Source organism: Gordonia aquimaris (assembly GCF_026262595.1).
Lineage (GTDB): Bacteria > Actinomycetota > Actinomycetes > Mycobacteriales > Mycobacteriaceae > Gordonia > Gordonia tangerina.
The window spans coordinates 1-230,686 of record NZ_JAPKFM010000002.1 but is presented as its reverse complement, the minus strand read 5'-3'; the positions used below and the strand labels follow the sequence as shown (position 1 = coordinate 230,686).

Below are 230,686 nucleotides of genomic sequence, written 5' to 3'. Positions count from 1 at the left end.
GGTGGCGCCGGTCCAGTGGCCGGAGGCCAAGAATTCGTCGAGGACGGCCGTCGGCTCGGTCAGGTCGAATCCCTGCCGGCTCAGCCAGTCGTCGTCGAAGTAGGTGTTGGCGTACCGATCGCCCGAATCACACAGCAGGGTGACCACGCTGCCCGGCTGACGCTGCGCGGCCATCTCGGCGACGATCTGCAGCGCACCCCACAGGTTGGTGCCGGTGGAGCCGCCTACGCGACGGCCGAGTCGGTCGCTGAACAGTCGGGCGGTGGCGATGGACGCGTTGTCGGGAACGCCGATCATCCGGTCGATCACCTGGGAGACGAACGACGGCTCCACCCGCGGCCGCCCGATCCCCTCGATCCGGGAGCCGAGCTCCGAGCGCAGGGCACCGTCGCCGGTGTCGTAGGCCGGTAGGAACACCGAGTTCTGTGGGTCCACCACCGCAAGCCAGGTGGGGTGGCGCCGATACCGTACGTAGCGGCCCAGCGTCGCCGACGTCCCGCCGGTCCCTGCACCAACCACGATCCAGGTCGGGATCGGATGATCCTCTTCGGCCATCTGGGCGAAGATCGACTCGGCGATGTTGTTGTTGCCGCGCCAGTCGGTGGCGCGCTCGGCCATCGTGAACTGGTCGATGAAGTGACCGCCGAGTTCCGCCTCGAGCCGCAACGCCTCGGCGTAGACGTCGCCGGGCCGGTCGACGAAGTGGCAACGTCCGCCTTCCCGCTCGATCAGCGCGGTCTTGGCCGGCGAGGTACTCGAGGCCATCACCGCGATGAACGGAACCCCGATCAGCTTGGCGAAGTAGGCCTCACTGACCGCCGTCGAACCCGACGACGCCTCGATCACCGTGGTGCCCTCGGTGACCCACCCGTTGCAGATCGCATAGAGAAACAACGATCGCGCCAGCCGGTGCTTGAGCGAACCGGTGGGATGGGTGCTCTCGTCCTTCAAGTAGAGCTCGATGCCGGTGTCACGGCCGGCGTCGTCGGTCCATCGTGACCAGTCGGGTAGCGCGAGCCGGTGCAGATGGGTGTCGGCACTGCGACGGCCGTCGGCCTCGATCAGGCGAACCGCGTTCTCCGACCATGTCCGGTCGCGACGGTGGTCGACGATCCTGGTCGGCTGCACAGGGTCAGTCCGACGTGCCGCGCAGCCGCGACTGCAGGTCGTCGTGCCGGGCTCGGCGCGCATTGTCGACGGCGGCGATCTGACTGTTGACCCGCAACCGCAGCTTCTTGAACAGGACCAGCCCCAACGGCAGCGCGATGAGCACGCCGAACACGGCAGCCACCAGCAGCGGCACCTCGACCCCGACGAGGGCACCGATCCCGAGGATGAGCGCCGCAACCACGACGACCAGCGCCAGGCGGGCCACGGTGTACATCGCCACCGCCAGCGCGACACTGCCGGCCGATGCGTGGGTGTCAGCCCCCTGGGTGTCGGTTGCCGGGGTGTTGGGTGCCGGGGTGTTGGGTGCCGGGGCGGACCCGGATGCGTTCTGATCTGTCACGAATACGCCTTCTTTCCGATCTCTGCACACCAGGGTACTGGGGTTATCCGGCCATCCGGGCGCCCCCTCGGACGACAGATGCGGCCGGGAATGCCGGTTTTGCACTCTCTTTACCGTTTCCTGACTGTTCGAACACCCGGCACTCCGGCGTGTATCCATGAGGTGATCCCAGATCGCCATCGTTGCAGGCGGAGAGAGGAACATCGTGACGATCACCGACGCAGCCGGAGTCCCCGGCCTCATCACCCCCGGCCTCGCGAGTCAGCACACCCTGACGCCCGGTCAGGTGGCAGCCATGTTCAACGTGAACCCGAAGACCGTCGCCCGCTGGGCCAGTTCCGGTCTGCTCGGGTCCATCCGCACGCCCGGCGGACACCGTCGGTTCCGTGAGTCCGACGTCGTCGAACTGCTGAACCGCCGCACCCACTGAGCAGGCTCTGCCCCGCTCCGTCGCAACCTCACGTACGCTGGTTTACGGGAGGTTGCCATGACGTTTCTGTTTGCCTTGATCGGCATTGCAGCTATTGCTTTCCTGTTGTGGCGTGCCTTCGGCCCCCAACTCGGAGAGTCGGACGAGCGCGACGAACACGCACCTCGTCGATCGGCCAAACCGTCGGGTCCCGTCGGCCCCGACGACGACCCTGATTTCCTTCGTGACCTCGATCGTCGGACCCGTGGCACCAACGGGTCCGACGGCGACGACGCCTGACCAGGCGCCGAAGTTACGGCCACGTACCCTACCCCGAGGTAGGGTAATCTCGTTTCACGACGTAGTTCGGACGACAGCGGGAGCGGTCGACCGCACCGGTGGTGAAGGCACAACGATCGACGTTGACGCGGGGGATACACGAGGGTGACTGCCGGTGATGCGCGCCGAACGCCGGCGCATGAGGACGATGCCAGTTTCGCCGAGAAACTGGGCTATCTGTTCGAGCATTCGCGCGACGAGAACGGCGCGCCCTACACCGGGAAGAAGATCGCCGAGCGCGCCAATGAGCTCGGCTACTCGCTCTCGGACGCCTACATCTCGCAGTTGCGGACCGGTAAGGCGCGCACGCCGTCGTTCCGGACGGTGGAGGCCATCGCCCGTGCGTTCGAGGTCAGCGTCACCTATTTCCTGGCCAATCCCGACGAAGACCTCGAGCGGGTGCGGCAGCAACGCGACTATGTCGAGATGCTGGCGACCACCGGCACTCATCTGTCGGGTATCGATGTGGGGCGGATCTGCCCCGACACCATCGACGTGCTGATCGATCTGCTCAAGGTGGTCAAGGCCCAGGCGCAGGCGCAGGGCGACACCTTGCCGCCGCCCGGAGAAGCGCCGAACCCGACCGGACAGAATCCACAGTGATCAGAGTCCGCCGCGGTTTGAGTCCGGCGTGATCAGAGTCCGGCATACGAGTGCAGCCCGGACACCACCAGATTGATGATGAACAGGTTGAAAAGCAGCGCGACGAAACCGGCGATGTTGATCCAGGCCGCCGCGTTGTTGCGCCACCCGGCCGTGGCCCGGGCGTGCAGGTAGGCCGCGTAGATCACCCATGCGATGAACGACACCGTCTCCTTGGGGTCCCAGCCCCAGAACCGGCCCCAGGCCGCCTCGGCCCAGATGGCGCCGCAGATCACGCCGAGCCCGAACAGCGGGAACCCGAAGACGACGCACTTGTAGGCCAGCCGGTCGAGCGCATCGGCGTTGGGGATGTGCGCCACGATGCGGCGCATGCCGGCCACGAATCCCTTGCCGGTCAGCGGATCCGCGGAGTCGTCGGCGTCGGACGCGTTGGCCCCCCAGCGCATCTTGACCAGGTAGAGGATGCTCGCGACGCCCGACACCAACAGCACACCCGACGAGATCGAGATGATCGAGACGTGCACGGCCAGCCAGTACGACTTGAGTGCCGGCACCACCGGCGCAGCCTGCGTGTAGAGCCAACGTCCGCCGATGAACATCAGCAACGACACCGGCAGCAGCACGAACGACAGCAATGGACGATGCTCCGGCTTGCGCAGCACCACCAGCCCGGCGACCACGCACGCGGCACACGTCAGCGAGATGAACTCGTACATGTTGCCCCACGGCGCCCGGTCGGTGGCGACACCGCGCAGCACGATCGAGGCGATGTGCGCGATCAGCCCGACGAAGACGACCGGGTAGGCCATCGCCGCCAGCCGCGAGCCCTTGCTGCGACGCGGCGCGGGACCGTCGATGCGGCCGGGGGCGCGGTCGTCGACCGCGACTGTCGCGCCGCCGGCGGTCACCATTTCGGCGGCCGGGGCGAGTTTGCGTGCCCGCGCCCCGGCGAGCGCGGCCAGAAACAGGAACATGGCCAGCACGTACACCGTGATGGCGGTGCCGAACAGAAGGTCGGAGTAACGCGCGAGCGTCTCGTCGACCTGAATGGAGCCCGTGTTCATGGCACCGTCCTCTCGTTGCTGACTGCGCTGGTGGCCGACCGCTACAAACGCCGTGCGGCGCGTGCGGCTCCCGGGTCGTCGGGGTCGATCACCAGGCGGCGCGCCTGCTCATCGAATCCCTCGCCCCAGCCCGCCTGATCGGTGCGTGCCAGGCCGGCGATCTCTACTACCGTACGTCGTTTGGTCTCCTCGCCGGAATCCGACGTGGTCACCGGCACCAGACGCACCCAGATGCGGCGCCGCCGGATGAGCAACGACACCAGCAGTCCGCCGAGCATCACGATCGACGACGCCAGCACCCAGATCTGGGCCGGGTCGTGCGACACCTGCATCGACACCCATCGTTGATAGCCGTCGAAGCGCACCACGGTGCCGTCGGCCAGCGTGTGCGAATCGCCCTGACCGAGGTTGACCTGGGCGCGCTGCTGCAGGCGTCCCTGATCGATGAGCGACTGGTCCAGGGAGTACGCGTTCTGCGGCAGGCCGGTGTCCAGGCCGGTGTCACCCTCGTAGATGCGGATGGCCACGTACGGGTCGTTCGGCTCCGGCGATGCCGAGGTCAGTAGGGTGCCGTGGAAGTTGGCGGTCGGCGCGAACAGACCCTCGACCGCGATCTGATGGTTGCGTCGTTCGTCGGGGTTCGGGTACAGCCCGGCCGGGGTGTCGAAGCGGATGGCTCCCGACGACATCATCGTCTGAAGTTCGTCGGGAACGAACGGCACCGTCTGGGTGCGCTGTTCGCCGTTCGGGAAGGTGACGGTGAACGTCGGGGCGAAGCCGTTGCCGAGTACGTACACACGGTCACCGGCGACACGCAGCGGCTCGTTGACTCGGATGCGGGCGGTCGGCCAGGTCGAGGCGTCGGTGCTGGGTGTCCCCTCGGTGTAGCGGACCTCGGAGCTGTACATGTCGGGTTGACCGTTCGGCAGGAACGTCGCATCGAAGCTGTCGACGCGGATACAGAACGGCTGCAGGTCGGTGCCGTCGACCAGGTTGCCGGCCCGGAACGAGTCGTACACGGCGGTCGACGTGTTGCACAGGCCCTGCTCACCGTCGGCGACCAGGCTGCGGGTGCCCTCGTAGCCGTACAGTTTGCCCAGCGCGATGGACACCAGCAGCGCGAGCAGCGCGAAATGGAACACCAGGTTGCCGAACTCGCGCAGATAGCCCTTCTCGGCGGAGACCTCGACGACGGATTGTCCCGCGGCCCCGCCCCCCGTATCCCCCGCTGATCGAGTGACCCCGGAACCTGCCGACGAGCGCTCCCCCGCTGATCGAGTGACCCCGGAACCTGCCGACGAGCGCTCCCCCGCTGATCGAGTGACCCCGGAACCTGCCGACGAGCGCTCCCCCGCTGATCGAGTAGCCCCGGAGCTTGCGGAGGGGCGTATCGAGATCACCCGTCGCCACCCGCGCAGATTCCGCGACACCCGCTCGGCGATTTCCTCGGGTTCCCCGTCGACCTCGATCGTGACGTGCCGCGGCAGTCGCTTGAGGTTGCGTGGCGCGGCCACCGGCTTGGCCCGCAGATTGTGGAAGTGTTCGATCATCCGCGGCGTCAGGCAGCCCACCAGGGACACGAACAGCAGTACATAGATCGCGGTGAACCAAGCGCTGGAGAAGACGTCGAACAGCTGCAGCCGGTCCATCGTCTCGCCGACCCACCCGTGGTCGGCGATGTAGGTGAGCGTCTTCTGTTCGTTGAGCGACCGTTGCGGCAGCAACGCACCGGGGATGGCCGCCAAGGCCAGGAGGAACAGCAGGATCAGCGCAGTGCGCATCGAGGTCAGCGAGCGCCACATGTTGCGTGCCGGCCACAACACACGGCGGCGGAACCAGTGCGGACGGCGCGGCGGCGGGACGTCGGCGGTGTCGCGGCGGTCGGTGGTCACCTCGGTCATACGGGCAGCTCCGTGTCGGTGATGAAGGCATCGCGCACCCAAACGATGAACTGGTCCCACGCGCCGGTCACCAGGGCGATGCCGACGGCGATCAGCATGATGCCGCCGAAGACCTGGATGGCGCGGGCGTGGTTGCGCAGCCAGCCGAGGCTGCGCAGCGCCCACGCCGACGAGAACGCGAGGATGACGAACGGGATGCCGAGTCCGGCGCAGTAGGCGACGATCAGCGCCACACCTTTGGCGGCGGTGGCCCCTTCGGTGCCGCTGGCGGTGGCGATGACCGCGGCCAGCGTCGGACCCAGGCACGGGGTCCAGCCGAGCGCGAAGACGGCGCCGAGCAGTGGGGCGCCGACGATGTTGGACATCCGTCGCGGCGCGAATCGGAACTCGTGTTGCATCGCGGGCACCAGGCCGATGAACACCAGGCCCATCAGAATGGTGATCACGCCGCCGATACGCTGCAGCAGTTCACGATTCACCACGAAAGTACTGGTGATGCCGAGCACGGTGGCGGTGGCGGCAACGAAGATGACGGTGAAGCCGAGGACGAACAACGCAGCGGCGAGTGCCACCCGCGACCGGCCGCTTTTGGCGGATTCGCCGACGGTCACCGCGGGCGCCTCGGCGCCGACGAGCCCGGCCAGATACGACAGGTAGCCGGGCACCAGCGGCACCACACATGGGGAGGCAAAGGAGACCAGCCCGGCGACGACGCAGGCGGCCAGGGCCAGCAGCAGCGGGCCCGACGAGACGGTGGTGGCGAAGGTCTCGCCGATGGCGGCCTGCGGGGCGAGCGCGATCATGGCGCGCCCGGTGCCGACGACGCGGGCGTGTCGGCCGGTGGGGTCGCTGCGGGGGCTTCGGCGGCGACCCGGCGCACAGTCGCCTCGAGTTCTTCGGCGGTGATGGCCTTGAGGAACACCGCGGCCGGCCGGTGCTCCCGGTCGAGTACGACGGTGGTGGGGACCACCGAGGTCGGGGTGGTCAGCGCGGCCAGGGTGATGCCGTCGAAGTCGTAGATGGACGGGAAGCCGACGTTGCGGTCGGCGACGAAATCCTTGGCATTCTGCCGGTCGTCACGCAGGTCGATGCCGAGGAATTCGACACCGAGGTCTTTGGTGTTCTCGTAGACGGTCTCGAGGTCGTCGGCCTCGCCGCGACACGGCCCGCACCACGAGCCCCACACGTTGATGACGACGACCTTGTCGGCGAAGCGCTCGTCCCCGAGCGCGAGCGGTTCATCGGTGATCAGGTCAGGTCCTGATACCTCCGCGACCGGTTTGCGCTGCTCCGGCGGGTAGGTGATGACCACCTGGCCGCCGGGCGAGATGAACTCGAAGGTGTCTCCCTGCGCGACCGCATCGTCGCCGGTACCGCAGCCGCTGACCACACCGATCACGACTGCCAGCACCGCCAGCAGCAGGGAAAACTTTCGCACGTTCGTCCTATCGCACCGGGCCGGTCACGCCCCGGTGGCCAACGGGTCCGAGGCCCCCACGGGCTCGGAGTAGATGATGTCGACGAGCGCATCGCCCTCGTAGATCAGGCTGGTCAGGGACGCCAGCGAACACTGCCGCCGGCGAGGGTCGTGCCACAGCCGCTGCCCTTCCAGGAAGCGGCGCAGTGTGTAGACGGGCAGTTGGTGGCTGACGCAGACGGCTTCGTGGCCACGAGCGGCGTCGCGGGCCTTGTTGGCTGCGGCCAGCATGCGATGGGCCAGTTGGATGTAGGGCTCGCCCCACGACGGGGTGAACGGATCACGCATCTTGGGCCAGTGCCGCGGTTTGCTCAGCGCGCCGTCGCCGACGGACACCTTCAGTCCTTCGAAGACGTTGTCGGCCTCGATCAGTTCGTCGTTGGTGATGATCTCGAGTCCGTGCGCGCCGGCGATCGGGGTGGCCGTCTCCTGCGCCCGCTGCAACGGCGAGGCGAAGACGGCAGTCACGTCGTGGTCGGCGAGAGCGCCGGCCACCTTGTTGGCCTGGGCGCGTCCGGTGTCGGACAGTCGGAAGCCGGGCAGCCGGCCGTAGAGAATGCCTTCGGGGTTGTGCACTTCCCCATGGCGCATCATGTGGACGATCGTGTTGGTCATCGTGTCTCCCCCGGGTCAGCTCTGGACCGCTGCGGCAGCGGCCTGCGCGGCTGCCGGCAGTGCATCGGCGATACGTGAGAAAGCATCGTCGTCCAACGCCGCGGACACAAACCAGGCCTCGAACGCACTCGGCGGCGGGTAGACACCACGTTCGAGCAGTGCATGGAAGAACGGAGCAAAACGCCAGGTCTCAGTGGCCTTGACGCCCGGGTAGTCGACGATCGGGTCGCCAGAGTCGGTGAAGAAGACGCTGAGCATGCTGCCCGCGCGCTGCACCCGGTGGGCCACACCGGCGGCGTCGAGGGCGTCGGTCAGCAGCGTGGCGAGGCGGTCGGCGTTGTCGTCGAGTGCGCGGTAGGTGTCGGCGTCGGCGGTGCGCAGAGTGGCCAGACCGGCGGCGACGGCCACCGGATTCCCCGACAGTGTGCCCGCCTGATAGACCGGACCGGTCGGTGCGAGTCGTTCCATCACGTCGGCACGTCCGCCGAACGCAGCGGCGGGCAGCCCGCCGCTCATCACCTTGCCGAAGGTGTAGAGGTCGCCGCCTACCCCTTCGAGTCCGTACCAACCGGACGGGCTGACGCGGAAGCCGGTCATCACCTCGTCCATGATCAGCAACGCGCCGTGGCGTCGGGTGAGTTCGCGCAGGCCGGCGTTGAATCCGTCGTGCGGGGCGACCGCGCCCATGTTGCCGGCGGCGGCCTCGGTGATGACCGCGGCGATGTCGTCGCCGAATTCCTCGAACGCCTTCGCGACGGCCTTGAGGTCGTTGTACGGCAGCACGAGTGTGTCGTGGGCGGAGGCTCCCGTCACGCCCGGCGAGGTGGGCAGGCCGAGGGTGGCCACGCCGGACCCGGCGTCGGCGAGCAGGGCGTCGACGTGGCCGTGGTAGCAGCCGGCGAACTTGATGACCTTGCTGCGCCCGGTGTAGCCGCGGGCGAGCCGGATGGCCGACATGGTGGCCTCGGTCCCGGAGTTGACGAGCCGGACCTGCTCGACGGGGTCGACCCGGTCGATGATCTCCTCGGCGAGTTCGATCTCCGACGAGGTGGGCGCACCGAAGGAGAGTCCGCCGGCCGCAGCCTGCTGCACGGCGGACACGACGGCGGGGTGCGCGTGGCCGAGGATCATCGGACCCCAGGAGCACACGAGGTCGATGTACTCGTTGCCGTCGACGTCGGTGAGTCGGCAACCCTGCGCCGAGGCGATGAAGCGCGGATCGCCACCGACGGCGGAGAACGCCCGGACCGGGGAGTTGACCCCGCCGGGGATGACCTGGGTGGCGCGTCGGAACAGCGCGGCAGAGTTCGCGGCTACTTCAGCGGATCGGGTCACGGGGACCAGTGTTCCAAATGGCCTCGTGAGGGCCAAAATCGTTCAGCCGGTTCTCAGGGAGAGTGTGATGTCGGTGACGGTTGCTGCGGCCGTATCCGCCTGCGGCGACATAGGACGTCGGCGACGATAGTTGTCGCGGCAACCTGCTCAGCCTGCAGGTGGAGACGCCCGACGACGTCGGCGCCGGCCGGTCGGTAGCTTCTTGCGGTGCTCACGTCGGCGAACCAGATCGAGGATGGTCCTTTCTGCTTCCGCCCACTCCTCGACCACGCGCTTATAACTCAACCGCACCGTGACGTAACCGAGTCTGGTTGCTTCCTCGTCGCGTCGGCGGTCCCTCTCGCGCTGTTCGGCGCTGCGGTCGTGGAATTCCTCGCTGTCGATCTCGATGATGAGTCGGGTGCCGATCAGCAGATCGACACGACCGACCCCCGCGATCTGCACTTGTGAGCGCACCGTCACGCCTTTGAGCTGCAACCGCAGCCGCACCATCGTCTCCGTGCCGGATTCCGCCTTGCCATCGCACCGGTCAAGTAGTCGGCGAATCCGCCGCGGGGCCGACGCCATGAGCGATTCCAGGTCGCAGCGTTCGAGCAGGGCCTTGTTGAGGATGGAGTCGCACACCACGACGATGCCTTCGTCGTCGAGGCATTTGAGTGCGTGGCGAAAAGCGGTTCGGATGTCGTCGACGGCGGACACCTCCGGTTCGGGCGACCCGTAGCCCAGGCAGAACCGGCCACTGCGCCCTTGTCGGTGCGCTGACTCCCGAGCCCGGACGTGGACCTTCTTGGTGTGCGTGGGCACCCAGACACCATGGAGCTTCAGCGCCGACAGACAACTCAACACTCCCCCGGCAGCCACCGCCTCGACCACCATCGCATCCGCAGTCGGCGTCGCATACCAGCCACGTCGCAGCCTGCGCAGCTTCTCCTCCCTCATCGCACGCCGCAGGTGTGCGAGAGTCACAGCACGCGAACGCAATTCGGACCAGGACACTACGCCGTAGTGCTCATCGATCTCCATCATGAGGTCGAGCATGCCGACGAAACCGGCCGTAATCGGGTTCCGCGCATAGCGGTGTGTGGTTCTGTGGACCCGCACCCGACCTGTGGACTACCGACGCCGAATACAGCTGCGGCAGCAGGGGTGGCCGCCGACAATTATTGTCGGCCCCACCCCCTGAGACCGCGGCTGCATACGACTACTCCAGCGCCGTAGCCACTGCGTCGGCGATGGCCTGCTGCCCGGCCGCATTCGGGTGGACCGGCGCCGCCCCCGACGCACCGTTGCGCGGTTCGATCCACCGCTGCCCCACCGGCGCGCACGCGTCGTGGCCTTCCGACGCCGGCGCCATGTCGACGAACCGCGCTCCGGTCTGCTCGGCTGCACGCTGTAGAGCGGCGTTCAGAACCGATTGCAGCTGACGCAGATACGTGACATCGCCGGTCGCGACCGGCATCGCGGGATAGCAGCCGTCGGCGGGCGGCAGGATCCACGGATACCCAACCGCCAGGATCTCGGCGTTCGGCGCTCTGTCGCGTACCGCTTGCAACGCTTCGAGAAGTGCCGGCGCGGTCTGGTTCTCGACGATGTCGACGTACTCGGAGCCTCGGGTGCCCGCGCACGGTGATCCGGACAGATCGCGGGCGGCGAGGTCGGCGCACTCGCGGATCGCGGTGCTGTAGAGGTCACTGTCGTTGCCGCCGATCATCACCGTGACGATGTCGGCCTCGTCGGTGAGTGCATCCAGTTGTGGTGGTACGCCGTCGTATTGGGCCGACTCGAAATCCGCCGTGTCGGCGCCGCTGCAGCTGACGTCGGTCAGTCGATAGCCCGCGTCGGTGGCGAGCACGTGCGCGAAGTTGCGCGAGGATCGCAGGCACATCACCGGGGAGTCGGCGACCAGGGGTTGCACGCCGGCCGCGGCGGAGAAGCTGTCGCCCAGGTTCACCAGGTGTAGTTGGTCGGTGCCCGTTGCGGTGGAGGCGCTCACCGACGGGGACGTCTGGGTTGCACTCGGTGCCGCGGAGTCGTCGATGTCGTCGGCGCAGCCGGCGACGGCCACCGCCACCGCCGCGATCCCTGCGGCCACAGCCTTTCTCATTCGTGCGCTCCCAACAACATCAACAACAGTTCGGCACGGATGCGGGCGTCGGCCAGGTCCACATCCAACAGATCCTCGATTCGTTCGACCCGGTGGCGCAGCGTGTGCCGGTGCACACCTTGCGTCGCGGCGGCGACACCCCAGTTGCCGTTGGCTTCCAGGTAGGCCAACAGGGTCGCTCGTAGCTCGGTCCCGTGTTCGGCGTCGTGGTTCAGCACGGGGGCCAGCCGCTGGGCGTGTGCGTCAGCGAGCGCTCGACGCACGGGGTCGACGGTCAGCAGCGACCGGGTGCCGTGCAGATCGGCGAGCTGACCGACGGCCGCGGATCGGCAGGCCAGCCTCGCCTGCCGGACGGCGTCGGCGACGTCGCGCACATCGGTCACCGTGCCCACCCCGCCGCCGACCGGACCGGCGGAGTTGACGACGGCGAACAGGGTGGTCGCGAGCTCGGTGGAATCGTCGCCGCGAAGCAGCACCATCAGTTCCGGTCCGTCGCGATGCACGAAGACCGCGTGCCACCGGTCGTCGAGCTCGTCGATCAGCAGGCGCTGCCCGCGGGTGGCCGCGTCGTCGCCTCCGAAGCGCAACGCCAGCGCCCGCACCCGTCCCGACGGGTCGGCAGCCCGCGCCAGAATACGTTGTACGCCAACTCGCTCGGTGGGATCGTCGAGCGCCGATGCCAGTGTGTCGGTGTGCAACTCGACAAGGTCGCGGCGTAGCTGGCGTGGTTTCGCGTGCTCGATGGCCAGCAGCGAGATCGCGTGACCGACAAGCATCCGCGCGACGTCGTCGAGGGCGGTGCGTCCCACCGTGCCGAGGTGTCCAAAGGTTCGTCCGCCGGAGCCGACCCGGGACACCGTGATCGTGGCATCATCGGTCACCGTGACCGCCGCCGCCGACGCCGGGTCACGAATCACCAAATCGCGCAACCGGTTCAGGTCTGCCGACGACACGGAGCCGGGTGCGTTGGCGACCACGGCCAGGCCGGTGTCGAGCAGCACCACCTTCTGCCCCACCGCGTCGGCGAGTTCCCGGATCACCGCCGTCGACCCACCCGAGGCGGCCGCGCGGGTCATCTTCGGTTGCGCCTTGGTGGCCGCCAACAGCCGCGACGATCGCTGGGCGGCGATCTGATCCAGCACGGCGCGGGTGATCGCGGAGAACGGCACCGGCAGCGGAACCTCGAACAGCGGTAGCCCCAGCTCGTCGGCGACCGACGCCATGCCGGCGGGCACCGCGTCGAACTCGAAACCGACACCCATTCCGACCGCCGCCACGCCGACGGCATCGAGACGCTCGAGGTAGTCGCGCCAGATCGTCGGGTCACCGAGCCGCAGCCCCGTGGTCAACAGCACCTCGTCGCCGGACAACCATTCGCCGGGCTGGGTCAGTTCGCTGGTCATCACGCAGTCGACGTGCCGATCGAGGCCGGCCACCCCGCCGCGCAGCGTGAGACGGAGACGTCGCTGGGCCAGCAGCCAGCGCACCGTCGTCATGCCCACCACCCTACCTGGACACCATGGAGTGCAATGTTCACCGACTTGTACACATTGGCAGGTCACCCCGATCGGGTTGTCGGCGAAGACTGGGGTCGTAAGCAGCGCCTGACACCATCGACGGAATGAGGACGTGATGACCGCCATCCCCTACCGGTTACCGCAGAAGCGGCATCTTGTCACCGAGCTCCCCGGCCCGCGGTCGGTCGCGCTGACGGAGCGTCGGCGCCGCGCGGTCGCGGCCGGACTCGGGTCGGCCACGCCGGTGTTCGCGGTCGACGCCGATGGCGGCATCATCGTCGACGCCGACGGCAACTCACTGATCGACCTGGGATCAGGAATCGCTGTCACCGGAGTCGGAGCCAGCAACCCGGCGGTTGCCGACGCCGTCGCCGCACAGGCGCACCGGTTCACCCACACCTGCTTCATGGTCACCCCCTACGAGGGGTATGTGGCCGTCGCCGAAAAGCTCAACGAACTCACCCCGGGCGATCACGAGAAGCGAACGGTGCTGTTCAACTCGGGCGCAGAGGCGGTAGAGAATGCAGTCAAGGTCGCGCGCTTGGCGACCGGGCGCAACGCGGTGGTCGCTTTCGACCACGCCTATCACGGCCGCACCAACCTGACCATGACGCTCACCGCGAAATCCATTCCTTATAAGCATGATTTCGGCCCGTTCGCGCCTGAGGTGTACCGGATGCCGATGAGCTACCCACTGCGGGATCCGGCGGGGACCGACGGAGTTGCCGCCGCCTACCGCGCCATCGGCATGATCGACACCCAGCTCACCGCCGACAGTGTGGCCGCGGTCATCGTCGAACCCATCCAGGGTGAGGGCGGTTTCATCGTGCCCGCACCGGGTTTCCTGCCGACGCTGGCCGCCTGGTGCGGAATGCACGGCGTGGTGTTCATCGCCGACGAGGTCCAGAGCGGGTTCTGCCGCACCGGTGCGTGGTTCGCCAGCGAAGACGAAGGCGTGGTCCCGGATCTGATCACCACCGCCAAGGGGATCGCCGGCGGCATGCCGTTGTCGGCGGTCACCGGCCGCGCCGACCTGATGGATGCGGTGCACCCCGGTGGGCTCGGCGGCACCTACAGCGGCAATCCGGTCGCGTGCGCCGCCGCGTTGGCCACGATCGAACAGATGTCGACCCTCGATCTGAACGCACGTGCGCGCCACATCGGGGAGATCGCATTCGCGTCGTTGTCGGCAACCACAGAACGTCTCGCCGCCACCGGCCAGGACGTCATCGGCGAGATCCGCGGTCGCGGAGCGATGATCGCCGTCGAATTGGTGAAACCCGGTACCACCGAGCCCAATCCGGAACTGGCCAAGGCGGCTGCGGCGCACGCACTCTCCCGCGGAGTGGTGGTCCTCACCTGCGGCACCTATGGCAACGTGCTAAGGCTGCTGCCTCCGATGGTCATCGACGACGATCTGCTGTGCGAGGGCCTGCAGATCCTCGACGAGGCCCTCACCCCCGCGTGAGTCACATTCTGCACAGAACATTTCGAAGGAAGTGAGATCTGATGACTGACACCATCGTTGACAACCCGCGCACCGTGCTGGACAACGTACCGACCGGGCTGTGGATCGATGGCGAATCGGTGCCGGCGTCGTCGGGCGAGACATTCACCGTGTACGACCCGGCCACCGAGGAGCCACTGACCTCGGTGGCCGACGCCGGCGTGGACGATGCGCGCCGCGCCCTCGACAAGGCTGCGGCAGTCGCCGACGACTGGGCCGCCACCCCGGCCCGCGAGCGCGGCGAGATCCTGCGCCGCGCATTCGGACTGCTCACCGACCGGGCCGACGACATCGCCATGCTGATGACGCTGGAACTCGGGCGTGCACTACCCGACAGTCAGGCCGAGACGAAGTACGGCACCGAGTTCCTGCGTTGGTTCGCCGAGGAGGCCGTCCGCATCGGCGGCCGGTTCGCCACCGCGCCCGCGGGCAACGGCCGAATCCTGGTGTCGCATGCGCCGGTCGGGCCGTCGTTGGCGATCACGCCGTGGAACTTCCCCCTCGCGATGGGCACCCGCAAGATCGGTCCGGCGTTGGCCGCCGGGAACGTCATGCTGGTCAAGCCCGCGCACGAAACCCCGCTGACCATGTTGGCGCTGGCGTCGGTGTTCGCCGAAGCGGGCCTGCCCGCCGGGGTGCTGTCGGTGTTGCCGACCAGCAATGCCGGCGACGTGTCGTCGGCGATCATCACCGACGACCGCATCCGCAAGATCAGCTTCACCGGCTCGACGCCGGTCGGCCGCAACCTGATGGCACAAGCCGCCGAACGGGTACAGCGCACGTCGATGGAACTCGGTGGCAACGCGCCGTTCCTGGTGTTCGACGACGCCGACATCGACGCCGCAGTCGAGGGCGCGTATCTGGCGAAGATGCGCAACGGCGGGGAGGCGTGCACCGCCGCCAATCGATTCCTGGTGCAGTCCGGGGTGGCCGAGGAGTTCACCGCGAAGCTCACCGAGAAGATGGCGGCGGTACGACTCGGCGCCGGATACGACGAGGGTGTCACCCTGGGCCCGCTGGTCAGCGCCAAGCAGCGCGACAAGGTCGCCGAGATGGTGGACGGCGCGATCGCGGGCGGTGCGCGGGTTCGATTGGGCGGCAAAGTCCCCGAGGGAAAGGGCTACTTCTACCCGGCGACGGTGCTCGATCAGGTGGACGCCTACGCGCCGGTCACGCGCGACGAGATCTTCGGTCCGGTCGCGGTGATCAGCACCTTCGAATCCGAGGCCGACGCCATCAAGGCCGCCAACTCGACCGAGTACGGACTGGCGTCGTACTTCTACAGCCGCGACCTGGAACGCTGCATGCGGGTGGCCGAAGGGCTCGAATCGGGGATGGTCGGCGTGAACCGCGGCGTCATCTCCGATCCGTCGGCACCGTTCGGCGGGGTCAAGCAATCGGGTATCGGCCGTGAGGGCGGCAGCGAGGGTATCGAGGAGTACCTGTCGGTGAAGTACATCGCATTGACCTGACAAATGGGTACACTCGTGCCATGCGTGTTCGGGTGGCCGCACTAATCATCGCAATTCTCACCACGCTGAGCGTGGCCGTCGCCGCTCCCGCGCGCGCAGACACCGGAAGTCTGGGCGCCGGGAGTGCCGACCTGTTCTCGCCGAACAGCATCTTCCTGTGGCAGAGCCCCCCGACGCGCTACATCGTGGTGCTCGGCGCCAAGATGGGCACATTCGGCCAGACGCCGGCCATCCTGGAGCAGCGGATGAACGTGGCAGCGAACCTGGCGTTGTCGCATCCGTTCAACCGGATGATCGTGTCCGGCGGCAACACCTGGTGGCTGCCGGTGTCGGAGGCCCAGTTCATGAATGTCGGTCTGCTGCGGCGCGGGGTGCCGGTATGGCAGATGATCAACGAGGCGGCCTCCACCAGCACCGTCGCCAACGCGACGAACACAGTGGCGATGCTCAAACACATGGGCGCCACCGGTGCGCTGATCGTGACCAACGGCTTCCACATGGGACGCGCCCTCAACGACTTCCGCACCGCGGCGCGCAAACAGCATGCACGCCTGGAGTTCCGACCAGCCTACGCCTGATCCCCGCCCCCTTGCCCCGTTCTCCGTTGACTGGGCGCTGTTCCCCGTTGAGTGGGCGCTGTTTCCCGTTGAGTGGGCGCTGTTTTCGATCGAATGTGCACCGCCATACGTTCGCCGGACGTATCAGCAGAAGTAGAAGCCCCGCGCACGGAGTGCATCCCAGACTTCTTCCACCACCGCAAAGGGCTCGGAACGAAGTCGTTTCGCGGTGACCCGGATGACCTTCCATTCCAACCGATCCAGTGCCACGGTCCGCACACCATCGTGCGCGAGCTGCTCCGGCGTCGAGTGATAGGCCTCGCCGTCATACTCGATGGCGATCTTCGCGGCCCCGTACGCGAGGTCACATCTGGCGATCACCTTTCCGGATTCGTCGCGCACCTCCACCTGCAGATCGGGTTTGGGTAGTCCGACGTCATGCATGAAGAGTCGCAACGCACTTTCCCGAGGCGACTCCGCACGCCCATCGATCAGCGGAATCAGCTCCCGCAGCACCCTGACGTATCGGGATCTCTTGTGTTTCACGGCGAAGGCCATCAGTTCGTCCAGGTCAAGGGGAACGACCGCGGCCAGCGCGTCGAGGTCACCGATCGCCTGCATGCGCGATCGCTGACGTCCGAGGTCGAATGCCGTACGAAGCGGTGAGGTGACCTTCCTTCCCTGGATCTCGACGATCTCGGATGGCGGAAGGTCGAGTCGGCGCGTGACCGTCCCCCGCGCGGGGCGACCCGATGCGGATGTCCCGCGGATGAGCTCAATTGTGAAATCGTCGTCGTGCCAGCGGCTGCCATACATGATCAGCGCGGACTCGCCGGCGATCACGGGATCGCCATGAGCCTGGTCTACGACGGTGATGATCCGCTGCTGCGCCGTCATGAGCTGACCGCGATGCAGGTGGTTGTTGCCGCGCAGCACGGTGAACTCCGCCGCGAACTGCTCGGGGGTCAACCCGAGATCGGTGAGCGCATCCTTGCGCGAGATGGTGCGGGGTGTCGCCTGGTGCTCAAATGTCATGCATCTTCGACGCACCAGCCGGCACGGGGGTTCCATCGATATCGCCGAATCTTGAGGTGTGGCCGATGTCGGACCAACGCTCACTCGACCCGGACCAGCGCCCACTCAACGAGAAACGGCGCCCACTCGACGGAAAACGGCGCCCAGTCAACGGGTGGGTTCAAGGCTTCGGCGCCCGCTCAACGAGAAAGGGCGCCCTGTCGACGGGGTCGACGGGGCGCCCTCGCAAGGAGGACGGCGCGGGTCAGCGCAGCAGGGCGCGGCTCATCACGACACGCTGGATCTGGTTGGTGCCCTCGTAGATCTGGGTGATCTTGGCGTCGCGCATCATCCGCTCGACGGGGAAGTCACGGGTGTAACCCGCGCCGCCGAAGAGCTGCACGGCGTCGGTGGTGACCTCCATCGCGACGTCGGAGGCGAAGCACTTCGACGCGGCGGAGATGAACCCGAGGTTGCCCTCGCCGCGCTCGGCGCGCGCAGCCGAGGTGTAGACCATCAGACGGGCGGCCTCCACCTTCATCGCCATGTCGGCGATCATGAACTCGACGCCCTGGAACTTGCTGATCGACTGCCCGAACTGCTTGCGGTCCTTGACGTATTCGATGGCCTTGTCGAGCGCGCCCTGCGCGATGCCGACGGCCTGCGCACCGATGGTGGGCCGGGTGTGGTCGAGAGTCTGCAGCGCGGTCTTGAAGCCGGTGCCCTCATCGCCGACGATGCGGTCGGAGGGGATGGTGCAGTCCTCGAAGTACAGCTCGGCGGTGGGCGAGCCCTTGATGCCGAGCTTCTTCTCCAGCGGACCGACGGTGAAGCCGGGATCGTCCTTGTGGACCATGAACGACGAGATGCCGTTGGCCCCCTTCTCCGGATCGGTGACCGCCATGACGGTGTACCACGATGACTTGCCGCCGTTGGTGATCCAGCACTTCGAGCCGTTGATCACCCAGTTGTTGCCGTCTTTGCGGGCGCGGGTCTTCATCGACCCGGCGTCGGAGCCGGCCTCACGCTCGGACAGCGCGTAGGACGCCATCGCCTCACCCGAAGCGATCGACGGCAGCACCTGCTTCTTGAGCTCGTCGGAGCCGTTGAGGATCAGACCCATGGTGCCGAGCTTGTTGACGGCCGGGATCAGCGACGACGACGCGCACACGCGGGCGACCTCTTCGATGACGATGCACGCGGCGACGGAGTCGGCGCCCTGACCGTCGTAGGCCTCGGGCACGTGGATGGCGTTGAAGCCGGACGCGACGAGGGCATCGAGTGCCTCCTGCGGGAACCGCGAGTTCTCGTCGACATCGGCCGCATGCGGCTCGATCTCTTTCTCGGACAGAGCCCGGATCGCCTCACGCAGTGCGACGTGCTCTTCGGGCAGTTCGAAGACGTTGAAGTCGGGGTTACCGAACGCCATGATCACTCCTTTGTAGCTCGTTGACGTGGCACCGCGTGCCAAGGATTTAGTTTAGTGTAGCTATCCGCGGCACTAAGTGCCAAAGATTGTCGAACGAACGTGGGTCGATGTCGGCCTGGACTCCCTCATTGTCCGCGATCTCGCCGCTGCGCACGCAGTTGTTCGACGACCCGGTGGCCGATCTCCTCCGGCGACATCCCGGCAGGATGCGTGATCACCGACACCGCGTCGGCCCCGGCGTCGACCTCCCGACGGGTGAACGTGCGACGCAGCTGCCGCAGCTCATCGCGCAGATGCTCGAGTGTCGCGTTCTCGTCGCCGCGGATCATCGCTCGCAGCAAGTAGTTGTGTGCACTGGTGATGGCGGCGGCGTAGCCGATGAGCTGTGCCGGCGACTCCTCGGGCAACCGGGCACGCAAGTGGTCCTCGAACAGTCGCTGATAGCGGTAGGTGGTGACCAGTTCGCGGTCGCGCAGCGCCGGAACCCCTTGGACGATGCGCAGGCGCCGGACCGCCATCATCCTGCTGTCACGGAAGTGTAGGAACACCAGTTCGGCTGCGGTGCATACCGACTCGTACGGGTCGGCCTCGGGCCCGTCGGACAGGTGCGCTGCCACGAGTTCGAGCAGGGACTCGTGGTCGGCGAAGATGACGTCTTCCTTGGCGCCGAACTGGCGGAAAAAGGTGCGTCGGGAGATGCCTGCGGCAGCGGCGATCTGCTCGACGGTCGTCGATTCGTAGCCCTGCTCGGCGAACAGGCGGATCGATTCGGCGACCACGTGCACCCGGAAGTCGATCGGGTCGTCGGTGTCGGGTGGTGCGCTCGGCATGGGAGTGATTATGCGCGACTCGCGGGGATGGCCGTCGCGATCGCTCACCTACGACCGGACGGGCTTCTCCGCATCGATGACCTGGCGGGCGACTTCCACCAGCGGGGTGTTGGTGTCCTGCGAGAGCCTGCGCAACAACTCGAACGCGGCCACCGCGTCGATCGAGAACCGTTCCATCAGCATGCCTTTGGCCTGCCCGATGGTGTCACGGCTGGCCAGGGCACTGCGGAAATCGTGCTGCTCGCGCACGGCCCCGAGCGCGAGGGCGGCATGCGTGGCGAAGATCAACCCCACCTCCTCGGACTCTGCGGTGAACGCATCCACCTCGTCGGCGAACACGTTCAGCGCGCCGATCGTCCCCTTGTGGGTGAACAAGTGGAACGACAATCCGGCGCGGACCGGGGTCTGATCGACGACCCGAGAGGAGAACGCAGGCCAGCGCGGGTCACCCGCGATGTCGTTGATCAGCACCATCTGGTGGCTCCACGCCGCCTGCAGGCACGGACCCTCGCCGGTCTCGAGTTGGATGCGGTCCACCTCGGTCATCACCGGACCGGTCGGGGCGATGGTCTCGAAGTTGCGCTTCTTGTCGACCAGCAGCACGCCCGCGTGCCGTGCGCCGGGCACATTCGCGATCGCGGCAGCGGTCACCGACCGCAGCGGCCCGTCGTCGTGGCCTGATGCCTCGGGCATGTCGTGCAGTCGTCGCGCGAGGTCTGCGATCGAGTGGTGAACTTGGTTGTTCATCGTCGTTCCTCTTCTGAGCACCCCCGTCGTCCGCCTCGCCGGCGGCTTGGGACAGGAGGCAACCTGCTACCCACAGCTGACTTCGATGCCGAACCATCATCGGATGGTCGACTGGGCGCCGCTTCCCGTCGATCGGGTACGCGGGACGTCTCAGTTACCGGGCGTGGCGGGAGGAGGTGTGGCGAGGAGGGTGACCTGATGCCAACGGGAGCCGGCTGTCAATCGTCGAGTGACCGCATCGCGCGGGCCGCGGGCAGGTACGCCCGCGTGGTACCGGGCGTGGTCGCGCGGCACCCCTACACTGCAGTGATCCGATCCGAACACAGCTTCCACCTCCTGAACGCCGAGGCTGCCCACCACCCGCCGACGAGCAGCACACGCTGTGCACGTGGTCGAAAATAGCATCGTCACCCACGAGTTGCCGACAATCGGTTGTTGCGAGGGCCGGCCGCAGCGGTGAGCGTCACAAACATGTCAACGGCCCGTCGAAGAGTCCGTAACGTGGAGACATGGCGACATCCACCGAGAGCCCAGCCACCCCATCCGCCGACGACACCGTCCGCGACGACCCGGAATCCGTCGCCCCGCCGACCGACGACCTCTCCGCCGACGAGCGCGCCCTGCTGGTCGACAACCTTCGCTTCGTCCTCGACGGCCCGTGGCGATCCACCCGCGACATGGTCCGCAGCAACTCCGATCGCGCCGACCTGCTACCCGACCCGTCCCGCACGCTCGACGAGGCCCGCGCCCGCATGCTCGAGGAGATGCGCGAGCTGGGCAGCAGCGGCTTCTCGGCCGCCGGGTTCGCCAAGGACCACGGCGGGACCGGCGACGTCGGCGCATCGATCACCGCGATCGAGATGCTCGGTTACGCCGACCTCTCGCTGATGGTGAAAGCCGGCGTGCAGTGGGGACTGTTCGGAGGGGCGGTGGAGAACCTGGGCACCGCGCGCCACCACGACCGCTACGTCGCCGACATCATCAGCCTCGATCTGCTCGGCTGTTTCGCGATGACCGAGACCGGGCACGGGTCCAATGTGCAGGCGCTGGAGACCACCGCCACCTACGACCCCGAGACCCGCGAGTTCATCATCGACTCCCCCACGCCGTCGGCGCGCAAGGATTACATCGGCGGCGCGGCGCAACATGCGACGGTCGCGGCGGTCTTCGCCCAGCTGATCACCGCCGGCCCGGGCGAGGAGCCGTCGAGCCGCGGCGTGCACTGCTTCGTGGTGCCGATCCGCGATGCCGACGGCAACGACCTGCCCGGCGTCACCACCAGCGACTGCGGCTACAAGGGCGGGCTCGCCGGCGTCGACAACGGCCGCATCATGTTCGACCAGGTACGGGTGCCCGCCGACAACCTGCTCAACAAGTACGCCGACGTGGAGGCCGACGGCACCTACACCTCGCCGATCGACAACCCGAACCGACGCTTCTTCACGATGCTCGGCACCCTCATCCGCGGTCGGGTGAGCGTCGCGGCGACCGCCGGTGCCGCGGGCCGCAAGGCGCTTGCGCTGGCCACTCGATATGGGTTGATCCGCAAGCAGTTCGAGGCCCCCGACGCCGAGAACGAGATCATCGTCATGGATTACCTGGGTCATCAGCGGAAGTTGTTGCCGCTCATCGCGAAGTCGTACGCGGTGGCGTTCGCGCAGAACGAGCTCACCGAGGAGTTGCATGAGGTGCAGTCGGCTCCCGACGACTCTGACGCCGGTCGACAGCGTGAACTGGAGAGCGCCGCAGCAGGATTGAAGGCCTACGCCACCTGGCACGCGTCGAACGCTATCAACGTGAGTCGTGAGGCATGTGGCGGCGCAGGCTATCTGGACGAGAACCAGCTCTCGATCATGCGCGGCGACATCGACGTGTTCACCACCTTCGAGGGCGACAACACGGTGCTCACCCAACTCGTCGCCAAGGAACTGCTGTCGGCCTACGCCGACGATGTGCAGGGATTGTCGGCCGGCGGCTGGGTGAAGTTCATCGCCAGCATGGCCCGCGATGTGGTGGTGGAGAAGACGGCGGTGCGCCAGGTGGTGCAGACGCTGTTGGAGAGTTCCGACGAGGACACCGAGAAGTCGAACCTCACCAACCGCGGTACCCAGCTCCGGTTGTTCCGCAACCGCGAGGACCATCTGGTGCGGACCTGCGCGCAGCGGCTGCGGCGCGCCACCGACGAGGACAACGACCCGTTCGAGGTGTTCAACAACGCTCAGGATCATCTGTTGAAGGTGGGACGGGCGCGCACCGAACGGCTGGTGCTCGAAGCGTTCGTGCAGGGCATCGAGGACTGTGATTCGCGGTCGGCGGCCGAACTCCTCGGCAAGGTGTGCGATCTGTTCGTCTACTCCGCTCTCGAGGACGACATCTCGTGGTTCCTGATGCACCGTCACGTGTCGGTGGAGCGGGCCAAGGCCATCCGACGTGGCGTCAACGAGCTGTGCATGGAGCTTCGCCCGCATGCGCGCACCCTCGTCGACGCCTTCGGCATCCCCGAAGAATTGCTGGCCGCGCCCATGCTGCGCAACGGCTGACGCCCGCGGCCGGCTCGGGATCGGGCCCAACCACACGGAGAACTGACATCCACGGTGGTTGCAACCTGTGTGGATGCCAGTTCCCCATGTGGTTGCCATCGGGGGCCCCGACGTCACGCGGCGATGCCGAGGCGGTCGAGCCACTCGCGCACCATCGGGACGACGCGGTTGCGGCGCAGATCCTCCCAGACCCACCGGACGACCATGACGCCGAGGCGCCGCAACGCGTCCTCGCGTTCCTTCTCCCGGCGCATGGCGTCGAAAGCCGTTTCGCCGTCGGCGAGGTACCGCTGGTATTTGGCCATGCCGTCGAACTCGGCCGCCAGCTTGCCCAACCAGTCGTAGTCGGTGCGGGCGACGAAGACACCCTTGTCGTCGTAGAACTCGTGCTGCAGCCGCGGGGTCGGCAACCCGCCGCAGATCAGCTGCGCTCTCCCCCACGATTCGCCCGCGTTCTCCGCACCCGGATCGGCGTGGGCGAGCGCTCGCCGCGCCTGTCCGACACCACGTTTGTGTCCCTCGAGATATTCGGCGATGACGGCCGCGTCTGCGCCGTTGCGTAGCGCCGAGTCGAATGCGGCCAGTGCCTGGGCGAAGCCGACACTGCAGGCTATGTCGACCACGGTGCGCTCCAGCGACGTCACGCGAATCCCGTCGACGACGACGGTGTCGGCATCGTCGAGGGCGCCCGAGTGCAGGTGGCGACGCTTTTCCAGCCGCGCGCCGGTGGCATACCCGGTACTGAGATGCACGCGGTCGAGTTGCGGGGTGAGCAGGGACAGTCCGTGTAGCACACCGGCGGACTGATGGCTCAGCGCGAAGCCGCTGTCCGGACTCGAGGTGACCGCGGCGATCGCCGTGAGGCGGTGCAGTTCCTCCGGTGTGCGGGTTTCGCCCGTGTTGAGCACATACGCACCGGACCAGATGCGGGTCATCGTCGCGTCGTCGACACGACGATTCAGTTGCTTGTCGGTGTATCCCTCGTCGAGGGCGGCGCGACGGTAGATGATGCCGTGGTGGTCGGGAGTTGGTTGCGTCATGTCCTTTGGACGCGCGAAGGCCCGGATCGGCTCCATCGACTTCCCAACGACATGGGGAACTGTCATTCACGGGGGTTACAACCTGTGTGGATGTCAGTTCCCCATGTGGTTGCGATCGGCCGGGGCGGCGCGGGTCCCGCGGATCAGGTGTCGCGGCGGAGGTGCGCGGCGAGGTGGGCTTCGGTGAGTTCGGTGCGGAATCGGTCGACGTCACGGGCCCAGGCTTGCCGGACGGTGCCGTCGGCGAGACGCACGCCGACACCTTTGCGGCGCCGCGGCACGGCGGGGAGTTCGCCGAGCGCGCGGGCGCTCTCCCAGTCCTGGTGCTCGGGACCGTTGTTGGCCGGGAAGACGGTGGCGATGTCGGTGAGCGGCACCACCTGCGTGCCCTGCCGCAACGTCGCCTCGGTGAGGCGGACGCTGACGTGCGTGCGCGCGGCGTGCACCTGCACCACCGAGAAGCCGATCAGGATCACCGCGAAAATCCCCAACACCAACCAGTGCACCTGCCCGGGACCGGAGATCTCCATCGCGAGGACCGCGCCGATCAGCACCGGGCCGATCGCCGTCACCCACCAGCTGCCGCCCGGTTCGTAGAAGAGCACCTCGCCCTCGTCGACCGGCTCGTCGGCGGATGGATCGTCGGATGAACCCGAACTGGGGCTCGTGTCGTCGGGGGCGTCCACGTCGTCCCGGTAAGACGTCTCGGCCTCGGGGGTCTCGGGCTCGGACGTCTCGGGCTCGGGGGTCTCGCGCGAGTCGTCGGCGTCGGTCACGAGCGGGTCGGGTTCGACGGAGTATCCGGGTCGTCGGTCGCGTACCAGGTCTCCGACTCCGGGCGGAACGCCAACAGCGATCCGAACAGGCCGACGACCGCGGCCAGCAGGGAGAACGCGAGTATCGGGATGCCGAAGCTCAGGAAGAGCAGCATCACGACGACGACGAGGGTGAGTGCGGCCAACGACGACCGCCACCGCGCGTCACCGAGAAATGCCTTGCTGCCCAGCATGATGAAGGCCACCCCGACGGCAGCGACGATGACCCCGATTCCGACGGGCAGCAACGTGGGGCCCGACATCACGACCCCGATGACCACGTAGAGCACGCCGAGGGCCACCAATAGACCACCACTGATGGTCCAACACCGGTAGGCCCAGGAGACCTGCTTGGGTCGCAGTGCGGGGTCAGGACTCGCCACGGGATCTGTTTCCTTCGTTCGGATGTGGGCGGTCCGGATGGGAGTCGCCGACGTTGTGCTGTCCGCCACCATACGTCCACGACGACGGTCCCGGCCGATATCCCTGACCACCGTTGGATGGCGGGCCCGGCGGCATCGGCGGCGGTGTGGGCCGGCGACGGTGCTCGGACATGTCACGGCAGTACTGCTCACTCTCGCGACGCAGCAGCAACACCGACGCACCGATCGCTGCGACACCGCTGAGCACCATCGGGACCATCACCCACACCGGGTCGATGTCCCCGAAGATCATGAACACCAGATTGACCGCGAGGAACACCCCCGCCGCGGCGATGATGATGCGGGCCCAGTTGTAGCCGTTGCGCGTCAGCCACACCAGCCCCGCCGACACCACCGTCAGCGCCAGTCCGAACAACGCCAGCACGACGATGAGGGTCGCCGACGAGTTGAGCACGTCGAGTTCTTCGCGCGGGGTGTCGGCCGGAAGAGTATTGACCTGCCGGTCCCAGGCATCCCGCAGCGTCGGGTACTGGCCGATGAAGGCGATGATCTGACCGAGGATCACCACCACCCAGAGTTCGGCGGCGATGGCGACGGAATCGGGCCGTGCGGGTGGGGCACCCGAGTCCGTCGGCGCCGGTTGATGTGGAGCGGTCATGGTTCCCAGGGTAGTGAATCGGACGCATCGGCCATCCACCCGCTGATGCGCGACAGGCCCTCAGCGCAGGCGGGCGGCGACCTCGGTGGCGAAGTAGCTGAGGATGATCGACGCCCCGGCCCGCTTGATCGACACGAGGGACTCCATCGCGGCGGCGTCGCGGTCGATCCAGCCGCGTTCGGCGGCGGCGGTGATCATCGAGTACTCGCCGCTGATCTGGTAGGCCGCCACCGGGACGTCGGCGATTTCGGCGGCGTCGCGGACGATGTCGAGGTAACTCATGGCGGGCTTCACCATCACGAGGTCGGCGCCCTCGTCGATGTCGAGGCGGATCTCGCGCATGGATTCGATCCGGTTGGCGGCATCCTGCTGATAGGTGCGCCGGTCTCCCTGCAGCGACGAGCCGACCGCCTCGCGGAACGGCCCGTAGAACGCCGACGCGTATTTCGCTGCGTAGGCGAGGATGCCGGTGTCGGTGAAGCCCGCGGCGTCGAGGCCGGCGCGGATGGCGGCGACCTGGCCGTCCATCATCCCGCTCGGCCCCAGCAGGTGCGCACCGGCGCGGGCCTGGGCCAGCGACATCGACACATAGCGGTCGAGGGTGGCGTCGTTGTCGACGCGGCCACGGGCGTCGACGACGCCGCAGTGCCCGTGGTCGGTGAACTCGTCGAGGCAGGTGTCGGCCATGAGCACCGTCGCATCGCCGAGGTCGTCGGACAGCGTGCGCAGCGCCCGGTTGAGCACGCCGTAGTCGTCGTCGGCACAGGTGCCCACCGCGTCCTTGTCGTCGGGTGCGGGCACGCCGAACAGCATCAGTCCGCCGACGCCGGCACGGACGGCCTCCTCGGCGGCCTTGCGCAGCGAATCGGACGTGTGCTGGACGACGCCGGGCATCGACGAGATCTCCCGCGGCGCCTCAATGCCGTCGGCGACGAACATCGGCAGGACCAAGTCCTGCGGCCCGAGGGTGGTCTCGGCGACGAGCCGGCGCAGCGCGGGCGTGGATCGCAGCCGACGGGGACGGATCACCGGTGCCATGTGGTACTCCTTCGCGTGCCGGGCCTGACCTCAGGACCGCGACCGGCGCGACTTCTTGCGCGGCGGCGGCAGGGCACCCTCGGCGCGCAACCGGGCGGCGTGCTCGGCAAGCGTGTCGACCAGTTCGTGCACCGACGCGTTCTCCGGCTGCACGTCGACCCGCAGACCGAATTCGGTCGCCGTCTCGGCCGTCTTGGGACCGATGCACGCAACGATGGTGCGTGCGTGCGGCTTTCCGGCGATGCCGACCAGGTTGCGAACCGTGGAACTCGAGGTGAAGCACACGGCGTCGAAACCACCGGTCTTGATCATCTCGCGGGTTTCGGCGGGCGGCGGAGCGGCGCGCACCGTGCGATACGCGGTCACGTCGTCGATCTCCCAACCGCGTTCCCGCAGCCCCTCGGACAGCGTTTCGGTGGCGATGTCGGCGCGCGGCAACAGGATTCGGTTGACCGGGTCAAACACGTCGTCGTACGGCGGGAAGTCGTCGAGCAGCCCCAGCGAGCTCTGCTCACCGGACGGCACCAGCTCCGGCTGAATACCGAAGGTGCGCACCTTCTCTGCGGTGGCCTCACCGACGCAGGCGATCTTCACACCGGAGAACGCGCGAGCGTCCAGACCGAACTCGGCGAACTTCTCCCACACAGCGCGCACGGCGTTGGTGGAGGTGAACACCACCCACTGGTAGCGTCCGTCGACCAAACCCTTGACGGCCCTTTCCATCTGGGCCGGACTCCGCGGCGGTTCGACGGCGATGGTCGGCACCTCCTTGGGGATGGCGCCGTGGCTGCGCAGCCGCTCGCTCATGTCACCGGCCTGGTCCTTGGTCCGCGGCACCAGCACGGTCCAGCCGTACAGCGCCCGCGACTCCCACCAGGAGAGCTTGCCGCGCTGACCGACGACCTTGCCGACGGTCAGGATCAGCGGACCCACCAGCGCATTGCCCTGCTCGTTGAGGGTGGCCAGCGTTGCCTCGATGGTGCGCTGCGCGCAGGTGGTGCCGTTGACGGTGATCGCGACCGGCGTCTGCGGGGCCATGCCGTGCTCGGTGAGCGCGCTGGCGGTCTCCGCGAGGTGACCGGCGGTGGCGTGCAGCACCAGCGGGCCCGGCGCGGCGGCCAGCGCTGCCCAGTCGACGCCCTCGGCGCGCACGTCGGCCTCGCTGTGGGTGGAACCCAGCGGCATGCCTGCGTAACTGGGCACCACCGCAGCGGCCGGCAGGCCGGGCAGCACCTCGAACTGCACCGAGGTGCGTGCGACGGCGTTGACCTCGGCGAGCACCGAATCGGTGGTCAGCGGGTCACCGGAGACGACGCGGACGACGTCCTCGCCGGCCTTGGCGGCGGCGACGAGCGTCTTGGCGACCTCGGCGGGATCGCCGAGCGCGGGGTGCACCACCGAATCCTCGGCCGCCTCGGCGTCGTCACCGGCAGGCGTGGTGTCGTCGGCTTTCGCGTTCTCGTCGGCGGCCGACCCGTTTTTGGTCGGCGCGGTCTTCTTGGCGCCCCGACCCGACCGCGGTTGTTCTGCTGCCTCGTCACGATGGGCCGCGCCGAGCATCTCGACCACACCGGAAGGCACGTCAGGGTCGATGTAAGCGGTGGTCGCCTTCTCGATGGCGTTGCGGGCACGCACGGTCAGCAGATCGGGATCTCCCGGACCCGATCCGACGAACAGGATCCGTCCCGGATTGACCTTTTTCGTACGGCTCATGAGTTCGCACTCTCCTGCCCCTGGTTCGGAGCTGCAGTTCCTTCTGCTACCGGAGATGCGATACGAGCTCGCCCGCTCCCAACTCCAGCAGTTCGGCGGCGAGATCCTTGCCGAGTTGTTCCGCGCGTCCGACCGGTCCCACCACCGAAGCCCGGATCACATCTGATCCGTCCTCCGCCGCCACTGCGGCACGCAGTGACAGTTCGGCGAAGATCCGCCCGTCGTCGTCGATCGACTCGACCACCTCGGCGATCGCCCCGATCGGTGCGGTGCACCCGGCCTCCAGGGCCGCGAGCACTGCCCGCTCGGCATCGATCGCCGCACGTGTGGACGCGTCGTCCAACTCGGCGAGTATTCTCACCAGTTCGGCATCGTCGGAGCGGCACTCCACCGCCAAGGCGCCCTGTGCCGGTGCCGGTAGCAGGACCACCGGGTCCAGCGACTCGGTGACCTCGTCGGCTCTGCCGATCCTCACCAGACCGGCCCGGGCGACCACGACTGCGTCGAGTTCACCGCTGGCGACTTTGCCCAACCGAGAATCAAGGTTGCCTCGTAGGGGGCGGATTTCCAAACCGAGACCCAATGCTCTAAGCTGTGCCGCCCGGCGCGGCGCCGAGGTGCCCACCGTGGACCCCGGCGGCAGCTCGCCGAGCACCATCCCACCCCGGCTGACCAGGGCATCTCGGGGATCTTCGCGGGGCGGGATCGCCGGGATGACGAGCCCAGGTTCGGGGGCGGTCGGCAGATCCTTGTAGGAGTGGATCGCGACGTCGACCTCGCGGTTTTGCAGCGCAACGCGGATGGCGGTGGTGAACACCCCCACCCCGATCTCGGCGACCGGGGCCTGCGATGCGTCACCGGCGGTCTTGATGATGACCAGTTCGGCCGGGTGGCCGGCCGCGATCAGGGCGTCGGCGACGGTCTGAGCCTGGGTTCGGGCCAGCAGTGAACCCCGCGTGCCGATGCGGATCACGTTCTGGCCGGTCGGCGCGCTCACTTGTCTCCGCGGTCGCGGTCGACGAGTCCGGTGTCGGGTGTGACCAGCCCACCGACCTCGGGGGCCGACACCGACTCGGTGGCGCCCGGCGCGAGTTCGAACAGTTCCCGCAGCGCCTCGGCGTAGTGGTCGCCGTTGGGGGTGGAGGCGAGTTGTTTGACCCGCACGGTCGGCGCGTGCAGCAGCTTGTCGACGACGCGGCGCACCGTCTTGGCGACCTCGTCGCGTTGCGGATCGTCGAGCTCGGGCAGCCGCGCATCGAGGCGCAGGATCTCGGCTTCCACGACCTCGGCGGCACGCTGCCGCAGCGCGGCCACGGTGGGCGTGACCTCGGCCTGACGCTGATGGGTGAGGTAGTCGGCGAGTTCGGCGGCGACGATCGAGCGCGCCGCGGACGTGTCGTTCTCCGCGGCCTGGGTCTCGGAGTCACCACGCAGGCCCTCGATGTCCACCACGTGCACGCGCGGCAGTCGGCCGGCGGCCGGGTCGACGTTGCGGGGCAGACCGAGGTCGCAGATGACCAGCGGCCGGTGGTCGCTGCGGGCGGCCAGCGCCGAATGCACCTCACCGACCCCCACGACCGAGCCGACCGAGCCGGTACAGGTCACCACGACGTCGGCGGTGGCCATCGCGGCGGGTAGATCGTCGAGGCCGACACCGCGCACCGAGATGCCGTGGTTGGCGGCGACGTTGCCGGCGAGATGTTCGGCGTTGGCCACGGTGCGGTTGACCACGACCAGGTCGTTCACGCCTTCGCGGGCGAGTTGCGCGGTGGCCAGGCCACCCATCGCACCGGCGCCGACGACGACCGCCGAGCGCATGTGAGCGCCTTCGCGGGTCAGCAGCGACTGGGCCCGGTGCAGGGCCACCGACACCACCGATGCACCGGCGCGGTCGATGCCGGTCTCGGTGTGCACACGTTTGCCGACTCGCAGTGCCTGCTGGGCGAGCTCGTGCAGCACCCGGCCGGCGGACTTGTTCGAGTCGGCGTCGAGGTAGGCGTTGCGGATCTGGCCGAGGATCTGTTGTTCGCCGACGACCAGCGAGTCGAGGCCCGCGGCGACGGTGAACAGATGCTCGACGGCGGCCTCGGAGTACCGCACGTAGGCGTGGCGGGTCATCTCGTTGACGGTCATGCCCGAGTGGTCACCGAGGACCGCGCCCACCGATTCGAGCGCCGGGTGGAAGGCGTCGACGACCGCGTAGATCTCCACCCGGTTGCAGGTGGAGACCAGCATCGCTTCCGATATGGCCCGCGACGACAACAATTCGTCGACGAGTTTGGGCCGATCATGGTCGGAGACCGTCAGCCGCTCGAGCACCTCGACCGGTGCGCTGCGGTGCGAGACCCCGAACAACAAAACACTCACGCCGTCACCGTTTCCTCACCCATGACTGGTCGGCGGACACGCGAACGCGTCGCGTTGAACGCCAACACCTGTAGCTCCAAGGCTAGATCAACCTGTCTCACGACGACATCGGAGTCCGTGTTCAGTGTCGTCGGCGTGACGTTCAACAGTTGCCGCACACCCGCTCCGACGAACGCGTCGCAGGCCGTCTGCGCGTCGGCGTCGGTAGTCGCGATGACCGCGATTTCGATCGGCTCCCCACCGTGACCTGCACAGACCTCGGCAATCGTGGACAGTGCGGCGACCTGCGGGCCCTCCGGTGTCACCACGGTGCCCACCACGTCGGGGTCGGCGTCGAACATCGCCGCGACGCGGAACCCTCGTCCGAACCCGGCGTGGGCCAACAGGGCGCGGCCCAGCCATCCGGCACCGGCGAGCGCGACGGTGTGGGTGCTGTCGGTGTGCAGGACCATCGAGATCCGCGCGGTGAGGCGTCCGACGTCGTAGCCGACGCCGCGCACCCCGTTGGCGCCCACATGGGACAGGTCTTTGCGCAGAATGGCGGGGTTCACGCCGGCGGCGGTGGCCAGTTGCCCGCTGGAGGCCACCAGGACGCCGCGTTGACCGAACGAGTGCAGCACGTGCAGATAGGTCGCGAGCCGGGTCACCGTCGGTTCGGGGATCTCGGTCGCACTGCCGCTCACGCTGTGGTCACCCTCTTCCGGCCCGCCCTGCCTGGCTGTGAACCCCCTATACCTCAGGTCAGGGTATACCGCGCGATAACGTGTTCTTACCCGGCCCCACCCCTGCCGTTCATCTGCCCGCCGCGCGGCGGGTCGCGAGGTCGGCCCGCAACCGGGGTTCGTCCACCTCCCAGTAGCTGTGCTCCTCGCCGTCGAGCAGCACCACCGGCAGCCGGTCACCGAACTCGGCACGCAAGGCCGCATCGCCGTCGGCGGCCAGTCGGTCGACGTCCACCTCGTCGAATTCGAGTCCGAGATCTGTACAGATACGCGTCAATTCGGTGTGGGCCGTGCGGCACAACGAGCACCCGTCCCGGGTCAGCAGGGTCAACGCCACGACATCCTCCTCGGGTCGTCTGCACCATCGCCGCGCTCCGCAGGCGGCCGGTCTCGCACACCAGTGTGTCACCCCTCGCAATCGGTCCCGACTACGCTTGTGCGTGGCTACTGTGGGTTGTCCGATCGACATGAGCGGAGTGGAGGTGAGCCGTGGCCGAGGTCCCGGGCTCCGGTGCGGATGATCCGACCGAGCCGGCCCACGACGAGGCCGAGGAGTCGACCGACCACTCCCCCGACGACGTCGTCATCGACGGTGCGGACGTGGCCGACGCAGACGACGTGATCGACCCAGACGACGTGATCGACGGGGAGGACTGGGAAGCCCACGCCGACGCGATGGATCCCGATGGGGCGCACCGCGACGATTCCGGCGAGGACGGCGACGACGATCCCGACGAGGAAGAGCAGTCGCGGGTCGCCACCTGGATCGCCGAACGTGCCCGCGCCACCAGCGGCCGCTTCCGTCAGACCGCGCACGAGCTGCGTCAGTCGCTGGCCGGTGAGGCAAGTGCGAAGGCGGCGGTCGACTCGCTGCGCGCACGTCCGTCCGACGACATCGAGCCGACCGACACCCCGCGTGATCTGACCGCCGCGGCGTTCTTCGACGTGGACAACACGCTGGTGCAGGGCGCGTCGATCATCCACTTCGCGCGCGGTCTGGCCGCCCACAAGTACTTCACCTACGGCGACATCTTCGACTTCGCCTGGACGCAGGCGAAGTTCCAGATCACCGGCAAGGAGAACGCCGACGACGTGGCGCAGGGCCGGGAGAAGGCTCTGTCGTTCATCGCCGGGCGGCGAACCTCAGAGCTCGTCGAACTCGGTGAGGACATCTACGACGATTACATCGCCGAGAAGATCTGGCCCGGCACCCGCGCCCTCGCGCAGCGCCACCTCGACGCGGGTCAGCAAGTGTGGTTGGTGACCGCCACCCCCGTGGAACTCGCGCAGACCATCGCCGAACGACTCGGTCTGACCGGAGCGTTGGGCACAGTGGCCGAGAGTGTCGACGGAGTGTTCACCGGCCGGTTGGTCGGCGACATCCTGCACGGCCCCGGCAAGGCGCATGCGGTGCGCGCCCTGGCCATCCGGGAGGGCCTGAATCTCAAGCGCTGCACCGCGTATTCGGATTCGCACAACGATGTGCCGATGCTGTCGCTGGTCGGCACGGCGGTCGCGATAAACCCCGACGCCGACCTGCGCGATGTGGCCAAGGTTCGCGGCTGGGAGATCTACGACTTCCGTACCGCGCGCAAGGCGGCCAAGTACGGCGCCACCACGGCGTTGGTGCTCGGTGCCGCCGGCGCCGGCGCGGCGACGGCGACCAGGATGATCCGGCAGCATCGCGGTTGAGCCGAGCGCCATGACCGACAAGCGAAGCCGCATCGACCTACGTACCCGGGTGGACCACGACGAGCGCCGCGCCGAGGGCCGCGCGCTGCGGGCCGACGTCCCCATCGACGCCCACGATCACGCCGCGGTGTCGGCCACCCGACCTACCGTCCTCGACTTCATCGCGCACTCCAACGCGAACCGTCTCGAGCATTTGATCGGATTGCGCGTCGGGCGGATGATCGCCTCGCCGTTCACCTTCTTCCGCGGCTCGGCCGGCTTGATGGCCGCCGACCTCGCGGGTTCACCGGCCACCGGTCTGACCGCGCAGCTGTGCGGGGACGCACATGCCGCGAACTTCGGTCTCTACGGCACCCCCGACGGCCAGATCGTGATGGACATCAACGATTTCGACGAGACCATCGAGGGTCCGTGGGAATGGGATCTGAAACGTCTGGCGACCAGCCTGGTGCTCGCCGGACGCGAGGGCGGCGTTGCCGAGTCCGGCTGTGTCGACGCCGCCGAGGACTCGGTGAAGTCGTACCGCCGCACCATGCGCGGGCTGGCGGAGGTGGGATTCCTGCGGTCCTGGAACGCGCTGCCCGACGAATCGGCACTGGAGCGGGTGAAGGCCGACGAGTTGCTCGACGACTTCGCGAAGGCGGCGAAGAAAGCGCGACGCAACACCAGCGCGAAGGTCGCCGCGAAGTGGACCGAGCATCTCGACGACCACGAAACCGGCATTCGCAGCAGACGTTTCGTCTCCGACCCGCCGATCCTGACCGCAGTCGACCCAGCCGTGTCCGACGCCGTCGTCGACGGCCTCGAACGGTACGCCGACACGCTGCGCGAGTCGCGTCGCACGCTCATGGCGCGGTATTCCGTCGCCGACGTCGCGTTCCGTATCGTCGGCACCGGAAGCGTGGGTCTGCGCAACTATGTGGCGCTGCTGCTGGGCAACCACGACGAGGTCCTGGTGCTGCAACTCAAGCAGGCCCAGCCCTCGGCGTTGGCCCCGTTTCTACCGGCGGCGACGCCCCGGCACGAAGGCAAGCGGATCGTCCGCGGCGCCCGCCTGGTCCAATCCGAAACCGATATCCTGCTGGGCTGGACCACCATCGACGACCGGCCCTACATCGTGCGACAGTTCCGAAATCTCAAGGGCGACATCGACCCCACTGGGTTGGAACGCGACCACCTCGACGATTACGGCCGCCTGGCCGGAGCCCTGCTGGCCCGCGCGCACGCGCGGTCGCTGGACCCGCGACTGCTCGCCGGCTACTTCGAGGACGACTCCGATCTCGACGAGGTGATCGGCCGGTACGCGGTGCGCTACGCCGACCGCACCGAGGCGGACCATGAGACGCTGGTCGAGGCGGTCCGGGCCGGGCGGGTGCCCGCTGAAGAGGGCTGATTCACAAACCGGTCTCGTCGGAGGTCGGATCGATGAGCACCTTCGCGTGGTGTTCAGCCGATCGGAGCGCCTCGAAGGCGGCCGCGACACCGCCGAGACCGACGGTCGCGGTGATCAGCGGACGCGGGTCCACCTTCTGATCGGCGATCATCTGCAGCGTGTCGTGGAATTCTCCTGGATCGTAAGCGAATACAAAGCGCAGCTCGATCTCCTTGTTGATCGGCATGGCCGGCCGGAAGGTGTCCGGCTGCATACACACCCCGACCACCACCACCCGCGAACGGAACGGTGCGTGCGAGCAGATGTCCTCGATGATGCCGGGCACTCCGACGCATTCGAACACCACCGGCCCCTGCGGGGTGGCGCCGACCCGTTCGGCGGCCCGCATCACCTTCGCCCACGGTAGCCCGGGGATGCGCTGCAGATCGTGCATGGCGGAGAATGCGGTGTCGAACAGGTCGGACGCACTGGTGAGGTAGCGGCGCTTCTGGGCGGCGGCCTGCCACGGTGATTCCGACCGTGGGTCCACCACGACGTCGGCGCCGCAGCGCCACGCCAGATCCCGCCGGCCGGCCGAAAGGTCGGAGGCCACCACGGTCCGCACCCCGGCCGCCTTGAGCATCAGGATCACGGCCAGGCCGATGGGTCCGCAGCCGATCACCACCGCCACATCACGTTTGCCGACATCTCCGCGACGCACGGCGTGATGGGCGACGGCCAGCGGCTCGGTGAGGGCGGCCAACTCCGCGGGCACCCCGTCGGGCACCGGCATGGTGAGATCCTCGGAGACCAGCATCAGGTCGGCGTAAGCACCCGCCGCCTGCGCCGACAACCCGGTCAGATGGGCGTCGTCGCCGTGTTTGATCATCGGTACCGACACCACCGGCGTTCCCGGCGCCCAGCGTCGGCGGCACTTCGGGCCGTAGGAGACGACGTCGCCGGTGAACTCGTGACCCATCACCACCGACTCGGTCGAGCGCATGAAGTCGGGATAGCCGACCTCGGCGGCGACGTCGGCACTCGCATCGCCATGGGTGCGCGCGTGCAGATCGGACCCGCAGATGCCGGCGCGGATGACCCGAATCAGCACCTGGCCAGGTCCGGGTGTCGGGGTGGGGAGTTCGACCACCGAGAGCTCACCGTGCTGACACGCAACCGCCTTCATCTACCCCGTCCCCTTCGCGACGCTCGGCCGGCGCGCCTCGCTTCTCAGGGATCGGGCCCGCACCTCAGCCGAAGTAGACGCTACCGCGGCGACTGAGCATCCGGAACAAGGTCTGCTGGATTTCCTCGCGGACGTGGTCAGTGAGGTCGAAGACCACCATCGGGTCGTCGGCCGACGACTCGTCATAAGAGCCGGTCTCGATGGGACGGCCGAAGTGTATGTGCCACTTGGACGGTAGCGGCACCACACCCAGCGGTCCCAGCCACGGGAAGGTCGGTGTGATCGGAAAGTACGGCAGCCCAAGAACTTTGGCGAGTGGCTTGAGGTCGGCGAGCATCGGGTAGATCTCTTCGGACCCGACGATGGAGACCGGGATGATCGGCGACGCGTTGCGCAGGGCCGTGGTGACGAACCCGCCGCGCCCGAACCGTTGCAGCTTGTAGCGGTCCTTGTAGAGCTTGCCGATCCCTTTGTATCCCTCGGGCCACACCGCGGTCAGCTCGCCGGCCCGCAGCAGCCGGTCGGCATCCGAGGTGCACGCTACCGTGGCTCCTATGCGGCGAGCCACCTCACCGACCGCCGGAGTCTCAAAAGCCATGTCGGCGGCCAGAAGTCGGAGGTGCCGACCGGTGGGGTGATTGTCACGGACGGCCAGCGAGGTCATCACGGCATCGATCGGCAAGGTGCCGGCATGGTTGGCCACCAGCAGCGCACCGCCCTCCACCGGGAGGTTCTCGACGCCGGACACCTCGACCCGAAACCAGTTGTCATACACTTGTCGCACCGCGGGGAACCACACCGACTCGGTGAAATGCGGGTCGAAGCCGAACTCGTCGACCTCATAGTCACCGGTCATCCGCTCCCGGATGAAGCCCGCGGTGGCGGTCAGCGAGTCGGCCACCGCACCGCGCAATCCGGACAGCGAGAACAACGGACTCGAACGGGTGGGCCCGAGGTGTTCCACACCAAGCGACTCGGCGGGCAGTCGGACCTCGTCACTGATCGGCGTCACCCGCGCCGCGGGCCTGCCGAAGCCATCGGTGTTGGGATGTCCGAGTTGTGACGGTTGGGAAGACTTTCCTTGCGCGGGCGTCGATTTCGTGACGTTTCCGCCGGTTTGCTGACTGGGATGTCGCCGGCGCCCCTGCTCGCGGACCGAGTTGCGACTGCCTCGTGAATCCACCGCGCCCCCAGGGGTCGCATACAGCTGGATCACTTTCGCGGTACGTGCGTCCGTCGCGCCGCCACCTGCCAAGATCCTCACCTCTGCGTCCATTGATCTGATCAGCCCCGACGTCCACTTCGGCGATCAGCCTCTATGGTACGCGCGCCCTGAGTGGGTCTGGCGTCCAAGTGTAGAGGCTACGTCACCGTTGTGCTTGATTGTGCGGCAAGTCGCAGACAAATCGGACTAGTCGCCATTCACATCACTGTCGTCATTGCAGCTGATGCGCCGCGCCAACGACTTTCCGCTCGAACGCACGCCACGCATCCGGACCGACGACCGGTTGCGAGCCACCGCGCGCAATGAAGTCGTCGACCGTCTCGAGAGTGGTGAACTTGGGCACGAAGCCGAGCTCCACCCGCATCCGCGTCGTATCGAGAACGCGCCCGTGTGTGAGGTACTCGGTCTGACTCGAGCGCAACTTCGCCGAACGCAGGTCCTGGAAGACGCCGGTGATCGGCGCGAGCAGACTGCTGGGCACCGGCAGTTCGACGTGCCCGATCCGACGGATCGCCTGTGTCAGAGTCACCACGCCCTCACCGGAGACGTTGAACGTCCCCGGCTTGCCGGTCAGCGTCACGTGTTCCATCGCCGCGAGCGCATCCTCCTCGTGCAGGAACTGCAGCCGCGGCTGGTAGCCGATCACCGTCGGCACGATGGGCAGGGACAGATACGACCCCATCCGGGTGTTGATCCGTGGGCCGAGGATCGCCTGCGGGCGCACGATGGTGACCTCGATGTCCTGTCGGCGCCGACCGAGACCACGCACGTAGCCCTCGATGTCGAGCAGATCGCGCCCATATCCGCGTTTGGGTTCACGGCGCGCGGGGGTCTCCTCGGAGAAGTGCGACGGGTCGCGCCCACTGGCGCCGTAGACCATCGCGGTGGAGCGCAGGATGAGCCGCTTGACCGACGGACTGCGCTGAGCGGCCGCGCACACCTGCATCGCGCCGACGACGTTGAACTCCTTGATCGCGGCAGAATGCGGTGCGGTCTCCATGATCGAGGTCGCCGCATGCACCACCGTGTCGACCTCGTAGCCGGCGATGGCCTTCGCGATGGCCGGTCGTCGGATGTCCAGGCGCAGGAACTCCGCGCGCCCCATCCGGCGCAGCAGGTCCTTACGCGGCACCCGGGAGTCGACGGCGAGCACCCGCTCGATGGCGGGGTTGGCCGCCAGCCGCGCGACCAGGTAGCCGCCGAGGAACGTGGACGCGCCCGTGACCAGGACGGTCCGGGGCGGTGCGGACTGCTCGTCGGACATGGTCACAGGTTAGCTGCGGCGGCCGCGACGCGCCCGGCCACCACACACGAAAAAGGGGCCCGACCGTCATCGGTCGGGCCCCTTCTTCGACGACTATTTGCCGAGTTTACGACGCTGCACCCGGGTACGTCGTAGCAGCTTGCGGTGCTTCTTCTTCGACATGCGCTTGCGGCGCTTCTTGATCACTGAACCCATTTGGGTGCTTCCTCACAGTTGACGCGGTTACTACTGATTTCTCTGGTGTGCCCAGCCGGTGCATGACGCGACGCGGGGGCATCAGCACGCGACCTCCCACATTACCGGTCGGTGTGGATCAGAAGAAATCGGGTGGATCAGAAGAAATCGGGTGGATCAGAAGAAATCGGGTGGATCAGAAGAAATCGGGTCGCATATGCCACGACTCCCTCGGCAGGTCGCATCGTCGGTGCGACCTGCCGAGGGAGTCGGGTCGATTCGGGGCCGGCCTAACCGACGTCGAAGTACGAGGTCTCCAGGTAATCGTGCACGGCCTTGGCGTGAACTCGGAACGAGCGGCCCACGCGCACGGCCGGGAGCTCGCCACTGTGCACGAGCCGGTAGACCGTCATCTTCGATACGCGCATCAGGGATGCGACCTCGGCGACCGTGAGGAACTGCGAACCCGAGGCCGCGTTGCTCACTGCGCCGGTCCTGTCACCAGGCTTGTCTGCAGGTGCCATGAATTACTCATACCTCCGAAGCACGCGTCGCGGCCGCCGGCTTCCCCTCCGGCGGACACCAGACACGCACGTGCTTAAAGGAGCTTAGCGTGGCTGATGTGAAAAAAGCGACGTGAGTTGTGTGAAAAATGTGCCCGAAACCGGCACCCACCCCCACATCCTGGGGTTTCCCGCGAATCTACCCCAAAATCATGGGGCGTCGACGTCGCTCCGGCCCGAGTTGGCGCCTCCCAAACCCTCAACGTCGGGTCGATGTCCGGCCTTCTTGGAGACCGCCGCGCACGCCCGGGTGGCCTCGTAGACACCGTGACGGAAGCCGTTGGCCTCGAACTGTCGGATCGCCGCGGCGGTGGTTCCACCGGGTGAGGTCACCGCGGCCCGCAGGTCCACCGGCGACAACCCGGACTCGCTGAGCAGCAGCCCGGCGCCGCGGACCGTCTGCACGGTCAGTTCGGCGGCCTGCGGCCGGCTCAGCCCGAGAGCGACACCGGCGTCGATCATCGCTTCGGCCATCAGGAACACATATGCCGGCCCCGACCCGGACACCGCGGTCACCGCGTCCATCTGCTTTTCGGGCACCACCGCCACCTTGCCGACCGTCTCGAGCAGGCGCACCACCGCGGCGAGTTGGTCGTCGCCGACGTAGCGGCCCACCGACACCGCGGACATGGCCTCGTTGACCAGCATCGGCGTATTGGGCATCACCCGCACCACCGGCGAACCCGCCTGCAGACCGTTCTCGTAGCGCGACAACGGCAGGCCGGCGACCAGCGTTACGGTCACCCGCTCGGACTCGGCGTCGTCGTCGGCGCTGGACAGTTCACGCAGGACCGAATCGACGTCGTCGGGTTTGATGGCCAGGAACACGTACTGCGCGCCCTCGGCCGCCGACGTGACGTCGGTGACCAGCACGCCGTACTCGTCGGCGATCTCCTTGGCCCGTTTGTCCATCTTCTCGGCCACGACAAGGTCCTTGGTCTGCTTGCCGGACTGGATCAGTCCGGCCAGCAGCGCTTCGCCGATCTTGCCGCCGCCGACGATGGCGATGCGTTCACTCACAGGTGGGCCTTTCTGAATTCACGTCTGGTCTTTCGATTCCGGGTCTCGCGGATGTCGCGGTCACGACCGCTGCGGGATGAGGGCCAGCTGCCGCGACTGCGCGACGACCGTTCCGGTCGAGTCCACCACGAGGTGGTCTTCCTCGAACATTCCGGGTCCCACCTCGGTGCTCGTCGCGGCGAATCGCAGCCACCCCGGCGCCGGGTGACGTCGCACGTAAGTGGTCAACTGCACGGTCGGCGCCCACCCGAACAGGGCGAGGTTCATCACCACCGGCGGCGAGATGTCACACACCAGCACGGCGAAATCGGTGTCGGGCTCACTGCCCTTGGGGCGGACCCAGCCACGCACCACGGGTTCGCCGGTCTCTCCCCGCACCACCGGGAAGGTCGCCGGGTCGAGCACCAGGTCCAGGGCCGGGCCCAGATGGTTGACCTCCGCGATCGGTGAGTTGTCCAACCCGATGCCGTCGACGGGAGGTTCGGCCGGGGTGCCGTCGAGGACGGTCGGTGCCGAATGATGCGGCGCCCCGGTGTCGGGGCGCGCGCAGGTCACCGACGACGACACCATGGTGCGGCCGTTCTGCACCGCGTCGACCGTCATCACCGTCACCGTGCGACCGCGCTTGCGGACCACGATCTCGAGGTCGACGTCCGCGGCGTCCGGCGCGGTGAGGTAGTCGCTGGTGATGGCGACCGGCATCTTGGCGTCCGCGCCCGCACCGGCCGCCTCATCGGCGGCGAGTTCGCCGAGTGCCCGGGCCGCGGCGTGCGCCACCACCATCTGCAAACTCCCACCGTGGACCTTCGGTCCGATCGTGAACACCGGATCGATGGTCGTGCGATACGTGATGGCATCGGCACCCGTCCGGGACACCTCGGTGAGGTCCAGTACGTCGGCAAGCTTCTGACTCATGGATCGTCGCCTCCTCGGCAGTGCCGGGGATTCAGTTGCGTTCGGAACGCACCCGCCCAGCATCGTCGGACGGCAGCCCCCGTGCGAGGTGCCGCCGCGCAAAATCTAGCGAACGTGCCAGTAGCGCACTGCGTTCGGGTTTGGTGCGAGCCGAACTCGTTGTGACCTCGAGCACAACGGCTCCGCTGAAGTCGCTGTCGGCCAGTCGGCGGCACACCTGCGCGCAGGGCTGATCACCGTCGCCGGGCAGCAGATGTTCGTCGGTGGCCGCGCCGTCCCCGTCGGCGAGATGCAGATGGTTCAGGCCCGTGCCCATTCGATCGAACATCGCGAGCGCATCCACACCCGCCGTCGCCGTGTGGGACAGGTCGAGGGTGTAGTGCGCGTAGCCGTCGTCGGTCGGGTCGATGGACTTGCCGAATGCCGATGCCGATGGTCCCGGCCCGCCGCCGCGTTGCCGGAGTCGACGTGCCGAGCGTTCCCCGGCACCGAACAGCCGATCGGCGCGCATCGGAAACATGTTCTCCACCGCGATGGCGATCCCGCTGTCGTCCTCGAGTTCGGCGACCAGGTCGTCAAAACCGTCGACGTAGGCCCGTTGCCACCGAAACGGCGGATGCACCACGACAGTCTGCGCCCCGAGATCCTCGGCCGCCTGTACCGACCGCCCGAGCTTCACCAACGGATCGCGGCCCCACACCCGCTGCGAGATCAACAGGCACGGCGCATGCACCGACAGAACCGGCACCTGATAGCGCTCGGACAAGTACTCGACGTGCTTGATGTCCTGGCTGACCGGTTCACCCCACACCATCAGTTCGACGCCGTCGAAGCCGAGTTCGGCAGCGTAGACGAATGCCGCCTCGGTGTTCTGCGGGTACACCGAGGCCGTGGACAGACCGACGGCGATCTCGTCGCGAACGAGTGGTGGGGTCATTCGGTCAGGTGGCCAGCAGCACGAGTGGACCGATCGTCACGATCAGCGCCACCCCCAACGCGAGCAATGTGGTGGTCAGGTCCTTGGTTCGGCGAACCAGGTGAGCGAAGGTGACGATGCCGAAGATCACCAGCACCGCCAGGACCAGCGCGAAGTACACATTCCACTTCCACAGCTCGGTGAATCCCCAGAAGAGACCCACACCGATGGCCAAGCCGGCCAGCGACTGGCCGATGATCGACAGCCAGGCGAGCACCGGTGATTGCTCGCCGGCATCGTCGTCGGCCGTGGTGGCCGCGGCGTCCGCGGACTGCTCGGCGGCCGGCTGATCGATCAGCGGCCCGGTCGGCGCCGACAACGCGGCGGCGGTCGGCTCAGTGGCGGGTCGATCGTCGTCGGGGGTAGACGTGTCCGACGCTGGGGTGTCAGACTCTGCGGTCTCGGACTCTGCGGCCTCGGACTCTGCGGTCTCGGACTCTGCGGCGTCCGACACTGCGGTGGGGCCGGCGACGTCGCGAACGCTGTCCGCCACCACCGGGGCTGCCATCATGCCGAGCACCGACGTGCTCTGGGTGTCGTCGGAACCGGCGTCGGTAGGCGCATCGTCGGCGGCCACGTGGTCAGCGGAAGCGACCTGCGCGGTGGCCTGTGCCGGGCCCGACTGTTCGTCGACGGTCGGTGCGTGGTCGACGCCGGTTGCGTCGACGACCTCGGCTGCGCGGCGTTCCCGTTCCCGGGCGGCAGCCGGGCGAGCCGACCGGTCCTTTTTCTTCCGCAGACCCTTCGACAGCCCGAACAGCCCCTTACGCGGCGCCGGCTCGTCCTCCTCGATGTCGGCGAACGCGCGGTAGGCCTCGAAGTCGTCGGCAGGCGGTGTGTCGACGGGGGCGGCTCTGTTCGCGGTGTTCGGGCCGGCGGTGGCGTTCTCGGTGTCCCCGGGTGCGGCGAGATCGACCACGTCGACGTCGTCGGAGTCGATCACCACCAGCCCGTCCGGGGTGTCGTCGACCACCGGAATGATGCCGGTGACGGCGTTCGCGTTCTCGCTGTCTCGGGTCGCCTTGTCCGGCGACTCGGACCCGGTCGGAGCCGTGGGCCGCGCGCTGCGGTCGGCGACATCGGCGGCGCTGAAGTCGCGGGTGGACGGCTGGGCGTAGTCGGGCATCCCGCTCGAGGACAGTCCGGGCGACCGGCCGGCCGGGGGGCCCGCGATCGGGGGGCGAGCGCGCGTCTGCGGGGCCTGCGAGCGTTCGGGGAATGCACGATCGTCGGCGTGACGTCGAGCGACCGGTGTGGTGGACCGCGGGAACGGCGCGGCCGGTCGGACGGGTGGCGGCTCGGAGGGTTGCTCCACCGGTGTGGTGCGATCCCGAGGCGCCTGAGCGGCTCCCGGGTTGGAGGTGGACGCGCCCGCACGGCTCGCCGGCCGGTCGGGCTGGGCGGGCGTCTCGCCGTCGGCGGAGGCCACCCGCGGGATCTCGCCGGTCAGCTCCGACACCGAGACCGCACCTTCGCGACCGACCCGACGTCGATTGCGGGTCTCGCGGTTCGGGGCGGCGGACGGCGCGCCCTCCGCGCGGCTGCGGGCCAACAACTCCGAGACCGAGATCGGCCGGGAGTCGGTGTCATCGGGCCCGCTCGTGCTGCCCCCGGAACCCGATTCGCTAGCCATACAGTGCGCTCTCCGTCCTCGAGATGTTCCTCGCCCGCGCCCGCGGGACGTCATGTGAGTATGTGGTCGGCTCGTCCCGGCAGTGGTTCGGCACGCCGATCAACCGAGGCCGCGACCGCCATTCGCGGCGCCCACGACCTCGGCGCCGACGGTCTCCGCCGCCTGAGTCGGCTCGGAGTCGAGCCGACGCAGAATGACCCCCTCACGCAGAGCCCACGGACAGATCTCAAGTGTATCGACTGACATCGCCCGCATGGCCGCCTCCGCGACGAGCGCTCCGGCCACCAACTGTCCGGCCCGGTCGGCGCTGACACCTTCGAGTTCGGCGCGGTCGTCGCGGGTCATCCGCGAGATGAAGGAGATGAGCTGGCGCAGCCCGTTCGCGGTGAGCTGGCGCTGGACCCGCGGACCCGCACTCGACGGCGCCGCGCCGGTCAGCCGGGCCAGGCTGCGGAAAGTCTTCGACGTACCAACGGCCAAGTCGGGGCGACCGGGTCCGGTCAGCTCCTTGGCCACCGGACGCAGCTCGGCGTCGAGCCAGTCGCGCAGCACCGAGACGCGGCGTCGGTCGGGTGGATCACCGGGCAGCCATTCCCGGGTCAGGCGGCCGGCACCGAGTGGCAGCGACAACGCCGATTCGGGCTCCTCGTCTACCCCGTTGGACATCTCCAGCGACCCGCCGCCGATGTCGAGGGCCAGGATGCGGCCGGCGCTCCAGCCGTACCAGCGGCGCACCGCCAACGAGGTCAGACGCGCCTCGTCGCGGCCCGACAGCACAGTCACCTCGACGCCGGTCTTGTCGGCGACCGCCGCCAGCACCTCGTCGCTGTTGCTCGCGTCGCGCACCGCCGACGTCGCAAACGCCATGATCTGCTCGCAGCCCGACGTCGATGCGATGTGGGTGAACTCGTCGACCGACTCGATGAGTTTGGTGGCCGCACGGTCGGTGAGACGCCCGCGGTCGTCGATCTGCTCGGCGAGCCGAAGGACTGACTTCGTCGAACTCATGGGGGTGGGATGGCCACCGCGATGGGCATCCACCACCAGCAGATGAACGGTGTTGCTGCCCACGTCGAGCACTCCTAGACGCACGGCCCTCAAGACTACTGCCTCGACGGTTGCGCGCGGGACCCGCGGGTCGAAATCGCGTGCTGCGCCCATTCCGGCCGCGACGGCCGGGGACGGTTACCGTTGAGTTGTGACACGCACCGAAGCCTCGCGTCCCGCGGCCCCCGCACGCATCACCCCCGCGCCCGAGGTCGATCTCGACTTCCCCCGCGAATGGTACGAATTCGCCGACCCCGACAATCCCGAACACGTCATCAAGGCCGACCTGACGTGGCTGTTGTCGTACTGGACATGCGTGTTCGGCACACCGGCCTGCCAGGGGATCATCGAGGGCCGCGAGACCGACGGGTGCTGCAGTCACGGCGCGTATCTCTCCGACAAGGACGACCGCAAGAAGCTGGCCAAGGCGATGGCGATGCTGACCGAGGACGACTGGCAGTTCTACAAGAAGGGCAGCGGCAAGGATCCGCTCGGTCCGCGCGGCTACCTCGAGGAAAGCGACCTCGACGACGAACCGGCCCTCAAGACCCGAAAGCACAAGGGCGCCTGCATCTTTCTCAACCGACCCGGGTTTGCCGGCGGCGAGGGATGCGCACTGCACTCGATGGCACTGAAGCGGGGACTGGAGCCGTTGACGGTGAAACCCGACGTCTGCTGGCAGCTGCCGATCCGCCGCGAACAAGACTGGGTGGAACGTCCCGACGGCACCGAGGTGCTGCGCACCACCATCACCGAATACGACCGCCGCGGCTGGGGTGAGGGTGGCCACGATCTCAAGTGGTACTGCTCGGGCTCCCCCGACGCCCATGTCGGCGCCACCCAGGTGTGGCAGTCCTACGCCCCGGAGTTGACCGAACTCATCGGAGAGCCCGCGTACGAGGCCCTCGCCGCCGCCTGCCGCCGCCGAAACGGTCTGGGCCTCATCGCCGTCCACCCGGCGACCGCCGCCGCCACCAGCCGGCGTGATTCGGATCAGAAGTACAACCTCATCGAGGAGTGAGGGTGCGGACGCGGTTGCGTTTCGCGCCTTTCGCGTCGAGTGGGCGCCCTCCGTGCTGGTGGCGTTGCCAGCGCGAGGTCCAGCTGCTTTACGGCTCGTACTTGTACCCCAGACCGCGCACGGTGACGAGGTGTTTGGGGTTGCTGGGGTCGGGTTCGATCTTGGATCGTAGGCGTTTGACGTGCACGTCGAGGGTCTTGGTGTCGCCCACGTAGTCGGCACCCCAGACGCGATCGATCAGCTGCCCGCGGGTCAGCACGCGCCCGGCGTTGCGCAGCAGGTACTCGAGCAGATCGAACTCCTTGAGCGGCAGCGTCACGGCCTCACCGTTGACCGCGACGGTGTGCCGTTCCACATCCATCCGTACCGGCCCCTCTTCGATGACGCCGATGGTGAGTTCCTCTTCACCGGCATCGCCGCCACGGCGCAACACCGCGCGGATACGGGCGATGAGTTCGCGCGCCGAATACGGCTTGGTCACGTAGTCGTCGGCGCCCAGTTCGAGTCCGACGACCTTGTCGATCTCACTGTCGCGGGCGGTCACCATGATCACCGGGACGCTCGACCGCGCCCGCAACGTCTTGCAGATCTCGGTGCCACTCATCCCCGGCAGCATCAGGTCCAGCAGGACGATGTCGGGGCTCACCCGGTCAAACGCCGAGAGCGCTTGTGCCCCATCGTTGATGACACTCGCCTCGAAACCCTCTTTACGAAGGAGGAAGGCCAGTGGATCAGCCAGCGATTCCTCGTCCTCGACGATCATTACGTGCGTCACCGATGTAAGTCCTCTTGTCGTTGGTTGCTCTGAATATCCGGTTGGTCTGCGTCGATGATGCTGGCGGTCAGGTCCTCCGGGATACACAAGGTGAACGTGGAGCCGGTACCCGGCTTGCTCCACAGCCCGATGGAACCGTCGTGATTGGCGGCGACATGCTTCACGATGGCCAACCCGAGTCCGGTGCCACCGGTCCGTCGTGACCGGGCCTTGTCCACTCGGAAGAACCGTTCGAAGACCCGTTCCTGATCGTCGGGGGCGATACCGATGCCGCGGTCGGTGACCGCGATCGCGACCATCGGGCGGCCGTCGATGGGGGTGAGTCGCCGACTGATGGACACCGTGGTGTTCGCCGGTGAGTAGGCGATCGCGTTGACCACCAGATTGCTGATCGCGGTCAGCAGCAGCACCCGATCGCCGCGCACGCACAGGCCGGTCTCGTCGTCGGCGCGCAGCGTGATACCGGCCGCCTCCGCGGTGGTGGCGGCAGTGTCCACCGCCTCGCGCACCAGCTCGTCCACGTCGACGGTGGTGAATTCCGGGGTCTCGCCACCCTGCAGTCGGGACAGCGCAATCAGTTCGCTGACCATGTTGCCGAGCCGGTCGGACTCGGTAAGCACACGACGACCGAAATGTTGCACCGACTCCGGGTCGTCGGCGGATTCCAGCAACGCCTCGGCGAGCAGGCCGACGGCGCCGACGGGAGTCTTGAGCTCATGCGACACGTTGGCGACGAAGTCGCGCCGCGTCGCCTCCACCCGACGATGCTCGGTGTCGTCGGTGCCGTAGACCACGGCGTACTTCTCGTCGTCGTGGGCGACCAGTCGAACCAGGCAGCGAACCGATTCGACCTGGCGGGCCGTCGCGCGGCCGGTGGAGACGAATCCGTACGAGGACTGCACGGGCGCGAATTCGAAGCGGGCCTCGACGGCGGTGTCCAGGACCTCCTTGGCCGCATCCCAGACCGCGTCGGCGAGCAGACGGTCGTGGACGACGCCGAGTTCGACGGCCTGCTGGTTGAACAGGACGACATCGCGGAAGCGGTCCACCACGGCGACCGCGTGTTCGCTGTTCCGCACGATCAGACTGAGCAGACCGGCTTTGGTCATCCGCCCGTCGTCGGTGGTCAGGCTGACATCGGAGTCGCGCAGTTCCGCGGTTTCGGAAACCTCGCGTGGGGCGTTTGCGGTGATCACCCGACGCGACACGAGTCCGGTCGTCGTGGACGCGGTTTCTTCGGACGGCTCACCGTCGGTCGAGGACTTCCTCCACCTGGCAAGCGGTCCGGTCCCCCGACCATGACGAGGCGTGCGGAGTCCGACAAGAGCTCCGCCGGCAAAACAGACAAGCGCGATGGCGATCGCCGCGACGAGCAATGCAACGGTCACAATGGCAGCTTACGGCGCAGCGAACGCACACTGCACATCCATCGCGATTGTTCCGACGCTGTTCATATGGCGTTCGAACTATCTACCCCGCCGTCGCGGTGACATGGCTAACCTCGCGTCGGGCCGCAGGTCACTGCGGTACCGGCACCGCCATATCGGCGTACTCCGGGTGTTGACTGATGAATCGCTGGACGTAGGAACAGACGGGGACCACCTGCTTACCCGCGTCCCGGATGTCGTCGAGCACCACCCGGACCAGTTCGCCCGCGTAGCCGTGTCCGCTGTATTGCTCGTGGATCACGGTGTGGGTCAACACGACCTGATAGGGCTCTGAGACGTAGTCGAGATAGCCGACCACCTGGTCCACATCGGAGGCGTAATCCCCGGATTCCGCCGCAGCTGCGTTGGTATCCGCACTCAAGACAGCCTCGTAACGCTCCTGAGCAGGGGAATGATTGATCGTCAGACTCCCGACATTCGCCATGGCATCCAATGTAGCGCGAGTCACACGATTCCCACCATGACGATTTGACTACAGCGACGATTTGGCCGCCGGGACGGTCCGGACCGCGCAGACGATCACATCGCCGGTGAACCAGGTGGGCGGCCGCCCGCGGCCGCGGTGCCGAGCGCAGACGTCGCTACTTCTGGCCTTGCGCGGCGACCGCCGCGGCACCGGCGGCCGCGGCCTCCGGGTCGAGGTAGGTGCCACCCGGGTTCAGCGGCTTCAGATTCTCGTCGAGGTCGTAGCGCAGCGGGTTGCCGGTGGGGATGTTGAGCCCGGCGATATCGGCGTCGGAGATGTCGTCGAGGTATTTGACCAGAGCGCGCAGCGAGTTGCCGTGGGCGGCGATCAGCACCGTCTTGCCGGCCTTGATGTCGGCGGCGATGGTCTCGGTGAAGTACGGGACCATTCGCTCCACGACGTCCTTGAGGCATTCGGTGAGCGGAACTTCGGCAAGGTCGGCGTAGCGGGCATCGCCGGTCTGGCTGTATTCGGCGGCCGGGTCGATCGGCGGCGGCGGGGTGTCGTAGCTGCGGCGCCACAGCATGAACTGCTCGTCGCCGAACTCTTCCTTGATCTCGGCCTTGTTGAGCCCCTGTAGCTTGCCGTAGTGGCGCTCGTTGAGCCGCCAGTCGCGGGTGACCGGAATCCAGTGCCGGTCGGCCTTGTCGAGAGCGATCTGCGCGGTCTGGATCGCGCGACGCAGCAGCGAGGTGTAGAGGATGTCGGGCAGCACGTCGTGCTCGACGAGGAGCTCCCCGGCACGAACGGCTTCGGCCTCACCCTTCTCGGTGAGCGCCACATCGACCCACCCGGTGAACTGGTTGGAGGCGTTCCATTCGCTCTCGCCGTGCCGCATCAGGATCAAGGTGCCGTTGGTCATGGGAAAGAGTTTCGCACAATCGCCCGTTGGTCACCTGCTCGGCCGGCGCGCGAAATCCTCGGCCGAGCCCAGCGACCAGACGGTCGCGTACGCGAGCCCGAAGAAGGCCGCCACGGCCGCCGCCACACCAGTAGACGCCACCTCCGCGAAGGGCGACCGCACCCACTCCAGGGTCGACGCGACCACCGCATCAGGCCTGGTCACCAAATCCCACGAGTTCCATCGCTGAAAGCGGCCGATGACGATTCCCACGGCGCACAACGCCACCGAGACCGTGACAACCGCCCAACCCGCGAGCCGGCCGTGGGCGTGCTCCACGCGCCGATGCACAAGCAGCATCGACACCACACCGAGCATGATCCCGGTCCAGGCGGCGAACCCGTATTGCAGCACGTGGCGCCACAAGTCGACGCCATCACCGAGGTGAACCAGGTCGGTGACCAGGTAGGGCGCGTTCGGCAGGAACGCCAGCCAGCCGACACCGAGGAGGATCAGCCACCCGCGACGACGAACCGTGACGAACCCGACGGCGAAAACCATCGGAATCCACGCCAAGAAGAGGTTCCAGACGAGGAATCGCGTCGGATAAAACTGCGGCTCCGCCGGATCGGTGACGCCGAGCACCACAGTGAGTCCGGTGGTGGCCAACAGGGCACCGAGCAGAATCATCGTCCGCACGTCTCTCATCGGACCAGTGTGCCCGAGCACGCCCCGGCATCGATCCGGTCACCGACAGGGCGAAAACGCGCGAACCCGACCAAACGGGTCTAGCTTCACACTCATGACCGTCAGCGCGGATTCCGGCGCGACCGGCGCCGCCACACCCCAAGAACCCCAACTCAAACGCGTCCTCGGCTGGAAGCTCCTGCTGCTCTTCATCATCGGCGACATTCTCGGAACCGGTGTGTATGCCCTCACCGGGCAGGTGGCCGGCGAGGTCGGTGGCGCCGCGTGGCTGCCGTTCCTGATCGCCTTCGCCGTGGCCACGCTGACCGCATTCTCCTATCTCGAGCTGGTCACCAAGTATCCGCAGGCGGCCGGTGCCGCACTGTATGTGCACAAGGCCTTCGGCGTGCACTTCCTGACCTTCATCGTGCTGTTCACGGTGATGTGTTCAGGAATCACCTCGGCGACGACGGCCTCGCGCGCCTTCGCCGCCAACATGTTGACCGCATTCAGCGGAGGTGACGAACCCGACTCGACGAACCCCGCCCTGCTGTTCTTCGCGATCGGCTTCCTACTACTGGTGATGTTCATCAACTTCCGCGGTGTCGCGGAGGGCGTCGGCACCAATGTCGTCCTGACCCTGGTGGAACTGTCCGGCCTGCTGTTGGTGATCTTCATTGGCTACTGGTTCATCATCGGCGGCAATGCCGAACACTGGGATGCGGTGATCGCGTTCGAAACCGCAGCCGACAAGAATGCCTTCATCGCCGTGTCCGCGGCGACCGCGTTGGCGTTCTTCGCCCTGGTGGGTTTCGAGGACTCGGTGAACATGGCCGAGGAATGCAAGGAACCGACCCGCATCTTCCCCAAGGTGATGCTGACCGGGTTGGGGATCACCGCGGTGGTCTACGTGCTCATCGCGATCGCGGCGGTCGCCATCGTTCCGGTCGGCGACCTCGCCGAGAGCGACACCCCGCTCGTTCAGGTGGTGGAGGCGGCGGCGCCCGACTTCCCGATGACCGAGCTGCTGCCCTGGATCTCGATGTTCGCCGTCGCCAACACGGCCCTGATCAACATGATGATGGCCAGCCGGCTGCTCTACGGCATGGCCAAACAGGGCGTGCTGCCCCGGTTCCTGTCCTACGTGCACCCCGGCCGCCGCACCCCGTTCGCCGCCATCATCTTCACCACCGTCATCGCGCTGTGCCTGCTGGTCTACGTCAGCGCCGACCCCGACAGCAACGTCGTCGGCCTCCTCGGCGGCACCACCGCGCTGCTGCTGCTCGCCGTGTTCACCGTCGTCAACATCGCGGTCCTGGTCTTGCGGCGAGACAAGGTGGAACACAAACACTTCCAGACCAACGTCGTGTTCGCCGTCCTCGGCGCCGTGACGTCGGGGGCACTGACCCTGCCGTTCGCGCGCGCCGACAACGAGCAATACGTGATCGCCGGCTGGCTACTGCTGCTCGGCGTGATCCTGTGGGCGCTGACCTACTGGTGGCATCGCCGCCACCCGGTCGGTGAGGCGCACCTGGAGGATGTGGGCTGACAGTTACGAGTGGGTCGCGTTTGACAGCCTTTCGCGTTGAGTGGGCGCTGTTTTTCGTTGAGTGGGCGCGGAAGTTGGGGTCGAACCGCGCGTTAGGCAGATCGCCGCGCCCACTCAACGAAAAACAGCGCCCACTCAACCTCCGTGCTGGGCACGCTGGGTGCGCAAGCCTACTTGCGTAGGTCCTTCCGCAGGATCTTGCCCGAGGCCGACTTGGGGATCGCCTCGATGAACTCGACGGCGCGAACCTTCTTGTGCGGGGCCACCTTCGCGGCCACGAACTCGATCACCTCGTCGGCACTCAGCTCCGCACCGGCCTGGGTGACCACGAACGCCTTCGGAATCTCCTCACCGTCGTCGTCGACGACGCCGATGACCGCGGTGTCGGCGATCTGTGGGTGCGTCAGCAGCAGGGCCTCGAGCTCGGCGGGCGGCACCTGGTAGCCCTTGTACTTGATGAGCTCCTTGAGCCGGTCGACGATGTAGACACAACCGGTCGGGTCGACCTGTGCGAGGTCGCCGGTGTGCAGGTACCCGTCGGCGTCGATGGTGTCGGCGGTGGCCTGCTCGTTGCCCAGGTAGCCGAGCATCACGTTGGGCCCCTTGACCCACAGCTCGCCGGGCTCCGAGAGCCCTTCGGTCGGCAGGCCGATCTCGTCACCGGTCGCCGGGTCGACGATCTTGTTCTCGGTGTTGGGGATCGCCCATCCGGTCGACGAGAGCGGCGGCTCGTCGTAGCCGAGTACCGCCTTCGTGTCGATGGGGATCAGGTGACTCACCGGGGAGAGCTCGCTCATGCCGTAGCCCTGCAGCATGTGCAGGTCGAGCCGCTTGGCGACGGCCTTGCCGAGTTCGTCGTCGAGTGGCGCCGCGCCCGACATCATCACCGTCAGCGACGACAGATCGTAGCTGTCGACGATCGGGTGCTTGGCCAACGCGACAGCCACCGGAGGCGCGATGTAGGCGGTGGTGACCTTGAAGTTCTGGATGTTCTCCAGGAACTCCACGAGGTCGAACCTCGGCATGATGACCAGCCGACCACGGTTGTAGAGCGCCGCGTTGAGCAGCACCGTCATGCCGTAGATGTGAAAGAACGGCAGCACCGCGATCACCACGTCGTCGGCGGTCATCCCCTGCAGCGGTTTGATCTGCGCGACATTGGCGACCAGATTGCGGTGCGTCAGCGCCACGCCCTTGGGGTTACCGGTGGTGCCGGAGCTGTACGGCAGCGCCGCCACATGGGTGGCCGGATCGATGGTGACCTCGGGGGCCGGCAGATTCGGCGCGAGCAGGTCGACGGCGTTGGGATGCCCGGTCTCCTTGAGCCCCGCACCGTCGAGGATGATCAGGTTCTCGTCGGAGATGCCCACCTCCTTCGCCGCGGCCTTGGCCTGGTCGGCCAGCGGCGAGATCGTGACGAGCATCTTGGCCTTGGAGTCGGTGAGCTGCTTGGCGATCTCCGGCGCGGTGAACAACGCGTTGATCGTGGTCGCCGTGCCGCCCGCACGCAGGATGCCGTGGAAGACCGTCGCGAACGCCGGGATGTTGGGCGACAAGATGCCCACCACGTCGCCGACGCCAATGCCCTTCGCCCGCAACGCACCGGCCGCCGCGTGGATCTGGCCGATCAACCGGGCATACGTCGTCTCGTCCCCCGACTTCGGATCCACCAGCGCGACCCGATTCATGTCGTCGTCGCTGATCGATCCGAACAGGAAGTCGTAGACCGTCTGGTTCGGGATCTCGACATCGGGGAAAGGACTCGTGAAGCTCATGACACCTCCGTTGGGGAACACCGGACCGCAATCGTAACAACATTCATTGTCACATCAGTGGAAACGTTGCCCGATTCACCCGATTCGACGCGTTCGGGTGATCGACACCGAACAACTCTACGACGAGCGAATCCGCGGGTGTGATCCGGACCACCATCACACCCCGGGGGCTCAGTCCTCGTCGTCGGCGAACCGGTCGCCGGAGCGTTGCGCCGCCGCGTCGGCCGCGGTGGTCTCGCCGGGCACATAGCGGCCGGCCAGTGGCTCTCCCGGTTCGGGCAACGAATCCTTGTCGATGAGGTGCTCGAAGGCGAGCAGGTTGCGCAGCGACTCCCCGCGCGACACCCGCCACGCCCATTCCCGCTGAATGGAGGTGAGGAAGCCGATCTCGAGCAACGTGTTGAAGTCCCCGTCGGCGGCCTCGAGGACCTGGCCCAGCACGCGGTCGATCTCGTCGGCGCCCAGCGCATCGCCGGAGATCCGACCGACGAGATAGATGTCGCCGGTGTTGTCGATGGTGTAGGCGACGCCGTAGAGCCGCCGGTTGCGTCGCAGCAGGTAGCGGTACACCTGCTCATGATTCTCATCCGGCCGCCGGCAGACGAAGGCCTCCACGCGCACCCCGTGCGGCCCCGCGGTGAGCAGAACAGTGGTGGTCAGCTTGCGTTCGCCGGGCAGTTCGACGACAAAATGCTCGGCCTGCGCGCCGCCGGCATCCCGGCGACTGAACTCGATATCTCGCTCGGTCAACGTCGATCCGAGTAGGTCGACGATCTCGGCCTGGTTCACACGATCACTCCCCTATGCTCATCAACCGACTTGCTGGGCTGCCAGACTCATTGCCCTACGGCAACTTTCGGTCGAACGCGGCGCCACCTACGCGCCGCGCGCCGTGCGGAGGCCGCACCGATGGACCCCGGATTGCGCGCGGCGAAGGATGCCATCGCGGCCGAGTAGGACGCCAGCAGGTCGTCGGCGGTGTGCTCCCAGGAGAACTGCTCCGCGTGTGGTCGGGCGTTGCGACGCATCGCGGCGAGCCGATCGGGGGTGGCCAGCAGTCCCTCGATGGCCGCGGTCCATTCCTCGACGTCGTGGCCGTCGACGAGCAGACCCGAATGCCCGTCGGCCACGGCCACGTTCAGGCCACCGACATCGGCGGCCACCACCGGCGTCCCACAGGCCTGTGCCTCCACGGCGACCAGACCGAAACTCTCCGAGTAGCTCGGGACCGCGACCAGATCCGAGGCGCGATAGATCTGGGCGAGCCGCGGGGACGGTTGCGGCGGAAGGAAGCTCACCTCGGCGCCGATACCGAGATCGTCGGCGAGATCCATCAGTGCCGTCGGACGATCGAGGCCACTGCCCGACGGCCCGCCGACGATGAGGACCCGCACCCGACGACTCGACCGACGCGCGCGCTCGATGATCGGCGCGGCGGCAGCGAGCAGGACGTCCGGCGCCTTGAGCGGCTGAATCCGTCCGACGAAGGTCAGAATCGTCTCGTCGTCGCGCAGGCCCAGTTCGGCGCGGGCCCGCTCGCGTGACCCCGGCGCGTAGACGCCGAGATCGGCGCCGGGATGGACCACGTCGATGCGGTCGCGGTCGGCGTTGTACATCGAGACGAGTTCGGCGGCCTCGGTGTCGGTGTTGACCACCATGCGGTCGGCCTCGTCGACGACCTGCTGCTCGCCGATCACCCGCAACATCGGTTCGGCGGTGTCCCCCTTGGCCAATGACGCGTTCTTGACCGCGGCGAGGGTGTGCGCGGTGTGGACCAGCGGGACGCCCCATCGGTCGCGCGCCAGCCAGCCGACCTGCCCGGACAGCCAATAGTGGGAGTGGATGAGGTCGTAGTAGCCGGGTTTGTGCATGGCCTCGGCTCGCAGCACGCCGGCGGTGAACGCACACAACTGTGCCGGTAGATCGCGTTTGTCCAGCCCCTCGAACGGGCCGGCGACCACATTGCGCACGGTGATCCCCGGCGCGGCGGACACCAGCGGCGCATCAGACGAAGAGGTGGCACGCGTGAAGATCTCCACCTCGATACCGCGCTGGGCCATCCGCGTCGCCGTCTGCCAGACGTAGACGTTCATTCCGCCTGCGTCACCGGTTCCCGGCTGCGCCAGCGGGGAGGTGTGCACGGAGATGAGTGCGACGCGCCGCGGCATCGGGGGGCTACTCATCCCCCCATCGTAGAGAAGCGATCGTTTCGGCTTCGTGTGACCCGCAGCCACCTGGGTTGACGCTCGACATCGGCGACCGGGGCGCTGCGGGATCAGCCCTCGAACGTGGCCAGGGCGGCGTGCTCGGCTCGTCGACCCATCTCGCGGCGCACACGGGCGACGGCCCCGGGGCTGTCGACGCCCACCGCACCCACGATGCGATCTCGGTGACCGTAGACGACCAGACCGTCGTCGTCGCGACGCTCCTGAGCCGACCGGGTGTCACCGACGATCTGGATGCGGTGCCCGAACCAGTTCGACCAGGCGAACGGAACCGACGTGAACTCTTTGCCGGCTCCGGCGACGTTGGCACCGGCGATGAAGCCCGACTCCATGGCCGCCGTCCAGTGTCCGCCGGGTTGCCCGGGCACCGACGCGACGTCCCCGGCCGCCCAGACCTGCGCAACGTTGGTGGCCAGCGATCGGTCGCACCGGATGGCCCGCGAGTGCGGATCGATGTCGATCCCGCTGCCGACCATCCAGTCGGAGGACGGGCGGGCACCGACGCCCACGACGACGGCATCGGCGGCCAGGTGCCGCCCCGAATCGAGCGTGACGCCGCGAAGGCGCCCGTCCCGGACGTCGATGTCGACCGGCCGGGCTCCCAACACGGTGTGCACCCCGGCGTCGTGATGCAGAGCGAGCAGCATCTGAGCCGCCATCGGGCCCACCGATCGACCCAGCAGGCGGTCGGACGCACTGACCAGCGTGACGTCGATGCCGCGCGTCGACGCTGCAGCGGCGACCTCGCTACCGATGAAGCCACCGCCGACCACGACCAGGTGGCGGGCGGTGCCCAGGGCGGCGCGGATACGCAGCGCGTCGTCGTGGGTGCGGAGCTGATGGACTCCGTCGACACCGCCGAAGAGGTCGAGCGTCCGCGCGGTCGCCCCGGTCGCGATCACCACGGCATCGAAATCGATGCTCCCATCACTGGTGTGCACCCGCTGGTTGACGGCGTCGAGTCCCACGGCCGTGGTGCCCGTGTGCAGGTCGACGTTCAGCGAGTCCCACACCTCATCGCTGCGGAGTCGGTGCGGCTCGTCGCCGGAGCACGCCTGGAGGAACTGTTTGGACAACGGCGGACGATCGTAGGGCAGGTGTGGCTCGTCACCCACCATCGTGATCTCCCCCGACCAGCCGTGGGAGCGCGCACCTTCTGCCGCACGCACACCGGCCAGTGAGGCACCGACGATGAGCAGCCGCTGTCGGCGCGATGCGCGGGACTCGATCTCGGTCATCGGCGACGATTCACTTCGCCAGACGCAGCGCGGACATGGGACACGAGTCCACCGCCGCGGCGACGTGGGCGTGATCGGTGGGCGCGACATCGGACTGCACGACCTCGACGAACCCGTCGTCGCCGACCCGGAAGTAGTCGTCGGCCTGTGCCTCGCACATCCCGATCCCCTCGCAGGCCGGGCGATCTACGTGAATGACGCTCATCGTGTACCTCCTGATGTCTCATGGGTTGTCTGACGTTTCATGCGCGGCCGGGACACCAACCCGTTGCTGTCATCCTGACCTGAACGACGGCATCATTCATTGGGAAACTGGCCGATATTTCGCCGGTTCGATGTGAAATAGCACAAGGATCGTGCAGACTCGGCTGATGACAGACCTGACCGGCTGGCTTGAGGAATTCGCGTCCACCCAACGCGGTCCGGGGGAGATCGCCGAGTGGGTGGCGTCGACGGCCCAGGCGGTTCACACGGCCGTCGACCTCCCGGCAGACCTACACGCTCTCGTTCGCGACGCCGTCGAACAGCATTGGCTCGCATTTCTCGACGGAGTCACCAGCGACGTGGAGGCCGACGACGCCCTGGTCCCGGCGGCGCATGATCTGGCCGTCGACATCGCGCGCCATCACCTCGGTCTCCCCGTCTTGCTGAAGATCTATCAAGCCGCCCAGGAGGCTTCCTGGGACTACGCGGTCGGGGTGGTGGGCGACGCCTCGGCGGACCTGGACCACGCGGCCCTGCTGGTGTGGTTCTGGACCAAGGCCAACCGGTGGTTCAGCACCTCGGTGGAGCGCTCGGTGGCGGTGTTCACCGCCGAGACCGATCGGATCCGGCGTCGCGGGGATACGCAGCGATACGAGGTGGTGGCCGCGTTGCTGGCGGGCGACACCGTCGGCCAGTCCGAACTCTCTGCGCAGATGGGCGGTCACCCGATCACCGGGGTCACCCACCTCGCGCTGATCGCCCACGCCATGAACGCCGACTCGCTCGACACCCTGGAGCCGGCGATCACCGACCTGGCGAGCAGCGTGCCGGGGGCGCGGTTGGCCTTCGTCCGCCCCGGCGGTCGCGAGCTGTGGGCGTGGATATCGACACGTACCGGCCAGGTGACACTCCCGGCCGGGCCGCTCGATGCGACCGCCGTTCGGATCACGGTGGGCGGACCGGCGGCCGGCGTCGAGGGGTTCATCTCCGCACATAGGGATGCCCGCACCGCACAGCGGGTGGCCCTCTCGCCCGCTCGTACCGTGGCCGTGACCTGGTACGGCGACGTCACCGCACTCACCTTGTTGGCACTGGATCACCCTGCCGCAGAACGGTTCTGCCGGGACATGCTGGGCGGCCTGGGAGAGCCGGGGCACTCGCACCTGCGCCACACGGTGCGCACGGTGCTGACCTCGTCGGCGAACGCCGATGCGGTGGCGAGGAATCTGAGCGTCCACAAGAACACCGTCCGCTACCGGATTCAGCAGGCCGAGCGCCTGCTCGGCCGGCCACTGGCCACCCGAGCAGGCGATCTGCTCCTCGCGCTGGACTATTACGAGGCCTTCCTCGACGACGGGTCAGCCGACGGGGGGTGAACCCGTGGCCGACACCTGGACGAAGTCGACCTTCTCGCGCACACCGCAATCCGGGCAGCACCAGTCATCGGGTACCTCCGACCACGGTGTCCCGGCGGTGAAACCCTCGGCCTCATCGCCTCGGGCGACGTCGTAGGTGTAACCGCAGCCCGGACACCGAGCCGCGGCCACCCGGTCGCCGACGGACTGCCGGGTGACGTCGGCAAGAGCGTCGATGCCATCGGCTTCGTTGCGCGGCAGGAGGAACCGCTCGGCGAGTGCGGTGTAGCGGCCCGGTGCGACGTTTGCGCGCCGGAGATCGCCGTCGCAGTGTTCGACGACCCGACGGTCCATGACCCACCGCCACAGCGGCGGCACCAGCGCCAGCACGATCATCCCGGCATACCCGGTGGGCAGCGCCGGCGACTCCCGATAATCGCGCAGTACCTGATAGCGACGGGTCGGATGCGCGTGGTGGTCGCTGTGTCGCTGCAGGTGATAGAGCAGGACATTGGTGGCGATGTTGTTGGAATTCCATGAGTGCATCGGCAGCACGCGTTCGTACCGGCCGCTGTCGGTCTGCCGACGCAGCATCCCGTAGTGCTCCAGGTAGTTCACCGCCTCGAGCAGCGAGAAGCCGATCACCGCCTGCAGGATCAGATAGGGCAGCAATCCCGGCCCGAGCCAGATCACCAGCGGCCCCCACAGGGCCACGGTCATCAACCAGGCGTTGAGGACGTCGTTGCCGAGATGGAACGGGTGGGTGTTCTTGCGGCGGTAGCGCTTCGCCTCGATCCGCCATGCGCTGCGCACCGACCCGGTGACCGTGCGGAACCAGAACCGGTAGAAGCTCTCGCCCATCCGGGACGACGCCGGATCGTCGGGTGTCGACACGTTCACGTGATGACCCCGGTTGTGCTCGATGTAGAAGTGCCCGTAGCAGCTCTGCGCCAAGGCGATCTTGGAGAACCACCGCTCGTGGCTCTCCTTCTTGTGGCCGAGTTCGTGTGCGGTGTTGATACCCACGCCACCGACGAACCCCACCGTCATCGCGAGTCCGATGTTGTCGATCACCGACCAGCCCTGTGTCGCGATCAGGTACATCGAGACGATGAAGCCGAGGTATTGGATGGGCAGATAGGCGTACGTGACCCACCGGTAATACTTGTCGCTCTCGAGTTGCTCGATCACCTCATCGGGCGGATTGGAGGTGTCGAAGCCGACGAGCAGGTCGATCAACGGCACCAGACCGAGCACCACGATCGGGCCGGTCCACAGGAAGATGCTCCACCCGGTCAGTTCGTAACCGCCGACCGCGACGAACGTGAAGGACGGGACGACGAGCCCCAAGAGCCAGAGATAGCGCTTGCGGTCGCGCCACTGTTCGGTCGTCCCCGCGGCGACTGTGCCGCCGGCCTCCAATGACATGGTGTTACCTCCTACGACTGAGTACGTGGTCTCAGTTGTCAGAATGGCTGGGCGGCCGGTCACAATCACCGTGCAAATTGCCGAATCGGCCACCTCGCGTTGTGCGATCAGACAATGACCGGCGAATCAGCGACCTCCCGAGGAGCCAGCTCACGCCGGTTGACACTTTAGACGGAGTGTCTCACCATCGACGCATGAAGAAGGAAGTGTCGGATCGCATCGTGTTCTCGCTGCGTTCTGGACCGACATGGGCCGACCCGTATCCGATGTATGCCGCGCTGCGCGAGCATGCGCCCGTCCATCGCGTCGAACACCCCGACGACCCGGCCGCCGACTATTGGGTGCTGACCCGCCACGCCGACGTGCTCGCCGCCGCCGACGACACCACGACCTTCTCGTCGGCGCAGGGGTTGACCGTCACCTACGGCGAACTCGATGCCATCGGGATGGCCGACCATCCGCCGATGGTGATGCAGGACCCGCCCGCGCACACCGCATTCCGCAAACTGGTGGCGCGCGGATTCACCCCGCGGCAGGTGACCGAGGTGGAACCGGCGGTGCGCGAGTTCGTCGTCGAACGACTCGAGGCGCTGCGCACCGACGACGGCCCCGCCGACATCGTCGGCGAGCTGTTCAAACCGCTGCCGAGCATGGTCGTCGCGCATTATCTCGGGGTGCCCGAACAGGACCGGGACCGCTTCGACGGCTGGACGCAGGCCATCGTCGGCGCGACCTCGGAGGTCGGCGGGATGGCCGCGGCGGCGGAGTCGGCCGGGGCGGCGACGATGGAGATGGCGGCGTACTTCACCGAGCTCGTGGAGTTCCGCAAGCAGCACCCGGCCGACGACACGGTGTCGCAGTTGGTGCGCGCCGGTCTCGCCGACGATCCCGCACACGGGCTGGTGTCGATCCTGGCGTTCACCTTCACCATGGTCGCCGGCGGCAACGACACGACGACCGGCATGCTCGGCGGCAGTGTCGCCCTACTCGAACGCCATCGCGACCAGCGCCGACGTCTCGTCGACGACCCGGACCTGATTGGCGGCGCCGTCGACGAACTGTTGCGCCTCACCTCGCCGGTTCAAGGGCTGGCCCGCACCACCACCCGCGCGGTCACCTACCCCGACACCCCGGACGGCCCGATCACCATCCCGGCGGGCCGCAAGGTGCTGCTCTGTTACGGGTCGGCCAACCGCGATCGGCTGGCGTTCGGCGGCGACGCCGACATATTGGACGTCACGCGCCAACCTCGGCGGATCCTGACGTTCAGCCACGGCAACCATCACTGCCTCGGCGCCGCAGCCGCTCGCATGCAGGCCCGGGTGGCGCTGACCGAACTGCTGGCCCGATTCCCGAACTTCACCGTCGACCTCGACGGTATCGACTGGGCCGAGGGCAACTACGTGCGCCGACCCACCTACGTGCCGTTCACCTGCGGGATCGACCGATGAGCGAGAACACGGCTACGCGGGCGGCCTGGTTGGCGCCCGAACGCGCCGAGCTGGCCGCGGGTCGCATCCTCGACGTCGCCGAGCAGTTGTTCGTCGAGCAGGGCGTGTCGGCGGTGACGATGCGCGGATTGGCTTCCGCGGTCGGCTGCTCGCGGGCGACCCTGTACCGCTACTACCCGGGTAAATCCGAGGTGCTCGCCGCCTATGTCGACCGCGCAGCCACCGGCCTCGGCACCGCCGTCGCCGAGGCCGTCCACGATGCGCCGGACCCGGCGACGCGGCTGGTGAACGCCGTGCTGACGGCGGTGCGCGGGGTGCGGGACAACCCGGCGCTGTCGGCGTGGTTCGTCCCCGACAGCGCAGGCCGGTCGACGTCGCTGGCGCTGGTCTCCCCCGCGATCGAACACATCACCACCGAATTCCTCGCCGAGATCGCGCCGCACACCGCCGAATCCGACTTGCACGAGCGTGCCCGCTGGCTGGTACGGGTGATCGTCTCGTTGCTGACCAGTCCCGCCGAATCGGCCGAGGCCGAAGCGGCGCTGCTACACAGGTTCGTGGTGCCGGTGGTGTTGACGCCCGGGTGACCACTCCCGCCGAGCACGCCACCCGATTTCAGCGGTGCCGAATCGTCGCCTACACTTCTTTCGGTAACGATTGTCATTTGCGTGAGGCGGAGAACGATGAGGCGAACCCTGGCCACTGCGGCCGCATTGCTCGGCGCCGGCACCCTGGTGCTGGCCGGATGCTCGAGCGGCGACGACGCATCGTCAGACGGCAGGCCAATCGTCGTGACCTCGACGAACGTCTGGGGGTCGGTCGCCTCGGCGGTCGCCGGCGACAAGGCGACGGTGACCACCCTGTACACCAACAACGAGGGTGACCCGCACGAGTTCGAACCGTCGGCCGCCGACACCGCCACCGTCGCCGACGCCGACCTCGTGGTGCTCAACGGCGGACACTACGACCAGTACATGGAAGATGCCGTCGCCGGTGGCGACGTGCCCACCGTGAACGCCTTCGAACTGCTCACCGGCGAGGAACACGCGGCCGAAGAATCCGGTGAGTCCCACGAGGACCATTCCCACGACGAGTCGTCGCTCAACGAGCACGTCTTCTACGATCTCGCCGTCGTCGGCGAGGTGGCAACCCAGGTGGGCGATCAGCTCGCCGAGCTCGACCCGGCCAACGCCGACGAGTTCCGCTCGAACGCCGAGCAGTTCACCACCGAGATCGACGGCTTGCGTGATCAACTCGCGACCATCAAGGCAGATCACGACGGCACCGAGGTCGCCCAGACCGAACCGCTGGCCGGCTATCTCCTCGCCGAGGCCGGCCTCACCGACTCGGCGCCCGCAGGTTTCACCCAGGCCGTCGAGGAGGGCCAGTCACCGTCGGCCGCCGACCGCGCCGCGATGGAAGATCTGCTGACCTCGGGCTCCGCGCATGCGCTGATCTACAACACACAGGCGGTGGATTCGGTGACCGAGGCCGTGCTGGCGGTGGCGCAGCGTTCCGATGTGCCGGTCGTGGAGTTCACCGAGACGCTGCCCGACGGCACCACCGACTACATCGCGTGGCAGTCCGCTCAGATCGAGGACTTGAGCAACGCGCTCGGATCGCATGACGCACACTGACCGCATGGCCCCACCGCATCATCGGCAAGCGCAGACCGCGGAATCGGACCCGCACGCGCCGGTCGCCACCTTCGACGCGGCGCGGCTGGCGTTCGGCTCCCGGGTGCTATGGGACGACCTGGACCTGACGATCTCGCCCGGCGAGTTCGTCGCGGTGCTGGGCCCGAACGGATCGGGCAAGACGTCGTTCCTGCGGTGTCTGCTGGGCCAGTACCAGCTCGACGCCGGGCGACTCGAGGTGACCGATGCGATCGGCTACATCCCGCAGCAGCACGCCGACGACTCGGACCCGATGGCGATGCGCGGCCGCGACCTGGTGGGATTCGGGGTCGACGGCGCGCGTTGGGGTGTCGGGCTGCGTGGGCGGGCGCGGCGACGTCGACTCGTCGACGCCGCACTGGCCGAGGTCGGCGCCACCGCGTACGCCGACGCCCCGATGGGCCTGCTCTCCGGCGGAGAGCAGCAACGCCTGCGGGTCGCCCAGAGCCTGACGTCGAACCCGACGCTGCTGCTGTGCGACGAGCCGTTGTCGAGCCTGGACCCCACCAATCAACAGCGGGTGGTGGAGCTCATCGACGAACGGCGGCGCTCGGCGAACACCGCGATCGTGTTCGTCACGCACGAGATCAACCCGATTCTGCCTTATGTCGACCGGGTCCTGTACCTGGTGGGCGGCCGGTTCCGCATCGGCACCCCCGACGAGGTGATGACCACCGCGACGCTGTCGAACCTGTACGGCAGCGACGTCGAGGTGTTGCGGGTCAACGGCCGGTTGGTGGTGATCGGTGGTGAGGACGGCCATCACTGCGAGGAGACCGCCGATCCGGCCACCTTCGCCGCAGCCGCCGACGCGTCGGCCTTGGTCGACGGAGAGCGAGACCCGCGCACATGACCGTCGCACAACCGTTGGCGGCCGCGGAGATCGACTTCAGCAAGTTCTGGGATTTCAGCGCCACCGCCGACCTACTCAGTCGTGACTTCGTCCAACAGTCACTGCTGGCCATCGCGCTGTTGGGCCTGCTCGGCGGCATCCTCGGCCCACTGATCGTGGCCCGACAGATGTCGTTTGCCGTGCACGGGGTCAGCGAGCTGTCGGTGACCGGCGCCGCGGCCGCGTTGTTGTTGGGTATCAGCGTCAACATCGGCGGAGTGATCGGCGCGGTCATCGCGGCCGGTGTCTTCGGGTTCCTCGGCAACCGTGCGCGCGAACGGGATTCGGTGATCGGCGTGGTGATGGCGTTCGGTCTCGGGCTCGCCGTGCTGTTCCTGGCGCTCTACGGCAGCGCGCGAACCGGTTTCGCCATGCTCACCGGACAGGTGGTCAGCGTGGGCACCGGCGGGTTGACCGCCATCGCCATCACCACCGTCGTGGTGCTCGTCGGGATGGCGATCATCTACCGGCCGTTGCTGTTCGCTTCGCTCGACCCGAGGCTGGCGGCCGCCTCCGGCGTGCCGATCCGCACGTTGTCGGTGGTGTTCGCGGTGTTGATGGGTCTGGCATGTGCGCAGGGTGTGCAGATCATCGGCGCGCTGCTGGTGATGTCGCTGATGATCACCCCCGCAGCCGCGGCCGCACGCTTGACCGCCAATCCGACGACCGTGCTGATCGTGTCGGTGATCTTCGCCGAACTGGCCGCGATCGGCGGGCTCATCCTGTCGCTCGCTCCCGGGCTACCGGTGTCGGTGTTCGTCACGACGATCTCGTTCGTCATCTACGTGGTGTGCCGCTGGGCCGGCCATCGGCGGCAGTTCGTCACGAGGTAAAGCTCACTCGCCTGCCCAGTCAACGGGGACGGGACCATCACGACGCGCGGGCTATTCTTCGGCGAAGCCGGGGTTGCATCGAGTCTGGATCATCACGTCGTCGGTGACCACCGGTCGCTGCGGCTCGATGTTCCAACTCGGTTTGTCCGGCTCGACGAGACGCGCGAAATCCCAGTGACAGTCGAACTGCGCGCGCATACCCGGGGTGTCGGCGTCGGGCGCCATTCGCAGCACCTCGGCCCAGGCGATGTCGTCGCCGGTCGGGTTCTCGGTGCGCCGACCGGCCGGGGTCGGCACGATCTGCAGGCTCGGGCCGACCGCGGTCTCGACCCACGTCACGTGGTCGACGTACGGGGGCGGCAGGGTTGGGGTGCTGGTGGTCGTCGGTGTACTCGCTGCGGCCACACTCGATGTGCTCGTGGTCGTCACCGGCGCCGGGGCGGCGTCGTCGGCGCCCGCGCAGCCACTCGCCGTGACGCCGAGTAGTACGGCCGCCAGGAGCGCGGCACCCGCGCCGACGATGTTGTCAGCCTGCATACCCCGCAGGCTAGCCGAGCCGGTGCTGGCAGCCACCTGTCGCGCCCGGCGACGGGTAGCCTGCGAAGGTGAGACGTCCACGATCGGCCGCACTGATGTGCCTGCTCGTTGTGGTGACTCTCGGCCTCACCGCCTGCTCCACCGGTGATCGTCGCCCGCTGACGGGGCCGACCGTCACCGAGGACTTCAGCACCCGGGTCACCGTCACCGACACCGGACTGCGGCTCGACAACCAGCCCTGGTGGCCCACCGGGTTCAACGCCTACCAACTCGGCACCGACTGGTCTATCAACGAGGGTTGTGGCGCCGAGGTCGATCTCGACGCCTATTTCGCGAAGCTGCCCGCACATGCGCTCACCCGGTTCAATCTGTTCTCGATGTTCGTCGTCGACAAGAACAGTGGGCTGATCGACTTCGGTCCGCTCGACGCCGTCTTCGATGCGGCCACCCGCCACCGGCAGATGGTGTTGCCCGTCCTCGCCGGCGGCACCGGCCAGTGCGAGGACGACCAGTTCAAGCAGCGATCGTGGTACGACGCCGGCTGGCGGACCCAGAAATCTTTGGGCGGCATGACCTTTGCCGATTGGGTTCGCGCCGCCGTGACTCGCTGGAAGGATCGGCCCACCATCGCCGGCTGGGAACTCGTGGGCGAACCCGAAGCAAGTGTGTGCGGCGCCCAGGGCTGCGACTGGCAGGTCCGCGAATGTCCGCCCGGCGGCGATGAGATCTTGCGCTCGTTCTTCGACGACGCGGGCGGACTGCTGCGCTCACTCGATCCGAACCGGCCGATCTTCGCCGGGTTCGTCGGCGGCGATCAGTGCGGGCTCGAGGGCTCGGACTATCTGCAGGTGGCTGGGTCCGAGCGGCTCGATGTGCTCGACTTCCACGACTACGGCGGCAATCTCACCGACTACGGGCCGTCCGGCAGTGACCTGCCCACCCGCATCCGACAGGCCAGCGAGGCCGGTAAACCGATCATGGTCAACGAGATCGGCGTGAACGCCGGGTCCTGCCTCGACCCTGCCGAACGTGCACGCGGGTTGCGCACCAAGATCGGCCAACAGCGCGACGCCGGCACTGCGGGCGCGTTGCTGTGGGCGTTCGTCCCGGATCCCCGAACGCGCGAGTGCACCTACGACATCGGGCCGAGCGACCCGGCGTGGCAGGTCATCGCCGACACCGTCAGCTGACTCCGTTGCTAGTCAACGTGCCGGAACCGGTCACCCGATAGATCCGCCAGTCGGGCAGATCCGCGCCGACGTTGCGGGCCTCCAGGACCAGCACCCCCACCTGGGCACCGTTCTCGTAGAGCGTCGGGAAGCGGACGTTGAGGGCGTCGGATTCCCCTCGTCCACTTCGCGGTACCGACAGCATGTATCGCACCCCGTGCGCGGCCGGATCGTTGACCATCTCGGTGAAATCCTGATCCGACGGGATGACGAACTGCTTCGGATTCTGCGACTGGGCGACGACCGCGAAGCCGTACACGGTGTCGCACAGCACGCTGCCGTCGGGCAGGTCCAAGTCATCGAGGTACTGCGCGATGGACCGTTCGGTTTGAAACGACCGGATCACCCGCTGTCCGTCAAGGACTTCCTGGTTCACCGAATCCTCGTGGGCGCCCAGCGAATAGACCGCGAACTCCTGCGGCGCATATGTCGGCGATCCCATACCCACCGCGGTGCTCGGTACCGCGATCGCCATGGTGATGACCGCGCACATCCCCAGCGCCAGGTAGCCGGCGCCGCGCCGCACCACGATCCGTGGCGCGCTGGCGTGGGCGCCCGGACGCCGGGTGGGGTTCGCGCGGCGGGCGGGAACTGCGAGCAGCGCCACCACCGCCGCCAACGGGACGACCGTCAGGTAGAAACGCAGGAACGCAAACGTCGAGCCTTGCGAGTAGCTGTACACCTGGAAACCCAGGACCAGTCCGATGATGACCAACGGCACCAGCAACGGGTAGAACCGCTGACGCCGATATCGCACGATCGCGACCACCGCCAACAACAACGGGAACAGTGGTGCCAGGATCAGCAGTTCGGTCGTCGAGAACCGCAGCGCCTGCCACGGGGTGGACGACCCGCTGCCCCCGGATTGTTCGAGGATCGCCGCGTTGCCGTAGGCCGAGGACAACTGCGCGAACAGATCGCCGGTGATCAACCAGCTCGTGAACGCCCACCCGATGAAGGCGACGAACGCCGGCAACGCGACGATCGCGACATCGAGGATCACCCGCATCATGCGGTCTGTCGTGTCGCTGCGCCGAAAGGTCACCAGCGCAACCACTATCCCGGCACCCAACGCAGCGGCGGCCCCGTCGTAGCGGGTGAGGTAGGCGAACCCCAGCGCGATGCCCGCGGCGACCAGATCGTGCACGTCGTCGGTGTCGATCCAGCGGATGAGGCGTCGGCCGCACCACGTCAGGAAGAACAGGTACGGGGCCTCACTCATCCCGTTCGCGGCATACAGCACGATCATCGGGTTGAGTGCGTAGCTCGCGGTGACCGCGATCGTGATCCACGGCGCCACCCCGCGGTCGCGTGCGATACCGGCGATCTGCACCACCGAGCCGGCCATGAACACCGACGACATCACCGCCGCCGACAGCGCCGAGGTGGTGATCGCCGGGAAGATCGGGGTCAGCGCCGTCAACGGCAACTGCACGATCACGGTGAGCGGGGTGAAGATGAAGCCGATCGCCGACAGGTGGGGGTCGCGGCTGAACAGCACACTCTGCGCCGACTGCACTCGGGACAGCGAGTCACCGAAGTACCACCGCACATCGGCGGCCAACCACACCCCGATCACCAGGTAGAGCAGCCAGATCACCAGGAAAAGGCCGATGGCCTGCCGACGGGCCGTCACGTCGCCTGCTCGGCGCTCGGGGCGGCGGGCTCGTCGGCCTTCTTGTCGTCGCCACCCGCCGACAGTCCGTGGAAGGTCTTCTCCCAGTACGACGGATTGAACAGCATCTGCCACATGCCCTTGATGGCGGCAATACTCATCAGGACCCAATAGGCGGGCACCATCAGCCCCGACCACACCAGTGCGCTGCGGCCGTCCTCCCGCAGTGCAACGAGATTCATGTAGATTGCCGCACCGTTACCGAAGATCAACGAGATGAGCGACAGGTAGTAGATCGGCCCCGGGAACAGGTCGGCGAACACCGGCGGCTGTCCCGCGATCCACACCACCATGATCAGCCAGAAGATCATGTTCATACACGCGATGACCGGGGTGCCGGCGATCAGCAGTGTGAATCGGTACCACGCCACCGGCCCCAAGATGTGCCACAAGGCCACCGGGCGGCGCATATGCACCAGCCACGTCTGCATGTAGCCCTTGTACCAACGCGACCGCTGGCGCACCCAGTTGATCGCGTCGACGTTGGCCTCCTCCAGCGTGATCGAGTCGAGAACCGCGGTGCGGTAACCATTACCGGAGATCCGGACGCCGAGGTCGGCATCCTCGGTCACGTTGAACGGGTCCCAGGCGCCGATGTCGTCGAGGATGTCGCGCCGGAAGTGATTCGACGTACCGCCCAACGGGATCGGTGCGCGACTGACCATCAGGCCGGGCAGGAGGTAGCCGAACCAGATGCCGTAGTCGGCGGTGAACCATTCAGTGAGGACGTTGTCGCGCGGATTGTGGAAGTTCAGCGCGCACTGTACGCACACCACCCGGTCGTCCTCTTGCCGGAAAGCGGCCACCGCTCGCCGCAGCTGCAGCGGGTCGGGCAGGTCTTCGGCGTCGAAGATGGTGACGATGTCGCCGGTGGCGAAGTGCAGACCGTAGTTACAGGCCTTCGGCTTGGTGCGCGGGTCCGCGGGCGGGACCAGCACCACGGTCACCAGGTCATTGTCGCCCACATCGCGAGCCGCGGTGATCGTCGGCTCGTCGTCGGCCTCCAAGAGCAGCAGAACCTGCAGCTTGTCGTGCGGATACACCAGCGACTCCATGGCCGCGATGAGGTCGCCGACCACCTCAGGTTCGCCGTAGGCGGGCACCAGCACGGTGTACCGCGGCAGTTCGTCGTCGGGGATTGCCCGTGCCTGCTCGTCGCTGATCCGGATGGCGCCGTTGACCAGTCCACGTCGGAAGATCACCAACCGATCCAGCAGCGACAGGACGTAGACGACGGTCGCGACGGAGATCAACCCGGCCGCGGTATGCACCGGGAACAGCACGAGCAGGACCACGACGACCACCAGCGCGCCGATGCCGCCGATCTTCTGGCCGCGACTGAACGGCACCGACGCCGACATCTGCGGATCGATGTCACGCAGCCGCTCGACGGCGTCGTAGAGCGCGGCCTCCCGGTAGTCGGCGTCGTCGAGGAGTTCGGCCACGCTTCGGCCATCCCGCGGTGTCATGTCGTCGTCCCGATCGCGTCGACCTGCGCGTTGATGAGATCGGTGGCGCAGTCGATCAGCAGATCTTTGTCCTTGAACTGTGGTTCGAGGTCGGTGACCACCGAGTTGCCGCGGAATAGGACGGTGATGAACGTGTTGAGGTTGCGGACCACCGTCGGCTGCGGCGACGGGAACTGCGCGTCGGGTTCGTGATTGTCGACCGAGACGATGGTGACCCGCTGCGTGGTGGTGCCGTTGTTCCACTCCCACGTCATGCGGTTGAAGGTGAGATAGCTGGTGTCGTCGACGACGGTCTGCAGAAACCCGGTCACGCCGTGCGGCAGCGGAATCTCTTGCGAGTCACTGAACCGGTCGCCGACGAGGTCGTAGACGAAGAAGATGGGGTACACCTCGAAGGTGATCGGTCGCGAGCTCTCGATGGTGTTCACCACGACCTTGCGGGGCCGGGCGAACTTGTCGAACTCGAGACTCCCCTGCGACTGATACAGATCCTGACCGGTCATCACCGCGTTGCGGCCGTACATCCGCGACACCCACTCGTACTGCCGGACCTGCCCGGCCACCCAACCGGACGGCACCAGCATCGGCGGGCGGGTGTCGAGGCCGTCGATCCGCGGATTAGGGATGTCGCCGAAGGTCGGGATCGGGATGAACGCCATCGCGATCGCCACCGCGGCGAGCAGCATCCCGGGCCGACCGACCTTCTTCACGGCGGGGCGATACTTCTCGCGCCCCAGCGGGCTCCACGCGACATGCGACACCCGGCGACGGTCCACGTACAGCACGGCGCAGGCTGCCAGCGCAGCCGCCACGGCGGGCACGGTCTGGTAGACCCACAGGCGGACATCCGGGAAGACCATGCGCACCACGAACAGCGCCATGGTGCCGGCGACCGCGGCAATCGAAGCCCCGACGAGTCCACGCCGCCAGGTGCGAGCGGAGGCCACCCAGGTCGCCGCCGCGGCGAAGGCGACCATCACGACGCCTGCGGCGACCGGCCCGCCGCGCATCACCAGCACCTCCATCCGGTATGGCACCGGGAAGATCATCAGCAGCAGGAACCACACCCAGCGGTAGCGGGCCACCGGTCGCAGTCCGAACACCAGAGCGCAACTGCCCAGCGCAAAGATCCACAGCGCCAACAGATCGACGTGGCTCACCAGGTAGGCGTCGGTGTAACGCAAGTTGAGGAACTTGACGGTCATCGCGATGAACAGCAGCACCACACCGGCGATCACATCGGTCTGCCGGTCGTGGATCGGCCGTTCCTCGCCGCGGCGCCAGGACACACCCGTCGCGGCGATGAGCACCAGCACCAACACGGCCGGCAGATAGGTGATGATCGTCTGCGAGCCCATCTCGGTGACGACGGCGCCGAGCGTGTTCCAGAACGCGACCATCGTCGCGGCCACCACCAGCGCCCACCGCAGACCCAGGATCCATGTCACGTCCTGCGAGATCCGCTCACGCAGACCCGCTCGCGGTGTCGCCGGTGCGGGGACCGGCGCCGTCGCGGTCACGACGACTCCGGACGCCCGCGTCGTCTCCGGATGACCAGGGTGCCGAAGATCACCGCTCCGGCAAGCACCACCGCGGCGAGCAACGCGACGCCGATGACCCACGGTCCGATCTGTTCGGAATCGGTGTCCGGCGCATTGACCTCGTCGGATGCGACGGACACCGGATCCTGACCGCTGACCTGCAGCACCGCATCTCCATCGAGCGCCGGCCACCGGTCATCGGTGGACAGCCATTGCAGAAGCGCGTCGAGATCACGTTCGTCGTCGGTGGACGTCGCCACCAGCAGGCTGCGCCCGCCCTGCCGGGTCACCTCCAACGCTCCGAACTCGATCCCGGGATTCAGCGTCACGGTCGACGCCTGCCCCGACTCCCCTGCCGACGTGACGGTCAGGGTGCGTCCGTCCGAGGTCAACGGCAGGGTCATCTCCGGCAGCCCCTCGCCGTCGGCGGAAATCAGGATGGCCGGTTGGCCCGACGACGCCGCGGTGTCCATCGAGACCACGTCGATACCCAGCGGCACCGCCGACATCGACTGGAGTCCGGCGACGATCGCGACGGCACGGCCCACGTCGGCCGCGTCACCGTTGGTCCACGCGAGCTGGGTGCGCGGCATCAGCGCCTGCGGCAGCGAGCCGAAACCTGCGGGCTGCGGCGGGTCGGCCTGCTCGGAAGTGATCTCACCGGCCGACGACATACTGAGCGTGTTCCGGTAACCGCTGCCACAGGTCTCGCCCAGATTGCCCCGCTCCAGCGTCAGCGACACTTCGGTGTAGCGCCGCAACACGTCATCGGGGATGTCGACCCAGGTGTTATAGGTGCCCGAGCCGTCGGTCGGGATGGTCGTGATCACCCGGTCACCGACCCGGACGGCGATGGCCCCGTTGCCGGAGTTGGACGGTCCGGGGCTGTACGAACCGATCAACTGCACTCGTACCCCGGTGGCCGACCAGCCCAGTCGGGTCTGGTCGATGCCGAAGGTGACCCGCGGCCATGCCGCGGACGTGATCGACTGATCGGGCACGCCGAGGTCGCTCAGCGTCTGCACCGACGCCGGCAGTTGGGGCGCGTTGTGCAGCGCGCCGGCGACCGCCGACGAGCTCAGCGCGATCGGCGCGAGGTTGGAGGTGAGGAACTGGGTCTGGGTGAGCAGATCCTCATCGGACCCGCCGATGACGAGGTAGGACGACCCGCGGGAGGTTTCGATCGCAAGTCCGGGGTCGGCGTCGCCGTTGATGACGATCTGCCGCTCGAGCGGTCCGGCCGCCGTCGGCGGCACCATCGAACCGCGCGACAACGGCACCGTCTCGATGCGGACCGGCGCGGGAGCGTACTGCGACACCACGGCCGACGCCAGATTGACCGCCGCCGCCCCCTCCGCCTCGCGGACATCATCGGGAACATAGATGGTGAGCCCGCGCAGGGTCGGCGGCAGGAACCCGGCGACGGTCTGCGGAATGGCCTCACGCCCGGTGTAGACCACCTCCGTGTTGGTCAGTCGCAACGCGTTCTCGGGGTCGAACTGGCAGAACCCCTCGACGCGCAGGTAGGCGCGCAGCGTCAGGTCAACGGCATTCTGATCGACCCGAACACCGCGCAGCGACAGCGAGATCGGCGCACCCACACCGGCGGTGAGTGGGGTGCGCGAGATCAGTCGCTCCCCTTGCAGGACATCGATACTGCCGCCGGTAACGAAAGCCGGCACCTGGGTTTCGGCACGCAGAACCGACGGTGTGAGATCCGGTGTGACGGGCAGACTCAAGCTGATCTCACCCTGCTGCCCCTCGAACGCGAGGGTCGTCGACGATCCGAGGTCACGCAGACTCATCGGTGGTGGCGGATCGCCGGGCGCCGCCGAGGCCGCACCCGCGAGGCCGACGGAAGCGGCGACCATGCCCAGCACCGCGATGAGAACCGACATCGCCTGCACGCGACGGCCATACCCCTGGCGAACGTACATCGAACCCTTCCCTGCGCACGCCAAGGCCCCCACCCACTGCGTGCTCTCGACAGACCAAGCCCAACGAACTCCACCTGGAAAGGTATCCGAAACCGCGGTCACCGGCCGGACAATGACACGGACGGGATGCCGGGGTCCCGCGTCACGTCGGTTCCGCTGGGAGTCGGCTCCCGTTGCGCATTCGAGTCACAACCGTTTCCCACCGGCTCCACGGATTCTGGAACGATGGCGGGAGTGTCGAGCGTGACCATCGGTGATCGGGTCGACGGCGGCGTCTACATAGACGTCGGCGGACGACGGATCTGGCATTTCTGTGGCGGCGACCCGTCCGGGCCGCCGGTGGTGTTGCTGCATGGCGCGTTCGGGTCGGCGTCCACCTGGGGCGCACAGTTCAGCGACTTCATCCGCGCCGGCTTGTCCATTTTCGCTCCCGAACGCAGCGGGCACGGGCATTCGCCCGACCATGACGGGCCGTTCACACTCGACGACATGGTCGCCGAGACGATCGGCTACCTCGAGCGGGCGGTGGGCGCGCCGGCGCACCTCGTCGGCTGGAGCGACGGGGCCGTGATCGCGCTGCTCGTCGCTCGCAGCCGGCCGGACCTGGTGAGCCGTGTGGTGGCGACATCGACTTACATCAACCAGACCGGCCACGATGCGGCCGAGTTCCTGGACCTGATCCGGTCCCGCCATCCGGCGACGGTGGAGTTCCTGCGCGACGGTTATGTCGCGGTGACCCCGGACGGGCCGGAGCACTTCGGCGTCGTTTACGACAAGACGTTCGCCATGCTGGAACACGAACCCGACTTCGACCTGTCAGTGCTTGCCGGGGTCGCTGCTTCAACGCTGGTGGTGGCGCCCGATCACGGCGTCGGCCTCCTCGACCACGTGCTGGACATGGTCCGGGCACTGCCCAAGGGCCGGCTGGCCGTGCTGCCGGGCACCCACATCCTGCCGGTCGAGGCCCCGGAACTCTTCAATCCGCTGGTGGTGTCCTTCTTGGCCGCCGACCCACCCCACCATTGGGTGCCCTACCGCTGACCGAAGGGCACATCAGGCCGGTACATGCACCTTGCGCCAGGCCACACGGCGCGCCCCGTCCGGATCGGTTTCCACACGATCCGGGTTGTCGATGACCAGTACCTTACGCGTGGCCGGATCGTAGGTGGGCCAGCCCAGCCCGGGCACACCCGCCGTTGCGAATGCGCCCCACCGGGCCTGCACCGACCGGATCATCCGGCCCGTCGAGCGCCAGTCGCCCACCGCGAGACCGGCACCGATCGCCGACCGAAAGGCCCCGAACACCGCGAACAATTCGGTGGCGTGGGTGGCACCCATGCCGGTGGCCTTCAGCATCCGGCTGCGGAAGTCGTAGCGGTACACGTAGGTCGGGGCCACCGCGGCGTGACCCTCCGCGAAGGCCACCATCGGCGCCCAGAACACCGAATCCGCCGACAACCGGATCAGGTCGCTGTCGCCACCGTTGTACAGCGCGCTGATCTCTCTGCGCGACTGCTCGTCGTCGACACGCACCAAGGCCTTCTCGGCATCGGGCAGGACGTTCCAGAGTTTGCTGAACAACAGCCCCTCGTCGCGGTTGCTGCCGATGATCAGCGGCACCGGATGAGTTTTCCCGGCCGCGGCCATCTGCAGCGGCAGTGCGGGCAGGTACTCGCCGTCGATCACCGGCCCGAACGGGATCGGGTCTCCGAGGCCGGCCACCTGCGCGAACTTCATCAGTCGATCGCCTGCGCGCAGGATGTCGCGAGCGGAGGCGCGGGCGAGCACGTTCTGCACCTCGTCGGCAGAGATCGGCTCGACCCCGTCATCGAGCTGCGTGGCGCGACGATCCGGGTCACGCAGAATACGCACGAACTCGTCGGCGTAGGCGCGGGCGGCGTCGGCGCCGATGGTGAGGTCGGGCGCCGGGCTCTGTGAGATGGCCCGGGCGAACAGTCCCTTCGCCGCCGGTGCGCACATCAGCGAAAGCACCGCCGACGCTCCCGCACTCTCGCCGAAGACGGTGACGTTGTCGGGGTCACCACCGAAGGCGGCGATGTTGCGCTGCACCCATTGCAGAGCCGCGACCTGGTCTTTGAGGCCCAGATTCGAGTCGAACGGGCGCTCGTCGGTGCTGTAGGCGCTGAAATCGAGGTAACCGAACGGGCCGAAACGGTATTGCACCGTCACTACGATCACGTCCTCGGCACGCGCGAGCAATGAGCCCTCGTAGAGCGGGGTGGCCGCAGTACCCAGGATGTAGGCGCCGCCGTGGACGAAGACCATCACCGGCCGAGGCCGCGACGACGACTTCTCCGGGGCGAACACGTTGAGCGTCAGGCAGTCCTCGCCCATCGGCTGGTAACGGCCGGGGCCGACCGCGGTGTACATCTTCTCCTGGATGGCCGCCTTGCCGAATCGGGTGCAATCGCGCACTCCCGGCCACGGATGCACCGGCTGGGGGTCGCGGAACCGCAGCCCGGCCACCGGCGGTGCCGCGAACGGGATGCCCTTCCAGCTGATGGTGCCGCGCCGGGTGCGCTTGCCCCGGACTCCCTCGACGATGCCATCGGCCGTGGTAACCCTTCTATCGATCGCTGTCATATAGCCCAAGATAATGCAGCATGGTCCACCGTCGAGTGACCCCCGTCACTCCGGGTTCCGCGCTACCCGCCGACAGAACCCAGAATCTCGCCGACAGAACCTAATCTGGCACCAACAGAATCGTCAGCGGGCCGCCAAGCCGATCCCTGCGGCGGCCAGAGCGTTACGGACCGCCCGGGCATGCTCCACCGCCCCCGGGGTATCACCGTGCAGACATACCGACTCGGCCTCGATGCGCATCACCGTTCCATCGACGGCCCGAATCTCGTGATGTTCGACCATCGAGACCACCCGACGCGCGATCTCATCGGTGTCCGTGAGCACCGCACCCTGCTCCGATCGGGGCACAAGCGTGCCGTCCGGGCGGTAGCCGCGATCGGCGAACGCTTCCGCGATGACCCGGACACCTCTGCACTCTGCGCGGCGCAACGAAAGCGAACCGGGCAGCCCCATCAGCGGTAGGTCGACACCGAGTTCGACGATGGCGTCGATCACCGCATCCGCCTGATTTTCGTGTGCGACGATCGAGTTATACAGCGCACCATGCGGTTTCACGTACTCGACATCCGCCCCGACGGATCGTGCGATCGCCTGCAGCGCACCGATCTGATAGATGATGTCGGCGGTCAGTCGGGCCGGTTCGATGTCCATGAACCGCCGACCGAACCCTTCGCGGTCGGGATAGGAGACCTGCGCGCCGATGCGCACACCGGCCGCCGCGGCGGCCCGACAGGTCGCGAGCAGTTCGTGCGGATCGCCGGCATGAAATCCGCAGGCGACGTTCGCGCTGGTCACCACGCCGATCATGGCCTCGTCGTCGCCGACCCCCTCGCCGAGGTCGGCGTTCAGGTCGATGATGATCTCCGACCGCGTCATGAGCTCAGTCTAGTGACGACGCGCAACGCCGAAGCCTGACGGCAAGCCGGTGGCGTCGACCAGATCTCGGGTCCATCGACGACATCCAAGGTTCTGTCGGCGCGCGACCGGGATGCATCGGCGAGATTCTCGGTTCTCTCGGCGAGATTCGGGGTTCTGTGGGCGGAGTCAGGCCTGCCGACGCTGACGGGCGAATTCGGCGAGCACCACACCGGCGGCGACCGAGGCGTTGAGGCTCTCGACGTCACCGGCCATCGGGATGGACAGGATCGAGTCGCAGTTCTCCCGGACCAGCCGCGACAGCCCCTTGCCCTCGGAGCCGACCACGATGACCGTCGGCCCGGTGCCGTCGTACTCGTCGAGGGTGACATCACCCTCGGTGTCGAGTCCGACGAGCTGCGCCCCCGACGCGGCCCAATCCTTGAGTGTGCGAGTCAGGTTGGGCGCCTGCGCGACCGGCAGCCGAGCCGCGGCACCGGCACTGGTGCGCCACGCGACCGCGGTGACGCTGGCGCTGCGGCGCTGCGGGATCACCACGCCGTGGCCGCCGAATGCGGCCACCGAGCGGATCACCGCGCCGAGGTTGCGCGGATCGGTGATGTTGTCCAGCGCCACCAGCAACGGCGGTGTCCCGCTGTCGATGGCCTCGCGCATCAGATCGTCCGGGTGGGCGTAGCTGTATTCGGGCACCTGCAGGGCGACGCCCTGGTGCATGCCGTTGGATGCCATCCGGTCGAGTTCGGGCTTGCCGACCTCGAGGATGGTGATCGCATTGTCACCGGCGATCTTGACAGCCTCGGCCACCCGATCGTCCGGTTCGGAATTGGTCGCCAGATACAACGCGGTCGCGGGCACGCCGGCACGCAGACACTCCAGGACGGGATTGCGGCCCAACACGTACTCGGGCCCATCGTCCTTGCGGTTGGCTCGCGGACGTCCCGTGGTGGATTTCGATGCGGCCTTGGCGCGCTTGTGCGCCGGGTGATACGGACGGTCGACGGCCTTCGGCGTTGCGCCCCGTCCCTCCAGGCCACGTCGGCGCTGACCGCCGGAACCGACGGTCTGCCCCTTCTTGGTCCCCGACTTGCGTACGGCACCTTTACGTTTGGAGCTTCCGGCCATGTCAGGAGGTTCCCTTCAGCGACCATTGCGCCCCGTCGGGGGTGTCGGTGACCTCGATGCCCGCCTCGGCGAGTCTGTCACGGACGCCGTCGGCGGTCGCCCAGTCCTTGTCGGCGCGCGCCTGTGCACGCCGCTGCAGTTCGGCCCGAACCAGCACGTCGAGGGCGGTGGTCGCGGCCGATTCGTCGGTCTGTTCGTCGAGCCAGTGGGGGTCGAGCGGATCCACCCCGAGGATGCCCATCATCGCCCGCACCGACGATGCGGCCGCCAATGCGCCTGCGCCGTCGCCTGATTCGAGCGCGGTGTTGCCCTGACGCACCACGTTGTGGACCACGGCGAGCGCAGCCGGGACACCCAGATCGTCGTCGAGCGCGGCACCGAATTCGGCCGGGACGTCGCCGGCCTCGACGGCACCGACGCGAGCGGACACCCGGTTGATGAACGACTCCACCCGCCGGTAACCCGCGGCCGCCTCGGTGAGCGCGCCCTCGGAGTACTCCAGCATCGACCGGTAATGTGCGCTACCCAGGTAGTAGCGCAGTTCCACCGCGCGCACCCGTTCGAGCATCGCGGGAATCGCCACCACGTTGCCCAGCGACTTGCTCATCTTCTCGCCACCCATGGTCACCCAGCCGTTGTGCAGCCAGTAGCGGGCGAACGGATCACCGGCGCCATGCGCCTGCGCGATCTCGTTCTCGTGGTGCGGGAAGATGAGATCCATTCCACCGCAGTGGATGTCGAATTCTGCGCCGAGAAGCGACGTGGCCATCGCCGAGCATTCCAGATGCCAACCGGGCCGGCCGTGTCCCCAGGGGGTGGGCCACGACGGCTCGTCGGGCTTGGCCGCCTTCCACAGGGTGAAGTCGCGCGGGTCGCGTTTGCCGGTGCCCGCACTCTCACCCTGGTGCACGTCGTCGAGTCGGTGACCCGACAACGCACCGTAGTCGGGCAGGCTCTGCACGTCGAAGTACACGTTGCCGTCGGCGGCGTAGGCGTGCCCGCGCTCGATGAGCCGCTGCATGTACTCGACCATCTGGGTGACGAATCCGGTGGCGCGAGGCTCACCGGACGGCGGCAGCACGCCGAGAGCTTCGTAAGCGTTGTCGAAGGCGCGTTCATGGGTGGCGGCCCACTCCCACCACGGCCGGCCCGCGTCGTCGGCCTTGCGCAGGATCTTGTCGTCGATGTCGGTGACGTTGCGAACGAACAGCACGTCGAGGCCCTGGTGCTGCAGCCAGCGTCGGAGCACGTCGAAAGCGATACCGCTGCGCACGTGACCGATGTGCGGGATGCCCTGCACGGTGGCGCCACACAGGTACACCGAGGCGTGGCCGGGGTGCAGTGGAACGAAGTCACGCACCTCTCGGGTTGCGGTGTCATACAGGCGCAAGGTCACGACGTGCGAGTCTACCTGGTCAGATTCCCCGTTCGGGTCGCCCGGGCGATCGCGTCAGTCGAGCAGGGCGGTCGCAACCGCCGCCACGCCTTCGCCGCGACCTGTCATCCCCAGTCCGTCGGTGGTGGTCGCCGACACCGATACCGGTGCGCCGAGCGCCGCACCGAGCACCCGCTGCGCCTCGTCGCGACGGGGTCCGATCTTCGGCCGGTTACCGATCAGCTGGACGGCGGCGTTGACCACGCTGAGCCCTTCGGCGTCGATGAGTGCCCGCACGTGTTCGAGCATCGCGACCCCGGACACCCCCGCCCATTCGGGTCGACCGGTACCGAACACCGACCCCACGTCACCGAGACCGGCGGCCGAGAGCACGGCGTCGCACAACGCGTGCGCGCCGACGTCACCGTCGGAATGGCCGGCGCATCCGGGTTCGTCGGGGAAGTGCAGGCCGACCATCCAACACGGCGAGTCGGCATCGACCTGGTGGGCGTCGGTTCCGATGCCGACTCTCATGTGGAGCTCCGATCGTGGGTCGGGTGGTCTCGATACGGCTCCTCGCTGCGCTCGTCGCCTACTCGACCAGCGGAAGGATACGGGTCCCCGCCGCCGCCCACGGCACCAGCGGAAGGATACGGGTCCCCGCCGCCGCCCACGGCACCAGCGGAAGGATACGGGTCCCCGCCGCCGCCCACGGCACCAGCGGAGCGATACGGCTCCGCGCTGCGGCCGTCACGCACGTCACCGGCGGAAGAGTTCGGCTCCGCGACGACGTCGCGGGCGATGCGCAGATCCCACGGGGTGGTGATCTTGAGGGCCAACGGGTCACCGGCGACGACGTGCACCGGGATGCCGCAGCGTTCGGCCAGGCCGGCGTCATCGGTGGCGAGACCGAGGTCGTCTGCGTGCGCGCGTTGCAGCGCATCGCGGGTGAAGCCCTGGGGCGTCTGGACCGCACGCAGCACCTCGCGGTCCACAGTCGCAACCACGCGTTCGGCACCGTCCACCGGATGAGGGTCGATGCGTTTGAGGGTGTCGGCAACCGGCAGACCGGGCACCACTGCCGGATGGCCCGCGCGAACGGCCGCGACTACTCGTTCGAACACACCTGGCGGGGTGAGGGGACGTGCGGCGTCATGGACGAGCACGATGTCGGCGGTACGCACAGCAGCAATGCCGGCCCGGACCGAATCGGATCGGTGTGCACCCCCGGCGACCACGACTGCCTCGGGCACGAGTCGCCGCGCAGTGTCGATCAACTCTGCCGGGACCACCACGACGACGGTGTCGGCAACACCCGCATCGAGCACGCCGGCCACGCAGACCTCGAGGATCGTCCGGGCACCCAGTTCAACAAAGGCCTTGGGTACCGGCTCGCCAAGCCTGGTTCCGGACCCTGCGGCCGGGATGATGACGCCGACGCTCACGACGAGCCCTCGCCACACCGAGCGCGCAGCCATGGCTCGTCCGCCTCGTTTTCGCTCCTCCCCCGAATGTATTCGGAGAAGGAACGAAGGTCAGGGGGACGAACCGCGGCAGCCGAGAAGTCAGCCACGTACGCGACTCAGGACGCCGCGGCCAGGACCTCGTCAAGGATGCTGGTGGCCTTGGCGTCGTCGGTGTTCTGCGCCAGCGACAGTTCGTCGACCAGCACCCGACGAGCGCGGGTCAGCATGCGCTTCTCGCCCGCGGACAGCCCACGATCCTGTTCGCGACGCCACAGGTCGCGGACGATCTCGGCGACCTTGATGATGTCGCCGGAGATCAGCTTCTCCTGATTCGCCTTGAAGCGGCGGGCCCAGTTGGTGGGCTCCTCCGTGTGCGGGGCGCGAAGCACCTGGAAGACCTGGTCGAGACCCTCTTCACCCACCACATCGCGCACACCGACGTATTCGAGCTTCGTCGAGGGGATCTGGACGGTCATGTCACCATCGGCGACTTTGAGAACAAGGTATTCGATCTGTTCACCCTTGATGGTCCGAGTCACGATGTCTTCGACTCGAGCAGCACCGTGATGGGGGTAGACAACGGTGTCGCCAACTTTGAAGTTCAATGTTCCATGCCCCTTTCGAGTACAGCCAGTCTAGCACGGGCGTCCGAGAGGGCACACCCAACGGTGCAGGTCAACGCCCTGAAGCGGCACCTACGCAGCCCTCTGGAGAGCGTACGGACCTGCATAAACCACGCCGTGATCGGCCCCACAAACCCGTCCTGGAAGCCTGTGCACAACCCGACGCGCCGGGGCCTCGGCCGACCAATCGGGCACCCGATCGGACTTTTGCGCCCGGCGCCCACTACGCTGCGTAGTGCAGGGTTCGCGCCGAGTGGCGTGTCGCCTTCGATGACCTGGGAGGAACGGGTGTCAGTGCTTCGCAAAACCGCTCGACGTACGACGACCGGGCGCGCCTTCGGTGGGCGCGCCGTGAAGGCCACGGCGGTAGCCGCTTTCGGCATCGCGCTCGCCCTCGGCACCACCGCCTGCGGCGCGGGTCAGATCTCGCAGACCGCCAACATGGAACCGGCCGTGAACGGCAACCTCGCCACCCTCGGCTCGCTGCAACTGCGCGACGTGCAGATCATGTACCCGACGGAGAAGTCCGACGAGGTGTTCGGCAACGGCGGACCCTTCGAGGTCTCCTTCGTCATCAGCAACATCGACCCGATCGAGAACGATCGTCTCCTCGGCATCGACGCCCCTGCGGGCGGCACCGTCAGCATCACCGGTGACAATCGCGACATCCCGGCCGGCCAGGCCCTGCGTGCCGGCGAGCCGGTGGGGTTGCTCGTGCCCGAAGACGTCGAGGCGACCGACGAACAGGAACGGCTCACCGTGACGCTGTCCGGTGCCGGCGATTCCGTCGCCCCCGGACTGACCACGCCGCTCACCTTCCGCTTCGAGAACTCCGGCGAGGTCACTGTCGAGACCCCCGTCGATGCCGGCACCTACATGGTTCGCCAGGACAAGATCCGGCAAGCCGAGCCGCCGGCCGATCAGCACGCCGGCGAAGAGCACTGAGCTCGGAGTCCCAGACACAGAACACCAACCTCACCTGCTGCCCAGCCTCCTGCGCGGAAGCCAAAGGGCGGCAGGTGAGGTTTTTTGTACGCCTGCGGGCGCGCGCGGAAGTGTTGTCGGGCATCGCGACTAGGGTGGGCGCGTGGCAAAAGCGAGGTCGACGTTCCGGTGCAGCGCCTGCGGACACACGGTCGCCAAATGGGTCGGCCGGTGTCCGGACTGCGGCGCGTGGGGCACCGTCGACGAGGTCGCATCGGTGCCGGCACGATCCAGCGGCGTCGGCGGGGTCGCGCCGACGAGTCCGGCCCGCCCGCTCACCGAGATCAATGCCGACTCGTCGGCGGCCATCGCCACCGGGATCGGTGAACTCGACCGGGTGCTCGGCCGCGGTGTGGTGCCCGGGTCGGTGATCCTGCTCGCCGGTGAGCCCGGGGTCGGCAAGTCCACCCTGCTGCTCGAGAGCGTCAAACACTGGGCGCGAGGCGGTCGCACCGCGCTCTATCTGACCGGTGAGGAATCCGCGGGGCAGGTGCGCATGCGCGCCGAGCGCACCGACGCGGTCCACGAGAACGTCTATCTCGCAGCGGAAACCGACCTGGCGACAATCCTCGGCCACGTCGACGCGGTGAGTCCGTCACTGGTGATCGTGGATTCGGTGCAGACCGTCGTGGCCACCGGCACCGACGGCGTCACCGGCGGTGTCACCCAGATCCGCGCGGTCACCACCGCGCTGGTGTCGATGGCCAAGAACCGCGGCATCGCAGTGATCCTGGTCGGGCACGTCACCAAGGATGGGGCGGTGGCCGGACCGCGATCGCTCGAGCATCTCGTCGACGTCGTGCTGTCGTTCGAGGGCGATCGCCATTCGACGCTGCGGATGGTTCGCGGCATCAAGAATCGCTTCGGCGCCGCCGACGAAGTGGGCTGCTTCGAACAACGCGACGACGGCATCCATGAGGTCCCCGATCCCTCCGGAATCTTCCGTCACGAACGCGACGTCGACGTCAGCGGTTCGACGGCGATGGTGGCGATGGACGGTAAACGGGCGCTTGTCGGCGAGATCCAGGCGCTGACCAACAAATCGTCGATGGCCATGCCGCGACGGGTGGCCGGTGTGGACTCGGCGCGGGTGGCGATGCTCATCGCGGTCCTGCAGAGCCGTCTCGGCGTGAAGCTGGACGATCAGGAGGTCTATGTGTCGACGGTCGGCGGCATGCGGGTCACCGAGCCCGCCACCGATCTCGCGATCGCGCTGGCCATCGGTTCGGCCGTCAAGAATCAACCGATCCCACACAACACCGTGGCGATCGGCGAGGTCGGCCTGGCCGGTGAGGTCCGCCGGGTGACGGCCGTCGCACGCCGGGTGGCCGAGGCGAAACGACTCGGCTTCGCCCACGCGATCATCCCCGCCGGCACCGACGAGAAACTACCGTCAGGTATCCGGATAACCCGCGTGGACAATCTCGCGCAGGCGATCGCGGCGAAGCGCAAGCGCGACGTGGTCGACGCCCCGTTCTGAACCCGGCGCGTCCGGCCCCTACTACGGGCGCGACATCCGAGCCTTGTATTCGTCGGCGAGCCGGCTGTTGGCCAGATGGTCGGCGAAATGCTCGCGCACATCGATGGTGACGAAGATTGCGTGGCCGGTGGCCACGGGCTCATCCGGATCACCGAGGTGGGCGATGCCCTCGGCGTAGATCTTGCGGCGCTGGCGACCGAGCAGCTTCGCCGTGAACTGCAGCTGCGATCCGATCGGGATCGGCCGCTGATAGTCGACCTCGAGGTGCACGGTGACCGCCGACGGCCCGATCAGCAGCGGAATCATGCCCATCACGTCGTCGAACGCCGTCGACAACACACCGCCGTGAATCACCCCGGGACCGCCCTCGAAGCGTGCGGCGACATCCATGGTCGCGGTCACCTCGAAGTCCTCGCCGGCGAACATCTGCAGATGCAGGCCCTCGGCCGACTCCTCGCCGCAGCCGTAGCAAAGCGGATTGTGCATCCGCATCCGCTCGCCGACCTTCGCCGCCTTCGGATGGCGCTGGACTGCATCGAGGTCGGCAGGCACCACAAAACTGCTCTTCACGTCCCGATACCCTAGTCGCAGCGCACCTGCCCGCGGTGGGCAGACCCACCCGTAGCCGTAGGAAGGCCGACATGGCGGAGACCGCGACATCCGAGCTCACCCGGGAGACCCTGGCGCGGGTCGCCCCCGGGACCGGACTGCGCGACGGACTCGAACGCATCTTGCGTGGCGGCACCGGCGCCCTCATCGTCATCGGCCATGACTCCGACGTGGAACGGATCTGCGACGGCGGGTTCCACCTCGACGTGGAGTTCGCCCCGACCCGCTTGCGTGAGCTCGCCAAGATGGACGGAGCGGTGGTGTTGTCCACCGACGGCAAACGGATCGTGCGCGCCAACGTCCAGTTGGTGCCCGACCCGTCGATCCCGACCGAGGAATCCGGCACCCGGCATCGGGCCGCCGAACGCACGTCGGTGCAGACCGGCCATCCGGTCATCTCGGTGAGCGCCTCGATGTCGATCGTGAGTGTCTACGTCGGCGGAGTGCGCCGGGTCGTCGAGAGTCCCGACCCCATCCTGTCGCGCGCCAACGTAGCCCTGACCACCCTGGAGCGGTACAAGATGCGGCTCGATGAGGTGATCGCCGGCTTGTCCCGCGCCGAGATCGAGGACTACGTGCTGCTGCGTGACGCGATGTCCACCGCGCAGCGGATGGAGATGGTGCGCCGGGTGTCGGTCGAGATCGAGGAGTACGTCCTCGAGCTCGGCGTCAACGGCCGCCAGGTGAGCCTGCAGCTCGAAGAACTCATCAGCGAAAACGACACCATGCGCGAGTTGCTGGTTCGCGATTATTTCGCCAGCCCCGAACCCGCGGGCACCGAGGAGGTGCGCCAGACGTTGGAGACCGTCGAGCAGCTGTCGGACGCCGACCTGCTCGACCTCACGCTCCTGGCCGGCGCGTTCGGCTACCCGACGACGATCGACGCGCAGGACACCACGATGAGCCCGCGCGGCTATCGACTGCTCGCGCGGATCTCGCGTCTGCAGTTCGCGCACGTCGACCGGCTGGTGCGCAGTTTCGGCACCCTGCAGGCGCTGCTGGCCACCAGTGCCGCCGACCTGCAGGCCGTCGAGGGCATCGGCAGCATCTGGGCGCGCCACATCCGCGAGGGACTCTCCCGTCTCGCCGAGAGCAGCATCGAACGCTACGAGTAGTCGCGCCGAGTAGGCGGCGCCCCGCAGGCCTCGACTTCTGCGGCCGGAACCGTGTGCTCACCCAACCGGGGCGGTGCCGACCGGTAGGTCGCAGGGGTGACCGACAGACGGATCGGGTTGGCGACGGTTCGGACGGACATGGCTCGGCCCGGGTCCGCGATCTCGACCACCGGCGTCAGCCCCAGTCGCTCGGCGAGCGCGAGAGCGTCAGCGATGTCGTTGAGCGGGCCGCACGGCACGCGCCGTTTCGTGAGCTGCTCGAACCAGGCGTCGGCGGTGTCGGCGGCGAGCGCCGTGTTCAGGATCTCGCCGAGCTCCTCACGATGCGCCACCCGCGCCTTGTTCGACGAGAACCGCTCGTCGGCAGCAAGTTCCGGCCGGCCCAGCGCGTCGACGAGGGCAGCGAATTGACGATCGTTGCCGACCGCGAGCACCAGCGGCCGATCCGCCGTGCCGAACACCTCATAGGGCGCGATGCTGGGATGCCGGTTGCCCATCGCGTGCGGCACCACGCCCGCGGTCACATACGCCGAGGTCTGATTCACCAGCGCGGACAGCAACGACGACAGCAGGTTGACCTCGATCCGCTGCCCCTCACCGGTGCGATCCCGATGCCGCAGCGCAGACAGAATGCCAACGGCCGCATGCAGTCCGGTGATCACGTCGACCATCGCGACACCGACCTTGGTGGGTGTGTCCGGGTCGGGGCCGGTGATGCTCATCAGGCCGCCGACGGCCTGGATGAGCAGGTCGTAGCCGGGAAGCTGATTGCCACCGCCGAAGCCGGTGACCGAGCAGTAGACGATGTCGGGGTTGATCTCACGCACCGCGTCGTAGCCGAGGCCGAGGCGATCCATGGTGCCGGGCAGGAAGTTCTCCACCACCACATCGGCGCGCGCCACCAGCCCGCGGGCGGCGTCGAGCCCGTCGTCGTCGGTGAGATCCAGCGCGACGGACTGCTTGTTGCGGTTGGCCGACAGGAAGTACGACGACTCGACATCATCACCGGTGCCCACCCAGGGCGGCCCCCAGGCGCGGGTGTCGTCGCCCGCACCCGGCCGCTCGACCTTGATCACCTCGGCACCGAGATCGGCGAGCAGCATCGTGGCATACGGCCCCGCCAGCACTCGACCGAAATCGGCGATGACCAGCCCATCGAGTGCGGCCGTCACCGGAATGCGCCCTCCCCGGTCAGCGCCTTGCCGATGGTGAGTTGATGCACCTCGGAGGTGCCCTCGTAGGTGAGCACCGACTCCAGGTTGTTGGCGTGCCGGATCACCGGATACTCGAGGGTGATGCCGTTGGCGCCCAAGATGGTTCGACATTCACGCGCGATCGCGATCGCCTCACGCACGTTGTTGAGCTTGCCGAGACTGACGCGCTCAGGGGTGATCTCGCCGCGGTCCTTGAGCCGGCCGAGGTGATAGGCCAGCATATGCCCCTTACCCACTTCGAGCGCCATGTCGGCCAGCTTGGCCTGCGTCAGTTGATATCCGGCCAGCGGCTTGTCGAACACGTGGCGCGACTGCGCGTAGTCGACGGCCACCTCGAGACAGTCACGTGCGGCCCCCATCGCGCCGAAGATGATCCCGAACCGTGCCTCGCCCAGCGAGGTCAGCGGCCCGCGGAGACCCGCGGCCTCCGGCAGCATCGCCGAAGCCGGCAACCGGACGTCATCGAACACCAGCTCGGAGGTCACGGATGCGCGCAGCGAGAGCTTCTTGGTGATCTCGGGCGCGGAGAAACCCGGGGTGTCGGTCGGGACGACGAATCCGCGGATGCCGCGGGGGCTGTCGTCGAGGTCGGTTTGTGCCCACACGACCGCGACGTCGGCGATGGAACCGTTGGTGATCCACATCTTGGTGCCGTTGAGCACCCAGTCGTCGCCGTCGCGCTTGGCGTTGGTGCGCATCCCGGCAGGGTTGGAGCCGAAGTCGGGTTCGGTGAGCCCGAAGCAGCCGATGGCCTCGCCCGCAGCCATCCGCGGCAGCCATTCCTGCTTCTGCTCCTCACTACCCCAGTGATGGATCGAGAACATCGCCAGCGAACCCTGCACCGACACCAGACTGCGAATGCCCGAGTCGACGGCCTCGAGTTCCAGGCAGGCCAGGCCATAGGCGGTCGCGCTCATGCCCGGGCAACCGTAACCATCGAGATGCATACCCAACGCCCCGAGCTCACCGAGTTCCTTCGCGAGCTCCCGGGCCGGCAGCTGCGCATCCTCGAACCACTCGGCGATGCGCGGACGCAGGCGCTCCTCACCGAATTTGCGCACGGTGTCGCGGATCGCGATCTCCTCCGGTTCGAGCAGCGAGTCCAGCGCGAACAACTGACCGAGAGTCTGGGGTCGGGACATGTGGTCTACCTCCGATGGCAGCGTCGGCAACAGTCTCAGACTACTGCGCTTTGTGTATGAGAGATCGTTCTCGCTAACGTTTGCGAGAACGTTTGCATGGCCTAGGCTAGGGGCACACACGCGGTTCGTCAACGGCGTTCGAGGGGAGGCTGCGCACGTGACCGAGGCAGATCGGGTCCCAACGCTGAAAGAAATCGCCGAACGGGCCGGCGTGCACGTCTCGACCGCGTCGCGAGTGCTGCGCCAGCCGGAGCCCGCGGTGGGCTGGTCGGAATCGGCCCGACGAGTGCGACAGGTCGCCGACGAACTCGGCTACCAGCGCAACATCTGGGCGGCGAGCCTGCGTACCCGCAAGACCACCACACTCGGGGTGGTGATGACACGGCTGACCGACGGTGTGGTCGCGACGACCTACCAGGGCATCGAGGAAGCCGCGTCGAAAGCCGGGTACTCGGTGCTGCTGTCCAGCCCGCCCGATGAGCTCGCCGCCCAACGCCGGGCCATCGAATTGCTGGTTGGTCGACAGGTGGACGGACTGATGATCAGCGGCCTGCACACCCCCGGCGATCCGTTCGTCGATTCGTTGGCGCTCGGCCGACTTCCGCTGCTCGCGGTCACCCGCCACGCCGGGTCGTCGTTGCCGTTCGTCGGCGGCGACGACCGGCACGGCGGCTATCTCGCCGCGCGCCACCTGCTCGACCGCGGCCACACCGACCTCGCGGTGATCGCGGGCCCACCGCACGCCACCACCGCATCGGACCGAACCGCCGGATTCCGCGCCGCCCTCGAGACGGCATCGGTGCCGCTGCCGGACAGTCGGGTCGTCGGATCCGGTTTCGAGGTCGATGGCGGCATCGTCGCCGGCCGGCAACTCCTCGACAGCCCGGACCGACCCCGCGCGATTTTTGCGGTCTCCGACACGATCGCCATCGGTGTGATGGGCGTGGCCCGCGATCTCGGTCTGCGCATTCCCGAGGATCTCGCGCTGATCGGCTACAACGACATCCCGGTGGTCGCGCAGTTGCCGGTCCCACTCACCACCGTGCGATCACCGGCACATGACATCGGCGCCACTGCCACTCGCCGCCTGCTCGACCTGGTCGCCGACCGCGAACCGGAAACGATTCGCCTGCCGGTCGAGCTCATCGGTCGAGCCACCACCTGACCCGTTTTGTAGTACCAACCCGCGGTTTTTCGCTGGTTGGTACTACGAAACAGGGGGTCACGGCTCCTGCGCGGGCGCGACCACGTTGAACGTGATCGGCGCGGACTCCTTCTCCCCGATTTTTCCGATGGCTTGGTAAGCCCCGACCGGGACTGGCACACGTGGCGTGTCACAGCCGGGGCTGCTCGTGGTGAACGACCAGGTGATGGTGTCGCGCACTTGCTGGGAGGGTTTGAGGCTCACGTTGTTCGGGGTCTGCAGCGGCGAGCAGTCGCGCGCCGACCACAATGTGCGCGTGCCGTCGAGGTTGCGGACGATCACATCCTGAGCGGATTTGCCGACGTCACGCGTGCACTCGGTCAGGCCGGCGTTGGTCGTGACGATGGTGAACACCGGCTGGTCGCCCTGGGAATAGGTCGGTTTGTCGGTGTAGAGCACCACGGAGATGTTCGCGTCCGGACACAATCCGGAGGCCGGCACCGGACCGGGGGTGGCCGACTCACCGCCGGGCGTGGGCACTGCCCCGGACGCCGAGGCGTCGTTCGGTGCCCCGGCGGCCGCGTTACCACCGGCGACACCACCGCCGGTTCCGCCTCCGGACACGCCGGCACTCTCCGACGGCTCCGACGATTCGGCCGAGTAAGCGATCGTCGACGACGGGGCCGACGACATCGCGGCCGCATTGCTGGGCTCGTCGCCGCCGCTGCTGGTGGCCCAGATGATCAAACCGATGATCAGACCGATCACGAGGACGGCGCCACCGAACGCGACGACGCGTCGTCGCCAGTAGATCTCGGGTGGTAGCGGGCCGCTCGGTTCGATCACGCCCCCACGCTAACGGGAGGCGAGAAACCACCGTCCGACCCGGCTCGGCGTGTCGCGCAAACCGGGCCTGACCGGCGGAAAGTCTAAAGTTGGGGTTCAGCCCCGCCCGGTGACCTCAGCCGTGCGCGACGTCGACCGTCTCGACTCCGTCGAGTTGACCGAGCACGCCGCGAACCTGCGCACGCCCCTCGCCGAGCTCGTAGGTCAACCCGATGATCGCCAGCCGACCGTCCTCGACACGATCGGCGATGATCCGGCTGCGCTCCATCAGCTGCTGACCGGTCTCCAGCACGTGGCGTGCCTCGAATTCGTCGACACGGGTCAGTCCCTCGCTGCGGCCGGCCAGAATGCTGGGGCTCACCTTCTCCACGACGTCCCGGATGTAGCCGCCGGGGATCTCCAGGTTGTCCAACGCGTTCAGAGTTGCCTTCACCGCTCCGCAACTGTCATGCCCGAGCACCGCGATCAGCGGGACATCGAGGACGGCGGCGGCGAACTCCAGCGAACCGATGACGGCCGAATCGAGAACCTGGCCCGCGGTACGGACCACGAACATGTCGCCGAGGCCCTGATCGAAGATGATCTCGGCCGACAACCGTGAATCCGAGCATCCGAAGAGGACGACGTGCGGGTGCTGCCCCGACGTGAGGCGTTCGCGGTCCTCGATACCCTGTTTGGGATGTTGAGACTCCCCGGCGACGAACCGATCGTTCCCCTCTTGCAGGATCTTCCAGGCTTCGGTAGGCGTCAGTTGGCTCATGTCGAATAGTGTGCCACCGCCCGCGCTGCTGGGCTGGTTCGACCTTCACGAACGCGACCTGCCCTGGCGAGAGCCGGGACTATCGGGATGGCAGATCCTGATCAGCGAGATCATGCTGCAGCAGACCCCGGTCTCCCGGGTGATCGCACCGTGGCGGGAATGGGTGACACGCTGGCCGGTGCCGTCGGCGATGGCCGCGGCATCCCCGGGCGAGGTGCTGCGCGCCTGGGGCAAGCTCGGCTACCCCCGGCGGGCGCTGCGTCTGCACGAATGCGCCACGGTGCTGGCCCGCGATCACCACGACCGCGTGCCCGACGACGTGGACGCGATGTTGCAGCTGCCGGGTATCGGCGACTACACGGCTCGAGCGATCGCCTGTTTCGCCTACGGGCAACCGGTTCCGGTGGTGGACACCAACGTCCGACGGGTCATCGCCCGCGCGGTGCACGGCCGCGAACACCCGGGCAACCCCGCCCGAGCCGATCTCGCCGACGCCGACGCTCTGCTGCCCCGCGCAGCAGACGGCTCCCCCGCCGACACCGCGCCCCGGTTCTCCGCGGCGCTGATGGAACTCGGTGCGCTGGTCTGCACGGCACGCACACCTCGCTGCGACGAGTGCCCGCTCACCGAGTGCACCTGGGTCCGCCTCGGTCGCCCGGCTCACACCGGACCGAAACGCAAGGTGCAGAAGTTCGCCGGCACCGATCGCCAGGTGCGTGGACTGTTGCTCGACGTCTTGCGGGGCACCGCCCATCCGGTCGAACGCCCACGACTCGACCAGGTGTGGACGTCGGACACCGCGCAGCGCGACCGCGCGCTGGACTCACTGCTCGTCGACGGTCTGGTCGAGCTCACCGACGATGGCCGGTATTGCCTTGCGGGAGAAGCGGGCTGAAGGTGCGACTGGTCTCGATACGTCGCTCGCCTAGCAGCTCGCAACTACTCCCTGGATCGGGTAGCAGCGAACGGAGTGAGTCGCGTATCGAGATCGACCAGCGATTGGAGCCACCTCTCCGGTGGTCGATCTCGCTACTCGATCCAGGGAGTAGCCGACGACCCGCGCCCTCCGGTGGTCGAGTAGCCGACGAGCCGCTAGGCGAGTCAGCGTATCGAGACCACAGCACCCGCCGCCAGAACACTCACCTCGGCAACGCCGACAAGAACGCCTCGACCGCACCCTGGTAGACGTCCGGGGCGTCGTCGTGCACAAGATGTCCCGCACCCACCACGCACAGATGGTCGGCATACTGCTGCAGCGAACACATGGTGCGCATCTGCCCGGGCGGGGTCACCGAATTGCCGGCTTCGATGAGCAGACTGGGTACGTCGACCGCCCGCCACTGCAACCAGAAGTCGCGCCGAGCCCACTCCTCGGCGATCTCGGTCCAGATCTGCAGATCGCCGTGCAGCCGGCCGTCGTCGAAAGCCTCGAAAAAATAGCGCCCCGCTACCTCACCGAACATCTGCTGGGCCTGCTCGACAGAGCCGAATCGCTCCGGCCAGGAGTCGAACCACGGTGTCCAGTCCCGCGTCGTGTGGCCACGGAAATCCGGCGCCATATCTTCGATGACCAACGCCGACACCATCTCCGGATACGCCGCCGCCGTGCACCAGGCGTGCAGCCCGCCCATGGAATGGCCGACGAGCACCGCAGGCCCCTGATCGATCCACACGAGGATCTCGGCGAGGTCGGCCACAAAGCGTTCGGTACTCAGTTCGGCGACATCGTCGGGTGCGGCGACGTCGGCGCCGGTGTGGAAGGCCGCGTCGAAGGTGAAGACGCGGCCGTGGCGACGTAGCCACGGAATCTGTCGACGCCAGGTCCGTCCGCGCCCCATCAGCCCGTGCAGCAACACGATCGGACCGACTCCACGAACATCGTGTCCGTCGACGTCGACCGGCCCGCCATGATCACGCAACCCGGTCTCCCGGACTGCCGGCGCTGCATCGCCCGACCTGCTCACCGTTCCCGCCACGTACTCGGTCGTCACGAACTCCAGGGTATGGCAGCGACGAACTAGCCGGCCCGCGCGACGCCGGTGTCGATCTGCACCCGATCCGGGTAGAACGCGACGTGACCGCCGATGGTGGCGACCGCGTCGTAGGGATCGCGGTACACCCAGAGCGCATCTGGCAACACACCGCCGTCGACGACGAGGTCGTAGTAGTTCGCCTCCCCCTTGAACGGGCAGTAGGTGGTGGTCGCACTCTCACGCAGCATCGATGAATCCACGTCGGACAAGGGGAGGTAGACCACCGGCGGGTAGTGCGCCTCTCGCAGGATCAGCGCGGACACGGTATCGGCGACCACCGCGTCACCGGCGCGCACCACGACCCGCCCATCCGCGGGCGCCACGGTGATGGGATGCTCCGGACCCGGCGTCAATCGCTCCCGCGCCATCACGAACCTCCGCCTCCGATACGAACTGCTGATGACGTCCTCCAGCATGCCAGTAGGGTGTGGCCATGTCTGTTGTGAAGATCAACGCGATCTCGGTCCCCGAAGGCGCCGGCCCCGAACTCGAGAAGCGATTCGCCAATCGGGCTCATTCGGTCGACGGATCGAAGGGCTTCCTGGGATTCCAGCTGCTGCGTCCGGTCAAGGGCGACGACCGCTACTTCGTGGTCACGCACTGGGAGACCGAGGAGGACTTTCAGGCGTGGGCGTCCGGTCCCGCCCGCGAGGCACACTCCGGCGAGCGCGCCAAGCCCGTCGCCAGCGGGGCCGACCTGCTCGAGTTCGAGGTCGTGCTCGACGCCAAACCGTCGACCTGACGGTGGCGTCGAACCTCGCACACCGATGACGGCCGCCCTGTGACGCCGGAGGGTCCGCCGGTGACACCGATGTTCCCGCTGGGCACCGCGCTGATCCCCGGTGAACCGTTGCCGCTGAGGATCTTCGAGCCACGGTACCGGTAGATGCTCTCGGACTGCCTGGGTCGCGCCGAGCGGTCCGACGGTGCCGGGTTCTTCGGTGTGGTGTTGATCGCGCGCGGCCATGAGGTGGGTGGCGGCGACGTGCGCCACGAGGTCGGCACGTATGCGCGCATCGACAATGTGCTGCGGCAGGCCGATGGCCAGGCATCGCTGACCTGCACCGGAGCCGGGCGGTTCCGGGTGACCGAATGGCTGCCCGACGACCCTTATCCACGAGCCGTCACCGAGCGGCTGCCCGAACCCGCCATCACTGCCGACGATCACCCGCGCATCATCGACCTGCGGGACCGGCTGACCGACTTCGTCACCGAGGTCGCGCAGACACGGCCGGAGGCGGTCCCGGCGGGTCTGCCGCACTTCGACGTCGACGACGTCGTCGAGCACGGGTTGTTCGCCTGGACACTGCGGTTGCCGATCGGCCCGGCGGACCGACAGCGATTGCTCGAATGCGACACCGTCACGGCGCAACTCGCGGTGCTCGACGACGTCGTCGAGGGGTTGACCGCGATGATCCGCTTCGGTCGGTGACCGATGCGCTTGGGACGCCCCTGGCCACAAAGTTAGAACGTGTTCTAGTATCAGGTGTGGAGTAGTTCACACCGACTCAGGAGCACATCTATGACCGAGACCGTCGAGTCCCGTCCGGCATCCGCCCTTGTCGGCGCCGGCGACCAGCCGCAACTGTTCATCGGTGGCCAGTGGGTCGACCCGCATTCGACCGAGACGCTCGAGGTGTTCTCGCCTGCCACCGGCGAACGTGTCGGCTCGGTTCCGCTCGCCGACGAGACCGACGTCGACACCGCGGTCACCCGTGCGCGTACCGCCTTCGACTCGGGTGTCTGGAGCGCCACTGCACCCGCCGAACGCGCGGCCGTGCTCAATCGCGCCGCCGACCTGATCAACGAGCGGACCGGCGACATCACGAATCTGGTCTCGGCGGAAATGGGTGCCACTCCCACCGACGTCGCGACCCTGCAACAATTACCGGCGACCGGCGTGCTACAGGGTTACGCAGGCGCCGCAACCGATTTCCCGTGGGAGGAGACACGCACCGGCCTGTTCGGCGAGACCCTGGTGACGCGCGAGCCGGTCGGTGTCGTCGGCGCGATCATCGCGTGGAACGTGCCGCTGTTCCTGCTGTGCAACAAGTTCGGCCCGGCGCTGGCGGCGGGGTGCTCGATCGTGTTGAAACCGGCTCCGGAGACCCCGCTCAACGCGAACCTGCTGGCGCAGCTCTTCGTCGAAGCCGGTGTACCCGAAGGAGTGATATCGGTGGTGCCGGGCGGACCGGAGACCGGAAAAGCCCTCGTCGAGCATCCCGACGTCGACAAGATCACCTTCACCGGGTCGACGGCCGCCGGTCGCGCCATCGCCGCGCGCTGCGGCGAGAACCTCAAGCGTTGTTCGCTGGAGCTCGGCGGTAAGTCGGCGGCCATCGTCCTCGAGGATGTCGATCTCGCGGCCAACATTCACATGCTGGTGTTCTCCGCCGGCCTGATCAACGCCGGGCAGGCATGCGTCGCCCAGACCCGGGTGCTGGTGCCGCGGTCACGGCACGACGAGATCGTCGCCGCCATGGTGGACACCGCCAAGACGTTCACGCCGGGCCTTCCGACCGCCGAGGGCACGATGCTCGGCCCGATCATCACCGAAAAGCAACGCGACAAGGTGGAGGGCTACGTCGCCACCGGCAAAGCCGAAGGCGCGACCGCTGTTCTCGAGGGCACCCGCCCAGCGGGCCTGGAGAACGGCTTCTATGTGACTCCGACAATCTTCACCGGTGTCACCAACGACATGACGATCGCGCGTGAGGAGATCTTCGGCCCGGTCATCAGTGTGATCGCCTACGACGACGTCGACGAGGCGATCGCCATCGCCAACGACTCCGACTACGGTCTGGCCGGTTCGATCTGGACAGCGGATGTGGAGCGTGGCGTGCAGGTGGCCAAGCAGATCCGCACCGGAACGCTCGGGATCAACTGGTATGCCATCGATCCCGCGTCACCGTTCGGCGGCTACAAGAACTCCGGGATCGGCCGGGAGAACGGCCGCGAAGGCCTCGAGTCCTACCTGGAACACAAGTCCATCCTCATGCCGATGGGTTACACCTCGCAAGCCTGATCTCTCACAGGGGATACCGGGGTCGGCGGCCACAAGGTCGTCGACCCCGGTTCTGTGTTGTGCTGCGGAACCCCGGTGGTCGAGTAGCGGCGAACGCTACCCCGGTGGTCGAGTAGCAGCGAACGGAGTGAGTCGCGTATCGAGACCACCTCACGAGGTCTCGATACGACCTCGGCTAGCGCCTCGGCCTACTCGACCACCAGAAAACCACGAACACACAACCCGATGGTCGAGTAGCAGCGAACGGAGTGAGTCGCGTATCGAGACCACCTCACGAGGTCTCGATACGACCTCGGCTAGCGCCTCGGCCTACTCGACCACCAGAAAACCACGAACACACAACCCGGTGGTCGAGTAGCGGCGAACGGAGTGAGTCGCGTATCGAGACCACCTCACGTGACCTCGATACGACCTCGGCTAGCGCGTCGGCCTACTCGACCACCGGTGGTCGCGAGAACCACGTCATACACGAAAAGGTCAGCCCGCCGGCGTCGGCGATGTAGGCGCACTCGGGGCCGGCAACGGGACCGCACCCGGCGGTGGCGTGTCGGTCTGCTCGATCCGGCTGCGGAACGAATCGTCGGTGATCACGTCGATCCCGGTGATCATCCATCGGCCGTCCTGTTCGACCATGTCGAAGGTCAGACGGCTGGGATCGACTCGCACGAGCTCTTTTCCGCCGCGCGTCACCGACTGGTTCATGAAGATCAGCACCTGCGACGTGTCGGCGGTGTTGGTCACCACCCCGGCGTCTTGGATCGTCACCTCGGACACGACCAACTGCTTCTGCACCTCCGACACCAGGTTGTTCTTGGTCACCAGGTCTTCGTACGTCGGTTTGGCTGCTCCGGTGAGCACCTGTTTCGACTGCGCGACATGCTCTTCGACGTTATCGGGGGTGTAGCCGAACATGGTCGTCGCATATCCCTTCGCGGCCGCCAAGGAGGAATCACGCGCCTGCTCGGAGAGCCGCGATTCGTTGTAGCGATAACCCAGAAAGCCTGCGACACAGACACATGCGACGGTGACCACGACGGCGGCCGCCACGAGCAATCTACGTGTGGTGAGCTGCATCAGGTCACCCACTCGAAATTCGTCATCTTCAGTTCATCGTTGATCCGCGTGATCTGCACGCGCCAGCGGAAGGTCTGCACGATGGTCTGCTCGTCGGGTTTCTCCGGCTTCATCTGCCAGCCGTACACCAGGATGACGGTGCCCTCGTCGGCGGTCGCCTGTGTCACGGCGTCGGAGATCACGGTGGACTTGGTGTCGAGATTCTGATCCCGCACCAGGCTCACCGCCTGCTTCATCGAGTCCTGCATCTGCTGATGCGCGCGGCCACTGGTCTTGTCCTCCAACGTCGCCATCGCGTCGTCGACGTTGTCGGCGTTGAGCGACGTCAGATTCACCACCATCTGTTGGGCGAACGTCGAGTACTCCTGGCGCAGTTCCTGTTCGTCGGTGATCCGGCCGATGCCGACGGCAAACACCACCGCTGCGACCACACTCGCCACGAGGACCACCACACCCACCGCGCCACCGACAATCCAGCCACGCGAACGCCGGGCACCGCGATAGCGCACGCTGTCGGTCGTGCTCGGCGCTGCCGGGCGGGTGGTCGAGCGTCGCCGTTTGCGCCGTGCCCGATAGCCGAGACGCTGTTCGACCTCGGTCGGGTCGGCCTCGATGTCACCGGCGCCGCGGTCAGTGAATTCGTCGGCCGGCCCTTCGTGACGCTCGCGAGCTCGCTCCTCAGGGACCAGAGGGCCACTTTCGCGCTCATCGGGAGACGGGGGTGGGCTCTCGCCGCCGACGTCGGGTTTCGTCTCTCGGGCGCCCGGCCGCCGGGGCCGCCGCAGCGGTGCGCGACGCACCGGCCCGGTCTGCCCGGCCGGCGGGGTCAGCCCTCGACGGTCTTCGTTATCAGGCTCTGCCATGTGCTGTCTTGTCCTTGCGAATTCTGTCCGGTACCGGCGTTGTAGGTCTTTCCGTCCGGTCCGATGAAATCTCCTGTCTCGGGATCGTAACTGGTGGCATAGACGGCCGGCCCGGGCTCGTGGTCGGCCGGTGTCCCCGGCGTGGTGTAACCGGCCGGTTCGTTGGGCAGCCGAACACCGGGCAATCCGTTCGGGAAGGCATCATTCGTGCCGGCTTCCGGCTTGTAGCCGGTCCGACACTCCTCCGGGGTCGGTGCCCGTCGCCCGGGGAACTCCACACACGGATAGTTGCGCGCGCCGCGCACCGCCACCTGCGCGTCCTGCGGCACCCGGCACAGCATGCCCGGCGGGAGCTCCCGCGCCGTCTGCGCGGACGGGAATCGCCAGTCCGAGCGCGGCAGGAAGCCGACCGTGCACGCCGGCGGATCCTGGAAGCCGAGTGAGAACATCACGCTCGGGCCGTATCGCGGATCACCGGCGTTGAGCGAGGTGAGCAGGGCGTCGATGAGCCGCGGATAGATGACGAGGATCTGCTGGAGGTTGGGCAGATACACCGCCAGAGTCTTCGACGCCACACCCAGATTCGAGATCAGCAGCGGGAGCGTCTGGTCCATCGAGGCGAACAGCTGCTCGGTTTGCGACGCCGTCGTCGGCCCCTTCTCGAGCAGATCGGTGATCTCCGGGTTGTTGGCGCGCAGCTGATCGGTGACGGCGGTGACATCGGCGGTCCACGAGCGGATGTCGTCTGCGGTCGCCGACTGCGTCGCCAACAGTGGGCCCGCCTGCCGGACCAGGTCGATGGTCACATCGGAGTTCTTGTCCGCGTCGTCGACCAACAGGATCATCGAGTCGAGCAGCCGTCGCAGATCCTCGGCCGTGCCGTTGAAGGCGGTGAACGCCTCGTCCATCAGTGCGCGCAGTTTGGTGTCCCCGACCTTGTCGAGCAGCGCATTGGCCTGATCGAGTACCGACGAGATCTCCACCGGCACGTCGTCGCTGGTGACAACAGACCCGTCGTGAAGGTTTCCACTCGGTCCGTCGTCTCGCGGCGTGAACTCCACGTACTGCTCGCCGACGGCCGACACACTGCGCACCGATGCCTGCGACGACGCCGGGACCTTGGTGTCACTGTCGATCGACAGTGTCGCCTGCACACCGTTCTCGGTGAGCCGCACCGACTCCACCTTGCCCACGTTGACGCCGCGGTAGCTGACATTCGCGTTCTGATACAGGCCACCGGTGCTGGGCAGGTTGAGTTCCACCTGATAGCGCCCGACGCCGACCATCGACGGAATCCGCACGTAGTAGATCGCCATCGCGACCATCGCCACCACGGTGACGACCGCGAAGATGATCAGCTGGATGCGGACGAACCGCGTGATCTTCATCAGTTGCCACCTCCCGATCCACGCTGGGGTGTCGTTGCGCTGGGCGTGGCGGCCGGCGCGGGAACGGGCTCGTCAGAGTCCGGACGTCGCTCCCCGCCCGGGGTCAGCGGTGAGGTGAACGGGTCCAGCCCGCGCTTGGCGGCCCCGGCGGGTGTGCCGGCGACGGCCTCGGGTCCGACGGCGCCGACCGACCGGAAGATCGTGTTGTTGAGACTCTCGAAGGTCAGGTCCAGCACCAGATCCGAGTTCACGTAGTCGCCCTTGACGATCGTGGGGATGGCTTCCTCCAGGAACGGGAAGGTCAGCAGGATCTTCAACGACCCGGGCAGTGCCGGGCCTGCGGCGGCCGTCTGCTCGAGCACCCGGTCCAGATTCGCGACGATGGTCTCGATGTCGTCGGAGTTGGCGTCGAGCACGTCGTTGGTGGTCTTCGACAGCCGGCCCAGCGAATCGAGTGCGGTGACGAACTGCTGTCGCTGATCATTGAGCAGCGACAGAATCGCCGGGGCATCCGCAAGCGCCTTCTCCACCGTCGGGGTCTGTTCGTTGATCGCGGCGGTCATCCGGTCGAGGCCTTCCATCGCCCGGATGATGTTGCCTCGCTGCCGATTCAGGTCGGCGACGAGCACATTCAGCCGCGGCACGAGGGCGCGGATCTGCTCCTGCCGACCACCGAAGATGGCATCCATCTCGTGCACGACGTCGCCGAACTGCGAGAGCCCACCACCGTTGAGCACCACCGACAGCGAGCTCAGCACCTGCTCGGTGGTCGGATAGGAACACCCTGGCACCTGCTGTGCGGAGTTGATGTCGGGCTCCGGCGGGGCGGTCGTCGGCGCCGCGATGTTCGGTGACTCCGGGCAGGCCGGCAGCGGGATCTGGTCCCCCGGCGCCATATACCCGTCATAAGAGTCGGGTTCGACGATCTGCAGGTGGGTCGAACCCAGGACGCTGGTCATCCCGACCATCACATGTGAACCCTGGGGTATCCGCACACCTTTGTCGAGACGGATGTCGAGCTCGGCATTCCAATCCCGCACCTCGATGTCACCGACAGAGCCGACGGTGACGTCGTCGATCATCACCGGCGCGTTGCTCACCAGCCCGGCGGCGTTGGGCAGCACAGCGCTGATCTGGTAAGCGCCGTTGCCGGTTCCCTGCGCGCCCGGTACCGGCAGGCTGTTGAGCCCGGAGAATCCGCACGCGGTGGCGGCCACGATCACCGTGGCGAACACCACCAGCAGGCGCACCTGCCGCATCATCGACCCGGTCATCCCTCGGCTCCCCACGGGACGAGAAGATCACCGAGGGCACCGCCGCCGTTGTCTCGTCGCGTCTGGGCGTCCTGTGCCCGGACCCCGGCCTGGGCGCGCGCTTTCACACTCGCGTTCTGGTAGGTGATCTGATCGGGAGTGGCGTTGATGCCGGTGACCGGGTTGGTCATGAACGGTGGGTAGGCCACGGCGATGGTCGACAGCATCGGCGCGAGCACATCCACACAATGTTCGACGTCGGCCTGACTCTGGCCCGGCCGGTTGTTGGCGTCCATGGTGCCGCACAGCAGCGTGATGAGGTTGTGGCCCATGCCGAGACCGAACACACCCGAGAGCGATCCGGTCAGCGGGTTGTAGATGTTGTAGAAGTTGGCGAGCTGGTTGGGTGCTGAATGCAGCAGGCCCCGCAGCTGTTCGTCCTTGTCGGCCAGGATCGAGGTCGTCTGGGCGAGATCGGACACCGACGTCGTCAACGCATCCTTGTTCTGCGCGATGAAGCCCTGGATGTCGGTCATCGCCGAGTCGAGGTTGTGCAGCGCACCGTCGAGCGCATCGGTGTTGTCGGCCAACACATCACTGACCGAGGCGATGCGCCCGTTGAACTGCACGAGCTGTTCGTGGCTGTCCGACAGCGCATCGGTGAGTTTCTGCAGACTGCGGATGGTCGCGAACAGGTCTCCGCGTCCGGCGGCGAGAGTGTCCATCACGTCCGACAATTCGGTGATCGACTGGTTGATCGCGGCGCCGTTGCCGTTGAGATTCTGTTCGAACACGTCGATGGCGGTGGCGGCGGTGCCCGGTTCGGCTCCCTGCGGACCGACCGCCTCGGTCAGCTCACCGAGTTGCTTTTTCACGTCGTCCCACTCCATCGGGACGGCGGTGCGTTTCATCGGGATGGCGTCGCCGTCGTTGAGCTGGGGGCCCTCGGAGTACACCGGGGTCAGCTGGATGAAACGTCCGGAGACCAGGCTCTGAGCCACCACGACCGCCTTGGCGTCCGCCGGGATCGGGGTGTCATGGTCAATCGACATCTGCACCCGCACATCGCCTTCGCGGGGTGTGATGGAGGTGACGCTGCCGACGTCGACGCCGAGCACCCGCACCGGATCTCCGTTGTAGAGGCCGGTGGCCGATGGGAAGTAGGCGGTCACCGACTTCGTCGTCGCCTTGGTGAAGCCGAGGTAGGCGGCGACCGCGACGAGCGCGATGAGCACGACGCCGGCGACAACCTGGAGGACACGTTTGGTCATCGCGCTAGCCTCCTGATCTCGAACTCGTCGGCGGTGGTGTCGGATAGGTCGCGGGCGGGGGCTTGGGCGATTCTGGCCGACTGCCGGCCGGTGGCGCTTCGCTCCAGGCGTTCGGCAGCAGCGGGAATCCGCTGTAGCTGAACGCCTTCGCCGCCTCCGGGTATTTCTGTTGCAGCACCTTGAGGAAGGTTGCGGTGTAGTCGCCGAAGGTTGACACACCTACCAGAGAGTCGAAGTTCGGGCCGTTGGCGACGGCTTCACCCAGCGCGTTCGCGTACGGTCCGATCCGGTCGATGGTCTCGCGCAGGCTCTGCTCGTTGTCGTTCAGGATGTCGAGCACACCGTCGAGTTTCTCCAGCGTGGGCGTCAGCTGTTCGTTGTTGTCGGCGATGAATCCGCTGATCTGCGCGGACACGTCGCGGGCGCCGGTGATCAGTTCGGCGATCGCCGCACGACGCATCTGTAGCTCGCCGAGCAATGAATTCGTATCCACCAGAAGCGAGTTGATCTGTTGGTTGCGGTCGCCGAGGATCTTGGTCACGCCATTGGCCTTGGCGAGCAGTTCGCGCAGGGTGTTATCGCGGTCGGCGATCGCCTTCGACAACCGCCCCACTCCGTCGACCGCGTCCTGCACCTGGTCGGGGGTCTCGGCGAACGCCGCCGACACTGTGGTCAGCGCCTCGTTGAGTTGGTCGGTGTCGGTCTCCGACAGCGTGGTGGTGGCGTCGTCGAGGGCATCGGTGAGCGAATAGGGTGCGACGGTGTTGCCGTTCGGGATTTCTCCACCGGGTTCGATCCGGCCGGTACCGTGCGGCAGGATGGTCAGATTCCGCCGACCGAGCACCGTCTCGGTCTTGATGGCCGCCTGCGTCTCGGTGCCCAGGACCACGGTGTCGTTCAGCCGGAACGTCACCGCCGCCTTGGTGCCGTCGTCGGTCGGAGCGAGTTCGATGTTCTGCACGGTGCCCACGTTGACGCCCGCGACCGTCACGATGTCACCGGTGACCAGGCCGCCGGCGTCGTCGAAATAGGCGGTGTAGGAACTGATCGGGCGGAGATAGGGCAGGTTGTCCATCTGCATCGCGACCACCACGACGAGAGTGGTCACCACCACGCCGATGACGCCGATACCGGCGCGGCTGCGTCCGCCACGTTTGGCCTCGCGGGAGACCTCGGCCTCCGTCGACTCGCTGCGCTGGCTGCTGAAGAGCCTGCCGAACGGTCCGGTCATTGCGCCGCGCACCTCCCGCCTGCCTTGGTCGTGTCCCCCATCACGTCGTTGGACGTGAAGAAGTACTGTTTGCCGCCGGGACCGGTGAGCAGCAACCGGATTCGGCAGAAGTAGATTTGCAACCAGGCGCCGTAGGAGCCCAGGTTGGACAGCATCTTGTAGTCGTTGGGCAACCGTGGGATCAGCGACCGCAGATACGGTTCGGCGTTGAGCAGTTCCTGCGATGTGCTGCCGGTGTTGGCGACCATCTGCTGGAGGTCGGGCCGGGTGGTCTGCAGCAGGTCGGCCAGACCGTTGGTCACCTTCGACGTCTGGGTCAGCGAGTTCCCGATGACCCCGCGCTGTTCGGCGAGCCCCGAGGCCAACTGCTGCAGTTGATCGATACTGCTGTCGAGGCCGGTCCGGTCACCGTCGAGGGTGCTCAGGGTGGTGTTGAGGTTGTCGATGACCTGATCGATCAATTGGTCGCGGTCGGCGAGCGCGCCGGTGAACGACGCGGTGTCGGCCAGCAACTTGTTCAACGCCGGGCCTTGCCCCTGGAACACCGCCACGATCGAGGCCGACAACTCGTTGACCTCATCGGGATCGAGGGTGCGGAACAACGGTTTGAAACCGCCGAGGAGTTTGTCGAGATCCAACGCCGGCTCGGTCTGATCGACCGGGATCTGTTCACCGGGCGACAGGTACTCACCGGCGGCCCCACTGCCCTGTTCGAGCTCCAGATACCGGTCGCCGGTGAGGTTCTCGTAGCGGATCAGCGCGCGCACCGACGACGGGAGTCGGTACTCGCGGTCCACCGAGAACTCCACCTCGGCATCGTTGTCGCGGGTCAGTGACACCCCCGACACCTGGCCGACCTCCACCCCGGCGATCTTGACCTTGCTGCCGGATTTCATCGCCGAGGCACTGGTGAACACTGCCCGGTAGTCGTCGGACTTGCCGGACCGATAGTTGCTGAAGACCACCACGAGCCCGACAAACACCAGGACCATGACGATGGCGAACGCACCAAGCTTGATGACGGTCGCGCGAAACGCGCGCGCACGATTATCCACGCCCTGGCTCCCCGAACAGCAGTTGGAACAATTTCTCGCGGTTGGCTTTCGGTTTGGTCCGGGGCTGATACGGCACCGGCGCGTTGTCGGTCACATAGAAGTCGGAGTGCACCTTGGTGGTCGGGTCGCTCAAGCCGCCCGCACACGTCGGCGGACCCGCCGCATCGACGCGGGGCAGACTCTCCGGGTAGGTGTAGGGCTCCTTGCCGGGCAACAGACCGGCGTACAGCAACAGGTTGCCGTTCTTGCCGCCGAAGTAGGGCTTGGCCAGGTCCGCCGACACCGCCGACGTGGTCAGAAAACACTCGACACCCGGTGACTGATAGCCCAACAGTTGCGACACCGGGTCCAGGTTGGTGAGTGCGGAGATCAGCGTCTGCTTCGACGGCGCGAGTTCGCCGTTGATGGTGTCGGCCATCCCGGTCGCGTTGATGAGCAGTGCATCGAGATTGGCGGAGTTGGCGACCAGGGTGTTGCCCAGGTAGGTCACGTTGTCGACGGTGCGCATCAGGTCGGGCATCGCGTCGGCGTACACATTGGTGGTGGCCGCGGTCTGCCGGATCAGCTCGTTGAGTTCGGGTAGCTCTTTGTTGGTCTTGGCCAGCAGGTTCGACAGCTGCTCGAGCGCCGCCCCCACCTCGTCGCCGTGCCCGGCCAATGCGGTGTTGACCGCACCGACAACGGAGTTGAGCTTCTCCGGCTGCAGCTCGGCGAGCACGTTCACCAGCTGTTGGTACACGGTGTTGAGTTCCACCACGACGTGGTCGGCGGTGATGGTCTGATCGGGTTGGAGCCGACCACTCGGCCCCGACTCCGGCACCACCAGATTGACCGCCTTGGCACCGAACACCGTGTTGGACTTGATGTCGGCACCAACATTGCCGGGGATCTGCGCCATCTGGTCGGAGTCGATGCTCAACGTCAGGACTGCCTCGTCCCCGCCGGTGTCGATCGAGTCCACGCGGCCGACCGGCACCCCACGCAGCCGCACCTTGGCGTCGGGGCTCATCACCAGTCCGGCCCGCGGCGCCTGCACCGTCACCGTCTGCGTGGAACCGAACCAGCCGAGGAACTGTCCCGACGCGGCCGCGATGATCGCGACGAGTCCGCCGACCATGATGACCGCGGCGGTACGCCGAACACCTCTGCTGCGTTCTTGTCGTCGTGCCATGTCTGTTCGGCCCTATCCCGCCAGGTTGAACTTGCCGTCGACGCCGTAGATGGCGAGCGAGGTGAGCAGGGTGATCACCACGACCACGACCAGCGAGGCGCGCACGGCGTTGCCGACCGCCACACCCACACCCACCGGGCCGCCCGACGCGTTGTAGCCGTAATAGGTGTGGATGAGCATCACCGCGACCGCCATGCAGATGGCCTGCACGAACGACCACAGGATGTCCGACGGGATCAGAAAGGTGTTGAAGTAGTGGTCGTAGACGCCGGGCGACTGACCGTAGAGGAACACCGTCGCGAACCGGCTGGCCAGAAACGACGCCAGCGAGGCCAATGAGTACAACGGGATGATCGCGATCAGCCCCGCCACGATCCGGGTGCTGACCAGGTATGGGATGGACGAGATCGCCATCGTCTCGAGCGCGTCGATCTCTTCACTGACCCGCATCGCGCCGAGCTGCGCGGTCGCGCCGGCGCCGATGGTGGCGGCCAGGGCGATACCAGCGATCACCGGCACCGCGATGCGGACGTTGATGAACGCGGAGAAGAAGCCGGTGAGCGCCTCGACGCCGATGTTGGCCAGCGAACTGTAGCCCTGCACGGCGATGGTGCCGCCGGTGAACAGCGTCAAGAAGCCGACCACCACCACGGTGCCGCCGATCATCGCCAGCGCGCCGGTGCCCATGGAGATCTCGGCAATCAGCCGCAATGTCTCCTTCTTGTACTGCTTGAGCGCGCGCGGGATCGCGATGATGCTGTCCCAGTAGAACAGTGCCTGATCGCCGATCTGGTCCCAGTCCTCGCCGGCGCGTTTGACCGCAACGCGGGCACTGCGCAGGCGGGTGGTGAACGGAAGAACCATCGCTCAGCCCGCCGTCGCCTTGAGACCGACCGCGGTGACCACCACGTTCACCACGAACAGCGCCATGAACGAATAAACGACGGTCTCGTTGACCGCGTCGCCCACCCCCTTGGCGCCGCCTTTGACGTTGAGGCCCTGATAGCAGCCGACCATCCCGGCGAACAGACCGAACAGCGCGGCCTTCACCATCGAGATCATCAGTTCACCGAAGCCCGTGAGCAACGTCAGGTTCGCGATGAACGCACCCGGGTTCACATCCTGCAGGAACACCGAGAACATGAACCCGCCGCCGATGCCGATGGTGCAGACCAGACTGTTGAGCAGGATCGCGACGCCGGTCGAGGCGATGATGCGCGGGACGACGAGTCGGTGGATCGGGTTGATGCCGAGCACCTTCATCGCGTCGATCTCTTCACGGATCGTGCGCGCGCCGAGGTCGGCGCAGATCGCGGTGGCACCGGCACCGGCGACGATGAGCACGGTGACGATCGGTCCGATCTGGGTGATGGTGCCCAAGGCGGCACCTGCCCCCGACAAGTCCTGGGCGCCGATCTCGCGCAGGAGAATGTTCAGGGTGAAGCTGACGAGCACCGTGAACGGGATGGCGACCAGCAGCGTCGGCACCATCGAGACCCGCGCGATGGCCCAGGACTGCTCGACCGTCTCACGCCACTGGAACGGACGCCGTAGCAGCTCCCGAGACGATTCCACCCCCAGCGCGACGAAGTCTCCAACGCCTGCCATGGGCGTCGCGAGCTTCTCGAACACCAACACTCCTATCCCCCCGGGTTGCTACCCGCCGAAAGTGCCCGCCCCGTCGAACACCGCGAACCTATCACGCACTGCGCGAGATAATTGGTCAGTCGACCAGTTCACTCGCCGAGAACGACCGTGCCGCGTCTCGACCGGAAAAGTAGCTGGTCAGAGTCTTGGTCAGGTCGGCGTCATCCCACGCATCACCGACCGCGCTGAAGGTCTCCTCGACCGTCGGGGCGGCCATCAACATCACCTTGCCGCCATAGACGACGAAGACCTGCCCGCTGATGTTGGCGGCGTCGGGCCCGGCCAGATATTTCACCAAGGTGACGACGTGCTCGGGTCCGAGTGGGTCGACCCCGTCGGCCGGGGCGTCGCCGAACACATCCGACGTCATCGACGTCCGGGCGCGCGGGCAGATGGCGTTGGCCGTGACCCCGTAGCGGGCCAATGCCCGCGAGGCGGAGACGGTCAGCGCGATGATGCCGGACTTGGCGGCGGCGTAGTTCGCCTGCCCGCCCGGGCCGAGCAGACCGGCCTCGGATGCGGTGTTGATCAGCCGACCGTAGACCGGCGCACCGGACGCCTTGGAGGCGCTGCGCCAGTGGCTTGCGGCGTTGCGGTTGAGCAGGAAATGCCCCCGCAGGTGCACCCGGATCACCAGGTCCCACTCGTCGTCGGTCATGTTGAAGAGCATCTTGTCGCGAGTGATGCCCGCGTTGCTCATGACGATGTCGAGACCGCCGAGGTCACCGGTGGCGGTGCGCATGATCTCGGTGGCGGTCGCCGAGTCGGCGATGTCACCGGTCACCGGAACCGCGCGTCCACCGGCAGAGCCGATCACGTCGATCACGTCGCTGGCGTCCAGCGACGCGGCGAGATCGTTGACGATCACCGTCGCCCCCTCGGCGGCGAGGCCGATGGCCTCCGCGCGCCCGAGTCCGCCACCGGCACCCGTCACCACCGCCACACGTCCGTCCAACGACCGGCTCACGCCTCACCCTTTCCCCAAAGGTTTCTTAAACTAGAACCTGTTCTAGCACGAACGCGTGGCAACCGGAACCGGTTGGTCAGAATTGCCCAGCCGAACTCATTCGAGCGACAGTGCGGACTTGGGGCAGCTGGCCACCACCTGGCGCATCTCCTCCTCACGCTCGGGCGTGACTTCTTCCTTGAGAATCACCAGGTAGTCGTTGTCATCGAGATCGAAGACGTCCGGCGCCATACCCACACACACGGCGTTGGACTCACACAGGTCGAAATCTGCCTTGATTCGCATACTGAACTCCTTCTCCCGACTCTTCGTCTGGTTGACGGGTTGTGATCTACAGGTTAGAACGTGTTTCAGAAGTTGGCGAGCATGTGCCCGCCGCCACACGGCTGTCCACTATGACACGGAGACCCCGATGCGTATCGCCTACACCGATCAACAGGCCGACCTCCGCCGGGAGCTCCGGTCATATTTTGCCGGATTGATGACCGACGAACGCCGCGCCGCGCTCAGCGGGGGCGACGGCGGTGAACTCGGTGAGGGCGACGCCTATCGCGACGTGGTCGCCCAGATGGGCGCCGACGGCTGGCTCGCGCTGGGATGGCCCACCGAGTACGGCGGGCAGAACCGCTCGATGATGGATCAACTGATCTTCACCGACGAGGCCGCGATCGCTGGTGCGCCGGTGCCCTTCCTGACCATCAACTCGGTGGCGCCGACCATCATGCACTACGGCACCGAGGAGCAGAAGGCATTCTTCCTGCCGAAGATCGCCGCAGGTCAGCTGCACTTCTCCATCGGCTATTCGGAGCCAGGCGCGGGCACTGACCTCGCCGCGCTGCGTACGACGGCGATCCGTGATGGTGATGACTACGTCATCAACGGACAGAAGATGTGGACGAGTCTGGTCCCCTACGCCGACTACATCTGGCTGGCCTGCCGCACCGATCCCGCCACCCTGGAGCCCGGCGGAAAGAAACACAAGGGGATCTCGATGATCATCGTCCCCACCACCGCCGAGGGGTTCAGCTACACGCCGGTGCACACGATGTCGGGCGTGGACACCAGCGCCACGTACTACCAGGACGTGCGGGTGCCCACGAGCGCCCGCGTCGGCGACGAGGGCGGCGGCTGGCCGCTCGTGACCAACCAGCTCAACCACGAACGTGTCGCGTTGTGTAGCGCCGCACCGATCCAGACCGCGCTACGCGAGACCATCGAGTGGGCTCAGCACACCAAGACCGGCGACGGTCAGCGCGTGATCGACTCGCCGTGGGTGCAGACCAACCTCGCGCGGGTGCACGCCAAGGTGGAGTTCCTCAAGCTCATCAACTGGAAGATCGCCTCCATCGCCGCCTCCGGCGGGTCGCCGAGTCCCGCCGACGCGTCGGCGACCAAGGTGTTCGGCACCGAGTTCGCCACCGAGGCCTATCGACTGCTGATGGAGGTGGTCGGGCCCGCGGCCACCCTGCGTCAGGGGTCCGCGGGCGCTCACCTCAACGGCCGCCTCGAACGCTTCCAGCGCACCTCGCTCATCCTCACCTTCGGCGGCGGCACCAACGAGATCCAGCGCGACATCATCGGGATGCTCGCCCTGGGCCTCCCCGCCGCTCGGCGCTGAACTCACCCTCCCGAAAGAAGGCCCCCACCATGGACTTCACCTACCCCGAGACCGCCGACGACGTCCGCGGACTCACTCGCGACATCGTCACCACGATCAGCACCCCCGAACGGGTCGCCACGCTGGAGGAATCCGGCGCCCCGGTCGACGCCGAGCTCTGGCGCGAGCTCGGCGCGGCCGGGTTGCTCGGCCTCGAGGTCGCATCCTCGCTGGCGGGCGAACGCGGCGGCGACCTGAGCGCCATCGAGAACACCGTCGTCGCCGAGGAACTCGGCCGCGCGATCGCGCAGGTGCCTTTTGCCGCGCACGCCTGCGCCGCCCTACCGGTGGCTGCCAACCGCGGCTCTCGGGCGCTGCGTGATTCGGTGATCGGCCCGGCAGCCGGTGGCGAACAGATCCTCACGGTTGCCTTCGAGGAGGATCTCGGCGTCGACGTGGCCGCACCCACGGCCACCGCGGTGGTCGACGACGCACGCATCACGATCACCGGCACCAAGATCAACGTGCCCTACGCCGAGGCCGCGCACGTCTTCGTGGTCAACGCGGCCGGGCCCGACGGACCGCTGGCGGTGCTTGTGCCCCGCGAGACAGCCGGTGTCACCGTCCGCGCCGAGTCGTCCACCGGCAAGATCCCCACCGGTCAGGTCGACTTCACCGAAGCAGTCGTCGACACCGCATGGGTACTCGAGGGTGGGGTGGCCGCCGTACGTGATGTCGCCGAACGCCTGACCTTGGCCGTCTGCGCCGAACAGTCCGGCATCATCTCCCGCGCCCTGGAACTCACCGCCGAATACGCCCGGGAACGCGAACAATTCGGTCGCGCGATCGGCTCGTTCCAGGCAGTCGCCCAGCGGCTCGCCGACGGCTACATCGATGCCCAAGGGTTGTCGCTGACCACCATCCAGGCGGCGTGGATGCTCGCCAACTTCCATTCCGACGCCCCCACCGGCAGCGAGACCGATCTGCGCACCGCCATCTCGACCGCCAAGTTCTGGGCCGCCGAAGCCGGACATCGGATCGCGCACACCACCGTGCACGTGCATGGCGGCGTCGGCCTGGATACCAGCCATCCGGTACATCGGTACTTCCTACGCGCCAAGCAGAACGAGTTCACCCTCGGTTCGGCACCGGTGGTGCTTGCCGCGATCGGCGCCGACCTGGCCGCCACCCCGGCGTGACCCTCGCCGACCTGCTCCACGCGGTCGACGACGTCGACGACCGCGGCCTGCACCACGACGACGGGTTCATGTCCTGGCGAGACCATGTCGCCGCATCACGGTCGTGGGGAACTGCGGTGCGCGAGTTGTTGCCGCACGACGCACCCCCGCACGTCGGGGTATTGATGGAGAACACCCCCGAGTTCAGTGTTCTCCTCGGCGCCGCCGCGCTGGGTTCCTTCGTACTGGTAGGTCTCAACACGACTCGCCGCGGCGAGTCCCTGGCCGCCGACATCGCTCGTGCCGACTGCCAGATCGTGGTGACCGACAGCGCAAGCCGCCACCTCCTCGACGGCGTCGACGTGGGGATCCCGGTCATCGACGACCCGCACCGCCGGTTCGGCGGAGAGGCCAACCGCCGGGTTGACCCAGGCGACGTCGAGACCCCCGCACCCGACGACATGATGATGCTCATCTTCACATCCGGGACAACCGGCGATCCAAAGGCCGTTCGGTGCACCCAGCGGAAGTTCGCCGAGAGTGGCCGAATGCTCGCCGACCGTTTCGACATCGGCCGAGACGATGTCATCTATCTGTCGATGCCGATGTTCCATTCGAACGCGGTCATCGCCGGCTGGTCGGTGGCCCTCGCCGGTGGCGCGTCGATCGCGCTGCGCAATCGCTTCTCCGCCAGTGGTTTCCTGCGCGATGTCCGACGATATGGCGTCACCTTCGCGAACTATGTCGGCAAGCCGCTCAATTACATTCTCGCCACCGACGAACGATCCGACGACGCCGACAACACGCTTCGCATCATGTACGGCAACGAGGCATCAGCAGCCGACCGCGCCTGCTTCGCCGACCGATTCGGATGTCGGGTCGTCGACGGATTCGGCTCCACCGAGGGTGGAGTCGCCATCACCCGCACGCCCGACACTCCCCCGGACGCGTTGGGTCCGCTGCGGGCGCCGACTGCCGTCGTCGACCCAGAATCCGGCGATCCGGTACCCGTCGGCGAGGTCGGTGAGATCGTGAATTCCTCGGGCCCAGGCCTGTTCAGCGGCTATTACAACGATCCGGACGCATCCGCCGACCGGATGCGCGGCGGCGTCTATCACACCGGAGACCTCGCCTGGGTCGATGAAGCCGGCTACCTACACTTCGCCGGGCGGCTCGGCGACTGGCTGCGCGTCGACGGCGAGAACCTGGGCACCGGACCGATCGAACGAATCCTACTGAGGCATCCGATGGTTCGTCAGGTAGCGGTATACGGCGTGGCGGTGGAGATCGGCGACGAGATCGAGGCGGTGCTGGTGGTCGACCGGAGCCTCGACGCCGACGAATTCACCGACTTCCTGAGCCGCCAGAGCGATCTCGGACCCAAACAGTGGCCGCACCGCGTGCGCCTGACCCGCGAACTACCGGACACGGCCACCTTCAAGACGGTCAAACGTCAACTCCGGGAATCAGCCGGCCCGCCCACCTGGGTTCGACATGGCGGGAGGTACGCGGTCACCGCTGACGCCTCGCCGTAGGACGACGAAATCTCTGCGGCGCCACAGTGTCGGCACCGCAATGATTGCCGCCGCTGCTCGCTGAACCTGCAGCCGGATACAGCGTGACCATCACATCCGGGCCCAACGCGACATGACGAAGCAATACACCCCGTACGCGGCCAGGCCAACGGCGGCGAGGATCAACAGGATCTGGCCCGCGGGCAGGCCCGCCAGGGTCTTGATCGCCGCATCGATGCCGGCAGCCTTCGACGGATCGGCCCGGAGTGCTGCGACGATCACCAGTATTCCCGCGCCGGCGATCACCGCCCCCTTGGCCGTGTACCCGATGACCCCCGTCGTCGTCACCGCGGTTCCACCACCACGACGGAGATCGTCGAGGAAGTTCTTGGTGACTCCCTTGTAGATGAAGTATGCGCCCACGCCGATGACAATCAGGCCGACGATCACCAGGACCACCTTGCCGCCGGTGTGCTGCATCAGTCGCGCGCTCATGCCCGCATTTTGCTGCCCACTGGACTGCCCGCCGCCCGTCGCGAAGTTGATCGCCGACCATGCCAGGCCCAGGTACAGGACGAACAGCGCCAGCGCCTTTCCGCGGTCGAACCACTCGCTCAGACCGCCGTCCGACGAATCCGGGTCGTTGGCCTTGCCACCGAGGATCGCCTCGGCCAGTCGCCACAATGCCAGCGCGGCAAAGGCCACCGCAGCCACCCAGAGCACCACCTGCCCGCCGGGCTCACCTGCGAAGACCGCCAACGCCCCAGATTGGTCGGCGCTGCCGCCTCCACCGAAGGCGATGCGCATCACGATGTAGGCGATGAGCAGGTGAAGCAGACCGGTCACGAGGTAACCGGCGCGCGCTGCCCGCTCGAACCACGGGCTGTCGGTGACGCGGTCGACGGTCTGCTTGGCCTGATGGTGGGTCATCGGTGTCCGTTTCGCTCGGGGTGAGGCTTATCGGCCTTCGGTTGCACAACGCTACAGATAGCCGATCCACCCACGGACGAAACGGACGTTCAGCTCACCGGCGTCGACAACGTCGTGTTCATTCGCGCCACCGCCTGCTCATACTCGGTAACCAGATCCTCGATGAGTGCGGCGACCGGGGTGATCTCGTTGCAACGTCCCACGATCTGACCGGCCGGCATCGCCACCACCTCCGGATCGTCGGCGGCCGAGATCCGCGCGTGCGCCTCGCTGACGAGCAGATTCTGCAAGGGCATGGGCAGCGCGTCCGGCGCGCCGTCGGCGTCCCAGGCGTCTGTCCACTTCGTCTTCAGCAACCTGGCGGGTTTGCCGGAGTAGATGCGGCGACGCACGGTATCCCGCGACGTCGCCTTCAGCAGCGCCTTCTGCACCGTCGACGGCCCGTCAGCGTCCGGGGCCATGCCGAGCTTGTATTCGGCGGCGGTCAGCCAGTAGGTGCCCATCCACACGCCTTGCGCGCCCAACGCGATCGCCGCGGCGATCTGCCGGCCACTACCGACACCGCCGGCAGCCAGCACCGGCGCCGCGTCACCCAACGCGTCAACGAGTTCGGGCCAGAGAATCATCGAGGTGACCTCGCCTGTGTGGCCACCGCCTTCATAGCCCTGGGCGATCACGATGTCGACCCCGGCCTCCACATGGTGCAGCGCGTGTTCCTTCGCCCCCGCGAGCGCCGCGACGAGCAGGCCGTTGTCATGGGATGTCGCGATGACGTCTTCCGGCGGGGACCCCAGGGCGTTGGCGATCAGCTTGATCTGCCCGTACTTTCGCGTGTGCTCCATCGCGACGTCCACGTGGGATCGCGCGACGGAATGTAGCCAGCCGAGCACACCGGCGTTGACCCGTTCGCCGTTGGGCAGCGGTGGCACACCGAGGTCATCGAGGGTGCGTTCCACGAACGCCTTGTGCTCGGGCGGGATCATCGAGTCCAGGTCCACCTGGCTGCCCTCGGTGGGAATTTTCGCGGGCATCACGATGTCCACACCGAAGGGTTTTCCGTCGGTGTTCTCGTGCATCCACTCGAGGACCTCGTCGAGTTCGTCGGCCTCGTTGAAGCGCACACAACCCAGCACTCCCATGCCACCGGCGCGACTGATCGCGGCGGCCACATGCTGGCTCGGGGTGAATCCGAAGATCGGGTATTCGATGCCGAAACGGTCGGCGAGTTCGGTACGCATCTCAGCTCATCTCCGGCGCTACAGCGCCTCGTCGGCGGGACGTTCGGTGGTGATGCCGGCACCCCACCGGTAGTCGGGTTTGCCTGCGGGCGAACGCTTGATCTGATCGACGAACCAGACGCTGCGCGGGCACTTGTAGCCGGCGAGTTCCTTGCGGACCACGTCGTTGAGGTCGGCGATCGAGGGCCGGGCACCGTCACGGGTGGCGATGACGGCGGCAACCCGCTGCCCCCACCGGTCGTCGGTCACGCCGACGACAACCGTGTCGAACACGTCGGGATGCGCCTTGAGCGCACCCTCCACCTCCTCGGGGAAGACCTTCTCCCCGCCGGTGTTGATGGACACCGAGCCGCGCCCGAGCATGGTGATGGTGCCGTCCGCCTCCAGCTGCGCGTTGTCACCCGGCAGCGAATACCGAATCCCGTTGAACTCCTTGAAGGTCTTCGCCGACTTCTCCGGATCGTTGTGGTAGCGCAGCGGCACGTGCCCGGACCTCGCCAACACACCCACCTCGCCGCTGCCGGCCTCCACCGGAGTGCCGTCCTCACGCAGCACATGGGTCTCGCTGTCCGCCTTCACGCGTGGTCCACCGCTGTGTGGCGCGCCCTTGGCCACCACACTCAGACCTCCGAAACCCGTTTCCGACGACCCGATCGCGTCGACGATCACCGCATTGGGGAACCGGTCGACGAATTGATCCTTGATGGTCGGCGAGAACAGGCATGCCGACGACGCGATGGATACAACTGAGGACAGATCGTGTTCGTCCTTTTCCGCCAACGCCTCGATCATCGGCCGACCCATCGCGTCGCCGGTGATGAAGATGACGTTCACGCCGTGACGTTCGACGATGTCCCAGGCGGCGCTGCCGCTGAACTCCGGGTACACCACCGCTTTTCCGCCTGCGAACAGTGATTGGAAGATGGCCCACTGCGACCCGCCGTGGATGAACGGCGGGATCGGGTAGCGCACCAGCTGCCCGCCCGCAGCGCCGTCCTGCGCGAGCTTCCACTCATCGGCCACGGGTTCGCTGGTGTACCAGTCGATCCCGCCTCCGAGGACCCGCCACACGTCTTCTTGCCGCCACACCACACCCTTGGGCTTTCCGGTGGTGCCACCGGTGTAGAGCATGTACAGGTCGTCGTTGGTGCGCTTCTCGAAGTCGCGCTCGGTCGACGACTCCGCGATCGCATCGTCGTAGGGGATGGTGTCCTCGTAACCGCTGCAACTCAACGAAGCATCGCTGCCGTCGTCAATCGCGATCCGATGCTCGATCGACGGACAATTCGGCAACGTGTTGCACACCCGCTCGCAGAACTGTCGCTCGTGGATGAGGACCTTCATCCCGGAGTCGGTAAAGATGTGTTCGAGCTCGGCCTCGACGTAGCGGTAGTTCACGTTCACCATGACCGCGCGGGCCTTGAAGATCGCGACCATCGACTCGACCGCCTCGATGGTGTTACGGCTGTACAGACCCACTCGGTCGCCGGGTTGCACGCCGAGCTCGCGGAGTTTGTGGGCCAACGCATTGGAGCGCGCCTCCAAATCTGCGTAGGTGCGAGTGCGGTCGCCGGATTCCAGGGCGATGCGCTCGGGCATCAAATCGACGGCATGCTCGATGAGGTCGGCAATCGTGTAGGCCATGGCTCAAAATTAGAACGTGTTATCGTTTTGAGCAAGCAGCAATCCGCACCGATTCGCGAGGAACGACGATGACCACAGTTGCCGGTTCGCAAGCCGCCACCGACCACGCTCCCGACTGCCTCGTCGAGAAGCGCGGCCACGTCCTGATCGTGACCATGAACCGTCCGCAGGCACGGAACGCACTGTCGGCGGAGATGATGCGGATCATGGTCGAGGCCTGGGATCAGGTCGACGACGACCCCGACATCCGCGTGGCGATCCTGACCGGCGCCGGTGGCGCATTCTGCGCCGGCATGGACCTCAAGGCGATGAACAAGAACTCCCCCGGGGACACCGCCGATCAGGGCACCTGGAACCCGGCGAGCCTGCCCGCATTGCTGAAGGGACGGCGCCTCACCAAGCCGCTGATCGCCGCGGTCGAGGGCCCGGCCATAGCCGGCGGTACCGAGATCCTGCAGGGCACCGACATTCGGGTGGCCGGCGAGAGCGCGAAGTTCGGTGTGGCCGAAGCCCGATGGGGGCTGTTCCCGCTCGGCGGCAGCGCGGTGCGACTGCCTCGGCAGATCCCGTACACCATCGCCGCCGACCTGTTGCTGACCGGACGCCACATCACCGCAGCCGAGGCCAAGGAGTACGGCCTCATCGGTTACACGGTTCCCGACGGATCGGCTCTGGACAAGGCGCTCGAGATCGCCGAGGCCATCACCGCCAACGGCCCGCTCGCCGTACAGGCAATCCTCAAAACCATGCGTGACACCGAGGGCATGCACGAACTCGACGCCTTCGAGATCGAATCCAAGCTGGGCATCTCGGTGTTCAAGAGCAAAGACGCCAAGGTCGGTCCCCGCGCGTTCGCCAACAAGGAGAAGCCGGTCTTCACCGGGGAATGACCGCGGTCGAGCCGCCGGCGTCGGCATGGTTGGCGCCATGCCGGTTCGGGTATCCCCCTCATCGCAGCGATGAGAGGAGTACCGATGGCAGCAGAACACGACCAACCGCACATTCCCGACCCGGCCGATTCGGTGAACCCCGAACTCGCCTCCGCGGTCGACGCCGAGGATCTCGATGAGGACCGGCTGCAGCTCGACCCGCTCGAGGAGGGCATGGATCCTCCCGAGGGCTGGTCAGCCGCCGACCGCACCGGGGTCACCGCCCGCGAGCAGCGCGAAGGCGAAACGCTGGATGAGCGCCTCGCCGAGGAGGAACCCGACTTCGGCGATACACCCGAGGCGGGCGCTGTGGCCGAAGACGAGCGACAGCCAGACGGCACCGACGATCGTCGCACCACCACGAGTGGCGGGCAGTCAGCCGACGAGGCGGGCGGATCGGTCGCGGCCGCACAGCGCACACCGGGATTCGACGAGGAAACATGACCCGCGGCGACCCGGAAGCCGGCCCGGCAGCGCACGAGCAATCGACACGCAGCCTTGCCCTACCCGGCGTGGTCCTCGGCGTCGGTCTCGGTGGATTCGTCGACGGCATCCTGCTGCACCAACTCTTGCAGTGGCACCACATGCTGACCGGTACCGACGACGATCGGCTCGGTGTGGACTACTACTCGGCAGACACCGTGCACGGGTTGCAGATCAACACGGTGTGGGACGGGCTGTTCCACACGTTCACCTGGCTCGCCGTGCTCATCGGCCTGGCATTGCTCTACAGCCGGGTCACCGACGCCCGCCGCCGGCTGTGGACGTCACGGGCACTGTGGGGTTGGGTCCTGGTCGGCTGGGGCATGTTCAACCTGGTCGAGGGAGTCATCGACCACCACATCCTGCGGATTCACCATGTCCGCAGCGGTGATCACCAACTGCTGTGGGATCTCGGGTTCCTGGTCCTGGGCGCGCTACTCGTTGTCGGCGGATGGTTACTGCAACGCACCGCTCGACCGGTTCCTGGCGTCGACTCACTCGCAGGACAATGAACACGCTGGCACATGGCGCCGAGACCGCAGTTCCCACCGGCACCATCGCTGTCCTGGTGCTGGCGGCATTTGCCGGGACCACGTATGTTCTCGCTGCGCGGCGGCGCCACAGTGAGAACCGCGGCTGGGATCATCGGCGCACGGTCGGATTTCTGACCGGGTTGGCCTTACTGCTGGTCGCCGCCCGGCCGGCGACATCCGATGGGTTCGCCGACCACATGCTCGGCCACCTGCTCATCGGAATGTTTGCCCCGCTGGCGCTGGTGTTGTCTGCACCGTTGACCTTGCTGCTGCGATCTGTGCCGCCGTCGGTGGGCGCCGCGATCACTCGACTGTTCCGCTCCACACCGGCGCGTGTGATGACTCATCCGATCGTGTTGCTGACAGCCAACATCGGAGGTCTCGCGGCGCTGTACTTCACCGGCCTCTTCGGTCTCTCAGAGCGGAACAACCTCGTACATTCCGCGATCCACGTGCATTTCTTCGTGGTCGGATACCTGTTCGCCTGGATGATCGCCGGACCCGACCCCGGGCCACACCGGCCCGGCGTGCGGACCCGGCTCGTGGTACTCGGTGTGGCCATCTTCGGACACGCCGTGATCGCACAGCTGCTCTACGCGGGATGGTTTGTCGCGATCGACGCCCCGGCCGCAGAGATCCGTGCCGGTGGCACGCTCATGTACTACTGGGGTGACATCGCCGAGATCCTGCTCGCACTGGCGCTTCTGGTGACCTGGCGGCCGGATCACCGCAGCAGGGCGGGCGCACGTCGCGGCACAAGATCGAGTTCGAACCCCTTGGGCACCATGGTGAGTCGCTCGTCCACCGCGAGTTCGTAATCGGGGTCACCGGAGAGGTCGTATCGATGCAGGATGCGCGCGAGCACCAGTACCGATTCATGCAGCGCGAACTGGCGGCCGATACAGGCCCGCAACCCGGCACCGAACGGTTTGTAACTGTGCGCGGGACGCTTCTTGACGTTGGCCGGGAGGAATCGATCCGGGTCGTAGACATCCGGATCGTCCCAGACGGACGGATCTCGGTGAACGAAGCCGAGCACGATGATCGCCCAGTCCTGCGGCCGCATCCGGTAGGCGTCGGCCAGCATGGTCTCGCCCCGCGGGCTGCGGGCGAAGGCCGGCACCGTCGGCCAAATGCGCAGTGCCTCATCCAGACATCGGCGTATGTAGCGAAACTTCGGAATCTGCTCGAAGGTCGGCACCGCGTCCGAGTCGTCACCGAGGATCTCGTCGGCCTCCTGTTGCGCCTTCGCCAGGCAATGCGGGTTCCGCGACAGGTAGTACAGCGTGAATGACAACGCACCCGAGGTGGTTTCGTGGCCGGCCACCAGGAAAGTCAGAATCTGATATCGAATGTTCAACGGTGACAGTCGCTCCCCGCTCTCCGGGTGAGAGGTGTTGAGCATGATGCCGAGCAGATCGTGATCGTCGGAAGATGCCGAACGTTCGGCGATGAGGTCGTCGAGCATCTTATCTACATACGCCTGCTGGCCCGCGTTGCGCCGATCGATGAGCCTGCCGAGCAGCGCGCCTCCGGGCGCCGTCAGCAGACCACCCTTGCGACGCCCGGTTTCCAATGCTCGGATCATGGCGCCGACAAACGGATGCGGTTGCTGACTGGTGAAGGACCCGAAGTCGTGGCTGAACGCCGCACGACTCAGCGTTTCCATGGTCAGTTTCGTCATCGACTGCGTGACGTCCACCGGTCCGGCCTGCCGTTCCCAGAACGCGAACAGTTCATCGGCGGTGGCCAGCATGATCGGGTGATACGACTGCATCGCCGACTTGGTGAACGCGGGCATCAGCAGTTCGTGTGCCAGTTGCCAGTTGGGTTCGTCGTTCTCGGCGGTGAACAGCCCGTCGCCGGCGTATTGCCGCAGGGCAGTGATCGCCGGTGGCAGCGCCTTGCAGAACCGCGTCTCATCGCAGAGCTCGGCGGCGAGCTCTGCACTAGACACGAACACGAAGTTCTGCCGAAAGATCCGCATCTCGAAGATGGGGCCGAGGTCGGCGCCCCACGCAAGCAAATCCAGGATGGGGTGTCTGGGGCTCGAGACTCCCAGGTCACCGATGAGCGGTTTGCGACGGCCGGCGTGCGGAAAGATTTGCCCCGACCAGTCGTTCTTCAGCGTCCTGACCACAGTTCGACCCTGCTCCCGGCGGATAGGCGTGTCAATCCATCCACGGATGGATTCTATCCGGGAGCACTCTTGACACACACAATAATAGAGAGCAGTCTCTGATAAATGATTGACCTGGATCTGGCACGTACGGTGCTTGACGCCCAGCCGTTCAGTCGCATGCTCGGCGCACGCCTGACTCACATCGGCGACGATGGCGTCACACTGGCAGTCGACGTCCGCGACGATCTGCGTCAGCAGTACGGCTACATCCACGGCGGGGTGCTGAGCTACCTCGCCGACAATGCACTGACCTACGCCGCCGCGCTCGGTCTCGGTCCGGACATCGTCACCAGCGGCTTCTCGATCGAGTACCTCTCCCCCGCCCGCGGCGGGCGTGAACTGGTCGCCCACGCGACACTTGTCCACGCGGGCCGAACCAAAGCCGTTGCGCGATGCGACATCAGCATCATCGGCGACGATGGGACACGGCGTGCGGTGGCCGCCGCGCAGGGAACGAGCATGGTCCGGGGCCGTGGGTCGAAAACCGCGCTTCAGCATTGACGAGATCCTCGACGCCGCACTCGAACTGGTCGTCGAGGACGGCCCAGCGGCGGCGACGGCATCCGCCGTCGCCCGTCGTATCGGGGCGCCGTCGGGGTCGGTCTATCACCGCTTCGCCAGCCGCGACGAGCTGATGGCCCGGCTATGGCTACGCTCCATCGCGCGATATCAGGAGGGCGTCGTCACCGCCTTGCGGCGCGACGATGCCACCGAGGCCGCCCGAGCCGCGGTCGCGCACTGTTTCGATTGGACGGCCGCGCATCCCGGGGAGTCCGCGCTGCTGCTGCAGTACGACAAGCAGGACCTGTTGCGCTCCTGGCCCGATACACTCGCCGCCGAACTCCGGACGCATAATCACCACACACGCGAAGTCGTGCGAGCATACGCTCGACGACGATTCGGCTCATCCGATGCCGAGGTGATGGATCGGGTCACGTTCGCACTCGTCGACCTGCCCTACGCGGCCGTACGACGACATCTCCCCGACCGCGGCCGGCCTGCAGAGTGGTTGCGCGACTTCACCCTACGGTCCGCCGAGGCGATACTGGCCGAAGTTCCCACCAGGATTACGGACTCTTCGTAACGCGAGGTCGGGTGTGACTCCACGACCCTCCGCACTGTCGCCGACGTACCGGGAAATTGACAGTTGCAGGCATCAAAGTTTGGGGCTACTCTCGAAGATACGTTCGAACGACAGTCGGGGGATTCAGTGTCGGGCACGGATCAGGTCAGTGAGGTGCAGCAGCTGTATGCGCAGTTGCATGACCTGCTCGACCGTATCGATGCCGTCGACACCACCCCTGCCATGGATGACGCAGTGCTCGATGTCGCCGAACAACACGAACGTGCCCACCGCCGGATGAGTCTGATCGGGCATCGCCGCATGATGGACTGCAACGACCGCGGTGTGCCCGGCCAACTCGGCTACCGCCACATCGGCGAGATGATGGCCCACCATCTACGCATCCCCGATCACCGCCGCCGCATGCGACACATGCGGGCCCTGGCGCAATTCCGGTCCCTGCAGGGCGAACTCACCCCACCACGCTATGCGGGGCTGGCCGCGGTGGTCGCCGACGGCGCCGCCACACCCGCCCACGTCGATGCCGTGTTGAAAGTGGTGAAGAAGATTCCCCGCTCGGTGCCACTCGACGTCGCCGAGAAGGCCGAGGCGATGTTGGCCGAGTTCGCCCGCACCCTCACACCGAAACAGATCCTGAAGGCCGGCGCCGAACTGTTGAGCCGCATCGACCCCGACGGCACCCTGGCCGATGAACGCGACCGCGCCCGGCGTCGTTCGGTACTCATCGGCGACCAAGACGACCAATCGATGAGCGAGTTCGACGGTGCCCTCACACCCACCACCCGCGCCATGCTCGACGTGATCCTGGCGAAAATGGCCGCCCCCGGGATGAACAATCCCGACGACAAGGACTCCCCACGCGGCGCGACTCTCGACGCCGACATCGAGAAACTGAAAGAGGCAGCCGGGCGCGACAATCGATCCACCGGCCAACGCAACCACGACGCCCTCGAAGCCCTGTTCAAGCTGGTCCTCGACGGTGGGGTACTCGGCAAGAGCCACCGCGGTCTGCCGCCACACATCATCGTCAAGGTCAACGAAACCGATCTGCGGGATCGTGCCGGGTTCGGGCACACCGCGACCGGCACCCAGCTGCCCATCGCCGACATCATCGAGATGGCCGCCGAGGCGCAGTTCCACCTCGCCGTGTTCAAAGACCACACCGCCCAACCGCTGTATCTGGGCACCGCCAAACGCTTCGCCAACCAGGCGCAACGGCTGATGCACTTCGCCCAAGACGGCGGCAGCGGATGCTCCAAACCCGGCTGCTCGAATCCGAGCGCGATCGTCGAAATCCATCACGCCGACAAGGACTGGGCCGACGGCGGCACCACCGACATCGACACCACCGCACCAGCCTGCCCACCACACAATCGGATGGTCGGCCCCAACCCCGGACAATGGACCACCCGCATCATCCGCCACGGCCGTGACGCCGGCCGCGCCGGATGGTCACTGAACCCACTCGACGGCAGCCCACCCGGACCACCCCAGGTCAACCGGATACACGAGGTCGGCGAACTCTTCGAACACTACCTCCGCGGCGGCACGATCAGCGAGGACCCACAGCCCGCCGAAACCAAACCACCGGCTGCGGACGCGGCGGTTCGGCGCAAGCCGATCTCGCCGGCACGACTCGCCGCACGTACTCGACGACGCAAACAGAAACGACGCCGCACCAACCACCACACCCGACAACGACTCCTGGCCCGGGTGCGATAGGTCCCGCGAGACTCTCGCGCGCCCGCCGATCACCGGCGCGTGAAACTGCACACGCGGGTGATCGCTGGGCGCGCGAGAATTTTGCCGACGGTCACACCAGCGTCGCCAACTGCCGGATCGTTGCCACATCACGTGCGGTCACCATCAACATGGAAACGCCCGCGGCCTCCCACTGCTTGATCTGAGCACGCACCTCATCGGCGGTGCCGGCGATCATCGTCTCGCGCACCATCTCGTCGGGGACCGCGGCCATCGCCTCGGCCTTGCGGCCCTGGAGGAACAGTGCCCCGATCTCGTCGACCGCGTCGCCGTAGCCCATGCGCCGATACAGCTCGGCGTGAAAGTTCTTCTCCTTGGCGCCCATTCCGCCGACGTAAAGCGCTGTCGACGGCCGGTACCGCTCCACGGCCTCGGCGATGTCGTCGGTGATGACCACCTGCACTGTCGCCGCGACCTCGAAGTCGTCGCAGGTGTGTCGGGCCCCGGGGCGCGCGAATCCTTCGGCCAGCCAGGCCTCGTACTGATCGGCCAGACGCAAACTGTAGAAGATCGCAAGCCATCCGTCGGCGATCTCCGCGGTCTGCGCCACGTTCTTCGGCCCCTCGGCGCCGAGCCAGATCGGAATGTCGGCTCGCAAAGGATGAGTGATCGGTTTGAGTGATTTGCCGAGTCCCGTCGATCCGGGCGCATCGGGCGGGTACGGCAACGGATAATGCGGGCCCGCGTTGGACAATTCGCCCTCACGGGCGAGTACGTCCCGGACCACCTGGACGTACTCGCGAGTGCGCGCCAACGGCTTGCCGAAAGGTTGCCCGTACCAGCCCTCGACCACCTGCGGCCCAGACACACCGAGACCGATGATGTGGCGGCCACCGGAGAGATGGTCGAGGGTCAACGCCGCCATCGCCAGCGACGTCGGCGGCCGCGCCGACAATTGCGACACGGCCGTGCCGAGCCGGATCCGGTCGGTCGCCGCACCCCACCAGGCCAGCGGGGTATAGGTGTCCGACCCCCACGACTCGGCAGTGAACACCGCGTCGAATCCAGCCTCCTCGGCAGCCGCGATGAGCTCCGGAGCATTGTCGATGGGGCCGGCACCCCAGTATCCGAGCTGCAGTCCGAGCTTCACGTGTGCATCCTCCGCGGGTCTGTGACGTGCATCTTGTGCCTCAATACTAGAACGTGTTCTACTCGATGGGTGAGCACCAGCACAACTGCACCCCGCCCTGCCCCGGCGAGTCCGGTCGCCGAGGTCCCCGCGCCCCAGTCGGAGATCCTGTCGGCACCGCTCAAGAATTCCTTCGACTACACACGCTCGCTCGGACCCGTCCTGAGCCAGTTCGCCCTCGCTCTCCGCGACGGCCGCATCATCGGATCGAAGAGCAGCGACGGCACGGTATCGGTGCCGCCTCGTGAGTTCGACCCGATCGGCGGCGCGAAGACCACCGAGCTGGTAGACGTCGCCTCGGTGGGCACCGTGCTCACCTGGTCGTGGCAGCCGCAGCCGCTCACGCCGCAACCCCTCGACAAGCCCTTCGCCTGGGCGCTGATCACCCTCGACGGCGCGGACACCGCGATGTTGCATGCGGTCGCCGTCGATTCGCCCGCCGACATCTCCACCGGCCTGCGGGTACACGCCGTCTGGAAGGCGGCCCGCATCGGCCGCATCGACGACATCGCCTACTTCGCACCCGGTGACACCGCCGACGCGGCACCGGCGAACGAGGCCGAGAACTCCGACGACGAACTCATCGTCATGCCGACCCCCATCAGCACCGAGATCGTCCACTCGGCCACCGAGGAGGAGTCCTGGTATCTCGAGGGTCTCAAGGCCGGCAAGCTGTACGGGTCGCGGATCGGCTCCGGGGTGGATGCCGGGCGCGTCTACTTCCCGCCGAAAGCAGTCAGCCCGTCCGACGGTTCGGCCGCGGTGGAGCGGGTCGAGTTGGCCGACACCGGCATCGTGACGACCTTCTGCATCGTCAACGTCCCGTTCCAGGGGCAGCGGATCAAGCCGCCGTATGTGGCCGCGTACGTCCTGCTCGACGGCACCGACATCCCGTTCCTGCACCTGATCCTCGACTGCGAGGCCGCCGACGTGCGGATGGGTATGCGGGTGCAGGCGGTCTGGCAGCCCGAGGAGGAACGTGAACTGTCCATGGGCAGCATCAGCCACTTCCGCCCCACCGGTGAACCCGACGCCGAGTACGAGTCGTATCGCGAGTTCCTCTGAGCGACAAACATTCTTCGACCGGACCACTTCCATCAAGGAGTCTGCAGTGACCCTCCCCCGGATTGCGATCGTCGGGTTCGCGCACAGCCCGAACATCGTCGGGACGCACGGCACCACCAACGGTGTCGAGATGTTGATCCCGTGCTTCAACAAGCTCTACGCCGACCTCGGCATCTCTCGCACCGACATCGAATTCTGGTGCAGCGGCTCGTCCGACTATCTTGCCGGCCGCGCATTCTCGTTCATCTCGGCCATCGACTCGATCGGCGCGATGCCGCCGATCCATGAATCCCACGTCGAGATGGACGGCGCCTGGGCGTTGTACGAAGCGTGGGTGAAGATCGCCACCGGAGAGGTCGACCTCGCCCTGGCCTACGGTTTCGGCAAGTCCACCGCCGGCAACATGGATCAGACCCTCGCCCTGCAGCTCGACCCGTACACCGTCGGGCCGCTGTGGCCCGACGCCCGTTCGCTGGGCGCCCTGCAGGCCCGCGCCGGGATCGACGCCGGCACCTGGTCCGAAGAGGACATGGCGGCGGTGGCCGCGCGCACCTCCGGAGCGTCGGTCGACGAACTCATGAGCTCCGAGTATGTCGCCGATCCGCTACGAGCACACGACATTGCGCCCTACACCGATGCCGCCGCGGCGGTGATCATCGCCAGCGAGCGCAAGGCGAAAGAGCTCGTCGCCAACCCCGCCTTCGTCACCGGCTGGGATCATCGCATCGACACACCCAACTTCGGTGCACGGGATTTGACGATCTCGCCGTCGACGAAACTCGCCGGCGACACCGCGTTCGGCGATCGCAACCGTGCGGTCGACGTAGCCGAGATCAACGCGTCATTCACCCATCAGGAGTTGATCGTGCGCAACGCACTCGACCTCCCGGAGTCCGTGCGGATCAACCCGTCCGGCGGTTCACTGGCGGGCAATTCGCTGTTCTCCGCCGGACTACAGCGGGTTGGCTACGCCGCCCACGAGATCCTCACCGGTAACGCGGGTACCGCGCTGGCCCATGCATCGAGCGGCCCGCTGTTGCAGCAGAACATGGTGGTCACCCTGGCAGGAGACGAGAACTGATGGCACACAACAATCGCGCAGCAGTCCTGGGCACCGGCCAGACCAAGTACGTCGCCAAGCGTCACGACGTCACGATGGCCGGCATGTGCCGGGAGGCCATCGACGCCGCCCTGGCCGACGCCCAGGTGTCCATCGACGATGTCGACGCCATCGTGATCGGCAAGGCCCCCGACCTGTTCGAGGGGTCGATGATGCCGGAACTGGCGATGGCCGAGGCCCTCGGCGCGGTCGGCAAGCGGATGATCCGTGTGCACACCGCCGGATCGGTGGGCGGCTCGACCGCCAACGTCGCCGCGTCGCTGGTCTTCGCCGGGATACACAAGCGCGTGCTGGCGGTCGCCTGGGAGAAGCAGTCGGAGTCGAACGCCATGTGGGCGTTGTCGATTCCGGTCCCCTTTACCAAACCCGTCGGTGCCGGCGCGGGTGGCTTCTTCGCACCGCACGTGCGTGCCTACATCCGGCAGTCCGGCGCCCCCGAGCACATCGGCGCCATGGTGGCCGCCAAGGACCGGCGCAACGGCTCACTCAACCCGCTGGCCCATCTGCAGCAATCCGACCTCACCGTCGAGAAGGTGATGGGTAGTCAGATGTTGTGGGACCCGATCCGCTACGACGAGACCTGCCCGTCGTCGGACGGCGCCTGCGCGGTGGTGATCGGCGCCGAGGACGTGGCCGACGCCGCGGTGGCAGCCGGCAACCCGGTTGCGTGGATTCACGCCACCGCGATGCGCACCGAACCGTTGTCGTTCGCCCACCGCAACGTCGTGAGCCCGCAGGCCAGCCGCGATGCGGCGGCCGCTCTGTGGAAGGCCGGAGGTATCGACAACCCGGTCGAAGAGATTGATGCCGCCGAGGTGTACGTGCCGTTCTCGTGGTTCGAACCGATGTGGTTGGAGAGCCTCGGGTTCGCGGCCGAAGGGGAGGGTTGGAAGCTCACCGAGGCCGGCGAGACCGAGATCGGTGGCCGCATCCCGCTCAATGCGTCCGGCGGCGTGCTCTCGTCGAATCCGATCGGCGCATCGGGCATGATCCGCTTCGCCGAGGCCGCCATCCAGGTGATGGGCAAGGCCGGCGACCATCAGGTCCCCGACGCCCGCAAGGCCCTCGGTCACGCCTACGGCGGTGGCTCGCAGTACTTCTCGATGTGGCTGGTGGGCGCCTCCAAGCCCACGCACTAGCGGCGCAACCCCACCTCCCGAACGCGCCCAGCACGGAGGCCGACCCCTTTCGCGCCGACAGAACCCAGAATTTCGCCGAGAGAACCCTCATTCTCGCCGACGGCATCAATCCGATCGCGAGTGGAGGAGGGTTCTCTCGGCGAAATTCTGGGTTCTGTCGGCCTCCGTGCTGGGCGCGTTGGGAGGTGAGGTTACGTCTGGAGTCAGGGGGCTTCCGGGAGGGCGCACGCCTGGCCGTCCGACATTCCCATCGGTCGCACCCCGAGGGCCTGGTTGAGCCGACCGCGCTGATTCTCCCACGCGATGGTCATCGCGAGCTCAGCGATCTGACGTCGCGATAGATGGCGCGACAATGCTTCTCGTAGATTAGCGAGGTCGTCCCCGACGGCAGGTGTCAGCGTCATGGCTTCGGCGTAGCCGATGACGAGCTTCTCCAGCTCGGAGTATGCGCTGCTGTCACGGTACCGCGGCAGGTCGCGGATCTGCCGCTCGCTGACGCCGCTGTCGTGGGCGAGCGCAGAGCCGATGTCGAGACAGAACTCACAGCTGATCAGGCCGGCCGCCTTCAGTTCGGCGAGTTCTTTGAGCTTCGGCTCGAGCGCATTGCTGAGCAACAGCGCAGTCTCGTAGAGGCCGGTGGCCGCACCGATCTGCGGACGGCGGCGAAGCCACCCGACCAGATCGCCCCGGTGTCGCTGTGATGACCGAAACGCTCTGCCGAAACCACGGATTCGATTGAGTGCGCGCATCGCCCGACACTAGCGCCCTTTTCGCGGCCTCCGTGCTGAGGGCGCGGAAATACCAGGTCAGGCGGGTCGAACCGAGTTGATCGTTTTCTCGACCTCCCAGAATGCGCGCAACGCGCTCATCTTCCCGTCCGCATCGGCGCGATAAGTGAACACACCGTGCGCCTCGGACACGTGGCCGGCGATGTGGGTGACGATCTTTCCCACATAGGCCACCTCGTCGCCGCAGATGATCTCGTCGTCGAAGACGAACTCGATGCTCTCGGTGGTGGCAATCGACTTGTCCCAGAACTCCGCAATCTGTTCGTGTCCGCGGAAGCCCTTACCTTCTGGATCGAACATCGACGGCCCCACCGGATCCTCCACCGACCCCTCGGCGGCGAAGTTGTCCACCCACGCCTGCTTGTCGCGCGCTATGACGAACTCGCGGGACCGCCGACCGGCCAGGACCGCGGGATGATTCTCCCGGTCGATGTTCAGGTAGGCCGGCGATTCCTTTTCTTGCGTGGTCATTTCGTGCCGTAATCGACCTGGAGTTCTTTCACACCGTTGATCCAGCCGTGACGTAGGCGGCGCGGCGATTCGAGTTTACTGATGTCGGGCACGAGGTCGGCGATCGCGTTGAACATCAAGTTGATCTCCATGCGCGCCAGGTTGGCGCCGACGCAGAAGTGGGCGCCGTTGCCGCCGAAACCGACATGCGGGTTGGGATCGCGCAGGATGTTGAAGTCGAACGGCTTGTCGAAGACGTCCTCGTCGTAGTTGGCCGAGCCGTAGAAGAGTCCGACGCGCTCGCCTTCCTTGATGTCGACGCCGCCGATCTGGGTGTCCCGCTTGGCAGTTCGCTGGAAGCAGTTGACCGGGGTCGCCCAGCGGACGATCTCGTCGACCGCGGTGGCGGGCCGCTCGGTCTTGAACAGCTCCCACTGGTCCGGGTGATCGAGGAAGGCATTCATACCGTGACTGATGGCGTTGCGCGTGGTCTCGTTGCCGGCCACGGTCAACAGGATGAAGAAGAAGCCGAACTCGGTCTCGTCGAGGCTCTGACCGTCGATGTCGGCGTTGACGAGTACCGACACGATGTCATCGACCGGGTCTTTCCGCCGCGCCTCGGCCATCGTGTAGCCGTACCCCAGAATCTCGGCCGACGCCATCTGCGGGTCCTCGCCGAATTCCGGATCGTCGTAGTTCATCATGTTGTTCGACCAGTCGAACAGCTTGCCGCGGTCTTCTTCGGGCACACCGAGCAGGTCGGCGATGGCCAGCAACGGAAGATCGACGGCGACGTCATGCACGAAGTCGCCCGTACCCTTCTCGGCGGCCTTGCTGACGATGGTGCGGGCAGCGTTGTCGAGCTTCTCCTCCAACGAATGCACCGCCCGCGGCGTGAACGCCTTGGAGACGAGCTTGCGCAGCCGGGTGTGGTCCGGCGGATCGTGGTTGATCAGCAGCGCCTTGGTGACGTCGAGCTGATCCTGGGTCATCTCGTCGTCGAACCGCATGATGACGCCGTTGGTGGCTGTCGACCAGTCGTCGTTGTTCTTCGAGATCTCGCGGATATGAGCGTGCTTGGACGCCACCCAGTACCCGCCGTCATGAAAGCCGCCGCCCTTCCCCGGCAACTGGGCGTTCCACCAGACGGGTGCCGTCTTGCGGAGCTGTGCGAACTCCTGCACCGGAATGCCCTTCTCGAGCAATTCCGGATTCGTGAAGTCCCAGCCCTCCTGCTCCATGAACGGATAATCAGCCATAGCGCCCCCCGATTCGGCGCCGGTCGTCGCACCCTGTGCCTGGGTCACGTCACACCACCTCGCTCTGAGATTTAGAACCTGTTTCAATCTCATTAGAGCACATTGTGACGCCGATGACAGTCCCAGATTGAAACTTGTTCTAGTTTTCTCACTGCGCGCAGTTCGTGACGTGGGGCGATGGTAGCAATCAGCATTGCCACATCCGATCCGCGGCATCGGCCCGGCGTTCGCCGAACCCGTCCGTGGACTCGAATGAGAACTTGTTCTAATTTGGATGCGAGATCGAAACCACACAGAAGAGGAGTCAGGCATGGGTGTGCCGGTGATCGTGGAGGCGGCGCGTTCGCCGATCGGCAAGCGGGCCGGATGGCTGTCGGGTCTGCATGCCGAGGAACTCCTGGGGATGACCCAGCGTGGGGTGATCGAGAAGGCTGGGATCGATCCGGCGATCGTCGAGCAGACCATCGGCGGTTGCGTGACGCAGGCCGGGGCGCAGGCCGGCAACATAACCCGCAAGGCGTGGTTGTCGGCGGGACTGCCCGACCACGTGGGTGCGACAACCATCGACTGCCAGTGCGGTTCAGCCCAACAGGCCAATCATCTGATCGCCGGGCTGATTGCCAGTGACACCATCGATGTGGGCATCGCGTGTGGCGTCGAAACCATGACGATGGTCCCGCTGGGCGCGAATGTCGGCACTGATGCCGGTCCGTATCACGCGGACTCGTGGAACATCGACATGCCCAACCAGTTCGCATCCGCCGAACGGATCGCCGAGCGACGCGGCATCACCCGGGCAGACACCGACGCACTGGGCGAACGCAGTCAGCGATTGGCCAAGCAGGCGTGGGCCGAAGGCCGGTTCGACCGGGAGGTGCTCTCCCTCAAGGCGCCCGAGCGCACCAAGGACGGTGAGCTCACCGGAAAGATCCTCGATGTCGGCCGCGACCAGGGACTGCGCGACACCACGCTGGACTCGTTGGCGGCGTTGAAGCCGGTGATCGAGGGTGGCATCCACACGGCAGGCACGTCATCACAGATCTCCGACGGCGCCGCGGCGATCCTGATCATGGATGAGGCCAAGGCTCGCGCACTCGGCCTCACGCCGCGCGCACGGATCGTGGCACAGGCACTCGTCGGCGCCGAGCCCCACTACCATCTCGACGGCCCGGTGCAATCCACCGAGCGAGTGTTGGCGAAGTCGGGGATGTCGTTGTCGGACATCGACATCGTGGAGATCAACGAGGCTTTCGCATCGGTGGTCCTCAGTTGGGCGCAGGTTCACAAGGCCGACATGGACAAGGTGAACGTCAATGGCGGCGCCATCGCACTGGGACATCCGGTGGGCAGCACCGGTTCCCGACTCATCACCACCGCCCTGCACGAACTCGAACGGAGCGACAAGCAAACTGCGTTGATCACCATGTGTGCCGGCGGGGCGCTGTCGACCGGCACCATCATCGAGCGCATCTGATGCCCGTCATGGATCCGACCAACCGGCCCAAACAGCTGGGGTCGCCGGTGGTGCAACGCCTCATCAAGGTGGGTTCACGCCTGAACACCAAGCTGTACAAGGCAACCGGCGGCCGACTCGGCAAGTACTGGCGGGTCGGCGCCGGGTTCGGCAAACCGGTTCCGGTATGTCTACTCACCACCACCGGCCGCAAATCGGGTGAACCGCGCACGGCGCCGCTGATCTTTCTCCGCAAGGGCGACACGTTCATACTTGTCGCGTCGCAGGGTGGGCTGCCCAAGAATCCCGCGTGGTATCTGAATCTGGTCGCCGATCCCCGGGTGACGATCCAACTCGGGACGGAGACCTTCGATCTCACGGCCCGTACGGCATCGGAGTCCGAGCGCGCCGAGCTGTGGCCAGAGCTCGTCGACACCTATGCCGACTTCGACACCTACGCGGCCTGGACGGAGCGGACGATTCCGGTGGTGATCTGCGAGCCCCGCTGAACTCGTCCGCTCCCGTCCACCCATCCCACCGACGGAGCGGACGATTCCGGTGGTGATCTGCGAGCCCCGCTGACGCTTCGTGATACTCACCGGCCGGCAGGCATCGCCCGCACCGCCGCACCTGCCCACGCGTCGAGAAAACCCCGCACATCGTCGACCGAGCGCTGCGACCCACCCGGGTCGAGCACCATTGATTGCAGTGTGCGCAGAACGATCTCGATGATCACCTCCAGATCGTCGTCGCCATAGCCACGCGCCGACCAGTCGACATCCATCCGGTCGATGATGGACCGGGCGAAGTTCCGGCCGAGCTCCGAGGTGAACTCGCCGACGATCGGCGCGCTCACCCGGTCCGCTCGTAGAAGCAGGCCGACATAGTCGTCGTCACGCAGTTCTGCGAGCACGCCGGTCAGCCCCTCGACCACCGCGACATCGGGGGCATCGATGCCACGCAGCCGTGCCGCCATCCGGTCGAGTAGCGCGTCGACGGCGACCACCGCGGTGGCGGCGAGCAGTTCGTCGGTACCGGCGTAGTAGCGGTAGACGGTTTGCCGGGTGACCCCCAGTTCACGGGCCACGTCGGCCAGGCTGGTGGCGGCACCCCGACGGTCGATGGTTGTCCGGGTCGCCTCCAGGATGCGGGCCCGCGCCTCGGCGTCGTTGACGGGCACCTGTCCGCCCCAACCGTGGGTACGCATCAGCCACGTGCCCCGTCGCCGCCTACCCCACCACGCCAGCTCATGACGAGTCAGCCTACCGGCGAGGCACAAAGAACCGGCGACTTCCGCGAGACCATACATATTTCTTTCTAGTGTATGGTGTGGTGACAGCTGACACATGTCGTTGTCGTCGGCGCGCACTGCCGCCGTCATCAGGAGGTTTCTTTTGAGCACAGCCACCGGCCTGGGCACCATCCGCCCGGGATTCGACTTCACCGACCCCGACGTGCTGGAGCAGGGCATCCCGATCCGCGAGTTCGCCACGCTGCGCAGAACCGCGCCGGTGTGGTGGAACGCCCAGCCCGAGGGCACCTCCGGGTTCAGTGACGGCGGATTCTGGGTGATCTCCAAACACGCGCACATTCGGGAGATCTCGAAGAACAACCAACTCTGGTCGACCAACGCCAACGGTGCAATCATCCGGCTGCCCGACTACGTCACGCCGGATCAGATCGAGTTCACCAAGGCGTTGCTGGTCAATCACGACCCGCCCGAGCACACCCGGCTGCGCAAGATCGTCTCGCGCATCTTCACCCCGAGAGCGGTGTCGATGCTGGAGGAGAACCTGTACACCTCGGGCCGACGTATCGTGCGCGAGGCGGCCGAGAAGGGTTCGGGCAATTTCGTCGACGACATCGCCGTGCACCTGCCCTTGCAGGCGATCCTCGACCTCATCGGCGTTCCCGAGCCCGATCGCCCTCGGATCCACGAGTTGGTCGACGCGATCATCAACAGCGATGACCCCGACGAGACCATCGACCCCACCACAGCGAATGCTGAGCTGCTCGGGTACGCCTATCAGATGGCCGAGGAGCGTCGGCGCAATCCCACCGACGACATCGTGACGACGCTGATCGAAGCGGATCTCGACGGCGAGGCACTCGACGAGGCGGAGTTCGGTTTCTTCGTCATCCTGTTGATCACTGCCGGCAATGAGACCACCCGTAACGCGATCACCCACGGCCTCAACGCATTCATGGACAACCCCGCGCAGTGGGATCTCTACAAGGCCGAGCGCCCGGTGACCACCGTCGACGAAATTCTTCGGTGGGCGTCGCCGGTGCACGCGTTTCAGCGCACCGCTCTCGCCGACACCCGGATCGGCGATCAGGACATCGCGAAGGGCCAGCGCGTCGGCCTGTTCTACAGCTCAGCAAACTACGACGAGGAAGTGTTCACCGATCCGTTCACCTTCGACATCACGCGCGATCCCAACCCGCATCTTGCGTTCGGGGGCAGCGGTGCACACTTCTGCATCGGCGCCAACCTCGCCCGCCTCGAACTGAATCTCATCTTCAACGCAATCGCCGACGAACTACCCGACATCACCCGCATCGGCGACATGCGTCGCGTCCGTTCCGGCTGGCTGAACGGAGTGAAGGACTTGCCTGTCCGCTATTCGAGTTGACCGGCGTCGGGTACCGTCGTGTGAGGTAGGCCACACTGCGGTGGTGTGGGGATCGCGAGGACCTCATGACTCTCTCGACCGAAGACAGTGCTCACCAGATCGATTTCACCGATCCGGCATTACTCGAGCGCGGACTGCCGTCGCGCGAGTTCGCGCAACGCCGCGCCACGGCGCCGGTGTGGTGGAATCCGCAACCCAACAGTCAGCGGTTCTTCGACGACGACGGATTCTGGGTGATCAGTCGCCACGCCGATATTCGCGCGATCTCCAAGGACACCGAGACGTGGTCGAACTGGGCCAAGGGTGCGGTGATGCGGATGCCGGAGACCTCGACCCGCGAACAGGTGGATGCCGGGCGCATGTTCTTGCTGAACATGGACCCGCCACAGCACACCCGGATGCGCAAGATCGTGTCGCGGATGTTCACCCCGCGGGCGGTCGCCTCCCTCGACGACGGGCTGCGAGCACATGCGCACCAGTTGATCACCGCGGCGGCCGCACACCGGGCAGGTAATTTCGTCGAGGACATTGCCGTCCATGTCCCGCTGCGCGCCATCCTCGACCTGCTCGGTGTGCCTACCGCCGACCACGAACACCTCTGCGAGTTGGCCGATTCCATGGTCAACCCCGACGACCCGGACAGCAGGCACGACCCGTTCACCGCTCACGTCGAGATGCTGTCGTATGCCTATGCGATGGCCGAGGATCGTCGCGCGCACCCCCGCGACGACATCGTGACGACACTGGTGCAGGCAGACATCGACGGCCATGTCCTCGACGAGTCCGAGTTCGGCTTCTTCGTGATCCTGCTCGTCATCGCGGGCAACGAGACGACCAGAAACGCGATCTCGCACGGTCTCAACGCTTTTCTCGATCATCCGGATCAGTGGGAGCGCTACCGGCGGTCGCGGCCGGCCACCGCGGTGGACGAGATCATCCGGTGGGCGACGCCCGTGCACTGCTTCCAACGCACGGCACGCGTCGACACCGAGGTGTCGGGGGTTCCGATCGCAGCCGGCCAGCGCGTCGGATTGTTCTACAGCTCAGCAAATTACGACGAGGAGGTGTTCGACGACCCGTTCACGTTCGACATCACCCGCGATCCTAACCCGCACTTGAGTTTTGGCGGCAACGGCGCCCACTTCTGCATCGGCGCCAACCTCGCGCGACTTGAGGTCCGAACCCTGTTCGACACGCTCGCCGACCTCGTCCCCGACATCACCAAACTCGCCGAACCGCAACGCGTCCGCTCCGGCTGGCTCAACGGTGTCAAGGACCTGCAGGTGTCCTACGGCCAGGCGTCAACCCCCGGCTGAGTAGCCGCGACCGCGCCAGGCCCTACGCCGCGAACTGCGCGCGGAGCGCCTTTTTGTCGGGCTTACCCAAGGCCGTCAGGGGCAGCGAGTCGGTGAAGATGACCTGTTTGGGTGACTGCACCGAACCCTTGCGTTCTTTGACCGATTCCTGGATCTCTCGGGTGATCCGCTCCTTGGCAGCATCGTCGCGCTCGGCATCGGACCGCAACACCACCACGGCGGTGACAGCCTCACCCCACTTGTCGTCGGCCACACCGATCACCCCTACCTGGCTGACCGAAGGATGTTCGGCCACCACGTCTTCGACCTCGCGCGGGAAGACGTTGAAGCCACCGGTCACGATCATGTCCTTGGTGCGGTCGACGATGTACCAGAACCCGTCGGCGTCTTCGCGCGCCACGTCGCCGGTGCGCAACCAGCCGTCCCGAAAGGTCTCCGCGGTCTGTTCGGGAAGACCCCAGTAGCCGCCGGCCAACAGCGGTCCCGCCACACAGATCTCACCGGGCTCCCCTTGGGCGACGGGCTTGTCGTCGGGTCCGAGCAGCGCGGTGCGCAGGAACGCCGACGGACGCCCGCAACTGCTCAGGCGGCGCGGATCCTCGCCGGGTTTCGGGTGGTCGTTCTTGCCGAGGTAGCTGATCACCATCGGCGCCTCGGATTGCCCGTAGTACTGCGCGAAGATGGGACCGAACCGTTCGATGGCTTCGGCCAGGCGCACGGGATTGATCGCCGACGCACCGTAATACACGGTCTCCAGGGACGAGAGATCGCGGGTCTTGGAGTCCGGGTGATCCATCAGCGCGTACAGCATCGACGGTACGAGCATCGTGGCGGTGATGCGTTCTTCTTCGATGACGCGCAGCACCTCGGCCGGGTCGAACTTGCCCATCACCACCATGCACCCACCCTTGATCAGGGTGGGGACAAAGAATGCCGCGCCCGCGTGCGACAGCGGCGTGCACATCAGGAAGCGCGGATTCTCCGGCCATTCCCATTCGGAGAGTTGGATCTGGGTCATCGTCGACATCGCCCGTGCGGTGCCGATGACCCCCTTGGGTTTGCCGGTGGTACCACCTGTGTAGGTGATCGATACGATGTGTTCGGGCGGGAGTTCGGCGGCGGCCAGCGGCCTGGGCGAGAAGTTATCGGCCTCGGCGATGACGTCGCGACCGTAGGCGGCGAGTTCTTCGGGGACGGGGCCGAGGGTGAGCACCTGCTTGAGGCTCTCGACGCGGTCGACCAAGGCCACCGCTCGCTCCACGAACATCGGCACCGGGTCGATGACCAGAGTCGTCACCCCTGCATCGGACAGCACATACGCATGGTCGTCGAGCGAGCCGAGCGGATGCAGCGCAGTGCGCCGCCAGCCCTGCGTCTGCCCGGCACCGATGACCAGCAACACCTCGGGACGGTTGAGTGCGAGCAATCCCACCGTCGACCCGGTGCCCGCACCGAGGGATTCAAAGGCCTGCTGATAGCGACTGACCGCGTCGGCCATCTGCCGACCGGTGAGTTCGGTGTCGCCGAGGAACAGCACCTTGCGGTCAGCATGGCGACGCAATGCGGCCACCAAAAGGTCACCGAGATGGGTGCCGCCGCGCAGATGGTCGAATTCGGTCATCGAATCCTGAAGATCGGTCATGGTCATCCAGACTAGGACGTGTTTCAGATTTTCGAAAGAAAAGACGTCAAAGATTGTCTATGAAGTGCACAGACCTATCGCTGCGCACGTATGAGACCGTCTAGAACATGTTGCATTTTTGCATTCAGTCGTTCGCCGCACTCATCACCCCACGTCGCGGAGCCTGAACTAAGATCGGTGACCATGACCGATCTGGATCTGGCCACCTCCCGCCGCGACATCACCGATGCCCTGCTGACTGCACTCGAGCGCCGTCACGAGGTGCTCGACGCCATCGTCGACGCCGACAACCGCAATGAGGCCGTCGACGCCGTCGCCAAACTGCTCGACAAGTCCACCCTGGGCGCCGAGGCCATTCTCGGCATGTCGTTCTACCAGCTCACCAAGGACGAGCGGCGCAAGAACCAGGCCGAACTCGACGACCTCAACAATGCACTGACCTTCACCCTCGCCGAGCGTCCCGCCAGCAGTGGTGATTCGCTGGAGCTGCGACCGTTCGACGCGACCGCCGACGCCGATCTGTTCGCAACGCGCACCGAGGAGCTCAAGGTCGCCGGCGACGGTTCGGGCACACCTGCCGGTGAGATCTCCGACGAGATCGCCAAGGCCACCGAGCGCGTCCACAACGAGGACGCAGTGTGGCTCGTCGGCATCGACGGCGGCGAGAAGGTCGGATTCGTCTTCGGCGAACTGACCGGCGGCGAGGTCGACGTGCGCATCTGGATTCATCCCGACCACCGCAAGAAGGGCTACGGCACCGCCTGCCTGCGGAAGTCACGCTCGGAGATGGCCGCGTACTTCCCCGGCGCGCACATGGTGGTCCGGGCGCCGAGCGCGTAGTCCCGACCCCCCGGTCAGCCCCGGGCTGCCATCCCTTCGGCCCGGGTGGCCGCGGCATTCACGCGGGTCAGCACCCCGTGGAGTTCCTCGAGGACGTCGAGGTCGACGCCGAGCGCGTCGATCACGGCGGGCGGGATATCCAGGGCTTGCTCGCGTAACGCTCGTCCATCGTCGGTGAGCGCGACGTCGACGTTGCGTTCGTCATCGCCGCGACGCTGCCGCAGGACCAGGCCCGACGACTCGAGCCGTTTGAGCAGTGGCGACAACGTCGCCGAGTCGAGCTGCAACACCTGCCCGAGATCCTTGACCGCACGCGGCGAGTCCTCCCAAAGTGCCAACATCACCAGATACTGCGGGTGGGTCAGCCCCAGGGGTTCGAGTAGTCGACGATAGATCTTCAGTACCGACCGGTTGGCGACCGCAAGAGCGAAACACACCTGCCGTTCCAGCAGCAGCGGATTCGCCTCTGCACCTGCGATGTTCACCTCGGACATGCCGTCACCGCCCGCGATACTTGCGGTGATACTCCTGGTACAGGTCTGCGTTGCGCTCCTTCTCGCGCTTGTCGATCAGATCGGGATCGAGACCGTGCTGTTCGAGCCGATGGCGACGGTAGACCCGGTTGAGCGCCAAGGTGAAGAACACGTACGCGATCGGGATCGGTAGCGCCATGGTGATCCGGACATCCCACGATGCCGGCACGAACAGGAACGGCAACATCAGGATGAGGACGGGCACGGCCCAGCGGACCACCATCCGCAGGGTCGCGTGCCGACCGGCCAGGTCGTTGGCGACCCAGTCGTTCATGGACCTCGGCATCCTCGCGCCGTAGATGTAGCGGATGTATTGCAGCCCGCGCGGACGATCGGCCGATGGTGACGTTTGCACGAATTGATCGTACACGATCGAATTGTGCGGGCGTGATCTCGATACGCCTCCTCACTCCGTTCGTCGGCTACTCGATCACCGGACAAACGCCCCTCACGGAATGCTCGGTGGTCACAGAGCCCGCGAGCCCCTTTCGCCGCTGGTCGAGTAGCCTGCGAGCCCCACCTTCGCTGGTCGAGTAGCCTGCGAGCCCCACCTTCGCTGGTCGAGTAGCCTGCGAGCCCCTGGGCGAGCATGCGTATCGAGACCACAGCACCCGAGCGCCCCTACCCGCGCCTGCGCGGCACCCCGAATCTCGCGACGATCGCCCGGACCCGGTTGTCCTCGTCGACCACGAACGACTCGTGCACATGCGCGGCCAACCCGAGCATCTTGGGCCGCACATGCACCCAGTACCGCGTGGCCACCATGTGGCCGTCGACATCCGCGGAGAAGTCGCTGATGCGGTGAATCAGGCGATATTGGGGGCCACGGGCCAGGCTGCGGGCGAGATGGGCTCCGTTGCGGCCGGTCTTGAGGCCCAGTTCGACCCGGGTGCACTCCGGATGCAGCGATACCCCGGACGGGTCGTGGCTGACGAGCGCGTCGACGTAGGCACGCGCGGCGGCGACGCGTTGCGCCGCCCGTTCGGGGTCCAGGTCCGGCGTCACGTCTACCGCGCGCCGTAGACCGGAACGGGCACCGGCGACTTCGCAAGGAGTTCTTCGACCACCGCACCCAGTTCGCCCGGCGCCCAGCGCGATCCCTTGTCCTGCTCGGCACTGCGCTGGAATGCGTCGATGACGGTGACCTTCCCGCCCTCGACCTCGAAGACCCGTCCGGTGACCCCGGCGGACTCCGGCGAGCCGAGCCACACCACCAGCGGCGAGATGTTCGCGGGATCCATGGCGTCGAAGGAGCCGTCGGCGGGTGCGGCCATCTGCGCTGCCATCGCCTCGCCGGCACCCATGGTCATCTGAGTCCGCGCGGACGGCGCGATCGCATTGGCCGTCACCCCGTAGCCGGCCAGCTCGGCCGCCGCCTGAATGGTCAGAGCGGTGATACCGGCTTTCGCCGCCACGTAGTTGCCCTGCCCCACCGACCCGAAAAGGCCTGCGCCCGATGAGGTGTTGATGATCCGAGCGGTTCGCGGACGACCGGCCTTCGATTCGGCGCGCCAGTATGCGGCGGCATGATGCAGTGTCACGAAATGCCCCTTGAGATGAACCCGCACCACAGCGTCCCACTCGTCTTCGGACATGGCGACCAGCATCCGGTCGCGCACGAATCCTGCGTTGTTGACGATGATGTCGAGCCCACCGAAGGTGTCGACGGCGCCGGCGATCATGTCCTTGCCCGCATCCCAGTCGGCCACATCGGACACGACCGGAACAGCCTTACCGCCGGCGGCGACGATCTCGTCGGCCACGGCATGCGCCGAGTTGGTGTCGAAGTCGTTCACCACCACGCGTGCCCCCTCTGCGGCGAACGCGAGTGCATGCGCTCGACCGATGCCCTGCCCGGCACCGGTCACGATGGCGACACGTCCCTCATTCAGCTTGTCAGCCAACACTTCTCCCCTTCATCATTCGCCTCGACCGAAGTCGGGCGGTTGCTCATACCTTGTTGTCGGCGGTCGCCGCGGCCAGGAAGGCCGGTCGCTCACCACCACCATGCACGGTCAGCGTTGAACCGGTGATGTAACCGGCCAGCGGACTGAGCAGAAACGCGACGGCGTTGCCGACGTCTTCGGGCATCGCGAGTCGCTGCATCGGGATCGTCTCCCCGACCGCTGCGATGCCGGCATCGTCACCGAAGTGCAGATGCGCCTGTTCGGTCAGCACCGATCCGCACACCACGGAATTGATGCGCACACGTGGCGCCCATTCGATGGCCAGTGACGTCGTCGCGTTGTCCAGTCCCGCCTTGGCCGCACCATAGGCCGACGTGCCCGGGGACGGCCGGTGGCCGCTGACGCTCGACACATTGACGATCGCACCGCCGCCGGACTGCTCATGCATCACTGCGTGTGCCGCGCGCGCGACGGACAACGGGGCGAGCAGGTTCAGCTCCACGATTTTGCTGGTGAACCGCGGCGAGGCCTCGGCGGCCAGCGCGAACGGCGAGCCCCCGGCATTGTTCACCACCCCGTCGAGCCGACCGTGCGCCTCGACGATGTCACGCACCATGGCATCGACGGCGTCGGCATCGCGCACGTCGCAGGCGATGAACTCGACGTCCGAGTCGGCTCCGGGGTGGCGGCCACACACCACCGGAACCGCGCCGAACTCGGCCAGCACGCGCGTGATGCCCGCACCGACCCCGCGCGTCCCGCCGGTGACGAGCACGACCTTCTTGTCCAAACCCAAGTCCGGTCCACGCGCGGCAACCGAAACGGCACCGGCGCCGACGACGCCCTGACCAGCGGCCTGCCCGTCTGCCTTCATGAGTGCTACCCTACCAAACAACCAAGCACTTGCTTGGTTGTGTTTCGCAGACCCGAGAGGAGCAGGTGTGCCGATCACCACGACACGCACCGACAACGGGATCGTGACGGTGACCGTCGACTACCCGCCCGTCAACGCATTGCCGTCGGCGGCATGGTTCGAGCTGGCCGACGCCATCACCACAGCCGGCGAGGACATGGCCACCCATGTGGTGATCCTGCGAGCCGAGGGGCGCGGGTTCAACGCCGGCGTCGACATCAAGGAGATGCAGGCGACCGACGGGTTCGACGCACTGATCGGCGCCAATCGGGGATGCGCGGCTGCCTTCTCCGCCGTCTACGACTGCAAGGTGCCGGTGATCGTGGCGGTCAACGGCTTCTGCGTGGGCGGCGGGATCGGACTGGTCGGCAATGCCGATGTCATCATCGCTTCCGACGATGCTGTCTTCGGCCTGCCCGAGGTGGACCGCGGCGCCCTCGGGGCGGCCACTCACCTGGCCCGGCTGGTACCGCAACACATGATGCGCACGCTCTACTACACCGCGCAGAATGTGACCGCCCAGCAGCTCGAACACTTCGGTTCGGTCCACCGCGTCGTGTCCCGGCCCGACCTGCTGGACGCGGCGATGGAGGTCGCCGAGCAGATCGCCGCCAAGGACACCCGAGTGATCCGAGCCGCCAAGGAGGCCATCAATCACATCGATCCGGTCGACGTGAAGAGCAGCTACCGACTCGAGCAGGGCTTCACCTTCGAACTGAACCTCGCCGGCGTCGCCGACGAGCACCGCGACGCATTCGTCAGCACCGGTAAGGCCCTCGACAGCGCCGGATCGAACAGCAACGGAGGACGCGCCTGATGACGGCCACCCCGACCGACAAGACCAGTTCCCTCGACGACGTCATCGGCGAACTGCGTGACGGCATGACGATCGGCATCGGCGGATGGGGCTCGCGGCGCAAGCCGATGGCGCTGGTCCGTGCGCTCGCCCGCTCCGACGTCAAGGATCTGACCGTCGTCACCTACGGCGGCCCGGATCTCGGATTGCTCTGCGCGGCAGGGAAGGTCCGACGCGCCTATTACGGCTTCGTGTCCTTGGACTCGGCGCCGTTCTACGACCCGTGGTTCGCAAAGGCCCGCACGTCGGGCACGCTCGAGGCCCGTGAGATGGATGAGGGCATGGTCAAGTGCGGTCTCGAGGCCGCCGCCGCACGACTGCCGTTCCTGCCGATCCGCGCCGGACTCGGCTCGGACGTGCCCAACTTCTGGGACGGCGAACTGAAGACAGTCGATTCCCCCTACCCGGCGGCCGACGGGAGGACCGAGACCCTGATCGCCATGCCCGCGCTGCGCCTCGATGCCGCATTCGTCCATCTCGATCTCGCCGACAATCGCGGCAACGCCGCCTATACCGGCGTCGATCCGTACATGGACGACATCTTCTGCGGTGCCGCCGAACGTCGCTACCTGGAGACCGACCAGATCGTGTCCACCGAGGTGCTCGTGAAAACCGTTCCCACGCAACGACTGCTACTGAACCGGATAAATGTCGATCGCGTCGTGCATGCACCGAACGGCGCACACTTCACCTTTGCCGGCGAGTACGGCCGTGATGAGAAGTTCCAGCAGTTCTACGTGGAATCGGCCAAAGACCCGGAGACGTGGGCGGCCTTTGCCAAGCGCTTCCTCGAGGTCGACGAGGCCGACTATCAGCGCGCCGTCACCGAATGGCAGAGCGAGCAGGAGGACAAGCAATGAGCACCGCCGCCGATACGAGTTCTTCACCGACCGAGCCAGTCGAAATCACCCGCGCCGAGATCTGCGTCGCGGCGTGTGCCGAGATCTTCTCCGGTGCAGGCGAGATCATGGCCTCGCCGATGGCACCGACCCCGTTGATCGGCGCCCGCCTGGCCCGACTGACCATCGAACCCGACCTGCTCATCACCGATGGTGAGGCACTCGTCCTCGCCGACACCCCGCCGATCGGCAAGTCCGGACCCATCGAGGGCTGGATGCCGTTCCGGAAGGTCTTCGACGTGGTCGCCTCGGGACGTCGCCACGTGGTGATGGGCGCCAACCAGATCGACCGCTACGGCAATCAGAACCTGTCGGCCTTCGGGCCGTTGCAGCATCCGACCCGCCAGATGTTCGGCGTGCGCGGCGCGCCCGGCAACACCATCAATCACCCGACGAGCTATTGGGTGGCCCGCCACACCACGCGGGTGTTCACCGAGCACGTCGACATCGTCTCCGGGGTCGGTTACGACAAGGTCGATCCCGACAATCCGGCGTTTCGCTATCTGAATATCCCGCGGGTGGTCACCAATCTGGGCGTCTTCGACTTCGAGGGCCCAGAACACACCATGCGGGCACGGTCGTTGCATCCGGGCGTCACGGCCGACGAGGTCGCGGAGAACACCGGGTTCGACATCGCCGGTCTCGCCGACGCTCCGAACACACGTCTACCCTCCGATGAGGAGCTGGCTCTGATCCGGGATGTCCTCGATCCCAGGGGCGTACGGAATCGAGAAGTGAAATGAGTGCCGCAGCACGTGCGGCGGGATTGTCGACCCGATTCACCGAACTCGTCGGCATCGAGTACCCGATTGTGCAGACCGGCATGGGCTGGGTGTCCGGGCCGTCGCTCACCTCGGCAACCTCGAATGCCGGCGGGCTGGGCATCCTCGCCTCGGCGACGATGACCTACGACGAACTCGAAGCGGCGATCGCCAAGACGAAGTCATTGACCGACAAGCCGTTCGGCGTCAACATCCGGGCTGATGCCACCGACGCACCGCAGCGGATCGATCTGCTGATCCGCGAAGGGGTGCGAGTGGCGTCCTTTGCCCTCGCACCGAAGCAGGAGTTGATCGCGAAGCTGAAGGAGAACGGGGTCGTGGTGATCCCGTCCATCGGCGCTGCCAAGCACGCGGTCAAGGTGGCCTCGTGGGGCGCCGATGCGGTCATCGTGCAGGGCGGTGAAGGCGGCGGGCACACCGGCCCGGTGGCCACCACCCTGCTGCTGCCGTCGGTGCTGGACGCTTTGGGAAGCAACGGTATACCGGTGGTGGCAGCGGGCGGCTTCTTCGACGGCCGCGGCCTGGTGGCTGCGCTGTCATACGGCGCCGAGGGAGTCGCGATGGGCACCCGATTCCTGCTGACTGCCGACAGCGCCGTCCCCGACGCCGTCAAACAGGAATACCTGGGCCGCGGTCTCGGTGACACCGTGGTGTCAGTGAAAGTCGACGGCATGCCGCATCGCGTCCTGCGCACTCCTCTGGTCGAGGCCCTCGAGAGTGGCAGCCGCGCCAAGGCGTTGATCGCAGCGGCCCGCAACGCCAACGAGTTCAAACAGTTGACCGGCATGAAGTGGACGACGATGCTCCGCGACGGACGCACGATGCGCAAGTCCGGCGAGCGCAGCTGGCAACAGATCATCATGGCCGGCAACACCCCCATGCTGTTGCGGGCCGGTCTCGTCCAGGGAGACACCCGGGCCGGGGTGCTCGCGTCCGGTCAGGTGGTGGGCATGATCGACGATCTGCCCAGCTGCGACGAACTGGTCCAGTCGATCATGACGCAGGCGCAGGGCCGATTGAAGGCGCTCGGCACGTTGGGGTGACGGCGGGCGCCGTGAGCCGGCTCAGGCCTCGGCGATGTCCGCGTGCCGCACTCGCAGATCCTTCTTGAGGATCTTCCCGCTGGGGTTCTTCGGCAGCGCGTCGGCGAGTACCACGTACTTGGGTCGCTTGTAGCCGGCGAGAACGCCCGCCACATGGTCGGACACTTGCTCCTCGGTCAGCGTCACCCCCTGTTTGGGCACCACGACTGCGGCCACGGCTTCGATCCACTTCGGGTGCGGCACACCGAACACCGCCACCTCGGCGACTCCGTCGAGCAGATAGATGGCCTCCTCCACCTCGCGCGAGGCCACGTTCTCACCGCCGGTCTTGATCATGTCCTTCTTTCGGTCCACCACCGAGAGATAGCCGTCGGCATCGATGATGCCGAGGTCGCCGGAGTGGAACCAGCCGTTGCGGAAGGCGGCCGCGGTCTTGTCCTCGTCGTTGTAGTAGCCGAGCGAGGCGTGCGGGCTGCGATGCACGATCTCGCCCACCTCCCCGCTGGGGACCGGATTGTCCTCGTCGTCGACGACCCGGGTCTCCACGTTGAGCGCGGCACGACCGGCCGAGCCCGCCCGGTCGAGTTGCTCGTGTGGCTGCAGAATCGTTGCCAACGGCGACATCTCGGTCTGGCCATAGAAGTTCCACAGCGAGACGTCGGGGAGTCGCTCGCCGAGTTCACGGAGTACTTCGACGGGCATGGCGGACGCGCCGTAGTAGCCCTTGCGCAACGACGACAGGTCACGCCGGTCGAAGTCCGGGTGCCGCAACAGCGAGATCCACACCGTGGGCGGACAGAACAGTTTCGTCACCTTCCGTTGCTCGATCGTCTCGAGCATCGCCGCGGGGTCGGGCCCGGGCAGGATGATACTGGTGGCGCCGAGGTAGACGTCGACCGACAGGAAGCAGTCGAGCTGCGCGCAATGGAACAGCGGCAAGGAGTGGATCTCTACGTCGTCACCACTCATTCCGCCGTCGATGGCACACGAGACATACTGGCTGATCAAGGATTTCGATGACAGCAATACACCCTTGGGTCGCGACTCGGTGCCGCTGGTGTACATCAGACGCAGCGGGTCGTCATCGGCGATGGCCACCTGCGGCACGGACTCGTCACCGGTGGTCATCCATTCGTCGACACTCTCCCAGCCCGCCTCCGCGGATACCCCACCCATCGGAATCCAGCCGCGGACGGCGTCGGTCAATCCCGACAACTCCATCGCCTTGCTGACCGTCGACGCCAGCGCGTCCTCGGTCACCACGACACTCACACCCGAATGGTCGAGGATGAAACTGATCTCCTCGGGGCCGAGGCCGAAGTTCACCGGGACGAGCACCGCGCCCAGACGCGCCGAGGCATAGTGCAGGACTGCGAACTGCCAGCAGTTGTGGCTGACAAGCGCGATCCGGTCGCCCTTGACCACGCCCCGCGACGACAGCGCGTTGGCGCAGCGGTTCGCCGCACGGTCGAAGTCGGCGTACGTCAGCGTCGTGTCACCGCTGATGACCGCGACCTTGTCGGGCACGCGCAATGCAGTGCGACGCAGCAGGTCACCGAGCGTGTGCTGACGGACCGTGTCGATGGCTGCGGCGGTTGTGGGTGTGTAGCGCTCTGTCATGGCGTGCCCCTTTGCTCGTAACGCAGGTCACACTATCAACCGCTCCGCAGGGACCGCGTGGTGGCGCTCGGTGCTCGGGAGGGTCAGCGCGGCAGCATGCCGTCCAACACGATCGACAAATATTGCTCGGCGATGTCGTCGGCCGACAACGCACCCCCGGGCCGGTACCAGCGCACCGCCACCCAGACGGTGTCCCGCAGGAAGCGGTAGGCCAGTTCGACGTCGAGGTCGGCACGGAACTCACCGACGTCCACGCCGCGCTGCAACACGGCGTGCCACAGTTGCCGGAACTCGGTGTTGAGTTCACCGATGTAACCGAATCGCTCCTGCGCCGCAAGACGTTTGGCTTCGTCCTGATAGATGGCGACCGCATTGCGCTGCGCATCGATCGATTCGAACGACGCGACGACGAGCCGACGCAACGTCTCCGCGGCGGTGAGACCGGCCGCGGCGATCTCGCGGTACCGGGCAAACAGATCCTCGAGGAAGCCGCGCAAGATCTCGTCGACCATCGACTCTTTGGAGTCGAAATGGTGATACAGACTTCCGGACAGGATCCCCGCGGCATCGGCGATGTCGCGCACCGTGGTGGATCGCAGCCCTTGTTCGGCGAACATCTGCCCGGCCGTGGCCAGCAGCTCGTCACGTCTGGTGGAGCCGGTGACGGTGCCGGTACGTGGGGCCATGGGTTCACCCTAGCAAGCGCTTGGCCGGGTTCGCGCGATGCGAACCCGGCCAAGCGGAGCGACTCCCGGTGAGAAGTCCTGTGAGAGAAACTTACGTCAGCGCTTCTTGTTCTTCTTGATGGCCTTGCGGTTGAAGCGCGCCCACATCTTGAGCTGCCCGTTGGTCATCTTCTTGTCCCGATTGGTGAACGGGGGCGACATCATCTCGGCGATAGAAACAGGCAGCGTCGACACCGTCACCGCGCGCGCGTGGCTGAACGTCTCGAAGCCCGTGCGGCCGTGGTAGGCGCCCATGCCACTCTTGCCGACACCACCGAACGGCAGTTCCAAGCTGAACAGATGCGTGGCGAAGTCGTTGGCGTTGACCGAACCACTGCGGGTGCCGTCGATCAGCTTCTTGTAGTTCGCGTTGTCGTCGCCGGACCAGTACATCGTCAGCGGATGCGGGTGACTGCTGATGTGGCTGATCGCCTCGGACAGCTCCCGGTACGGATACACCGTCAACACCGGACCGAAGACCTCGTCCTCCTCGATCTTCATGCCGGCCTTGACCCCGGTGAGCAGCGTCGGCGGGATCTTACGGGCCTCGGCGTCCGGCAATGATTCGCCGGCCGGGATCACCTGATGCTTGGTGGCGCCCAGCTGCTCGGCATCCTCGATCAGACCGACGATGCGGGTGAAGTTCTTCTCGTTGATCGTCGAGGTGTACTCGGAGTTCGACCGGATCGTCGGGAACTTCTCCTTCCACCGCGCGATCACCTTGTCGGTGAACTCGCCGAGCTTGGCCTCGGGGACGAACACATAGTCGGGGCACAGGCAGACCTGCCCGCCGTTGACCATGCGCGCGTCGGCCAAGAACTTCGCTGCCTTGTCGATGTCGGCGTCGGGGTCCACGACCGCCGGGTTCTTGCCACCGAGTTCCAGGGTGACCGGCACGAGGTTCTTCGCAGCCTCCTGCGCGACCGACGAACCGACCTCCGGCGAACCGGTGAAGAACATGTGGTCGACCTTCAGTTTCGCGAAGTCCGACCCCGAGCCGTGCTTGCTGGTGATGACGGCGAGTTCTTCGATGGAGAAGTAGTCCGGCGCATGCTTGGCGATCACGTCGGTGGTGCGCGCGGTGACCGACGACGGACGCATCAGCACCCGGTTACCGGCAGCGAATGCCGAGCCGGCGGGCACGAAGGTCAGGTTCAGCGGGAAGTTCCACGGGCCCATGATGCCGACGACGCCGAGCGGGTCGTGGCGCAGTCGCTGCTTGAAGCCGGCCAGGCCCTGCCCCTTGGCGACATTGACCTCCTTCATCCACTTCTCGGCGTGCCGCCGCTGGTGGGTGAGGTCGATCATGCAGCCGACGATGTCGGTCGCCATCGACAGTTCACGGGGCCGCGATCCGAAGTCGGCCTCCAGGGCCGCCGCGATCTCCTCCGAGTTGTCCAGGAGCAGCGACGACAGGCGCGTGATGCGATCGATGCGGGTCTTCGCGTCCGGGATGCCGTCACGCAGGAACGCCGCGCGCTGGATCTCCAGCAGCTCGGTCATGGAGTGGGCTTCCGACGACACCCGGCCGGCGGCCGCGGTGTTCACCTCTGCTGGTTTGGTCATTGCGATCCTTCGTGTAGTGCCGGTCGACACGAGGGCCTGTTTGAAACAATCCCCCGCACTTGTTCCAGCATACTATGCAGTGCGTCACAGCAGGATATACGACTACATGCGTAGTCAGAAGCCCCCGGCCGACGTTGCTGGTCTGTACTGCGCCATTTCATCGACGAGGAGACCGGGGCGCAGTCAGCTCAGCCGCTCGACGATGGTCACGTTCGCGGTACCGCCGCCCTCACACATGGTCTGCAGACCGTAGCGACCACCCGACCGCTCGAGTTCGTTGAGCAGGGTGGCGAACAACTTGGCCCCGGTGGCACCCAGCGGGTGTCCGAGCGCGATGGCGCCGCCATTCGGATTGACCTTTGCCGGATCGGCGCCGGTCTCCTTCAGCCACGAGAGCACCACCGACGCGAACGCCTCGTTGATCTCGACCACGTCGATGTCGTCGATCGACAGCCCGGTCTTCTGCAGCGCGTAGGCGGTCGCCGGGATGGGCGCCGACAACATCATCACCGGGTCGTCGCCGCGCACGGACATGTGGTGGATGCGAGCGCGCGGCGTCAGCCCGTACTCCTTGAGCGCCTTCTCCGAGACCACCAGGGTGGCCGACGCGCCGTCGGAGATCTGCGACGACACCGCCGCGGTCAGCCGCGATCCCTCAGCCAACGGGGCGAGCCCGGCCATCTTCTCCATCGACGTCTCGCGCGGGCACTCGTCGACGACGCAGTCCCCGAGCGCCGCGGTCTCGTTGTCGAAACGGCCCTCGGCGATCGCGGCACGAGCGCGCTCGTGGGACTGCAGCGCCCAGCGCTCCATGTCCTCGCGGGAGATATCCCACTTGTTGGCCATCATGTCGGCGCCGTTGAACTGGGAGATCGCGGCATCGCCGAAGCGTTCGCGCCACCCTGCGGATTCTGCGGTAGGCGTGGTGAAGCCGAGTTCCTGGCCGGCGATCATGGCCTGCGAGATAGGGATCGCGCTCATGTTCTGCACACCGCCGGCGACCACGACGTCCTGTGTTCCGCTCATCACGCCCTGCGCGGCGAAGTGGATGGCCTGCTGCGACGACCCGCACTGCCGATCCACGGTGGTCCCCGGTATGGCGAGCGGGAGCCCCGCGGCCAGCCAGGCGGTGCGCGCGATGTTGCCGGCCTGCGGTCCGATGGCATCCACGCAACCGAACACCACGTCGTCGACCACGTTCGGGTCGATCCCGGTGCGTTCGACGAGAGAGGTCAGCACGTGGGCGCCCAGATCCGCCGGGTGGGTCTTGGCGAGCGAACCGTTGCGCTTGCCGACCGGGGTGCGGATGGCGTCGACGATGTAGGCCTGCGGTGTGGTCATGTCATGGCTCCTGTTCTGTGGTCAGGCACGCTGGCTGGAGATCGAGACGACCTCGCCGGTGAGATAGGTGGTGTAGTCGCTGACGAGCATGGCGATGGTGGCGGCGACCTCCCAGACCTCGGCGGCCCGCCCGTACGCTTCCTTGGCAGCGAGTTCGTCGAGGAGTTCGTCGCTGGTCACCTTCGCCAGGAAGGGATGCTTGGCGATCGACGGTGCGATCGCGTTGATCCGGACACCGAAGTCGGCGGCCTCCACGGCCGAGCAGCGGGTCAGCGCCATCACGCCGGCCTTGGCCGCCGCATAGTGCGCCTGGCCGCGTTGGGCGCGCCAACCGAGTACCGATGCGTTGTTGACGATGACCCCGCCGTGATCGACGCCACGGAAGTAGCGCAGCGCCGCACGGGTGGCACGGAAGGTCCCGTTGAGCGTGATGTCGAGGACGCGGTCCCATTCCTCGTCGGTCATGTCGGCGACCGGTGTCTCGCCGCCGAGGCCGGCATTGTTGACCAGCACGTCGATGCGGCCGAGTTCGCCTGCCGCAGCCTCGATCAGCGCATCGACCTGCACGGATTCCTGGACGTTGCAGACGATCTGACCGACGGTGCGATCGGTGAACTCGGCCGCGAGCTTTTCCTGCGCCTCGCCGAGTCGGCGTTCGTGCCAATCGCTGATCACCACGTCGGCGCCTTCGAGCAGCGCGCGGCGCGCGGTGGCGAAGCCGATGCCGGTGCCGGCGGCGGCGGTCACCACGACTTTGCGGCCGAGGAGCAGTCCGTGTCCGGGTGTCTCGGCCGGCGGTGTTGCCAGCGGCGAACGGACGACGGATGGATCGACAGCGGTTTCTGTCACGATCGGGCCTCTCGCGGTAGGCCGAGCACGCGCTCGGCGATGATGTTGCGCTGCACCTCGTTCGAACCGCCATAGATGGTGTCGGCGCGGGTGAACAGGAACAGGCGTTGCCATTCGTCGAGTTCGACGTGATCGGGGTCGGTGATGTCGTTCTCGCTGCCTTCGGCGGTGTGGGTCGGGCCGATCAGCGACGGTGCACCGATGATCGCCATCGCGAGTTCGCCGAGGTCGCGATGCCAGTTGGCCCACAACAGTTTCGACACCGAGGCGGCGCCGGCGCCGGAGACGATGTCGCCGGCGAGGGTGCGTTGGGCATTGGCGCGCATCACCTTCAAACCGATCCAGGCGCGCGTCAACCGTGAAGCGATCTCCGGGTTGTGGGCCGCTCCGTTGCGTCGTGCGATCTCGGCCAGGTTGCGCCATTCCCGCTCGAAGCCGACCTGCTGACCGAGGGTGGAGACACCCCGCTCGAACTGCAGCAGGCCCATCGCGACCTTCCAACCGTCACCCGGTTCGCCGACGATGAGGTCCGCCTCGGTCACCGCGCCGTCGAAGAACACCTCGTTGAATTCCGATGTACCCGTGAGCTGTTGGATGGGTCGGACGGTGACACCAGGCTGCTCGAGCGGTACCAGCAGGAAGCTCAGCCCGGCGTGCCGCGATGAGCCCTTCTCGGTCCGGGCGATGACGAAACACCACTGCGCGACGTGGGCCAGCGACGTCCAGATCTTCTGCCCGTTGATGACCCACTGCTCTCCGGCGTCGTCGAGCGCAGCGTTGGTCGAGACCCCGGCGAGGTCGGACCCGGCGCCGGGTTCGGAGTAGCCCTGCGCCCACAACTCGGTGACGTCGACGATGCCGGGCAGGAAGCGTCGCTTCTGCTCCTCGGTGCCGTACTCGATCAGGGTGGGCCCCAGGAGCTCTTCACCGAGGTGGTTGACGCGCGCCGGGGCGTCGGCGCGCGCGTACTCCTGATGGAAGATGATGCGCTGTTCCAACGTGGCACCCCGGCCTCCGTATCGGGCCGGCCAGCCGAGGCAGGTCCAGCCCGACCGAGCCAGATGACGATCCCATGCAAGTCGCTCGCTGAAGAACTCGTGCTCGCTGCCCGGACCGCCGCGCCCCTTGAGGTGTGCGAACTCGCCGACGAGGTTCTCGTCGAGCCACGTCCGCACGGCACGAGCGAACTGTTCATCGGCATCTGGCACAGATTGCGCCCATTCGCCGAGGTCGACCGCCCGGTCGGCCAGGTTGATCGAGGTCATGGCCGCTAGCTTAGCGCACCAAGCAAGTGCTAGGTTGGGGGCATGGAGGCGATCCTGACGACCCCTGCTGCCCTGCGCAGGGCCGAACAGACCTGGCCGGCACGCACCGCCATCATCGACGACCAGTGGACATCGTCGGACACACCACATCTGGAATTGACCTGGTCACAATTCGCCCATCAGGTACGCACCTGCGCCGCCGCGCTGATCGCGTCGGGCATCGGCGCGGGTGATCGCGTCGCCATCTGGGCTCCGAACAGCTATCACTGGCCGATCGCCGCGCTCGGTGTGCAGTATGCGGGCGCGACGCTGGTGCCGCTGAACACCCGTTACACCGCCGGTGAGGCGATCGAGATCATCGAGCGTTCCGCCGCCCGCGCGGTGATCGTGTCCTCCGAGTTCCTGGGCGGCGATCACCTGGCCGACCTGATGCGCGATCACCGCGCCGCGATGCCCGACACCGTCGTCGGCGTGGTATTCGAGAACTCCTCCACCATTCCCGACGGCGCCGTCGAGTGGACGGACTTTCTCGATCGCGCCACCCCGGAGACACGCGCAGAAGCCGAGAAACGCGCGGATTCCGTGGCCCCCGACGACATCTCCGACATCCTGTTCACCTCTGGCACCACCGGCAAGTCCAAAGGTGTACTGGCCGAACACCAGCAGACGATCGCCGGTTCGCACGCGTGGGGCGCCAACGGCCGACTGAACGCCGACGACCGCTACCTGATGGTGAACCCGTACTTTCACACCTTCGGCTACAAGGCCGGCATCCTGCCGTGCACGCTGTTCGGTTCGACGATGCTGCCGCTGGCGGTGTACTCGCCGGCCGAGGCCATGAGGCTCGCCGCAACCCAGCGCGCCACCGTCTTCCCAGGGGCGCCCACCATCTTCCAGACGATCCTTGACGACCCGACGCGGGCCGAGCACGACCTTTCGTCGCTGCGGCTGGTGGTGACCGGCGCCGCGATCGTGCCGGTCGTCCTGATCGAGCGACTCCAGAGCGACCTCGGCGTCGACACCGTCATCACCGCATACGGACTGACCGAGGCCAGCGGGTTCGTGTCCACCTGCACTCCCGATGACGACGACGAGACCGTCGCCAATACCTGCGGCCGAGCGTTCGAGGGCATGGAGATCGCGTTGTCGGAGCAGGGTGAGGTGCTGGCACGCGGCACCATGGTGATGCGCGGCTACCTCGACGACCCGGCCGCGACGAAGGAGACGATCGACGACGACGGCTGGCTGCACACCGGCGACATCGGCACCATCGACGACCGTGGCAATCTGAAGATCACCGACCGCCTCAAGGACATGTACATCTGCGGAGGCTTCAACGTCTATCCCGCCGAGATCGAGCAGACCCTCGCACGACTGGACGGGATCACCGAATCCGCGGTGATCGGGGTGCCGGACGAACGCCTCGGCGAGGTCGGCCGCGCCTACGTGACCGTGCGCGACGGCACCGAGCTGGACGAGTCGTCGGTCATCGCCTACGCCAGGGAGCACCTGGCCAACTTCAAGGTGCCCCGATCGGTGGTGTTCGTCGAAGCCTTTCCGCGTAACGCGGCCGGCAAGATCCTCAAACGGCAACTACCCACACTCGCGTGACGGCCGCAGGCGGGGACCCAACGCAACCACACGTGGAACTGACATCCACGGCGGTTACAACCTGTGTGGATGCCAGTTCTCCGTGTGGTTGCGATCCACAGGCGTCGTTGCCGAGTATTGGCTAGGCAAACCTAACCCCACTGCCGGTCGGCAGATCGGTGTCCGATATTGTTCCGACCGTGCCGAATCGTGCACACCGACCTGGGCAGAAGGGCAAGTGACGTGGGAAGTACGGAATCAATTCTGGAGCTCGGCTATTGGCTGTCCGGCACCGATGTCTACAACAATGTGTGGCTGCCGATCTGGGATGTGATCGCGGGTACCCACAACGCACTCTTCCCGTTCCTGCCGCCACTCTGGACCACCAACAGCTAGCCGGTCTCTGCGCGTCGGGGGTTGGTCACCGACGAACTCCCGACGCGCGACGGCAGGCTCACGAACGCGGCTTGACCAGCGGGAACAGGATCGTCTCGCGGATCCCGAGACCGGTCAGCGCCATCAGCAGGCGGTCGATGCCCATGCCGGTGCCGGCGGTCGGGGGCATACCGTACTCCATCGCGGCGAGGAACTCCTCGTCCAGACGCATCGCCTCATCGTCGCCGGCCGCGGCCAGCCGCGCCTGATCGACGAACCGCTCCCGTTGGATGACCGGGTCGACGAGCTCGGAATAGCCGGTGGCGAGTTCGAAGCCGCGCACATACAGGTCCCACTTCTCGACCACCCCCGCGACGGTGCGGTGCGCTCGCACCAGCGGCGATGTCTCGACCGGGAAGTCACGAACAAACACCGGCTGCGACAGATGTTGCCCCACCATGTGCTCCCAGAGCTCTTCGACGAGCTTGCCATGCCCGTAGCCCTTGTCCTTAGGGACCTCGAGTCCCACCCGATCGGCGATCGACAGCAGTTCGTCGACGCTGGTGCCGGCATCGCCGCTCATCGGGACGATCTCGCTCCCCAGCGCCTCCGACAGCGACGGATACATCTGCAGCGACGTCCACTCCCCCGACAGGTCGTACTCGCTACCGTCGGCCATCGTCGGCGTCAGGGTGCCCAGCGCTCCCTGTGAGACCTCTTGCACCAGTTCGCGAGTCATCACCGCAGCGTCGTCGTAGGTGCCGTAGGCCTGATAGGTCTCCAGCATCGCGAACTCCGGCGAATGGGTGGAGTCGGCGCCCTCGTTGCGGAAGTTGCGGTTGATCTCGAAGACCCGCTCGATCCCGCCGACGATGCACCGCTTGAGGAACAGCTCCGGCGCGATCCGCAGATAGAGATCCATGTCGAAGGCGTTCGAATGCGTCACGAACGGACGGGCTGCGGCACCCCCGTGCAGCGTCTGCAGCATCGGGGTCTCGACCTCGAGAAAGTCTCTGCGAGACAACGCATTTCGCAGTTCGGACATCACCGCGATGCGGGTTCGCGCATTCGCTCGCGCCTCCGGCCGCATGATGAGGTCCACGTAGCGTTGCCGGACCCGGGTCTCCTCGTTCATCTCCTTGTGCGCGACGGGCAAGGGACGCAACGCCTTCGACGCCATCTCCCAGGAATCGGCCATCACCGACAACTCGCCGGTGCGTGAACTGATCACTTCGCCGTGCACGAAGACGATGTCACCGAGGTCCACATCGGCCTTCCATCGGGTCAGCGCCTCTTCGCCGACACCGTTGAAGCTGATCATCGCCTGCAACTGGGTACCGTCCCCCTCCTGCAGGGTGGCGAAACACAGCTTGCCCTTGTTGCGCAGGAAGATGATGCGGCCGGTCACCCCGACGATCTCGCCGGTCTCGGTGCCCGCCTCGAGGTCGGGATGGGCGGCCCGGATCTCCGACAGACTGTGTGTACGCGCGATGGAGACCGGGTAGGCCTCGCGCCCCTCGCCCAGGATGCGGTCGCGCTTCTCCCGACGGATCCGGAGTTGCTCCGGGGCGTTGTCGTCGGCAGTGTCTACGGGCGCGTTCTGCGTGGTCGGGGAGTTGCTCACCCCCGAGACCTTATCGGAATCAGGTGTCGCGCCCGTTGCCCGGTCGAGCAGCCCGCCGCGCCGGTTCAGTGGGCGGAGATCGCGGCGAGCTCCTGTTCGCTGATGGTGCCGGCGACATGCGCCCGGCGCAGGGCGCGGAACCCGCCGACCACGAACACCGCCCCGGCGATGCCGCGCGCCTGCAGATGCCAGGCCAGCCACTCGGCCTCGTGACCGTCGTCGCTGATCAGCAGCCAGCGGGCGTCGGTATGGGCCGAACGCAGGGACTCCGGCGTCCCCGGGGTGAGACGGGTGAGGAGTTCGGCGGCGTCGACGGCCAGCGCCCCGGAAAGCACACCGTCGGCCTGGCGTTTGCGCTGGCTACGGACGTCGACGGGTGTGTGGCCGGAGCGCACCAGCTTCTCGTAGTCGGCGGCCTGGGCCGACAGCGGCGTGGCGTCGGCGGACGTTGTGACAGTGGTGATGGGGGTACCGAGGACGGCGGTCATGTGAGGTCCTGAAAGTAATCGAGTGAGCGGGGGTCGTCGAAGAAGGGCGGCCGCAGATGCGGAACTCAGCCCTGACAACACTCCAGACAGCTCTTGATCACGGCGAAAAGTGTGCCACAGAATCACACTCTGCACCAGACCTGCACAGATCCGAGACGTGGTGGAAGTCGTCACCCCCGGCCCCTGAGACCCGGAGCCTGCGGAGGGTCGCACCCCGACCCCTGCGGGACCGGTATGTCCTCCGCTGATCGAGTAACGACGAACGGAGTGAGGAGTGTATCGAGATCAGGTTCGGCGACAATCGGAACCTCAGCGCCGACGCTGCTGCTTTGACCGCTCGTACACCAGCCGCAACCCGTCGAGGGTCAGGTAGGGGTGATGGGCGGTGAGCGTTTCGCATTCGTCGAACATCAACGGCGCCAGGAAGCCGGTGGCCACCACGGACACGTCGTCGCCGTCGAAGCCGGCGACGGTGTCACGCACGCGGTCCACCAGCGCGTCGACCTGACCGGCGAACCCGTACAGGATGCCCGACTGCAGCGCCTCGACGGTGTTCTTGCCCAGCACGCTGCGCGGGGGCATCAACTCCACCTTTCGCACCGTGACGGTGTGTTCGGAGAGCGCCTCTACCGCGAGGTTCACGCCGGGGGCGATGGCACCGCCGAGGAACTCCCCCTTCGCCGACACCGCATCCACCACGGTGGCGGTGCCGAAGGCCACCACGATGCACGGCGCCTTCGGATAATTGTGGTGGGCGGCAACACAGTTGGCGACACGATCGGTGCCGACCTCTTTGGGGTTGTCCACCAGTAGCGGAACGCCGGTCCGCACACCGGGTTCCAGCAGGATGTGGTGATGGCCGTCGCCGAAGTAGCGCGGCACCATCACCCGCAGCTCACGCAGCAGCGACGGAACCGTGGACAGCGCCGCGACACCGGTCACCTGCTCGATGTCGGAGCCCAGCAGGCCGCGGATCAGCAGCGCGAGCTCGTCGGAGGTCAGGTTCGGCTCGGTGTGGATACGCCAGTCGCGCACCATTGTTGCGTGTTCGCCCGAGCCGGCGAAGACCCCGAGATGGATGTTGGTGTTCCCGATGTCGACGGTCAGCAGCATGGACGCGACTACACCGCGGTGTCGACGAGCTCACGCGGGTCACGCAACCCTGAGCCGGCGGGCACACGGGCCGGGTCGTCGCCGGCCTCGAGGACACGGTTGCGGTCATCGACAAACACGACCGAGGGCGAGTACTCGCGCAGCTCCTGCTCGTTCAAGATGCCATAGGCGATGATGATCACCAGATCGTCAGGGTGTACGAGATGCGCTGCGGCGCCGTTGATGCCGATGACACCGGAGCCGCGTTCGCCGGCGATGACATAGGTCTCGAGGCGGGCACCGTTGTCGATGTCGACGATGGTGACCTGTTCACCCTCGAGCAGGTCGGCGGCGTCGAGGAGATCCTGGTCGATGGTCACCGATCCCACATAGTGCAGGTCGGCCTGGGTGACCCGGGCCCGGTGGATCTTCGACTTCATCATGGTGCGGAACATATGCGATTCCCTTCGGTGGGTGATCTGGTGTCAGTGGTGGATCTGTTCGGGGTCGCGACCGGCGAAACCGGTGCCGATCGCGACGCCCACGTTGTCGATGAGGCGTGCCGCGCCGACCCGGGCGGCGACCAACAGCCGTCCGTCGCCCAACTCGGGTGGTTCGCCGAGTTGACGGTCGGTGAGCGCGAGGTAGTCCACCTCGATCTCGGGATTGGCGTCGAGCACCGACTGCGCAGCGGCGAGGATCGCGTCGCGTCCGCCGGCCGCGGCATGGGCACCGGCGACCAGCGCCGCCGACAACGTGGTGGCCAGCTCGCGTTGCTCCTCGTCGAGGTACCGGTTGCGCGACGACATCGCCAGACCGTCGCTCTCCCGCACCGTCGGCACGCCCACGACGTCGACGTCGAGGTTCAGGTCGTCGACCATCTGCTTGATCAGGACCAGCTGCTGATAGTCCTTCTCCCCGAAGTAGGCCGCATGCGGCGCGACGATGGTGAGCAACTTGAGGACCACGGTGAGCATCCCGGCGAAATGGGTGGGCCGAGACGCGCCGTCGAGCACGGCGCCGGCCGAGCCCGGATGGACCATCGTGCGCTGCCCGTCGGGATACATGTCGGCGGCCGTGGGCGCGAACACCACCTCCACCCCGAGCGGCCGCAGCAACTCGCAGTCGGCGTCGAAGGTGCGCGGGTAGGCATCGAGGTCCTCGTTGGCCCCGAACTGCAGCGGGTTGACGAAGATCGACACGATGACGACGGTGTTGCCGCTGGCCTTCGCGGTCCGGATCAGTTCGAGGTGCCCGGCATGCAGTGCGCCCATGGTGGGCACCAGCGCCACCCGCTTGCCCGCGCGACGCAGCGCGGACGTGATCCGGTGCAGCGTCGCCGGATCACGATGCACGGTGAGTTCGCCTGGCGTGTACGGCTTGTCGCCGAGGTCGGTGGTCATGTCGTCTCCAGCACGTCGATGAGTTCGGCGGGCGCAGCGGTGTGGGCTGCGGTCCGACGGGCGAGCACGCGATAGGCCTCGGCGATGCCGGTGGCACCGGCGTCGTCGGCGGGCAGCCTCCGCAGCGCAGCGAGATGGTCGGCGACGGCCTTTGCGTCGCCGCGGGCGACCGGCCCGGTCAAGGCGCGCGGCCCGAGCTCCAACACGTTCTGCAGAGATGCCGTCACGAGGGGGCCCAGGATGCGTTCGGCGAGCATCGCGCCGCTGCCGTCGACGGTGGCCGCGGCCCGCCCGGCCTGGCCGGCGGGCCCGTCGATCGCGGCGTCGAGCGCGGCCACCGCGTCGGTGATGAGGGTGATCAGATGGTTGGCGCCGTGCGCCAACGCGGCGTGATAGAGCACGCGGTCGGCTTCGGCGATGCGCACCGGTTCGCCACCCATCTCCAGCACCAGCGCCTGCGCGATCGCATACCCGACCTCGTCGGCGGCGGTCACACCGAAACAGGCCTGCCGCAGCCGTGTGGTGTCGTCGGCGGTGCCGACAAAGGTCATCGCCGGGTGGATGGCGAGTGGCAGGGCGCCCAGTTCGGCGAGCGGCGCGAGTACGGCGACGCCGCTGGCTCCGGCCGTGTGCGCGACCAGCGTGTTGGGCCGCAGCGCCCCGCTGTGGGCGATCTCGTCGACCACGGCACCGAGCGCCGCATCGGGGACGGCCAGGATCAGCAGCTCCGACCGGGCGACCACCGACTGCAGGTCCATGACCTCGGATTCGGGGAGCCGGTCGGCGGCGCGGCGTCGGGAGGCCTCGGAACGGGCCACCACCGCGCCCACCACGTGACCGGCCTGTTCGAGAGCGGCACCGAGTGCGGTTCCGACTCGGCCGGCCGAGATCAATCCGACGGTCAGACGCGCAGGGGTGGGGAGATTGGAAACGCCGGACAGGTACGGGGCATCCCCGTGCAGCCCGGACGGGCCGAGATCATCGCTCGGTGAGGTCACCACTGTCCTCCGCTGAAAATGTTCCAGTCCCGGCTGAGCTCGGGTACCAGACGTTGCAGGGCAAGACTAGGCCCTCGACACCGCCCGGGGCCAACGCCTGTGACAGGCTTCACGTGACGACACGCGTCACGGCACGCGGTCGGTCAGTCCTCCCGACGCCGCCGACCACCGCCGGGCGCACCCGACTGACGCAGCTGGCTGAGCAGCTCGGAGACCGGCAGGCCGGCGGAGTGAGCACTCTCGCTGTCCTCGCCCCGCCGCCGACGACGCCCCTGCAGGGCCGGGTTCGACTCGTCGCCGCTGCCCTCGTGCCGTCCCATCGCAGCGAACGACGCCGACTCCGGCGACGGTTCGGGACGGGCGTTGTCCGGTGCGGGTTCGGCGGGGGCCGACTCCTCGTCGGCAGCCTCCGGGATGTCGGTCCCGGCGTCGGCCGGCAGGTCGTCCACAGACTCTGGAGCAGCAGACTCGCGAGCAGCGGATACCGGAGCCGCAGACTGGGCGGGCGGCCACTCGTCGGTGGGCGACTCGTCGACGTAGGCGTCGGCGGGCGCGGACGTCTCGGCGCCGGCCTCCTCGTCGGCGAGGACGGCATCCTGCACCTGATCGTCGGTGACGTCGGTGGGCACCTCGGTCGCGATGCGTCCGGAGATGGGCGCCTCATCGGTGATCACCGGGATCACCTCGGTCATCTCGTTCGGATCGACGTCGGCCGGGATACGCCGACCGGAGTCCGCGGCCGGGGCGGTGGTGGCGAAGTCCTGCGCGGCGCGCACACTGTCGTCGGTGGCGAAGTCCGCGCCGAAACCGGTCCCGCCCCCATATCCGGAGCCGTAGCCGCCGGGCTGACCGATCCCCGAGGCCAGCTCCCGCAACTTCTCACTCGGCAGTGCGACCCGCGGATCCGGCAACGACTCACCGAGCAGGGTCTCCAGACTCGACCGCAGCGCCAGCACCTGGGCCTTGAGTTCGGCGAGCTCCTCGTTGGACTCGGCGCTGACCTCTTTGCGGATCGTGGTCTCGACGTCGAGCTCGTACTGGCGCCGGGCCGCGATCTCGCGCTCGAGCTGCAGTTCGTACACCAGCCGCAGATCGCGACTCTTGGCCTCCGCACTCTCGGCCTGCCGACGGAATTTGGTCACCAGGATGGCGCCGATCACGGCAGCCCACAGCGCTGCGATCACCGCCAGCGATCCACTGATCGACAACTGATCGGTGAAGACCATCAGGATGCTGGCCACAATGGCGAGCACGATGAGCAGACCCAGCAGCCACTGTCCCACCGATCTTCCGGAGCGCCGCGGCTCCGTGGAACGGCCGTTCGAGGTCGTCATGATCGTGAACTTACCGCCTGACCGCACTGAAGTTGCCCAAGCACCGCGGAGAGTCACGAATCCCTCGGGTGCTATGGGCGAGGTCAAGCAGGCCCCGGATGCCCTTCGACAGCGTCATCGGTCGGGTCGTCGGGTGCACGACAACAATATTCGAGCCAGAGGGCGGCCGCCACCAACACAATGCCGCCGACGAGTCCGACGATCGCGCCGGGCCGGTCGTGCTGCGCGGCGGCGAGATCGTGTCGGGTCCACAGGAACACGAGCAACCCGGCCCACACCCCGACCGCGATGGCGCCCAGGATCGCCGACGATTTCGCCAGTGCGAACACCCGTGCCGCGGTCAGCGGATGCAACTGCCCGCGGGCGCGCCCGACATCACGCGAGGCGACCCGGGCGCGCACGATGAACGCGATCACCGCCTCGAGCGCGGCCAGGATGTACAGCACCAGGCCGGCCAGTAAGGGCATCGGCGGCAGGCTGCCGTAGTTGTAGCGAACCAGTATCCACGCCACGATCGCCACGACGACAGCGATGGCGGTCAGGTCTCGCACCCGGGTGGGGCCGAGCCCGGATTCCTGGTTCTCCTCCGGTGGACGTTTCGGTGCGGTCATCGCCGCCTCGGTGTGGGCAGTTCGTCGACCACCACGACTCCGGCGCGTTCGTCGGGGTCGAGTTCGGCGACGAGGTCGACCACCGGGCGCTCGCCCTGCGCGGTCCACAGCGTGGCGTCCGGTTCGACGGCGAGCCACGGCACCAGCACGAAGGCGCGTTGCGCCGCACGGGGATGGGGCAGCGTCAGGACGGGATCGGCGCTGGTTACGACGTGGCCTTCCCGGCTGACGGAGATCACGTCGACGTCCAGAGTTCTGGGCCCCCAACGCACCTCACGGGTACGGTCGGCGGCCTGCTCGAGTTCTTGACAGATCTCGAGCCACTGCTCGGGAGAACGCTCGCCCTCCGCGATGATCGTCACGTTGAGGAAATCGTCCTGTGCGACGCCGCCCCATGGCGCCGTGGAGTAGATCGGTGAGACCGCCACGAGGTCGTCGGCGAGACGTTCGACCACACCGGCCAGGTGGGCCGTGCGGTCACCGATGTTGGACCCTGCCGAGAGGACGACGCGCGAATACGTCATCAACTCATCGACTTTCGGGAACCCATCGACTTACGGGAGCGTCGCGTGACCACCGCGACGTCGGCGAATTGCAGCGGGATGGGCGCCGACGGCTTGTGCACCGTCACCTCGCAGGCGGCGATCCGCTCATCGTCCATCAGCGCGTCGGCCACCTCACCGCCGACGGCCTCGATCAGGTTGCGCGGTTCGCCGGCCACGATGTCGTGAGCGCGTTGGGCGAGTGCACCGTAGTCGACGGTGTCGTCGAGGTCGTCGGAGGCAGCCGCCGCGGTCAGGTCGAGCCACAGGATGATGTCGAGGATGAAGTCCTGCCCGTCGCGGCGTTCGTGTTCGAAGACACCGTGGTTACCCCGGACGACGAGGCCACGCAGCTCGATGCGGTCGGTCATCGGCTGTTCCTCGCTCTGGTCGGACGTATCGGGTCGGCCGACCCGGCGTCGGTGGGTCGGCGGCGTCCGCCACGGCGCCAGGCGCTCGCGACGGCGATGGCATCGCGACTCTTGGCCACATCGTGCACACGGACCGCCCAGGCACCGTCGGCAGCGGCGAGGGTGGAGATGGCCGCGGTCGCGATCTCACGTCCCGCCGGTGGCCGGCTCTCGCCGTCGTCGGCCAGCAGGGTGCCCAGGAAGCGTTTGCGCGACGCCCCCACCAGCACCGGGAAACCGAGACCGACCAGGGTGGGCAGGGCGTGTAGCAGCGCCCAGTTGTGATCGGCGGTCTTGGCGAAGCCGAGGCCCGGATCGAGGATGATCCGATCGGCGTCGACACCGGCATCGACGGCCGCGTCGACCTGGGCCAGCAGTTCCCCGCTGACCTCGGCGACCACGTCGCGGTACCCGCCGGCGTCGTCGACGCCGTGGGTGAACGGTGCACCGGCATGAGCGGCGACCCGGTCGACGGGGCGCCAATGCATCAGGATCCAGGGCAGGCCCGAGTCGGCCACGACTCGGGCCATGTCGGCGTCGGCGCGTCCGCCGGAGACGTCGTTGATGACGGTGACACCGGCGTCGATGGCGGCCTCGGCCACCGCGGCCCGCATGGTGTCCACCGACAGCGGCACACCGGCGTCGGCGAGGCCCTTGATGACCGGCGCGACCCGCGACGCCTCCACCTCCGGGTCCACGCGGCTGGCGCCTGGTCGGGTGGATTCGCCGCCGACGTCGATGAGGTCGGCGCCCTGGGCGACCAGTTGGTGCCCGTGGGCGATCGCCGCGTCGAGGTCGAGGTAGCGGCCGCCATCGGAAAACGAGTCCGCGGTGACGTTGATGACCCCCATCACGAGGGTGCGGTCGGCATCCAGACGCATCGGGTCGCGTGGGCCGCTCAGGTTCGCGAGATCAGGTCGAGTGCCTCGCCACGCGAGACGGCGCTGGTCTTGAACAACCCGCGCACCGCCGATGTGGTGGTGGTGGCACCCGGTTTGCGGATACCGCGCATCGCCATGCACAGGTGCTCGGCCTCGATCACCACGATCACCCCGCGCGGCTCGAGCCGATTGACGATGGCGTCGGCGATCTGGCTGGTGAGACGTTCCTGGACTTGCGGACGCTTGGCGTACAGGTCGACGACCCGCGCCAGTTTGCTCAGCCCGGTCACCTGGCCACCTTCGCCGGGGATGTATCCGACGTGCGCGACGCCGTGGAACGACACGAGGTGGTGTTCGCAGGTCGAGTACATCGGGATGTCCTTGACCAACACCAATTCGTTGTGGTTCTCGTCGAAGATGGTGGCCAGCACCTCGCTGGGGTCGGTGTAGAGACCCGCGAACATCTCCCGGTACGCGTTGGCGACGCGGGTGGGGGTGCGTTGCAGCCCCTCGCGGTCAGGGTCCTCGCCCACCGCGATCAGCAGTTCTCGGATCGCGGCCTCGGCGCGAGGCTGATCGAACTGTCGTCCGCTCGGCGTGCGCGGGGCGAGTTCGTCGACCGCGCGATCCATGTCCTGCTGCTCACTGATGGTCATCGTGTCATCTGGTCCGTTCTGGGAACGTCGGTGCCGTCGGCGGGGTCTGACGCCTAGTGTCGCGGGTCGTTACCGGTATCCGGCACCGTTCGTGCCGGAGTCATCGGGTCCCCGGTCGTCTGGATTCCGGTCGGGAGACCCGTATCCGGCACCGTGGCCGTTGGTCCCGTTGGGGTACCCGTGTCCGTTCTGCTGCCCCTGGGGCTGCTGCCCCTGGCCACCACCGTGGTGGCCGGCACCCTGGTTGCCGGGGTAGCCGGGGTAGCCCTGGTTTCCGGGGTAGCCCTGGTTGCCGGGGTAGCCCTGGTCGCCGGGGTAGCCCTGACCGCCATAGCCGCCCGATGACCCATTGGGGCCGCCCTGCGGAGCGTCCCGAGGCGGCCAGCCCGGTGCCGACCAGTCGCGCGGGGCGCCGTAGTCGGGTCGGGTGCCGTGGGTGGGTTGACCGGAGTAGCCACCCGACCCCTGATATCCACCCGATGAGCCACCGTAGGGCTGGCCGGGCGCGGACTGCGGCGGGTAGGACGGTGGATACGACTGGCCCGGTGTCGGATTCGGGTAGCCGGGTGCGGCACCCGGATGTCCGGGCGGACCGCCCGCGCCGACCGGTTCCGGAACCGGCTCGGGCGCCGGCGGCGGCCACGGCTCACCACGTTCGATCGCCATTTCACCCGGCGTCTTCACCGGCGGCTTGTCGCTCGGGGTGCGATCACCGAACTCGTTGAAAGTGGTGATGCGCGGACGCTTGTGCACCTCGGCGAAGATCCCCTCGAGGTCCTTGCGGGTGAGCGTTTCCTTCTCCAGCAGTTCCGAGGCGAGCACGTCGAGCGTGTCGCGGTACTCCGACAGGATGGCCCACGCCTCGGTGTGCGCGGCCTCGATCAGGCGGCGCACTTCTTCGTCGATCTCGCTGGCGATCTCGGCCGAGTACGACGCCTGGTTGCCCATCGACCGGCCCAGGAACGGATCGCCCTGTTCCTGGCCGTAGTGCACGGCGCCGAGCTTTGCGCTCATGCCGTACTCGGTGACCATCGCACGCGCGATCTTGGTGGCCTGGTCGATATCGCTCGACGCACCCGTGGTGGGTTCGTGGAACACGAGTTCCTCGGCGGCCCGACCGCCCATCGCCATGACGAGACGCGCGATCATCTCCGAGCGAGTCATCAGGTCCTTGTCCTGCTCGGGCACCGCGAGAGCGTGGCCGCCGGTGCGGCCGCGGGCCAGGATGGTGACCTTGTAGATCGGATCGAGGTCGGGCATCGCCCAGGCCGCCAGGGTGTGTCCGCCCTCGTGATAGGCGACGACCTTCTTCTCGTGCTCGCTGATGATGCGGCTCTTGCGGCGCGGGCCGCCGATGACGCGGTCCACGGCCTCTTCCAGCATCTCGGCGGTGATGGTGTCTTTGTGCTCGCGAGCGGCCAGCAGCGCCGCTTCGTTGACGACGTTGGCGAGGTCGGCGCCGGACATGCCGGGAGTGCGCTTGGCCAGTCCGTCGAGGTCGGCGTCGTCGTCGATCGGTTTGCCCTGCGCGTGCACCTTCAGGATCGCGCGGCGACCGGCAATGTCGGGATTGCCGACCGGGATCTGCCGGTCGAAGCGGCCCGGCCGCAGCAACGCCGGGTCGAGGATGTCAGGGCGGTTGGTGGCGGCGATCAGGATGATGCCGGAGCGATCACCGAAGCCGTCCATCTCGACGAGCAGCTGGTTGAGCGTCTGCTCGCGCTCATCGTGGCCGCCGCCGAGGCCGGCACCACGCTGGCGACCGACGGCGTCGATCTCGTCGACGAAGATGATGCAGGGGCTGTTGTTCTTGGCCTGCTCGAACAGGTCACGCACGCGCGAGGCGCCGACACCGACGAACATCTCCACGAAGTCCGAACCGGAGATGGTGAAGAAGGGCACTCCGGCCTCGCCGGCGACGGCCCGGGCGAGCAGTGTCTTACCGGTTCCGGGCGGGCCGAACAGCAGCACACCCTTGGGGATCTTGGCGCCGAGCGCCTGATAGCGCGTCGGGTTCTGCAGGAAGTCCTTGATCTCGTAGAGCTCTTCGACCGCCTCGTCGGCGCCCGCGACGTCGGCGAAGGTGGTCTTGGGCATGTCCTTGGTGAGCTGCTTGGCCTTGGATTTGCCGAAGCCCATCACGCCGCCGCGACCACCGCCCTGCATGCGGTTCATCACGAAGAAGAAGAGTCCGAACAGCAGCAGCATCGGCAGGATGAAGATCAAGATCTGCCAGAGCGCCGATTCCTCGGTCACGTTCGTCTGATAGGGCGCGCCGGTCTGGGTGACGGTGTTGAACACTTCGTCGCCGGCCGCGGCGGGATACTTGGCGCTGATCTTGGTGACGTCCTGGCCGTCGACCTGGATCGGGTTCTTCAACTCGATTCGCAGCGTCTGCTCGCGGTCATCGATGTCGATGCGGTCGGTGTTCTTCACGTTGAGCTGCGTCAACGCGACCGAGGTGTCCACGGACGAGTACTCGCGGCCGGAGTCACGCATCACGCTCCAGCCCCAGAGGGCGAGCACGATCAACGCCACGATGGCGAGGTTGCGGAAGACTGACTTTCGGTTCATGCGTGTTGGTGGTGGTTCGGGCCGGTCTGGCTGTCCTGCCCGCGCCGTTCCCACTGTCCTTCCCGGTCGACGTCGCGGCCTGCCGCGCGTCGCGAGCGCAGCTGTCCGTATTTGTAGAGGCTACCGGTCAACGAACTTCCGGGGAAAACCGTTCCGCCCACCGTCCGCGGCTGCTCACCGCAGGTACACGGTCAGTTCTGGTACACCGTCGGGCGTAGCCGACCGATGAAGGGGAGATCGCGGTAGCGTTCGGCGAAATCGAGGCCGTAACCGACCACGAACTCGTTGGGGATGTCGAAGCCGACGTCGGCGACGTCGACCGGCGAACGCACCGCTTCGGGTTTGCGCAGCAGCGTGCACACCTCCAACGAGCGCGGCGAGCGGGTCGCGAGATTCTTCATCAGCCACGACAGCGTGAGCCCGGAATCGATGATGTCCTCCACGATGAGCACGTCACGGCCGGTGATGTCGCGGTCGAGGTCCTTGAGGATGCGCACGACTCCCGACGACGAAGTCGACGACCCGTAACTCGAGACGGCCATGAACTCCATCTGCGACGGGATGCTCAGCGCCCGCGCGAAGTCGGTCATGAACATGACCGCACCCTTGAGCACCCCGATCAACACGAGGTCCTGCTCGATGTCGGCGTAGCGCGCCGCCACCGACTCGGCGAGCTCCTGGGTGCGGAGCTTGATCTGCTCCTCGGTGATGAGGATCGCCTCGATGTCGTCGCCGTAGGCGTGTGAGTTGTCGACAGGTGCGGCGTCGGCGGGTGTGGTGTCGGATCCGTGTGGGGACTGCACGCTTCCAGCTTGTCATGTCCCGGCCGGAGCACGCCCACGACCACCCGGATCCGCGCGCGAATCTCGGGTGGATTCGCTGTCGTCGGCGTGGCGTTGGTCAACCGTCCCAGTGGGCCTGGTAACGATGTAGGTCGTTCGTACGACATTTTTTGTGGGAACGGGATGTCGCGCATCACACTAAGATCACGAATGACAACATGATTCACACGCGACACACTTTTCTCCAGCCGTGAACAGATATTTGTGAAAGTGAAATTCGTCCGCAGACGCTGTGATTTCAGGGGGCCTGGTCATTTGTTCTGCGAACGAGATTCCTTCATGCAGCCTGCCCAGCCCCGACTCTCGTCGCGGAGTCGATGACCTGAAAGACACCACATATGCATGCACACCCAGGCACCCGCACCCGCGGCCGCGGGCTTCGTCGCCACCTCCGCCTACTGACCGTCTTTTCCTTTGTCACCGTGGCGATTACGGCGTTCGCCGGGGTCGCGCAGGCCGCCCCGACCCAGCCCGCGCAGACAACGTACGACATTCACACGACAGCGACGTCCTTCTCCATCACCGTGCACAACGGCTCGATCAGCACGAATAACGGTGTGCTTGCCATTCGCAATAACGCCGGTGCCACCGCATTTCAGATGCCCCTGAACTATCGCAAGGAATATCTGCAATTCCCGATCGATGCCCGGACCTCGGGAAATAGCGCCACGCTGATACCTTCCCGTGACGTTGCGCGGGCCGTTCCGGTCAATCCGGCCGAGGTCGAGCGGCTGCGGGTGGAGGCTGCCAAGCAGCAGAAGGCGGCCGGCCCGCAGACGAAGCAGGAGCGGGATGACGAGGCGCTGGCTCGGTTCAATCAGGAAATTTCGGCTGGCATAAGCATCTCTTCCCTAGTCGGCACAGTGCTTGGAGCGATCGTCGGTGGCGTCGCTGGCTGCGCGATCGGTTTGTTTGCTGCGATCATCGGCTGCCCGGCAATCATCCCGCTCGGCGCATCACTTGGCGGAATCATCGGGCTCGCGTTGGGTGGTGGTGGATCGGTGATCTACTCCGCGATCAACTACTTCAACACCATCAACTCCCCCTTCGTCCCGCCCAAGAAGTGAGACGCTGACGCTTCACCCCCGACGGTCCGCCTCAGTGCTCGACGAGGCGGGCCGTCACTTTGTCTGCGACGTCGGCCTGCCATGGTCGCGAATTTCTGGCCGCAGTTCCCGATTCCGGCTTGGAGCTTCACCTGCGGCCAGAACCCACAACTGCGGCCGGAACTTTTCGGCCCGCGGCCGGCGGCGCGCGGCGCGCGGCGACGCGGCGTGCGTCAGCGGGGGTGGCGGGCGATGTGCAGGCGGGAGCCCGTGCGGGTGGCGACGAGGCGGGCGGTGGGGTCCCCGCCGATCGCGACCTGTGCGCGGGAGTCGGGATCGCACACCAGCGAGTCGACGGCGACGATCACCCGATGGGTGGGTTCGGTGGCGCCGACGTCGAGCAGCCAGCGACGCACCACCCGGGTACGCAACGCCGCCGGAGCGTCGGCGAGGACCGCAGCGTCGAGTATTACCGCACCGAGTTCTGGGGGTTCGGCTTCTGGGAGTTCGGCTTCTGGGAGTACACAGTCTGCACCGATGACCGCCCGGCCATAGAGGTCGTCGGCGAGTGCGTCGAGAGCGTCGTTGTCGTCTTGCAGCGTCGACGCCGTCCGGCCCAGCGCGTCGACGACCCCGCCGTGCAGGACGTCGTCGAGCAGCGGCAGCACCTCGGACCGCACGCGGACCCGGGTGAAGCGGGGATCGCGGTTGTGTGGGTCGTGATGTGGGCGCAGTCCGAGTTCGGCGCAGGCGGCCAGGGTCTGGGATCGACGAACGCCCAGCAACGGTCGGCCCCACGGCGGATTCCATGGCCGCATGCCGGCGATCGATCGTGTCCCCGATCCTCGCGCGAGGCCGAGCAGCACCGTCTCGGCCTGGTCGTCGGCGGTGTGCGCCAGCAGGACGGGCCGGCCGGCGCGGGCGCCGTCGAGTGCGGCGTAGCGAGCGGTGCGCGCGGCCGCTTCCATCCCGCCCGCGGAGCCCACGCGGACCGCAAGCACGGTCGCCTCGGCCCCCAGCCGCCGTGCGGCATCGACTGCCTCGGACGCAACGGCGTCCGATCCCGCCTGCAGACCATGGTCGACGACCAGCGCGCGCACCCGCAGACCAGCACGCACCGCGCACGCCATCAACGCCAACGAGTCCGGTCCGCCGGACAGCCCGACGCACACCTCGTCGCCGACGCCCGGGTACGCAGCTGCGAATTCGGCGACCGCGCGGGTTACAGCACCCGTTGCATCCACAGGCGCGGTTCGTCGATCTCGTTCGGTCGCGGCATCGTCTCCGGCGAGGTCCAGATGGTGTTGAACTGTTCCATCCCGACTGCGCCGACCACTTCGTCGACGAACGCCTTGCCCCGGATGTACTGCGCCAGTTTGGCGTCCATGCCGATGAGAGCCCGGATGATGCGCTGGATCGGGTTGCGGGGTGCGGTGCGTCGTTTGTCGAAGGCCGCGCGGATGTTCGCGACGGTCGGCACGTGCACGGGGCCGACGGCATCCATCACGTGATCGGCGTGGCCCTCGAGCAGGGTGCCGAGCATCATCATGCGGTTGAACGCCTCGTACTGTTCGGGCGTCTGCAGCAATTGCATCGCGCCGAGCACGCCCTTTTCGCGGGGTTTGTCGCCACGCAGCGTCTCGGTGATTCTGCCGATGATCTCGCCGGTCGATTCCCCCGCATCCGAGGTGAGGATCTCCAGATTGTCGATCATGTACTGGCGCAACCAAGGGTTGGCGGAGAACTGCACCCGATGGGTCACCTCGTGCAGGCACACCCACAACCGGAAGTCGCTGGGCACAACCTTCAGGGACCGTTCGACGGCGATGATGTTGGGTGCCACCACCATGAGCACGCCGGGGTCACCGGTGTCGGGGTCGGGGGTGAACGGGTCGTACTGCCCGAGGATGGCGCCGGACAGGAAGGCGAGCAGCCCGCCCGCCTGCACTCCCCCGGCCTTCGCGGAGAGTCCGGCGAGTCCGGAGGTGTCGGCCTCACCGCTGACGCCGAGCATCGACTGCATCGAGCGGGAGGCGGCGTCGACCCATTGCTTGCGGTCGAGGATGCGGGTGGTGGGCACCCGCAGGCCGTCGGCCAGACCGGTCAATTCGCGGACCGGCGCCTCGGCGCGGGTGGCCGCATCGGCCAGTTCGGCATAGGCGGCGTCGAGCGTGTATGCGGTGGTCTTGGGTCCCGGTCGGGCCAGTCGCCGTCCGGTGGCCGCGGCCAGGCCCCAATCGATCCGGGCGCCGATCGACTCGGCGTCGACCTGGTCGAGAGTCGTGTCGTTGCTGTTCATCGGCACCCACATTCCCTCAGCGCGCCGGCCACGTCGTCGAGCGCGGGCCGTGCATCGGCCGGGGACGTGCCTCCTGACATGAGCGCGAACGCCAGCACCCGGCCGTCGATCGTCTGGACTATCCCCGTCAACGAACTCACCCCGGTGAGGGTTCCCGTCTTCGCGCGTACCCATCCGGCGCCGGGATTGGTGTCCGGGTCGAAGCGGTCGGTCAGGGTGCCGGTGCCGCCGGCCACCGGCAGTCCGTCGAGCAACGACCGCATCAGCGGCTGCGACGGCCCGGCCGCCGCGCCCATCAGGGTGTCCAACACTCCGGCCGGCACCCGATTGGCGTACGACAGCCCCGACGCGTCGCGCAGGGTCACCGCCGACATGTCGAAGCCATGCCGGCTCAGCGAGCTCTCGATGGCGGCCACTCCGCCGGCGAGGCTCGCCGGGCCGCCCTGCGCGGTCGACAGTTCGACCGACAGCGTCTCGGCGAGCACGTTGTCGCTGAAGCGCATCATGTCGTTGACGCGCGTCACCAGCGGCGCCGACTGCACCTGCGCGATCACCTGTCCGCCGGTGGGCACGGTCTGCTCGGTGACGGGGGCGTCGACGCCGAGCGCCGCGGCCAGCGACTCCCCGGCGATGATGGCGGGGTCGGCGACGCGCGGCGAGTACTCGTCGAGCGGTTCTATGCGGGCGCCGTCGGCCATCAGCGATTCGATGGGCGCGATGTCGCCGCCGGCGATGTCACCGTCGTCCCAGGTGCTCTCCATCGACGGCCCGGTGTAGGCACTGGTGTCGACGGCCACCGAGGTGACGTCGATACCGGCCTTGCGGATCTGCGCGGCGAGGTCGGCGATGCGGGGGGCGCGCGTGTAGAAGGTGTCCGCGCCGGTCGGCTGCGCCGACAGGGTGGGATCGCCTGCGCCCTTCAGGATCACCTGTCCGCCGGGGCCGGCGACGACCGTGGTGGTGATCCGCTGATCGTGTGGCAGATCCAACAGTGCCGCGGCGGCGGTGAGGATCTTGGCGTTCGACGCCGGAACCCGCGGCTCGGTTGGCGAGTCCGACCAGAGCTGCTGCCCGGTGAGCGCATCGCTGATCTCCCCGGTGAACTCACCCAGAGCCGGGTCGGTGACCGCCTCTTCGATGGCCTGCCGCACCCCGGCGGGAGTGGGTTCGGGCGCGTTCGGCGGGACCGGGTTGATCTGCGGGTTCACCGCGATGGCGGCCGGCTGCGGCGGGATGCCGGGTGGCAGTTCCTCGGACGAGTCGATCTGCAGCGCGACGGCGACGGCGCCACCGCCGATGAGGGCCAGGATGACCACCGAGATCAGCGCCCACAGCACTCCTCGACGCGACCGCAGCGAACGACCCGACCTGCTGTCGGGCCTCGTCGATCCGAGCCGCACGCTCCGCCACCTCCGGTGATCGCCGTGGGGGTCGGGCCCCCATGTCCGCCTCACAGTATCGTTGAGGCGATCTGCGCAGGCGACTGCTCGTCGGCTGCCGTCACCACCAGCGACAACTGTGCCAGGAGGAACTGTGGAATTCGATGTGACCATCGAGATCCCGAAGGGTAGCCGCAACAAGTACGAGGTCGATCACGAGACCGGCAAGGTCTACCTCGACCGCTACCTGTACACGTCATTCGGCTACCCGGCCGACTACGGCTACATCGACGGCACCCTCGGTGAGGACGGCGACCCGTTGGACGCGCTGGTGCTGCTACCCGAGTCCGTGTACCCCGGTGTCATCGTCAAGTCCCGTGTGGTCGGCATGTACACCATGACCGACGAGGCCGGCGGCGACGACAAGCTGCTGTGCGTGCCCGCCGACGACGTGCGCTGGGACCACATCCAGGACATCTCCGACGTCAGCGAGTACGAACTCGGCCCGATCTCCCACTTCTTCGAGCACTACAAGGACCTCGAGCCGGGCAAGGAAGTTCAGCCCGGTGGTTGGGTCGGCAAGGCCGAGGCCGAGAAGGTCGCCCAGCAGGCCATCGACCGCCTCGCCGCGCATCCCGACCACGCCAACGAACCCTCCCGCGGCTAAGCAACCGCACCTGCGGCTGGCCACGACACCAGCACGGCGGTCGAGTGGGCACTGTTTTCCGTCGAGTGGGCGTCGCTTCCCACAGAACCGCACGTTCTGCCGGAAGTTCGACGCCCACTCGACACCAGCACAGCGCCCACTCGACACGAAAAGCGTGCTGGGCACGGTGCGAGCGTGACTTACGTGGCTTTCTGTCCTATCGGCCGACCCGTCCGCAACGGCAGTTCCTTCCACGTCACCGTCCCGATGATCGCGAATGCCGCCATGATCGACACGGCCAGGAACACGCTGTCCATCGAGTTCGCGAAGCCCTCCTTGATCGGGCGGGCGAGTTCCGGCGGTAGTTCCTGGATCACCGACGTGTCCGACATGACGTCCGACGACGCCGACGCCTGGCCGGGGTTCTGTGCCGCGGCAATGAGACCTTGCGCGAACTCACGGGTCTGCGGGTTGTCACTCTGCGCGGCCTGCGCCACCGCCGCCTGATACTCCGGCTGTGTGGCGGCCGAGCTCATCTCGTCGGCGATATTCGGCCCCATCAGGGAGAACAGCACCGAGAAGAACACCGCCACACCCATGGTGCCGCCGATCTGGCGGAAGAAGGTCGCGGTGCCCGTCGACAGGCCCATGTCCTTGGGCGGCAGGATGTTCTGCATCGCCAGCATGATCGGCTGCATCAGGTTGCCCAGGCCGAAGCCGATCAGCGCGGCGATGAGCATCACCAGATACAACGGGGTGTCCACGCCGACGAGGTGCATCAGGAATGCACCGACGGTGATGAGCACCGAACCGATGATCGGGAAGATCTTGTACCGCCCGGTGCGCGAGATCAGCTGACCGGACAGGATCGAACCGGTCATCAGGCCCAGCACCATCGGCAACATCTGCAGGCCGGCGACCATCGGACTCGACCCGCGCAGCACCTGGTAGTACTGGGGCAACATCGAGATGCCGCCGAACATCGCGGCACCGACGATCACCGAGATCCCGATACCCTGCGAGAAGATCGGGTTCCGGAACACCCGTAGCGGGATCAGCGCCTCGTCGCCCATCCGGTTCTCGATCCAGATGAAGGCGGCGATGCCGACGACGCCCACCACGTAACACAGCCAGGCTGCGCCGGAGGTCCAGCCCCATTCGCGGCCCTGCTCGGCGACGATGAGCAGCGGCGCGACGGCGATGGCCAGGGCGGTGGCACCCCAATAGTCGGTACGGCCACCCTGTCCCTTCTGCTGGTCGTAGTTGAGGACCTTGTAGATCAGCACCAGCGCGGCAATCCCGATCGGCACGTTCACCAGGAAGACCCAGCGCCAGCCGGTGACGAACAGGATCGACGACTGTCCGGCGAAGAGACCACCGAGCACCGGACCCAGGACGCTGGAGGTACCGAACACCGCCAGGAAGTAGCCCTGGTACTTGGCACGCTCACGCGGCGGCACGATGTCACCGATGGTGGTCAATGCCAGCGTCATCAGGCCACCGGCGCCGAGGCCTTGGAAGGCACGGAAGGCCGCGAGTTCGTACATCGACGTCGCGATGCTGCACAGGAACGATCCGATCACGAAGATCGAGATGGCCACCATGAAGAACGGCTTGCGGCCGTACATGTCCGACAACTTGCCGTACAGCGGTGTGACGATGGTCGCCGTCACCAGGTAGGCGGTCGTCGCCCAGGCCTGCATGTCGTAACCGTTGAGGTCGTCGGCGATGGTCCGGATCGATGTCGACACGATCGTCTGGTCCAGCGCGGCCAGGAACATCGCGCTCATCAGGCCGGCCAGCACCGTCAGGATCTGACGGTGACTCAACCCGGCGCCGGCGACGTCGTCGTCGCGGGCCGTGGCTGTGGATTCTGTCATTTCTGTCCTTTCACAAGCGCTTCGAGCGAGCCGGATCCCGTCTTGGCGCACGGGGGTGCGATCACGGACTCGGCGGCGTCGACGAACCTGCCGAGCAAACCGACCAGGGTGCGCAGTTCGTCGTCACTCCAGTCCGACATGGCGTTGTCCATGGCTGTACGACGCACCGTCCGCATCGCCTCGACGCGGGCTCGGCCGTCGTCGGTGATCACGAGCTGGGTGGCGCGACCGTCGTCGGGGTCGGCTTCGCGGCGTACCAGGCCGAGATCGACGAGTTGGGCCACATAGCGACTCACCGTCGACGGGTCGGCGTTGAGGCTCTCGGCGAGTTCCCGTGACCGCATGGGCTGGCGGGCCAGGTGGAAGAGCGACTTGAAGGCGGCCGACTCGAATTCGCCGTCCGGTGTCTTGAACGTGGTGTGTGCCGCACGGTCGCGGATGCGGATGTATCGGGCGAGAGTGTCGAACAGCTCGTCGAGAGCTCCCTGGTCGAGCATCACGCCTCCTCGAGTTCTTTACTTTCCCTTTGCAATTAGTTGCAAACTGCAATTAGTTGCCGGACGCAAGTATGCGCGCGGATTCGTGGGAAGGCAAACCGTTACCTACGATCAGAAAACGTGACTCCTCAGCCGCCTCCCACATCGGGCAACCGTCCGCATTTCACCTCCATGCCCGATCTCGCCCTTCGCGATCTCGGGGGCGCGGTGGTCTGGACCAACGACGACCTATTCGCCGAGGCGCAGAACCTCATCAAGACGCCGGCGGCGCAGTACCAGCCGGCCACGTTCGGTCACAAAGGCCAGGTCTACGACGGCTGGGAGACCCGGCGACGGCGGCAGAGCGGGGTCGACCAGGCGATCGTCCGACTCGGCGCGCCCGGCGTCATCTACGGCGTGGTGGTCGACACGTCGTGGTTCAAGGGCAACTATCCACCGCACATCTCGGTGGAGGCCGCCGCAGTGGAAGGCGTCGTCTCGGTCGATCAACTACTCAACGACGTCGAGTGGGTCACGATCGTCGACAAGTCCCCCGCCGAGGGTGACACCCGAAACCCGTTCAAGGTCGATGCGAAGAACCGGTTTACCCACGTACGACTGACAATGCACCCCGACGGCGGCGTGGCCCGCTTCCGCGTGCACGGTCGCGGAGTGCCCAACCCGCACTTCTTCCGCTACGGCCACTTCGACCTCGCCGCACTGGAAAACGGCGGCCTGATCACCGCCTGCTCCAACATGTTCTACAGCTCCCCCAACAATCTGCTGATGCCCGGACGCGCCCGCAACATGGGCGAGGGCTGGGAGACCTCGCGGCGCCGCGACGACGGCAACGACTGGGTCCAGGTCCGGCTGGCCGGGCGCGGCCAGGTCAGCCTCGTCGAACTCGACACCAGCTACTTCCTCGGCAACGCTCCCGGCGCGGCGACGGTTCGGGGTCGCGACGGCGAGAACGGCGAGTGGTTCGAGGTCCTGCCCCGCACCGAGCTGCAGCCCGACACCCGCCATCGCTTCGTCATCGACCTCGATCGTCCGATGACCGAGGCGCGCATGGACATCTACCCCGACGGTGGGATGGCGCGGTTCAAGCTGTACGGCACATTGACCGACGATGCGGAGGCCGAGCTCATCGAGCAGTGGGAGCGTGGCGAGGCCTGAGCTTCGCGCGCATCTATCGCGCATCCGCGCATGTCGAGACGTGCGCGGATGCGCGCTCGGTGCGCGGATGTGTCAGGCCTGCAATCGGTGCAGCGCCTCCACCAAACGGTTGATGTCGTCTGCGCCGGTCCCCAGGCCGAAGCTCGCGCGCACCGCACCATCGGGAAAGCCGAGCCGTTGAAGCAGCGGATGTGCGCAGAACTTTCCGTCGCGCACGCCGATTCCCGCTGTGTCACTGAGATGTTCGGCGACTTCACGGGGCGCGTGACCGTCCACGACGAACCCGGCTATACCGACCCGGTCGGTCGAGTCGTCGAAGATCCGCAGCAGCTCGACGCCGGCGATCCCGGCCAGTCCGGCGTCGAGGCGACCCAACAGCTCCGCCTCATGCGTACCAATGGTCTCGAAGCCGATGCCGGCCAACGCCTCGCAGGCCGCCGCGATCGCGATGGCGCCCAGCACGTTCGGTGATCCCGCTTCGTGTCGAGCTGCGCCGCTGCGCCATTCGACACTCGCCGACGCTGCGTCGTCGAGGGTGACTGCCGCCGACGCACCGCCGCCGGCGAGGTACGGGTCGGCCGCGTCGAGCCAGTCCGCCCGGCCGATCAGCACCCCGGCGCCGAACGGCGCGTAAAGCTTGTGGCCGGAGAACACGAGGTAGTCGATACCGTGGCTGACCATCGACACCGGCCGGTGCGCGACGAGCTGGGCTGCATCGACCAGGATGCGGGCGCCGTGTCGGTGGGCCAGCGCGGCGACACGGCCGATCGGCAGCACTTCACCGGTCACATTGGACGCCGCGGTCACCGCCAGCAACGCAGCCGGCGCCGCCGCCAACTCCGCCTCCAGCGCAGCCAGGGTGTCCTCGATCGTCGACCGCGCCCGCACCACCCGCGCGCCCCCGGCGCGCTCGCGGGCCGTCCACGGCAACAGATTCGCGTGGTGCTCGATATCCAGGACGACGACATCGCCGCGAGTGGCCCGGGCGGCCAGATTGATCGCGTCGGTGGTGCCGCGGGTGAACACCACGGCGTCGTCGATCCGTCCGCGCACGAAGGCTCGTACCGACTCGCGGGCCGACTCGTACCTGACGGTGGTGACCTGCGAATGATGTCCGGCACCCCGATGGACGCTCGCGTACTGGCCGAGCGCGGCCTGCACGGCGCCGGCCACCGCGGCCAGCGCCGGCGCACTGGCCGCGTAGTCGAGGTTCACATAGCGCACCGACCCGCCTGAGCACAGTGGAACGTGCGCGGTGGCGCCGACGACCTCGGCCAGCGGCGGGATCGGGGTCGGCTGCGGGCACGCGGGCAGCGGCGCAGCCGCGAGTGACGTGATGAATGGGTCTGACAGCACAGTGGACATGAACGCTCCTAGGGAATCCGCACTTGCCGTGGCCACCTCGACCACAGCCGGGTCGTCACCCGGAGCACCCCACCGCGGAGGAGGGTTGCCGGCCAGCGAGCCGGGGCTTGTCACTGGCACTCATGACCCGCATCAACAGTCGCCCATCGGCCCCGGATGAGTCAATTTCCGATCATCGTGAGCGAAACCCGGCGAGCCGCGCCGGTACCGTGAGGTCATGTCCACTTCCGACGGCGACGACCGCGAGGTGTTCGTGCTGTCCCGACCCCACGGCACCGTCCGCGCCCGTGGTCGTCGGCGTGCGTTCACCGACACCGCCGCCGCCCGCGCAGCCCTCTCCACGGGTGACGTTCGGGCCATCACCGGGGCAATCCCTTTCGACCCAGCCGACAATGCGGCGCTCGTCGAACCAAAAGTCCTCGATGTGGACGCCGCACCGCTGACGCCGGTGCCGCCGACACCGCGCGAGGTTGTGTCCATGACGGCCCACCCCGATCCACGAACCCACCGCGACCGGGTGGTCGCAGCCATCAAACAGATCGCCGACGGCGTGGTCGACAAGGTGGTCCTCGCCCGCGCCGTCGACATCGTGATCGGGCAGCCGGTTGAGGTCACCGATCTGCTTGCCGCACTGGCGGGCGGCAATGTCGACCACAACGCCTTCGCCGTGGACGTAGGGGCCGTCATCGGCGACGATTCGTGGCTACTCGGCTCGAGCCCGGAAGTGTTGTTGCGCAAGACGGGTCGGGTCGTCACCTGCCGACCGTACGCAGGCTCGGCACGCCGATCCGCCGACCTTACCGCGGACCGTGCGGCCGCCGAGGCGCTCGCGTCGTCGTCGAAAGACCTTGCCGAGCACCGATTCGTCGTCGATTACCTCCGCGACCGGCTCGCCCCGTTGAGTTCGGATCTGGATGCACCGTCGACCCCCGAGGTCCGCTCCACGGGCGAGATCTGGCACCTGGCGACACCCATCCGCGCGACGCTGCGTGATCCGTCGGTCACCGCGCTGGATCTCGCGGCGCTGCTCAGTCCCACCCCCGCGGTCTGTGGAACACCGAGTGATGTTGCCGCCCAGTTGATCCGCGATGTCGAAGACCCACGCGGGCTCTACGGGGGCGCGGTCGGCTGGTGCGACGACGCCGGCGACGGCGAGTGGATGGTCACCATCCGATGCCTGCAGCTTGCCGCAGATCGCCACAGTCTGCGCACCTGGGCCGGCGGCGGGATCGTGGCCCAGTCCGACCCTCAGGACGAACTCGACGAGACCACCGCCAAACTCGCGACCGTCCTCAACGCATTGGGTATAGCGCATGCCTGACGACTTCCTGATCGCCCACAACCCGGAGGAAGGTTCGTCGCTCCTCGATACGTCGCCCAGCGGTTGGGCTGACTCTCCGGTGATCGAGTAGGTCCGAGGCGCTAGCCGAGGGCCGTATCGAGATCAGGCCGCCGACTTCCTTACCCCAGCGCCCGATCGAGATCCGCGATCAGGTCGTCGACGCCCTCGAGCCCCACCGAAAGCCGCACCACCGAGTCGGTGACGCCGATGGCGGCTCGACCCTCCGGACCCATCGCACGATGGGTGGTGGTGGCCGGGTGGGTGATGAGCGACTTCGAGTCGCCGAGATTGTTGGAGATGTCGACGATCTGCAGGCCGTTGAGCACCTCGAAGGCCCGCTTCTTGCCACCGACGCCGTCGCGGTCGGCGATCTCGAAGGTCACCACGGTGCCGCCGCCCGACATCTGCGCCTTGGCGAGTTCGTACTGCGGATGTGACTGTAGGAAGGGATATTTGACCCACGCCACCCGTGGATCGGCCTCCAGGAACTCGGCGATCCGCAACGCCGAGGCGACCGAGGCGTCCAACCGCAACCGCATCGTCTCGAGGCCCTTGAGCATCGTCCACGCATTGAAAGGACTCAACGCCGGCCCGGTGTGGCGCATCAGGGTCTGAACCGGGCCGTCGATGTACTCCTGCTCGCCGAGAACCGCACCGCCCATCACGCGTCCCTGGCCGTCGATGTGTTTGGTCCCGGAGTAGACGATGACGTCGGCACCCATGTCGAGTCCGCGCTGCAGCAGCGGGGTGGCGAACACGTTGTCCAGCACCACCTTCGCGCCGGCGGCATGGGCCAGCTCGGTCACTGCCGCGACGTCGACGAGGGTCTGCATCGGGTTGGACGGGGTCTCGAAGAACACCGCCGTGGTGGGCGTCGACAGCGCATCGCGCCACTGGTCGAGGTCCTCGCCGTCGACGAACACCGTCTCCACACCCCATCGGGGCAAGATCTCGTTGCACACCACGAAGCACGAGCCGAACAGGCTGCGTGCGGCCACCAGGCGGTCACCGGCCTTCAGCAGCGCACCGAGCGCGACGAACACGGCGGCCATTCCGCTGGCGGTGGCGAAACACGCTTGCGCACCTTCGATCTGGCGCAGACGTTCCTGGAACATCTCGACTGTGGGGTTGCCGTAGCGGGAGTAGACGAAGCGCTCATCCTCACCGGTGAACGCGCGTTCGGCGGCCTCCGCCGAGTCGTAGACGTAACCACTGGTCAGATACAGCGCCTCGGAGGTCTCGAAGAAACCCGACCGGTCGAGGCCGGCGCGCACCGCCAGCGTGTCGGCCGAAACACCTTCGGGCAGTTGCCGGCTCACGACTGCCGCCAGGGGAGGTTCTGTGCCCGCCAGCCCGCGTTGCCGCGATGGTCGTCGGAGTCCAGCCCACCTTCAAAGCCGTCGAGCACGTTGTAGGCCTTGCCGACCCCGTCTGCGGTCGCGGCCTCGGCCGCCCCGATGGACCGATGTCCGGACCGGCAGATGAAGATCACCTCGTCGTCATCGGCGATTCCCGCATCGCGCAACTGCGAGACGAACGCATCATTGTGGCGGCCGTCCGGGAAGGTGTTCCACTCGATGAACACCGTCTTCTTACCGATGACCTCGAGATCCGGCACACCCACAAACGCCCACTCGGCCCGGGTGCGGCAGTCCACCAGCACCGACTTGGGGTCGTTCTCCAGTTTCTTCCACGCCTCCAGGGGCGTGAGGTCACCCGCGTAGCTCACGACGTACACACCTTCCAGTCCCCGTCTTCTCGCACCACGACCACATCCGTGACCTGTTCTGAGTCCGGCGTCTCGTCGAAATGCCAATGTACCTGTGCGGTCGCCCGGTCACCGTTCACGGTGATGTCGGCGATCTCCGGGATCACGATCTGCCCGTTCTCCTCGAACGAGACCCGGTTCTGCTCGACGAATGTGTCCTTGTCCGGGAAGGTGTCGGAGGCGAGTTCCGCAGCGCATGTGGCCTCCCGGTAGCGCGTGTAATCCAACTCGTTGCGAGCGGTGTACGCATCGTTGACCGCATGCTGGATGTGCGCTTCGGTACTCATCCGGTCGTCGGCGGGACGGATCAGATACGAGATGCCGATGCCGATCGCGGCGATGGCCACCACACCCAGTGCCACCAAGAACGGCCACGCCGCCTTCCAGGTCGGCGCGGGCGTCGCCTGACCGTCGGAAGGTCCACCGGACTCCGAACGATCCTGATCACCCGCACGCTTGGCCATGGCGGGCAGTCTATCGACCGTCGTCAGACCCCCTGGCCGCGGCACCGGCCCGCCACAGGCGGTTAGGCTAGGGTACCCAACCCAATTGACGTGAGGGCTCCCATGAAGGCACATCGATCACTCCCCCGCACGGTGCGGATCGCGATCACGTCACTCGTGGCCGTCGCGGCACTGTCGGTCGGGGCATGCAGCGCACCCGATGAAGACAACGCCGCATCGTCGTCGATGCCGGCCGCCGATCCCGGCGCCCTGCCCGTGACCATCGACCACGAGTACGGCGCCACGACCGTCACCGAGCAGCCTTCACGCGTCGCGGCGATGGGTGTGGGCGACGCCGATACCCTGTTGGCGCTGGGCATCACACCGACGACGATCGCGCCGTTCGCCGATCCGACCCAGCGCAGCACACCCTGGAACGCCGACCTACTCGGCGACGCGGAGCCGGTGATCCTGCCGCAGGCCGCCGCAGAGTTCGGCAGTCAGATCCCGCTGGCCCTGCAGACCGATCCGGAGCTGGTCACCGCCGTCGGCGCCGCGCCGACCCGGGAGCAATACGACATTCTGTCGAAGGCGGTACCCACCATCACCCGCCCCGCCGAGTACCCCGATTGGCAGGTGCCGTGGGACGTGCAGACGACCCAGATCGGTCGCGCCGTGGGACTACCCGAACAGGCGCAGGCCAAGGTCGACGAGACACAGGGATTCCTGGCCGACATCCGCGAACAGCATCCCGAATTCGCGGGCAAGACCGGCGTGGTGGTCACGGCCTCGCCCGACGGCGGTCTGTCGATCTATGCCGGCTCCGACGGCCGCGGGCAGACCCTCACCGACTACGGGCTCACGTTTCCGGAGTCACTGCAACCGGCCATCACCAACGGCTTCTACGGTTCGATCTCCGCCGAGAACATGGCCATGCTCAACGACGTGGACGTCGTGGTCGCGGTCGACTGGGACGGCGCCAACGATCGTCTGCGCAACGATCCGGCCTGGTCGCGGCTACCGGTGGTGACCGAGGGCCGCGTGGTCTACCTCGATCAGCAGGTGGGCAGTGCGATGTCGGTGCCCACTGTGCTCACCATCCCGTGGGTGGCCGAGCAGGCTGTCGCGCCGATCTCGGCGGCCGCACAGCGCTGACCACCGAGGACACAGGTGAGGTTTACCTCACAAGAGATTTTGGCCGACGACGATCAGCGCCTACCGTAGAAGGGATAGGCGCCGCGTCAGCGGCCACCGCCACCGACTTCTTCACCGGAAGTCACCGAGAGAGCCACGGAAAGCATCTATTCCATGAGTGACACCAGCCGCCCGTTGCGGGTTGCCATCGTCGGTGCAGGTCCCGCCGGGATCTACGCCGCCGACGCGTTGATGAAGTCCGACACCGCCAAGGACCGAGGCGTCAGTATCGACCTGTTCGAGCGCATGCCGGCACCTTTCGGTCTGATCCGTTACGGCGTGGCACCGGATCATCCGCGAATCAAGGGCATCATCACGGCGCTTCACAAGGTGCTCGACAAGCCGCAGGTCCGCCTGATCGGCAACGTCGACTACGGCACCGACATCACACTGGAAGAACTCCGTGACCTCTACGACGCGGTGATCTTCTCCACCGGCGCCACCGACGACCGCGCGTTGGGCATCCCCGGCATCGACCTCGAGGGCAGCTACGGCGCCGCCCAGTTCGTCGCCTGGTACGACGGGCACCCCGACTTCCCGCGCACCTGGCCGCTGGACCAGGAGAAGGTCGCCGTCATCGGTGTCGGCAACGTCGCCCTCGACGTCGCGCGCGTGCTGGCCAAGACCGGCGACGAACTGCTGCCCACCGAGATCCCCGCCAACGTCTACGAGGGCCTCAAGGCCAACAAGGCCGTCGAGGTGCACGTGTTCGGGCGTCGCGGACCGGCGCAGGCCAAGTTCACCCCGCTCGAACTCAAGGAACTCGACCACTCCCCGAACATCGAGGTCATCGTCGCACCCGAGGACATCGAGTACGACGAGGGTTCGGCAGTGGCCCGCCGCGGGTCGAAGATCACCGACCAGGTCGCCACGATCATCGAGAACTACGCTATCCGCGACCCCAAGCAGGGCGCGATCCACAAGCTCTACCTGCACTTCTTTGAGAATCCGGTGGAGATCCTCGGCGAGGACGGCAAGGTCGTCGGCCTGCGCACCGAGCGCACCCAGCTCGACGGCACCGGCAACGTCAAGCCGACCGGCAAGCACACCGACTGGGAGATCGGCGCGGTCTACCGTGCTGTCGGCTACCTGTCGGACAACCTGCCGCAGATCCCGTTCGACCACCAGGCAGGCGTGATCCCGAACGAGGCCGGACGCGTGTTCGACGAGGGCAGCCAGCTCACCGGCATCTACACCACCGGGTGGGTCAAGCGCGGCCCGGTCGGCCTGATCGGTCACACGAAGGGCGACGCCAACGAGACCGTCGACTGCATTCTCGAGGACATGACCAACGGCGCCCTGCTCTCGCCGAGCCGTCCGTCCGAGGACGCCCTCATCGAGATCCTCGAGGCCAAGAGCATCCCGTTCACCACCTGGGACGGCTGGTACCGCCTCGACGAGCACGAGCGCGCCCTGGGCGCCGCCGAAGGCCGCGAACGCGTCAAGGTCGTCGAGCGTGAGGACATGCTCGCCGCCAGCGAGCCCGACAAGGTCGCCCGCCCCTCCAGCTGAGTCCCGAGCGTTGGCGAGTCACCTCGCCAACGCGCTCAGCACGGCAGCCGACAGAACCCAAAAAATCACCGAGAGAACCCACCCGCACAAGTTCGCGGGCCGGTCATCACAGACCGTGGGTTCTCTCGGTGATTTTTTGGGTTCTGTCGGCGCGAAACCGGGTTCTGTCGGCGCGAAACCGGGTGCCGTCGGCGCTACCCAGCGCCGACGGCGGGAGACCTAGCTACCGGTGGGCGGGGTCTGCTGGCCCGGGTTGTCCATCCGGCGGAAGTTCTGCCAGTAGCCGAAGTTGTTGGTCAGGTTCTCGGCCTCGTTGGCGAAGGTGAAGCCGGAGATCGACGACGGGAAGCAGCCGAACCAACGGGTCTCGATCGGACGGACCCAGCGGTTACCGTTCCACTTGGACATCGACTCACCCGGCTTGAGTTCCTTGACGCGCACCGACGCGCCGTTGATCTCGTTGAGGATGACGTTGTGCATGGTGGTGTCACCGATGTTGCGGACGGTCATCCAGCGGTACATGTACCAGGCCTGATTCCACGGCTGGCCCCACTGGCCGAAGTGGCATTCGATGCCTCCCAGGATCTGCAGATCACCCGGAGTCGCGGCCTGTGCCGGCGCAGTGCCTGCCAGCGAACCTGCCGCGATGCCGACCGTGGCCAGCACGGCTGCCCCCGCACGCTTGAGTGATGCTCTCATCGCCCTCTCCTCTGTTGTCTTCTCGACTGTTGTCTTCTCGACTGCTTCGACTTTTCGACTGCTTCGACTTCTCGACGAGTTGCGCCTGTCGACGCAACGTCCGTGCGACGTGTTGTCTCTGCGACGTGTGGTGTGACTATCGGCCCGCGCCTGCCGAATCGTTACGCACTGCTCAGCATCTTCACAGTCATGAGCGTGATTCGTTATACAACGGATATTGGAACGTTTGGCCCTGACATCGGGGGCGGGAAAGGTTGGTAAGGTAACCCTTTGTGCGTCGAATGACCGGGATTGTGCTGCTCACCGCGGTTCTCGTGGTGGCGCTGCTCGCGTCGGTCGCCATCGGCACCCGCCAACTCGGCTTGAGCGAGGTTCTCGACGCGATCCAGGCCGGCGGCTGGCCACATCTGGCCCTCGCCGACTTCCACGGGGTGCCGTGGCTGGTGCTGGAATCGCCCACTCCCCCGCCCGGCGCCGACGACGTGTACGGCATCGTCTGGGACCTCCGTTTCCCGCGTACGGTGCTCGGCCTGATCGTGGGCCTCGCGATCGGCGCGGCCGGCGCGCTGGCCCAGGGCCACACCCGCAACCCGCTCGCCGATCCCGGCATGTTGGGAGTGAACGCCGGCGCGGCGTGCGCGGTGGTGGTCGGCGTTTACGTGCTCGGCATCCAGAGTCCGATCGCCTACATGGCCTTCGGTCTGCTGGGCGCCCTGATCGCCGCGAGTGCGGTGTTCGGCCTGTCCGCGTTGTCCGGTGCGAGCCCGCTGACACTGGTGCTGGCCGGCACCGGACTGTCGGCGCTGCTACTCGCCATCACTTCGGGAATCGTGCTCACCGACAGCGTCACGTTGGATGCCTGGCGGTTCTGGAACGTCGGCGCCACCACCGGCCGCGGCCTCGACGTGTTCTCGGCGAGTCTGCCGTTCATCGTCCTCGGACTGATCCTGGCGCTGGGCAGCGGCTACTTCCTCAACGTGCTCAGCCTCGGCGAGGACATGACCAAGGCGCTGGGCTCGCGGGTGGTGTTGATCCGATCCGTCGGCATCCTCACCATCACGCTGCTCATCGGTGCCGCGACGGCCGCCTGCGGCCCCATCGTCTTCCTCGGCCTGGTGGTCCCGCACATCTCCCGCGCGATCGTCGGCCCCGACTATCGCTGGATAGTGCCCTACTCGGCGTTGCTCGGTGCGATCCTCATCTTGGTGTGTGACATCCTGGGCCGCGTCATCGCCCGGCCCGGCGAGATCCAGGTCGGTGTGGTGCTCGCGCTGGTCGGGGCGCCGTTCCTGATCGCGCTGGTGCGTCGACGGAAGTTGGTGAGCGTATGACCGTCGACGTCGCGCCGCAGCCGCCGGCCCCCGAACCCGACCAGACCACCGCCGGTCAGCGGCGGGCCACCCGGCGCGTTGTGCGGATCGGACCGTCGTCGTGGGTGATTCGGCCGCGCATGCTGACGGTGGGATTCGTGGGCGCCGCGATCACCGTGCTGCTGTTCCTGCTCAGCGTCGGTGTCAGCGATTACCCGATGGGGCCGTTCGATGTCGCGCGCGTCCTGCTCGGCGGCGGAACCCGCATCGAGAACGTGGTGGTCTTCGACGTCTCGCTGCCCCGCGCGCTCGTCTCCCTGCTGGTGGGCTTCGGCTTCGGCATGGCCGGCGCGTTGACCCAGCGGATCGCCCGCAACCCGCTGGCGACCCCCGACATCCTCGGCATCACCGCCGGGGCGAGCGCAGCCGCGGTGGCGGCCATCGCGTTCTCGACCAGCTGGGGCGCCTGGCTCGCCGGCCTCGGCATCCCGACGGCAGCCCTGCTCGGCGGTTTCGCGACGGCGATCGCAATGTACATCCTGGCCTGGCCGGGGCGGCGGGCGAATTCGGGGATCGACCCGTTCCGGCTGGTCATCATCGGCGTGGGCGTCACCTGGATGCTGCAGGCGCTCACCAGCTACATGTTGACCCGCGCGCAGATCGCCGACGCCGCACGCGCACAGACCTGGCTGGTGGGGTCGGTGTCGCAGGCGACGTGGACCGACGTGTGGCCGTCGCTGATCGCGGTGGCTGTCGGTGTGACCATGGTGCTCGGGTTGTCGCGCCCGATCGGTGTGCTGGGCCTCGGACCCGAGATCGCCCGCGGGCTCGGTGTGAACGCCGGCCGGGTCACCGCAGTGGTGCTGCTGGTCGCGGTGTTCGTCACCGCGCTGTGCGTGTCGGCGGCCGGACCGATCGCGTTCGTCGCGCTGCTCGCACCGCAGATCGCCCTGCGACTCACCGGATCGTCGCAGCCGACGCCCCTGGCGTCCGGACTGATCGGCGCGATGCTGGTCCTCGGCGGCGACCTGCTGTGCCGAACGGTGCTGCCCGGCAACCTGCCGGTGGGCATTGTCACCGCCGCGATCGGCGGACCGTTCCTCATCTACCTCATGATCACCATGTCCCGAAAGGCCACCGTATGACCAACGGTTTCGGCACCGACGTCACCTCCCCGAACAACGGGCGGTGTCGGCTGCGTGCAGAAGGGCTCAGCGTCGCCTACGACGAGCGGACGGTCATCACCGATCTGGACATCGCCATCCCCGACGCCCAGATCACCACGATCATCGGTCCCAACGGATGTGGGAAGTCGACGTTGCTGCGTGCGTTGTCGCGGTTGTTGCCGCCCCGCGCCGGCACTGTCTATCTCGACGGCGAGGACATCAACCGGATGCGGCCGAAATCGGTGGCCCGTGCGCTGGGTCTGCTGCCGCAGAATCCCGTTGCGCCCGAAGGTCTGACCGTCGCCGACCTGGTCATCCGCGGCCGTCATCCGCACCAGCGGTGGTATCAGCAGGCGACCGCGGCGGACGAAGCCGCGGTGGCTCGGGCGTTGGCGCAGACCGAGACCGCCGATCTCGCCGACCGCCCCATCGACGCGTTGTCCGGCGGACAACGACAGCGGGTGTGGATCGCGCTGACGCTGGCCCAGGAGACCGATCTGCTGTTGCTCGACGAGCCGACCACCTACCTCGATCTCGCGCACTCCGTGGAGATCCTCGATTTGGTACACACGTTGCGCACCGAGCACGGCAAGACCGTGGTGATGGTGCTGCACGACCTCAATCTCGCTGCCCGCTACAGCGATTCACTGTTCGTGATGCGGGCGGGACAGATCGTCGCGCAGGGTCGACCCGACGACGTCGTCACCGCCGACCTCCTCGAGGACGCCTTCGGTCTCCAGGCCCACGTGATGGAGGACCCGGTCGCCGGTGGGCCGATGATCATCCCGCTCGGTTCACGACACGCGCCAGTGCGGTCGTGAGCGCCATGACGAGCAGTGCGACTACCGGAATCCACAACGCGGCCAACGTCAACCATCGGAAGCCGTAGCCCCCGCCGACGGCGCCGACGGCGAGCAGCGACCACATTCCCAGCGATTTCAGCCACGCCCGACGCGGAGCGTCGGTGTGATCCCCGCGCGTCACCACCGTATCGGCGAGTTGCCGAGCCGAACGTACCAATGTGCCGGTGACGTAGGTGAGTCCGTAGGGCACCGCGGCGTCCCGTTCGAAGATCGCATTGATCATGCCGGTCGCGACCGCCACCACCAGCATGCCGGTCACGCCCGCCCCGGCGATGCCTTGTCCCGACGAATCCGGTTGCAGGCCGGCAACTGTGGCACCCAGAGCCATGGTGCCCGTCACCGTCCACAGCAGCCATTCCCGGGGGCGTCGGCGGGTGCGGTTGATGACCGAGCCCACGAACACACCGGCGAAGAACAGCGCGATCAGCCCGGCGCATTTCCCCACATCTGACCAGTGCCCCAGGCTAGGCGACACACCCATCACGGTGGTGTTGCCGGACATGAAGGACACGAAGTTTGCCTGCAGGTAGATGAAGGCGATGGCGTCGACGAATCCGGCGACCAGCAGCAGCGTTGCGGCAGAGATGATCCCCGCAGCCGGCCGGGTCACCAGATCCCTGCCCCGACAAGCCAGATCGCGGTGCCGAGCAACGCGGCGAACAACTCGATGCCGATGGTGATGGCCGCGGCCTTCGCCGACGACACGGTGCCCCGCCAGGCGGCGTGCGCGCTTCGGGTGCGGACCAGCTCGGCGATCATGGCGCCGACGACGAAGCCGATGAACAGTCCGATCACCGGGATCACGAAAAACCCGATGATGCCGAGGACCCCGCCGACGGCGATGGTGGTGTTCGGCACACCGGAGGCCTTCAACGACCGTCCGGCGACCAGATACTTGACCACTTCACCGATGACGATGACAGCCGCGGCGGCGGCGAAGATGCCCCACGCCCAGCCACCGACCGCGACCGCCCACACGCCGATCGCGAGCGCCACCAGGATGCTTCCGGGCAGCACCGGGAAGACGATGCCCAGCAGACCGACCAGGATGACCGCTCCGATGAGCAGTTCCCCACCCAGCGACATCGTCGGTTGGGGTCAGTCGACCGAGGCGCGCGACGGTTCGTCGGCCTGGCGATTCGCCGTGGGCCCGGCCGGACGCGATGCCGGTGGAGGGGTGGGTCCCGGCGGCGGACCGGGCCGTCCGGGCGGCGGCCCGACGGGGCGTCCGGGCGCGCCGCCGCGTGGTGGTTGCGGCCCCCGCTGCGGCGGTGGGCCGGGCCGTGGGCCACCGGGCGGCGGTCCCGGCGGGGTCGGCCGCGGCGGACGTCCACCCGGGCCCGGGCGCGGCGGCTGCCCGGAAATCGGCGGTGCGCCGGCCGGACGCGGTCCGGCCGGATAGGCCCAGCCAGCTGGGCGCTGTTGCTGTGGACCGGCGTGCGGCGGCACATTCGGAGCACCGGGCGGCGGCCCCGGACGGCGGGGCGGTGGCGGCACCGGCGGGTTACCCAGCGGCTCGGGGACAGTCCGTTCGAAGGGACGCGCCGCCACCGGCGTCACCAGCGACGCCGCCTGGACGGCGCGCTGGCGGGCCGTGGCCACATCGTCGGCGGTGGCGGTGATGACACCCATGCGGCGCCGGTGGAAGCTCTGCGGCTTGCCGAACAGCCGGATGTCGGTTTCGGGTACGGCCAGCGCACGAGCGACGTTGGCGAATCCGATGGCCGGTTCGTCGAGCTGACCGTAGATCACCGCAGACGCACCTGGCGAGGCCAGCGTGACGTCGACGGGCAGGCCGAGGATGGCGCGCGCGTGCATCTCGAACTCGGAGAGGCGTTGCGTGGCGAGAGTCACCAACCCGGTGTCGTGCGGGCGCGGGCTGACCTCGGAGAAGTAGACGTCGTCGCCTTGGACGAAGAGTTCGACGCCGAAGATACCTCGACCGCCGAGCTTCCCGTCGCCCATCGCGGTGGCGATGCGGGCCGCGATGGAGGTCGCCGCGGCCAGCGCGTCGGTGGACATCTCGTGCGGCTGCCAGCTCTCCACGTAGTCGCCGCCGACCTGCTGGTGACCGATCGGTGCGCAGAAATGGGAGGCGAGGCGACCGGTGACGGGATCGATCGCGCGGACCGTCAGCAGAGTGATCTCGTAGTCGAACTCGATGAAGCCCTCGACGATGACCCGCTCGCCTTGCACGCGAGCGCCGGTCGTCGCGTTCTGCCAGGCGCCGCCGATGTCGGCGGGTGCACGCACCACGGTCTGGCCCTTGCCCGACGACGACATCACCGGTTTCACCACGCAGGGGAAGCCGATCTCGGCGACCGCCGCCTCGAGCTCCTCCGCCGACGATGCGAACAGATAGGGCGAGGTGGGCAGTCCGAGTTCCTCGTCGGCGAGGCGCCGGATGCCTTCGCGGTTCATGGTGGCAACCACAGCGTGTGCGGTCGGGATGACCTCGGCGAGCGCCCGCTTCTCCACCTCGATGAGGGCCTCGGTCGCGATCGCCTCGATCTCCGGGACCACATAATGCGGGCGGTAGCGCTCGATCAGCGCCAGGAGTGCCGCGGCGTCGGTCATGTCGATGACCTCGGCATGGTGTGCGACCTGCTGACCCGGCGCGTCTGCGTACCTGTCGACGGCGATCACCTCGACGCCGAGGCGCTGGAACGCGATGATGACCTCTTTGCCCAGTTCGCCGGCGCCGAGCACCATCACCTTGGTTGCTGACGGGCTCAGCGGGGTGCCGATCACGGCGGGCGGGCCGACCGCGGGGGCCGGAACGTGCTGCTCCGGGCCACGATCAGGGGACTGGTGGTCGGCCGGTGCGTCGGATGGCTTCTGATCGGCCGGCGGTTGCTCCACCGACGCGTGTTCTGCCGGGGTGGAAGCGTGTGCGTCCGGCGCCGACGCGGCCTCTCCGCCCGCCGGCGCCGACGCCTGCGAAGCGTTGTCGCTGTCTGACGTCATGACCAGATCCTACGTGCAGTTCAGTGCACGGCCGCTAACAGATCGCGTCGGTCCCGCATCGTCGGCGGCCCGCACCCCGCATCAGTCCGTCGACTGATGGACATAGCACCATCGCCAGACCTCGCCGGGCTCGGCCGACCGCATCACCGAGTGACCTGTCTCGTCGAAGTGGGCTGCCGCGTGACGCCGCGGGCTCGAGTCGCAGCACCCGACATGACCACACGTCAGACAGATCCGTAGGTGCGCCCAGTGGTGTTCACCGAGTTGAGTACATTCCTCGCACGCCGAGCGGTCACCGTTCCGCGGCTCGGGGTCGGCATTGATGTCGGCCCCGATGGCCGCGAGTTCGACGCAGCGCCGATCAGCGTCCGATTGCGCACCCCGGGCGAATGTCATGGTGACCATCATCCCCGATCGTCCCTCTCCGGGTCGGGCTTTATGCAACGAGCGGCACCGACTGACGCCGCGTAGGAAGCGGGCGAGGAACGTCCCCTGCCTTCTACCCCGGGGGAGCGGCCGAGCTTGCGAGGCCGCATTTCTGATCCCTGAGGAGCGTCCGAGCGTGCGAGGCCGCGTCACGAAGGGTCCACCCACGCAACCACACTCACGCACGAAGTTGTCACACCCCACCGGCATCCTGAACCCAACCTCACCGAACAAGTCCATCCACAGCCCACTTGCAGCGCACCAAAGTTGTCAGACCCACCCGATAGTCTGATAGCAGTTCGATTCCCCACCAACGTTTCCCGAGAATCAGAGAATCGGAAAGGAAGGGCTTTGTCATGAGCCACAAAGAGCGCAGCGACGAACAAGCGAAGCGCCCTGACCCAAAGGAACAAGTCGAGGAACGAGCGCAGCCTCTGACCATGAGTAGCGGTCGAGCCTACAAAGCCGCGCCCCCTGATCCCTGAGGAGTGTCCGAGCTTGCGAGGGAAGCGTCACGAAGGGGCCCACCCACGCAACCGTATTCACTTACCAAAAGTTGTCACACCCCACCGCTATCCTGAACCCAACACCTCACCGAGCAAGTCCATCCACAGGCCGCGCGCAACGCCTCAAAGTTGTCAGACCGTCCCGATAGTCTGACAGCAGTTCGATTCCCCACCAATCCATCCCGACCTCAGAGACCGTCTTCGCCGGAAAGGAGTGTTTCGTGTTCACCTTCACCGACCGTGCCGCCGACGACGCTCTGCTGGCCTCCAGCAGTCTCGATGAGTTGGCGCAGCATGGTCGCGATTTGTTGCGGTTGAGTAATCAAGCCCAGGCCATCGCGATGCAGATCGCCCGCCAGATCGGGCAATCCACCTACAACGAGCGCCTCGCCGGATACAACGATTTCGTTCCGAACCGAATCCGCAACGCCGCCGACAAAGCCGCGAAAGGCGAAATCTCACTGCAGTTGGGTATTTCCCGACGTCAAGCCGGCGAATGGGTCAGTCTCGACGAACTACTCGACGAGCACCCCAAGATCCGTGACGCCTTCCGCGCCGGCGACCTGAGACCCCACCGGCTGGGTGTGGCCATCCGCGGCGCCGCCACCGGCCCCACCGGCGACCTGCGAGCACGACTGGCAGACCTCGCCGACAACGCCGAAACCACCGACGAAACCGATACCGACACCGACAATGTCGACGAGGAACTCACCCTCGACCTCGACGACCCCGCAGCCGACCTCGATCCCGACACCGACGATGACGGCACCGACGGTGAGGGCTCCGACGACGCTGGTGATGCTGCGTCCGAGACCGACCCTGCCGCCACCGACGATCCCGCCGGTGACGATGACGACGAGGATGAGCCGTGGGATTTCGACGATGTGGTACTCGATCTGGCCAGCCGACCCACCACCGACACCGCCCTGCGAGACGATCTCGACGCCATCATCATCAGCCTCGACCCCGATCGAGCCGCCCAGACGCGCGATGACATCGCCGACCTGTTCGGGGATGTGACGATCGGTAACGAAGCGTTCGGGCACATGACCGTCGATGCCTGCATCCCCGCCGAACACGGCGTACACCTCCGCGACCGCATCAGCGCCTTAATCAGCCGACGGGTGTGTCGCCGCGATGGACGCAGCATTAAAGCCCAACGCGTCGCCGCGTTCGCCGAAATCATCAAAGCCCCCGGCGCAAAACTACGCTGCCACTGCGGCGACGACACCTGCCCCGCCCGCCAGACCCGCACCAACAACCCGGCACCCGCGACAGCACCCACCCCGAGTGCCGGTGACAGCAATGTCAGCGACTCGGCTGTCGACGAACCCGCGATGGGTGGGCCGGATGCGGCCGAAGAACAGCCGATCACCCTCGCCGACATCGACAATCACAGCGACATCGATGGCGACGGCGACAGCAACGGTGAGAGTGGGCAATCCGACACCGGAATCGACGCCGATGACGAGGCTGAGCATGTCGCGCCCCCGCAACCGCGACGCGACTTCATCACCGCACCCCGTGCCGAGCACGACACCGACGTGGCCGATGCGGAAGCAACCGACGACTCCGACGCCGACATCGAAGACACCACGGCCGCAGAGGCCGAACTCACCACCGATACCGAAGAAGCCGAGACCACCGCAGACGCCGAGGTAACCGACGGCCGTGACGACGACCCCACCGACACCGACACCGACACCGACTCCGACCTCATCGTCCCCGGCCTGACCCTGCTACGCGACCCCACCGGTCTCGACCCCACCCGCCTGATGGGGTACGGCGCCATCGACCCGGCCCACGCCGCACGGATCGCACCGCACGCCACGACCGTCACCGCCCGCCCCAGCGAAACCCGCACCGCCAGCGGGTTGATCATCTTCGGCAACCGCACACCGGCCCCACCCATCGACCTCGCCGGGCACGGCGGTTTCACCACCCCACCACCGGGGGCACTGACCTACACACCGTCAGCCGCGTTGCGGGCCGAGATCATCCAACTCGACCGACGCTGCCGCTATCCCTACTGCGGCCGACCGTCCGAGGAATGCGAACTCGACCACCTGCTCAAGTTCTGCCATGCCGACCCGCTGGCCGGTGGCTGGACCGTGGCCTTCAACCTCGCACCCCTATGCCGCCCCGACCACGACCGCAAACACGACGGGCCGTGGATACCGACCATGCACACCGACCGCACCATCACCTGGCGCAACGCCCGCACCGGACAGGTCATCGTCACCTATCCGCGCTGACGCATGCGCTACAGCGCCGCGTACACCACCGTCTCTTCGCTGCGTCCACGAAGCGTCGTGCTTTCTTGCCGTTCCCATGACGTCGCCTCACCGGCGGCTGCATCCACAGCCCGTCCGGAAGCCAACGGACGGCGCGGATCGCGCTTGGCCAGCTCCGACAACCGCGCACTCTCGTTGACCGGATCGCCGATCACCGTGTACTCGAATCGCTCGATGGCGCCCACATTTCCGGCCACCACCGTCCCGTAGCTGACGCCGATGCCCGCGGAGATGTCCGGAACCTCATGCGCCAGGCCGCTCGCGATGTCGCGAGCCGCCATCAAAGCCGCACCCGCCGGATCGTCGATCTCGAGCGGAGCTCCGAAAATGGCGAGCACCGCATCCCCTTCGAATTTGTTCACCAACCCCTGACCACGTTCCACTGCTGCCACGATCACGGCGAAGAACCTATTCAGGATCTCGACGACCTCGCTCGGACTACGCCCCTGCGCCAGCGTCGTGGATCCGATCACGTCGACGAACACCACCGCCACAGTGCGCTCGGCGCCGCCGAGCTCGGGGTCCTGAGCCAACGCCGCCTCGGCCACATCGCGACCCACATGACGGCCGAACAGATCCCGCATGCGTTCGCGCTCACGCAATCCGCCCACCATGCTGTTGAAACCCACCTGCAGATCACCGAGCTCGGTGCCGTCGTAGACGACGAGATCGACATCCGAGATCCGGCCGCTCTGCACCCGGTTCATCGCGGTACGCACACTCCGGATCGGCGCCGTCACACTGATACTGGTCAGCACCGTCAGCAGCAACCCTGTCGACAACGCGATCACGGCCAGCACCGTGACACCCACGAACAGATCGAGTTTCGACGTGTCATCCCGAAAAGCACCGAAGAACACCACCAGCAGGATGCCGATGATCGGTATCGCTGACCCCACCATCCACGACACGATCGACCGCGAGCGGACTCCACTGCGTTTACGCCGCCGGTAGCCGGCGCTGATCACCTCGGCCGCCACCGGCCGCAGCGCGAATTCGATGAGCAGGTAGGAGATCGCGACCACCACAATGCCGCTGAGCCCCACCACGAAGAACATCTTCGGGATCAGATTCGGGTCCAGAACGCCGTACATGATGGTGAACATGACGGTTGCCGCCGCCCACAACGCACCCTGGATGAACACCAGTCGCCAGGGCGCGCGCTGCGCACGTCGGGCGTCCTTGGCGGTTGGCGGACGATCCCGGATGGCCCACTGCAGATCTCGCACCACCACCACGGTGCCGAACACGGTGCCCACCACAAACGCCACCGCCACATACACCGGCACCGCGATGTAGTTGACCCACCACAGCTCCGACTGGAACAACGAAGGCTCCGGAATCCCTACCGCCGACAACGCGATCGCCAGAATCGCGCCGATCAGGTTGGCGATCAACAGGAACGACGTCAGCAGGGTCTGGATGCGAACCCGCTGCTTGAACCCGCCCTCAGACGCCGAACCGAGCAGGATCGATCCGTAGTCACGACTCCCCCGGTCCATCCCGCCCCCTCGACGGTTACTCGACGTCCGATACCGCACCTAGACGATGACGCAGCTAGACGATCTCGCGTCGCACTATGGTCTGATCGCGCCCCGGTCCCACCCCGATGCACGAGATATGTGCGCCGGCAAGATCTTCCAGACGCAGAATGTAGTCCTGCGCATTCTTGGGCAGTTCCTCGAAGGTCGTGCATCCGGAGATGTCCTCCCACCAGCCGGGCATCTCCTCGTAGATCGGCTTGGCGTGATGGAAACCGGTCTGCGTCATCGGCATGTCCTCGACTCGCTCACCGTCGACGTCGTAGGCCACGCAGATCGGCACCGTGTCCAGGCTGGACAGCACGTCGAGCTTGGTGAGGAAGTAGTCGGTGATCCCGTTGACCCGGGTCGCATACCGCGCGATCACCGCATCGAACCAGCCGCAGCGCCGCGCCCGACCCGTGGTGACGCCGACCTCTCCGCCGGTCTTGGCGAGGTAGGCACCCCACTCGTCGAACAGCTCGGTCGGGAACGGCCCCGACCCGACACGCGTCGTGTACGCCTTCAGAATGCCCAACACGGTGGTGATCTTGTTGGGTCCGATTCCCGCGCCAACCGCCGCACCACCCGAGGTGGGGTTCGACGACGTCACGTACGGATATGTGCCGTGGTCGACATCGAGCAGCGTGCCCTGCGACCCCTCCAACAGCACCGTCTCGCCCCGTTCGAGCGCCTTGTTGAGCAGCAACCGGGTGTCGGCGATCCGATGTTTGAAGCCCTCGGCCTGCTCGAGCACCTCATCGACCACCTGCGCCGGCTCGAGCGCGCGGCGGTTGTAGATCTTGACCAGGATCTGATTCTTCAGCTCGAGCGCTGCCTCGACCTTCTGGGCGAGGATCTTCTCGTCCAGCACGTCGGCCGCCCGCACGCCGACACGAGCGATCTTGTCCTGATAGCACGGCCCGATACCCCGGCCGGTGGTCCCGATCTTCTTGTTGCCGAGGAAACGCTCGGTGACCTTGTCGATCGCCACGTGGTACGGCATCAGCAGATGCGCATCCGCGGAGATCATCAGGCCCGAGGTGTCGATGTCGCGGTCTTCGAGTCCACCCAGCTCGGTGAGCAGCACCCCCGGATCCACCACGACACCGTTACCGATGACGTTCTTCACTCCCGGGGTGAGGATGCCCGACGGGATCAAGTGCAGAGCGAAGGTCTCACCGTTCGGCAGCACCACCGTGTGACCGGCATTGTTGCCGCCCTGGTAGCGGACAACCCATTGCAGCTTCCCGCCCAGGAGGTCGGTCGCCTTGCCTTTGCCCTCGTCACCCCATTGGGCGCCGATCAGCACGATCGCGGCCATGGTCGGTTACTCCTTCGAGTCGGGACGGGTGAACAACAGGCCAACCTTACTTGTTCGCCCGGGTCGATACGCTATTCGAGTGTCTTTTGCGCTGATTTCGCAGGCCTCCCGCTCCGACGACAAGACCGCCATCCGCACCGCGGTCACCACGGCGGTGGCCGACCCCGCGGTCACCCGCCTCCTCGTGGAACCGCGCGTCGCCGAGCGGGTCGCCCCGACCATCGCCGACGAGTCGGACACCTTCTTCGCCCAGGTGCTGGCCGCGTTGATGCTGGCCGAGCGCCTCGACGTGGAGGTGGCCCTGCTACCGGCGGAGGCCACCGGCGCCTCCACACGCTACGGCCTACCGCACGGACCGGCAGCGCGGGAACTCGCCGAACACGGCACGGCGACCTCGGTACCGCTGATCCGCGACGACGCGGCCACCGTCCTGCTCGGCCGAGCCCGACACCTCGGCGCCGAAGGCGCCAAACTGCACGGCGAGACCTACGTCGACAGCGAACGACTGTTCCGTGGCGAGGTGCGCTCGGTGCTCATCGAACCCACCCTTGCCCTGCCCGGCCTGCGCGCCCAGGTGGAGCGGTTGCTGCTGCCGGGCCGCTGGCTGACCGGGCGCGCGGCCCAGACCGGCGGCACCAACATCGTCGTCGAAAGGGAGGGCGTGGTGAATCCCCGCGTGGTCAAGCGATCCACCTTCTACCGGCACGACACCGACCTGCGCCTGGTACGGCCATGACCTCGGCACCGTTGCGTCCGACGACCCGCGAGATCATCCGCGCGGTACGTCCCGGCCCGGTCTTCCTCGGTCTGGTGGTCGCCGCCGCGGCCGGCGGATGGCTGGTCGCGGGCTCCGCACCGGGCCGCAACCTCGAGTCGGTCGGCGGCACCCTGCTGTTGGTACTGGCCGGCTGGGTCATCTCGCTGTGCCTGCACGAATTCGCCCACGCGGTAACCGCCTTCCGCTTCGGCGACCGCAACGCCGAACTGCGCGGATATCTCACCCTCAACCCGCTGCGCTACACCCACCCCGGGCTGTCGATCGGGCTGCCGCTACTGATCATCCTGTTGGGTGGCATCGGTTTTCCCGGCGGTGCGGTGTACGTCCACCAGCACGGATTCACCCGCGCCCAACGGACGATGGTGTCGCTGGCCGGGCCACTCACCAACGCCGCACTCGGCGCGATCCTGCTGATCGTGGTGAGATTCGCCCAACCCAGCACATACGGATCGCAGGGTTTCGGCTCAGGCGACAACGTCCTGTATTTCGCCGACGGACTCAATCTGTGGGCCGCCCTGTCGATGCTGGCATTCCTGCAGATCACCGCCGCAGTCCTCAACATCGCGCCGGTGCCCGGCTTCGACGGCTACGGGGCCATCGAACCGTATCTGTCCGAGCAGACCCGGTTCTCGATGCAGAAGATCGCGCCGTACGGCTTCCTGATCGTGTTCGCACTACTGTTCATCCCGTTCCTCAACCGCGCCTTCTTCGACTTCGTCTACTGGCTGTTCGGCCTGTCCGGGGTGCCCAGCGTCCTCGCGTCCTACGGGTGGAATCTGTTCGTGTTCTGGCGATGAGAGTGTCACGGATACACGACGCGGTACTTCACGCTGCCCGCGATGCGCCCGACGAGATTGCCGGTCACCCACACCCACGCGCCGCGGCGCTTACGCGACCAACCCCACGGCCACACCGGCGCGGTCGCGGCCACCACGACCGCATGGACGGGAAACCACCACCACTGCCGGCCGGGCGCACCGAACTGCTTCGCCGCCCGCGCCTCCTCACGGCCGTAGTCGACGACCTGATGCCAGGTCTCCCGCAGCCCGGTGCGATACCGGTAAGCCACCATCGCCGCCGGCGCGTAGCCGAAACGGTAGCCCGACGTCTGCACCCGCCAGCAGAACTCGACGTCACTGCCGGCCGTCGGATACGACTCGTCCCACCCGCCGACGGCGTCGAACACCTCCCGACGCACCCCGAGGTTGCAACCGAACGTGATGGGCAGGAAGCGGGCGAGCACCGCTGCGCGATCAGGATCGGGTAGTTCACGCCACGCCGCGACCACCGGATCGTTGAGCGTGTCGCGCTCCAGGGGTCCGCCGACGATGTCGCAGCGCTGCCCCTCCTCCAGCAGCGCACGCAACCAGCCCGGATACACCGCGTCATCCTGATCGCAATAGGCGATGAAACCGTATCGTGCCGAACGGGTCCCGACATTGCGCGCATGGGAGGTACCGGCCACCGCCGACGAGTCGACATAGCGCAGATCGAGTCGCTGCCGATGAGGATGGGTGGCCACGTGCCGCCGGAGTTCGTCGCTGCCCTCGTTGTCGCTGAGGATCACCTCGAACGGCGCCGAACAGTCCTGCGCGGTCAGCGCATCGAGTTGGACGTCGAGATCCGGCAGGCCGCGGTAGGCGGCGATCACCACCGATGCGTTCACCGAAGCAGCCCCCGCAACTCGGCGACCGTGATGGACACCCCGCGGTCGGCCAGCGCTGCGAGTACCGCGCGGAAACCGGCGACCATCGTCTCGGCAGTAGCCCGATCGAACAACGCCGTCGGATACATCAGTGTCCCGGTCAGTCCCGCCGGTACGCCGTCGGCGTGTCGCTCCCGCATCGTGATCTCCACCTCGTGTTTGGCCACCACGCGTTCGATCGGCTCACGCCGCACGCGCACCGCGCCCAGATCGACCTCCGCATCCACCGACCCGTCCGGTTCCGGCTGCACGATCAACGTCGCCGGGAACAGCGGATGTTCACCCGGGGTGACCGAGATACCCAGTGCTGCAGTTAGTTCCGGCGTAGACACGTCTGGATGCCGCAGCCCGCCCACCAGTTGCTCGTGCACGTCGGCGATCACCTCACCGATCGTGCGCCGATCGTCGACGTCCAGGCGCATCGCCAGATCCTCGGAGAAGTTGCCGACCACTCCCGCCAGCTCCGGATGCGGACGGTTCGCGTTCGCGGTCGCCACATGGACATCCGGAGAGTCGGCGCCCTCGGCGAGAATCACCGCGAATGCCGCCTGCAGCAGCGAGAACAGCGCCACCGACCGGCTCTTCGCCAGGTCGTCGAGTGTCGCATGCGCCGAGCCCTCGACGACGAACTCGATCCCCGCCCCCATCGGATTCCACCGCTCCGGTCGAGGACGATCGGTCCGCAACCGCGGCCGGAAGTCGTTGCTGCGGTCGGCGAATCTGGCTGTCCAGTAGTCCAGTTGACGCTGCCCGTGCTCGGACGGCGCGGTCGGTGCGCCCAGCAGGCGGCGCTGCCACTGCGCGTAGTCGCGGAACCGCACGCCGGGTTCGGGCAGCTCGGGTACCGCACCGTTACAGCGGGCGGCGAACGCCACCACCATGTCACGTGTCAGCAGCGACATCGACTGACCGTCGACATTGAGGTGATGGGACACCACCACCAGCACGTGGGTGTGCTCATCGAGCCGCAACAGCCGCACCCGCAACGGCGCGACCCCGTCGAAGTCCAACGGCGACCAGGCGATCGCGTCGATCACCCGGGCGCTGTCCGCATCGTCGACCGGCACCGGCTCGAGGTCCCGCTTCAGCACCTCACGCAGGTCATCGATGTCGGTCACCACCAGTTCCGGCCCCGAATCGGTGTCGCGATATGTCGTGCGCAACGCCTCATGCCGCTCGACCACGTCGAGCAACGCCGCGCGCAACGCCGCGACGTCCAGCACCCCGGACAGCCGCAGCGCGAACGGCACATTCCAGTCGGCGCCGACGCCGTCGGCGACCGCCGCGAAGATTCGGCGTTGCGCCGGCGCGATCGGCGCGACCGGGCCGTCGACCCGGACCCGCCCCAGCGCCGCATCGTCGTCGGTGCCCGCCTCGAGCAGCGCCGCCACCGCGTCGGAGAACTCCGCGACATCCGCGGATTCGAACAACACGCGAACCGGCACCGGCACCCCGAGGTCGGTCTCGAGACCAGCGGCGACGCGCGTCGCCGACAGCGAGTTGCCGCCGACACCGAAAAAGTTGTCCGACAATCCGACCCGATCGGTTCCGGTGACCGATTCCACCACCCGCACCACTGCAGCCTGCACCGGCGTGGACGGTGCCACATACTCGCGGCGCGGACGCGGCGGCTGTGGCAACGCCTGCCGGTCGACCTTGCCGTTCGCGGTGTACGGCAGCGCTTGGAGCCGATGCACCTCCGGGATCATGTAGCTGGGCACCATGTCACGAATCTGACGGCCCACCACGTCACCGGGACTCGAACCGACGACGAACCCGACCAGACGCACCTCGTCGCCCTCTCCCACCGTGACGACCACGGCCTCGTCGACGCCTGCACATCGCCGCAGCGCGGCCTCGATCTCCCCGGGCTCGATGCGGAAGCCGTGCACCTTGAGCTGATGGTCGGTCCGTCCGAGATACTCCAACTCACCATTGTGGTCACGGCGCACCAGGTCTCCGGTGCGATACATCCGCTCACCGGTGAACGGATCGGCGACGAACGAGGCCGACGTGCGTCCCGGGTCGCCGTGATAGCCGCGCGCCAGCTGCACGCCGGCGAGATACAGCTCACCCGCGACCCCCGGAGCCACCGGATGCAGCCGCGCGTCGAGGACGCGCAGCGCCACCGACGGTTGCGCCCGCCCGATCGGAATCCGATCCGCCTCGGCTTCCGGGTCCACCTGATGTGCGGTCACACTGACGGTTGCCTCGGTGGGTCCGTACAGATTGTGGAGTGCGGCCGACGACATCGCCGACATGCGCCGCACCAGCGCGGCCGGCAATTCCTCACCGATACACAGGACAGTGCGCACCGACTCCGGGAACCGGCCGCCGTCGAGCATCATCGACAATGCCGACGGCACCGTGGGCAGCACGGTCACCCCCGAACGCCCCATGGCTTCGCCCAGGGCACGACCGTCGCGTTCCACGCCGGGCTCGGCGATCACCAGCCGGGCACCACACAGCAGCGCCCACCAGTACTCCCACACCGACAGGTCGAAACCGGCGGCTGTCTTGACCATGACGGCGTCGGTCTCGTCGAGCGCGTAGGTCTGCTGCATCCACCGCAGTTGTTCGGCAACCGCACCGTAGGACACTGCAACGCCTTTGGGGCGGCCGGTCGACCCCGACGTGAACAACACGTAGGCCGGATTCTCCGGTCGCAACGACCGCAGCCGTGGGGGTTCGACGACGTCGGCCGGATGCCGATCCCCCACCTCGGTGAGATCGAGCACCGGACGGCCGAACATCGAATCGCCCGCCGAGGCATCGGAGATCACCAACAGCGCATCGGCCGACTCCACGATCATCCGGGCGCGTTCACCGCCCACGGTCGTACCCACCGGAACGGGATCCACAGGAACGTAGGCGCCGCCCACGGTCACCACCGCGAACATCGCGGTGAGCTGATCGATACCGCGTGCCAGGGCGATGGCCACCCGGTCCTCCGGGCCCACCCCGCGCCGCGCGAGTTCGTCGGCCACCGCGGCCACCCGGCGGTGGAACTGACGGTAGGTGAGGTGGGAGTCATCCCACGACACCGCGCGCGCATCCGGTGTGCGGCACACCTGGCGGGTGAACAGCTCCGCGAGATCGAAACGCGCGGCCCGAACGGGGTGCGTCGCTTCATCGCGTGCCGGCACCGTCACCGACCCTGCGCGTTCGGTGTCGTCGAGGATCTCGAGGTCACCGACAGCGCAATCGGATCGGGACACCAGCCCGTCCAGCACGGCCACGAACCATCGGGTCAGGTTGAGCGCGGTGGAGTGGTCGAACAGCTCGGTGGCATAGGACAACTGCGCACTGAGCCCGGTGGGGGTCGCGCCGTCCCAGCGTTCGACCAGGGTGAGGTGCAGATCGAACTCGGCCAGACCGTTGTCCTCGTCGATGGCCTCGATCGTCAGCTCCGGCAGCTCGATCGCGAGACGCCCGATGTTCTGGAACGACAGCGCCACCTGGAACACCGGGTGGCGGGCGGCGGTGCGGGTCAGGTCGAGGCCGTCGACGACGCGGTCGAACGGCAATGTGGTGCGGGAGAACGCGGCCAGATCCGCGTCACGCGCGATCGCCAGCGCTTCTGTTCCGGTGGCGTCCGCGGGAATCTGGGTGCGCAACGCGAGCATGTTGACGAACATGCCCACCACCCGTTCCAGGCGCTCGTCCTCCCGTCCGGCCACCGGGGTGCCGATCACCACATCCCGGTTGGCGCCGAGCCGGCCGAGCAGCACGGCCAACGCCGTGTGCGCCACCATGAATGCACTCGCCGAGTGTCGCTGCGCATGGTCGAGCATGCGGGCATGCAGATCCGCGTCGAGGTCGAAGTCGACCCGGGCGCCGATCCCGCTTCGCTGCGCAGGCCGTGGCCGGTCGGTCGGCAGGTCGATCACCGGTGGGGCATCGGCCAGCCGGTCCTGCCAATAGGCGAGTTCGGTGGCGGCGCGCCCGTCACCGTCGGCCAACAACGCCTGCTGCCAGATCGCGAAGTCCGCGTACTGCACGGCCAGGGGCACGAATTCGGGTGCGACCCCCGACAGTCGGGCACGGTAGGCATCCGACAGCTCGGTCGCGAGGCCGACGACGGACAGGCCGTCGGCGCTGATGTGGTGCAACACCAGGGCGAAGATGTGTTCGGCGGCCGCGGCGGCCGGACCCTCCACCGAGAACAGTTCCGCGCGGATCGGCGGCTCGGCGGTGACATCGAACTCGGTGCGCATCACCGATCGCAGCACGTCGGGCAGGGCAGCGGCACCGACGAGCTGCGGTGCCAACTTCACCGGGACGTCGGTCGGCGACAGGATCACCTGGTACGGGTGACCCTCGGTGTCCGCCGGATACATCGTGCGCAGCGCCTCATGACGCTCGACGAGATCGCCCAGCGCCGCCGCGAACGCCTTGTGCTCCATCGTTCCGGTGAGCCGCAGGATGATCGGGATGTTCTCGGTGGCCGCCGACGGGTCGAACCGGTTGAGGAACCACATCCGTTGCTGCGCCGGGGACAGCGGAATCGTCGCGGGCCGCGGCAGTGGACCGAGCGCCGGGGTGGTGCCTGCTTGCGCCCGCCCGATTCGCCGGGCGAGTTCGCGGGCAGTGGGCGCGTCGAACAGGTCACGAACCGCGATGTCACGCCCGGTGACGCCCCGCAGCCGCGACACCACCCGGGTGGCCGACAATGAATCACCGCCGACCTCGAAGAAGTTGTCCAGCACGCCGAGACGTTCGAGTCGGAGTACCTCGGCGAACGCGGCGACCACCACTTCCTCGTGGGTGGTGGCGGCCGCCGCATGCTCCACGACATCGAAGTGCGGCTCGGGCAGCGCACGACGGTCGATCTTGCCCGCTGCCGTCAGCGGCAGCGCATCGACTTCGGTGATCGAGGACGGCACCGCGTACGCCGGCAACCGCGACCGCAGGTGGGCCATCAGTGCGATCCGGTCGAACGGCTGCGATCGCGCCGGCTCCACGTACGCAACGAGGGCGAGCGCGTCGGCCGGCCCGGGGCGGCCGACGGCGACGGCGGCACCGACGCCCGGATACGACCGCACGGCGGCTTCCACCTCGCCGAGTTCCACCCGATGTCCGCGAATCTTGATCTGGAAGTCACTGCGTCCGTGGTGGATCAGCGTGAGCTTGCCGGCGGGATCGGCTACCTGGCGGACGAGGTCGCCGGTTCGGTAGCGCCGTGACCCGGGCGGACCGTCCGGGTCGGCCACGAAGGTGGCGGCCGTCAGACCCGGCCGTCCGTGATAGCCGCGGGCCAACCCCTGACCCGAGACATACAGTTCGCCGGTCACCCCGGGCGCGGATCGGGTCAGGCTCGGCGAGAGTACCCGCGCGGCGGTGCCTGCGATCTCCCGGCCGATGGGCACTGCCGCACCCGACACCGGCGGCAGCGGACCCGCCGTGGTGGCCATGATGGTCGACTCGGTGGGGCCGTAGGCGTTGAAGAATCTCTTGCCCAACGCGATCCAACGGTTCGCGGTGGCCGGTGCGCAGGCGTCACCGCCGACGATCAGCACTTCGAGGCGCGGTAGGGGGTCCTGGGCAATCGCGTCGATCACCGGTATCTCGATCGTGTCGAGTGCACCGGGGGTGAGGAAGGCGTGTGTCACCTGCTGCTCGTGGAGGACACCGCGCAGGTCCTCGGCCCCGTAAATATCCGTCGGCGCGATGACCGACGTCGCGCCGGCGTCGGCGGCGAGGAGCAGTTCCAGGATAGCCGCATCGAACCCCGGGGACGCGAAATGCAGTACCCGGCTGTCGGCCCTGACACCGTAGCGGCGCTGCTCGGCGACGAATGCCGACAGTCCGCGATGGGTGACCGCGACCGCTTTCGGCCGTCCGGTGGACCCGGACGTGTAGATCAGGTAGGCGAGCTGGTCGACATGTCGCCGGACCGGGGTCGGCGGCTGCGACGACCGGCGCGATGCCACGGTGTCGAGTTCGATCACCTCGCCGACACCGGCCAATGTCTCTGCGGCGCAGCGATCCCGCTGCTGGGAGGTGGTGACGACGATGGCCGCTCCCGAGTCTTGCAGCATGAACGCGACCCGGTCGTCGGGCTGGCGCGGGTCGATCGGCACGAACGCCGCGCCGGTGGACGCCACCGCTCGCAACGCGGTGTAGAAGCGGATCGAACGGCTCAGGTACAGCGCGACCACGACCTCCGGTCCGGCACCCGCCGCCCGCAGACGCGCAGCGAGTTCGTCGGTTGCGCAACGCAGTTCATCCTCGCCCAGCTCCCGCAGCACCGTCGGGTCGGACGCGCACGGGTCGCAGCCGACCAGGCGGTGACCGGGTGTGTCCAGGATCTCGGCCAGGTACCGCGGCGTGACGGCTGCGGGTCCGGCGGCGCCGTCGAGTGCGCGTCGTTCCTGCGCGGTGAGGATTTCGACGGTCCGCAAGGTCGCGTCCGGGACTGCGGTGAACATGTCGACGGCGGTAGCGAATCGGGTCAGCAGTGTGCGCGCGGTGTCCGCGCGATACACGTCGGGCCGGTAAACGAGTTCGAGGGCAGGCGCCCCGGTTTCGCCGACGAATGCGGTGAACTCCAGATCGAATCGTGCCATCGGCACGTCCAGACGTTGCGGAGCAACAGATTCGAGGTCGGCAGCCGGGTGCTCGGCACCGTCGACGGTGAATGTCACCTGGATCAGCGGGTGACGCCCGTCGCCGCGCGAGCGCCCCAGGTCGTCGACGACCTGCTCCACATCGACGGCCGCATGCTCGATAGCCGACACGATCTGTTCGCGCGATTGATCCACCACGGCAGCGAAATCCCCGGCCTCGTCGACGTCACTGCGCAGGGCCACCAACGAGACGAACATGCCGATCAGGTCGGCGACGTCGGGCTCCCATCGGCCTGCGGTCGGGGTGCCGATCACGATGTCGCGGCCTGCGCCGGAGCGGGCCAGCGTGACGGCCAACGCCGCGTGCAACACCGCGAACGCGGTGGTGTGATGGCGATCGGCCAGATCGGCGACACGCTGCCAGATCGCGGGGTCGAGCGCCGTCCGTTCCACCGCGCCAGTCGGTCCCGCTTGCGCATCCGAATCCGCCTCGGGCACCGACAACGCGGGCGCACCGGCCAACACCGACCGCCAGTAGCGCAAGTGCTCGGACACCAAGGATGTGTCGTCGTCGACCTCGCCGAGTCGCGCGTCGGTACGCAGTACGTGGTCGGCATACTGCAGTGGCAGCGGCGCCCATTCGGGCGCCAGCCCACCGAGCCGTGCGGTGTAGGCATCCGTCAGATCGCGCGCCAGGATGCGTAGCGACCATCCGTCGGCCGCGACGTGATGGACCATCAGCAGCACCGTCGTAGTGGCGGCGTCGACGGCGTGTACCAGCAGCCGCACGGGCAGGTCGGTGCTCAGATCGATCGGTTCGGTGAGGGCGGCGGCGATCAACGCCTGCTCGACCGACCCGCTGTCGGGTGCCACGTCATCGAGCACGCGGATGAGGTGCGCGCTCAACTCGCGATCCGGTTCCATGATCCGCTGGATCGGCTGCCCACTGCCGCCGTCGGGGTAGACGGTGCGCAGGATCTCGTGCCGTGTGAGCACATCGGCGAGTGCGGCCTGCAGCGCGCCGATGTCGATGGCCTGCGGCACACGCACCGGCGCGACGATACGATAGGCGGCCGAGTCGGGATCAATGCGGTTGTGCAACACCATCTGCCGCTGGACCGCCGACAGCGGCAGCTCGGCCGGCCGGGGCGGCAGTACGACGGCGGCCGTCGCGTCCGCAGTCGCTTCGAGTGCGTCGGCGGCGGCGGCCACCGCCGCCGCGGTCCGACCGTCGAACACCGCCCGCACCGGTATCAGCACGCCGAGCCGCTGCTCGACGCCGGCAACGATTCGCGTCGCCACCAGCGAGTTGCCACCGGCGGAGAAGAAGTCGTCGTCCACGCCGACGTCGACACCGAGCACATCGGTGAACACCGCCAGCACCGTGCGCTCCGACTCCGTGCGCGGGTCGCGAGACCGGGCCTGTGCGGCGGATCGGGTGGGTGCGGGCAGCGCACGACGATCGACCTTTCCGCTGGTGCCGATGGGCAATGCGGTGGCCGGCATGATGTGTGCGGGCACCATGTGTTCGGGCAGCGTCGCCCGCAGGTGCGCACGCAGTTGCGCCACGTCGACCGGGTCGGCGTCGGTACGGCCCACCACATGGGCGACCAGTTGGTCGCCCAGTTGCGGATCGGTGTGCACCACCACGACGGCGGCAGCGACCGCGGAATGCCCCGCCAGGACGGTCTCGATCTCGCCGAGCTCCACCCGCTGGCCACGGACCTTGACCTGGAAGTCGCTGCGGCCCAAGTATTCCAACACCGGAGCAGCACCCTCCTGCGGGGCGGACCGCCAGCGCACGAGGTCGCCGGTACGGTACAACCGCTGCCCGTCGCCCCACGGTGAGGCGACGAACCGGGCCGCGGTGAGGTCACCACGACCGTGGTATCCGCGGGCGAGCTGGATACCGCCGAGGTAGAGCTCACCGGTGACCCCGAGAGGCGCCGGACGCAGGTAGCGGTCGAGCACCATCACCTCGCCGCCGGGGACCGGCCGGCCGATGGACACCGGACGGTCCACGATGTCCTCGGGGCCGACAGTGGTGGCGGTGATGTCGACGGCGGCCTCGGTCGGTCCGTACAGGTTGTGCAGAGCAGCTGGAGTGCGGCACAACAGTTCTGCCGCCGCCGGTGAGCCCAGGGCCTCCCCGCTGGTCACGACGTGCCGCAACGCCGGGAACCGTGCATCGGCGGGTAGGGCGGCGAGGAAGGTGTCGAGCATCGCCGGTACGAAATGCACCACGGTAACCGCGTGATCGCGCAGCAACTCCGCGATCTGGTAGGGGTCGCGGTGGGCATCGGCGGGTGCGAGCAACGTACGAGCGCCGGCGGCCAAGCCCCAGAACAGCTCCCACACCGACACGTCGAAGGTGACCGGGGTCTTGTGCAGGATCACGTCGGTGTTGTCGATCGGATATGCGATCTGCATCCAGTCGAGGCGGTTGACGATGCCGGCATGCGGCACCACCACGGCCTTCGGCGTGCCGGTGGACCCGGAGGTGAACAGCACGTAGGCGGGATGCTCCGGCCGCAGCGGCGCACGGCGGTCGGCATCAGTGACCGGTGTGTCCGTCCATTCACAGCAGGGATCTGCGGGGTCGATGACGGCCGAGTGCAGGTCTGCGGGTAGGTGACGATCGTCGCGGGCGACCACGACGATGGGCCGCACGGCATCGAGCATGGCCTCGATGCGCTGCGCCGGCCAGGACGGATCGACGGGCACGTAGGCGCCGCCTGCGGCGACGGTGGCGTGCACGGCGACCAGCAGGTCCAGCGACCGCTCGACCACCACCGCGACTGTGCGTTCGGGTTCGACGCCGGCCGCGATCAGCCTGCGGGCGGTCCGCGCCACCCGGGCGGCGAAGTCGGTGAAGCTGACGATTTCGGTATCGGTCACCACCGCAACGGCATCGGGGTTTCGCGCGGCCATGACGGGCAGCAGTCCGGCGAGCGTGCGCATCGGGTGAGGGTCGCCGAGAACCGGTGCGGGTGCGGGTGTGCGCCCCCACTCGGCGAGGTTCGTGTCGGCGACGTCCGTGGCCGGGGCCGCGGCCCGGTGCACCGCGCGGGCCGGTTGGGCGATCAGTCCGGCCACGACGGCGCGGAACATCTCGGCCACCTGCGTCACCGTCGCGCGGTCGAAGAGGTCGGTGGCGTAGGTCCAGCGCATCCGCACCCCGCCCTCGGGTGCCGTGCCGTCTGCGGGGAGATCCACCGTGGCGTGCAGGTCGAAACGCGCCACCGGGAGTTCGACATCGATCAGTGCGGCTCCGTCGATGACCGGCGCCGGGTCTCCGACAACCAGCATCACCCCGAAGAGCGGATGATGTGCACCGCCGCGGTCGGGTTCGTGTTCTGCCGCGAGTTCGTCGAACGGCACCTCGCTGTTGGCGAGCGCGGCGACGTCGACGTCGCGAACGTGCCGCAGCAGCTCATCGGCACTCACCGACTCGTCGATCCGGGTACGCAGGACGACTGTTTCGACGAACATGCCGATCAGGTCGTCGAGTTCGGCGGCGCCTCGCCCGGACACCGGTGTACCGATGGCGATGTCGGTGGTACCACTCAGACGGGCGAGGGTGACGGCGAGCGCGGTGTGCAGCAAGTGGAACAGCGATGCCTGTCGGCTGCGTGCGAAGTCGTCGGCCGCGGCGACCAGTTCGACATCGAGGTGCGTGTCGATGGTGTCGCCCCGATGCGTGGGGCGCACCGGGCGCGGCCGATCGACGGGTAGCGGCAGCGGGCCGGGTGGGTCGGCGAGGACATCGCGCCAGTACTCGCGCTGGCGCTGCAGCGACGGGTGGGCCGGGTGGTCATCGTCGCCGAGGAGTTGCGTCTGCCACACCGCGAAGTCGGCGTAGTGCACCGGTAGCGCAGGTGCGTCGTCCACGCCGAGGTAGCCCCCGAGGAGATCCCGCAGCAGCGGTCCGAACGACCAGCCATCGGCTGCGATGTGATGCAGCACCACCACCAGCGCCGTCGAGTCGTCCTCGGTGCGCAGTACGCGCACGCGCAGCGGGATCGCGGCCGACAGGTCGAAACCGTCGGCGGCGATCGCGGTGATGACTGCGCTCAGTTCACGTTCGGTGATCGCCGTGGCTTCCAAACTGATGTCGGCGCCGGCGATGGCCTCTTCGGTCAGCAGGATTCGCTGCTGCGGCACCCCGCCGTCGGCCGGATAGATCGTCCGCAACACCTCGTGCCGCCCGATGACGTAGGCCAGCGCGGCGCGCAACGCGGCCGGATCGGGGGTGTCGGTGAGCCGCACGGCGAACGGCAGGTTGTAGAGGCCGGTTCCCGGCGCGAACTGCTCCATCAGCCACATCCGATGCTGCGCACGCGACAGCGGCAACACCTCCGGGCGGGGCAGCGATCCGACGGCCGGCCGGTCGCTGACCGCGGCGTCGTCCACCCAGCGGGCGAGGTCGGCGATCACGGGTGCCTCGAACACCGCCCGCACCGGGACATCCCGGCCCAGTCGGCGGCCGATCCTGGCCGCGAACCGGGTGGCGAGCAGGGAGTTGCCGCCGAGCGCGAAGAATGAGTCGTCCCGACCGATCGGCTGTTCGTCGGCGACCCGGCCGTCGAGCAGTTCGGTGAGCACATCCACGATCGCGTGTTCGGTGTGGGTGGCCGGTGCGGTATACGTCGTCGCGGCCGACGTCGGCGCCGGCAGGCGAGAACGGTCCAGCTTGCCGTGGATACCCAGGGGCAGTTCGTCGAGCAACACCACCGCTGTCGGCACCATGTAGGCGGGTAGCACCGTGCGCAGACGCGCCAGGATGTCGTCGGGATCGACGGTCGCACCCGATGACGGGACCAGGTAGGCGATCAGGGCGTCACCACGCGCGACGGCCACCGCCGCGCCGCTGACCGCGGGGTCGCGCAGGAGAGCTTGTTCGATCTCCCCCAGCTCGATGCGCTGTCCGCGGATCTTCACCTGGAAGTCGTTTCGGCCCAGATACTCAAGGTCGCCATCGGCATTCACCCGAACGAGGTCACCGGTGCGGTACATCCGGCGTCCCACAGCCCGCGGGTCCGCGACGAACCGCTCGGCGGTGAGATCGGTACGACCCTGGTAACCGGCCGCCAACTGTGCACCGGCCAGGTACAGCTCGCCGGTGACCCCGGCCGGCACCGGATGTAGCCGGCGGTCCAGCACCAGCGCATCGGAGCCGGTCACCGGTCGGCCGATCGGCACCGTCACCGGCGCGTGATCATCGGTGTGCCAGGCATGTTCGGTGATACCGACGGCGGCTTCGGTGGGCCCATAGAGATTCACCACACGAGCATCGAGTTCGGTTGCGGCGCGGCGGGCCGTGACCGGGCGCAACGCTTCGCCGATACACAGAATGGTGCCGGGTGCATGGTCTCCGGCGCCGGGATCGTCGGCACGCGCGTCGAGGTAGGCCTCCAGCAGCGAGGGGACGAAATGCGCGGCGGTCACCCCGGCGCGGGTGCTCAGCGCGTCGAGGTAGGCCGGATCGCGCTGACCACCGGGCGCGGCGATCGCGAGGCGCGCGCCGGACACCAACGGCCAGAACAGTTCCCACACCGACAAGTCGAAGGTGATAGGCGTCTTGAGCAGTACGGTGTCGGCGGCACCGATCCGATGGGCGGCGCGCTTCCATCTCAACTGGGTCGCTATCGCACCGTGTGAGACGACCACCCCCTTGGGGGTACCGGTGGACCCGGAGGTGTGGATGACGTAAGCGGTGTTGTCGGCCCGCAACGGCCCGCGGCGGTCGGCGTCGGTGACTGGATGGCCGGCGAATTTATCCACCTCGGCGGTTCGGAGGTCGATCAGTACGGCGGTGGTCGGCACCCTCAGGTGCGAGACGTCCGCGTCGGTGATGATTGCGCACGCCGCGGTGGCGTCGACGATGAGGGCGGTGCGGTCGACGGGTGCGTCCGGGTCGATCGGCACGTAGGCTCCGCCGGCACGCAGGACGGCCAGGATCGCCTCGATCATCCGGGGCGAGCGCGCCATGGCCACCACCACCCGGCTCTCCGGTCCCACCCCGGCGTCGATCAGGAGGCGGGCGAGCCGATGTGTCCGATATGTCATTGCCCGATAGGTGGATTCGACCGCGGCGCCGGCGGCCTCACTCCAGATCGCGACCACGTCGGGAGAGCTGTCAGCTGCCGCATCCAGCAGATCGGTGAGCGTGTCCGCACCGGGTTCGGCCGTGTCTCCCACCAGTACCCCGTCGATGGCAGCGGGCGCGGTGGGCGCGACCAGTGCCGCACCGGAGATGTCGACTGCCGCGAGATCGCCGACGGCACAGCTCGGATCGGCGGCGGCGGCCTCGACCACAGCTGTGAACAGTTCGTGCCATCGGACCACGGTGGAGCGGTCGTACAGGTCGCGGTCGTAGTCCCACAGCACCGACATCCCAGAGTCGGTGTCGGTGATGGTCAGATGCAGTTCGGATTTCGCGACACCGGACGGCTGCTCGATCACCTCGACATCCAGGTCGTCGAGGGTCACGTGGGTGGGCGCCATGTTCTGATACGAGAAGCCCACCTGGAACAGCGGGTGATGCGCGGCCGAGCGCATCGGATTGATCAGGTCGACGAGCCGGTCGAACGGGATGTCGGCGCGTTCGACCGCGTCGAGGTCGGTCTCGCGGACGGCGGCGAGCACGGTTCGGAAGTCGTCGCCGGGACGCAAGCGGATGCGCAACACCACAATTCCGACGAACATGCCGACCAGGTCGACCAGGTTCCGGTGACCACGCCCGGCAACCGGCGTGCCGACGGCGATGTCGTCGCTGCCGGTCAACCGTGCCAGCGTCACCGCGAGGGCCGTGTGCGCCACCATGAACGGCGTGGTTCCGGTGGACTCGGCCAGCGCTCGCAGACCTGACACCACTGTCGGCGACAGCTGCGTGCGCACTTCCCCGCCCCGCCCGCGCAGGGCCGCCGGACGTGGCCGATCGGTGGGCAACTCGAGCCGTTCCGGCAGGCCTGCGAGCTGGTGGTGCCAGTAGTCCAGTTGCCGCGCGACCGTCGAGTCGGGGTCGGCCTCGCTTCCCATCAGATCGTGATGCCAGTGGGTGTAGTCGCGGTAGCTCACCGGCAGCGGTGGCCACGCCGGCGGTGTCCCCTCGCGGCGCGCCCGGTAGGCCACCGCCAGGTCCCGGGCCAGTGGCGCGGTCGACGACCCGTCGGCACTGATGTGGTGCACCACGCAGAACAGCACATGGTGGTCGGTGGCGATGCGAAGCAGATGTACCCGAATCGGCGGTGCGGCAGCGACATCGAATCCGGAGTCGGCGAGTTCCACCAGGGTTGCGGACAGTTCGGACTCTGCGACCGTGCGGACGGTACGCGTGAGATCAGTGAGCCCGACAGGCAGGTCGGCGATGTCGAGGACCTGCTGAACCGGCCCGTCGGGTGTGTCCGGGTACATGGTGCGCAACGGTTCGTGCCGCTCGATGAGGTCGGCCACCGCAGCGCTGAGCGCATCGATGTCGATGGCCCCCCGCAACCGCAATGCGATCGGGATGTTGTACATCGCCGAGTCCGGATCGAATTGGTTCATCACCCACATCCGGTGCTGCGCGGGCGACAGCGGGGTGACGCGACCGTCGTCGGGCAGCGGCCGCAGTTGCGGGCCGTCGTCGCCACCCGGTTGTTGCTCGACCCGTTCGGCGAGTGCCGCCACCGTGGGGGCCTCGAAGATCCAGCGCACCGGAACCGTGGTCGACAGACGATCGTTGATCGCCGCCACCACCTGGGTGGCGATCAGGGAGTTGCCCCCCAACGCGAAGAAGTCGTCGGTCCGACCGACCTCCCCGACACCGAGAACCTCGGCGAAGATCTCCGCCGTCAGCCGTTCGGTCTCCGTTTCGGGCCGCACGTACTCGGCGACCTCGACGGTGGGCTCGGGCAGGGCGGAGCGGTCGAGTTTGCCCGACGTCGTCAGCGGGATCGTCGTCAGGGTCACCAGCGCGTTCGGCACCATGTGCGCGGGCAGTCGTCGACGCAGGACGCCCTTGATCTCCAGGTGGTCGACGTCGCCGGTCACATAGCCGACCAGCATCTGCGCGCCGGGGCCGCCACGGACCTCGCAGGCGGCGAACTCGACGCCCGGCACCGCGGACAGTGCGGCCTCCACCTCGCCGAGTTCGATGCGGAAGCCACGGAGCTTCACCTGTCGGTCCACGCGACCCTGGTAGTCGAGGTGACCGTCGGCGTCCCAGCGCGCGAGATCCCCCGTCCGGTACATGCGGGACCCTGGCACGCCGTAGGGGTCGGCGACGAATCGACTTGCGGTGAGCGCGGTTCGGTGGTGATAGCCCAGCGCCACCCCGGCACCACCGAGGTAGAGTTCACCGGTCGAGCCCACCGGTACCGGCTGGAGTCGGTGATCGAGGATCACCGCGGTGGTACCGCTGATCGGACGCCCGATCCTCACGGGGGCACCACTGCGCAGCGGTCCGGCCAACGCGGCCATCACGGTGGTCTCGGTGGGGCCGTACGCGTTGAACATGCGACGCCCGATCGCCCACCTCGCCACCAGATCGGGTGGACATGCCTCACCTCCGACGATGACGGTGTGCAGGTCGTCGAGGCGGGTGTCGGGAACCGAGGCCAGCGCCGCCGGGGTCACGAAGGCATGGGTGACGCGGGTGCCACGCAGCAGGGCGGCCAGTTCCGCACCGCCGTACACATCGGTCGGCGCGATCACCATGGTGGCGCCGGACGCGAAGGCGAGCAACAGTTCCAGGATCGACGCGTCGAAGCTCGGTGAGGCGAAATGCAATGTGCGCGAACCAGGCCCGACCTCGTAACGCCGGTTCTGCTCGGCAGCCAAGGAGGCCACCCCCCGGTGGGAGACCATCACGCCCTTGGGCACGCCGGTCGACCCCGAGGTGTAGATGAGGTAGGCGGGATCGTCGATACGCAGCGGCCGGATGCGGTCGGTATCGGTGACCGGTTCAGGCGATGCCGCCCGGTACCGGTCGAGCATCTCGGGTGTATGACACCGGTGCCATCGGGTTGTACCGCCGGTCTGCGGCACCGCGTCGTCATAGCCGGGCGCGGTGATGCCGTGATCGGCGTCGCTGTCGTCGAGCAGGAATCGGATACGGTCGCGGGGCGACTCGGGATCGATCGGGATGAAGGCACCGCCGGCGGCCAGCACGGCGAGTTCGGTGACCACCGACAACGCACTGCGCGGCAACACGACGGCGACCACGCTGCCCGGTCCCACCCCGCGGTCGATGAGCACCCGGGCGAACCGGTTGACCCGGGCACCGAGTTCGGCATAGGTGAGGTCGGCGTCGCCGGCGATCAGGGCGGTCGTGGTCGGATGAGCGTCGATCACGTCGCCGAACAGGTTGGGCACGGTGACGGATGTCGCCGCTGCCGGGCCGGCGGCCGGGATCAGGCTCGCGCGCTCGTCGTCGGTGAAGGAGTCGAGGGTGACCGCACGTCGGTCTCCCGGCGCGTCGATCAGCTGCGCCAGGACCTGCAGGAAACGCCGATGGTGTGCACGCAACTCACCCGCCGAGTACGCTGCGGCGTTGCCCTCCAACTCGATTCGCGTCGCACCGGTGCCGGTGTAGATCGTGAATGCGAGGTCTTCCACCGGCCCGGTGGTGAGGATGTAGCTGCGGCCGGTGCACCGCCCCAGCACGACCTCGGACCGGAAGGTCATCACGTTGACCGCCGGCCCGAAGAATCCGCGTCCGACGTCGGCCGCGGCCGACCCGTCGGTCATGTCCCGGAGCATGTCCTCGAAGCGATAGCGCTGCCGGCGAAGAGCGCCGCCCATCTCGGCGGTCACACCTGCGATGAGGTCGGCGACGGTGGTGTCGGCGGTGATAGTGCTGCGGATTGGCACCACGTTGCTCACCATGCCGCCCGACCGGCGCAGCAGTGCGTTGGTGCGCGCCGACACCGGCAGGCTCAGCATCACATCGTCGGTACCGGTGCCCTGTGCGAGAAACAGCGCCGCGGCGGCGGTGACCAGGGCAGGTAGCGCGGTACCCAGCGCTGCGGCGCGTTCGGCGAGCCGAGCACTGAGGTCGGGGTCGAGCGCGTCACCACAACTGTGGGTGCGCGGGGTGACGGTCGGGTCGGGATCGGCCAGTCGGACCGGGGCGGGCAGGTCGCTCAGCCGGTGCGACCAGTACTCGCGATCACGCTCATAGCGCGCCGATTCTCGGTAGGCGAGATCGTCGGCATGAAGTTCGGCGAGGTTGCCGGCGCGACTCGGCGGCACGGACGCACCGTCGATACGGGCCGTGTAGACCTCGGAAGCACGTTGCGCGAAGGTTGCGGCACCGTAGCCGTCGAGCACGATGTGATGCACACGCGTGTACCAGAAATGGCGATCGTCGGCGATACGAATGGTCGCCGATTCGATCAGCCGGTCCTGCAGCAGATCAAGTGGTCGACGGAACTCCGCATCCATCCAGGCGCGGGCGTCGGCCTCGGGGTCGTTGCGTCCGCGGAAATCCAGATGCAGCATCTCGTCGCGCAGCGAGTCGTCGAACACCTGCTGCGGTACGCCGTCGGGTCTGGTCCCACCGACCAGCCGCATCATGCCGACGTGCAGGTCACGGGCCACCTGACGGCCCACCTCGGTGAGCAGCGCCCGATCGAGGTCGCCGCGGACATCGACGTACTGGGCGATGTTCAGCGGAACGTCGGGGACCAGCTGCTGGGCGAACCAGATACTGCGCTGGGCCGCCGAGAGGGGCACCACGTTCTCGGCCGGCGACAGATCACTCACCATCACTCACGCATCACTTGTCGGGGACATTCTCCGAGTGCCTCTCTGCGGACCCGCTGGCAGTCGTCCGACTGGGCGCTGGGGTGGCACGCAGACCGCAATGACATTTGGTTAGGGTAACCTACCAAGAAAAGGTTAGCCTAACCAATTGTGTCGGTCTGCCCGCTGTCAACGAGCGTGAGGTTCATGGCCCCTATGAACCTTGCTACGTTGACCACTGAAAGAGGCACTGTCGAGAGTAGCAGGATGGGTAGGAAAGCCATGGACGTCCGTCCTCGTAATCCCAAGGGCGACAAAGCCTCAACGCAAGTTGTAGATCTGGCCGTCAAGGTTCGCGACATGCACAAGTCGTTCGAATCGGTCCATGCCCTCAACGGTGTGTCCTTCGATGTGCCGCGCGGCGGGGTACTGGGCATCCTGGGGCCCAACGGGGCCGGGAAGACCACCCTGGTGGACGTGCTGTGCACGTTGATCCAGCCCGATTCCGGGTCTGCGCAGGTGTGTGGACATGATCTGATCGATGATCCGGCCGGCGTCCGCAACGCCATCTCGATGACCGGACAGTACGCGGCGCTCGACGAAACCCTCGGCGGCCGCGACAATCTCGTCTTCTTCGCCCGCATGCTGGGTCTGCGGCGAAGCGCCGCCCGCGAACGTGCCGACTACCTCCTGGAACGATTCGGTTTGACCGATGCCGCCAAGCGGCCCGTGTACGCCTACTCCGGCGGCATGCGCCGACGCCTCGACATCGCGTGCGGCCTCGTCACCCGGCCATCGGTGGTGTTTCTCGACGAACCGACGACGGGCCTCGACCCCCGCAGCAGGCAGGCAGTGTGGTCACTGGTGGAGACGCTGCGCGCCGATGGCATCACCACCCTGCTCACCACGCAGTACCTGGAGGAGGCCGATCTGCTCAGCGACAACATCATCGTGATGGACCGCGGACGTGTGGTCGCCGAGGGAAGTGCCGACTCACTCAAGCAGCAGGTCGGCGGCACCTACTGCGAGGCGATCCTCGATGATCCCACCCAGAGTGCAACGCTCGTTGCGGCCATCGCCGGTGAACTCGGTGCGGCACATCGGCCTTCGGTCTCGGCGAATGGTGCGGTCACTCTCACCGCACCCGACGGCGTGGCGACCATGGAGCAGGTGATCGCGCTCGCGCGCACCGCCGGTGTGCGGCTGCTCGATGTGGGTCTGCGCAAGCCGACCCTCGACGACGTCTTCCTGACCCTCACCGGCCCGCCCGGTGACCACGTGGGCGTCGGCGGATGACGGCGCACCTCCCGGTAGTGTGGCCGGACCGATCCGACCCGGCCGTATTCGTCCGCGGTCCGGTGTTCTGGCGGCAGTGGGTCGCGGCAACCGGACGTGCCGTTCGCTCGGCCCACTCCGAGGGCGAATTCGTCATCGCAGTGGTGATGCCGATGGTGTTCGCGCTCGGTTTCTATCTACCGCTACGGCTGATCATGGCCGACCGGGGTATCGACTACGCGCAGTTCCTCATGCCGATCATCGTGCTGCAGGCGATAGCATTCACCGCGGTCGCCGCAGCGCAACGGGCGACGCTGGAGAAGCTGCGCGGGATGAGTCGCCGGATGGCGTCGATGCCCGTTCGCCCCCTCGTTCCGCTGTTCGCCCGGATGAGCACCTCGATGATCAGATCGGTGATCTCGGTGGTTGCGGCGCTGGTGTTCGGGGCACTGCTGGGTTTTTCGTTCGACGGAGATCCGCTGGACACATTGGGTTTCGTCACCTTCGCGTTGGCGCTGGGACTGGTCCTGGCCATCGGCGCGGATTCGCTCGGTTTGATCGCCCGAAGTCCGGAGGCCACCTCGCAACTGTTGGTGCTGCCACAGCTGGTGCTGGGGCTGCTGTCAACCGGATTCGTCCCCGAAGACAGTTTCCCCGATTGGGCCCAGCCCTTCGCCCGCAACCAGCCGATCTCACATTTCGCCGCGACCATGCGGGAACTGGCCGCCGGTGAACCGACGATGCACACCGCACTGCCGGCGCTGGTGTGGCTCGGCGCTCTCGCCGTGGTGTTCGTCGGTATCGCTCACCACACCCAGACTCATCGGCGGACCCACATATGAAGCACGCAACAACGTCCGACATCGCCACCACTGCGACCGGACCGCTCCACTTCCCCGAGCGTGACCTGTGGACACCGGAGCCGACCTCGACCGCGCTGCTGCGCGGCGCGGCTCTGCAGGCCCAGCGAATCCTGGTGAAGTGGACCAAGGATCCCGCCACCCTGTTGCAATCGCTGCTCTTCCCGGCGTTGATGGTGCTGCTGTTCTGGCTGGTCCTCGATCGCTCGGTGAGTGATCGCTCCGGCACCTCGTACGCGTTCGGGATGGTGCCGATGGTCGCCTTGATCGGTGCGATGACGGGGGCGTCGATCAGCGGGTTGGGGCTGCGGCGAGAACGCACGTCGGGTCTGCTCACCAGGCTGTGGACGCTGCCGGTGCACCGGGCCGCGGCGATGACGGGCCGGCTCGCGGCCGAGGCGGTACGCGTGGCGGTCACCGTGAGCTTCATCCTGCTGGTGGGTACGATCATCGGATTCCGCATCGAAAGCGGCATCCTCGGCTACCTCGGCATCCTGGCCGTCGCCATGGCCTTCGGCCTGTCGTTCTCGATGATGGTGACCGCGATGGCGTTGCTGTCGCGCGACTCTCACATCGTCGAATGGGTGGCGATCGGGACCAACCTGGCGATGTTCTTCAACACCGGTTTCGTGCCTGCCGACGCATATCCGGCCTGGTTACGCCCGATCGTGGAGTATCAACCACTCAGCTGCGGGGTGGAGGCCATCAAAGCGATGGCGACCGGTGGCGAACTGATGCAGCCGCTGATGCTGACGACCGCATGGTCGGCAGCGCTGCTGGTGTTGTTCACCGGCCCCACCCTGATCGGATACCGCCGTGCGGCGCTGCGGGGGTGAGAATCAGACGTAGAAGCAGCCGTAACGCACGCTGCCTTTGATGCGGCCCAGCAGGTGCCCTGCCTGAAACAGCCAGCGCCCGGCCGGAACTCTCGTGACCACCTCGGGCAGCAAAGGATTTCTCAAAGTCAGATAGAGCAGGACGTCCAGGAGTGCTATGACTGGCCGCCTGGGCATGCCGTAGTCCCGATAGTCTGCGTACAGTTGTACGTTCCCCAAACCATACTGCGCAGATTGGGAGAATGTTCCACGCAGGGTTTCACGAAGCCGGTATCCGACCAGCGCTTCGGGTGCATGGCCCACCGTTCCGCCCCGCAGCTGTACGCGCAGCGCGAAGTCCGCGTCTTCGTAGCCCGAGACATAAGTCTCGTCGAATCCCCCGACAGCCATGAAGTCATCTCGCCAGCACGCCATGTTGCAGCCGCTGACGACATTCATGAAACCGGGGAACTCGAAAGGCTCCTCGGCGTCGGGCATCGGACGCCAACTCGCGACCTCAGGTGCGTTCAACGAGGTGGTCTCGACCCCACCGCTGACCACATTGTGAAACCCTGCGGTCTCGACCATATGACGGAGCCATTGGGGATGCACCATGTCATCTGCATCGCAGTAGACAATCAGATCACCAGCCGCAGCTCTGGAACCAACGTTCCTCGCAAACGAGGTACCCGCCCGCTCGGAGGCATCGAGCCACTTCATCTGCAACTTCTCGCGGAGTCGATGGGTCTCGATATGCCGACGCAGGCCATCTCGAGAGCCGTTGTCACAGATCAGAACTTCGAATCCGGCAGGATAGTCTTGGGTCGCGAGCGCTTCTAGTTGGCGATCGATAAGATTTCGCGCATTGCGCGCTGGGATCACCACCGACACCGCACGCGGCCTGCGACGCGCGTGACGTGCCCGCCGTTCCTCACTTGGATGTGACACCCCTCGACCCCGACTACGCGCGAGAGTACGGGCGGGGATACGCCCAGTGTCACCCTTGATACCGGCACGGAAACCACTGGCAGTCAGGTAAATTCGCGATACTCGATGCGACCCGATGAGCATCGCCCTGCCCCGACTCAATGTGTCCTTGGCGATGGAGACCGCGCACCACAGCGGCTCGGTTCGAGCGTATCGGCGGTAGAGGACCAGTCGATTTCGCGCGATGTAGTAGTGCCGGAACGGTGCGTCTTCGGTGAACTCCACGGTCGCACCGGAACCTCGTCTGCCCAGCGCCCAGCGCAGGGGCCGCGGCACTGTCCAGATCGCGGGGTGACCCAATCGATGATGGATACATGTTCCGGGAACGATCAGCGCGTGCACACCGCGTGCTCGCGCGCGGAGATAGAACTCGGTCTCTACGCAGTCGATGAACAGGCCTTCTTCGAAGAGGCCGATCAACTCGAAGAGCCGGCGGGAAAAGAGCATCCCCGACTGAAGAGGTTCGAAGGCCAGTGTGAGTCCGCGGTGGGCGAACCAGAATGGCGCCACCTCACCGTTGATCTCACTCGGCGCGAGCATCATGTCTGTGATGCCGACGGACGCTGCCAGTTCGCGATGCGCGACCATCCGCTGTACGTAGTCGACATCGAGGACCGTGTCTTGATCGAGTGTCAAGATCAGGTCAGCACCACCGTCGAGCGCGTTGGTCACGCCTCGATTCAGCGCGCTGGCGATCCCACGGTTGTCTCCGCTCTCCAGCACGGTCGCGCCGACCTCGGCACACCGGTCAAGCACGGCTCGCACCGTCCCCGCGGGATCGCCGATCAAAGACGGTGATCCGTCATCGACGATCACGACGCGGTCGACTTGCCCGATGACCGAATCCACCGTCGCCACAAGGCCCGCATCGGGCTCGTAAGACGAGATCACGGCAACCACACCACACGAATCCGTCACCGGGCACCCTCCTGCACTCTTTCACCGATAGCGGTTCCCACAGCTTTGGCGGTTTCGCTCACGTAGGGCGTCCGAACCATCGAATGGTGATCTCCGGACACATCCACTGGACGCACCGCACCGAGCGAAAAATGCCGCCAAAGGCTGAGATCATCTGTGTTGCTACGTGATCGGATCAGCATGATGTCGCCTGGGAAGGGTACAGGCCGGTGCCGCCGGATCATTCGCGTTCCCAGATCGAAGAACACCGTCCACTGCAGTGTCGTGGGTAGCCTCACCAAGCCGGCGGCAGACATCAGCACGTTCATCACGACAACATTCCAGGCGATCTGCCATCGCGAGCGTGTCTCGACCCCGACCGACGGTTTACCCGAGCGATCCGGCAGAGCTCCGGTCACAGTTGCCGGCGCCGGATCGACCGCGACCCGCCAGCGTCTCCTTCGCTTCGGATCACTGATTGCTGCGGCCAGGATGGGATCGATGATGGAGTCCAATACGATCACACTCTCGCAGTGTTCACCCGAAGCGGACAGGCGCGCGGCGGCCTCGATCGCTACGAAACCGCCCCACGAATAGCCTCCCAGCAGATATGGCCCCCGCGGTTGCACCGATCGCACATCCCGGATCAATCGTCTGGCGGCGGCGCGAATCGACTGGTCAGCACGACCGCGGCCCTCGATCCCACGGGCTTGAACACCGTAGACCGGCCGTGGCGTGGCCAGCGCACGTGCCAATGGCGTCAGACTCGTTGCCAGACTGCCTGCCCCGGCCACCAGGAACAGCGGGCTGCCCACGCCCTCGCGCAGCCGGACGAGCGTGCGCGGAGTTGCCGTCTTCTCACGACTCTCGTTAGCAGCATCGAGATGCTGGGCGAACTCGGCAACGGTCGGCGCTTGCGTCAACAGGCCGGTATCGAGTTCGACCTGAAACCGATGATTGATGTCGGCGATCATAGTTGCCGCGGCGAGTGAGTCGCCACCGAGCGTGATGAAATCTTCCTGCCGTCCGACCTGGTCCAGTCCGAGAATCTCCTGCCACAGAAGGGCGAGCATCGACTCGGTCGGGCCGCGGGGTGGATCGGGCTTCGGCCGGGCCGCCGGCTCCGGCAACGCCACCCGGTCCACCTTCCCGCGTTCATTTCGCGGGAGATCGGTCATGATGACGACGTCACGGGGAATCATCCAGGGAGCAAGCGTCGTGGCGAGCGCTGTCCGAACTTCAGCGGGCGACGGAGTCCACTTCGACGGATCAACGGCGACGTGGGCGATGAGTTGGGTACGTTCGGTATTCGCCGACACCACGGCGTCGACGGTCCACGGCATCGCGCGCAGCGCGGTCTCCACCTCGGCGGGCTCCACCAGGTAGCCCCGAACCTTGATCGCATCATCACGCCGACCCAGCAGATGCAGCATCCCACTGTCATCGAAACGGCCCAGATCTCCGGTGCGCAAGCGCGACCGACCATCTCCGATCGGTTCGAACCGCTGCGCCGTGAGCTCGGGGTCGTTGTGGTAACCCGACGCCAGGTGACCCGACTCCACCACGATCTCCCCGACGTCGCCGGCGTCCACATCGTCGCCGTTGTCGTCGACTATCCGCACATGCTTGTCACCGGCCGGAATGCCCACGGCCACGGCCCCATCGGGCACTGCGCGGTCCGGCCCGAAGAGGTTGAAGGCGAGATTGCCGATCTCCGAGGAACCCGACCAGCTGCAGAACGTGCCGGACGGCATCACGGTGCGCCGCACCCGGGTCACATCGGCACCGCGGACGGGTTCACCACAGGTCGACAGCAGGCGCAGTTCAGGGAGTGCGGCGTCGGTGTCGAGGTCACCGAGCCACGACCGCAGCAGCGACGGCGTGCAGTGCGCGGTCGTCGCGGCCTCGGCACACAGCCAGTCACGCAGGCCGGTAGTGGTGCGCCGGCGCACATCCCACAGCAGGAGGGTGGCCCCGTTGAGCAAACCCATCACCAGGCAGTCGACGCCGGCACCGAAGCTGATCGGCAACAGCACGGCCATCCGATCACCCGGCCCGAGACCGAGGAACTCGCGACCGTCGGTGGCCTGGTTGACCCAGCCTCGTTGGGAGTGGATGAGCCCCTTGGGCTTTCCGGTGGAGCCGGAGGTGAAGATGAGGATCGACGGATCGATCGGGTCGGGCTCGGGCACCGGAGCGTCGGACGGGGGCAACGCTGCCATTGACGCGGGATCGAACCGTCGGGCCCCCGACAATGCGAGGATGTGTTCGCGCCGCTCCGCGGGCAACAGCGGGTCCAGCAGGATCACCGGATGGCCGGAGCAGAGCACCGACAGCACGGCAAGGACAGAGTCGACATCGGACTCGACGTCGACGGCGATCGGCCGGCCAGGTTCGTCGACGGCGGCGGCCAGCGCGCGGCCGCGTTCGTCGGCGCGATCACGGGCCGCACCATAGGTGAGCGAACCATCCGGGCTGCGCACCGCGATCGCATCCGCGTAACGGCCGGCTACCGCGCGCCACCGGGCGACCGTGGTGGCCGGCTCAGCCATCGAGCCCTGCCGCCAATGTCGGCCAGGACCGGTGCAACTCGTCCTGCCAGTACCCCCAGGAGTGGGTGCCGGTGGATGGGAGGTGCACCTGCGCCGGAATGGACAACTGCCGCAACCTGTTCGCCATCGCCTCGGTACACGCGCGGGTGGCCGCCTCCAACGCGCCGCCGACCAGGATCTGGTTGGCGATCGGCGGGGCACCCGGCGCCTGCGCGCTCGGCGTGTCGTACCGTCCCGGTGCACCACTGCCGCTGGACAGGTAGAGGTGGGTTCCGCGAAGCTTCTCGGCGTTGACATACGGGTCGTGTGCGCGCCACTGCCGCGATCCCGTCGGACCCCACATGTTGTCGGCATTGCCACCGGCAGCGGTGTAGACGATGCCCCGGACTGCGGCCTCGCCCTCCGGGGTACTGGTGCGGGCGCAGCCACTGTAGGAGGCCACCGACCGGTACAGGCTCGGCGCGATAGTCGCCAGGTCGAGTACCGACGTCGCCGACATCGACAGTCCGGCGATGGCATTGCGACCGTTCGTGCCCAATGCGTCATCGACGACGTCGGGCAGCTCATCGGTCAGGAAGGTGGCCCACATCGGTTGCCCCACCTGCGGATCGGCGGCGATCCAGTCGGTGTAGTAGCTACCGAGACCACGTGCAGGAACCACCACATTGACGAACTTGCCGGCGAAGAACTGCTGGGCGTCGGTTTGCGCGAGCCAGTTGGCCCCGTCCTCTCCCCCGCCGGCGCCGTTGAGCAGATATAGGGTGGGTGCGCCCATCGGGGCACCGGCCGGACGGATCACCTGAAACGGAATGTCGATCCCCATCGCCGGCGATCGCACGATCATCTGCCAGAGGGTCCCGTCGACCTGAGTCAGCCCGGTGAGCGTGGCGCGCTGGTCGGGGTCGCGCGCGTCGGCCCGTCCGGGCCCGAACTGTGACATCACCACGGTGAGCAGAATCGTCGCTATCACCGTGCGCCCGAACCACCGTGGGCGTCGTGGCGAGGTTCGCTGAGCTTCACAACGCGCCCCTGAAAACGGCGCCGAGGATGTCATCAGTCGATTCAAACCGGAAACACCCCTACACATGCAAGTTAGCTTAGCCTACCTTACATACATTGCCCGGCCGGGGCCGCGAAACCGGCGGGCCTGTGACCGGCACAATCACCCGAAAAGTGCAACGTCCGTTGAGCCGCAAGCGATGTCGGAGAACCGACCCTCCGGAGACCAAGAATCACCGCTCCAGCAGACCCCGCACCGACGCCGGCACCGCACCCGGCGTCGCGGTCACCGGATCGCCGTAGACGGTCTCCATCGGTACGTGTCCGGTCCACCCGATGGCCCCGTCGTCTCCGGGTCCGCCGGCGCGTGCCTTCGCCAGCCACCAGCCGTCCATGATCGGCAGCGCGAGGATCACCGTCGCCGAAACCTCCTTACCCGTGTGTGCACGCACCTCCGCACTGCGGCCCGGCAGGATCGCATCGGAGAAGATGTCGAGTGCCCGGGAAGCGTCGTCAGCGTCGACCGGCTGCAGCCGCCCGCGCACGACCGCTGACCGATAGTTCACCGAATGATCGAACAACGTCTCCGCAACCACCAGTCCGTCGAGAAGAAACGCCGTGAACGTCACCGGCGCACCGGCGGCGACGTGCCGCAACGCACCGGCCCCCGACGACCCGTGGATCAACAACCGATCACCGTCACGGGCGGCGAGCATCGGTACCGACCACGGGAGGCGATCGTCGGTGACCGTCGACAGCACTCCCACTCGTGCTTCGTCGAGGACCTCGTCAAGCAGCCTGCGATCACCGGCGCGGTCGGGCTTACGTGTGAGAGTTGCGAGTTCGTCGGTCGTCATGGGTGTCAGGATGCCCAGCCGACACCGGTACACGCCACCGAATATCGATTGCAGTCACCACGTGAGTTCGTCGCGGCAGCGACGTTGCACCGCGGCCGGATCCACCTGGATGGTTGCGTGTTCGAGTCCGTGGCGGGCCATGACCACCTGCGCGGCGGCCAGCACATCGGTGTTCGAACAATCACTGTCGAGATGCACCGTCGCCACATCCATCCCCGTGGTCAATGTCCACACGTGCAGATCGTGGACGTCGTCGACCGACGGGATGGCGGCCAACTCGCGCCGGAGAGCCTCCACGTCGACATGTGCCGGAGCCTGTTGGTTGAGGATGCGCATCGCATCGAGCGCGAGTCGCACCGCCCGCGGTACCACCCACAGGGCGATCAGCACCGCCACCACGACATCGGCGTACCCCCACCCCGTGGTCAGTGCGACGACACCGGCGACCAACACCCCCACACTGCCCACCGCATCGGCGAGGACCTCCAGGTAGGCGCCGCGTACGGCGATCGATTGCCGGGAGTCGGCGCGCAGCAGCATCATCATCGCGACGTTGACGGCGAGCCCGATGAGCGCGACCACGATGAGCGTCAAGCCGGGAACCTCGGGGTCGGTGCCGATGCGGCGGATCGCCTCGTAGAGCACGAAGGCCGCGACACCGATGAGCAGGACCGCGTTGGCGACGGCGGTGAACACCTCGGCCCGATGCCAGCCGAAGCTGCGGTCGTCGGTGGCCGAGCCGTGTCTGGCCAGGAGCAATGCGACGAGACCCATGAGCAGGGCCACCACGTCGGTGAGCATGTGGCCGGCGTCGGCGATCAATGCCAGCGAGTCGACCAGCAGGCCGGTCACGAGTTCGACGACGAAGTACGCGGCGATGATTCCGGCGGCCAGCGCCATCGGCCAGATCCGGCGATGGCCCGCCGACGTCGCGGTGGCCGCCGTCGGCCCGTGCGAATGCGAATGTGAATGTCCCATCTCGCCGCCAATATATGCAGGTTTTCGCATATATGACAAGAGTGGCGCTCCCCACCATGAGGCGTGGCGTGGTGTCAGCGCAGGGTGGCCGCAGCCGACGACCGTCGCAGGCCGCTGATCATCAACATGTCGATCAGCAATGAACGGAGCTCGGCCATCACCGCCGTCTCCGACAGCGAACTATGTGCGACGAGCTCGGGTTTGGCCTTGCGCGCGACGCTGCGCAGCACTCGCGCGGCATCTGCCTGGTCGGGTTCCTCCCCCGGCTTGGCGATCATCATCGCCCGCAGGACCTCGAAGGCCTCGCCGATGTCGTCGAGGATGTCGATGATGGCCGGGTCGAGCGCCTCCCCGCGCTGCGTCATGCCCAACGCGCGCCGGGCGATGATGCGGAAGTTGCGCACCGCGTTGTCGATGGGGTCGGCGGTTGCCGAGATGCGCTGAAGCCGCTCGCGCGACGTCCAGTACAGCGGGGAGATGGCGCTGACCTCTTTGCCGCCGCGCATGTCGGACCGCATCGTGTTGATGGCCTCCTGAGTGCCCCGCGCGGACGCCAGCGCGGCGAAGACCTCGGCCTCGTCCATCTCGCGCAGACCGCTCGCGAGGCGTCTCGACGCATCCCGCATCGTGGCAAGCAGGCCGGCGGCATCGCGGCGCGCCCGATGGGCCGGATTCACCGGAACCAGCGCCCCGATGAGGATGCCGATGAGACCACCGATCAGCGCGTCGATCGCGCGGTGGAAGCCGCCCACGCCACCCGGCGGCAGCAACGTGGCCACCAACACCGCCGACGACGCGGCCTGCATCGGGATCAGGGGCCCGTCGTCGATGAACACCGCGATGGTCATCGCGAGTGCGACCACCACGATGATCTGCCACGTACCCGAGCCGATCACCGAGATCAGCAGATCACCGACCAAGATCCCGATGACCACACCGCTGACCAATTCGGCCGAGCGACGCCATCGTTTGCCCAGCGACAGTCCGAGCGATATGACGGCGGCGATGGGCGCGAAGAAGGGCTGCGGATGGCCGAACACCACCACAGCCACCCACCACGCGACCCCGGCTGCCAGCGAACACTGGATGATCGGGACGATCGACAGCCACAGTCGGCGGACGCGTCGATGCAGCGGAGTAGGCAACGCGTTGAGGCGGGCGCGCAGCCATTCGGTCACGGCGGTTGGTCGATCTCTGCGATCAGTGGTCGCGCCGGCTGTCGATCACGCCAGTCCGAGGTGCGTCACAGCGCTTGGATCACTGTCGTTGAGCAGGTCCAGGCACCGCAGATACTCGTCCTGCTCACCGACCGCGTTGGCCGCACGGGCGAGCGCACCGACGCACCGCAGGAAACCCTGGTTCGGCTCATGGCTCCACGGCACCGGACCGAATCCCTTCCAGCCGTGTCGACGCAGCTGATCGAGTCCGCGGTGATACCCGGTGCGCGCGTACGCGTAGGCCTCGATGACCTTGCCGATGTCCGAGCCGTCCGCAGACGCCTCGAGCGCCGCATCCGCCAGGTACGCCCAGGCGATGGATGCCGTCGGGTGTGCGGCGGCGACCTGTGCGGGTGCGGTGCCGTTGAGCAGGTCCGATTCCGCCTCGTCGTCGCCGGTGAGCAGCACCGGCTGCGGGCCCAGGAGATCTCCGAAAGAAGTCACCACACCATTCAAGCACCTCGCCTCGGCGCGGGCGGAGAGCCGGCCGGTCCACTCGACCCGACTGTTGGGCGGGCCAGGCAATGCCGTCAGCAGTGTGAACCGCCCACCGAGTGCTGAATCGGGGGGCCATTCGCTAGGGTGAGTGGCGCGATCGGCCACGACGTATCCCCTTCGGCGGGGAACGTCGCACACTCACAGACGCCGATCAGATTCCATCCGGGGAAGCGGGGTGTAGACGACGATGCCTTCAGCACGCGACGACGGATCGTTGATCGGCCGCGCCCTGCAGGCGTGGCGTAATCGCGGTAACGACCAGGCGGCCCGACCCGGCCGTCGTGGTCCGGACGATTCCTGGGTCGACAGTACGAAGGGCGACGACGCAGCGGTGACAGACGAGACGAACAACGACGGCCTGAACGAATCCTCCTCGGATAACGCGTCGACGAACGCGAACGAGTCAACCGACCCGACCGCTGCGGTCGACGACCAGCCCGAACGCGACACCGCCGCGGAATCCGCAGAGGACGAGGTCACGGCCGGCGACACGACCGACGACGGTTCCGATGCTGAGCCCGACGCCGACGCCCACCCCTCTGATGACTCGTCGACAGACGAGGCAGCGCCGGAGGCCTCCGACGGGACCGCCGACGAAGACGAGGACACCCCCGAGCAGCAGACCGAGGCTGAGTCGGACGCCGAATCGGCCGATGATGCCGAGGCCGAGCCCGCGGCCCCCGAGGACGACGCGACAGCGCTCGACGAGGCAGCCGGAAACGGCGACGAGGCCGGAGACGCCGCGGAGGACCGGTCTGAACCTGCCGACACCGAACAGCCCGACAACGACGCGTCCGACCCAGCCGAGACGACCGACGCCGAGCCGGTGAAGACCGAGCCCACCCGGCCGAAGCCGAAGGGTGGCCGGGGCATCGACTCCGCGACCGCGGTCATCCGACGCGAGGACCTGCCCGAGATCTCCGAGCTCGAAGACCTCGACAGCATCAGCGCCGTGGACGACGCGGACACCACCGCGGCCGACGTTGACACCGAGCCGGAGGCTCCGACCGAGCGCGCGAAGCCCGGCGGTGGGATCGGGCCCACGGATTCGGCGACCACCGTCATCCGACGAGATGACCTACCCGACGATGACGAACTCGAGGACCTCGAGTCGATCGAGACGGTCGCCGCGCCGTCCCCCGCAGCCGACGGCGAATCCGATGAAGCTCCCGCTGATGGCGATACACCCGATGACGGTGCATCCGATGCCGACGCCACCGGCGCCGAGGCCGACGCCGGCGGGACCGACGACCACGACACCGGCGCCGACGACCCGACCGACGAGTGGGTCGACGTCGACGACGCTGCCGCCACCGCGAGCGACTCCGACTCCGACAGTCAGGACGACGACGAGAAGTCGGGTACGACGAAAGCGTTCCCGGCCGCGGCCGCCGCGACCGGTGCTGCTGCCGCCGGGGCGGCCGGGGCGGCAACCACCAAGACGTCCGCAGCCGAGGGCTGGTCGACCGCCGCCCACAAGCCGGAGGTCATCCCGTCCAGAAGCGATGCGGAGCGGGCCACGACGTCCGGGTCCGGCACGTCTGGGAGCGGAAAGTCCGGGGCCGGGAAGTCGGTAGCCGAGAAGTCCGGGGGCGAGAAGTCCGGCGGAGGCCGCCGATGGTGGATTGTCGCGGCGGCCGTGGTCGTCGTACTCGCAGCTGCCGGTGCGGTCTTCGGATATCTGAACCTGCGTCCCCCGGCCCCGGCCGACGAGGCCGCCGACGCCGCCGAGGAGTTCTCGACCGCTCTCTACGAGGGCGATCTGGCCACGCTGCGATCCGTCACCTGCGGCGAGCGGCATCAGTTCTACGCCTCGATCAGCGACGCGGACTTCCAGAAGATCTACGACGGTCAGAAGTCCCGTGACGAACTGGTCCGCATCGACGAGATCAAGGCGGTCAAGCTGACCGGCGAGGGCGATCAGGCGGTGGTCGAGGTGTCCGCGGTGCAGAGCGCCAACCCCGACCAGCCGCAGACAGTGACCATCAACCTGCAGAAATCCGGCGAGGAGTGGAAGGTGTGCACGCCGCAGTGACCAGCACCGGTCCTACGGAACCCCTCCGACACCAGTCGAGGTGGGTACATCACCCGAACGGTCCCGCACCGCATTCCGCTCCGCAGGGTACGGCCTACCGTCGATCCGATGCGCCGCTGGCCGGTCTGCCGCTGTCGGCGGTCCCGCCGCTGCCAGAGTCCCCTGTCTTCGAACCCCAGACCCGGCCGTTGCGGATCGAGCGCCAGGCAGCCCGGCCGCTTCCGACCGCCCGACCGGCCCGCCGGCAGCGCCTCGATCCGCCGGTCGTGATGGCGGCGCTGGTCATGGCGGCGCTCGCGGTGGGCGTCGTGGTGGGAATCGTGACCCTCTGACCATCTCCTGA

The 230,686-nt window shown here is 67.1% G+C and carries 204 protein-coding genes, 1 pseudogene and 1 riboswitch (1 of these 206 cut by a window edge); of the genes and pseudogenes, 68 read left to right on the top strand and 137 right to left on the bottom strand.

Annotated elements, in window-relative coordinates; all coding sequences use genetic code 11:
• Together cds1 and OSB52_RS02985 are read right to left on the bottom strand one after the other, a co-directional pair.
• Positions 1-1,128 carry the 5' portion of an L-cysteine desulfhydrase Cds1 gene (gene cds1 / locus OSB52_RS02990; protein ID WP_266060102.1) on the bottom strand. Its footprint begins 6 nt before the window's first position, so 1,128 of the gene's 1,134 nt are visible here — the first part of the coding sequence; its start codon is at positions 1,126-1,128; its stop codon lies beyond the left edge, outside the window.
• A 4-nt stretch (positions 1,129-1,132) separates the two neighbouring features.
• Entirely contained in the window at positions 1,133-1,510 is a 378-nt protein-coding gene (locus OSB52_RS02985) for a DUF4229 domain-containing protein (protein ID WP_266060100.1), read from the bottom strand.
• A gap of 205 nt (positions 1,511-1,715) precedes the next feature.
• Between OSB52_RS02985 and OSB52_RS02980 the strand changes: the two genes are divergently transcribed.
• The 3 genes from OSB52_RS02980 to OSB52_RS02970 all read left to right on the top strand — a co-directional run bounded on the left by OSB52_RS02980 (position 1,716) and on the right by OSB52_RS02970 (position 2,861).
• The gene (locus tag OSB52_RS02980; RefSeq protein WP_235724080.1) at positions 1,716-1,940 is read left to right on the top strand and encodes a BldC family transcriptional regulator; all 225 of its coding nucleotides are present in this window, start codon (positions 1,716-1,718) and stop codon (positions 1,938-1,940) included.
• Between the two features lie 57 nt (positions 1,941-1,997).
• Positions 1,998-2,219: a hypothetical protein gene (locus tag OSB52_RS02975; RefSeq protein WP_266060099.1), complete on the top strand. Its 222-nt coding sequence runs from the start codon at positions 1,998-2,000 to the stop codon at positions 2,217-2,219.
• Between the two features lie 144 nt (positions 2,220-2,363).
• Positions 2,364-2,861 carry a helix-turn-helix domain-containing protein gene (locus tag OSB52_RS02970; protein WP_266060097.1) on the top strand — a complete coding sequence of 166 codons (498 nt, stop codon included), beginning with the start codon at positions 2,364-2,366 and terminating at the stop codon, positions 2,859-2,861.
• A 32-nt stretch (positions 2,862-2,893) separates the two neighbouring features.
• Here OSB52_RS02970 and ccsB read toward each other — a convergent pair whose 3' ends face one another.
• The 9 genes from ccsB to OSB52_RS02925 all read right to left on the bottom strand — a co-directional run bounded on the left by ccsB (position 2,894) and on the right by OSB52_RS02925 (position 12,853).
• Positions 2,894-3,925 (bottom strand): c-type cytochrome biogenesis protein CcsB, encoded by a 1,032-nt coding sequence (gene ccsB / locus OSB52_RS02965; protein WP_266060095.1) that lies wholly within the window; start codon positions 3,923-3,925, stop codon positions 2,894-2,896.
• A 41-nt stretch (positions 3,926-3,966) separates the two neighbouring features.
• A complete protein-coding gene (resB, locus tag OSB52_RS02960) occupies positions 3,967-5,826 on the bottom strand; it encodes a cytochrome c biogenesis protein ResB (protein WP_266060093.1) in 1,860 nt (619 codons plus the stop codon).
• Positions 5,823-6,629, bottom strand: coding sequence for a cytochrome c biogenesis CcdA family protein (locus OSB52_RS02955; protein ID WP_266060092.1), 807 nt, complete (start codon positions 6,627-6,629; stop codon positions 5,823-5,825). Before OSB52_RS02955 ends, resB begins: the two co-directional genes overlap by 4 nt.
• Positions 6,626-7,264, bottom strand: coding sequence for a TlpA family protein disulfide reductase (locus OSB52_RS02950; RefSeq protein ID WP_266060091.1), 639 nt, complete (start codon positions 7,262-7,264; stop codon positions 6,626-6,628). Before OSB52_RS02950 ends, OSB52_RS02955 begins: the two co-directional genes overlap by 4 nt.
• Before the next feature lie 24 nt (positions 7,265-7,288).
• Positions 7,289-7,918, bottom strand: coding sequence for a histidine phosphatase family protein (locus OSB52_RS02945; protein ID WP_235724087.1), 630 nt, complete (start codon positions 7,916-7,918; stop codon positions 7,289-7,291).
• Between the two features lie 15 nt (positions 7,919-7,933).
• A complete protein-coding gene (hemL, locus tag OSB52_RS02940) occupies positions 7,934-9,253 on the bottom strand; it encodes a glutamate-1-semialdehyde 2,1-aminomutase (RefSeq protein WP_235724088.1) in 1,320 nt (439 codons plus the stop codon).
• 147 nt (positions 9,254-9,400) lie between these two features.
• Positions 9,401-10,279, bottom strand: coding sequence for a DUF559 domain-containing protein (locus OSB52_RS02935; protein WP_266060089.1), 879 nt, complete (start codon positions 10,277-10,279; stop codon positions 9,401-9,403).
• A gap of 175 nt (positions 10,280-10,454) precedes the next feature.
• Positions 10,455-11,357 carry an SGNH/GDSL hydrolase family protein gene (locus tag OSB52_RS02930; RefSeq protein ID WP_266060088.1) on the bottom strand — a complete coding sequence of 301 codons (903 nt, stop codon included), beginning with the start codon at positions 11,355-11,357 and terminating at the stop codon, positions 10,455-10,457.
• On the bottom strand, positions 11,354-12,853 hold the full coding sequence (locus OSB52_RS02925) for a PucR family transcriptional regulator (protein WP_266060087.1): 1,500 nt from the start codon (positions 12,851-12,853) through the stop codon (positions 11,354-11,356). The genes OSB52_RS02930 and OSB52_RS02925 overlap by 4 nt, the downstream gene beginning before the upstream one ends.
• A gap of 136 nt (positions 12,854-12,989) precedes the next feature.
• On the opposite strand from OSB52_RS02925, the gene gabT reads away from it, so the two are divergent.
• The 3 genes from gabT to OSB52_RS02910 are packed head-to-tail and all read left to right on the top strand — an operon-like array spanning position 12,990 to position 16,431.
• The gene (gene gabT / locus OSB52_RS02920; protein WP_266060085.1) at positions 12,990-14,342 is read left to right on the top strand and encodes a 4-aminobutyrate--2-oxoglutarate transaminase; all 1,353 of its coding nucleotides are present in this window, start codon (positions 12,990-12,992) and stop codon (positions 14,340-14,342) included.
• Between the two features lie 41 nt (positions 14,343-14,383).
• Positions 14,384-15,853, top strand: a complete 1,470-nt coding sequence (locus OSB52_RS02915; protein WP_266060084.1) for an NAD-dependent succinate-semialdehyde dehydrogenase — start codon at positions 14,384-14,386, stop codon at positions 15,851-15,853.
• 20 nt (positions 15,854-15,873) lie between these two features.
• The gene (locus OSB52_RS02910; RefSeq protein WP_266060083.1) at positions 15,874-16,431 is read left to right on the top strand and encodes a YdcF family protein; all 558 of its coding nucleotides are present in this window, start codon (positions 15,874-15,876) and stop codon (positions 16,429-16,431) included.
• Between the two features lie 123 nt (positions 16,432-16,554).
• Here OSB52_RS02910 and OSB52_RS02905 read toward each other — a convergent pair whose 3' ends face one another.
• The 4 genes from OSB52_RS02905 to OSB52_RS02890 form a co-directional block, all read right to left on the bottom strand.
• Positions 16,555-17,445: an endonuclease domain-containing protein gene (locus OSB52_RS02905; protein ID WP_266060082.1), complete on the bottom strand. Its 891-nt coding sequence runs from the start codon at positions 17,443-17,445 to the stop codon at positions 16,555-16,557.
• A gap of 244 nt (positions 17,446-17,689) precedes the next feature.
• Positions 17,690-18,853 (bottom strand): acyl-CoA dehydrogenase, encoded by a 1,164-nt coding sequence (locus OSB52_RS02900; RefSeq protein ID WP_235724096.1) that lies wholly within the window; start codon positions 18,851-18,853, stop codon positions 17,690-17,692.
• A 125-nt stretch (positions 18,854-18,978) separates the two neighbouring features.
• On the bottom strand, positions 18,979-19,683 hold the full coding sequence (locus OSB52_RS02895) for a TetR family transcriptional regulator (RefSeq protein WP_235724097.1): 705 nt from the start codon (positions 19,681-19,683) through the stop codon (positions 18,979-18,981).
• Positions 19,684-19,731: 48 nt separating this feature from the next.
• The gene (locus OSB52_RS02890; RefSeq protein ID WP_235724098.1) at positions 19,732-20,430 is read right to left on the bottom strand and encodes a GAF and ANTAR domain-containing protein; all 699 of its coding nucleotides are present in this window, start codon (positions 20,428-20,430) and stop codon (positions 19,732-19,734) included.
• Between the two features lie 509 nt (positions 20,431-20,939).
• Between OSB52_RS02890 and OSB52_RS02885 the strand changes: the two genes are divergently transcribed.
• The gene (locus tag OSB52_RS02885) at positions 20,940-22,970 is read left to right on the top strand and encodes an acyl-CoA dehydrogenase family protein (protein ID WP_235724099.1); all 2,031 of its coding nucleotides are present in this window, start codon (positions 20,940-20,942) and stop codon (positions 22,968-22,970) included.
• Between the two features lie 113 nt (positions 22,971-23,083).
• Here the strand turns inward: OSB52_RS02885 and OSB52_RS02880 are convergent, their stop codons facing one another.
• The 10 genes from OSB52_RS02880 to OSB52_RS02835 all read right to left on the bottom strand — a co-directional run bounded on the left by OSB52_RS02880 (position 23,084) and on the right by OSB52_RS02835 (position 32,043).
• The gene (locus OSB52_RS02880; RefSeq protein ID WP_266060081.1) at positions 23,084-24,010 is read right to left on the bottom strand and encodes a type IV toxin-antitoxin system AbiEi family antitoxin domain-containing protein; all 927 of its coding nucleotides are present in this window, start codon (positions 24,008-24,010) and stop codon (positions 23,084-23,086) included.
• Positions 24,011-24,153: 143 nt separating this feature from the next.
• Positions 24,154-24,786, bottom strand: a complete 633-nt coding sequence (gene mce1N / locus OSB52_RS02875) for a transport-regulating membrane protein Mce1N (RefSeq protein WP_266060080.1) — start codon at positions 24,784-24,786, stop codon at positions 24,154-24,156.
• Positions 24,783-25,208, bottom strand: a complete 426-nt coding sequence (locus tag OSB52_RS02870; RefSeq protein WP_235724101.1) for a hypothetical protein — start codon at positions 25,206-25,208, stop codon at positions 24,783-24,785. The genes mce1N and OSB52_RS02870 overlap by 4 nt, the downstream gene beginning before the upstream one ends.
• Entirely contained in the window at positions 25,195-25,866 is a 672-nt protein-coding gene (locus OSB52_RS02865; RefSeq protein WP_266060078.1) for a hypothetical protein, read from the bottom strand. The genes OSB52_RS02870 and OSB52_RS02865 overlap by 14 nt, the downstream gene beginning before the upstream one ends.
• A gap of 60 nt (positions 25,867-25,926) precedes the next feature.
• Entirely contained in the window at positions 25,927-26,904 is a 978-nt protein-coding gene (gene hemB / locus OSB52_RS02860; RefSeq protein ID WP_266060076.1) for a porphobilinogen synthase, read from the bottom strand.
• Between the two features lie 30 nt (positions 26,905-26,934).
• On the bottom strand, positions 26,935-28,617 hold the full coding sequence (locus tag OSB52_RS02855) for a bifunctional uroporphyrinogen-III C-methyltransferase/uroporphyrinogen-III synthase (RefSeq protein ID WP_235724104.1): 1,683 nt from the start codon (positions 28,615-28,617) through the stop codon (positions 26,935-26,937).
• Between the two features lie 46 nt (positions 28,618-28,663).
• Positions 28,664-29,614, bottom strand: a complete 951-nt coding sequence (gene hemC, locus OSB52_RS02850; protein WP_235724105.1) for a hydroxymethylbilane synthase — start codon at positions 29,612-29,614, stop codon at positions 28,664-28,666.
• A complete protein-coding gene (locus OSB52_RS02845) occupies positions 29,611-30,984 on the bottom strand; it encodes a glutamyl-tRNA reductase (protein ID WP_235724106.1) in 1,374 nt (457 codons plus the stop codon). The genes hemC and OSB52_RS02845 overlap by 4 nt, the downstream gene beginning before the upstream one ends.
• Positions 30,981-31,667, bottom strand: a complete 687-nt coding sequence (locus OSB52_RS02840) for a redox-sensing transcriptional repressor Rex (RefSeq protein WP_266060075.1) — start codon at positions 31,665-31,667, stop codon at positions 30,981-30,983. Before OSB52_RS02840 ends, OSB52_RS02845 begins: the two co-directional genes overlap by 4 nt.
• 109 nt (positions 31,668-31,776) lie before the next feature.
• Positions 31,777-32,043: a glutaredoxin family protein gene (locus OSB52_RS02835; protein WP_266060074.1), complete on the bottom strand. Its 267-nt coding sequence runs from the start codon at positions 32,041-32,043 to the stop codon at positions 31,777-31,779.
• Positions 32,044-32,195: 152 nt separating this feature from the next.
• On the opposite strand from OSB52_RS02835, the gene OSB52_RS02830 reads away from it, so the two are divergent.
• Together OSB52_RS02830 and OSB52_RS02825 are read left to right on the top strand one after the other, a co-directional pair.
• Complete coding sequence (locus OSB52_RS02830; protein ID WP_372512306.1) at positions 32,196-33,398, top strand: HAD family hydrolase; 1,203 nt, start codon at positions 32,196-32,198, stop codon at positions 33,396-33,398.
• A gap of 10 nt (positions 33,399-33,408) precedes the next feature.
• A complete protein-coding gene (locus tag OSB52_RS02825) occupies positions 33,409-34,791 on the top strand; it encodes a DUF2252 domain-containing protein (protein WP_266060073.1) in 1,383 nt (460 codons plus the stop codon).
• A gap of 1 nt (position 34,792) precedes the next feature.
• On the opposite strand, the gene OSB52_RS02820 is transcribed toward OSB52_RS02825, so the two are convergent.
• The 10 genes from OSB52_RS02820 to OSB52_RS02775 form a co-directional block, all read right to left on the bottom strand.
• A complete protein-coding gene (locus OSB52_RS02820) occupies positions 34,793-35,956 on the bottom strand; it encodes a zinc-binding dehydrogenase (protein ID WP_235724110.1) in 1,164 nt (387 codons plus the stop codon).
• 64 nt (positions 35,957-36,020) lie between these two features.
• On the bottom strand, positions 36,021-37,232 hold the full coding sequence (locus tag OSB52_RS02815) for a lysophospholipid acyltransferase family protein (protein ID WP_266060072.1): 1,212 nt from the start codon (positions 37,230-37,232) through the stop codon (positions 36,021-36,023).
• Positions 37,233-37,392: 160 nt separating this feature from the next.
• A complete protein-coding gene (locus OSB52_RS02810) occupies positions 37,393-38,445 on the bottom strand; it encodes an NAD-dependent epimerase/dehydratase family protein (RefSeq protein WP_266060070.1) in 1,053 nt (350 codons plus the stop codon).
• A 93-nt stretch (positions 38,446-38,538) separates the two neighbouring features.
• Complete coding sequence (locus OSB52_RS02805; protein ID WP_003402602.1) at positions 38,539-38,640, bottom strand: 30S ribosomal protein bS22; 102 nt, start codon at positions 38,638-38,640, stop codon at positions 38,539-38,541.
• Positions 38,641-38,909: 269 nt separating this feature from the next.
• On the bottom strand, positions 38,910-39,143 hold the full coding sequence (locus tag OSB52_RS02800; protein ID WP_160900212.1) for a helix-turn-helix domain-containing protein: 234 nt from the start codon (positions 39,141-39,143) through the stop codon (positions 38,910-38,912).
• Between the two features lie 189 nt (positions 39,144-39,332).
• Positions 39,333-40,202: a pyrroline-5-carboxylate reductase gene (proC, locus tag OSB52_RS02795; protein ID WP_235724113.1), complete on the bottom strand. Its 870-nt coding sequence runs from the start codon at positions 40,200-40,202 to the stop codon at positions 39,333-39,335.
• A gap of 60 nt (positions 40,203-40,262) precedes the next feature.
• Positions 40,263-41,117, bottom strand: a complete 855-nt coding sequence (locus tag OSB52_RS02790) for a thioesterase family protein (RefSeq protein WP_266060067.1) — start codon at positions 41,115-41,117, stop codon at positions 40,263-40,265.
• A 31-nt stretch (positions 41,118-41,148) separates the two neighbouring features.
• Positions 41,149-42,054, bottom strand: coding sequence for a sugar phosphate isomerase/epimerase family protein (locus OSB52_RS02785; RefSeq protein ID WP_266060066.1), 906 nt, complete (start codon positions 42,052-42,054; stop codon positions 41,149-41,151).
• 4 nt (positions 42,055-42,058) lie between these two features.
• Entirely contained in the window at positions 42,059-43,726 is a 1,668-nt protein-coding gene (locus OSB52_RS02780) for an Rv0497 family membrane protein (RefSeq protein ID WP_266060064.1), read from the bottom strand.
• A gap of 99 nt (positions 43,727-43,825) precedes the next feature.
• Positions 43,826-44,818, bottom strand: a complete 993-nt coding sequence (locus OSB52_RS02775; protein ID WP_235724117.1) for a Ppx/GppA family phosphatase — start codon at positions 44,816-44,818, stop codon at positions 43,826-43,828.
• A gap of 148 nt (positions 44,819-44,966) precedes the next feature.
• On the opposite strand from OSB52_RS02775, the gene OSB52_RS02770 reads away from it, so the two are divergent.
• Positions 44,967-45,794 (top strand): DUF3109 family protein, encoded by an 828-nt coding sequence (locus tag OSB52_RS02770; protein ID WP_235724164.1) that lies wholly within the window; start codon positions 44,967-44,969, stop codon positions 45,792-45,794.
• An 88-nt stretch (positions 45,795-45,882) separates the two neighbouring features.
• On the opposite strand, the gene OSB52_RS02765 is transcribed toward OSB52_RS02770, so the two are convergent.
• The 5 genes from OSB52_RS02765 to OSB52_RS02745 all read right to left on the bottom strand — a co-directional run bounded on the left by OSB52_RS02765 (position 45,883) and on the right by OSB52_RS02745 (position 50,032).
• The gene (locus OSB52_RS02765) at positions 45,883-46,569 is read right to left on the bottom strand and encodes a winged helix-turn-helix domain-containing protein (RefSeq protein ID WP_235724118.1); all 687 of its coding nucleotides are present in this window, start codon (positions 46,567-46,569) and stop codon (positions 45,883-45,885) included.
• The gene (locus OSB52_RS02760) at positions 46,566-47,957 is read right to left on the bottom strand and encodes a sensor histidine kinase (RefSeq protein ID WP_235724119.1); all 1,392 of its coding nucleotides are present in this window, start codon (positions 47,955-47,957) and stop codon (positions 46,566-46,568) included. Before OSB52_RS02760 ends, OSB52_RS02765 begins: the two co-directional genes overlap by 4 nt.
• A 130-nt stretch (positions 47,958-48,087) precedes the next feature.
• Positions 48,088-48,441 (bottom strand): GNAT family N-acetyltransferase, encoded by a 354-nt coding sequence (locus OSB52_RS02755; RefSeq protein ID WP_235724120.1) that lies wholly within the window; start codon positions 48,439-48,441, stop codon positions 48,088-48,090.
• Between the two features lie 157 nt (positions 48,442-48,598).
• Positions 48,599-49,345, bottom strand: coding sequence for a phosphoglyceromutase (locus OSB52_RS02750; protein WP_235724121.1), 747 nt, complete (start codon positions 49,343-49,345; stop codon positions 48,599-48,601).
• Positions 49,346-49,375: 30 nt separating this feature from the next.
• Positions 49,376-50,032: a DUF1361 domain-containing protein gene (locus OSB52_RS02745; RefSeq protein WP_266060063.1), complete on the bottom strand. Its 657-nt coding sequence runs from the start codon at positions 50,030-50,032 to the stop codon at positions 49,376-49,378.
• Positions 50,033-50,126: 94 nt separating this feature from the next.
• Here OSB52_RS02745 and OSB52_RS02740 point away from each other — a divergent pair, with 94 nt between their 5' ends.
• Positions 50,127-51,560 (top strand): APC family permease, encoded by a 1,434-nt coding sequence (locus tag OSB52_RS02740; RefSeq protein ID WP_235724123.1) that lies wholly within the window; start codon positions 50,127-50,129, stop codon positions 51,558-51,560.
• 170 nt (positions 51,561-51,730) lie between these two features.
• Here the strand turns inward: OSB52_RS02740 and OSB52_RS02735 are convergent, their stop codons facing one another.
• The 5 genes from OSB52_RS02735 to OSB52_RS02715 all read right to left on the bottom strand — a co-directional run bounded on the left by OSB52_RS02735 (position 51,731) and on the right by OSB52_RS02715 (position 57,003).
• The gene (locus tag OSB52_RS02735; RefSeq protein ID WP_266060061.1) at positions 51,731-53,335 is read right to left on the bottom strand and encodes a 4-coumarate--CoA ligase family protein; all 1,605 of its coding nucleotides are present in this window, start codon (positions 53,333-53,335) and stop codon (positions 51,731-51,733) included.
• A gap of 171 nt (positions 53,336-53,506) precedes the next feature.
• Positions 53,507-54,124: a type III secretion system chaperone family protein gene (locus tag OSB52_RS02730; RefSeq protein WP_266060060.1), complete on the bottom strand. Its 618-nt coding sequence runs from the start codon at positions 54,122-54,124 to the stop codon at positions 53,507-53,509.
• Positions 54,125-54,171: 47 nt separating this feature from the next.
• Entirely contained in the window at positions 54,172-55,518 is a 1,347-nt protein-coding gene (gene mshA / locus OSB52_RS02725; protein WP_235724126.1) for a D-inositol-3-phosphate glycosyltransferase, read from the bottom strand.
• Between the two features lie 92 nt (positions 55,519-55,610).
• Positions 55,611-56,798: an NAD(P)/FAD-dependent oxidoreductase gene (locus OSB52_RS02720; protein ID WP_235724127.1), complete on the bottom strand. Its 1,188-nt coding sequence runs from the start codon at positions 56,796-56,798 to the stop codon at positions 55,611-55,613.
• 10 nt (positions 56,799-56,808) lie between these two features.
• On the bottom strand, positions 56,809-57,003 hold the full coding sequence (locus OSB52_RS02715; protein ID WP_235724128.1) for a ferredoxin: 195 nt from the start codon (positions 57,001-57,003) through the stop codon (positions 56,809-56,811).
• Between the two features lie 166 nt (positions 57,004-57,169).
• Here OSB52_RS02715 and OSB52_RS02710 point away from each other — a divergent pair, with 166 nt between their 5' ends.
• Complete coding sequence (locus OSB52_RS02710; RefSeq protein WP_235724129.1) at positions 57,170-58,378, top strand: PucR family transcriptional regulator; 1,209 nt, start codon at positions 57,170-57,172, stop codon at positions 58,376-58,378.
• Here OSB52_RS02710 and OSB52_RS24770 read toward each other — a convergent pair.
• Positions 58,361-59,785, bottom strand: coding sequence for a fatty acid desaturase (locus tag OSB52_RS24770; protein WP_235724130.1), 1,425 nt, complete (start codon positions 59,783-59,785; stop codon positions 58,361-58,363). The two genes, OSB52_RS02710 and OSB52_RS24770, sit on opposite strands and share 18 nt — an antisense overlap.
• 194 nt (positions 59,786-59,979) lie before the next feature.
• Between OSB52_RS24770 and OSB52_RS02695 the strand changes: the two genes are divergently transcribed.
• From OSB52_RS02695 to OSB52_RS02675, 5 genes are all read left to right on the top strand, one after another.
• Entirely contained in the window at positions 59,980-61,236 is a 1,257-nt protein-coding gene (locus OSB52_RS02695; protein ID WP_235724131.1) for a cytochrome P450, read from the top strand.
• Complete coding sequence (locus tag OSB52_RS02690) at positions 61,233-61,823, top strand: TetR/AcrR family transcriptional regulator (protein WP_235724132.1); 591 nt, start codon at positions 61,233-61,235, stop codon at positions 61,821-61,823. The genes OSB52_RS02695 and OSB52_RS02690 overlap by 4 nt, the downstream gene beginning before the upstream one ends.
• Positions 61,824-61,919: 96 nt before the next feature.
• Positions 61,920-62,873, top strand: a complete 954-nt coding sequence (locus tag OSB52_RS02685; RefSeq protein ID WP_235724133.1) for a metal ABC transporter solute-binding protein, Zn/Mn family — start codon at positions 61,920-61,922, stop codon at positions 62,871-62,873.
• A 4-nt stretch (positions 62,874-62,877) separates the two neighbouring features.
• Positions 62,878-63,765 (top strand): metal ABC transporter ATP-binding protein, encoded by an 888-nt coding sequence (locus OSB52_RS02680; protein WP_235724134.1) that lies wholly within the window; start codon positions 62,878-62,880, stop codon positions 63,763-63,765.
• Positions 63,762-64,637 (top strand): metal ABC transporter permease, encoded by an 876-nt coding sequence (locus OSB52_RS02675; protein ID WP_266060058.1) that lies wholly within the window; start codon positions 63,762-63,764, stop codon positions 64,635-64,637. The genes OSB52_RS02680 and OSB52_RS02675 overlap by 4 nt, the downstream gene beginning before the upstream one ends.
• A gap of 51 nt (positions 64,638-64,688) precedes the next feature.
• On the opposite strand, the gene OSB52_RS02670 is transcribed toward OSB52_RS02675, so the two are convergent.
• Positions 64,689-65,174 (bottom strand): DUF2599 domain-containing protein, encoded by a 486-nt coding sequence (locus OSB52_RS02670; RefSeq protein ID WP_266060056.1) that lies wholly within the window; start codon positions 65,172-65,174, stop codon positions 64,689-64,691.
• 68 nt (positions 65,175-65,242) lie between these two features.
• On the opposite strand from OSB52_RS02670, the gene OSB52_RS02665 reads away from it, so the two are divergent.
• On the top strand, positions 65,243-66,364 hold the full coding sequence (locus OSB52_RS02665; protein WP_266060055.1) for a glycoside hydrolase 5 family protein: 1,122 nt from the start codon (positions 65,243-65,245) through the stop codon (positions 66,362-66,364).
• Here OSB52_RS02665 and OSB52_RS02660 read toward each other — a convergent pair.
• Genes OSB52_RS02660 through OSB52_RS02645 form a run of 4 tightly spaced genes read right to left on the bottom strand, consistent with a single transcriptional unit; the run spans position 66,357 to position 73,025 of the window.
• The gene (locus tag OSB52_RS02660; RefSeq protein ID WP_266060053.1) at positions 66,357-68,039 is read right to left on the bottom strand and encodes an ArnT family glycosyltransferase; all 1,683 of its coding nucleotides are present in this window, start codon (positions 68,037-68,039) and stop codon (positions 66,357-66,359) included. The genes OSB52_RS02665 and OSB52_RS02660 overlap by 8 nt on opposite strands.
• Positions 68,036-69,547: a glycosyltransferase gene (locus tag OSB52_RS02655; protein ID WP_266060051.1), complete on the bottom strand. Its 1,512-nt coding sequence runs from the start codon at positions 69,545-69,547 to the stop codon at positions 68,036-68,038. Before OSB52_RS02655 ends, OSB52_RS02660 begins: the two co-directional genes overlap by 4 nt.
• Positions 69,544-71,067: a hypothetical protein gene (locus tag OSB52_RS02650; RefSeq protein WP_266060050.1), complete on the bottom strand. Its 1,524-nt coding sequence runs from the start codon at positions 71,065-71,067 to the stop codon at positions 69,544-69,546. The genes OSB52_RS02655 and OSB52_RS02650 overlap by 4 nt, the downstream gene beginning before the upstream one ends.
• A complete protein-coding gene (locus tag OSB52_RS02645) occupies positions 71,064-73,025 on the bottom strand; it encodes a hypothetical protein (RefSeq protein WP_266060049.1) in 1,962 nt (653 codons plus the stop codon). The genes OSB52_RS02650 and OSB52_RS02645 overlap by 4 nt, the downstream gene beginning before the upstream one ends.
• A 234-nt stretch (positions 73,026-73,259) precedes the next feature.
• On the opposite strand from OSB52_RS02645, the gene OSB52_RS02640 reads away from it, so the two are divergent.
• Positions 73,260-74,066 carry an alpha/beta fold hydrolase gene (locus tag OSB52_RS02640; RefSeq protein WP_287016881.1) on the top strand — a complete coding sequence of 269 codons (807 nt, stop codon included), beginning with the start codon at positions 73,260-73,262 and terminating at the stop codon, positions 74,064-74,066.
• A 12-nt stretch (positions 74,067-74,078) separates the two neighbouring features.
• Here the strand turns inward: OSB52_RS02640 and OSB52_RS02635 are convergent, their stop codons facing one another.
• The 7 genes and pseudogenes from OSB52_RS02635 to OSB52_RS02605 all read right to left on the bottom strand — a co-directional run bounded on the left by OSB52_RS02635 (position 74,079) and on the right by OSB52_RS02605 (position 81,073).
• On the bottom strand, positions 74,079-75,629 hold the full coding sequence (locus tag OSB52_RS02635; RefSeq protein WP_266060048.1) for a carboxylesterase/lipase family protein: 1,551 nt from the start codon (positions 75,627-75,629) through the stop codon (positions 74,079-74,081).
• 123 nt (positions 75,630-75,752) lie between these two features.
• Positions 75,753-76,505 (bottom strand): 5-oxoprolinase subunit PxpA, encoded by a 753-nt coding sequence (locus tag OSB52_RS02630; protein ID WP_235724144.1) that lies wholly within the window; start codon positions 76,503-76,505, stop codon positions 75,753-75,755.
• Between the two features lie 168 nt (positions 76,506-76,673).
• The gene (rlmB, locus tag OSB52_RS02625) at positions 76,674-77,627 is read right to left on the bottom strand and encodes a 23S rRNA (guanosine(2251)-2'-O)-methyltransferase RlmB (RefSeq protein ID WP_266060047.1); all 954 of its coding nucleotides are present in this window, start codon (positions 77,625-77,627) and stop codon (positions 76,674-76,676) included.
• 1 nt (position 77,628) lies between these two features.
• Complete coding sequence (cysS, locus tag OSB52_RS02620; RefSeq protein ID WP_266060045.1) at positions 77,629-79,023, bottom strand: cysteine--tRNA ligase; 1,395 nt, start codon at positions 79,021-79,023, stop codon at positions 77,629-77,631.
• Between the two features lie 54 nt (positions 79,024-79,077).
• A complete protein-coding gene (ispF, locus tag OSB52_RS02615) occupies positions 79,078-79,536 on the bottom strand; it encodes a 2-C-methyl-D-erythritol 2,4-cyclodiphosphate synthase (RefSeq protein WP_266060044.1) in 459 nt (152 codons plus the stop codon).
• A gap of 245 nt (positions 79,537-79,781) precedes the next feature.
• Positions 79,782-80,480, bottom strand: a pseudogene (ispD, locus tag OSB52_RS02610) (2-C-methyl-D-erythritol 4-phosphate cytidylyltransferase); the annotation flags it as partial.
• Positions 80,481-80,584: 104 nt separating this feature from the next.
• Positions 80,585-81,073 (bottom strand): CarD family transcriptional regulator, encoded by a 489-nt coding sequence (locus OSB52_RS02605; protein ID WP_160900148.1) that lies wholly within the window; start codon positions 81,071-81,073, stop codon positions 80,585-80,587.
• Positions 81,074-81,385: 312 nt separating this feature from the next.
• On the opposite strand from OSB52_RS02605, the gene OSB52_RS02600 reads away from it, so the two are divergent.
• Both OSB52_RS02600 and radA read left to right on the top strand, forming a co-directional pair.
• A complete protein-coding gene (locus OSB52_RS02600; protein WP_372512304.1) occupies positions 81,386-82,036 on the top strand; it encodes a copper chaperone PCu(A)C domain-containing protein in 651 nt (216 codons plus the stop codon).
• A 142-nt stretch (positions 82,037-82,178) separates the two neighbouring features.
• Positions 82,179-83,555, top strand: a complete 1,377-nt coding sequence (gene radA, locus OSB52_RS02595; RefSeq protein ID WP_266060041.1) for a DNA repair protein RadA — start codon at positions 82,179-82,181, stop codon at positions 83,553-83,555.
• Positions 83,556-83,576: 21 nt separating this feature from the next.
• On the opposite strand, the gene OSB52_RS02590 is transcribed toward radA, so the two are convergent.
• On the bottom strand, positions 83,577-84,125 hold the full coding sequence (locus OSB52_RS02590) for a PaaI family thioesterase (RefSeq protein WP_266060040.1): 549 nt from the start codon (positions 84,123-84,125) through the stop codon (positions 83,577-83,579).
• Between the two features lie 71 nt (positions 84,126-84,196).
• Here OSB52_RS02590 and disA point away from each other — a divergent pair, with 71 nt between their 5' ends.
• Positions 84,197-85,279, top strand: coding sequence for a DNA integrity scanning diadenylate cyclase DisA (gene disA / locus OSB52_RS02585; RefSeq protein WP_266060031.1), 1,083 nt, complete (start codon positions 84,197-84,199; stop codon positions 85,277-85,279).
• Here disA and OSB52_RS02580 read toward each other — a convergent pair.
• Both OSB52_RS02580 and OSB52_RS02575 read right to left on the bottom strand, forming a co-directional pair.
• Positions 85,270-86,451: a CaiB/BaiF CoA transferase family protein gene (locus tag OSB52_RS02580; RefSeq protein WP_235724152.1), complete on the bottom strand. Its 1,182-nt coding sequence runs from the start codon at positions 86,449-86,451 to the stop codon at positions 85,270-85,272. The two genes, disA and OSB52_RS02580, sit on opposite strands and share 10 nt — an antisense overlap.
• Positions 86,448-87,635, bottom strand: coding sequence for an acyl-CoA dehydrogenase family protein (locus tag OSB52_RS02575; RefSeq protein WP_235724153.1), 1,188 nt, complete (start codon positions 87,633-87,635; stop codon positions 86,448-86,450). Before OSB52_RS02575 ends, OSB52_RS02580 begins: the two co-directional genes overlap by 4 nt.
• Positions 87,636-87,792: 157 nt before the next feature.
• On the opposite strand from OSB52_RS02575, the gene OSB52_RS02570 reads away from it, so the two are divergent.
• Positions 87,793-88,800, top strand: a complete 1,008-nt coding sequence (locus OSB52_RS02570) for a LacI family DNA-binding transcriptional regulator (protein ID WP_266060027.1) — start codon at positions 87,793-87,795, stop codon at positions 88,798-88,800.
• Between the two features lie 57 nt (positions 88,801-88,857).
• On the opposite strand, the gene OSB52_RS02565 is transcribed toward OSB52_RS02570, so the two are convergent.
• Together OSB52_RS02565 and OSB52_RS02560 are read right to left on the bottom strand one after the other, a co-directional pair.
• The gene (locus OSB52_RS02565; protein ID WP_266060026.1) at positions 88,858-89,625 is read right to left on the bottom strand and encodes a hypothetical protein; all 768 of its coding nucleotides are present in this window, start codon (positions 89,623-89,625) and stop codon (positions 88,858-88,860) included.
• Positions 89,626-89,740: 115 nt separating this feature from the next.
• Positions 89,741-90,385, bottom strand: coding sequence for a carbonic anhydrase (locus OSB52_RS02560; protein WP_266060024.1), 645 nt, complete (start codon positions 90,383-90,385; stop codon positions 89,741-89,743).
• Between OSB52_RS02560 and OSB52_RS02555 the strand changes: the two genes are divergently transcribed.
• The gene (locus OSB52_RS02555; RefSeq protein WP_266060022.1) at positions 90,384-91,280 is read left to right on the top strand and encodes an iron-sulfur binding domain-containing protein; all 897 of its coding nucleotides are present in this window, start codon (positions 90,384-90,386) and stop codon (positions 91,278-91,280) included. The genes OSB52_RS02560 and OSB52_RS02555 overlap by 2 nt on opposite strands.
• A 244-nt stretch (positions 91,281-91,524) precedes the next feature.
• Here OSB52_RS02555 and OSB52_RS02550 read toward each other — a convergent pair whose 3' ends face one another.
• Both OSB52_RS02550 and OSB52_RS02545 read right to left on the bottom strand, forming a co-directional pair.
• The gene (locus OSB52_RS02550; protein WP_372512314.1) at positions 91,525-92,361 is read right to left on the bottom strand and encodes an alpha/beta fold hydrolase; all 837 of its coding nucleotides are present in this window, start codon (positions 92,359-92,361) and stop codon (positions 91,525-91,527) included.
• 41 nt (positions 92,362-92,402) lie between these two features.
• Entirely contained in the window at positions 92,403-92,834 is a 432-nt protein-coding gene (locus tag OSB52_RS02545; RefSeq protein ID WP_372512301.1) for a DUF427 domain-containing protein, read from the bottom strand.
• 17 nt (positions 92,835-92,851) lie between these two features.
• Between OSB52_RS02545 and OSB52_RS02540 the strand changes: the two genes are divergently transcribed.
• From OSB52_RS02540 to OSB52_RS02530, 3 genes are all read left to right on the top strand, one after another.
• The gene (locus OSB52_RS02540) at positions 92,852-93,160 is read left to right on the top strand and encodes an antibiotic biosynthesis monooxygenase family protein (protein WP_235726087.1); all 309 of its coding nucleotides are present in this window, start codon (positions 92,852-92,854) and stop codon (positions 93,158-93,160) included.
• A 144-nt stretch (positions 93,161-93,304) separates the two neighbouring features.
• On the top strand, positions 93,305-93,850 hold the full coding sequence (locus OSB52_RS02535) for an LON peptidase substrate-binding domain-containing protein (protein WP_266060019.1): 546 nt from the start codon (positions 93,305-93,307) through the stop codon (positions 93,848-93,850).
• Between the two features lie 90 nt (positions 93,851-93,940).
• Positions 93,941-95,443: an aldehyde dehydrogenase gene (locus tag OSB52_RS02530; protein ID WP_266060017.1), complete on the top strand. Its 1,503-nt coding sequence runs from the start codon at positions 93,941-93,943 to the stop codon at positions 95,441-95,443.
• Positions 95,444-95,920: 477 nt separating this feature from the next.
• On the opposite strand, the gene OSB52_RS02525 is transcribed toward OSB52_RS02530, so the two are convergent.
• The 12 genes from OSB52_RS02525 to OSB52_RS02470 all read right to left on the bottom strand — a co-directional run bounded on the left by OSB52_RS02525 (position 95,921) and on the right by OSB52_RS02470 (position 107,648).
• Positions 95,921-96,517, bottom strand: a complete 597-nt coding sequence (locus tag OSB52_RS02525; RefSeq protein WP_266060015.1) for a hypothetical protein — start codon at positions 96,515-96,517, stop codon at positions 95,921-95,923.
• Entirely contained in the window at positions 96,517-97,380 is an 864-nt protein-coding gene (locus tag OSB52_RS02520) for an Rv1363c family protein (RefSeq protein WP_266060014.1), read from the bottom strand. The genes OSB52_RS02525 and OSB52_RS02520 overlap by 1 nt, the downstream gene beginning before the upstream one ends.
• Positions 97,344-98,768: an MCE family protein gene (locus tag OSB52_RS02515; RefSeq protein WP_266060013.1), complete on the bottom strand. Its 1,425-nt coding sequence runs from the start codon at positions 98,766-98,768 to the stop codon at positions 97,344-97,346. The genes OSB52_RS02520 and OSB52_RS02515 overlap by 37 nt, the downstream gene beginning before the upstream one ends.
• Entirely contained in the window at positions 98,768-100,042 is a 1,275-nt protein-coding gene (locus tag OSB52_RS02510) for an MlaD family protein (protein ID WP_266060011.1), read from the bottom strand. The genes OSB52_RS02515 and OSB52_RS02510 overlap by 1 nt, the downstream gene beginning before the upstream one ends.
• Positions 100,039-101,292 carry an MCE family protein gene (locus OSB52_RS02505; RefSeq protein ID WP_266060010.1) on the bottom strand — a complete coding sequence of 418 codons (1,254 nt, stop codon included), beginning with the start codon at positions 101,290-101,292 and terminating at the stop codon, positions 100,039-100,041. The genes OSB52_RS02510 and OSB52_RS02505 overlap by 4 nt, the downstream gene beginning before the upstream one ends.
• A gap of 4 nt (positions 101,293-101,296) precedes the next feature.
• Positions 101,297-102,523 (bottom strand): MCE family protein, encoded by a 1,227-nt coding sequence (locus OSB52_RS02500; RefSeq protein WP_266060008.1) that lies wholly within the window; start codon positions 102,521-102,523, stop codon positions 101,297-101,299.
• On the bottom strand, positions 102,520-103,578 hold the full coding sequence (locus OSB52_RS02495; RefSeq protein ID WP_266060007.1) for an MCE family protein: 1,059 nt from the start codon (positions 103,576-103,578) through the stop codon (positions 102,520-102,522). Before OSB52_RS02495 ends, OSB52_RS02500 begins: the two co-directional genes overlap by 4 nt.
• Positions 103,571-104,749 carry an MCE family protein gene (locus OSB52_RS02490; protein WP_266060006.1) on the bottom strand — a complete coding sequence of 393 codons (1,179 nt, stop codon included), beginning with the start codon at positions 104,747-104,749 and terminating at the stop codon, positions 103,571-103,573. The genes OSB52_RS02495 and OSB52_RS02490 overlap by 8 nt, the downstream gene beginning before the upstream one ends.
• A 12-nt stretch (positions 104,750-104,761) precedes the next feature.
• A complete protein-coding gene (locus tag OSB52_RS02485; protein ID WP_266060005.1) occupies positions 104,762-105,613 on the bottom strand; it encodes an MlaE family ABC transporter permease in 852 nt (283 codons plus the stop codon).
• 3 nt (positions 105,614-105,616) lie between these two features.
• Entirely contained in the window at positions 105,617-106,357 is a 741-nt protein-coding gene (locus OSB52_RS02480) for an MlaE family ABC transporter permease (RefSeq protein WP_268900602.1), read from the bottom strand.
• A 115-nt stretch (positions 106,358-106,472) separates the two neighbouring features.
• Positions 106,473-107,363, bottom strand: coding sequence for a 3-oxoacyl-ACP reductase (locus tag OSB52_RS02475; RefSeq protein WP_266060004.1), 891 nt, complete (start codon positions 107,361-107,363; stop codon positions 106,473-106,475).
• Between the two features lie 96 nt (positions 107,364-107,459).
• The gene (locus OSB52_RS02470) at positions 107,460-107,648 is read right to left on the bottom strand and encodes a ferredoxin (protein WP_266060003.1); all 189 of its coding nucleotides are present in this window, start codon (positions 107,646-107,648) and stop codon (positions 107,460-107,462) included.
• 127 nt (positions 107,649-107,775) lie between these two features.
• Here OSB52_RS02470 and OSB52_RS02465 point away from each other — a divergent pair, with 127 nt between their 5' ends.
• From OSB52_RS02465 to OSB52_RS02455, 3 genes are read left to right on the top strand one after another with little or no spacing between them, the layout of a single operon-like run.
• Entirely contained in the window at positions 107,776-108,981 is a 1,206-nt protein-coding gene (locus tag OSB52_RS02465; RefSeq protein ID WP_266060001.1) for an acyl-CoA dehydrogenase family protein, read from the top strand.
• Between the two features lie 29 nt (positions 108,982-109,010).
• Positions 109,011-110,159 (top strand): acyl-CoA dehydrogenase family protein, encoded by a 1,149-nt coding sequence (locus OSB52_RS02460; protein WP_235726072.1) that lies wholly within the window; start codon positions 109,011-109,013, stop codon positions 110,157-110,159.
• Positions 110,156-111,673 (top strand): long-chain-fatty-acid--CoA ligase, encoded by a 1,518-nt coding sequence (locus tag OSB52_RS02455; RefSeq protein WP_266059999.1) that lies wholly within the window; start codon positions 110,156-110,158, stop codon positions 111,671-111,673. The genes OSB52_RS02460 and OSB52_RS02455 overlap by 4 nt, the downstream gene beginning before the upstream one ends.
• Positions 111,674-111,763: 90 nt before the next feature.
• Here the strand turns inward: OSB52_RS02455 and OSB52_RS02450 are convergent, their stop codons facing one another.
• From OSB52_RS02450 to OSB52_RS02440, 3 genes are all read right to left on the bottom strand, one after another.
• Positions 111,764-112,582 carry a DUF1206 domain-containing protein gene (locus OSB52_RS02450; RefSeq protein WP_235726070.1) on the bottom strand — a complete coding sequence of 273 codons (819 nt, stop codon included), beginning with the start codon at positions 112,580-112,582 and terminating at the stop codon, positions 111,764-111,766.
• A gap of 89 nt (positions 112,583-112,671) precedes the next feature.
• Positions 112,672-113,820, bottom strand: a complete 1,149-nt coding sequence (locus tag OSB52_RS02445; RefSeq protein ID WP_266059997.1) for an NAD(P)H-dependent flavin oxidoreductase — start codon at positions 113,818-113,820, stop codon at positions 112,672-112,674.
• Between the two features lie 18 nt (positions 113,821-113,838).
• On the bottom strand, positions 113,839-115,464 hold the full coding sequence (locus tag OSB52_RS02440) for an acyl-CoA synthetase (protein WP_266059996.1): 1,626 nt from the start codon (positions 115,462-115,464) through the stop codon (positions 113,839-113,841).
• A gap of 68 nt (positions 115,465-115,532) precedes the next feature.
• On the opposite strand from OSB52_RS02440, the gene OSB52_RS02435 reads away from it, so the two are divergent.
• From OSB52_RS02435 to OSB52_RS02420, 4 genes are all read left to right on the top strand, one after another.
• Positions 115,533-116,354, top strand: coding sequence for a crotonase/enoyl-CoA hydratase family protein (locus tag OSB52_RS02435; protein ID WP_235726067.1), 822 nt, complete (start codon positions 115,533-115,535; stop codon positions 116,352-116,354).
• Between the two features lie 84 nt (positions 116,355-116,438).
• Positions 116,439-116,837 carry a hypothetical protein gene (locus OSB52_RS02430; protein WP_235726066.1) on the top strand — a complete coding sequence of 133 codons (399 nt, stop codon included), beginning with the start codon at positions 116,439-116,441 and terminating at the stop codon, positions 116,835-116,837.
• Positions 116,834-117,388 carry a DUF2243 domain-containing protein gene (locus OSB52_RS02425; protein WP_235726065.1) on the top strand — a complete coding sequence of 185 codons (555 nt, stop codon included), beginning with the start codon at positions 116,834-116,836 and terminating at the stop codon, positions 117,386-117,388. Before OSB52_RS02430 ends, OSB52_RS02425 begins: the two co-directional genes overlap by 4 nt.
• Entirely contained in the window at positions 117,385-118,227 is an 843-nt protein-coding gene (locus tag OSB52_RS02420; RefSeq protein WP_235726064.1) for a cytochrome c oxidase assembly protein, read from the top strand. The genes OSB52_RS02425 and OSB52_RS02420 overlap by 4 nt, the downstream gene beginning before the upstream one ends.
• On the opposite strand, the gene OSB52_RS02415 is transcribed toward OSB52_RS02420, so the two are convergent.
• Positions 118,134-119,549 (bottom strand): cytochrome P450, encoded by a 1,416-nt coding sequence (locus OSB52_RS02415; RefSeq protein WP_266059993.1) that lies wholly within the window; start codon positions 119,547-119,549, stop codon positions 118,134-118,136. The two genes, OSB52_RS02420 and OSB52_RS02415, sit on opposite strands and share 94 nt — an antisense overlap.
• 105 nt (positions 119,550-119,654) lie before the next feature.
• Between OSB52_RS02415 and OSB52_RS02410 the strand changes: the two genes are divergently transcribed.
• The 3 genes from OSB52_RS02410 (at position 119,655) to OSB52_RS02400 (ending at position 122,397) form a co-directional block, all read left to right on the top strand.
• Positions 119,655-120,092, top strand: a complete 438-nt coding sequence (locus OSB52_RS02410) for a PaaI family thioesterase (RefSeq protein WP_266059992.1) — start codon at positions 119,655-119,657, stop codon at positions 120,090-120,092.
• Positions 120,064-120,675: a TetR/AcrR family transcriptional regulator gene (locus tag OSB52_RS02405; RefSeq protein WP_266059991.1), complete on the top strand. Its 612-nt coding sequence runs from the start codon at positions 120,064-120,066 to the stop codon at positions 120,673-120,675. The genes OSB52_RS02410 and OSB52_RS02405 overlap by 29 nt, the downstream gene beginning before the upstream one ends.
• A gap of 126 nt (positions 120,676-120,801) precedes the next feature.
• The gene (locus tag OSB52_RS02400; protein ID WP_266059989.1) at positions 120,802-122,397 is read left to right on the top strand and encodes an HNH endonuclease signature motif containing protein; all 1,596 of its coding nucleotides are present in this window, start codon (positions 120,802-120,804) and stop codon (positions 122,395-122,397) included.
• A gap of 91 nt (positions 122,398-122,488) precedes the next feature.
• On the opposite strand, the gene OSB52_RS02395 is transcribed toward OSB52_RS02400, so the two are convergent.
• On the bottom strand, positions 122,489-123,526 hold the full coding sequence (locus tag OSB52_RS02395) for an LLM class F420-dependent oxidoreductase (RefSeq protein ID WP_266059987.1): 1,038 nt from the start codon (positions 123,524-123,526) through the stop codon (positions 122,489-122,491).
• 69 nt (positions 123,527-123,595) lie between these two features.
• Between OSB52_RS02395 and OSB52_RS02390 the strand changes: the two genes are divergently transcribed.
• From OSB52_RS02390 to OSB52_RS02380, 3 genes are read left to right on the top strand one after another with little or no spacing between them, the layout of a single operon-like run.
• Positions 123,596-124,630, top strand: a complete 1,035-nt coding sequence (locus tag OSB52_RS02390; RefSeq protein ID WP_266059986.1) for a Zn-ribbon domain-containing OB-fold protein — start codon at positions 123,596-123,598, stop codon at positions 124,628-124,630.
• 46 nt (positions 124,631-124,676) lie between these two features.
• The gene (locus OSB52_RS02385) at positions 124,677-125,711 is read left to right on the top strand and encodes a thiolase family protein (RefSeq protein ID WP_235726057.1); all 1,035 of its coding nucleotides are present in this window, start codon (positions 124,677-124,679) and stop codon (positions 125,709-125,711) included.
• Positions 125,711-126,889, top strand: a complete 1,179-nt coding sequence (locus OSB52_RS02380) for a thiolase family protein (RefSeq protein ID WP_266059982.1) — start codon at positions 125,711-125,713, stop codon at positions 126,887-126,889. The genes OSB52_RS02385 and OSB52_RS02380 overlap by 1 nt, the downstream gene beginning before the upstream one ends.
• Positions 126,890-127,092: 203 nt before the next feature.
• Here OSB52_RS02380 and OSB52_RS02375 read toward each other — a convergent pair whose 3' ends face one another.
• Genes OSB52_RS02375 through OSB52_RS02365 form a run of 3 tightly spaced genes read right to left on the bottom strand, consistent with a single transcriptional unit; the run spans position 127,093 to position 129,434 of the window.
• Positions 127,093-127,638, bottom strand: a complete 546-nt coding sequence (locus OSB52_RS02375; RefSeq protein WP_266059980.1) for a carboxymuconolactone decarboxylase family protein — start codon at positions 127,636-127,638, stop codon at positions 127,093-127,095.
• A 57-nt stretch (positions 127,639-127,695) separates the two neighbouring features.
• Complete coding sequence (locus OSB52_RS02370; protein ID WP_266059978.1) at positions 127,696-128,148, bottom strand: nuclear transport factor 2 family protein; 453 nt, start codon at positions 128,146-128,148, stop codon at positions 127,696-127,698.
• Positions 128,145-129,434 (bottom strand): cytochrome P450, encoded by a 1,290-nt coding sequence (locus OSB52_RS02365; protein WP_372475481.1) that lies wholly within the window; start codon positions 129,432-129,434, stop codon positions 128,145-128,147. Before OSB52_RS02365 ends, OSB52_RS02370 begins: the two co-directional genes overlap by 4 nt.
• A 262-nt stretch (positions 129,435-129,696) precedes the next feature.
• Here OSB52_RS02365 and OSB52_RS02360 point away from each other — a divergent pair, with 262 nt between their 5' ends.
• Positions 129,697-130,860 carry a steroid 3-ketoacyl-CoA thiolase gene (locus OSB52_RS02360; RefSeq protein WP_266059976.1) on the top strand — a complete coding sequence of 388 codons (1,164 nt, stop codon included), beginning with the start codon at positions 129,697-129,699 and terminating at the stop codon, positions 130,858-130,860.
• Complete coding sequence (locus tag OSB52_RS02355) at positions 130,860-131,348, top strand: nitroreductase family deazaflavin-dependent oxidoreductase (protein ID WP_235726314.1); 489 nt, start codon at positions 130,860-130,862, stop codon at positions 131,346-131,348. The genes OSB52_RS02360 and OSB52_RS02355 overlap by 1 nt, the downstream gene beginning before the upstream one ends.
• Positions 131,349-131,434: 86 nt before the next feature.
• On the opposite strand, the gene OSB52_RS02350 is transcribed toward OSB52_RS02355, so the two are convergent.
• Positions 131,435-132,046 carry a TetR/AcrR family transcriptional regulator gene (locus OSB52_RS02350; RefSeq protein WP_235726313.1) on the bottom strand — a complete coding sequence of 204 codons (612 nt, stop codon included), beginning with the start codon at positions 132,044-132,046 and terminating at the stop codon, positions 131,435-131,437.
• 187 nt (positions 132,047-132,233) lie between these two features.
• Here OSB52_RS02350 and OSB52_RS02345 point away from each other — a divergent pair, with 187 nt between their 5' ends.
• Both OSB52_RS02345 and OSB52_RS02340 read left to right on the top strand, forming a co-directional pair.
• The gene (locus OSB52_RS02345; RefSeq protein WP_266059974.1) at positions 132,234-133,475 is read left to right on the top strand and encodes a cytochrome P450; all 1,242 of its coding nucleotides are present in this window, start codon (positions 132,234-132,236) and stop codon (positions 133,473-133,475) included.
• A gap of 65 nt (positions 133,476-133,540) precedes the next feature.
• Entirely contained in the window at positions 133,541-134,791 is a 1,251-nt protein-coding gene (locus tag OSB52_RS02340; RefSeq protein WP_266059973.1) for a cytochrome P450, read from the top strand.
• A 22-nt stretch (positions 134,792-134,813) separates the two neighbouring features.
• Here the strand turns inward: OSB52_RS02340 and fadD8 are convergent, their stop codons facing one another.
• Positions 134,814-136,412 carry a fatty-acid--CoA ligase FadD8 gene (gene fadD8, locus OSB52_RS02335; RefSeq protein WP_372512313.1) on the bottom strand — a complete coding sequence of 533 codons (1,599 nt, stop codon included), beginning with the start codon at positions 136,410-136,412 and terminating at the stop codon, positions 134,814-134,816.
• Positions 136,413-136,616: 204 nt separating this feature from the next.
• Between fadD8 and OSB52_RS02330 the strand changes: the two genes are divergently transcribed.
• Positions 136,617-137,273, top strand: a complete 657-nt coding sequence (locus OSB52_RS02330) for a GNAT family N-acetyltransferase (protein ID WP_266059971.1) — start codon at positions 136,617-136,619, stop codon at positions 137,271-137,273.
• Positions 137,274-137,287: 14 nt separating this feature from the next.
• On the opposite strand, the gene OSB52_RS02325 is transcribed toward OSB52_RS02330, so the two are convergent.
• From OSB52_RS02325 to OSB52_RS02305, 5 genes are all read right to left on the bottom strand, one after another.
• A complete protein-coding gene (locus OSB52_RS02325; protein WP_266059970.1) occupies positions 137,288-137,767 on the bottom strand; it encodes a MarR family winged helix-turn-helix transcriptional regulator in 480 nt (159 codons plus the stop codon).
• A 4-nt stretch (positions 137,768-137,771) separates the two neighbouring features.
• Entirely contained in the window at positions 137,772-138,161 is a 390-nt protein-coding gene (locus OSB52_RS02320; RefSeq protein ID WP_235726307.1) for a DUF5313 domain-containing protein, read from the bottom strand.
• 266 nt (positions 138,162-138,427) lie between these two features.
• A complete protein-coding gene (locus OSB52_RS02315) occupies positions 138,428-138,811 on the bottom strand; it encodes a DUF8021 domain-containing protein (RefSeq protein ID WP_266059969.1) in 384 nt (127 codons plus the stop codon).
• Between the two features lie 2 nt (positions 138,812-138,813).
• Positions 138,814-139,710 (bottom strand): SDR family oxidoreductase, encoded by an 897-nt coding sequence (locus OSB52_RS02310; protein ID WP_266059968.1) that lies wholly within the window; start codon positions 139,708-139,710, stop codon positions 138,814-138,816.
• Positions 139,711-139,756: 46 nt separating this feature from the next.
• Entirely contained in the window at positions 139,757-140,587 is an 831-nt protein-coding gene (locus OSB52_RS02305) for an SDR family oxidoreductase (RefSeq protein ID WP_266059967.1), read from the bottom strand.
• 67 nt (positions 140,588-140,654) lie between these two features.
• Between OSB52_RS02305 and echA20 the strand changes: the two genes are divergently transcribed.
• Genes echA20 through OSB52_RS02285 form a run of 4 tightly spaced genes read left to right on the top strand, consistent with a single transcriptional unit; the run spans position 140,655 to position 144,206 of the window.
• Positions 140,655-141,443, top strand: a complete 789-nt coding sequence (echA20, locus tag OSB52_RS02300; protein WP_266059966.1) for a (7aS)-7a-methyl-1,5-dioxo-2,3,5,6,7,7a-hexahydro-1H-indene-carboxyl-CoA hydrolase — start codon at positions 140,655-140,657, stop codon at positions 141,441-141,443.
• The gene (locus OSB52_RS02295; protein WP_266059965.1) at positions 141,443-142,342 is read left to right on the top strand and encodes a CoA transferase subunit A; all 900 of its coding nucleotides are present in this window, start codon (positions 141,443-141,445) and stop codon (positions 142,340-142,342) included. Before echA20 ends, OSB52_RS02295 begins: the two co-directional genes overlap by 1 nt.
• A complete protein-coding gene (locus OSB52_RS02290; RefSeq protein WP_266059964.1) occupies positions 142,339-143,124 on the top strand; it encodes a CoA-transferase subunit beta in 786 nt (261 codons plus the stop codon). The genes OSB52_RS02295 and OSB52_RS02290 overlap by 4 nt, the downstream gene beginning before the upstream one ends.
• Positions 143,121-144,206, top strand: coding sequence for an NAD(P)H-dependent flavin oxidoreductase (locus tag OSB52_RS02285; protein ID WP_266059963.1), 1,086 nt, complete (start codon positions 143,121-143,123; stop codon positions 144,204-144,206). Before OSB52_RS02290 ends, OSB52_RS02285 begins: the two co-directional genes overlap by 4 nt.
• Positions 144,207-144,227: 21 nt before the next feature.
• Here OSB52_RS02285 and OSB52_RS02280 read toward each other — a convergent pair whose 3' ends face one another.
• The 6 genes from OSB52_RS02280 to OSB52_RS02255 form a co-directional block, all read right to left on the bottom strand.
• Positions 144,228-145,826: an acyl-CoA synthetase gene (locus OSB52_RS02280; protein ID WP_266059961.1), complete on the bottom strand. Its 1,599-nt coding sequence runs from the start codon at positions 145,824-145,826 to the stop codon at positions 144,228-144,230.
• An 83-nt stretch (positions 145,827-145,909) separates the two neighbouring features.
• Complete coding sequence (locus OSB52_RS02275) at positions 145,910-146,512, bottom strand: TetR/AcrR family transcriptional regulator (protein ID WP_266059959.1); 603 nt, start codon at positions 146,510-146,512, stop codon at positions 145,910-145,912.
• 96 nt (positions 146,513-146,608) lie between these two features.
• Complete coding sequence (locus OSB52_RS02270; protein WP_266059958.1) at positions 146,609-148,117, bottom strand: aldehyde dehydrogenase family protein; 1,509 nt, start codon at positions 148,115-148,117, stop codon at positions 146,609-146,611.
• A gap of 183 nt (positions 148,118-148,300) precedes the next feature.
• Entirely contained in the window at positions 148,301-149,458 is a 1,158-nt protein-coding gene (locus tag OSB52_RS02265) for an acetyl-CoA C-acetyltransferase (protein ID WP_266059957.1), read from the bottom strand.
• Positions 149,459-149,479: 21 nt separating this feature from the next.
• Positions 149,480-150,307: an SDR family oxidoreductase gene (locus OSB52_RS02260; RefSeq protein ID WP_266059956.1), complete on the bottom strand. Its 828-nt coding sequence runs from the start codon at positions 150,305-150,307 to the stop codon at positions 149,480-149,482.
• Positions 150,304-151,572, bottom strand: coding sequence for an acyl-CoA dehydrogenase family protein (locus OSB52_RS02255; RefSeq protein ID WP_266059955.1), 1,269 nt, complete (start codon positions 151,570-151,572; stop codon positions 150,304-150,306). Before OSB52_RS02255 ends, OSB52_RS02260 begins: the two co-directional genes overlap by 4 nt.
• A gap of 42 nt (positions 151,573-151,614) precedes the next feature.
• On the opposite strand from OSB52_RS02255, the gene OSB52_RS02250 reads away from it, so the two are divergent.
• Together OSB52_RS02250 and OSB52_RS02245 are read left to right on the top strand one after the other, a co-directional pair.
• Complete coding sequence (locus tag OSB52_RS02250) at positions 151,615-153,183, top strand: FadD3 family acyl-CoA ligase (protein ID WP_266059953.1); 1,569 nt, start codon at positions 151,615-151,617, stop codon at positions 153,181-153,183.
• A 222-nt stretch (positions 153,184-153,405) separates the two neighbouring features.
• A complete protein-coding gene (locus OSB52_RS02245) occupies positions 153,406-153,558 on the top strand; it encodes a hypothetical protein (protein ID WP_235724489.1) in 153 nt (50 codons plus the stop codon).
• A 58-nt stretch (positions 153,559-153,616) separates the two neighbouring features.
• Here the strand turns inward: OSB52_RS02245 and lysS are convergent, their stop codons facing one another.
• The 14 genes from lysS to hpt all read right to left on the bottom strand — a co-directional run bounded on the left by lysS (position 153,617) and on the right by hpt (position 166,953).
• Positions 153,617-155,161: a lysine--tRNA ligase gene (lysS, locus tag OSB52_RS02240; protein ID WP_235724488.1), complete on the bottom strand. Its 1,545-nt coding sequence runs from the start codon at positions 155,159-155,161 to the stop codon at positions 153,617-153,619.
• Positions 155,162-155,226: 65 nt separating this feature from the next.
• Entirely contained in the window at positions 155,227-155,649 is a 423-nt protein-coding gene (locus OSB52_RS02235) for a rhodanese-like domain-containing protein (protein WP_235724487.1), read from the bottom strand.
• A 309-nt stretch (positions 155,650-155,958) separates the two neighbouring features.
• Positions 155,959-156,762: a type III pantothenate kinase gene (locus OSB52_RS02230; RefSeq protein WP_235724486.1), complete on the bottom strand. Its 804-nt coding sequence runs from the start codon at positions 156,760-156,762 to the stop codon at positions 155,959-155,961.
• An 8-nt stretch (positions 156,763-156,770) separates the two neighbouring features.
• On the bottom strand, positions 156,771-157,196 hold the full coding sequence (gene panD / locus OSB52_RS02225; protein WP_235724485.1) for an aspartate 1-decarboxylase: 426 nt from the start codon (positions 157,194-157,196) through the stop codon (positions 156,771-156,773).
• 30 nt (positions 157,197-157,226) lie between these two features.
• Positions 157,227-158,144: a pantoate--beta-alanine ligase gene (gene panC / locus OSB52_RS02220; RefSeq protein ID WP_266059948.1), complete on the bottom strand. Its 918-nt coding sequence runs from the start codon at positions 158,142-158,144 to the stop codon at positions 157,227-157,229.
• The gene (locus OSB52_RS02215) at positions 158,141-159,142 is read right to left on the bottom strand and encodes a Rossmann-like and DUF2520 domain-containing protein (protein ID WP_266059947.1); all 1,002 of its coding nucleotides are present in this window, start codon (positions 159,140-159,142) and stop codon (positions 158,141-158,143) included. The genes panC and OSB52_RS02215 overlap by 4 nt, the downstream gene beginning before the upstream one ends.
• Before the next feature lie 143 nt (positions 159,143-159,285).
• A complete protein-coding gene (locus OSB52_RS02210; RefSeq protein WP_266059946.1) occupies positions 159,286-160,476 on the bottom strand; it encodes a DUF6779 domain-containing protein in 1,191 nt (396 codons plus the stop codon).
• 83 nt (positions 160,477-160,559) lie between these two features.
• Positions 160,560-161,087 (bottom strand): DUF3180 domain-containing protein, encoded by a 528-nt coding sequence (locus OSB52_RS02205; protein ID WP_235724481.1) that lies wholly within the window; start codon positions 161,085-161,087, stop codon positions 160,560-160,562.
• Entirely contained in the window at positions 161,084-161,611 is a 528-nt protein-coding gene (gene folK, locus OSB52_RS02200) for a 2-amino-4-hydroxy-6-hydroxymethyldihydropteridine diphosphokinase (RefSeq protein ID WP_266059944.1), read from the bottom strand. The genes OSB52_RS02205 and folK overlap by 4 nt, the downstream gene beginning before the upstream one ends.
• Positions 161,611-162,000: a dihydroneopterin aldolase gene (gene folB, locus OSB52_RS02195; protein ID WP_266059942.1), complete on the bottom strand. Its 390-nt coding sequence runs from the start codon at positions 161,998-162,000 to the stop codon at positions 161,611-161,613. Before folB ends, folK begins: the two co-directional genes overlap by 1 nt.
• Positions 161,997-162,920 carry a dihydropteroate synthase gene (folP, locus tag OSB52_RS02190; RefSeq protein WP_266059941.1) on the bottom strand — a complete coding sequence of 308 codons (924 nt, stop codon included), beginning with the start codon at positions 162,918-162,920 and terminating at the stop codon, positions 161,997-161,999. Before folP ends, folB begins: the two co-directional genes overlap by 4 nt.
• 17 nt (positions 162,921-162,937) lie before the next feature.
• Entirely contained in the window at positions 162,938-163,576 is a 639-nt protein-coding gene (folE, locus tag OSB52_RS02185; RefSeq protein WP_372512295.1) for a GTP cyclohydrolase I FolE, read from the bottom strand.
• Between the two features lie 69 nt (positions 163,577-163,645).
• Positions 163,646-166,150, bottom strand: a complete 2,505-nt coding sequence (gene ftsH / locus OSB52_RS02180; RefSeq protein ID WP_266059940.1) for an ATP-dependent zinc metalloprotease FtsH — start codon at positions 166,148-166,150, stop codon at positions 163,646-163,648.
• Positions 166,151-166,341: 191 nt separating this feature from the next.
• Positions 166,342-166,953 carry a hypoxanthine phosphoribosyltransferase gene (gene hpt, locus OSB52_RS02175; RefSeq protein WP_372475104.1) on the bottom strand — a complete coding sequence of 204 codons (612 nt, stop codon included), beginning with the start codon at positions 166,951-166,953 and terminating at the stop codon, positions 166,342-166,344.
• A 377-nt stretch (positions 166,954-167,330) separates the two neighbouring features.
• Between hpt and OSB52_RS02170 the strand changes: the two genes are divergently transcribed.
• The gene (locus tag OSB52_RS02170; protein ID WP_277614837.1) at positions 167,331-168,059 is read left to right on the top strand and encodes a DUF8020 domain-containing protein; all 729 of its coding nucleotides are present in this window, start codon (positions 167,331-167,333) and stop codon (positions 168,057-168,059) included.
• A gap of 212 nt (positions 168,060-168,271) precedes the next feature.
• Here the strand turns inward: OSB52_RS02170 and tilS are convergent, their stop codons facing one another.
• The 3 genes from tilS to dacB are packed head-to-tail and all read right to left on the bottom strand — an operon-like array spanning position 168,272 to position 171,737.
• A complete protein-coding gene (gene tilS / locus OSB52_RS02165; protein WP_266059937.1) occupies positions 168,272-169,282 on the bottom strand; it encodes a tRNA lysidine(34) synthetase TilS in 1,011 nt (336 codons plus the stop codon).
• Positions 169,261-170,337: an Rv3626c family coenzyme F420 biosynthesis-associated protein gene (locus OSB52_RS02160; RefSeq protein WP_266059936.1), complete on the bottom strand. Its 1,077-nt coding sequence runs from the start codon at positions 170,335-170,337 to the stop codon at positions 169,261-169,263. Before OSB52_RS02160 ends, tilS begins: the two co-directional genes overlap by 22 nt.
• Positions 170,334-171,737 carry a D-alanyl-D-alanine carboxypeptidase/D-alanyl-D-alanine endopeptidase gene (dacB, locus tag OSB52_RS02155; RefSeq protein WP_372475103.1) on the bottom strand — a complete coding sequence of 468 codons (1,404 nt, stop codon included), beginning with the start codon at positions 171,735-171,737 and terminating at the stop codon, positions 170,334-170,336. The genes OSB52_RS02160 and dacB overlap by 4 nt, the downstream gene beginning before the upstream one ends.
• A gap of 133 nt (positions 171,738-171,870) precedes the next feature.
• Between dacB and OSB52_RS02150 the strand changes: the two genes are divergently transcribed.
• Positions 171,871-172,383, top strand: a complete 513-nt coding sequence (locus tag OSB52_RS02150) for an inorganic diphosphatase (RefSeq protein ID WP_235724473.1) — start codon at positions 171,871-171,873, stop codon at positions 172,381-172,383.
• 179 nt (positions 172,384-172,562) lie between these two features.
• Here the strand turns inward: OSB52_RS02150 and OSB52_RS02145 are convergent, their stop codons facing one another.
• Positions 172,563-174,242 (bottom strand): MDR family MFS transporter, encoded by a 1,680-nt coding sequence (locus OSB52_RS02145; protein ID WP_235724472.1) that lies wholly within the window; start codon positions 174,240-174,242, stop codon positions 172,563-172,565.
• Positions 174,239-174,739 (bottom strand): MarR family winged helix-turn-helix transcriptional regulator, encoded by a 501-nt coding sequence (locus tag OSB52_RS02140; protein ID WP_266059935.1) that lies wholly within the window; start codon positions 174,737-174,739, stop codon positions 174,239-174,241. Before OSB52_RS02140 ends, OSB52_RS02145 begins: the two co-directional genes overlap by 4 nt.
• Before the next feature lie 171 nt (positions 174,740-174,910).
• Here OSB52_RS02140 and alc point away from each other — a divergent pair, with 171 nt between their 5' ends.
• Positions 174,911-175,894: an allantoicase gene (alc, locus tag OSB52_RS02135; RefSeq protein WP_235724506.1), complete on the top strand. Its 984-nt coding sequence runs from the start codon at positions 174,911-174,913 to the stop codon at positions 175,892-175,894.
• A 72-nt stretch (positions 175,895-175,966) separates the two neighbouring features.
• On the opposite strand, the gene OSB52_RS02130 is transcribed toward alc, so the two are convergent.
• On the bottom strand, positions 175,967-177,259 hold the full coding sequence (locus OSB52_RS02130; RefSeq protein ID WP_266059934.1) for an aminotransferase class V-fold PLP-dependent enzyme: 1,293 nt from the start codon (positions 177,257-177,259) through the stop codon (positions 175,967-175,969).
• A gap of 14 nt (positions 177,260-177,273) precedes the next feature.
• Positions 177,274-177,387, bottom strand: a riboswitch (SAM riboswitch).
• An 89-nt stretch (positions 177,388-177,476) separates the two neighbouring features.
• On the opposite strand from OSB52_RS02130, the gene OSB52_RS02125 reads away from it, so the two are divergent.
• Positions 177,477-178,580: an isochorismate synthase gene (locus tag OSB52_RS02125; RefSeq protein ID WP_266059933.1), complete on the top strand. Its 1,104-nt coding sequence runs from the start codon at positions 177,477-177,479 to the stop codon at positions 178,578-178,580.
• 140 nt (positions 178,581-178,720) lie between these two features.
• On the opposite strand, the gene OSB52_RS02120 is transcribed toward OSB52_RS02125, so the two are convergent.
• Genes OSB52_RS02120 through OSB52_RS02110 form a run of 3 tightly spaced genes read right to left on the bottom strand, consistent with a single transcriptional unit; the run spans position 178,721 to position 180,833 of the window.
• A complete protein-coding gene (locus tag OSB52_RS02120) occupies positions 178,721-179,920 on the bottom strand; it encodes an O-succinylhomoserine sulfhydrylase (protein ID WP_235724468.1) in 1,200 nt (399 codons plus the stop codon).
• Positions 179,917-180,330, bottom strand: coding sequence for a rhodanese-like domain-containing protein (locus tag OSB52_RS02115; RefSeq protein ID WP_235724467.1), 414 nt, complete (start codon positions 180,328-180,330; stop codon positions 179,917-179,919). The genes OSB52_RS02120 and OSB52_RS02115 overlap by 4 nt, the downstream gene beginning before the upstream one ends.
• Positions 180,327-180,833, bottom strand: a complete 507-nt coding sequence (locus OSB52_RS02110; protein ID WP_266059932.1) for an Rv0361 family membrane protein — start codon at positions 180,831-180,833, stop codon at positions 180,327-180,329. Before OSB52_RS02110 ends, OSB52_RS02115 begins: the two co-directional genes overlap by 4 nt.
• Before the next feature lie 102 nt (positions 180,834-180,935).
• On the opposite strand from OSB52_RS02110, the gene OSB52_RS02105 reads away from it, so the two are divergent.
• The gene (locus OSB52_RS02105) at positions 180,936-181,967 is read left to right on the top strand and encodes an ABC transporter substrate-binding protein (protein WP_266059931.1); all 1,032 of its coding nucleotides are present in this window, start codon (positions 180,936-180,938) and stop codon (positions 181,965-181,967) included.
• 153 nt (positions 181,968-182,120) lie between these two features.
• On the top strand, positions 182,121-183,518 hold the full coding sequence (locus OSB52_RS02100) for an FAD-dependent oxidoreductase (protein WP_235724464.1): 1,398 nt from the start codon (positions 182,121-182,123) through the stop codon (positions 183,516-183,518).
• A gap of 219 nt (positions 183,519-183,737) precedes the next feature.
• On the opposite strand, the gene OSB52_RS02095 is transcribed toward OSB52_RS02100, so the two are convergent.
• The gene (locus OSB52_RS02095) at positions 183,738-184,217 is read right to left on the bottom strand and encodes a hypothetical protein (RefSeq protein ID WP_235724463.1); all 480 of its coding nucleotides are present in this window, start codon (positions 184,215-184,217) and stop codon (positions 183,738-183,740) included.
• Positions 184,218-184,498: 281 nt separating this feature from the next.
• On the opposite strand from OSB52_RS02095, the gene OSB52_RS02090 reads away from it, so the two are divergent.
• The 3 genes from OSB52_RS02090 to OSB52_RS02080 are packed head-to-tail and all read left to right on the top strand — an operon-like array spanning position 184,499 to position 187,514.
• The gene (locus OSB52_RS02090) at positions 184,499-185,548 is read left to right on the top strand and encodes a FecCD family ABC transporter permease (RefSeq protein WP_235724462.1); all 1,050 of its coding nucleotides are present in this window, start codon (positions 184,499-184,501) and stop codon (positions 185,546-185,548) included.
• On the top strand, positions 185,545-186,672 hold the full coding sequence (locus tag OSB52_RS02085; protein WP_266059930.1) for a FecCD family ABC transporter permease: 1,128 nt from the start codon (positions 185,545-185,547) through the stop codon (positions 186,670-186,672). Before OSB52_RS02090 ends, OSB52_RS02085 begins: the two co-directional genes overlap by 4 nt.
• Positions 186,669-187,514 carry an ABC transporter ATP-binding protein gene (locus OSB52_RS02080; RefSeq protein WP_266059929.1) on the top strand — a complete coding sequence of 282 codons (846 nt, stop codon included), beginning with the start codon at positions 186,669-186,671 and terminating at the stop codon, positions 187,512-187,514. The genes OSB52_RS02085 and OSB52_RS02080 overlap by 4 nt, the downstream gene beginning before the upstream one ends.
• On the opposite strand, the gene OSB52_RS02075 is transcribed toward OSB52_RS02080, so the two are convergent.
• From OSB52_RS02075 to OSB52_RS02060, 4 genes are all read right to left on the bottom strand, one after another.
• A complete protein-coding gene (locus OSB52_RS02075) occupies positions 187,474-188,166 on the bottom strand; it encodes a YoaK family protein (RefSeq protein ID WP_266059928.1) in 693 nt (230 codons plus the stop codon). The two genes, OSB52_RS02080 and OSB52_RS02075, sit on opposite strands and share 41 nt — an antisense overlap.
• Positions 188,163-188,642, bottom strand: a complete 480-nt coding sequence (locus tag OSB52_RS02070) for a DUF456 domain-containing protein (protein WP_235724458.1) — start codon at positions 188,640-188,642, stop codon at positions 188,163-188,165. Before OSB52_RS02070 ends, OSB52_RS02075 begins: the two co-directional genes overlap by 4 nt.
• Positions 188,643-188,654: 12 nt before the next feature.
• Positions 188,655-190,523, bottom strand: a complete 1,869-nt coding sequence (gene purT, locus OSB52_RS02065; RefSeq protein ID WP_266059927.1) for a formate-dependent phosphoribosylglycinamide formyltransferase — start codon at positions 190,521-190,523, stop codon at positions 188,655-188,657.
• A gap of 81 nt (positions 190,524-190,604) precedes the next feature.
• A complete protein-coding gene (locus OSB52_RS02060) occupies positions 190,605-190,919 on the bottom strand; it encodes a UBP-type zinc finger domain-containing protein (protein ID WP_235724456.1) in 315 nt (104 codons plus the stop codon).
• A gap of 757 nt (positions 190,920-191,676) precedes the next feature.
• Between OSB52_RS02060 and OSB52_RS02055 the strand changes: the two genes are divergently transcribed.
• Positions 191,677-193,710 (top strand): HNH endonuclease signature motif containing protein, encoded by a 2,034-nt coding sequence (locus tag OSB52_RS02055; RefSeq protein WP_266059926.1) that lies wholly within the window; start codon positions 191,677-191,679, stop codon positions 193,708-193,710.
• Positions 193,711-193,718: 8 nt separating this feature from the next.
• On the opposite strand, the gene OSB52_RS02050 is transcribed toward OSB52_RS02055, so the two are convergent.
• Together OSB52_RS02050 and OSB52_RS02045 are read right to left on the bottom strand one after the other, a co-directional pair.
• Entirely contained in the window at positions 193,719-195,251 is a 1,533-nt protein-coding gene (locus OSB52_RS02050; RefSeq protein WP_266059925.1) for an adenylate/guanylate cyclase domain-containing protein, read from the bottom strand.
• A gap of 55 nt (positions 195,252-195,306) precedes the next feature.
• Complete coding sequence (locus OSB52_RS02045) at positions 195,307-196,593, bottom strand: adenylosuccinate synthase (protein WP_235724453.1); 1,287 nt, start codon at positions 196,591-196,593, stop codon at positions 195,307-195,309.
• Between the two features lie 79 nt (positions 196,594-196,672).
• Between OSB52_RS02045 and OSB52_RS02040 the strand changes: the two genes are divergently transcribed.
• The gene (locus OSB52_RS02040) at positions 196,673-197,329 is read left to right on the top strand and encodes a hypothetical protein (RefSeq protein ID WP_235724452.1); all 657 of its coding nucleotides are present in this window, start codon (positions 196,673-196,675) and stop codon (positions 197,327-197,329) included.
• Positions 197,326-198,168 carry a site-2 protease family protein gene (locus OSB52_RS02035; protein ID WP_235724451.1) on the top strand — a complete coding sequence of 281 codons (843 nt, stop codon included), beginning with the start codon at positions 197,326-197,328 and terminating at the stop codon, positions 198,166-198,168. The genes OSB52_RS02040 and OSB52_RS02035 overlap by 4 nt, the downstream gene beginning before the upstream one ends.
• A gap of 5 nt (positions 198,169-198,173) precedes the next feature.
• Here OSB52_RS02035 and OSB52_RS02030 read toward each other — a convergent pair whose 3' ends face one another.
• Positions 198,174-199,037, bottom strand: a complete 864-nt coding sequence (locus OSB52_RS02030) for a glycosyltransferase family 2 protein (RefSeq protein ID WP_266059924.1) — start codon at positions 199,035-199,037, stop codon at positions 198,174-198,176.
• On the bottom strand, positions 199,034-216,394 hold the full coding sequence (locus tag OSB52_RS02025) for a non-ribosomal peptide synthetase (protein WP_266059923.1): 17,361 nt from the start codon (positions 216,392-216,394) through the stop codon (positions 199,034-199,036). The genes OSB52_RS02030 and OSB52_RS02025 overlap by 4 nt, the downstream gene beginning before the upstream one ends.
• A 339-nt stretch (positions 216,395-216,733) precedes the next feature.
• On the opposite strand from OSB52_RS02025, the gene OSB52_RS02020 reads away from it, so the two are divergent.
• Genes OSB52_RS02020 through OSB52_RS02010 form a run of 3 tightly spaced genes read left to right on the top strand, consistent with a single transcriptional unit; the run spans position 216,734 to position 219,344 of the window.
• Complete coding sequence (locus OSB52_RS02020; protein ID WP_308191710.1) at positions 216,734-217,669, top strand: ATP-binding cassette domain-containing protein; 936 nt, start codon at positions 216,734-216,736, stop codon at positions 217,667-217,669.
• The gene (locus OSB52_RS02015; RefSeq protein ID WP_266059922.1) at positions 217,666-218,490 is read left to right on the top strand and encodes an ABC transporter permease; all 825 of its coding nucleotides are present in this window, start codon (positions 217,666-217,668) and stop codon (positions 218,488-218,490) included. The genes OSB52_RS02020 and OSB52_RS02015 overlap by 4 nt, the downstream gene beginning before the upstream one ends.
• Positions 218,487-219,344: an ABC transporter permease gene (locus OSB52_RS02010; RefSeq protein WP_266059921.1), complete on the top strand. Its 858-nt coding sequence runs from the start codon at positions 218,487-218,489 to the stop codon at positions 219,342-219,344. Before OSB52_RS02015 ends, OSB52_RS02010 begins: the two co-directional genes overlap by 4 nt.
• A gap of 3 nt (positions 219,345-219,347) precedes the next feature.
• Here the strand turns inward: OSB52_RS02010 and OSB52_RS24935 are convergent, their stop codons facing one another.
• The 7 genes from OSB52_RS24935 to OSB52_RS01975 all read right to left on the bottom strand — a co-directional run bounded on the left by OSB52_RS24935 (position 219,348) and on the right by OSB52_RS01975 (position 228,254).
• Positions 219,348-221,228 (bottom strand): glycosyltransferase family 2 protein, encoded by a 1,881-nt coding sequence (locus OSB52_RS24935; protein ID WP_266059920.1) that lies wholly within the window; start codon positions 221,226-221,228, stop codon positions 219,348-219,350.
• Positions 221,225-223,759, bottom strand: a complete 2,535-nt coding sequence (locus OSB52_RS02000) for an alpha/beta fold hydrolase (protein ID WP_266059919.1) — start codon at positions 223,757-223,759, stop codon at positions 221,225-221,227. The genes OSB52_RS24935 and OSB52_RS02000 overlap by 4 nt, the downstream gene beginning before the upstream one ends.
• Positions 223,752-224,699: an alpha/beta hydrolase gene (locus OSB52_RS01995; RefSeq protein ID WP_277614847.1), complete on the bottom strand. Its 948-nt coding sequence runs from the start codon at positions 224,697-224,699 to the stop codon at positions 223,752-223,754. Before OSB52_RS01995 ends, OSB52_RS02000 begins: the two co-directional genes overlap by 8 nt.
• 292 nt (positions 224,700-224,991) lie before the next feature.
• Complete coding sequence (locus OSB52_RS01990; RefSeq protein ID WP_266059918.1) at positions 224,992-225,615, bottom strand: pyridoxamine 5'-phosphate oxidase family protein; 624 nt, start codon at positions 225,613-225,615, stop codon at positions 224,992-224,994.
• Positions 225,616-225,669: 54 nt separating this feature from the next.
• Positions 225,670-226,593, bottom strand: coding sequence for a cation diffusion facilitator family transporter (locus OSB52_RS01985; RefSeq protein ID WP_235724442.1), 924 nt, complete (start codon positions 226,591-226,593; stop codon positions 225,670-225,672).
• 74 nt (positions 226,594-226,667) lie between these two features.
• Positions 226,668-227,771: an FUSC family protein gene (locus OSB52_RS01980; protein WP_235724441.1), complete on the bottom strand. Its 1,104-nt coding sequence runs from the start codon at positions 227,769-227,771 to the stop codon at positions 226,668-226,670.
• 45 nt (positions 227,772-227,816) lie between these two features.
• Positions 227,817-228,254, bottom strand: coding sequence for a DUF3151 domain-containing protein (locus OSB52_RS01975; RefSeq protein WP_235724440.1), 438 nt, complete (start codon positions 228,252-228,254; stop codon positions 227,817-227,819).
• Positions 228,255-228,495: 241 nt separating this feature from the next.
• Here OSB52_RS01975 and OSB52_RS01970 point away from each other — a divergent pair, with 241 nt between their 5' ends.
• Both OSB52_RS01970 and OSB52_RS01965 read left to right on the top strand, forming a co-directional pair.
• On the top strand, positions 228,496-230,343 hold the full coding sequence (locus OSB52_RS01970; protein ID WP_266059915.1) for an Rv0361 family membrane protein: 1,848 nt from the start codon (positions 228,496-228,498) through the stop codon (positions 230,341-230,343).
• Positions 230,340-230,675: a hypothetical protein gene (locus tag OSB52_RS01965; protein ID WP_266059914.1), complete on the top strand. Its 336-nt coding sequence runs from the start codon at positions 230,340-230,342 to the stop codon at positions 230,673-230,675. Before OSB52_RS01970 ends, OSB52_RS01965 begins: the two co-directional genes overlap by 4 nt.
• Positions 230,676-230,686 lie beyond the last annotated feature (11 nt).

Coding starts and splice junctions, on each gene's coding strand:
- OSB52_RS02975 (WP_266060099.1), top strand. CDS start 1,998: ATGACGTTTCTGTTTGCCTTGATCGGCATTGCAGCTATTGCTTTCCTG.
- ccsB (WP_266060095.1), bottom strand. CDS start 3,925: ATGAACACGGGCTCCATTCAGGTCGACGAGACGCTCGCGCGTTACTCC.
- resB (WP_266060093.1), bottom strand. CDS start 5,826: ATGACCGAGGTGACCACCGACCGCCGCGACACCGCCGACGTCCCGCCG.
- OSB52_RS02955 (WP_266060092.1), bottom strand. CDS start 6,629: ATGATCGCGCTCGCCCCGCAGGCCGCCATCGGCGAGACCTTCGCCACC.
- OSB52_RS02945 (WP_235724087.1), bottom strand. CDS start 7,918: ATGACCAACACGATCGTCCACATGATGCGCCATGGGGAAGTGCACAAC.
- OSB52_RS02935 (WP_266060089.1), bottom strand. CDS start 10,279: ATGATGGAGATCGATGAGCACTACGGCGTAGTGTCCTGGTCCGAATTG.
- OSB52_RS02930 (WP_266060088.1), bottom strand. CDS start 11,357: ATGAGAAAGGCTGTGGCCGCAGGGATCGCGGCGGTGGCGGTGGCCGTC.
- OSB52_RS02925 (WP_266060087.1), bottom strand. CDS start 12,853: ATGACGACGGTGCGCTGGCTGCTGGCCCAGCGACGTCTCCGTCTCACG.
- gabT (WP_266060085.1), top strand. CDS start 12,990: ATGACCGCCATCCCCTACCGGTTACCGCAGAAGCGGCATCTTGTCACC.
- OSB52_RS02915 (WP_266060084.1), top strand. CDS start 14,384: ATGACTGACACCATCGTTGACAACCCGCGCACCGTGCTGGACAACGTA.
- OSB52_RS02910 (WP_266060083.1), top strand. CDS start 15,874: ATGCGTGTTCGGGTGGCCGCACTAATCATCGCAATTCTCACCACGCTG.
- OSB52_RS02905 (WP_266060082.1), bottom strand. CDS start 17,445: ATGACATTTGAGCACCAGGCGACACCCCGCACCATCTCGCGCAAGGAT.
- OSB52_RS02900 (WP_235724096.1), bottom strand. CDS start 18,853: ATGGCGTTCGGTAACCCCGACTTCAACGTCTTCGAACTGCCCGAAGAG.
- OSB52_RS02895 (WP_235724097.1), bottom strand. CDS start 19,683: ATGCCGAGCGCACCACCCGACACCGACGACCCGATCGACTTCCGGGTG.
- OSB52_RS02890 (WP_235724098.1), bottom strand. CDS start 20,430: ATGAACAACCAAGTTCACCACTCGATCGCAGACCTCGCGCGACGACTG.
- OSB52_RS02885 (WP_235724099.1), top strand. CDS start 20,940: ATGGCGACATCCACCGAGAGCCCAGCCACCCCATCCGCCGACGACACC.
- OSB52_RS02880 (WP_266060081.1), bottom strand. CDS start 24,010: ATGACGCAACCAACTCCCGACCACCACGGCATCATCTACCGTCGCGCC.
- OSB52_RS02865 (WP_266060078.1), bottom strand. CDS start 25,866: ATGACCGCTCCACATCAACCGGCGCCGACGGACTCGGGTGCCCCACCC.
- hemB (WP_266060076.1), bottom strand. CDS start 26,904: ATGGCACCGGTGATCCGTCCCCGTCGGCTGCGATCCACGCCCGCGCTG.
- OSB52_RS02855 (WP_235724104.1), bottom strand. CDS start 28,617: ATGAGCCGTACGAAAAAGGTCAATCCGGGACGGATCCTGTTCGTCGGA.
- OSB52_RS02825 (WP_266060073.1), top strand. CDS start 33,409: ATGACCGACAAGCGAAGCCGCATCGACCTACGTACCCGGGTGGACCAC.
- OSB52_RS02820 (WP_235724110.1), bottom strand. CDS start 35,956: ATGAAGGCGGTTGCGTGTCAGCACGGTGAGCTCTCGGTGGTCGAACTC.
- OSB52_RS02815 (WP_266060072.1), bottom strand. CDS start 37,232: ATGGACGCAGAGGTGAGGATCTTGGCAGGTGGCGGCGCGACGGACGCA.
- OSB52_RS02810 (WP_266060070.1), bottom strand. CDS start 38,445: ATGTCCGACGAGCAGTCCGCACCGCCCCGGACCGTCCTGGTCACGGGC.
- OSB52_RS02805 (WP_003402602.1), bottom strand. CDS start 38,640: ATGGGTTCAGTGATCAAGAAGCGCCGCAAGCGCATGTCGAAGAAGAAG.
- OSB52_RS02800 (WP_160900212.1), bottom strand. CDS start 39,143: ATGGCACCTGCAGACAAGCCTGGTGACAGGACCGGCGCAGTGAGCAAC.
- OSB52_RS02790 (WP_266060067.1), bottom strand. CDS start 41,117: ATGAGTCAGAAGCTTGCCGACGTACTGGACCTCACCGAGGTGTCCCGG.
- OSB52_RS02785 (WP_266060066.1), bottom strand. CDS start 42,054: ATGACCCCACCACTCGTTCGCGACGAGATCGCCGTCGGTCTGTCCACG.
- OSB52_RS02780 (WP_266060064.1), bottom strand. CDS start 43,726: ATGGCTAGCGAATCGGGTTCCGGGGGCAGCACGAGCGGGCCCGATGAC.
- OSB52_RS02755 (WP_235724120.1), bottom strand. CDS start 48,441: ATGGCGAATGTCGGGAGTCTGACGATCAATCATTCCCCTGCTCAGGAG.
- OSB52_RS02750 (WP_235724121.1), bottom strand. CDS start 49,345: ATGACCAACGGCACCTTGATCCTGATGCGGCACGGCGAGAGCGAATGG.
- OSB52_RS02745 (WP_266060063.1), bottom strand. CDS start 50,032: ATGAGAGACGTGCGGACGATGATTCTGCTCGGTGCCCTGTTGGCCACC.
- OSB52_RS02740 (WP_235724123.1), top strand. CDS start 50,127: ATGACCGTCAGCGCGGATTCCGGCGCGACCGGCGCCGCCACACCCCAA.
- OSB52_RS02735 (WP_266060061.1), bottom strand. CDS start 53,335: ATGAGCTTCACGAGTCCTTTCCCCGATGTCGAGATCCCGAACCAGACG.
- mshA (WP_235724126.1), bottom strand. CDS start 55,518: ATGAGTAGCCCCCCGATGCCGCGGCGCGTCGCACTCATCTCCGTGCAC.
- OSB52_RS02720 (WP_235724127.1), bottom strand. CDS start 56,798: ATGACCGAGATCGAGTCCCGCGCATCGCGCCGACAGCGGCTGCTCATC.
- OSB52_RS02715 (WP_235724128.1), bottom strand. CDS start 57,003: ATGAGCGTCATTCACGTAGATCGCCCGGCCTGCGAGGGGATCGGGATG.
- OSB52_RS02710 (WP_235724129.1), top strand. CDS start 57,170: ATGACAGACCTGACCGGCTGGCTTGAGGAATTCGCGTCCACCCAACGC.
- OSB52_RS24770 (WP_235724130.1), bottom strand. CDS start 59,785: ATGTCATTGGAGGCCGGCGGCACAGTCGCCGCGGGGACGACCGAACAG.
- OSB52_RS02695 (WP_235724131.1), top strand. CDS start 59,980: ATGAAGAAGGAAGTGTCGGATCGCATCGTGTTCTCGCTGCGTTCTGGA.
- OSB52_RS02690 (WP_235724132.1), top strand. CDS start 61,233: ATGAGCGAGAACACGGCTACGCGGGCGGCCTGGTTGGCGCCCGAACGC.
- OSB52_RS02685 (WP_235724133.1), top strand. CDS start 61,920: ATGAGGCGAACCCTGGCCACTGCGGCCGCATTGCTCGGCGCCGGCACC.
- OSB52_RS02680 (WP_235724134.1), top strand. CDS start 62,878: ATGGCCCCACCGCATCATCGGCAAGCGCAGACCGCGGAATCGGACCCG.
- OSB52_RS02675 (WP_266060058.1), top strand. CDS start 63,762: ATGACCGTCGCACAACCGTTGGCGGCCGCGGAGATCGACTTCAGCAAG.
- OSB52_RS02670 (WP_266060056.1), bottom strand. CDS start 65,174: ATGCAGGCTGACAACATCGTCGGCGCGGGTGCCGCGCTCCTGGCGGCC.
- OSB52_RS02655 (WP_266060051.1), bottom strand. CDS start 69,547: ATGACACCGCGGGATGGCCGAAGCGTGGCCGAACTCCTCGACGACGCC.
- OSB52_RS02645 (WP_266060049.1), bottom strand. CDS start 73,025: ATGTACGTTCGCCAGGGGTATGGCCGTCGCGTGCAGGCGATGTCGGTT.
- OSB52_RS02635 (WP_266060048.1), bottom strand. CDS start 75,629: ATGACAGCGATCGATAGAAGGGTTACCACGGCCGATGGCATCGTCGAG.
- OSB52_RS02630 (WP_235724144.1), bottom strand. CDS start 76,505: ATGACGCGGTCGGAGATCATCATCGACCTGAACGCCGACCTCGGCGAG.
- rlmB (WP_266060047.1), bottom strand. CDS start 77,627: ATGGCCGGAAGCTCCAAACGTAAAGGTGCCGTACGCAAGTCGGGGACC.
- ispF (WP_266060044.1), bottom strand. CDS start 79,536: ATGAGAGTCGGCATCGGAACCGACGCCCACCAGGTCGATGCCGACTCG.
- disA (WP_266060031.1), top strand. CDS start 84,197: ATGGCGGAGACCGCGACATCCGAGCTCACCCGGGAGACCCTGGCGCGG.
- OSB52_RS02575 (WP_235724153.1), bottom strand. CDS start 87,635: ATGTCCCGACCCCAGACTCTCGGTCAGTTGTTCGCGCTGGACTCGCTG.
- OSB52_RS02555 (WP_266060022.1), top strand. CDS start 90,384: ATGTCGAATAGTGTGCCACCGCCCGCGCTGCTGGGCTGGTTCGACCTT.
- OSB52_RS02560 (WP_266060024.1), bottom strand. CDS start 90,385: ATGAGCCAACTGACGCCTACCGAAGCCTGGAAGATCCTGCAAGAGGGG.
- OSB52_RS02545 (WP_372512301.1), bottom strand. CDS start 92,834: ATGCTGGAGGACGTCATCAGCAGTTCGTATCGGAGGCGGAGGTTCGTG.
- OSB52_RS02540 (WP_235726087.1), top strand. CDS start 92,852: ATGTCTGTTGTGAAGATCAACGCGATCTCGGTCCCCGAAGGCGCCGGC.
- OSB52_RS02535 (WP_266060019.1), top strand. CDS start 93,305: ATGCTCTCGGACTGCCTGGGTCGCGCCGAGCGGTCCGACGGTGCCGGG.
- OSB52_RS02530 (WP_266060017.1), top strand. CDS start 93,941: ATGACCGAGACCGTCGAGTCCCGTCCGGCATCCGCCCTTGTCGGCGCC.
- OSB52_RS02525 (WP_266060015.1), bottom strand. CDS start 96,517: ATGCAGCTCACCACACGTAGATTGCTCGTGGCGGCCGCCGTCGTGGTC.
- OSB52_RS02520 (WP_266060014.1), bottom strand. CDS start 97,380: ATGGCAGAGCCTGATAACGAAGACCGTCGAGGGCTGACCCCGCCGGCC.
- OSB52_RS02515 (WP_266060013.1), bottom strand. CDS start 98,768: ATGAAGATCACGCGGTTCGTCCGCATCCAGCTGATCATCTTCGCGGTC.
- OSB52_RS02510 (WP_266060011.1), bottom strand. CDS start 100,042: ATGACCGGGTCGATGATGCGGCAGGTGCGCCTGCTGGTGGTGTTCGCC.
- OSB52_RS02505 (WP_266060010.1), bottom strand. CDS start 101,292: ATGACCAAACGTGTCCTCCAGGTTGTCGCCGGCGTCGTGCTCATCGCG.
- OSB52_RS02500 (WP_266060008.1), bottom strand. CDS start 102,523: ATGACCGGACCGTTCGGCAGGCTCTTCAGCAGCCAGCGCAGCGAGTCG.
- OSB52_RS02490 (WP_266060006.1), bottom strand. CDS start 104,749: ATGGCACGACGACAAGAACGCAGCAGAGGTGTTCGGCGTACCGCCGCG.
- OSB52_RS02485 (WP_266060005.1), bottom strand. CDS start 105,613: ATGGTTCTTCCGTTCACCACCCGCCTGCGCAGTGCCCGCGTTGCGGTC.
- OSB52_RS02480 (WP_268900602.1), bottom strand. CDS start 106,357: ATGGCAGGCGTTGGAGACTTCGTCGCGCTGGGGGTGGAATCGTCTCGG.
- OSB52_RS02470 (WP_266060003.1), bottom strand. CDS start 107,648: ATGCGAATCAAGGCAGATTTCGACCTGTGTGAGTCCAACGCCGTGTGT.
- OSB52_RS02465 (WP_266060001.1), top strand. CDS start 107,776: ATGCGTATCGCCTACACCGATCAACAGGCCGACCTCCGCCGGGAGCTC.
- OSB52_RS02460 (WP_235726072.1), top strand. CDS start 109,011: ATGGACTTCACCTACCCCGAGACCGCCGACGACGTCCGCGGACTCACT.
- OSB52_RS02450 (WP_235726070.1), bottom strand. CDS start 112,582: ATGACCCACCATCAGGCCAAGCAGACCGTCGACCGCGTCACCGACAGC.
- OSB52_RS02445 (WP_266059997.1), bottom strand. CDS start 113,820: ATGCGTACCGAACTCGCCGACCGTTTCGGCATCGAATACCCGATCTTC.
- OSB52_RS02440 (WP_266059996.1), bottom strand. CDS start 115,464: ATGGCCTACACGATTGCCGACCTCATCGAGCATGCCGTCGATTTGATG.
- OSB52_RS02435 (WP_235726067.1), top strand. CDS start 115,533: ATGACCACAGTTGCCGGTTCGCAAGCCGCCACCGACCACGCTCCCGAC.
- OSB52_RS02430 (WP_235726066.1), top strand. CDS start 116,439: ATGGCAGCAGAACACGACCAACCGCACATTCCCGACCCGGCCGATTCG.
- OSB52_RS02425 (WP_235726065.1), top strand. CDS start 116,834: ATGACCCGCGGCGACCCGGAAGCCGGCCCGGCAGCGCACGAGCAATCG.
- OSB52_RS02420 (WP_235726064.1), top strand. CDS start 117,385: ATGAACACGCTGGCACATGGCGCCGAGACCGCAGTTCCCACCGGCACC.
- OSB52_RS02410 (WP_266059992.1), top strand. CDS start 119,655: ATGATTGACCTGGATCTGGCACGTACGGTGCTTGACGCCCAGCCGTTC.
- OSB52_RS02380 (WP_266059982.1), top strand. CDS start 125,711: ATGGCACACAACAATCGCGCAGCAGTCCTGGGCACCGGCCAGACCAAG.
- OSB52_RS02375 (WP_266059980.1), bottom strand. CDS start 127,638: ATGCGCGCACTCAATCGAATCCGTGGTTTCGGCAGAGCGTTTCGGTCA.
- OSB52_RS02370 (WP_266059978.1), bottom strand. CDS start 128,148: ATGACCACGCAAGAAAAGGAATCGCCGGCCTACCTGAACATCGACCGG.
- OSB52_RS02360 (WP_266059976.1), top strand. CDS start 129,697: ATGGGTGTGCCGGTGATCGTGGAGGCGGCGCGTTCGCCGATCGGCAAG.
- OSB52_RS02355 (WP_235726314.1), top strand. CDS start 130,860: ATGCCCGTCATGGATCCGACCAACCGGCCCAAACAGCTGGGGTCGCCG.
- OSB52_RS02350 (WP_235726313.1), bottom strand. CDS start 132,046: ATGCGTACCCACGGTTGGGGCGGACAGGTGCCCGTCAACGACGCCGAG.
- OSB52_RS02340 (WP_266059973.1), top strand. CDS start 133,541: ATGACTCTCTCGACCGAAGACAGTGCTCACCAGATCGATTTCACCGAT.
- fadD8 (WP_372512313.1), bottom strand. CDS start 136,412: ATGACCGAATTCGACCATCTGCGCGGCGGCACCCATCTCGGTGACCTT.
- OSB52_RS02330 (WP_266059971.1), top strand. CDS start 136,617: ATGACCGATCTGGATCTGGCCACCTCCCGCCGCGACATCACCGATGCC.
- OSB52_RS02325 (WP_266059970.1), bottom strand. CDS start 137,767: ATGTCCGAGGTGAACATCGCAGGTGCAGAGGCGAATCCGCTGCTGCTG.
- OSB52_RS02305 (WP_266059967.1), bottom strand. CDS start 140,587: ATGAAGGCAGACGGGCAGGCCGCTGGTCAGGGCGTCGTCGGCGCCGGT.
- OSB52_RS02295 (WP_266059965.1), top strand. CDS start 141,443: ATGACGGCCACCCCGACCGACAAGACCAGTTCCCTCGACGACGTCATC.
- OSB52_RS02290 (WP_266059964.1), top strand. CDS start 142,339: ATGAGCACCGCCGCCGATACGAGTTCTTCACCGACCGAGCCAGTCGAA.
- OSB52_RS02285 (WP_266059963.1), top strand. CDS start 143,121: ATGAGTGCCGCAGCACGTGCGGCGGGATTGTCGACCCGATTCACCGAA.
- OSB52_RS02280 (WP_266059961.1), bottom strand. CDS start 145,826: ATGACAGAGCGCTACACACCCACAACCGCCGCAGCCATCGACACGGTC.
- OSB52_RS02275 (WP_266059959.1), bottom strand. CDS start 146,512: ATGGCCCCACGTACCGGCACCGTCACCGGCTCCACCAGACGTGACGAG.
- OSB52_RS02270 (WP_266059958.1), bottom strand. CDS start 148,117: ATGACCAAACCAGCAGAGGTGAACACCGCGGCCGCCGGCCGGGTGTCG.
- OSB52_RS02265 (WP_266059957.1), bottom strand. CDS start 149,458: ATGACCACACCGCAGGCCTACATCGTCGACGCCATCCGCACCCCGGTC.
- OSB52_RS02255 (WP_266059955.1), bottom strand. CDS start 151,572: ATGACCTCGATCAACCTGGCCGACCGGGCGGTCGACCTCGGCGAATGG.
- OSB52_RS02250 (WP_266059953.1), top strand. CDS start 151,615: ATGGAGGCGATCCTGACGACCCCTGCTGCCCTGCGCAGGGCCGAACAG.
- OSB52_RS02235 (WP_235724487.1), bottom strand. CDS start 155,649: ATGACCGCCGTCCTCGGTACCCCCATCACCACTGTCACAACGTCCGCC.
- OSB52_RS02230 (WP_235724486.1), bottom strand. CDS start 156,762: ATGCTGCTGACCGTCGACATCGGGAACACCAACATCCATCTCGGGGTC.
- panD (WP_235724485.1), bottom strand. CDS start 157,196: ATGTTCCGCACCATGATGAAGTCGAAGATCCACCGGGCCCGGGTCACC.
- panC (WP_266059948.1), bottom strand. CDS start 158,144: ATGACCACCGACCTCGGCGACAAGCCGTACACGCCAGGCGAACTCACC.
- OSB52_RS02210 (WP_266059946.1), bottom strand. CDS start 160,476: ATGACGACCTCGAACGGCCGTTCCACGGAGCCGCGGCGCTCCGGAAGA.
- OSB52_RS02205 (WP_235724481.1), bottom strand. CDS start 161,087: ATGACCGCACCGAAACGTCCACCGGAGGAGAACCAGGAATCCGGGCTC.
- folK (WP_266059944.1), bottom strand. CDS start 161,611: ATGACGTATTCGCGCGTCGTCCTCTCGGCAGGGTCCAACATCGGTGAC.
- folB (WP_266059942.1), bottom strand. CDS start 162,000: ATGACCGACCGCATCGAGCTGCGTGGCCTCGTCGTCCGGGGTAACCAC.
- folP (WP_266059941.1), bottom strand. CDS start 162,920: ATGCGTCTGGATGCCGACCGCACCCTCGTGATGGGGGTCATCAACGTC.
- folE (WP_372512295.1), bottom strand. CDS start 163,576: ATGACCATCAGTGAGCAGCAGGACATGGATCGCGCGGTCGACGAACTC.
- ftsH (WP_266059940.1), bottom strand. CDS start 166,150: ATGAACCGAAAGTCAGTCTTCCGCAACCTCGCCATCGTGGCGTTGATC.
- OSB52_RS02170 (WP_277614837.1), top strand. CDS start 167,331: ATGCATGCACACCCAGGCACCCGCACCCGCGGCCGCGGGCTTCGTCGC.
- OSB52_RS02160 (WP_266059936.1), bottom strand. CDS start 170,337: ATGAACAGCAACGACACGACTCTCGACCAGGTCGACGCCGAGTCGATC.
- OSB52_RS02145 (WP_235724472.1), bottom strand. CDS start 174,242: ATGACAGAATCCACAGCCACGGCCCGCGACGACGACGTCGCCGGCGCC.
- OSB52_RS02140 (WP_266059935.1), bottom strand. CDS start 174,739: ATGCTCGACCAGGGAGCTCTCGACGAGCTGTTCGACACTCTCGCCCGA.
- alc (WP_235724506.1), top strand. CDS start 174,911: ATGCCCGATCTCGCCCTTCGCGATCTCGGGGGCGCGGTGGTCTGGACC.
- OSB52_RS02130 (WP_266059934.1), bottom strand. CDS start 177,259: ATGTCCACTGTGCTGTCAGACCCATTCATCACGTCACTCGCGGCTGCG.
- OSB52_RS02125 (WP_266059933.1), top strand. CDS start 177,477: ATGTCCACTTCCGACGGCGACGACCGCGAGGTGTTCGTGCTGTCCCGA.
- OSB52_RS02110 (WP_266059932.1), bottom strand. CDS start 180,833: ATGGCCAAGCGTGCGGGTGATCAGGATCGTTCGGAGTCCGGTGGACCT.
- OSB52_RS02105 (WP_266059931.1), top strand. CDS start 180,936: ATGAAGGCACATCGATCACTCCCCCGCACGGTGCGGATCGCGATCACG.
- OSB52_RS02100 (WP_235724464.1), top strand. CDS start 182,121: ATGAGTGACACCAGCCGCCCGTTGCGGGTTGCCATCGTCGGTGCAGGT.
- OSB52_RS02095 (WP_235724463.1), bottom strand. CDS start 184,217: ATGAGAGCATCACTCAAGCGTGCGGGGGCAGCCGTGCTGGCCACGGTC.
- OSB52_RS02090 (WP_235724462.1), top strand. CDS start 184,499: ATGACCGGGATTGTGCTGCTCACCGCGGTTCTCGTGGTGGCGCTGCTC.
- OSB52_RS02085 (WP_266059930.1), top strand. CDS start 185,545: ATGACCGTCGACGTCGCGCCGCAGCCGCCGGCCCCCGAACCCGACCAG.
- OSB52_RS02080 (WP_266059929.1), top strand. CDS start 186,669: ATGACCAACGGTTTCGGCACCGACGTCACCTCCCCGAACAACGGGCGG.
- OSB52_RS02070 (WP_235724458.1), bottom strand. CDS start 188,642: ATGTCGCTGGGTGGGGAACTGCTCATCGGAGCGGTCATCCTGGTCGGT.
- purT (WP_266059927.1), bottom strand. CDS start 190,523: ATGACGTCAGACAGCGACAACGCTTCGCAGGCGTCGGCGCCGGCGGGC.
- OSB52_RS02060 (WP_235724456.1), bottom strand. CDS start 190,919: ATGACATTCGCCCGGGGTGCGCAATCGGACGCTGATCGGCGCTGCGTC.
- OSB52_RS02050 (WP_266059925.1), bottom strand. CDS start 195,251: ATGGACCGGGGGAGTCGTGACTACGGATCGATCCTGCTCGGTTCGGCG.
- OSB52_RS02045 (WP_235724453.1), bottom strand. CDS start 196,593: ATGGCCGCGATCGTGCTGATCGGCGCCCAATGGGGTGACGAGGGCAAA.
- OSB52_RS02035 (WP_235724451.1), top strand. CDS start 197,326: ATGACCTCGGCACCGTTGCGTCCGACGACCCGCGAGATCATCCGCGCG.
- OSB52_RS02020 (WP_308191710.1), top strand. CDS start 216,734: ATGCACAAGTCGTTCGAATCGGTCCATGCCCTCAACGGTGTGTCCTTC.
- OSB52_RS02015 (WP_266059922.1), top strand. CDS start 217,666: ATGACGGCGCACCTCCCGGTAGTGTGGCCGGACCGATCCGACCCGGCC.
- OSB52_RS02010 (WP_266059921.1), top strand. CDS start 218,487: ATGAAGCACGCAACAACGTCCGACATCGCCACCACTGCGACCGGACCG.
- OSB52_RS02000 (WP_266059919.1), bottom strand. CDS start 223,759: ATGGCTGAGCCGGCCACCACGGTCGCCCGGTGGCGCGCGGTAGCCGGC.
- OSB52_RS01995 (WP_277614847.1), bottom strand. CDS start 224,699: ATGTCACAGTTCGGGCCCGGACGGGCCGACGCGCGCGACCCCGACCAG.
- OSB52_RS01990 (WP_266059918.1), bottom strand. CDS start 225,615: ATGACGACCGACGAACTCGCAACTCTCACACGTAAGCCCGACCGCGCC.
- OSB52_RS01985 (WP_235724442.1), bottom strand. CDS start 226,593: ATGGGACATTCACATTCGCATTCGCACGGGCCGACGGCGGCCACCGCG.
- OSB52_RS01970 (WP_266059915.1), top strand. CDS start 228,496: ATGCCTTCAGCACGCGACGACGGATCGTTGATCGGCCGCGCCCTGCAG.